Annotated in this window: 206 protein-coding genes, 3 pseudogenes and 2 riboswitches (2 of these 211 only partly in view); of the genes and pseudogenes, 105 read left to right on the top strand and 104 right to left on the bottom strand. The window is 72.0% G+C overall.

The window, feature by feature from the left end:
• The 4 genes in view from AC0NH5_RS14070 to AC0NH5_RS14055 are tightly spaced (at most 58 nt apart) and all read right to left on the bottom strand, a layout consistent with a single transcriptional unit that may run on beyond the window.
• On the bottom strand, positions 1–1427 hold the 5' portion of the coding sequence (locus AC0NH5_RS14070) for a glycoside hydrolase family 36 protein (protein WP_474403568.1). The gene continues 70 nt to the left of window position 1, outside the view; the window shows 1427 of its 1497 coding nt (coding positions 1–1427); the start codon lies at positions 1425–1427; its stop codon lies beyond the left edge, outside the window.
• A 58-nt stretch (positions 1428–1485) separates the two neighbouring features.
• Entirely contained in the window at positions 1486–2835 is a 1350-nt protein-coding gene (locus AC0NH5_RS14065; protein ID WP_474403566.1) for an ABC transporter substrate-binding protein, read from the bottom strand.
• A 53-nt stretch (positions 2836–2888) separates the two neighbouring features.
• On the bottom strand, positions 2889–3767 hold the full coding sequence (locus AC0NH5_RS14060) for a carbohydrate ABC transporter permease (RefSeq protein ID WP_474403564.1): 879 nt from the start codon (positions 3765–3767) through the stop codon (positions 2889–2891).
• Entirely contained in the window at positions 3764–4645 is an 882-nt protein-coding gene (locus AC0NH5_RS14055; protein WP_474403562.1) for a carbohydrate ABC transporter permease, read from the bottom strand. The genes AC0NH5_RS14060 and AC0NH5_RS14055 overlap by 4 nt, the downstream gene beginning before the upstream one ends.
• Positions 4646–4784: 139 nt before the next feature.
• Here AC0NH5_RS14055 and AC0NH5_RS14050 point away from each other — a divergent pair, with 139 nt between their 5' ends.
• From AC0NH5_RS14050 to AC0NH5_RS14025, 6 genes are read left to right on the top strand one after another with little or no spacing between them, the layout of a single operon-like run.
• Entirely contained in the window at positions 4785–6689 is a 1905-nt protein-coding gene (locus AC0NH5_RS14050) for a DUF4832 domain-containing protein (RefSeq protein ID WP_474403560.1), read from the top strand.
• Positions 6690–6699: 10 nt separating this feature from the next.
• Positions 6700–8049, top strand: coding sequence for a DUF4832 domain-containing protein (locus AC0NH5_RS14045; protein WP_474403558.1), 1350 nt, complete (start codon positions 6700–6702; stop codon positions 8047–8049).
• A 56-nt stretch (positions 8050–8105) separates the two neighbouring features.
• On the top strand, positions 8106–9368 hold the full coding sequence (gene melA / locus AC0NH5_RS14040; RefSeq protein WP_474403556.1) for an alpha-galactosidase: 1263 nt from the start codon (positions 8106–8108) through the stop codon (positions 9366–9368).
• Positions 9365–10273 carry a carbohydrate kinase family protein gene (locus tag AC0NH5_RS14035; RefSeq protein WP_474403554.1) on the top strand — a complete coding sequence of 303 codons (909 nt, stop codon included), beginning with the start codon at positions 9365–9367 and terminating at the stop codon, positions 10271–10273. The genes melA and AC0NH5_RS14035 overlap by 4 nt, the downstream gene beginning before the upstream one ends.
• Before the next feature lie 4 nt (positions 10274–10277).
• A complete protein-coding gene (locus AC0NH5_RS14030) occupies positions 10278–11345 on the top strand; it encodes an amidohydrolase family protein (protein ID WP_474403552.1) in 1068 nt (355 codons plus the stop codon).
• Positions 11342–12337 (top strand): UDP-glucose--hexose-1-phosphate uridylyltransferase, encoded by a 996-nt coding sequence (locus tag AC0NH5_RS14025; protein ID WP_474403550.1) that lies wholly within the window; start codon positions 11342–11344, stop codon positions 12335–12337. Before AC0NH5_RS14030 ends, AC0NH5_RS14025 begins: the two co-directional genes overlap by 4 nt.
• Here the strand turns inward: AC0NH5_RS14025 and AC0NH5_RS14020 are convergent.
• The 3 genes from AC0NH5_RS14020 to AC0NH5_RS14010 are packed head-to-tail and all read right to left on the bottom strand — an operon-like array spanning position 12330 to position 14924.
• Complete coding sequence (locus AC0NH5_RS14020; RefSeq protein ID WP_474403548.1) at positions 12330–13163, bottom strand: class II fructose-bisphosphate aldolase; 834 nt, start codon at positions 13161–13163, stop codon at positions 12330–12332. The genes AC0NH5_RS14025 and AC0NH5_RS14020 overlap by 8 nt on opposite strands.
• Complete coding sequence (locus tag AC0NH5_RS14015) at positions 13141–14067, bottom strand: 1-phosphofructokinase family hexose kinase (RefSeq protein ID WP_474403546.1); 927 nt, start codon at positions 14065–14067, stop codon at positions 13141–13143. Before AC0NH5_RS14015 ends, AC0NH5_RS14020 begins: the two co-directional genes overlap by 23 nt.
• On the bottom strand, positions 14064–14924 hold the full coding sequence (locus AC0NH5_RS14010; protein ID WP_474403544.1) for an SIS domain-containing protein: 861 nt from the start codon (positions 14922–14924) through the stop codon (positions 14064–14066). The genes AC0NH5_RS14015 and AC0NH5_RS14010 overlap by 4 nt, the downstream gene beginning before the upstream one ends.
• A gap of 98 nt (positions 14925–15022) precedes the next feature.
• Here AC0NH5_RS14010 and AC0NH5_RS14005 point away from each other — a divergent pair, with 98 nt between their 5' ends.
• The 5 genes and pseudogenes from AC0NH5_RS14005 to AC0NH5_RS13985 all read left to right on the top strand — a co-directional run bounded on the left by AC0NH5_RS14005 (position 15023) and on the right by AC0NH5_RS13985 (position 22966).
• On the top strand, positions 15023–15808 hold the full coding sequence (locus AC0NH5_RS14005; RefSeq protein WP_474403542.1) for a DeoR/GlpR family DNA-binding transcription regulator: 786 nt from the start codon (positions 15023–15025) through the stop codon (positions 15806–15808).
• A 180-nt stretch (positions 15809–15988) separates the two neighbouring features.
• On the top strand, positions 15989–16861 hold the full coding sequence (locus AC0NH5_RS14000) for an AraC family transcriptional regulator (RefSeq protein ID WP_474403540.1): 873 nt from the start codon (positions 15989–15991) through the stop codon (positions 16859–16861).
• Between the two features lie 145 nt (positions 16862–17006).
• Positions 17007–17405 (top strand): annotated as a pseudogene (locus tag AC0NH5_RS13995) (DUF6531 domain-containing protein); the annotation flags it as partial.
• A 505-nt stretch (positions 17406–17910) separates the two neighbouring features.
• Positions 17911–21810, top strand: coding sequence for an RHS repeat-associated core domain-containing protein (locus tag AC0NH5_RS13990; RefSeq protein WP_474403538.1), 3900 nt, complete (start codon positions 17911–17913; stop codon positions 21808–21810).
• 64 nt (positions 21811–21874) lie between these two features.
• Complete coding sequence (locus AC0NH5_RS13985; RefSeq protein ID WP_474403536.1) at positions 21875–22966, top strand: hypothetical protein; 1092 nt, start codon at positions 21875–21877, stop codon at positions 22964–22966.
• Positions 22967–23001: 35 nt separating this feature from the next.
• On the opposite strand, the gene AC0NH5_RS13980 is transcribed toward AC0NH5_RS13985, so the two are convergent.
• The 3 genes from AC0NH5_RS13980 to AC0NH5_RS13970 all read right to left on the bottom strand — a co-directional run bounded on the left by AC0NH5_RS13980 (position 23002) and on the right by AC0NH5_RS13970 (position 26359).
• Entirely contained in the window at positions 23002–23883 is an 882-nt protein-coding gene (locus AC0NH5_RS13980; RefSeq protein WP_474403534.1) for a UbiA prenyltransferase family protein, read from the bottom strand.
• Positions 23884–24044: 161 nt separating this feature from the next.
• Positions 24045–24395, bottom strand: a complete 351-nt coding sequence (locus tag AC0NH5_RS13975; protein ID WP_474403532.1) for an STAS domain-containing protein — start codon at positions 24393–24395, stop codon at positions 24045–24047.
• A gap of 50 nt (positions 24396–24445) precedes the next feature.
• Positions 24446–26359, bottom strand: a complete 1914-nt coding sequence (locus AC0NH5_RS13970) for a purple acid phosphatase family protein (protein WP_474403530.1) — start codon at positions 26357–26359, stop codon at positions 24446–24448.
• Positions 26360–26420: 61 nt separating this feature from the next.
• Between AC0NH5_RS13970 and AC0NH5_RS13965 the strand changes: the two genes are divergently transcribed.
• Complete coding sequence (locus tag AC0NH5_RS13965; RefSeq protein ID WP_474403528.1) at positions 26421–27572, top strand: RtcB family protein; 1152 nt, start codon at positions 26421–26423, stop codon at positions 27570–27572.
• Positions 27573–28052: 480 nt separating this feature from the next.
• Here AC0NH5_RS13965 and AC0NH5_RS13960 read toward each other — a convergent pair whose 3' ends face one another.
• Entirely contained in the window at positions 28053–28829 is a 777-nt protein-coding gene (locus tag AC0NH5_RS13960; protein ID WP_474403526.1) for a glycosyltransferase family 2 protein, read from the bottom strand.
• Positions 28830–28956: 127 nt separating this feature from the next.
• Here AC0NH5_RS13960 and AC0NH5_RS13955 point away from each other — a divergent pair, with 127 nt between their 5' ends.
• Positions 28957–30015 carry a hypothetical protein gene (locus AC0NH5_RS13955; protein ID WP_474403524.1) on the top strand — a complete coding sequence of 353 codons (1059 nt, stop codon included), beginning with the start codon at positions 28957–28959 and terminating at the stop codon, positions 30013–30015.
• Positions 30016–30021: 6 nt separating this feature from the next.
• Here AC0NH5_RS13955 and AC0NH5_RS13950 read toward each other — a convergent pair whose 3' ends face one another.
• Positions 30022–31287, bottom strand: a complete 1266-nt coding sequence (locus tag AC0NH5_RS13950) for an MFS transporter (RefSeq protein WP_474403522.1) — start codon at positions 31285–31287, stop codon at positions 30022–30024.
• Between the two features lie 46 nt (positions 31288–31333).
• Here AC0NH5_RS13950 and AC0NH5_RS13945 point away from each other — a divergent pair, with 46 nt between their 5' ends.
• Positions 31334–32233: an alpha/beta fold hydrolase gene (locus AC0NH5_RS13945; protein WP_474403519.1), complete on the top strand. Its 900-nt coding sequence runs from the start codon at positions 31334–31336 to the stop codon at positions 32231–32233.
• A 23-nt stretch (positions 32234–32256) separates the two neighbouring features.
• Entirely contained in the window at positions 32257–33387 is a 1131-nt protein-coding gene (locus AC0NH5_RS13940; protein ID WP_474403780.1) for a MalY/PatB family protein, read from the top strand.
• Here the strand turns inward: AC0NH5_RS13940 and AC0NH5_RS13935 are convergent.
• The 5 genes from AC0NH5_RS13935 to AC0NH5_RS13915 all read right to left on the bottom strand — a co-directional run bounded on the left by AC0NH5_RS13935 (position 33367) and on the right by AC0NH5_RS13915 (position 37762).
• Positions 33367–33999, bottom strand: a complete 633-nt coding sequence (locus tag AC0NH5_RS13935) for a class F sortase (RefSeq protein WP_474403517.1) — start codon at positions 33997–33999, stop codon at positions 33367–33369. The two genes, AC0NH5_RS13940 and AC0NH5_RS13935, sit on opposite strands and share 21 nt — an antisense overlap.
• Positions 33996–34796 (bottom strand): hypothetical protein, encoded by an 801-nt coding sequence (locus tag AC0NH5_RS13930; protein WP_474403515.1) that lies wholly within the window; start codon positions 34794–34796, stop codon positions 33996–33998. The genes AC0NH5_RS13935 and AC0NH5_RS13930 overlap by 4 nt, the downstream gene beginning before the upstream one ends.
• Before the next feature lie 35 nt (positions 34797–34831).
• The gene (locus AC0NH5_RS13925; protein ID WP_474403513.1) at positions 34832–36346 is read right to left on the bottom strand and encodes a serine/threonine-protein kinase; all 1515 of its coding nucleotides are present in this window, start codon (positions 36344–36346) and stop codon (positions 34832–34834) included.
• Positions 36347–36410: 64 nt separating this feature from the next.
• On the bottom strand, positions 36411–37157 hold the full coding sequence (locus AC0NH5_RS13920) for an anti-sigma factor (protein ID WP_474403511.1): 747 nt from the start codon (positions 37155–37157) through the stop codon (positions 36411–36413).
• Complete coding sequence (locus tag AC0NH5_RS13915) at positions 37154–37762, bottom strand: sigma-70 family RNA polymerase sigma factor (RefSeq protein WP_474403509.1); 609 nt, start codon at positions 37760–37762, stop codon at positions 37154–37156. The genes AC0NH5_RS13920 and AC0NH5_RS13915 overlap by 4 nt, the downstream gene beginning before the upstream one ends.
• 112 nt (positions 37763–37874) lie before the next feature.
• Here AC0NH5_RS13915 and AC0NH5_RS13910 point away from each other — a divergent pair, with 112 nt between their 5' ends.
• From AC0NH5_RS13910 to AC0NH5_RS13890, 5 genes are all read left to right on the top strand, one after another.
• Positions 37875–38723 carry a patatin-like phospholipase family protein gene (locus AC0NH5_RS13910; protein ID WP_474403507.1) on the top strand — a complete coding sequence of 283 codons (849 nt, stop codon included), beginning with the start codon at positions 37875–37877 and terminating at the stop codon, positions 38721–38723.
• 18 nt (positions 38724–38741) lie between these two features.
• Positions 38742–39182: a hypothetical protein gene (locus AC0NH5_RS13905; protein WP_474403505.1), complete on the top strand. Its 441-nt coding sequence runs from the start codon at positions 38742–38744 to the stop codon at positions 39180–39182.
• Positions 39183–39250: 68 nt separating this feature from the next.
• Positions 39251–40450, top strand: coding sequence for an EAL domain-containing protein (locus AC0NH5_RS13900; RefSeq protein WP_474403503.1), 1200 nt, complete (start codon positions 39251–39253; stop codon positions 40448–40450).
• Between the two features lie 405 nt (positions 40451–40855).
• Positions 40856–42148: a WXG100 family type VII secretion target gene (locus tag AC0NH5_RS13895; RefSeq protein ID WP_474403501.1), complete on the top strand. Its 1293-nt coding sequence runs from the start codon at positions 40856–40858 to the stop codon at positions 42146–42148.
• A gap of 8 nt (positions 42149–42156) precedes the next feature.
• A complete protein-coding gene (locus AC0NH5_RS13890; RefSeq protein WP_474403778.1) occupies positions 42157–42381 on the top strand; it encodes a hypothetical protein in 225 nt (74 codons plus the stop codon).
• Between the two features lie 52 nt (positions 42382–42433).
• Here AC0NH5_RS13890 and AC0NH5_RS13885 read toward each other — a convergent pair whose 3' ends face one another.
• Genes AC0NH5_RS13885 through AC0NH5_RS13870 form a run of 4 tightly spaced genes read right to left on the bottom strand, consistent with a single transcriptional unit; the run spans position 42434 to position 45918 of the window.
• Positions 42434–43042 carry a response regulator transcription factor gene (locus AC0NH5_RS13885; protein ID WP_474403500.1) on the bottom strand — a complete coding sequence of 203 codons (609 nt, stop codon included), beginning with the start codon at positions 43040–43042 and terminating at the stop codon, positions 42434–42436.
• Positions 43039–44196 carry a sensor histidine kinase gene (locus tag AC0NH5_RS13880; RefSeq protein WP_474403498.1) on the bottom strand — a complete coding sequence of 386 codons (1158 nt, stop codon included), beginning with the start codon at positions 44194–44196 and terminating at the stop codon, positions 43039–43041. Before AC0NH5_RS13880 ends, AC0NH5_RS13885 begins: the two co-directional genes overlap by 4 nt.
• A 10-nt stretch (positions 44197–44206) precedes the next feature.
• Complete coding sequence (locus tag AC0NH5_RS13875) at positions 44207–44995, bottom strand: ABC transporter permease (protein ID WP_474403496.1); 789 nt, start codon at positions 44993–44995, stop codon at positions 44207–44209.
• Positions 44992–45918 carry an ABC transporter ATP-binding protein gene (locus tag AC0NH5_RS13870; protein ID WP_474403494.1) on the bottom strand — a complete coding sequence of 309 codons (927 nt, stop codon included), beginning with the start codon at positions 45916–45918 and terminating at the stop codon, positions 44992–44994. Before AC0NH5_RS13870 ends, AC0NH5_RS13875 begins: the two co-directional genes overlap by 4 nt.
• Positions 45919–46122: 204 nt before the next feature.
• On the opposite strand from AC0NH5_RS13870, the gene AC0NH5_RS13865 reads away from it, so the two are divergent.
• Positions 46123–46464: an STAS domain-containing protein gene (locus AC0NH5_RS13865; RefSeq protein ID WP_474403492.1), complete on the top strand. Its 342-nt coding sequence runs from the start codon at positions 46123–46125 to the stop codon at positions 46462–46464.
• A gap of 16 nt (positions 46465–46480) precedes the next feature.
• Here the strand turns inward: AC0NH5_RS13865 and AC0NH5_RS13860 are convergent, their stop codons facing one another.
• Positions 46481–47074: a TetR family transcriptional regulator gene (locus AC0NH5_RS13860; protein ID WP_474403490.1), complete on the bottom strand. Its 594-nt coding sequence runs from the start codon at positions 47072–47074 to the stop codon at positions 46481–46483.
• A gap of 58 nt (positions 47075–47132) precedes the next feature.
• On the opposite strand from AC0NH5_RS13860, the gene AC0NH5_RS13855 reads away from it, so the two are divergent.
• A complete protein-coding gene (locus AC0NH5_RS13855) occupies positions 47133–48530 on the top strand; it encodes an MFS transporter (RefSeq protein WP_474403488.1) in 1398 nt (465 codons plus the stop codon).
• A gap of 4 nt (positions 48531–48534) precedes the next feature.
• Positions 48535–48858, top strand: a complete 324-nt coding sequence (locus AC0NH5_RS13850) for a hypothetical protein (RefSeq protein WP_474403486.1) — start codon at positions 48535–48537, stop codon at positions 48856–48858.
• Positions 48859–48881: 23 nt separating this feature from the next.
• Here AC0NH5_RS13850 and AC0NH5_RS13845 read toward each other — a convergent pair whose 3' ends face one another.
• Both AC0NH5_RS13845 and AC0NH5_RS13840 read right to left on the bottom strand, forming a co-directional pair.
• Positions 48882–49961 carry a sensor histidine kinase gene (locus AC0NH5_RS13845; protein WP_474403484.1) on the bottom strand — a complete coding sequence of 360 codons (1080 nt, stop codon included), beginning with the start codon at positions 49959–49961 and terminating at the stop codon, positions 48882–48884.
• The gene (locus tag AC0NH5_RS13840) at positions 49958–50617 is read right to left on the bottom strand and encodes a response regulator transcription factor (protein ID WP_474403482.1); all 660 of its coding nucleotides are present in this window, start codon (positions 50615–50617) and stop codon (positions 49958–49960) included. The genes AC0NH5_RS13845 and AC0NH5_RS13840 overlap by 4 nt, the downstream gene beginning before the upstream one ends.
• A 119-nt stretch (positions 50618–50736) precedes the next feature.
• Here AC0NH5_RS13840 and AC0NH5_RS13835 point away from each other — a divergent pair, with 119 nt between their 5' ends.
• A complete protein-coding gene (locus AC0NH5_RS13835; RefSeq protein WP_474403480.1) occupies positions 50737–51633 on the top strand; it encodes a S1 family peptidase in 897 nt (298 codons plus the stop codon).
• Here AC0NH5_RS13835 and AC0NH5_RS13830 read toward each other — a convergent pair.
• The 3 genes from AC0NH5_RS13830 to AC0NH5_RS13820 form a co-directional block, all read right to left on the bottom strand.
• Positions 51614–52711 (bottom strand): PP2C family protein-serine/threonine phosphatase, encoded by a 1098-nt coding sequence (locus tag AC0NH5_RS13830; RefSeq protein ID WP_474403478.1) that lies wholly within the window; start codon positions 52709–52711, stop codon positions 51614–51616. The genes AC0NH5_RS13835 and AC0NH5_RS13830 overlap by 20 nt on opposite strands.
• An 84-nt stretch (positions 52712–52795) precedes the next feature.
• Positions 52796–54409: a xylulokinase gene (locus AC0NH5_RS13825; RefSeq protein WP_474403476.1), complete on the bottom strand. Its 1614-nt coding sequence runs from the start codon at positions 54407–54409 to the stop codon at positions 52796–52798.
• Between the two features lie 88 nt (positions 54410–54497).
• Positions 54498–54932 (bottom strand): ATP-binding protein, encoded by a 435-nt coding sequence (locus AC0NH5_RS13820; protein ID WP_474403474.1) that lies wholly within the window; start codon positions 54930–54932, stop codon positions 54498–54500.
• Positions 54933–55063: 131 nt separating this feature from the next.
• Between AC0NH5_RS13820 and AC0NH5_RS13815 the strand changes: the two genes are divergently transcribed.
• Positions 55064–55375: an STAS domain-containing protein gene (locus AC0NH5_RS13815; protein WP_474403472.1), complete on the top strand. Its 312-nt coding sequence runs from the start codon at positions 55064–55066 to the stop codon at positions 55373–55375.
• Positions 55376–55423: 48 nt separating this feature from the next.
• On the opposite strand, the gene AC0NH5_RS13810 is transcribed toward AC0NH5_RS13815, so the two are convergent.
• Positions 55424–55840, bottom strand: a complete 417-nt coding sequence (locus tag AC0NH5_RS13810; RefSeq protein WP_474403470.1) for a nitroreductase/quinone reductase family protein — start codon at positions 55838–55840, stop codon at positions 55424–55426.
• A gap of 75 nt (positions 55841–55915) precedes the next feature.
• On the bottom strand, positions 55916–56398 hold the full coding sequence (locus tag AC0NH5_RS13805; RefSeq protein WP_474403468.1) for a hypothetical protein: 483 nt from the start codon (positions 56396–56398) through the stop codon (positions 55916–55918).
• A gap of 62 nt (positions 56399–56460) precedes the next feature.
• Here AC0NH5_RS13805 and AC0NH5_RS13800 point away from each other — a divergent pair.
• Positions 56461–57268, top strand: a pseudogene (locus AC0NH5_RS13800) (pectate lyase family protein); the annotation flags it as partial.
• 196 nt (positions 57269–57464) lie between these two features.
• Here the strand turns inward: AC0NH5_RS13800 and AC0NH5_RS13795 are convergent.
• Positions 57465–58055 carry a GrpB family protein gene (locus AC0NH5_RS13795; RefSeq protein WP_474403466.1) on the bottom strand — a complete coding sequence of 197 codons (591 nt, stop codon included), beginning with the start codon at positions 58053–58055 and terminating at the stop codon, positions 57465–57467.
• A gap of 161 nt (positions 58056–58216) precedes the next feature.
• Between AC0NH5_RS13795 and AC0NH5_RS13790 the strand changes: the two genes are divergently transcribed.
• Genes AC0NH5_RS13790 through AC0NH5_RS13775 form a run of 4 tightly spaced genes read left to right on the top strand, consistent with a single transcriptional unit; the run spans position 58217 to position 61345 of the window.
• A complete protein-coding gene (locus AC0NH5_RS13790) occupies positions 58217–58639 on the top strand; it encodes a TOBE domain-containing protein (RefSeq protein WP_474403464.1) in 423 nt (140 codons plus the stop codon).
• Positions 58636–59418, top strand: coding sequence for a molybdate ABC transporter substrate-binding protein (modA, locus tag AC0NH5_RS13785; RefSeq protein ID WP_474403462.1), 783 nt, complete (start codon positions 58636–58638; stop codon positions 59416–59418). Before AC0NH5_RS13790 ends, modA begins: the two co-directional genes overlap by 4 nt.
• 5 nt (positions 59419–59423) lie before the next feature.
• Positions 59424–60254, top strand: coding sequence for an ABC transporter permease (locus AC0NH5_RS13780; protein ID WP_474403460.1), 831 nt, complete (start codon positions 59424–59426; stop codon positions 60252–60254).
• A complete protein-coding gene (locus tag AC0NH5_RS13775; protein ID WP_474403458.1) occupies positions 60251–61345 on the top strand; it encodes an ABC transporter ATP-binding protein in 1095 nt (364 codons plus the stop codon). Before AC0NH5_RS13780 ends, AC0NH5_RS13775 begins: the two co-directional genes overlap by 4 nt.
• Here the strand turns inward: AC0NH5_RS13775 and AC0NH5_RS13770 are convergent.
• On the bottom strand, positions 61315–61503 hold the full coding sequence (locus AC0NH5_RS13770) for a hypothetical protein (RefSeq protein ID WP_474403457.1): 189 nt from the start codon (positions 61501–61503) through the stop codon (positions 61315–61317). The two genes, AC0NH5_RS13775 and AC0NH5_RS13770, sit on opposite strands and share 31 nt — an antisense overlap.
• 48 nt (positions 61504–61551) lie before the next feature.
• Between AC0NH5_RS13770 and AC0NH5_RS13765 the strand changes: the two genes are divergently transcribed.
• On the top strand, positions 61552–61713 hold the full coding sequence (locus AC0NH5_RS13765; protein ID WP_474403454.1) for a hypothetical protein: 162 nt from the start codon (positions 61552–61554) through the stop codon (positions 61711–61713).
• A gap of 162 nt (positions 61714–61875) precedes the next feature.
• Positions 61876–62529, top strand: coding sequence for a phosphotransferase (locus AC0NH5_RS13760; RefSeq protein WP_474403452.1), 654 nt, complete (start codon positions 61876–61878; stop codon positions 62527–62529).
• 93 nt (positions 62530–62622) lie between these two features.
• Here the strand turns inward: AC0NH5_RS13760 and AC0NH5_RS13755 are convergent, their stop codons facing one another.
• From AC0NH5_RS13755 to AC0NH5_RS13745, 3 genes are all read right to left on the bottom strand, one after another.
• Positions 62623–64899 (bottom strand): putative bifunctional diguanylate cyclase/phosphodiesterase, encoded by a 2277-nt coding sequence (locus AC0NH5_RS13755; protein WP_474403450.1) that lies wholly within the window; start codon positions 64897–64899, stop codon positions 62623–62625.
• 102 nt (positions 64900–65001) lie between these two features.
• Positions 65002–66546, bottom strand: coding sequence for an alkaline phosphatase D family protein (locus tag AC0NH5_RS13750; RefSeq protein ID WP_474403448.1), 1545 nt, complete (start codon positions 66544–66546; stop codon positions 65002–65004).
• A 55-nt stretch (positions 66547–66601) separates the two neighbouring features.
• Positions 66602–67561 carry a carboxymuconolactone decarboxylase family protein gene (locus AC0NH5_RS13745; RefSeq protein ID WP_474403446.1) on the bottom strand — a complete coding sequence of 320 codons (960 nt, stop codon included), beginning with the start codon at positions 67559–67561 and terminating at the stop codon, positions 66602–66604.
• 120 nt (positions 67562–67681) lie between these two features.
• Here AC0NH5_RS13745 and AC0NH5_RS13740 point away from each other — a divergent pair, with 120 nt between their 5' ends.
• Positions 67682–68836: a sensor histidine kinase gene (locus AC0NH5_RS13740; RefSeq protein ID WP_474403444.1), complete on the top strand. Its 1155-nt coding sequence runs from the start codon at positions 67682–67684 to the stop codon at positions 68834–68836.
• Complete coding sequence (locus AC0NH5_RS13735; protein ID WP_474403442.1) at positions 68833–69495, top strand: response regulator; 663 nt, start codon at positions 68833–68835, stop codon at positions 69493–69495. Before AC0NH5_RS13740 ends, AC0NH5_RS13735 begins: the two co-directional genes overlap by 4 nt.
• Positions 69496–69571: 76 nt before the next feature.
• Here the strand turns inward: AC0NH5_RS13735 and AC0NH5_RS13730 are convergent, their stop codons facing one another.
• Positions 69572–70090 (bottom strand): polyketide cyclase, encoded by a 519-nt coding sequence (locus AC0NH5_RS13730; protein WP_474403440.1) that lies wholly within the window; start codon positions 70088–70090, stop codon positions 69572–69574.
• 357 nt (positions 70091–70447) lie between these two features.
• Between AC0NH5_RS13730 and AC0NH5_RS13725 the strand changes: the two genes are divergently transcribed.
• Positions 70448–70894 carry an Lrp/AsnC family transcriptional regulator gene (locus AC0NH5_RS13725; RefSeq protein ID WP_474403438.1) on the top strand — a complete coding sequence of 149 codons (447 nt, stop codon included), beginning with the start codon at positions 70448–70450 and terminating at the stop codon, positions 70892–70894.
• Positions 70895–70903: 9 nt separating this feature from the next.
• Here AC0NH5_RS13725 and AC0NH5_RS13720 read toward each other — a convergent pair whose 3' ends face one another.
• Both AC0NH5_RS13720 and AC0NH5_RS13715 read right to left on the bottom strand, forming a co-directional pair.
• Positions 70904–71284: a TIGR03668 family PPOX class F420-dependent oxidoreductase gene (locus tag AC0NH5_RS13720; RefSeq protein ID WP_474403436.1), complete on the bottom strand. Its 381-nt coding sequence runs from the start codon at positions 71282–71284 to the stop codon at positions 70904–70906.
• The gene (locus tag AC0NH5_RS13715) at positions 71281–72108 is read right to left on the bottom strand and encodes an LLM class F420-dependent oxidoreductase (protein ID WP_474403434.1); all 828 of its coding nucleotides are present in this window, start codon (positions 72106–72108) and stop codon (positions 71281–71283) included. The genes AC0NH5_RS13720 and AC0NH5_RS13715 overlap by 4 nt, the downstream gene beginning before the upstream one ends.
• Before the next feature lie 195 nt (positions 72109–72303).
• Here AC0NH5_RS13715 and AC0NH5_RS13710 point away from each other — a divergent pair, with 195 nt between their 5' ends.
• Entirely contained in the window at positions 72304–72873 is a 570-nt protein-coding gene (locus AC0NH5_RS13710; protein WP_474403432.1) for a pyridoxamine 5'-phosphate oxidase family protein, read from the top strand.
• A gap of 41 nt (positions 72874–72914) precedes the next feature.
• Positions 72915–73484 carry a maleylpyruvate isomerase N-terminal domain-containing protein gene (locus tag AC0NH5_RS13705; protein WP_474403776.1) on the top strand — a complete coding sequence of 190 codons (570 nt, stop codon included), beginning with the start codon at positions 72915–72917 and terminating at the stop codon, positions 73482–73484.
• 24 nt (positions 73485–73508) lie between these two features.
• On the opposite strand, the gene AC0NH5_RS13700 is transcribed toward AC0NH5_RS13705, so the two are convergent.
• The gene (locus tag AC0NH5_RS13700) at positions 73509–74366 is read right to left on the bottom strand and encodes an SDR family NAD(P)-dependent oxidoreductase (RefSeq protein WP_474403430.1); all 858 of its coding nucleotides are present in this window, start codon (positions 74364–74366) and stop codon (positions 73509–73511) included.
• 164 nt (positions 74367–74530) lie between these two features.
• On the opposite strand from AC0NH5_RS13700, the gene AC0NH5_RS13695 reads away from it, so the two are divergent.
• Entirely contained in the window at positions 74531–75361 is an 831-nt protein-coding gene (locus AC0NH5_RS13695; RefSeq protein WP_474403428.1) for a helix-turn-helix transcriptional regulator, read from the top strand.
• A 9-nt stretch (positions 75362–75370) separates the two neighbouring features.
• Here the strand turns inward: AC0NH5_RS13695 and AC0NH5_RS13690 are convergent, their stop codons facing one another.
• From AC0NH5_RS13690 to AC0NH5_RS13660, 7 genes are all read right to left on the bottom strand, one after another.
• Entirely contained in the window at positions 75371–77107 is a 1737-nt protein-coding gene (locus tag AC0NH5_RS13690) for a hypothetical protein (RefSeq protein ID WP_474403426.1), read from the bottom strand.
• Positions 77104–80814, bottom strand: coding sequence for a DUF5682 family protein (locus AC0NH5_RS13685; RefSeq protein ID WP_474403424.1), 3711 nt, complete (start codon positions 80812–80814; stop codon positions 77104–77106). Before AC0NH5_RS13685 ends, AC0NH5_RS13690 begins: the two co-directional genes overlap by 4 nt.
• On the bottom strand, positions 80807–81916 hold the full coding sequence (locus AC0NH5_RS13680) for an ATP-binding protein (RefSeq protein ID WP_474403422.1): 1110 nt from the start codon (positions 81914–81916) through the stop codon (positions 80807–80809). Before AC0NH5_RS13680 ends, AC0NH5_RS13685 begins: the two co-directional genes overlap by 8 nt.
• Positions 81913–86625, bottom strand: a complete 4713-nt coding sequence (locus tag AC0NH5_RS13675) for a hypothetical protein (RefSeq protein WP_474403420.1) — start codon at positions 86623–86625, stop codon at positions 81913–81915. Before AC0NH5_RS13675 ends, AC0NH5_RS13680 begins: the two co-directional genes overlap by 4 nt.
• A complete protein-coding gene (locus AC0NH5_RS13670) occupies positions 86622–87494 on the bottom strand; it encodes a DUF4132 domain-containing protein (RefSeq protein ID WP_474403418.1) in 873 nt (290 codons plus the stop codon). Before AC0NH5_RS13670 ends, AC0NH5_RS13675 begins: the two co-directional genes overlap by 4 nt.
• A 242-nt stretch (positions 87495–87736) precedes the next feature.
• Entirely contained in the window at positions 87737–88621 is an 885-nt protein-coding gene (locus tag AC0NH5_RS13665) for an NAD(+)/NADH kinase (RefSeq protein WP_474403416.1), read from the bottom strand.
• The gene (locus tag AC0NH5_RS13660; protein ID WP_474403414.1) at positions 88618–89673 is read right to left on the bottom strand and encodes an SPFH domain-containing protein; all 1056 of its coding nucleotides are present in this window, start codon (positions 89671–89673) and stop codon (positions 88618–88620) included. Before AC0NH5_RS13660 ends, AC0NH5_RS13665 begins: the two co-directional genes overlap by 4 nt.
• A gap of 62 nt (positions 89674–89735) precedes the next feature.
• Here AC0NH5_RS13660 and AC0NH5_RS13655 point away from each other — a divergent pair, with 62 nt between their 5' ends.
• Positions 89736–90416, top strand: a complete 681-nt coding sequence (locus tag AC0NH5_RS13655; RefSeq protein ID WP_474403412.1) for an NUDIX hydrolase — start codon at positions 89736–89738, stop codon at positions 90414–90416.
• A 66-nt stretch (positions 90417–90482) separates the two neighbouring features.
• On the opposite strand, the gene AC0NH5_RS13650 is transcribed toward AC0NH5_RS13655, so the two are convergent.
• Complete coding sequence (locus AC0NH5_RS13650) at positions 90483–90659, bottom strand: DUF1059 domain-containing protein (RefSeq protein ID WP_474403410.1); 177 nt, start codon at positions 90657–90659, stop codon at positions 90483–90485.
• A 147-nt stretch (positions 90660–90806) separates the two neighbouring features.
• Here AC0NH5_RS13650 and AC0NH5_RS13645 point away from each other — a divergent pair, with 147 nt between their 5' ends.
• Positions 90807–93608: a TIM-barrel domain-containing protein gene (locus AC0NH5_RS13645; protein ID WP_474403408.1), complete on the top strand. Its 2802-nt coding sequence runs from the start codon at positions 90807–90809 to the stop codon at positions 93606–93608.
• A gap of 157 nt (positions 93609–93765) precedes the next feature.
• A complete protein-coding gene (locus AC0NH5_RS13640; RefSeq protein WP_474403405.1) occupies positions 93766–94725 on the top strand; it encodes a MerR family transcriptional regulator in 960 nt (319 codons plus the stop codon).
• Here AC0NH5_RS13640 and AC0NH5_RS13635 read toward each other — a convergent pair.
• Positions 94712–95797, bottom strand: a complete 1086-nt coding sequence (locus AC0NH5_RS13635; protein ID WP_474403403.1) for a M15 family metallopeptidase — start codon at positions 95795–95797, stop codon at positions 94712–94714. The genes AC0NH5_RS13640 and AC0NH5_RS13635 overlap by 14 nt on opposite strands.
• A 222-nt stretch (positions 95798–96019) precedes the next feature.
• Here AC0NH5_RS13635 and AC0NH5_RS13630 point away from each other — a divergent pair, with 222 nt between their 5' ends.
• On the top strand, positions 96020–98038 hold the full coding sequence (locus AC0NH5_RS13630) for a hypothetical protein (RefSeq protein WP_474403401.1): 2019 nt from the start codon (positions 96020–96022) through the stop codon (positions 98036–98038).
• 109 nt (positions 98039–98147) lie between these two features.
• Here the strand turns inward: AC0NH5_RS13630 and AC0NH5_RS13625 are convergent, their stop codons facing one another.
• Positions 98148–98705 carry a hypothetical protein gene (locus tag AC0NH5_RS13625; RefSeq protein ID WP_474403400.1) on the bottom strand — a complete coding sequence of 186 codons (558 nt, stop codon included), beginning with the start codon at positions 98703–98705 and terminating at the stop codon, positions 98148–98150.
• Positions 98706–99155: 450 nt separating this feature from the next.
• Here AC0NH5_RS13625 and AC0NH5_RS13620 point away from each other — a divergent pair, with 450 nt between their 5' ends.
• The 4 genes from AC0NH5_RS13620 (at position 99156) to AC0NH5_RS13605 (ending at position 102993) form a co-directional block, all read left to right on the top strand.
• Entirely contained in the window at positions 99156–100100 is a 945-nt protein-coding gene (locus AC0NH5_RS13620; protein ID WP_474403398.1) for an ATP-binding protein, read from the top strand.
• A 95-nt stretch (positions 100101–100195) separates the two neighbouring features.
• The gene (locus AC0NH5_RS13615) at positions 100196–101023 is read left to right on the top strand and encodes a hypothetical protein (RefSeq protein WP_474403396.1); all 828 of its coding nucleotides are present in this window, start codon (positions 100196–100198) and stop codon (positions 101021–101023) included.
• Positions 101024–101105: 82 nt separating this feature from the next.
• Positions 101106–101471, top strand: a complete 366-nt coding sequence (locus AC0NH5_RS13610; RefSeq protein ID WP_474403393.1) for an effector-associated constant component EACC1 — start codon at positions 101106–101108, stop codon at positions 101469–101471.
• Positions 101458–102993, top strand: a complete 1536-nt coding sequence (locus tag AC0NH5_RS13605; RefSeq protein WP_474403391.1) for a caspase, EACC1-associated type — start codon at positions 101458–101460, stop codon at positions 102991–102993. The genes AC0NH5_RS13610 and AC0NH5_RS13605 overlap by 14 nt, the downstream gene beginning before the upstream one ends.
• Before the next feature lie 73 nt (positions 102994–103066).
• Here AC0NH5_RS13605 and AC0NH5_RS13600 read toward each other — a convergent pair whose 3' ends face one another.
• Positions 103067–103828: a hypothetical protein gene (locus tag AC0NH5_RS13600; RefSeq protein ID WP_474403389.1), complete on the bottom strand. Its 762-nt coding sequence runs from the start codon at positions 103826–103828 to the stop codon at positions 103067–103069.
• 117 nt (positions 103829–103945) lie between these two features.
• Between AC0NH5_RS13600 and AC0NH5_RS13595 the strand changes: the two genes are divergently transcribed.
• The 4 genes from AC0NH5_RS13595 (at position 103946) to AC0NH5_RS13580 (ending at position 107756) form a co-directional block, all read left to right on the top strand.
• Positions 103946–104359 (top strand): pyridoxamine 5'-phosphate oxidase family protein, encoded by a 414-nt coding sequence (locus AC0NH5_RS13595; RefSeq protein ID WP_474403387.1) that lies wholly within the window; start codon positions 103946–103948, stop codon positions 104357–104359.
• 52 nt (positions 104360–104411) lie between these two features.
• The gene (locus AC0NH5_RS13590) at positions 104412–105512 is read left to right on the top strand and encodes a sensor histidine kinase (RefSeq protein WP_474403385.1); all 1101 of its coding nucleotides are present in this window, start codon (positions 104412–104414) and stop codon (positions 105510–105512) included.
• Positions 105509–106171: a response regulator gene (locus tag AC0NH5_RS13585; RefSeq protein WP_474403383.1), complete on the top strand. Its 663-nt coding sequence runs from the start codon at positions 105509–105511 to the stop codon at positions 106169–106171. Before AC0NH5_RS13590 ends, AC0NH5_RS13585 begins: the two co-directional genes overlap by 4 nt.
• Before the next feature lie 133 nt (positions 106172–106304).
• Positions 106305–107756, top strand: a complete 1452-nt coding sequence (locus tag AC0NH5_RS13580; RefSeq protein WP_474403381.1) for a multicopper oxidase family protein — start codon at positions 106305–106307, stop codon at positions 107754–107756.
• 13 nt (positions 107757–107769) lie between these two features.
• On the opposite strand, the gene AC0NH5_RS13575 is transcribed toward AC0NH5_RS13580, so the two are convergent.
• From AC0NH5_RS13575 to AC0NH5_RS13565, 3 genes are all read right to left on the bottom strand, one after another.
• Positions 107770–108267: an N-acetyltransferase family protein gene (locus AC0NH5_RS13575; RefSeq protein WP_474403379.1), complete on the bottom strand. Its 498-nt coding sequence runs from the start codon at positions 108265–108267 to the stop codon at positions 107770–107772.
• Between the two features lie 162 nt (positions 108268–108429).
• Complete coding sequence (locus AC0NH5_RS13570) at positions 108430–109281, bottom strand: hypothetical protein (RefSeq protein ID WP_474403378.1); 852 nt, start codon at positions 109279–109281, stop codon at positions 108430–108432.
• A 51-nt stretch (positions 109282–109332) separates the two neighbouring features.
• The gene (locus AC0NH5_RS13565) at positions 109333–111783 is read right to left on the bottom strand and encodes an NACHT domain-containing protein (RefSeq protein ID WP_474403376.1); all 2451 of its coding nucleotides are present in this window, start codon (positions 111781–111783) and stop codon (positions 109333–109335) included.
• Positions 111784–111951: 168 nt separating this feature from the next.
• Between AC0NH5_RS13565 and AC0NH5_RS13560 the strand changes: the two genes are divergently transcribed.
• From AC0NH5_RS13560 to AC0NH5_RS13550, 3 genes are all read left to right on the top strand, one after another.
• On the top strand, positions 111952–112218 hold the full coding sequence (locus AC0NH5_RS13560; protein ID WP_474403374.1) for an alpha/beta fold hydrolase: 267 nt from the start codon (positions 111952–111954) through the stop codon (positions 112216–112218).
• The gene (locus tag AC0NH5_RS13555; RefSeq protein WP_474403372.1) at positions 112215–113330 is read left to right on the top strand and encodes a phosphotransferase; all 1116 of its coding nucleotides are present in this window, start codon (positions 112215–112217) and stop codon (positions 113328–113330) included. Before AC0NH5_RS13560 ends, AC0NH5_RS13555 begins: the two co-directional genes overlap by 4 nt.
• 67 nt (positions 113331–113397) lie before the next feature.
• Positions 113398–113589 (top strand): hypothetical protein, encoded by a 192-nt coding sequence (locus AC0NH5_RS13550; RefSeq protein WP_474403370.1) that lies wholly within the window; start codon positions 113398–113400, stop codon positions 113587–113589.
• Here AC0NH5_RS13550 and AC0NH5_RS13545 read toward each other — a convergent pair.
• From AC0NH5_RS13545 to AC0NH5_RS13535, 3 genes are all read right to left on the bottom strand, one after another.
• Positions 113534–115798, bottom strand: a complete 2265-nt coding sequence (locus AC0NH5_RS13545; RefSeq protein WP_474403368.1) for a putative bifunctional diguanylate cyclase/phosphodiesterase — start codon at positions 115796–115798, stop codon at positions 113534–113536. The genes AC0NH5_RS13550 and AC0NH5_RS13545 overlap by 56 nt on opposite strands.
• A 150-nt stretch (positions 115799–115948) precedes the next feature.
• Positions 115949–117442 (bottom strand): dolichyl-phosphate-mannose--protein mannosyltransferase, encoded by a 1494-nt coding sequence (locus AC0NH5_RS13540; protein ID WP_474403366.1) that lies wholly within the window; start codon positions 117440–117442, stop codon positions 115949–115951.
• A 15-nt stretch (positions 117443–117457) separates the two neighbouring features.
• Complete coding sequence (locus AC0NH5_RS13535; protein ID WP_474403364.1) at positions 117458–118165, bottom strand: GntR family transcriptional regulator; 708 nt, start codon at positions 118163–118165, stop codon at positions 117458–117460.
• A gap of 65 nt (positions 118166–118230) precedes the next feature.
• Between AC0NH5_RS13535 and deoC the strand changes: the two genes are divergently transcribed.
• Positions 118231–118914 carry a deoxyribose-phosphate aldolase gene (gene deoC, locus AC0NH5_RS13530; RefSeq protein WP_474403362.1) on the top strand — a complete coding sequence of 228 codons (684 nt, stop codon included), beginning with the start codon at positions 118231–118233 and terminating at the stop codon, positions 118912–118914.
• Between the two features lie 131 nt (positions 118915–119045).
• Positions 119046–119789, top strand: a complete 744-nt coding sequence (locus tag AC0NH5_RS13525) for a DUF4253 domain-containing protein (protein WP_474403360.1) — start codon at positions 119046–119048, stop codon at positions 119787–119789.
• A gap of 699 nt (positions 119790–120488) precedes the next feature.
• Here AC0NH5_RS13525 and AC0NH5_RS13520 read toward each other — a convergent pair.
• The gene (locus tag AC0NH5_RS13520) at positions 120489–123998 is read right to left on the bottom strand and encodes a CHAT domain-containing protein (RefSeq protein ID WP_474403358.1); all 3510 of its coding nucleotides are present in this window, start codon (positions 123996–123998) and stop codon (positions 120489–120491) included.
• 88 nt (positions 123999–124086) lie between these two features.
• Between AC0NH5_RS13520 and AC0NH5_RS13515 the strand changes: the two genes are divergently transcribed.
• The 3 genes from AC0NH5_RS13515 (at position 124087) to AC0NH5_RS13505 (ending at position 126136) form a co-directional block, all read left to right on the top strand.
• The gene (locus AC0NH5_RS13515) at positions 124087–124449 is read left to right on the top strand and encodes a hypothetical protein (protein ID WP_474403356.1); all 363 of its coding nucleotides are present in this window, start codon (positions 124087–124089) and stop codon (positions 124447–124449) included.
• On the top strand, positions 124446–125276 hold the full coding sequence (locus AC0NH5_RS13510) for a hypothetical protein (RefSeq protein ID WP_474403354.1): 831 nt from the start codon (positions 124446–124448) through the stop codon (positions 125274–125276). Before AC0NH5_RS13515 ends, AC0NH5_RS13510 begins: the two co-directional genes overlap by 4 nt.
• A gap of 77 nt (positions 125277–125353) precedes the next feature.
• Positions 125354–126136, top strand: a complete 783-nt coding sequence (locus AC0NH5_RS13505; protein ID WP_474403352.1) for a M23 family metallopeptidase — start codon at positions 125354–125356, stop codon at positions 126134–126136.
• Here the strand turns inward: AC0NH5_RS13505 and AC0NH5_RS13500 are convergent.
• The gene (locus AC0NH5_RS13500; RefSeq protein ID WP_474403350.1) at positions 126088–126822 is read right to left on the bottom strand and encodes a lysophospholipid acyltransferase family protein; all 735 of its coding nucleotides are present in this window, start codon (positions 126820–126822) and stop codon (positions 126088–126090) included. The genes AC0NH5_RS13505 and AC0NH5_RS13500 overlap by 49 nt on opposite strands.
• Before the next feature lie 59 nt (positions 126823–126881).
• Between AC0NH5_RS13500 and AC0NH5_RS13495 the strand changes: the two genes are divergently transcribed.
• The gene (locus AC0NH5_RS13495; protein ID WP_474403348.1) at positions 126882–127910 is read left to right on the top strand and encodes a hypothetical protein; all 1029 of its coding nucleotides are present in this window, start codon (positions 126882–126884) and stop codon (positions 127908–127910) included.
• Positions 127910–128935, top strand: a complete 1026-nt coding sequence (locus AC0NH5_RS13490; RefSeq protein WP_474403346.1) for a hypothetical protein — start codon at positions 127910–127912, stop codon at positions 128933–128935. Before AC0NH5_RS13495 ends, AC0NH5_RS13490 begins: the two co-directional genes overlap by 1 nt.
• A 22-nt stretch (positions 128936–128957) precedes the next feature.
• Here AC0NH5_RS13490 and AC0NH5_RS13485 read toward each other — a convergent pair whose 3' ends face one another.
• Positions 128958–130640 (bottom strand): RICIN domain-containing protein, encoded by a 1683-nt coding sequence (locus AC0NH5_RS13485; protein ID WP_474403344.1) that lies wholly within the window; start codon positions 130638–130640, stop codon positions 128958–128960.
• 241 nt (positions 130641–130881) lie between these two features.
• On the opposite strand from AC0NH5_RS13485, the gene AC0NH5_RS13480 reads away from it, so the two are divergent.
• Positions 130882–131406: a phospholipase gene (locus AC0NH5_RS13480; RefSeq protein ID WP_474403341.1), complete on the top strand. Its 525-nt coding sequence runs from the start codon at positions 130882–130884 to the stop codon at positions 131404–131406.
• 69 nt (positions 131407–131475) lie between these two features.
• Here the strand turns inward: AC0NH5_RS13480 and AC0NH5_RS13475 are convergent, their stop codons facing one another.
• From AC0NH5_RS13475 to AC0NH5_RS13465, 3 genes are all read right to left on the bottom strand, one after another.
• Positions 131476–132384: a calcium-binding protein gene (locus AC0NH5_RS13475; RefSeq protein ID WP_474403339.1), complete on the bottom strand. Its 909-nt coding sequence runs from the start codon at positions 132382–132384 to the stop codon at positions 131476–131478.
• A 159-nt stretch (positions 132385–132543) separates the two neighbouring features.
• Positions 132544–133707, bottom strand: a complete 1164-nt coding sequence (locus AC0NH5_RS13470) for a PP2C family protein-serine/threonine phosphatase (RefSeq protein ID WP_474403337.1) — start codon at positions 133705–133707, stop codon at positions 132544–132546.
• 77 nt (positions 133708–133784) lie between these two features.
• The gene (locus AC0NH5_RS13465; RefSeq protein WP_474403335.1) at positions 133785–134768 is read right to left on the bottom strand and encodes a DUF3800 domain-containing protein; all 984 of its coding nucleotides are present in this window, start codon (positions 134766–134768) and stop codon (positions 133785–133787) included.
• Positions 134769–134878: 110 nt separating this feature from the next.
• Positions 134879–134970, top strand: a riboswitch (glycine riboswitch).
• Positions 134971–135060: riboswitch (glycine riboswitch) on the top strand. It begins immediately after the preceding riboswitch.
• 22 nt (positions 135061–135082) lie between these two features.
• Between AC0NH5_RS13465 and AC0NH5_RS13460 the strand changes: the two genes are divergently transcribed.
• Positions 135083–136417 carry an L-serine ammonia-lyase gene (locus AC0NH5_RS13460; RefSeq protein ID WP_474403333.1) on the top strand — a complete coding sequence of 445 codons (1335 nt, stop codon included), beginning with the start codon at positions 135083–135085 and terminating at the stop codon, positions 136415–136417.
• Positions 136418–136471: 54 nt separating this feature from the next.
• Entirely contained in the window at positions 136472–137473 is a 1002-nt protein-coding gene (locus tag AC0NH5_RS13455) for an alpha/beta hydrolase (protein WP_474403330.1), read from the top strand.
• Here the strand turns inward: AC0NH5_RS13455 and AC0NH5_RS13450 are convergent.
• Entirely contained in the window at positions 137457–138044 is a 588-nt protein-coding gene (locus AC0NH5_RS13450; protein ID WP_474403328.1) for a cadmium resistance transporter, read from the bottom strand. The two genes, AC0NH5_RS13455 and AC0NH5_RS13450, sit on opposite strands and share 17 nt — an antisense overlap.
• A gap of 127 nt (positions 138045–138171) precedes the next feature.
• Between AC0NH5_RS13450 and AC0NH5_RS13445 the strand changes: the two genes are divergently transcribed.
• Entirely contained in the window at positions 138172–139278 is a 1107-nt protein-coding gene (locus tag AC0NH5_RS13445; RefSeq protein ID WP_474403326.1) for an S-(hydroxymethyl)mycothiol dehydrogenase, read from the top strand.
• Positions 139275–139898 carry an MBL fold metallo-hydrolase gene (locus AC0NH5_RS13440; protein WP_474403324.1) on the top strand — a complete coding sequence of 208 codons (624 nt, stop codon included), beginning with the start codon at positions 139275–139277 and terminating at the stop codon, positions 139896–139898. Before AC0NH5_RS13445 ends, AC0NH5_RS13440 begins: the two co-directional genes overlap by 4 nt.
• 156 nt (positions 139899–140054) lie before the next feature.
• On the opposite strand, the gene AC0NH5_RS13435 is transcribed toward AC0NH5_RS13440, so the two are convergent.
• From AC0NH5_RS13435 to AC0NH5_RS13425, 3 genes are all read right to left on the bottom strand, one after another.
• Positions 140055–140468, bottom strand: a complete 414-nt coding sequence (locus AC0NH5_RS13435) for a DoxX family protein (RefSeq protein WP_474403322.1) — start codon at positions 140466–140468, stop codon at positions 140055–140057.
• The gene (locus AC0NH5_RS13430) at positions 140465–141025 is read right to left on the bottom strand and encodes a dihydrofolate reductase family protein (RefSeq protein WP_474403320.1); all 561 of its coding nucleotides are present in this window, start codon (positions 141023–141025) and stop codon (positions 140465–140467) included. Before AC0NH5_RS13430 ends, AC0NH5_RS13435 begins: the two co-directional genes overlap by 4 nt.
• A 208-nt stretch (positions 141026–141233) precedes the next feature.
• The gene (locus tag AC0NH5_RS13425) at positions 141234–142433 is read right to left on the bottom strand and encodes an MFS transporter (RefSeq protein WP_474403318.1); all 1200 of its coding nucleotides are present in this window, start codon (positions 142431–142433) and stop codon (positions 141234–141236) included.
• An 80-nt stretch (positions 142434–142513) separates the two neighbouring features.
• Here AC0NH5_RS13425 and AC0NH5_RS13420 point away from each other — a divergent pair, with 80 nt between their 5' ends.
• Positions 142514–143482, top strand: a complete 969-nt coding sequence (locus AC0NH5_RS13420; protein ID WP_474403316.1) for a transcriptional regulator — start codon at positions 142514–142516, stop codon at positions 143480–143482.
• 9 nt (positions 143483–143491) lie between these two features.
• Here AC0NH5_RS13420 and AC0NH5_RS13415 read toward each other — a convergent pair whose 3' ends face one another.
• On the bottom strand, positions 143492–144061 hold the full coding sequence (locus AC0NH5_RS13415) for a TetR/AcrR family transcriptional regulator (protein ID WP_474403314.1): 570 nt from the start codon (positions 144059–144061) through the stop codon (positions 143492–143494).
• Positions 144062–144115: 54 nt separating this feature from the next.
• Here AC0NH5_RS13415 and AC0NH5_RS13410 point away from each other — a divergent pair, with 54 nt between their 5' ends.
• Positions 144116–145060 (top strand): DUF2867 domain-containing protein, encoded by a 945-nt coding sequence (locus AC0NH5_RS13410; RefSeq protein ID WP_474403311.1) that lies wholly within the window; start codon positions 144116–144118, stop codon positions 145058–145060.
• Between the two features lie 335 nt (positions 145061–145395).
• Entirely contained in the window at positions 145396–146295 is a 900-nt protein-coding gene (locus AC0NH5_RS13405; RefSeq protein WP_474403309.1) for an aminotransferase class IV, read from the top strand.
• On the opposite strand, the gene AC0NH5_RS13400 is transcribed toward AC0NH5_RS13405, so the two are convergent.
• Positions 146290–146994 (bottom strand): sulfotransferase-like domain-containing protein, encoded by a 705-nt coding sequence (locus AC0NH5_RS13400; protein WP_474403307.1) that lies wholly within the window; start codon positions 146992–146994, stop codon positions 146290–146292. The two genes, AC0NH5_RS13405 and AC0NH5_RS13400, sit on opposite strands and share 6 nt — an antisense overlap.
• 63 nt (positions 146995–147057) lie before the next feature.
• On the opposite strand from AC0NH5_RS13400, the gene AC0NH5_RS13395 reads away from it, so the two are divergent.
• Entirely contained in the window at positions 147058–147888 is an 831-nt protein-coding gene (locus tag AC0NH5_RS13395; protein WP_474403305.1) for a helix-turn-helix transcriptional regulator, read from the top strand.
• 40 nt (positions 147889–147928) lie between these two features.
• Entirely contained in the window at positions 147929–149311 is a 1383-nt protein-coding gene (locus tag AC0NH5_RS13390) for an alpha/beta hydrolase (RefSeq protein ID WP_474403303.1), read from the top strand.
• Here AC0NH5_RS13390 and AC0NH5_RS13385 read toward each other — a convergent pair.
• Both AC0NH5_RS13385 and AC0NH5_RS13380 read right to left on the bottom strand, forming a co-directional pair.
• Positions 149292–150383 (bottom strand): hypothetical protein, encoded by a 1092-nt coding sequence (locus tag AC0NH5_RS13385; RefSeq protein WP_474403301.1) that lies wholly within the window; start codon positions 150381–150383, stop codon positions 149292–149294. The genes AC0NH5_RS13390 and AC0NH5_RS13385 overlap by 20 nt on opposite strands.
• Positions 150380–150733 (bottom strand): PadR family transcriptional regulator, encoded by a 354-nt coding sequence (locus AC0NH5_RS13380; protein ID WP_474403299.1) that lies wholly within the window; start codon positions 150731–150733, stop codon positions 150380–150382. Before AC0NH5_RS13380 ends, AC0NH5_RS13385 begins: the two co-directional genes overlap by 4 nt.
• Before the next feature lie 92 nt (positions 150734–150825).
• Between AC0NH5_RS13380 and lexA the strand changes: the two genes are divergently transcribed.
• The gene (lexA, locus tag AC0NH5_RS13375) at positions 150826–151470 is read left to right on the top strand and encodes a transcriptional repressor LexA (RefSeq protein ID WP_474403297.1); all 645 of its coding nucleotides are present in this window, start codon (positions 150826–150828) and stop codon (positions 151468–151470) included.
• A gap of 24 nt (positions 151471–151494) precedes the next feature.
• On the opposite strand, the gene AC0NH5_RS13370 is transcribed toward lexA, so the two are convergent.
• A complete protein-coding gene (locus tag AC0NH5_RS13370) occupies positions 151495–151926 on the bottom strand; it encodes a hypothetical protein (RefSeq protein WP_474403295.1) in 432 nt (143 codons plus the stop codon).
• Positions 151927–152018: 92 nt separating this feature from the next.
• Between AC0NH5_RS13370 and AC0NH5_RS13365 the strand changes: the two genes are divergently transcribed.
• Genes AC0NH5_RS13365 through AC0NH5_RS13350 form a run of 4 tightly spaced genes read left to right on the top strand, consistent with a single transcriptional unit; the run spans position 152019 to position 155228 of the window.
• Positions 152019–152852 carry a TetR/AcrR family transcriptional regulator gene (locus AC0NH5_RS13365; RefSeq protein WP_474403293.1) on the top strand — a complete coding sequence of 278 codons (834 nt, stop codon included), beginning with the start codon at positions 152019–152021 and terminating at the stop codon, positions 152850–152852.
• 11 nt (positions 152853–152863) lie between these two features.
• Positions 152864–153178: a hypothetical protein gene (locus tag AC0NH5_RS13360; RefSeq protein ID WP_474403291.1), complete on the top strand. Its 315-nt coding sequence runs from the start codon at positions 152864–152866 to the stop codon at positions 153176–153178.
• Positions 153175–153741 (top strand): transcriptional regulator, encoded by a 567-nt coding sequence (locus AC0NH5_RS13355; RefSeq protein ID WP_474403289.1) that lies wholly within the window; start codon positions 153175–153177, stop codon positions 153739–153741. The genes AC0NH5_RS13360 and AC0NH5_RS13355 overlap by 4 nt, the downstream gene beginning before the upstream one ends.
• Entirely contained in the window at positions 153738–155228 is a 1491-nt protein-coding gene (locus AC0NH5_RS13350) for a PEP/pyruvate-binding domain-containing protein (protein ID WP_474403287.1), read from the top strand. The genes AC0NH5_RS13355 and AC0NH5_RS13350 overlap by 4 nt, the downstream gene beginning before the upstream one ends.
• A 186-nt stretch (positions 155229–155414) precedes the next feature.
• On the opposite strand, the gene AC0NH5_RS13345 is transcribed toward AC0NH5_RS13350, so the two are convergent.
• Together AC0NH5_RS13345 and AC0NH5_RS13340 are read right to left on the bottom strand one after the other, a co-directional pair.
• Positions 155415–156056 carry a response regulator gene (locus AC0NH5_RS13345; RefSeq protein ID WP_474403285.1) on the bottom strand — a complete coding sequence of 214 codons (642 nt, stop codon included), beginning with the start codon at positions 156054–156056 and terminating at the stop codon, positions 155415–155417.
• A 302-nt stretch (positions 156057–156358) separates the two neighbouring features.
• Entirely contained in the window at positions 156359–157543 is a 1185-nt protein-coding gene (locus tag AC0NH5_RS13340; RefSeq protein ID WP_474403283.1) for a sensor histidine kinase, read from the bottom strand.
• A 119-nt stretch (positions 157544–157662) separates the two neighbouring features.
• On the opposite strand from AC0NH5_RS13340, the gene AC0NH5_RS13335 reads away from it, so the two are divergent.
• Positions 157663–158373: a GAP family protein gene (locus AC0NH5_RS13335; protein WP_474403281.1), complete on the top strand. Its 711-nt coding sequence runs from the start codon at positions 157663–157665 to the stop codon at positions 158371–158373.
• Positions 158374–158492: 119 nt separating this feature from the next.
• Here AC0NH5_RS13335 and AC0NH5_RS13330 read toward each other — a convergent pair whose 3' ends face one another.
• Entirely contained in the window at positions 158493–158900 is a 408-nt protein-coding gene (locus AC0NH5_RS13330) for a VOC family protein (RefSeq protein WP_474403279.1), read from the bottom strand.
• Positions 158897–159715, bottom strand: coding sequence for a TetR/AcrR family transcriptional regulator (locus tag AC0NH5_RS13325; protein ID WP_474403277.1), 819 nt, complete (start codon positions 159713–159715; stop codon positions 158897–158899). The genes AC0NH5_RS13330 and AC0NH5_RS13325 overlap by 4 nt, the downstream gene beginning before the upstream one ends.
• A 76-nt stretch (positions 159716–159791) precedes the next feature.
• On the opposite strand from AC0NH5_RS13325, the gene AC0NH5_RS13320 reads away from it, so the two are divergent.
• Positions 159792–160181 carry a VOC family protein gene (locus tag AC0NH5_RS13320; protein ID WP_474403275.1) on the top strand — a complete coding sequence of 130 codons (390 nt, stop codon included), beginning with the start codon at positions 159792–159794 and terminating at the stop codon, positions 160179–160181.
• Between the two features lie 103 nt (positions 160182–160284).
• On the top strand, positions 160285–163380 hold the full coding sequence (locus AC0NH5_RS13315; protein WP_474403273.1) for a discoidin domain-containing protein: 3096 nt from the start codon (positions 160285–160287) through the stop codon (positions 163378–163380).
• Here the strand turns inward: AC0NH5_RS13315 and AC0NH5_RS13310 are convergent.
• Positions 163309–164340 carry an ArsR/SmtB family transcription factor gene (locus AC0NH5_RS13310; protein WP_474403271.1) on the bottom strand — a complete coding sequence of 344 codons (1032 nt, stop codon included), beginning with the start codon at positions 164338–164340 and terminating at the stop codon, positions 163309–163311. The genes AC0NH5_RS13315 and AC0NH5_RS13310 overlap by 72 nt on opposite strands.
• A 65-nt stretch (positions 164341–164405) precedes the next feature.
• Between AC0NH5_RS13310 and AC0NH5_RS13305 the strand changes: the two genes are divergently transcribed.
• Together AC0NH5_RS13305 and AC0NH5_RS13300 are read left to right on the top strand one after the other, a co-directional pair.
• Positions 164406–165620: an MFS transporter gene (locus AC0NH5_RS13305; RefSeq protein WP_474403269.1), complete on the top strand. Its 1215-nt coding sequence runs from the start codon at positions 164406–164408 to the stop codon at positions 165618–165620.
• 139 nt (positions 165621–165759) lie between these two features.
• On the top strand, positions 165760–166446 hold the full coding sequence (locus tag AC0NH5_RS13300; RefSeq protein ID WP_474403267.1) for a hypothetical protein: 687 nt from the start codon (positions 165760–165762) through the stop codon (positions 166444–166446).
• An 81-nt stretch (positions 166447–166527) separates the two neighbouring features.
• Here the strand turns inward: AC0NH5_RS13300 and AC0NH5_RS13295 are convergent, their stop codons facing one another.
• The 3 genes from AC0NH5_RS13295 to AC0NH5_RS13285 all read right to left on the bottom strand — a co-directional run bounded on the left by AC0NH5_RS13295 (position 166528) and on the right by AC0NH5_RS13285 (position 172139).
• Positions 166528–166977: a DUF4383 domain-containing protein gene (locus AC0NH5_RS13295; RefSeq protein WP_474403265.1), complete on the bottom strand. Its 450-nt coding sequence runs from the start codon at positions 166975–166977 to the stop codon at positions 166528–166530.
• An 83-nt stretch (positions 166978–167060) separates the two neighbouring features.
• Positions 167061–168437 (bottom strand): M20/M25/M40 family metallo-hydrolase, encoded by a 1377-nt coding sequence (locus AC0NH5_RS13290; RefSeq protein WP_474403263.1) that lies wholly within the window; start codon positions 168435–168437, stop codon positions 167061–167063.
• 33 nt (positions 168438–168470) lie between these two features.
• Complete coding sequence (locus AC0NH5_RS13285) at positions 168471–172139, bottom strand: SpoIIE family protein phosphatase (RefSeq protein ID WP_474403261.1); 3669 nt, start codon at positions 172137–172139, stop codon at positions 168471–168473.
• 93 nt (positions 172140–172232) lie between these two features.
• Here AC0NH5_RS13285 and AC0NH5_RS13280 point away from each other — a divergent pair, with 93 nt between their 5' ends.
• A complete protein-coding gene (locus AC0NH5_RS13280) occupies positions 172233–174035 on the top strand; it encodes a GAF domain-containing SpoIIE family protein phosphatase (protein WP_474403259.1) in 1803 nt (600 codons plus the stop codon).
• Here the strand turns inward: AC0NH5_RS13280 and AC0NH5_RS13275 are convergent.
• The 3 genes from AC0NH5_RS13275 to AC0NH5_RS13265 form a co-directional block, all read right to left on the bottom strand.
• Entirely contained in the window at positions 174006–175418 is a 1413-nt protein-coding gene (locus tag AC0NH5_RS13275; protein WP_474403257.1) for an MFS transporter, read from the bottom strand. The two genes, AC0NH5_RS13280 and AC0NH5_RS13275, sit on opposite strands and share 30 nt — an antisense overlap.
• Positions 175419–175487: 69 nt before the next feature.
• Positions 175488–175976 carry a MarR family winged helix-turn-helix transcriptional regulator gene (locus tag AC0NH5_RS13270; protein WP_474403255.1) on the bottom strand — a complete coding sequence of 163 codons (489 nt, stop codon included), beginning with the start codon at positions 175974–175976 and terminating at the stop codon, positions 175488–175490.
• A 290-nt stretch (positions 175977–176266) separates the two neighbouring features.
• Positions 176267–177520: a CobW family GTP-binding protein gene (locus tag AC0NH5_RS13265; RefSeq protein WP_474403252.1), complete on the bottom strand. Its 1254-nt coding sequence runs from the start codon at positions 177518–177520 to the stop codon at positions 176267–176269.
• A 44-nt stretch (positions 177521–177564) separates the two neighbouring features.
• Between AC0NH5_RS13265 and rpmB the strand changes: the two genes are divergently transcribed.
• Both rpmB and rpmG read left to right on the top strand, forming a co-directional pair.
• Positions 177565–177798, top strand: a complete 234-nt coding sequence (gene rpmB, locus AC0NH5_RS13260; protein ID WP_474403250.1) for a 50S ribosomal protein L28 — start codon at positions 177565–177567, stop codon at positions 177796–177798.
• Entirely contained in the window at positions 177798–177965 is a 168-nt protein-coding gene (gene rpmG / locus AC0NH5_RS13255; protein WP_474403248.1) for a 50S ribosomal protein L33, read from the top strand. Before rpmB ends, rpmG begins: the two co-directional genes overlap by 1 nt.
• A 227-nt stretch (positions 177966–178192) precedes the next feature.
• Here the strand turns inward: rpmG and AC0NH5_RS13250 are convergent, their stop codons facing one another.
• Positions 178193–179389, bottom strand: a complete 1197-nt coding sequence (locus AC0NH5_RS13250) for an ROK family protein (RefSeq protein ID WP_474403247.1) — start codon at positions 179387–179389, stop codon at positions 178193–178195.
• A gap of 120 nt (positions 179390–179509) precedes the next feature.
• Between AC0NH5_RS13250 and AC0NH5_RS13245 the strand changes: the two genes are divergently transcribed.
• The 5 genes from AC0NH5_RS13245 to AC0NH5_RS13225 all read left to right on the top strand — a co-directional run bounded on the left by AC0NH5_RS13245 (position 179510) and on the right by AC0NH5_RS13225 (position 183915).
• A complete protein-coding gene (locus AC0NH5_RS13245; RefSeq protein WP_474403246.1) occupies positions 179510–180535 on the top strand; it encodes a substrate-binding domain-containing protein in 1026 nt (341 codons plus the stop codon).
• A 2-nt stretch (positions 180536–180537) separates the two neighbouring features.
• The gene (locus tag AC0NH5_RS13240) at positions 180538–181509 is read left to right on the top strand and encodes an ABC transporter permease (protein WP_474403244.1); all 972 of its coding nucleotides are present in this window, start codon (positions 180538–180540) and stop codon (positions 181507–181509) included.
• The gene (locus AC0NH5_RS13235) at positions 181506–182249 is read left to right on the top strand and encodes an ATP-binding cassette domain-containing protein (protein WP_474403242.1); all 744 of its coding nucleotides are present in this window, start codon (positions 181506–181508) and stop codon (positions 182247–182249) included. Before AC0NH5_RS13240 ends, AC0NH5_RS13235 begins: the two co-directional genes overlap by 4 nt.
• Positions 182250–182267: 18 nt before the next feature.
• A complete protein-coding gene (locus AC0NH5_RS13230) occupies positions 182268–183137 on the top strand; it encodes a sugar phosphate isomerase/epimerase family protein (RefSeq protein ID WP_474403240.1) in 870 nt (289 codons plus the stop codon).
• 67 nt (positions 183138–183204) lie between these two features.
• Entirely contained in the window at positions 183205–183915 is a 711-nt protein-coding gene (locus tag AC0NH5_RS13225; RefSeq protein WP_474403774.1) for a nucleoside/nucleotide kinase family protein, read from the top strand.
• 111 nt (positions 183916–184026) lie between these two features.
• On the opposite strand, the gene AC0NH5_RS13220 is transcribed toward AC0NH5_RS13225, so the two are convergent.
• Together AC0NH5_RS13220 and AC0NH5_RS13215 are read right to left on the bottom strand one after the other, a co-directional pair.
• Positions 184027–184416, bottom strand: coding sequence for an SRPBCC family protein (locus AC0NH5_RS13220; RefSeq protein WP_474403238.1), 390 nt, complete (start codon positions 184414–184416; stop codon positions 184027–184029).
• A gap of 187 nt (positions 184417–184603) precedes the next feature.
• A complete protein-coding gene (locus AC0NH5_RS13215; protein ID WP_474403237.1) occupies positions 184604–186118 on the bottom strand; it encodes an FAD-dependent oxidoreductase in 1515 nt (504 codons plus the stop codon).
• Between the two features lie 115 nt (positions 186119–186233).
• On the opposite strand from AC0NH5_RS13215, the gene AC0NH5_RS13210 reads away from it, so the two are divergent.
• Entirely contained in the window at positions 186234–187205 is a 972-nt protein-coding gene (locus AC0NH5_RS13210; protein WP_474403235.1) for an AraC family transcriptional regulator, read from the top strand.
• Here the strand turns inward: AC0NH5_RS13210 and AC0NH5_RS13205 are convergent.
• Positions 187188–188021, bottom strand: coding sequence for an NmrA family NAD(P)-binding protein (locus tag AC0NH5_RS13205; protein WP_474403233.1), 834 nt, complete (start codon positions 188019–188021; stop codon positions 187188–187190). The two genes, AC0NH5_RS13210 and AC0NH5_RS13205, sit on opposite strands and share 18 nt — an antisense overlap.
• Positions 188022–188110: 89 nt before the next feature.
• On the opposite strand from AC0NH5_RS13205, the gene AC0NH5_RS13200 reads away from it, so the two are divergent.
• From AC0NH5_RS13200 to AC0NH5_RS13190, 3 genes are all read left to right on the top strand, one after another.
• Positions 188111–188917 carry an AraC family transcriptional regulator gene (locus AC0NH5_RS13200; RefSeq protein ID WP_474403231.1) on the top strand — a complete coding sequence of 269 codons (807 nt, stop codon included), beginning with the start codon at positions 188111–188113 and terminating at the stop codon, positions 188915–188917.
• 31 nt (positions 188918–188948) lie between these two features.
• A complete protein-coding gene (locus AC0NH5_RS13195) occupies positions 188949–190139 on the top strand; it encodes an MFS transporter (protein WP_474403229.1) in 1191 nt (396 codons plus the stop codon).
• Between the two features lie 94 nt (positions 190140–190233).
• Positions 190234–191019 carry a polysaccharide lyase family 7 protein gene (locus tag AC0NH5_RS13190; RefSeq protein WP_474403227.1) on the top strand — a complete coding sequence of 262 codons (786 nt, stop codon included), beginning with the start codon at positions 190234–190236 and terminating at the stop codon, positions 191017–191019.
• 79 nt (positions 191020–191098) lie between these two features.
• Here AC0NH5_RS13190 and AC0NH5_RS13185 read toward each other — a convergent pair whose 3' ends face one another.
• The 3 genes from AC0NH5_RS13185 to AC0NH5_RS13175 are packed head-to-tail and all read right to left on the bottom strand — an operon-like array spanning position 191099 to position 193554.
• Positions 191099–192523 carry an RNA polymerase sigma factor gene (locus tag AC0NH5_RS13185; protein ID WP_474403225.1) on the bottom strand — a complete coding sequence of 475 codons (1425 nt, stop codon included), beginning with the start codon at positions 192521–192523 and terminating at the stop codon, positions 191099–191101.
• Positions 192520–192894, bottom strand: coding sequence for a YciI family protein (locus AC0NH5_RS13180; RefSeq protein WP_474403223.1), 375 nt, complete (start codon positions 192892–192894; stop codon positions 192520–192522). Before AC0NH5_RS13180 ends, AC0NH5_RS13185 begins: the two co-directional genes overlap by 4 nt.
• Positions 192895–192936: 42 nt before the next feature.
• Positions 192937–193554 carry a DUF998 domain-containing protein gene (locus AC0NH5_RS13175; protein WP_474403221.1) on the bottom strand — a complete coding sequence of 206 codons (618 nt, stop codon included), beginning with the start codon at positions 193552–193554 and terminating at the stop codon, positions 192937–192939.
• 210 nt (positions 193555–193764) lie between these two features.
• On the opposite strand from AC0NH5_RS13175, the pseudogene AC0NH5_RS13170 reads away from it, so the two are divergent.
• A pseudogene (locus tag AC0NH5_RS13170) lies at positions 193765–195657 on the top strand (acyl-CoA dehydrogenase family protein); the annotation flags it as partial.
• Positions 195658–195777: 120 nt separating this feature from the next.
• On the opposite strand, the gene AC0NH5_RS13165 reads toward AC0NH5_RS13170, so the two are convergent.
• Together AC0NH5_RS13165 and AC0NH5_RS13160 are read right to left on the bottom strand one after the other, a co-directional pair.
• Positions 195778–196242: an SRPBCC family protein gene (locus AC0NH5_RS13165; RefSeq protein ID WP_474403219.1), complete on the bottom strand. Its 465-nt coding sequence runs from the start codon at positions 196240–196242 to the stop codon at positions 195778–195780.
• Positions 196239–196553, bottom strand: coding sequence for an ArsR/SmtB family transcription factor (locus AC0NH5_RS13160; RefSeq protein ID WP_474403217.1), 315 nt, complete (start codon positions 196551–196553; stop codon positions 196239–196241). Before AC0NH5_RS13160 ends, AC0NH5_RS13165 begins: the two co-directional genes overlap by 4 nt.
• A 92-nt stretch (positions 196554–196645) precedes the next feature.
• Between AC0NH5_RS13160 and AC0NH5_RS13155 the strand changes: the two genes are divergently transcribed.
• Entirely contained in the window at positions 196646–196933 is a 288-nt protein-coding gene (locus tag AC0NH5_RS13155; protein ID WP_474403215.1) for a hypothetical protein, read from the top strand.
• A gap of 161 nt (positions 196934–197094) precedes the next feature.
• Here AC0NH5_RS13155 and AC0NH5_RS13150 read toward each other — a convergent pair whose 3' ends face one another.
• From AC0NH5_RS13150 to AC0NH5_RS13140, 3 genes are all read right to left on the bottom strand, one after another.
• Complete coding sequence (locus AC0NH5_RS13150; RefSeq protein ID WP_474403213.1) at positions 197095–197934, bottom strand: helix-turn-helix transcriptional regulator; 840 nt, start codon at positions 197932–197934, stop codon at positions 197095–197097.
• A gap of 143 nt (positions 197935–198077) precedes the next feature.
• On the bottom strand, positions 198078–198557 hold the full coding sequence (locus AC0NH5_RS13145) for a hypothetical protein (protein ID WP_474403211.1): 480 nt from the start codon (positions 198555–198557) through the stop codon (positions 198078–198080).
• A gap of 80 nt (positions 198558–198637) precedes the next feature.
• Positions 198638–199795 (bottom strand): oxygenase MpaB family protein, encoded by a 1158-nt coding sequence (locus tag AC0NH5_RS13140; protein ID WP_474403209.1) that lies wholly within the window; start codon positions 199793–199795, stop codon positions 198638–198640.
• 42 nt (positions 199796–199837) lie between these two features.
• Here AC0NH5_RS13140 and AC0NH5_RS13135 point away from each other — a divergent pair, with 42 nt between their 5' ends.
• On the top strand, positions 199838–201067 hold the full coding sequence (locus AC0NH5_RS13135; RefSeq protein WP_474403207.1) for a cytochrome P450: 1230 nt from the start codon (positions 199838–199840) through the stop codon (positions 201065–201067).
• On the opposite strand, the gene AC0NH5_RS13130 is transcribed toward AC0NH5_RS13135, so the two are convergent.
• On the bottom strand, positions 200996–201745 hold the full coding sequence (locus AC0NH5_RS13130; protein ID WP_474403205.1) for a TetR/AcrR family transcriptional regulator: 750 nt from the start codon (positions 201743–201745) through the stop codon (positions 200996–200998). The genes AC0NH5_RS13135 and AC0NH5_RS13130 overlap by 72 nt on opposite strands.
• A 77-nt stretch (positions 201746–201822) precedes the next feature.
• Between AC0NH5_RS13130 and AC0NH5_RS13125 the strand changes: the two genes are divergently transcribed.
• Positions 201823–202737: an ATP-binding cassette domain-containing protein gene (locus tag AC0NH5_RS13125; RefSeq protein ID WP_474403203.1), complete on the top strand. Its 915-nt coding sequence runs from the start codon at positions 201823–201825 to the stop codon at positions 202735–202737.
• Positions 202734–203513: an ABC transporter permease gene (locus tag AC0NH5_RS13120; RefSeq protein WP_474403201.1), complete on the top strand. Its 780-nt coding sequence runs from the start codon at positions 202734–202736 to the stop codon at positions 203511–203513. The genes AC0NH5_RS13125 and AC0NH5_RS13120 overlap by 4 nt, the downstream gene beginning before the upstream one ends.
• Before the next feature lie 89 nt (positions 203514–203602).
• Here the strand turns inward: AC0NH5_RS13120 and AC0NH5_RS13115 are convergent, their stop codons facing one another.
• Genes AC0NH5_RS13115 through AC0NH5_RS13105 form a run of 3 tightly spaced genes read right to left on the bottom strand, consistent with a single transcriptional unit; the run spans position 203603 to position 206032 of the window.
• A complete protein-coding gene (locus tag AC0NH5_RS13115) occupies positions 203603–204031 on the bottom strand; it encodes a hypothetical protein (RefSeq protein ID WP_474403199.1) in 429 nt (142 codons plus the stop codon).
• Positions 204032–204066: 35 nt separating this feature from the next.
• Positions 204067–205524, bottom strand: a complete 1458-nt coding sequence (locus AC0NH5_RS13110) for a hypothetical protein (protein ID WP_474403197.1) — start codon at positions 205522–205524, stop codon at positions 204067–204069.
• 4 nt (positions 205525–205528) lie between these two features.
• Complete coding sequence (locus AC0NH5_RS13105) at positions 205529–206032, bottom strand: hypothetical protein (RefSeq protein WP_474403195.1); 504 nt, start codon at positions 206030–206032, stop codon at positions 205529–205531.
• A 205-nt stretch (positions 206033–206237) separates the two neighbouring features.
• Between AC0NH5_RS13105 and AC0NH5_RS13100 the strand changes: the two genes are divergently transcribed.
• Entirely contained in the window at positions 206238–207617 is a 1380-nt protein-coding gene (locus tag AC0NH5_RS13100; protein WP_474403192.1) for an NAD(P)/FAD-dependent oxidoreductase, read from the top strand.
• A 94-nt stretch (positions 207618–207711) separates the two neighbouring features.
• On the opposite strand, the gene AC0NH5_RS13095 is transcribed toward AC0NH5_RS13100, so the two are convergent.
• Both AC0NH5_RS13095 and AC0NH5_RS13090 read right to left on the bottom strand, forming a co-directional pair.
• On the bottom strand, positions 207712–209502 hold the full coding sequence (locus tag AC0NH5_RS13095) for a flavin-containing monooxygenase (RefSeq protein ID WP_474403190.1): 1791 nt from the start codon (positions 209500–209502) through the stop codon (positions 207712–207714).
• Positions 209503–209657: 155 nt separating this feature from the next.
• Positions 209658–210299: a TetR/AcrR family transcriptional regulator gene (locus AC0NH5_RS13090; protein ID WP_474403188.1), complete on the bottom strand. Its 642-nt coding sequence runs from the start codon at positions 210297–210299 to the stop codon at positions 209658–209660.
• Between the two features lie 90 nt (positions 210300–210389).
• Between AC0NH5_RS13090 and AC0NH5_RS13085 the strand changes: the two genes are divergently transcribed.
• The gene (locus tag AC0NH5_RS13085) at positions 210390–212204 is read left to right on the top strand and encodes a maleylacetate reductase and hydroxyquinol 1,2-dioxygenase domain-containing protein (protein WP_474403186.1); all 1815 of its coding nucleotides are present in this window, start codon (positions 210390–210392) and stop codon (positions 212202–212204) included.
• Positions 212205–212268: 64 nt separating this feature from the next.
• On the opposite strand, the gene AC0NH5_RS13080 is transcribed toward AC0NH5_RS13085, so the two are convergent.
• On the bottom strand, positions 212269–213300 hold the full coding sequence (locus AC0NH5_RS13080; RefSeq protein ID WP_474403184.1) for a LacI family DNA-binding transcriptional regulator: 1032 nt from the start codon (positions 213298–213300) through the stop codon (positions 212269–212271).
• A 248-nt stretch (positions 213301–213548) separates the two neighbouring features.
• Between AC0NH5_RS13080 and AC0NH5_RS13075 the strand changes: the two genes are divergently transcribed.
• A complete protein-coding gene (locus AC0NH5_RS13075; RefSeq protein ID WP_474403182.1) occupies positions 213549–214913 on the top strand; it encodes a DUF1996 domain-containing protein in 1365 nt (454 codons plus the stop codon).
• On the opposite strand, the gene AC0NH5_RS13070 is transcribed toward AC0NH5_RS13075, so the two are convergent.
• Positions 214888–215508: a DUF305 domain-containing protein gene (locus AC0NH5_RS13070; RefSeq protein ID WP_474403180.1), complete on the bottom strand. Its 621-nt coding sequence runs from the start codon at positions 215506–215508 to the stop codon at positions 214888–214890. The genes AC0NH5_RS13075 and AC0NH5_RS13070 overlap by 26 nt on opposite strands.
• A gap of 125 nt (positions 215509–215633) precedes the next feature.
• Between AC0NH5_RS13070 and AC0NH5_RS13065 the strand changes: the two genes are divergently transcribed.
• From AC0NH5_RS13065 to AC0NH5_RS13050, 4 genes are all read left to right on the top strand, one after another.
• The gene (locus AC0NH5_RS13065; protein WP_474403179.1) at positions 215634–218609 is read left to right on the top strand and encodes a galactose-binding domain-containing protein; all 2976 of its coding nucleotides are present in this window, start codon (positions 215634–215636) and stop codon (positions 218607–218609) included.
• 336 nt (positions 218610–218945) lie between these two features.
• Entirely contained in the window at positions 218946–220214 is a 1269-nt protein-coding gene (locus AC0NH5_RS13060; protein ID WP_474403177.1) for a DUF1996 domain-containing protein, read from the top strand.
• Positions 220215–220462: 248 nt separating this feature from the next.
• Positions 220463–221557: a sensor histidine kinase gene (locus tag AC0NH5_RS13055; protein WP_474403175.1), complete on the top strand. Its 1095-nt coding sequence runs from the start codon at positions 220463–220465 to the stop codon at positions 221555–221557.
• A 107-nt stretch (positions 221558–221664) separates the two neighbouring features.
• Entirely contained in the window at positions 221665–222663 is a 999-nt protein-coding gene (locus AC0NH5_RS13050) for a LacI family DNA-binding transcriptional regulator (RefSeq protein ID WP_474403772.1), read from the top strand.
• Positions 222664–222681: 18 nt separating this feature from the next.
• Here the strand turns inward: AC0NH5_RS13050 and AC0NH5_RS13045 are convergent, their stop codons facing one another.
• Positions 222682–223824, bottom strand: a complete 1143-nt coding sequence (locus tag AC0NH5_RS13045) for an aminotransferase class V-fold PLP-dependent enzyme (protein ID WP_474403173.1) — start codon at positions 223822–223824, stop codon at positions 222682–222684.
• A gap of 77 nt (positions 223825–223901) precedes the next feature.
• Between AC0NH5_RS13045 and AC0NH5_RS13040 the strand changes: the two genes are divergently transcribed.
• The gene (locus tag AC0NH5_RS13040; protein ID WP_474403170.1) at positions 223902–224279 is read left to right on the top strand and encodes a VOC family protein; all 378 of its coding nucleotides are present in this window, start codon (positions 223902–223904) and stop codon (positions 224277–224279) included.
• Positions 224280–224339: 60 nt separating this feature from the next.
• Here AC0NH5_RS13040 and AC0NH5_RS13035 read toward each other — a convergent pair whose 3' ends face one another.
• Positions 224340–224582 (bottom strand): hypothetical protein, encoded by a 243-nt coding sequence (locus AC0NH5_RS13035; RefSeq protein WP_474403168.1) that lies wholly within the window; start codon positions 224580–224582, stop codon positions 224340–224342.
• Positions 224579–225074, bottom strand: partial view of a lactate 2-monooxygenase gene (locus AC0NH5_RS13030; protein WP_474403166.1) — the 3' end only. It continues 797 nt past the right edge of the window; 496 of the gene's 1293 nt are visible here — the last part of the coding sequence; the start codon falls outside the window, past its right edge — the gene reads right to left on this strand; it ends in the stop codon at positions 224579–224581. Before AC0NH5_RS13030 ends, AC0NH5_RS13035 begins: the two co-directional genes overlap by 4 nt.

Genomic DNA, 225074 nt, shown 5'->3' with positions numbered 1-225074 from the left:
GTCCAGCGGTACCGGTCCAGCCGGCGCACCTCCGGCCGGGCGGCCAGATAGGTGATCATCGCGTCCAGCTCGGTCGGCGTGAGCCAGCTCGGCGGGTCCGACACGGCCCGGAACCGGCAGATGTCGGCGAGGTCGCGCAGCCAGTCGAGCTGCTGGTCGGTGAGCAGGTTCAGGCGGCTGCGGAAGTAGATGACGTCCGGGTCGACCTCGGCCAGCGGCTGCTGCCAGAGCCGGTGCAGGGTGTTCACCACGGCGTTGCGGGCCATCGCGTCGGACGGGTCCTCGCTGGCGTAGTTCTGCCACATCGGCGCGACGTCGGGTCCGCTGCGCAGGCCGTCGAGGATGCCGAGCGACGGCAGCAGGATGGCGCCGCTGCCGAGCAGATAGACCTCGTCGCCGGCGACCTCACGGATCAGGGCGAGCGCGTCGCGATAGGTCTGCTCCCGTTCCGCGCCGCCCTCGCGGGCGCCCGGGACGGCTCCGGCGTTGATGAAGTCCAGCTTGAGATAGCGGAAGCCCCACTCGTGCACCACCCGGTGGATCAGCTGGGCGACGTGGTCGCGGGCGCCCTGCTTCGAGAGGTCCAGCGCGTGGTAGCCGGTGCCCCAGTTGTGCCCGGCGATCACCGGACGGCCGTGCGCGTCGCGCAGCAGCAGCTCGGGGTGACGCTGCGCGAAGTCGGACTCGGGCAGGGCGATGAACGGCGCGAGCCACAGTCCCGGCGTCATGCCCGCGTCGGTGATCCGGTCGGCGAGCGACCGCATGCCGGACGGGAACTTGGCGTTGGGCTCCCAGTCGCCGACCAGCCGCTCCCACCCGTCGTCGACCTGCACCACGTCGAACGGCAGGCCCTCCAGGTCCTGGATGTCCTTGGCGAGCTGCTGCTCGGTGATGGTCTCGTAGTACGCGTACCACGAGCACCAGACGTTGCCGGCGCGCCGGTCGCTGCTGCCCAGCCGGGCGGCCAACTGCCGGGTGTAGGCGGCGAACACCTCCTCCTCCGGGCCGTACGCGGCGAACCAGGGTGCCGCGCCGTGCTCGTACCAGCCGGCCAGGGTGTCGTGGTCGGCCGAGAGGCGCGGGGTGCCCAGGCCGAGGGCGCCGAGCAGCAGCACCTCGCCGTCGCCGGTGTCCAGCGCGGCGACCGCGGAGGAGTGGTGCCGCGCCGGGTCGTCCCAGACGTCGTCGTCGGCGGTGACACGCCGCCGGGGATCGGCGATCCGCAGCGGTGACTCGGAGAGCCGCCGCCATCCGCAGGGGCTCCACGAGTTCTGTCCGTGCCGGTAGACCAGGGCGTCGCCCAGTCCGTGCAGCAGCGCGACGCGCCCCGGCGGCAGGATCAGCCCGCCGTCGGCCGCCTGCGGGCTGCCGGGGCCGTCGTGGTGCAGGGCGAAAGTGCGGCCGGCCAGCTCGATGAGCGATGCCATGGTTCTCCTCCGTGCTGGGTGGGGTGCGGCGGGCGGACCGGCCCGCCGCACCGTTGTGCTATTTGAAGAGGGCGTTGACCTGGTCGTTCGCCTTCTTCAGGGCGCTCGCCGAGTCGGACTGTCCGAGCACCGCCGACTGGATGGCGTCCTGCACGGTCTGGCTGATCTCGTTGCCGTGCTCGGTGATCGGCAGGAAGTAGGTGCCGTTCGGGGCCTGCGCCTCGTCGACGAACACCTGCACGTCCCGGTTCTTGGCCTGGTGCGCGGCCAGGGCCTTCTCGCCGGCCGACTTGATGGCCGGGAAGACGACGCTGTTGCCGCCGACGATGTCCTGGCACTCGGCGGAGGCCAGGAACTTGACCCACTTCCAGGCCTGGTCCTTGTGCTCGGTGCCGGCCCAGATCGCGTCGGAGAGGCCGTTGATCGGCGTCTTGCGGCCCTGCGGCCCGGCGGGCAGCGGCGCGAACGCGAACTTCGCCTGCGCCGAGTCGCCGAGGTAGGTGTTGATCGTCCACGACCCGGCGACGGTGATGGCGCCCTTGCCCGCGCCCATCAGGGTGTCCCGGCTGAGGGTGGAGTTCTTGTCCAGCGGCGGGCTGTAGCCCTTGGCGATCAGCGACTTGAACCAGTCGATGGTCTGCGCCAGCTTGGGGTCGTCGTACTTGTACTGCGTGCCCCACGGATTCTTGTCGAGATAGGTGAACCCGTTGCTCGCGGCCAGGATGCCCCAGCCGTTCTGGCCCTGCGAGCCGTCGGCCCATTCGGGCAGGTACCCGTAGACCTTGACCTTGGACTTGTCGAACGCGGGGTCGAGCCCGTTGCGGCCGCTGGTGTCGACGGTGGCCTTGGCGATGATCTGCTCGAACGTGCCGCCGTCGGTGGGGTTCCAGGACAGGTCGGCCAGCTCGGCCGGCTTGATCCCGCGCTCGGCGAGCTGGTCGACGTTGTAGACCAGCGCCATGGTGTCCCAGTCCTTCGGCAGGCCGTACCGCTTGCCGTCCTTGGTGAACAGGTCCGCGAGACCGGCCTGGTACTGGGTGAGGTCGACGTTGTCGGCGGTCACGTACGGCTGGATGTCGAGGATCTGGCCGCTGGTGACGAACTGCGGGTAGTAGGAGCCCTGGTTGGTCCACACGTCGGGGGCGTCGCCGGAGGCCAGCTGGGTGGTGAGGTTCTGCCAGTACTGGTCCCACGCGGACTGGGTGATCTGGACCTTGATGTTCGGGTTGGCGGCGGTGAACGCGTCGGCGCAGGCCTGGTACGACGCCTTCTGGTTGTCGTCCCAGAGCCAGTAGTCGAGGGTGACGTTGTCGCCGGAGGCGCTGTCGCCGTCGGCGGAGCAGCCGGTCAGCCCGGCGATGACGGCGAGCGACAGCAGCGCTGCGCCGGCTCGTGTTCTGCGGCTCATCTCAATCTCTTTCTGCGGGAGGAAACTGCGGGAGGGATCTGCGGGGCGGAGGTCTACTTGCTTCCGGTGAAGTTCAGGGACTGGACCAGCCGCTTGCCGACGAACAGCAGCAGGATCGCGACGGGGACGACCGAGAGGGTGGAGGCGGCCATCAGCCCGGTCCAGTCCGGCTGGGTGTTGGGGGACTGCTGGAGGAAGACGCCCAGCGCGACGGTGACGAGGCGGTTCTCCTCGCCCCGGCCGACCAGCAGCGGCCAGAGGAAGTCCTTCCAGGCCCAGACGGTGGTGGTGATGCCGATGGTGATCAGCGGGCCGCGGCTCATCGGCAGCGAGATGCGCCAGAAGATGCCCCACGGCCCGTTGCCGTCGAGGACGGCGGCCTCCTCCACGTCGCGCGGCAGCGACAGGAAGAACTGGCGCAGGAAGAACACCGCGAACGGCGTCATCAGCAGCGTCGGCGCCACCATGCCGGCCATCGTGTTGATCAGGCCGAGGTCTTTGACCAGCACGAAGTTGGGCAGCAGCGTGAAGATCGGCGGGACCATCAGGGCACTGATGATGATCGCGAACATCAGGTCCCGGCCGGGGAAGCGGAGCCGGGCGAAGGCGTAACCGGCCATCGCGCAGAACAGCGTCTGGAACGCCGCGATCAGCGCGCAGTACACGACCGAGTTGAGGATGTAGCGGGCGAAGTCGATGTGCGCTCCGGAGCCGCCGGCGGCGCGCGCCTCGGCCTCGCTGGTCAGGCCGAGCACCCGGGTGAAATTGATCAGCGTGGGGTCGCGGGGGAGCAGGCCGGCGTTGTCGGTGTAGAGGTCGGCCGCCGGGGTGAGCGCCGTGCGGACCATCCACCAGAACGGGAAGACGGTGGCCACGACGATGACGGCCATCACGAGCCAGCCGAGCAGCCGGCGGGGGGTGGGAGTCTTCATGCCAGGTCCGATCGCGACGCGCGCAGCAGGCGCATCTGTATCGCGGTGAGAACGCCGAGGATGAGCGCGAGGAAGACGGCCGCGGCCGACGCGTAACCCATCTGGAAGTACGAGAAGGCCTGCTGGTAGATGAAGTAGTAGAGGACCCGGGTGGCCCCGGCCGGGTCGCCCTGGGTGGTGACCGCGATGGTGTCGAAGATCTGGAAGGAGCCGATCAGCGAGACCACCAGCACCAGCGCCAGGACCGGGCGCAGCAGTGGCAGCGTGATGGCGCGGAACATCCGCCACTCGCCCGCGCCGTCGATCGAGGCACCCTCGTACAGGTACTGCGGGATCTGCAGCATCCCGGCGTAGAGCAGCAGCGCGGTGTACCCGGTGTATGCCCACGTGTTGATGGCGGCGATCGACGGCATCGCCAGGCTCGCGTCGGTGAGGAACCCGACGGGGCCGAGCCCGACCGCGCCGAGCAGGTGGTTGACGAAGCCGAGGTTGGTGTCGAGCAGCCACATCCACAGCAGGCCGACCGTGACGTTCGGGACCAGCCAGGGCAGCAGCAGCGTCGCCCGCAGGACGACCGACCGGGTCAGCCGGTGCATCAGCGCCGCGACCCCCAGCGCCAGCACCGTCTGGGATCCGATGTTGAGGACGACGTACCAGCCGGTGACCAGCAGTGACTGCCAGAATTTGGCGTCGCCGGCCAGCTTGGCGTAGTTGTCCGCGCCGACGAACGTGGGTTCGTTCAGCATCGAGTAGTCGGTGACCGAGTACCAGGCGCCGCGAGCCGCCGGGTAGGCGTAGAACACCGCGAATCCCGCCAGCACAGGCAGCAGGAACCACCACGCCGCGCGACGGTCGTCGCGCCGTTTCGTCGAGCTCATCCACGCCTCTTCATCAGTGTCCGAGTTGGCTCTTGCCAGCCGCCCCGATGTCGAATAATGATGTAGACCTTCGATATTTTGTCAATACCTCTTCGTAATCCCCGGGCAACAATCGCTCCCATCCCCCTCGGAGACCGGCATGACATCGAAACTCGGCGCCGTCGTCCTCGGTGCCGTCCTCGCCCTCGTCACCTCGACCGCCGCCCACGCCGCACCCGCCGGGCCGCCGCCGCGCCCGCCGGCCCCGGCCACCCCCGACCCGGCGCTGACCGCCCATCCGCTCGCCGCCGCCCCCGGGCCGCTGGACAACCCGCTCAAGGGCTGGGCCCGGTTCCACTCACCCGGCTCGAACCAGAACACCGGCTACCCGCACTCGCTGACCTGGGGATACTTCGGCCTCTCCGAGATCATGACGAACGCGTCGAACTGCGGCAGCTACAACTGGTCGCTGGTGGACGCGATGCTGGCCGAGACCGCCGGTTACGGGAACCAGGCCGCCATCCGGATCTATCTCACCTATCCGGGCGGCACCGGCAGCCACCCCGGCAACGCCATCCCGCCGTGCTTCAACGGCAACGTCCCGACCCGGTCCGACACCTACTGGAACGTGACGCACCCCGACTACGACAACCCGTTCGCGATCACCGCGCTGCGCAACTTCATCGCCGCGTTCGGCGCCCGCTACGACGGCGACCCGCGGCTCGGGTACGTCCACCTCGGCCTGGTCGGGCTCTGGGGGGAGTGGCACACCTGGCCGTACGACAGCGACACCGCCGACGGGCGCCCCGACTACATGCCGACCGCCGCCAACGGCGCGCAGCTCATCGCCGCGTACGACGCCGCCTTCAACCGCACCAAGCTGGAGGTCAGGTATCCGGACGTGGCCGGCGGCGCCGCCAACAGCCGCGACATCGGGTACCACGACGACTCCTTCTGCTTCCGCGAGGGCTCACCCCTGGCCGGCGTCACCCTGCCCGTCTCGATGGGCGGCGCGTCCTACTCCCACCTGGAGCGCACCCTCGCCGCCGGCGTCGAGAACAAGTGGATCACCAGTTCGATGGGCGGCGAGCTGCGCCCGGAGATCCAGGCCGGCGCGTTCCAGCACTGGCCGAACGGCTCCGGCGCCGTCGACAACCTGCGGGCCTGCATCGAGCTGCTGCACGCCACCTGGATGATCAACGAGCAGAGCGCCGGCTACGCGGCGGGTGACGCCAACGTCGCCGCCGCGGTACGGCTGATGGGCTACAACTTCACGGTCGACAACGCGTACTACCGGGACACCGCGAGCGGCTCCACCAATGTCGGCGTGCGGATCGCCAACACCGGGGTGGCCCCGTTCTACTACCCGTGGACCGTCACGCTCGGCCTGAAGAACAGCAGCGGGAACGTGGTGCGCACCTGGGACACCCCGTGGGACCTGCGCACCGTCCAGCCGCTGACCATCCGGAACTTCCCGGACTGGAACGCCGGCGGGGACCACCGCGACTTCGGCCACCGGCAGTACTTCCAGCACAGCGTGGACCTGTCCGGCGTCGCCACCGGGGCCTACCAGTGGGTGCTGCGGGTCAAGAACCCCCTCGAGACCGTCGACACCGACGCCAAGAAGCTGCGGTTCGCCAACGCCACCCAGCAGTCCGACGGCTGGCTCGGCCTCGGTGCGATGACCGTCGGCAGTGGCGGCGGGACCGGCACCGCGAGCTACGAGGCGGAGGCGCCGGCCAACACCCGCGGCGGGGGAGCGCTCGTGGCCGGGTGCGCGGCGTGCTCCGGCGGGTCGAAGGTCGGGTACGTCGGCAACGGCGGGACGCTCACCTTCCAGGGCGTCACCGGCGGCGGCACCAGGACCGTCACCTTCCACTACCTGACCGCCGAGACGCGCACCGCCGTGATCAACGGCCAGACCGTCACGTTCCCGCCCACCGGCAGCTGGGACACCGTCGGCACCACCTCGGTCTCCCTCAACCTGCCCGCCGGCACCACCTCCGTCACCGTCGCCAACCCCGGCGGCTGGGCTCCCGACATCGACCGCATCACGGTCAGCTGAGGACTTCCCCATGCGCCTGAGACTCGTCACCGCCCTGATCACCGCGCTCACCCTGGCGGCCGGCACGCCGGCCGTCGCCACCCCGGCGCCACAGTGGACGGCCCTGCCCTACGCCTCCGCGCCGGCCGACAACCCGCTCAAGGGGTTCCTGCCCTTCGCCGGTGAATACCAGACCTTCCCGCACAGCATGGAGTGGTTCTACCTGCCGCTGCGCGACATCATGACCGGACCCCGGCAGTTCCGCTGGGACGCCTTCGAGGAACAGCTCGACGCCATCGCCGACCGCGGCCACCAGGGCGTGTTCCGGATCTACCTGGACTATCCCGGCCGGCCCACCGGCATCCCGCAGTACCTGCTCGACCAGGGCCTGCTCACCCGCCCGTACCCCGACTTCGGCAACAACGGCGTCAGCGTCGCCCCGGACTGGAACGACCCCCGCCTGATCACCGCGCTGGAGGACTTCATCACCGCGCTCGGCCGCCGTTACGACGGCGACCCGCGGATCGGGTTCGCCACGCTCGGGCTGATCGGTTTCTGGGGCGAGTGGCACACCTGGCCGTACGACGGGTGGACGCAGCCGGAGAACTGGATGCCGAGCACCGAGAACCTCACCCGCATCCTGAACCGTTTCGAGGCCGCGTTCGACACCACGCGGCTGCTGGCCCGTTACCCGAGCCCGCAGAACAGGGACCTGAACATCGGGTACCACGACGACTCGTTCGCCTTCGAGACGCTGCCGCCGACGTCCTGGCACTTCGTGCAGCGCCTCATCGACGAGGGCGTCACCGACAAGTGGCAGCGGGAACCGGTCGGCGGTGAGCTGCGCCCGGAGATCCAGTCCTGCCTGTGGGACGAGCCGGTCAGCTGCGCCCAGTACGAGGACTTCGGCGCCTCGGTGGCACAGACCCACGCCTCCTGGCTGATCAACCACGGCGCCTTCACCGGCACCGGTCTCACCGGCGACAAGTACCAGCGCGCGCTGGCTGCGGCGAAGTCGCTCGGCTACGAGCTGACCGTCACCGAGGCCGCCGTGTCCCGGGACCGGGTGTCGGTCCGCGTCGCCAACCGGGGCACCGCGCCGTTCTACTACGACTGGCCCGCCGAACTGGCCGCCGTCGACCGCAAGGGCCGGATCGTGAAGCGCTGGCGCACCCCGTGGACCGTGGCCGGCATCCAGCCGGGCGCGGAACCCACCCGGCTGTCGGCCCGCATCGACACCCGCGGCCTGCGCGACGGCCGTTACGACATCGTCCTGCGGGTGCCCAACCCGATGCGCGGCGGCATCCCGCTGCGATTCGCCAACACCGGCCAGGACAACCGCACCGGCTGGCTCACCCTCGGCGCCGTCACCCGCCGATGAACACCGGCCGCCCGGCCGCACCGGCCGGGCGGCCATTCCTCCTCAGAAAGACGGTCATGACCACGATCGTGTTCCTCGGCGCCGGCAGCGTCGTGTTCACCCGGCAACTGCTCACCGACCTGCTCGGCTTCCCCGAGCTGGCCACCGCGCACCTCGTCCTGCACGACATCGACCCGGAACGGCTCGCCACCGCCGAGACCCTGGCGCACCGCCTCGCCGGCGCGCACGGCGCCCGGCCGCGGGTGACCGCGACCCTGGACCGGCGGGCCGCCCTCGACGGCGCCGACTTCGTCATCAACGCCATCCAGGTCGGCGGGTACCCGGCCACCCGCGCCGACTTCGACGTGCCCGCCGGATTCGGCCTGCGGCAGACCATCGGCGACACCATCGGCGTCGGCGGGATCTTCCGCGGCCTGCGCACCTTCCCGGTGCTCGACGGCATCGCCGCCGACATGCTCGAACTCTGCCCGGACGCGTGGCTGCTCAACTACACCAACCCGATGGCCATGAACGTCACGTACCTGTCCCGGATCGCGCCCCGGCTCAACGTGCTCGGCCTCTGCCACTCGGTGTACTGGACCGTCCGAGGGCTGTGCGAGCTGGTGGACGTCCCGTTCGACGAGGTCGAGTTCGACAGCGCCGGGGTCAACCACCAGGCCTGGGTCCTCGGCTGGCGGCACCGCGGCGCCGACCTGTACCCGGCCCTGGACGCCGCGATCGAGAAGGATCCGCAGCTGCGCCGCCGGGTCCGCGTCGACATGTACCGCCGCCTCGGCTTCTATCCCACCGAGACCAGCGAGCACTCCGCCGAGTACGTGCCCTGGTACCTGCGCCACGACGAGGAGATCGCCCGGCTGCGCATCCCGGTCGGCGAGTACCTGCGGATCAGCGAGCAGAACCTCGCCGGCGGCGCCGGGGAACCGGACAGTGACGCCACCGAGTACGCCCCGCAGGTCGTCCACAGCATGGTCACCGGCATCCCCCGCCGGATCGTGGCCAACGTCTGCAACCGGGGCCTGATCGGTAACCTGCCCACCGGCTTCGCCGTCGAGGTGCCCACCCTGCTCGACGCCGGCGGCGCCCACCCGCAGCCGATGGGTGACCTTCCGCCGCAACTGGCCGCGGTCAACCGCCCCTACGTCAGCGTGGGCGAGCTGACCGTCGCCGCCGCGGTCACCGGCGACCCCCGGCTCGTCCGGCACGCCGCGCTGGTCGACCCGAACACCGCCGCCACGCTGACCGCCGGCGCGATCGAGGACCTCTGCGACGCGCTGACCCGGGCCCACGGCGACCTGCTCCCCGAGGCGCTGCGCGGATGACCGGCTTCGACCTGCTCGTGGTCGGGGACGCCAACCCCGACGTCGTGCTCTCCGGCGCCCCCGCCGACCTGCCCTGGGGCCAGCGGGAACGCCTCGTCGACGCGGGCGCGCTCACCCTCGGCGGCTCCGCGGCCATCACCGCCTGCGGCGCCGCCCGGCTCGGCCTGCGCACCGCCTTCGCCGGCCGGGTCGGCGACGACCCGGCCGGGCGCTTCTGCCTCGACGCCCTGCGCGACCGCGGCGTCGACGTCTCCGGCTGCGTCATCGACCCCGGCGTCCCGACCGCGCTGACCGTGGTGGTCGCGCACGGCGCGGACCGGGCGATCCTCACCGCGCCCGGCTGCCTGCCGCTGCTGGAGGTGCGTGACCTCGGCCCGGTGGCGGCCCGGCACGTCCACGTCAGCTCGTACTTCCTGCAACCCCGGCTGGCCGCCGGGCTGCCCGCGTGGTTCTCGGCGCTGCGGGCCGACGGGGTGACGACCTCGCTCGACACCAACGACGACCCGTCCGGCCGCTGGGACGGCGGTGTCGCGGCCGCGATCGCGGAGACCGACGTCCTGTTCCCCAACGAGGCCGAGGCCCTGGCGCTGACCGGTGCCGGCGACGTGGCGGAGGCCGCGCGGAGGCTCGCCGAGTCGGCCGGCATCGTCGTGGTCAAGCGCGGCGAGCACGGCGCGCTGGCCTGGACGCCGGACGGCCCGGTGACCGAACCCGCCCTCCCGGTGGCCCCGGTCGACACGGTCGGCGCCGGCGACAGCTTCAACGCCGGCTTCCTCGCCGGTTACCTGGACGGCCGGGACATCGCCGCGAGCCTGCGCCTGGCGGCGGCCTGCGGGGCGCTGTCCACGCGAGCCGCCGGCGGCACGTCGGCCCAGGCTTTCATGACCGATCTGGTACGGGACTGAGCACATGGATCTGGAGAACCTGCGGCTGCGGGACTTCACGCCCGTCGCCGCCGTCCGCCGGCCGCTGACCCACGTGCCGCGCGCGTCGGTCCCGGCCGTCGACGTGCACAACCACCTCGGCCGGTGGCTCGGCGACGGCGACTGGCTGATCCCCGACGTCCCGGCACTGCTCGGCCTGATGGACGAGGTCGGGGTGCGGACGGTGGTCAACCTCGACGGCCGGTGGGGCGCCGAGCTCGACGCCAACCTCGCCCGGTACGACCAGGCGTACCCGGGCCGGTTCGTGACCTTCTGTCACCTGGACTGGTCCGCGCTGCACCGCTCCGCCCCCACGGCCGAGCTGATCGCCGGTCTGCACCGCGCCCGGGACGCCGGCGCCCGCGGCGTCAAGGTTTGGAAGGATCTCGGCCTCGGCGTCACCGACGCCGACGGCGCCCGGGTGCTGCCCGACGACCCGCGGCTGCGGGACGTGTTCGCGGCCGCCGGCGAGCTGGGCCTCCCGGTCCTGATCCACACCGCCGACCCGATCGCCTTCTTCGCCCCGCTCGACGCCCGCAACGAGCGTCTCGAGGAACTGGCCCAGAACCCGGGCTGGTGGTTCGGCGCTGCCGGCCATCCCACCTTCGACCGCCTGATGCAGGCCCTGGAGAACGTGGTGGCCGGCGCTCCGGGCACCACGTTCATCGGCGCCCACGCCGGCTGCGCGGCCGAGGACCTGGAATGGGTGGACGGCATGCTCGGCCGGTACCCCAACTTCCACATCGACCTCGGCGGCCGGCTGGCCGAGCTGGGCCGGCGGCCGCGGGCCACCCGCCGGCTGATCCTCGCCCACCCGGACCGGGTGCTCTTCGGTTCCGACGCGTTTCCGGCAACCCGGTCCGCGTACGAGGTCTACTGGCGTTTCCTGGAGACCGGGGACGAGTGCTTCCCCTACGCCCCGGACAGCCCGGTGCCACCGCAGGGCCGCTGGGACATCTCGGCGATCGAGCTGCCGCCCGGCGTGCTCGCCCGGGTCTACGCGGCGAACGCCCGGCGTTTACTGGGGCTGCCCGAGGAAAGGCAGGAGACGTGAACGGACCACATCGGCGGTTCAACCAGCTCACCGGTGAGTGGTTGCTGGTCTCGCCGCACCGCACCGCGCGACCGTGGCAGGGCCAGGTGGAGGAGACGGCCGCGGTGACCCGGCCGGCGTACGACCCGGACTGCTACCTGTGCCCGGGCAACACCCGGGCGGCCGGAGCGGTGACGCCCGACTATCCGTCGACGTTCGTGTTCGACAACGACTTCGCCGCGCTGCTGCCCGCGTCCGACTTCACGGCCGGCGACGAGGGCCTGCTGCGCGCCGAGCCCGAACGCGGCGTCTGCCGGGTGATCTGCTTCGACCCCCGGCACGACCTGACGCTGGCCCGGATGGACGTCCCGGGCATCCGGCGGGTGGTGGACACCTGGGCCGCCCAGACCACCGACCTCGGCGACATCCCGTGGGTGCGGCACGTGCAGATCTTCGAGAACCGCGGCGCGATGATGGGCGCCAGCAACCCGCACCCGCACGGCCAGATCTGGGCCACCGAACACGTCCCCGGCGAGCCGGCCAAGGAGATCGAAAGGCAGCGGGGGTACGGCGTCTGCCTGCTCTGCGATTACCTGGCCGTCGAGCTGCGCGCCGGCGAACGGATCGTCTGCCAGAACGAGGAGTACGTGGCCCTGGTCCCGTACTGGGCTGTCTGGCCGTTCGAGACGCTCGTCCTGCCCCGGCGCCACGCCGGCGCGCTGCCCGACCTCGACGGCGCGGCCCGGGACGGGCTGGCCGCGATCCTGCACGACCTGACCGCCGGGTACGACCGGCTGTTCGGCGTCGAGTTCCCGTACTCGATGGGCTTCCACCAGCGTCCCACCGACGGCGAGGCGTGCCCGGAGCTGCACCTGCACGCGCACTTCTATCCGCCGCTGCTGCGCTCGGCGACGGTCCGCAAGTTCATGGTGGGCTTCGAGCTGCTCGGCCAGACGCAGCGCGACATCACCGCGGAGAGCGCCGCCGAGCGGCTCCGCGACGTGCTCAGATGAGCACCTCGGTGAGCAGCCGGGTGACCTCCTGACTCAGGGCGGTCCGCCCGCTCGCGCCGTACTTGCGCGGGTCGGCGGTGTGCCGCTCGCGGGTCAGATGATCCCGGATCGCCGAGGTGAACACCTTGTTCAGGTGGGTCGCCAGGTTGATCTTCGTCATCCCGCGCCGGGCGGCGGCGGTCAGCGTGGCGTCCGGGACGCCGGAGGAGCCGTGCAGCACCAGCGGCACCGGCACCACGGCGTGGATCTCGGCGATCAGGTCGAGGTCGAGAACCGCGTCGCGGGTCAGCATGGCGTGCGAGCTGCCGACCGCCACGGCCAGCGCGTCCACGCCGGTCTCCCGCACGTACTCCGCCGCCTCCGCCGGCCGCGTGCGCACGCCCGGCGCGTGCACACCGTCCTTGCCGCCGATCTCGCCGAGCTCGGCCTCCACCCACACGTCGTGCCGGTGGCACCACCCGGTCACGTCACGGGTGGCGGTGACGTTGGCATCGTGGCCGAGCGCGGAGGCGTCGTACATCACCGAGCCGAAACCCAGCGCGACTGCCTCCCGGACCAGCTCCGCGCTGGTGGCGTGGTCCAGGTGCACCGCCACCGGCACCGCGGCCGCCCGCGCCACCGCCAGCGTCGCCGCGCCGATCGGGGCCAGCGCACCGTGATAGCGGGCGCAGTTCTCGCTGATCTGCAGCACGACCGGCCTCCGGGCCTGCTCCGCGCCGGCGACGATGGCTTCCGCATGCTCCAGCTGGACGACGTTGAAGGCGCCGACCGGGCGGGCGTCGGCGGCGGCGGGCGTGACGATGTCAGCGATGTTCACCAAGGGCATGGCGGTTTTCTCTCCAGGGTTGCAGATGGATCCGGGGGAGCAGCGCGCGATAGGTGTCCGGCTCGAAAGCGCCGGCGACGTCCGCCTGGACCGCGGCGGCGGAGAGAGCGGCGCCGTGCCGGAGCAGCTCCGGCCAGGGCCAGCCATGGGCCAGCCCGCGCGCCAGCGCCGCCGCCAGGGCGTCACCGGCGCCGGTGGGGTTGCCGCGCATCCCCGGCGGGACGGCGGTCCAGTCGCCGTCCGGGGTCAGCGCCAGCAGGCCGTCGCGGCCACGGGACACGACGACGGCGGCGGTGCTCGTCCGTCGTACCTCCGCGATGGTCATCCCCAGCCGGACCAGCTCGCCGGCGTTGGGTTTGACGATGGCCGGCCGACCGGCCAGGCCGTGTCGCAGCGCCTCGCCGTCGGCGTCCAGGATCGCGCCGGCCCCGGCGTCCCGGCAGGCTGCCGCCAGGGTCCGGTAGGCGTCGACCGGCACGCCCGGCGGCAGGCTCCCGGAGAGCACCACCACCTCGGCCCGCGCGGTCGCCAGCAGTCGGCGGAAGCCGGCCTCGAAGGCCCGCCACTCGTCCTCGGACACCGCCGGGCCCGGCTCGTTGAGCAGCGTGGTGCGGCCGGGCTCGGCCAGCGCCACGGTCCGGCGCGACTCGGCCGCGATCGGGGTGAACGCCACGTCGATGCCGAGGTGCGCCAGCCGGTCCCCGATCACCTCGCCGGTGCGCCCGCCGAGCAGGCCACAGGCGAGCACCGGCTCGCCGAGCGCGTGCAGCACCCGCGCCACGTTGAGACCCTTGCCGCCGGGGCGTTCGTGCACCTCGGCGACCCGGTTCGTGTCGCCCATCGCCATCGCGGCCAGGCCGTAGGTGATGTCGAGGGCGGCGTTCAGGGTGACGGTGAGGATCATCCGAGGATGACCGAGCGGGCCAGGTGGCGCGGCTGGTCCGGGTCCAGGCCCCGCCGGCGGGCCATCACGACCGCGAGGCGCTGCACCCGCACCAGATCGGCCAGCGGATCGAGGCCGGAGGTGACCAATGTCGCCCCGGTGGCGGCCACCTGCTCGGCCAGGCCGTCCGGCGGCGGGCCGAACGACCACACCACCCGGCCCGGCGCGGCGATGCTGATCGGGCCGTGCCGGTACTCCATCGCCGGATAGGCCTCGGTCCACGCGCCGGCCGCCTCGCGCATCTTCAGCGCCGCCTCCTGGGCCAGCCCGTAGGTCCAGCCGCGCCCCAGGAACGTGAACTGCTCGGCGGGGGTGACCGGCTGCGTCAGCGCCCGCTCCACGTCGGCGAGCGCCGCCGCGGTGTCCAGGCCCAGGTGGGCGCGGAGCAGCATCAGCTGGGTGGTGGCGAAGCGGGTCTGCACCACCGAGCGCTCGTCGGCGAAGCCCAGCACGACGACGTCGTCGGCGGCGCGGACCACCGGGCTGACGGGATCGGCGGTGATCGCGACCGTCGGCATCCGGCCGCGCAGGGCCGCCAGCAGGTCGAGAACCTCGGTGGTGGTGCCGGACCGGGTCAGCGCCAGCACCCGGTCGTAGTCGCGCCCGGCCGGGAACTCCGACGCCGGGAACGCGTCGGTCAGGCCGTGACCGGCGGACTCGCGCAGCGACGCGTACGACTGCGCGATGAACCACGACGTGCCGCAGCCGGTGACGGCCACCCGTTCGCCGGGCCGGGGCAACGTGCCCGGAGTGCCGGCGACGGCTCGCCGCCAGCACTCGGGCTGACTGGCGATCTCGATGTCGGTAAAGGACCCCATGATGGCCTCCTGCAATATGTAGCAACGAAAGCCGCTCGACGTTGCAGATTAAATCATCGATTTGCAGCCGTGGCGAGAGATCATGAGATGCTGGCGGCGTGAACAAGCACGAGCGGTGGACCACGCTCCTGGAGCTGCTGTCCGACCGGAAACGGCTGAGTATCGAGGACGCCGCGCGGGAGCTCGACGTCTCCGCGGCCACCGTCCGGCGCGACTTCGACGAGCTGGCCCAGCAGCAGATGGTCACCCGCACCCGGGGCGGCGTGGTCGCCCACACCGTCGCCTACGAGCTCCCGCTGCGATACAAGACGGCCCGCAATGCGGTGGAGAAGCAGCGCATCGCGGCCGCCGCGGCCGCTTTGATCGAGCCCGGCGCCACGGTCGGGCTCAACGGTGGCACCACCACCACCGAGGTGGCCCGCGCCCTGGCCACCCAGGCCGACCTCGACGGCGAGCCGGGTGCGCCGGCGTTCACCATCGTCACCAACGCGCTGAACATCGCCAACGAGCTGGTGGTCCGCCCGCAGGTCAAAGTGGTGTCCACCGGCGGCGTGGCCCGGACCCAGTCGTTCGAGCTGATCGGCCCGCTGGCGACCGGGATCTTCGGCCGGATCAGCATCGACGCGGCGATCATCGGGGTCAGCGGGCTGGACACCGGGCACGGCGCCACCTGCCACCACGAGGGCGAGGCCGACATCAACCGCCTGCTGGTGGACAGCGCGGCCCGGGTCATCGTGGTCGCGGACAGCTCCAAGCTGGGGCGGCGGGCGTTCGCCCGGATCTGCCCGATCGAGGCGATCGACGTCGTGGTCACCGACTCCGGCGCCGCCGCCGACGAGGTCGCCGCGATCGAGCAGGCCGGCGTACGCGTCATCAAGGCCTGACCCGCCCGCGCCGGGTGCGGCAGTGTGTGAAGTTCGGGCGCGCTCCGCACCGGACTTCACACGCAAGCCTGCCGGCGATCCGGGAGGCCCTGGAGGCGGCCTGACCGATCCGTTCGGTTCGCTGCGGTCGGGCGCCGGTCGGGCGCCGCGAACGAGAGTGGAACCCGGAAGGAGGCCTTCATGATCTCGGATCTCAACCGGCTGGTCGACCACGTCGAGCAGCACCTCACCGAGGTGATCGACCTCGACGGTCTGGCCCGTGGGCTCGGCACCACCGAGTACCACCTGCGGCGGATGTTCTCGTCGCTGGCCGGCATGCCGCTCTCGGAGTATGTGCGGCGGCGCCGGATGACGGTCGCGGCGGCGGACGTCGTCCACGGGCAGGTCGATCTGCTCACCATCGCGGTACGGCACGGGTACGGCTCGACCGAGGCGTTCGGCCGGGCGTTCCGTGCGGTGCACGGCGCCGGCCCCGGTGAGGTCCGCCGGGACGGAGGCCCTCTCCGGTCACAACCACAGCTCAGGTTCCGCCTGACCGTCGAAGGGGGCACCCCCATGGACACCCGCATCGTCGACCGCCCCGCGTTCCGCCTCGTCGGGCACGCCACCCGCGTCCCGCTCATCCACGCCGGCGTCAACCCGCACATCCAGCAGCACGTCGCCTCGATCCCGGCGGAGGAGCACGTCCGGCTCAAGGAGCTGAGCAACACCGAGCCGGCCGGGATCCTCGCGGTCAGTGACGACCTCGAGGGCCAGGACGCCGCGGAGGGCACCATGCTGACCTACCTGCACGGGGTCGCCGTCACGGGCGACACCGCGCCGCCGGACGGCCTGGACGCCGTCGAGGTCCCGGCCGGCGCATGGGCGGTCTTCCGCAGCTCAGGGGAGTACCCCGCCGCGCTGCAGCGGACCTGGGCGGCCACCGCCACCGAGTGGTTCCCGTCCAACCGGTGGCGGCTGCGCCCGGGCCCGTCGATCGTCGCGGTGATCGACCGCGCCGACGACTTCAGCACCGCCACCACCGACCTGTGGCTGCCGGTGGAAGCCGGCTGACGCCCGGGAGGCGGGACCGAACGGCGGTCCCGCCTCCCGCGAGCTCGGATGATCCGGCAGTGCGGGAGGGCCGTTCGGGCAATTCCGCGCGCGAACCGCCCGGACCGGCCGTTTGCCGGATCACGGGCCTGCGCCGCATGGACATGTGTCTATTGGCTCGCCCGTGGCGGGGGCCGGATCATCGAAGTTCGTCTCTCCGCCTGTGCGTCATCCGGGCGTGCGCAACCGAAACACGGGGGAGACGGTTGCCTTGAGATTACGACTGTCCATTGTGGCCATAACGGCTCTCGCACTCGTCGCCAGTGGTGCTCCGGCACCGGCCTGGGCGGCACCGATCGTCACCCGGCCGGCCGCCGAGCTGTTCGGCAGCCGCGCCGGTTACGGATCCGCCGGGTCCGGCGTGAACACCGCCACCGGCAACTTCACCCGCGGCTGGACCGACCTGACCGCCGGGCCGCTCACCTTCCGCCGCACCTACAACTCGCTGGACACCGTGGACAGCCCGCTCGGCGCGGGCTGGACCACGTCGTACAACGCGCACGTGACCGAGGCGGAGAACGGCTCGGTGGCGTTGCGGGACGAGGACGGGCGGGTGCTCACCTTCGTCCCGGACGGTGCGGGCGGTTTCCGTACCCCGCCGGATCTGGAGGCGCAGCTCACCCGCGACGGCGCGGGCCTGTTCGTGCTGCGGTCGAACGCCTCGGACGAGCGCAGCTACTTCGCCGCCGCGGGGCTGCTGACGCGGCGCACCCGCGAGGGCCAGCAGCTCACCGTGACGCGGGACGCGGACGCCCGGTTGAGCAAGGTCGAACACTCGGCCGGCTACTCGCTGACCCTCACCCACGACCCGGACGGCCGCTTGACGAAGGTGGCCGCCGGCGACGGCCGGACGGTCGGTTACGGATACGCCGCGGACGACACGCTGGCCACTGTGACGGCCACGGACGGCGCGGCCTCCGGCTACGCCTTCGACTCCGACGGCCGGCTCCGCGAGCTGACGGACGCCGAGGGCCGGCGGCTGCTCACCAACACCTACGACGACGGGGCGGGTGACCCGGCAGGATCTGACCTCCGGCGGACTCGTGCTCGCCTACGACCTGGACGCGGGCACCACCACCGCGACCGCCGTCAGCAACCGGGCCGTCACCACCTATCAGCACGACGCGGCCGGCCGGCTGATCCGGTTGACCGACCCGGCCGGCAACGCGGCGGTGCAGACGTTCGACGCCAACGGCCGGCTGACCGCGGTCACCACGCCCGGCGGGCGGCAGTCCGCGGTCAGTTACGACGGCCACGGCAACGTGGTCCGGTCCGAGTTCGGCGGCGCCGTCAGCACGTTCGGGTACGACGCGCAGGACCGCCTGGTCGCGGTCACCGAACCGGGCCAGGGTGTGCTGCGGATGGCGTACTCCAGCGTCAGCCGGGTCCCGTCCGAGATCACCGCGCCGGACGGCTCGGTGACCCGGGCGACCGTGGTGGACGGGCTGATCACCGAGAGCGTCGATCCGGCCGGGGCGAAGACCACCTACGCGTACGACGAGGGCCGCCGGCTGTCCGCGGTCACCGACCCGCTGGACGGCGTCACCAGGTACGAGTACGACAGTGCGGGCCGGCGCACCGGCACCGTGACCCCGCTCGGCCGGACCGCGCGGGACACGCTGGACCCGGCCGGCCGGATCACCGAGCGGGTCGAGCCGTCCGGTGCCACCACGAAGTTCGGGTACTCGGCCGCCGGACTGCTGCAGAGCACCACCGACCCGATCGGCGCGGTGCGCCGCAACGAGTACAACGGCGAGGGCCGGCTGACCGCCACCCTCGACCCGCTGGACCGGCGCACCCGCTACACCCACGACCACGACGGCCGGACGGCCACCGTGACCGACGCAGCCGGCGGGGTGTCCACCTTCGGGTACGACACGGTCGGCCGGCGCAACACGGTGACCTACCCGGACGGAACCGTCACCCGGTACACGTACGACGCCGACGGCCGGGTGACCGAGGTCGCCGAGCCGGCCGGTACCGCGGTCACCGGGCACGACGCCCGGGGGAACGTGACCAGCACGACCGATGCGATGGGCCGGGTCACCCGGTACGAGTTCGACGCCGCGGACCGGCAGATCTCGAAGACCGACCCGACCGGAGCGGTGTGGCGCACCACGTACGACGTGATGGGCCGGACCGCCACCGAGACCGACCCGACCGGCGCGGTCACCCGGTACGAGTACGACACCGCCGGCCGGCTGGCAGCGGTGATCGACCCGAAGGGCAACAAGGTCCAATATCGCTACGACGCCGCCGGCCGGCAGACGCGGATCATCGACCCGCTCGGCGGCGTGGTGAAGTACGCGTACGACGCGGACGGCCGGCGGATCTCCGAGACCACCCCGGCCGGCCTGGTGACCAGGTACAAGTACGACGCCGACGGGCACGTCACCCAGATCACCGACCCGCGCGGCGGCGTCCACAAGTTCCGGTTCTCCGATCGCGGCGAACAGATCGCCCAGGTCGGGCCGGACGGCGCGGTGCACAAGCTGAAGTACGACGCGGCCGGGCAGCTGGTCACCACCATCGACGCCAACGGTGGCACGACGAAGTACACCTACGACGGCGGCGGCCGGCTGATCAAGCTGACCGACGCGAAGGGCGCCGAGCGGACGTTCGGCCGGGACGCCAACGGACGCGAGCGGTCCTTCACCGACCCGCTGGGCCGGGTCACGAAGCGGGAGTACGACGCGGCCGGGCGGCTGTCCGCGGTGACCGAACCGACCGGCGGGACCTCCCGCTGGGAGTACAACGCCATCGGCGACGTCACTCGGAAGATCGGCACCGACGGCGCCACCGTCACGTACGCCTACGACGGGGCGCGCCGGCGGACCGCGATGACCGACGCGACCGGCACCACCTCGTACGCGTACGACGCCGCGGGCCGGCTGCTCAGCTCCACCGGGCCGGACGGCGGCAGACTGGTCATGGCGTACGACCCGGCCGGGAACCAGACGTCGTTGCAGTACCCGGGCGGCGGCCGGACCACCTTCCGGTACAACGCGAACAACCAGCTCGTCTCGCTCGACTCGGCGGCCGGGAAGGTGGCGTACACGCTGGACGCGGACGGCCGGCTGATCACCGAGAAACTGCCGGACAAATGGGAACGCAGGTACGGCTACACCGGGGATCTGCTGACCCGGTACGAGGAACTGCGCGACGGACGGCACACCCGGGACACCAAGCTGACCCGGGACTCGGACGGCCTGATCACCGCGCAGGTGGACGGGGACGACGTGCTGGAATACCGGTACGACGCCGGCGACCAGCTGACCGCGGTCCGCGGCGACGACGGTGACGTGCTGACCGCCGGGTACGACGAGGTGGGCAACCGAACCTCGATCACCCGGGCCGGCAAGACCACTGCGCTCGCCTACGACGCCGCCGACCAGCTGCTCACGGCGACGACCGGCACGCACAAGGTCACCTACGCGTACGACGCGGCGGGCCGGCAGACCGGGGAGTCGGACGGCAGGAAGGCCCGCTCCATCGCGTACAACGGGTTCGGTCTTCCGGCCGTGTCCACCACCACCCAGGGCAAGCTGACCGAGACGGTGACCTCCACCTACGACGGCGACAACCTGCTCACCAGGCTCACCGCGAGCAGCCGGTACGACGGCCAGCGCACCGAGACCCGGCCGACGACCACGGCGTACCGCTGGAGTGTCACCGACGAGGTGCCGCAGATCCTCAGCCAGCGGGTCACCGGCGGCGGCGGGCACGACGCCGCGGCGACCACCTCCTGCACCCCGGACGCCGACTTCGTCTACGGGTACGGCCGGGCGCTCGCCGACTCGCGGTGCGGTGACGCGGTGTTCTCCAAGGACGTCTTCGGCTCCGCGCTGCGCACCGAGGACACCGAGAAGCGGGCGCAGGCGTCCGGGTACGACCCGTTCGGCCGCCCGGCGGACGATCGGAGCGGCACCCGGCCGGCCTCCGGTTACCGGGGCGAACTGGCCCAGGGCTCCGAGGTGTACCTGCGGGCCCGGGCCTACGACAGCGGCACCGGGCGCTTCACCACCCGGGACCCGCTGTCCACCCGGATCGGGCAGACCGACATCGTCACCCCGTACGCGTACGCCAACAACAGTCCGCAGGACTACGTCGACCCGACCGGGGAGTTCGCGATCGGTCTGCTCGGCGGGTTCCTGGCACAGTTCCTGGACTCGCTGGTCGCCGCGCTCAGCGCGGTCGCCTGGGACTGCCCGGACGCGGGGAACAGCCCGGACAAGCACATGAAGTGCTTCCAGGGTGTCCCGCTGCAGACCCGGGGCGGATACAACGATGTGGAATGGGCGCTGAACGGCGCGGAAGGAGACTTGTCCAAACTCTGGTACGACAAGCATCAGCAGGAGTACGCGGCACGCGCGTTCGCCGTCAACTACCTGAGCGAGGAACGGGACAACGCCTTCGAGGAGTTGTGGGACCTCTTCGACAAAGGGCTGAACGAGGACGTCGACTGGGAGGTCGGGCCGAAGGCCCGCGGCCTGACGCAGCGCCCGAACGGCGAGTGGTTCTGGGTCACGTCACACTGGATCGACCTGGTCACCGACGAGAAGGACATCCACGAGGTCAAGATCTACGACAACGGCAGGCGCGTCGGTGAGGTGAGCGAGCAGCTCGCCGGCTACCTCGGGTACGGGCGCAACGAGTGGGGCATCAACTGGGAACTCGGGACCGAGCTGACCGACTGGGCCGACGGTTTCGAGGTGAGCCGCAACCACGGGTTCCTCGGACTGCGGCGGGAGACCGCGGACGTCGTGGTCTGGGGCGCCGACGCCGGCCACGTGTACTTCGACGTCGAGGACAACGTGGACGACGCGGCGCGCGCGAAGATAAAGGCGAAGACGAAGGGCAAGTGGTCCAACGGCGGCAAGGGGCCCAAGCTCCCGCGCGGCCGGCGCTGACCGGTCGGGGTGCGGCCGCTGCCGGCGGCCGTACCCCCATCTTCGGATCTTGGGAGAGTGTTTGATGGGTGTCGCGGTCGCGCCGGAGGTGAGCGCGGGCCTGGTGCCGGACGCCACGGTGACCCTGCAGGTCCGGTCGCCGGCATTCGGTCCGGCTCTCGTCCGGGTCGTGGTGGACACGTTCGCGGACGGGCTGCGCGGGCGTGACCCAAGCCTGGTGGACGCGTCGGGTGACTGGCTCGGGCCGAAGTACGTCGGGCCGGTGGTGCCGCTGCCGGACGGGCCGGCCCTGACGATCGATGTCGGTCAGATGCCGGGCTCCGTGCGCGACGGGTTGCCGGCCCGCCTGGGAGGGCTGCCGGCCGAGGCCGGCGTGACGGCGGGCGAGATCGGTGTTCCCCCCAACGACATGGCGCGGTACATGGGACTGCGGTCACTGCGGTCAGCGGCGCGCGCGTTGGCCCGGGGGCCGGCGGGTGAGGGGTGGCAGCTCGCGGCGGCCGAGGAGTGGTTCGGTGCGGGGCCGGTGCGGGGGCTGGTGCTGTCGACGCCGGTGGACGTTCCGGCCGGGGCCCTGGCTGACACGCTCGCGCCCATGCTGGCGGCGGAGACCACGGTCATCCTGATGGCTGACGCGACGCCGCCCGGGGCCCGCAGCGACGCCGCCTCGGGTCCGGCGCGAGACTCGGCGGTGTCGGCGGTGGCTGTCGAGGGGTTCGGGCGGGGGGAACTGGCACTGATGCACGCCGGTCCGGGCTGGGCGGCCGGGATGCGGCTGCAGCGGGACCTGGTCCGCCGGTTCGCCGGGCGGGTCGACTGGGCGGGGGTGACCGCCGAGGCGGATGCCGAACGGCTGCTCACCACCGGGTGGTGGGATGCGGCGCGGCCGTCCGCGGAGTGGCTGGCCGACGCGCTCGTTCCGGACGCGATGTGGTTCCAGGTGCTCTCGCCCGGGCACGTCGATCGGCTGGGTGGCCCGCCGGAGGGCGCGGAGGACCTGGGAGAGGGCCGATACGGGGTGACTGTGGGCGAACCGGAGCAGTGGCTTCCCAGTCACCCGGACAGCGCTGTGATCCGGGCTCGGGGGAGGGCGTTGCTGGCCGGCTGCCTGTCGACCCCGGCGGCCGTGGCGGAGCTGAACCGCGCCCGCCGCTGACAGGTGGGTGCCGAGCCGACGCGGACCCGGGCCTGTCAGCCGATGTACGCGAGGGCGAAGCCGGCGGTCGGGACGGCGAACAGGACGGACAGGACGGCCAGGCGGCCGATGGTGGGGCGGCGGGTCAGCAGGGCATAGGCGATGACCAGCCACGGGACCGTCCACAGTTGCGGGACCACGGTGGAGCGGGGCACGGCCAGGTCCAGCCAGGCGCAGAGCAGGCAGAGGGCCAGGGCGGCGGTCCAGAGGGCGACACCGAGGCGGTACGCGACCGGGGCGCCGAAGCGGACGGCGAACGTGGTGTAGCCGGCGCGGTCGTCGGCGGCCAGGTCGGTGACGGTGGTGGGGACGTAAAGGGCGGCGGCGAACAGCACGCCGATCGCGGCGATCGGCCAGGGAAACTCCCACGGGGGCCGGGTGATCGCCCAGCCCGCGGCGGGTGCCACCGCGCCGACGACGAAGGCGTTGACGGCCACGTCCCAGCCGGGGCGGGTCTTCAGGCGCAACGGCGGGACGCTGTAGGCTCGGCCGAGCAGCAGGACGCCGGCCACGCCCAGAACGAAGAGCGGGCCGACGAACACGGCGAAGAGCACGCAGGCTGCGGCCGCGAGGCGATAGACACCGCGCAGGCGGGCCTCGGAGACAGCTCCGGTCACCAACGGGGCGGTGGCCTTGCGGGGGTTGGTGCGGTCGCTGGGCAGATCATGCAGGTCGTTCTGGGCCAGGACGGCGGCCCAGACCAGGGGGCCCAGCACCAGCAACGCGACGGCGGCGCGGGGCAGGTCGGCGCGGGCGGGCAGCCAGGTGTGGCCGGCGAGGACGGTGCCGAGGTACGCGGGAACCCAGGACACCGGCCAGAACCACGGCCGGGAGACGGCTACGAGCACCGCGGCGGGGCGCTCCCTCACGCTGGTCATGGAGGCAGCATCGTCGACGGCCGCTGTGGAGGCGCTGAGGAGTTCGGGCCCTGAGTTCGCGGGGGCAGCTCCGCCCGGCGGTCGGCCGCCGGGCGTGACGCCGCGCCCAGCCCTGGAGTTTGCTGAGGACGGAGCGCGTGGGGCGTACCAGAAAAGGTCTGTCAGGAAGCGCCGGAGGCCTCCGCCGAAGGGATCTCCTTCTCGACGAACTCGTGATAGAGGTTGGTCACCTCGAGGACCATCCGGACCACCGGGCCGGGCTCGCGCAGACGCAGCGTCGCGCCCTGGGCCTCGGCGGCGCGCTTGGCGGCGACCAGCATGCCGAGGCCGGACGAGTCCAGGAAGGTCACCGAGCTCATGTCGACCTCCAGGTGCGCGGTGTCGCGGCGGTCCAGGACCTCCTGGAGCACCTTGCGCAGCACGGCCGCGTTCACGATGTCCAGGTCGCCCTCGGGGACGACGACCATGGTGTCGCCGCCCTTGCGCTCGATGGTGAAGTCGAACGACGCCATTGCCACTCCTCCCGAACCGTGAGCGCCCTGTTGATCAGCGCGCGCCAGGCCTACCCATCGCTGAGCCTTCCCAAACCCGCCGTACGCTCCAGTGTGATGCGATCGATCTCCGTGTACGGCTGTTTGGTGCCGGGGAGCGCGTCGGCCAGGCTGCGCACGACCATCGTGGTGCGCGCCCCCTTGGCCGCCGGCCGCACGTCGACCGCGATGAAGGCGTAGTTGTCGTAGCGTACCTGCGACCAGTCGATCGTCTCCGGCACCCGGCTGCCACCGCGGTGACCGAGCGTCTTGGTCTTGCTGTCCGCGGTGGACCAGTAATAGCTGTTCACGATGTTCTCGGTGTTGTTCTCCCGGGAGTTCTTCCCGCCGGGCGGCTGGTAACCGCGGTACCGCTGACCGGCCGGCAACTTCTGCGGCCCCTTCGGCTTGACACCCTCGGGTGGCGGCGCCTTGGGGCTGGGCGCCTGCCGGAACGGGTACCGGGGCCGGCCGCCGGAGCCGACGCAGAGATAGGTGACGCCGTCCTGGGCCGGGTGGATCGTCGAGCCGTCCGGGGCGGCCCTGGTCCGCCGGCCGTACCTGATCGGGTCGGTGCGTTCCAGCAGGTGGTTGTGGCCCTGCACGACCAGGTCGACCTGATATTTGCTGAACAGCGGGTCGATGGCGTCGCGCACCCCGCCGTCGGAGGCGTGGCTGTCGGTGGTCGAGTACGCGCAGTGGTGCAGGAACGCCACGATGAAGTCGACCTGCCCGGCCATGTCCCCGGTACGCCACCGCTTCAGTGTGCTCTTCAGCCATGTGACCTGGCTGCCGCCGGAATACCCGGTGTTCGTCTGCAACTCGGCGGAGAGGTCGTTGGCGTCCACCGAGACCACACCGACGTTGCCGTAGACGAACCGGTACACCGACGGGCAGCCCTTCGGCCCGTTGTCCGGGAAGTCCAGCCGGTCCACCAGCCCGCCGTAACCGTGGGTGCCGTAGAGCGGCTCCATGTCGTGGTTGCCGGTGGCGAACATCCACGGCGTGTAAGCGGCGAGCGGCTCGATCTGGTTGAGGAAGACATCCCAGACGTACGGGTTGTAGAGGTTCTTGCCCTTCGGCGCGCTCCGGGTCAGCGCGGTGGTGTCGTCGGCCGGCAGCCCCTGCCCGGACGGGTTGGCGTAACAGATGTCGCCGGCCAGCAGCGTGAACACCGGCTTCTGGGTGGCCATCAGCAGGGTCTGGGTGAGCGCCGGCCGCTTGTCGGTACCGTGCAGCCCGGCGACCGGGTCGTCCGGCAGGTAGGAGTTGTTGTCGAAGACCCCGGCGGGCCAGGTGCCGCCGTTGTCCACCACCGGCTTCGGGATCTGCCCCCAGGCGTACTTCGGGTCGGTCGGCGCGGTGTTGGTCCCGACGTCGGCGAACGCGGTGAAGGTGAACGGCGCGGGCACCCGGGCGTCGTGGGCCGGCGCGGTGGTGAAGTGCGCGTCACCGCTCACGGTGCCGTCCGAGAGCCGCACCCGGTAGTGGTGCACGGTGTCCGCGCGCAGGCCGGCGATCTGCGCCTTGAGATAGAACTGGCTGCCGACCGGGCCGCCCGGGATCGGGTAGCGGCCGAGAAGGTGCCGGATCTCCGCCTCGACCTTCGTGCCGTACTGCCCGGGAGCGGCGCCGACCTCGACATATGCCTTCAGCTTGGCGGGCAGGCTGCCGGTCTTGCTGACCAGCTGGGCGGTCACCGCCATGGCCGGCTTCAAGGCGCCGTCGGCGCCGGGCACGAACGACAGGTGCCGGCCGGCGACCACCACGCCGGCCGGGCCGGCAATCCCGCCCGCGGCGGCGAAGGCACTCTCGGTCAGCTGATATTGGGCGTACGCGTAACCGCCGGCACCCGCCATCGCCGCTGTCAACAGCGAGCGCCGGGAGACGCGGTGGCGCGCGTGATCGCGGACCTGGTCGTCGGTGTACTCGTCGAGCGTGCTCACGTCGTCATCCTGATGGTCTGGGGGCCGGAGATGTTCCGATTCGGCGGAATACGCTGACTGGATGCAACGGGTAAACGACCGTCTTCTCAACTGGGCAAGCATCATCGAGCCGGAAACTCTGCAACAGGCCGAGAAGGCGTCGCGGTTGCCGTTCATCCACCCGCACATCGCGCTGATGCCGGACGCCCACCTGGGCAAGGGCGCCACCGTCGGCTCGGTCATCCCGACGCTCGGCGCGATCATCCCGGCCGCGGTCGGCGTGGACATCGGCTGCGGCATGGCGGCGGTGCGCACCCAGTACCACCGGGACGACCTCCCGGCCGGCCTGAACCGGCTGCGGGTCGCCGTCGAACAGGCGATCCCGCTGTCGGCCGGCGGCTACAACACCCGGCTCACCGCATCGGCGCGGGCCCGGGTGGACCGGCTGGCGGCCGCTTTCGACCCCGGCCGGTACGCGAAGAACTGGACCCTGCAGCTGGGGTCGCTCGGCAGCGGCAACCATTTCATCGAGGTCTGCCACGACGAGACCGGCATGATCTGGCTGTTCCTGCACTCCGGTTCCCGCGGCATCGGCAACAAGATCGCCGCCCACCACATCAGGGTCGCGCAGAACCTGATGTCCCAGCGCCGGATCGCCCTGCCGGACCGCGACCTGGCCTACCTGACCGAGGGCACCGACGAGTTCGACGCGTACCTGCGCGAGCTGCGCTGGGCGCAGGACTTCGCCCTGGCCAACCGCGACGAGATGATGGACCGGGTGATCGCCTGCTTCGCCGAGTTCGTCGGCGGCCCGGTGCACGAGGCGGAACGGGTGCAGTGCCACCACAACTACACGTCCCGGGAGACCCACTTCGGCGAACAGGTGTGGCTGTCCCGCAAAGGCGCGATCAACGCGGCCGCCGGCGTGCCCGGCCTGATCCCCGGCTCGATGGGAGACGCCTCCTACGTCGTCACCGGCAAGGGCAACGCGGACTCACTGAACTCGTCACCGCACGGGGCGGGCCGTGCCTACTCCCGATCGCGGGCGCGCCGGACCTTCACCCGGCAGCAGCTGCGCAAGGCGATGGAGGGCATCGAGTTCCGCGACACGGACGCCTTCCTGGACGAGATCCCGCAGGCGTACAAACCGATCGACGTGGTGATGGCGGACGCCGCCGACCTGGTCGAGATCCGGCACACCCTCCGCCAGCTGGTCAACGTCAAAGGCGACTGAATTCGCTTGTCCCTACCTTTCCCGCAGCATGGTGGCCCATGCAGGCCCGGCCAATCGTCTTTACGCCTACTCTTTTTCATTGGGAATATACTCAACGCATTCTAGAGTGACTCCAGCACCATTTCCCGAAAGCTGAATATCGTGTTGCCGTGTCATTCTGCCGGTGGCTAGGCGACGCGGTGCAGACGCACGCAGCACATGCGGTGATCCGCGCAGTGCCAGCGGTGACGTCTGAGGGTTCCGCCGATCGACTCTCTCGGATCAACGTCGAATTGCCTTTTATCTACTGCTTCGGCATCGCTGCCTGCGGTTGGGGACGGCGCGCAACGCGCGGGCTTCAGCCGCGCGGCCGGGACTGTTGTCGGCACGGGGGCCGGTCATGTCAGTTGTATTTCTCCGAACATCCGGAGAGCGATCCGTGACAAGCGCTGTCCGATCGAGGTCATCATGGTCTACGCCGCAAACCACGGGAGCTGTGAACTACCTTCCGAGCGGGTGGACGTGACTCAACTGGCGGCGCGACATGCGCTCACTCTCCGCGCGTTCCTGCTCATTGGGGCCGTGGCTCCGAGCTCCACTCAGAATCGCGGATGTGATATCGAGCCCCGCTCGAATCCCGTAGTCCAGCGAAGATCTTATCAAACGACTGGCACCGAATTTCCGTTCATCGAAGTGAATGGGCACCTCCAGCACGGACATCCCTTGGCGCCCTGCTAATATGATCTGCGCCTGGGTGTAGGTGTACTTGGCTTCGATAAGGCAACGCGACGCCAAGTCCGCGGTGAAGGCGCGGTATCCGCTCTGAGTGTCCGACAGCGGGAGGCCAGAAATTCCGGAGATACATCTGGAAAGTATTCGGTTGGCCGCATATCTACCTTCCGGCATGTGCGGGGGCCGCTGCCACAGTCTATTGCCGATCACGAGATCGGCTCCGCTGTAGAGTGGTTCAAGAAGCTTCTTCAGGTCTTCGGCCCGATATTGACCATCGGCGTCGGTGTGCACCACCCATCGCGCACCAGCCTGTAGTGCTGAATTAACTCCGAATTGAAATGACTGAGCCAGGCCGCCAACGCTGGAGCGGCGTACCTCAGATGCGCCGGCGGCCACAGCGCGGGCTCGGGTTCTGTCACGGGAGCTATCGTCCACGACGATTATGCGAAGTTTGACCCCGAGGCGATCTGCTTCAGTGCCGAACGCTTCCACCACGCGTCCGACTGTGTCCTCCTCGTCTTTGGCTGTAATCACCAATGCGAGCACTTCACTCCAGGGTTAGGTGAGAATATGGCAGGCCTCAAATAGTACAGGTTTATCCGGCGGTTGCAATCAACTCGGCCGTTCGCTGGAGGGCCTTGTCATGCATCGATGAATCTTGCAGAATGGCCGGGTGCATCTACTTGTCGGGGCGACGCTGGTCATGCTGCTGGCGTTGGTCAAGTCCGTCGCCTTGGTGAACGCGGTTGGCTGGGCATCGAAGCATGCATCGCGCTACGAAGCCGATTACCGTTTAGATCAACCTGCTGACATCTTCGAACTTGCGGCCTTGTTCAAGAGGAACAAGGCCGACTTCTTCCCTTTTGGGGCGAAGTGGTATAAAATTCGCAAGGTTTATACGGCTAGAAGCGATGATGGGCTGGCGCGAAGGGCAGCCAGGCTGGTCCTGAAGGTAGCAAGTAAGATATTCATCAGCGGAGCCGGGTTCATCCTTCTTTCGGTAGCATTTTTGGTCCTCGTGAACGCCTTCGTCCCACGTATGGGATTTCCGCTGGGCTTGATAGTTGTAGTGCTCGCTGAGTGGGTAATCATCTACAATATAGGGCTTCTTTGTGAAGCCATCGCATGGTATCTCACTGTCGGGCGCTATGCTAGGTCGTACTTCATGACAGAATTTCGGCACGGCGAGACGGGGGGAGCTGGCGAAGCCCCGTCGGTCGTCTCGAATGAATCAGTGGTCGCGCGCCGCGACAATGGATCCGTCCTCAACGAGTTGTCGGTATTCGGCATCCTGGTGAGTTTCGTTATTCTAAGCTTAGTGGTCTCGGTATCAACGATTCAGCGTCACTTCGGCGGTTTCAATGGGATCGGCGAGGACGGCGGCGCCCTGGGCGAGCTGCGCAGATTGAGCGATTCGCTCTATTATGTAATGTCAACCATTACCACTATGGGTGATGACTCGGTAGATCTGAAAACCTCGCCCGCGAAGTTTGGTGGCGCTATAGTTGTCATATCCGGCATCTTTATTATCACCTTTGCGCTGGCCGTCTTCTTTTCGGTGGTGTTGCCACGGCAACTATCTGAAGATCTCTCACAGTCCGGCCCCAGGACTCAGAAAAACGTGGACACCGCTGGTTCGAGCATGGAAGCGCGCAAGGCGCCTCAGCCGGTTGTTCGTGCTTCCAAACCGAGGCCTAACAGGACGAGAGGGCGGCGCGGCAGGAGGCGGTGACAGCAGTTACGCGTTCGGCGGGCTGCCTCGGCCTCGGCGTTCCTCATGCGTGCCGCTCCCCGGCGGGTCGGCGCCATACTTGAGCGAGCCGGCACCGTTCCTGAGGCGGCCGGCGATCAGTGGCTCGGCCAGCAGCACCGCCACGGCTGCGACCACCAGCAGGCCGCCGATCAGCGCGGTCGTGCGGGCGCCGGCGTCGGCGAGCACGCCCGCCCCGAGCAGCGAACCCGCCGCGATGCCCACGTTGAAGGCGACCGAGTTGCCCGCCGACGCCATGTCGGTTCGGCCCGGCGCCACCTCCATCACCCGGTTCTGCAGGGCCGGGGTCAGGGCGCCGATCCCGAAGCCGGTGGCGGCCAGCAGGACCGCTGTCGCGGGCTTCGAGTCGGCGGCGGCGTACATGCCGAGCAGGGCGACCATCAGGATCACGAGCGAGCCGATCAGCGTGCCGCGCTGCCACCGGTCGGTGCCGACGCCGCCGGCCGCGATGCCGGCGAAATCGACCACGCCGCGTAACAGCAGCAGCGGCCCGAGGGCGGCGGCGGTGAAGCCGGCCACCTCGGTCAGGAACACCTCGGTGTAGGTGAAGGACGTGTACAGGCCCGCAACCGACAGCGCCGTGGCGATCACCACGATCGCGTAGCGGCGGGCGTCCGGGCTGGTCCCGGTGGCGGCGTGGGTCTCGTCGACGACCACGTCCGGCATGAGTAGGAGAAGGGCGGCGAAGGCGGCCAGCGCCATGCCGGCCAGCGCGAGGAACGCCGCACGCCAGCCGAGGTGCTGACCGATCCAGGTGCCCGCGGGAACCCCGAGCATCGGGCCCAGCGAGGCGCCGGCGAAAACCACCGAGCCGACCCGGCCGCGGATCCGGACATCGAACATGGCTGCGACGATCGGGCTCACAACGGCCCAGAACAGCGCCTGGGTCAGGGCGACCACGACCCTGGTGGCCAGCAGGACGCGGTAGTCGCCGGCGGCCGCGGAGGTGAGCGTGGCCACGACGAGGATCGCCAGGAGCGTGGCCATCAGCTGTCGTCGCGGGATGCGCCGGGTGGCGTACGTCAACGGGAAGGTGACCACCGCGACGGTGACCGCGTAGCCGGTGACCAGCAGACCGGTGGCCGCGAGCGACACGTCGAGGTCGTCGGAGATGAGGGAGAGCAGGCCGATCGGCAGGGTCTCGGTCGCGACGTAGCAGAACGCCGACGTGGCCAGGGCGAGCAGCGCGCCGAGAGCCGGCAGCGGAAGGGCACGGGGCGGCACGGGACGCATCGCGGCATTCTCCATCGACGGCGGGTCCGTGGCAGACTCGGGCCGCATGCAGCGCTTCCGCTCCTGGGACGGCACGGATCTGGCGTACGACCTGGTTGGTTCCGGACCGCCGCTGGTGTGTGTTCCCGGTGGCCCGGGTCAGGCCGTCGCGTACCTCGGCGAGCTGGGTGGTCTCAGCGAGCATCGGACGTTGATCCTGCTGGACAACCGGGGTACGGGCGCGTCGCCGGTTCCCGAGGATCCCGGCACGTACCGGGTCGACCGGCTCGTCGAAGACGTCGAGGCGCTGCGTGTCCATCTTCAGCTCGACCGCATCGACCTGCTCGGACACTCGGCCAGCGGCGGGACCTGCATGCTGTACGCGGTCGACCATCCGCATCGCCTCGACCACCTCGTGCTGGTGGCTCCGTCCCTGCGGGTGGCCGGCATCCCGTCGGATCTTGGCGTGGGCGAGGTGCTGGCCCGCAGGGCTCACGAACCGTGGTACGCCGACGCGGTCACCGCGCTGCACGCCGAGGCCGCGTCGCCGGAGGAGTCGGAGCAGTACCGTCGGCTGGCGGCACCCCTGCTGTACGGGTGCTGGCACGCCGCGGCCCAGGCGCAGGCAGCCGCCGAGCCCGCCCAGTTCGCCCGGCCGGCCACGGACGGGTTCTACGCCGGCTTCGAACCGGACCCGGCGACACCCGGGCGGCTCGCGGCGCTCGACGTGCCGGTGCTGCTGGTCGCCGGTGAGTACGACATCTGGCCGACCTGCCGGTCCGTCCGCGAGCTGGCCGCCACCATGCCCCACACCGAGGTGGTGGAACTGGAGCGTGTCGGGCACTTCCCCTGGGTGGACGACCCGGCCGTGTTCGTGGCCGCCGTGGAAGGCTTCCTGTTGCGACGCCGGCCGACACCGGCCGCCTGGCAAGCGGCGGCCGGTGATCTGCCTAGGCTGGAGCGGTGACCGAGACGAACCCGCTGCGCCGGATGTCCCTGGCGGAGCTGCGCCGGCGGACCAGTGAGAAGTGGCGGCAATACCCGGACGACGTCCTGCCGATGTTCGTGGCCGAGATGGACGTGCCGCTGGCGGAGCCGGTTCAGGAGGCGATCGTCGACGCGGTGCGGCGCGGCGACACCGGTTATCCGGCCGGAACCGGCTATGCGGAGGCGTTCGCGGGGTTCGCCGGGAAGCGGTGGGGCTGGGACGGCCTTGCCGTGGAGCGGACCACGATGGTTCCGGACGTGATGGGCGGCATCCTCGAGGTGCTCGACGTGATCTGCGGGCGCTCCGGCGCCGTGGTGGTCAACAGCCCGGTCTATCCGCCGTTCTACTTCTGCGTGGAGCACACCGGGCGGCCGGTCGAGGAGGCGCCGCTGGGTGGGGACGGCCGGATCGACTTCGAGGTCCTCGATGAGGCGTTCGAGCGGGCCGCGCGGCGGGGACCGCGGCCGGCGTACCTGCTGTGCAGCCCGCACAACCCGACCGGCACGGTGCACACCGCCGCTGAACTCGCTCAGGCCGCGGAGCTGGCCGACCGCCACGGTGTCCGGGTGGTGGCCGACGAGATCCACGCTCCGCTGGTGCTGCCGGGCGCCACTTTCGTGCCCTATCTCAGCGTGCCGGGCGCGGAGAGCGGCTTCGCGGTGCTGTCGGCCTCCAAGGCGTGGAACCTCGCCGGGGTCAAGGCGGCGATCGCGGTCGCCGGGCCGGGCGCGGTGGGCGACCTCGCCCGTATCCCCTTCTGGATCAACGAGAGTCCCAGCCATCTCGGCGTCCTCGCGCACACCGTGGCGCTGCGTGACGGCGGGGACTGGCTCGACGCCCTGCTGGCCGGCCTGGACGACAACCGGCGGCTGCTGACCGAACAGCTGGCGGAGCACCTGCCGGAGGTCCGCTACCGGCCCGGCGAGGGTACCTATCTGGCCTGGCTGGACTGCCGCGCCCTCGGGCTCGGGGACGACCCGGCCCAGGTCTTCCTGGATGAGGGCCGGGTCGCGTTGAGTTCCGGGCCGACGTTCGGCACCGGGGGCGCCGGGCACGCCCGCCTCAACATCGGCACCGCACCTGAATTGATCATCGAGGCGGTCCGCCGGATGTCAGCGCGCGGTGCCGGCTGACCGCAGGGCGGCGAACACCACGATGTTGTCGACGTAGTGGCGGGTCCGGCTGTCGAAGTCACCGCCGCAGGTGATCAGGCGCAGCCCGGCGTGGTCGACCGCGCCGTAGACGGCGTCCGACGGGAACGCGTCCTTGGCGTACTGCCGGACCTCGGTGACGGCGAAGACCGCGGTGATGCCGTCCCGGCGGGTGACCCGGATGTCGTCCCCGGCGCGCAACGTCGAGATGCGGGCGAAGGTGCCCTCGGCGCCGTGATAGTCGACGTGGCCGGCCAGCACCGCGGGGCCCAGCGATCCGGGCGGCGGCGCCTCGGTGTACCAGCCCACGGTGCGGGCGTCGGTGGGCACCGCCATGCTGCCGTCGGACTGCAGACCGAGGTCGACGATCGGCGCGGTGACGGTCAGGGCGGGGATCTCCACCCGGGTGGGTGGCGAGGCCGGCAGGAGGTCACCCCGGGTGAGGGCACCGGCCGGGGAGGCCGCCGTCGACGTGGCCGCTGAGGACGCGGGCGACGACGCCGACGACGAGGACGAGGTGGCCGGGGCGCCGCACGCCGTGACCCCGGTCAGGACCAGGGTCACGGCGACTGCCGGGGTGAGACGACGGTTCATCGCGGCAGGACGTAGGCGCGACGACGAGCGAAGATCGCAGCGGCGAGTACGGCCAGAGCACCGAGGCCGCCGTACCCGTACCACGCTGCCGCGGGGGTGGACCGCGCGCTGCCGTCGCCGGTGGCCACACCGCCGACCGGGACCGAGCCCGCGGCGGCGCCGGAGACCATGCCGCAGGTCGCCGGGTTGGTGGCCTCCTGCGGGATGCCGCTCAGGCCGCCGGCCTTGGCGAGGGTGGACTCGCCGAGAGCTTCCAGGTCGTACTTGCCGTTGTCGTTGGCGTCGATGCCGTGCTGCACGACGTGCAGGTCCTTGAGGTGCTCGACGGTCCCGGGCGGGAGGTCGCCGCCGGCGATGGTGCGCTCGTACGACAGGTTGCCTTTCGCGTCGGCTGCGGGCATCCGGTCGACGGCGAGGCCGCTGGCCTTGGCGACGTCGCCGGCGGTGGTCAGCGAGACGAAGATGTCGCCGTAGTCGGGCATGCCCTCCTCGGTGGTCAGATAGCCGTCGCCGTCCGCGTCCGCGGACATGCTCGGGCAGTGGAAGTCCATGCCGTCGGTGGAGCCGTGCAGGTGCTGGGCGTGCGGCAAGCCGGGGACCAGGCCGGCGGCCTTGATGCTCACCTTCAGGTCGCCGTTGCCCAGGGCGGTCAGGGTGGCGGTGCCGGTCGCGCCGGAGTTGTTCAGTTCGAGCAGCTTGACGTGCACGGTCTCGGAACCGGACGGGGCAGCGGAGGCGGCCACCGGGGTGGCCAGCAGCAGGGCCGCGGCGGCCGGGATCACCAGCAGTCTGTTCATGAGAGGGATTCGGAGCGCGGTGCCGGCCGGATTGGTCATCTCTGCGATCCGAAGAGATCGACCAGTTGCCGGCGCAGCCGCGCGGTCCGGTCCCAGTCCCCGTCGGCGCAGGCGAACCGCAGCAGATAGGACCGGCTGTCGGAGACGGCGAGCAGCACGCGCCGCTCCCGCAGGGTGGTGTCCGAGTCCGGCCGCCAGGTGTACTCCCAGTCGGCGCCGCCGCGTCTCAGCAGCAGCACACCCATGCTGATCCGGCGATATCCGGGCAGGTCGCCGCGGGACACCGAGGCCTTCTCCCGGCCCTGCCAGTAGGCCAGCGGCTGCCGGGTCACCACCGCGGAGACGTCGACGGTGAACGCCCACCGCCCGTCCGCGTCGGTGAAGCAGACGTCGTTGCCGGCGGCCGCCCGGCGCCAGCCGGCCGGCAGGGCGAGCGCGAACCCGGCCGGATCGCGGAACCAGATCCAGTTCCGGGGCAGCCCGGTGGGCACCCGCGCGGTCGCGGCGGTGACCGGCGAGCTGTCCGGGCCGCACGCCGCGAGAGGCGGCCCGGCCAGCGCAGAGGTGACGACGGGACTCGCGCCGGGGCTGACGGCGGCGCTGGGCACGACGACGACCGGCGCGTCCCGTCCGGTGACGCGGTCGGCCGCGGCAAGGGCCGCCCCGCCGGTGACCGGCACCAGCAGGGCGGTGGCGGCCAGCAGCACCCGGGACCGGGTCAGCAGCGGCCGGCGAGCCGCGACCGGAACCCGGCCCCGCACCGCGCCGTCCTGCACGATCGCCCGCAGCCGTGTCTCCACCTCGGCGGACGACGGCCGGTTCGCCGGGTCCTTGGACAACAGCTCCAGCAGCAGTGCCGGCAGCGGCCCGCCCCGGCTCGGCGGGTCCGGATCCTCGGTGAGCAGCGCCTGCAACGACGCCTCCGGGTCGGAGCGTTTGAACGGCGCCCGTCCCTCCGTGGCGGCGTACAGCGTGGCTCCGAGCGACCACAGGTCAGCCGCCACCCCGCTGCCCCCCGACAGCAGCCGTTCCGGCGCGACGTAGTGCGGCGAACCCAGCCGGGGATCGGGCCCGCCGTCCCGCTCGGTCACCGCGAGACCGATCGTGGCCAGCCCGAAATCGGTCAGCACCACCCGGCCGTCCAGCGCGAGCAGCACGTTGTCCGGTTTCACGTCGCGGTGCAGCACCCCGGCGGCGTGGGCCGCCCGCAGCGCGGCCAGCACGCGCAGCCCGATCCGGGCCACCTCGCGGTGCGGCATCGGGCCGTCGTCGAGGACGGCCAGGTGCAGCGAGCGTGACGGCACATACTCCATCACGATCCACGACTGCTCGTCATGCTGGATCACGTCGAAGACCTTCACCACGCCCGGATGGTCGAGACGGGCCGCGGCCCGGGCCTCCCGGACGGCCTGCGCGGCGAGCGCGGCGGACTGCATGGAGATCTCTTTCACCGCGACCGTACGCTGCAGCAACTCGTCGCGGGCAAGCCAGACCCGCCCCATTCCGCCCTCGCCGATCAGCTCGACGAGCCGGTACCGGCCACCTATCACGTGGGCCCCCGATCTGTTGTCCCGTGGGGATTCGGCGCCGGGGGCGCCACGGATGGGTGCGGGATCAGGTCAATGCGACGAGCGCCTCCAACGGCTGGCTGGGTGTGGTCGCGCTCGGGGCGTTCTCCACGGTCACGCCCACCGCCGAGGCGCCGGGCAGGCCCTCCACGATGCGCACCGCCGCCGATTCGCCCTCGCGCAGCGCGCCGGCCGACGCCGGGGTGGTGCCGCGGATGGTCCACAGCTGGAGGACCCGGCCGGGAACGGGCGGACTGTCGGCACCCAGCATGATCACTCCGGCGCCGGAGAGCCGCGACGACGCCACCGTCACCTGGCCGCCGCTCGCCAGCGGCTGCTCGCGGAGCACCACGTCGGGGGCGGCGAGGATCGACCGGACCCGGGCCTCGTCGGCACGCGCCTGCGCGGCGATCGACTGCGCGTCGCGTACCCGCTGATCCTGAAGAACGTAGACGGCCGTGCCCGCGCCGGTGGCCGCCACCACGACGGCGGCCGCGGCAGCCAGCCGGAGGCGGCGCGACGGCCGCGCCGGACCGCTCACAGTGACCTTGGCGGGACCTGGCGGCGGCAGCTGCCGGGTGTTCGCGACCTCCGCGAGAACGGCGTCGCGCAGCCGCGGCGGGGGCACCGACCAGGCGCCGTCGGCCAGCCGGGCCGCCGCCTCCCGCAGCTCGTCGGCCTCGGCCCGGCAGGCGTCGCAGTCGCGCAGATGCCTGTCGAACGCGGCCCGTTCGATGTCGTCGAGGGCGTCCAGCGCGTACGCCCCGGCCAGCGAATGGATCTCGGAGGTCATGCCGCCACCCCCGCGGAGAGGCAGTCGCGGAGTCTGATCAACCCGTCCCGCATCCGCGACTTGATCGTCGGCAGCGGGACGTTGAGCAGCTCCGAGACCTGGGGGTAGGTATGGCCCTGGTAGTACGCGAGGGTGACCGCCTGCCGCTGCATCTCGGTGAGATCGTCCAGGCAGCGCCGCACCTGCTGACGTTCCAGACGGATCGCGACCTCGTCGGCCACCGAGTCGAACGGCGTGTCGACCGAGGCGGCGCCGACCCGGGCGGTCCGGTCGGCGGACGCCTGCTCGGCACGGACCCGGTCGACGGCCCGGCGGTGCGCGATCGTGAAGACCCACCCGGTCGCCGACCCGCGGGCCGGATCGAACCGGGCGGCGGTGCGCCACACCTCGACCAGCACCTCCTGGGCCACCTCCTCGGCCTGCGCCGGGTCGCGCAGCACCCGGCGGATCAGGCCGTAGACGCGCGGCGCGACCAGGTCGTAGAGCTTGCCGAAAGCGTTCTCGTCGCCGCGGGCCACCGACTTGAGCAACGCCGTGGCGTCCACCGCCGGTTCCGGCCCGGGCCCGACCGGCGTCAGATGGTCCGGTCTGCCGCGCTCTGCCATGGCACTCCGATCTTTGATGCGGTGTCGCCAGGCTATTCGGCGTCCGGCCGCCCGCGGATGGGTCCGACTTTCCGGCGTGGAGATCAACCCGCCGAGATGCTTGGATCAGGGGATGGGCGTGGACGGCAAGGCACTCGTGCTCGGCGGTGGCGGCGTCACCGGTGTGGCCTGGGAGATCGGACTGTTGCACGGACTGGCCGAACACGGTGTCGATCTCACCGATGCCGGCCTGTTCGTCGGGACGTCCGCGGGATCCTCGGTGGCCGCCCAGGTGCTTTCCGGCGTACCCCTCGGTGAGCTTTATGCGGCGCAGATCGCCGACGCCGGCGGGGAGAAGGCCGCCCGTCTGGGTCCCGGCGTCCTGCTGGGTTTTCTGATCGCCGGGCTCTGGCCGGGTGACCCGGCGCGCGGTCGCGCCTGGCTCGGCCGGCGTGCCCTGCGCACCCGCACGGTCCCGGAGGCGGAACGCCGCGCGGTCATCGCCCGGCGCGTCGGCGACGGCGGCTGGCCCTCGGCGGCCCACCTGCGCATCACCGCGGTCGAGGCGGAGACCGGGGAGGTACGGATCTTCGACGCCGGCAGTGGTGTGTCGCTGATCGACGCCGTCGCCGCCAGCTGCGCGGTGCCGCTGGTGTGGCCGCCGGTGACGATCGACGGGAAGCGGTACATCGACGGCGGGGTCCGCACGGTGGCCAATGCCGACCTGGCCGCCGGCAGCCGGCAGGTGGTCGTGCTGGCGCCGACGACCCGGTCGGTCCGCGGGTCCGGCAACCCGCGGGCGCAGATCCAGGCACTCGGACCGGACGTGCGCGGGGCGGTGGTGTCGCCGGACGCGCCCGCCCGGGCCGCCATCGGCGCCAACGTGCTCGACCCGGCCCGGCGCCGTCCGGCCGCCGAAGCCGGCCGCGCGCAGGCCGCCGCCGAGGCGGACCGCCTGCGCGCCGTCTGGGCCGCGACCTGAACGCGGTATTTTGCTCCGATGAGTCTTCTTGATGACGTGGCCGAGCGCGACGGCTGGCGATGCTGGGTGTGCGACGAGCCGGTCGACGCCGACAAATCGGTGAACGACCCGCGCGGCCCCAGCGTCGACAGCCGCACCGCCGACAAGAAGGCCAAGGTCGCCGAGCGGCTCGCGCATCGGGCCTGCAACTCCCGCAAGGGCGCGGTCAAAGTGGTCATCGCCTGGCCGGACCGGCTGCGCGTGGTGGAGCCGGCGCCGCTGATCACCGTCGCCGAACGCCTCGAGCGCAAGGGCGGCCGGGAACTGGTCGCCCGGTGCCCGAGCCGCAAGGACGCCCAGGAGGCCGCGGACTGGCTGGTCGACCGGTTCGCCCGGCTGGCGCCCGGCCTGCCGGTGACCGCGAGCGTCGACGCGGGTGGCGGCCAGTTCCTCGTCGCCCTGGCCACCGGCCGCCGCTGATCGATTCTGCTCAGGCCGGCGCACGGCGGGCCGACAGTGGGGTTCGTCCTTCGGCCAAGGAGAATGTCATGCACGTAGCCGAGACAGCGGTGTGGAAACTCGGTGACTCCGGCCGGACCGAGGTCGAACGGTTGCTCGACAAGGTGCGCACCCACCTGGGCGTGGAAACCGCCTGGGTGTCCTCCTTCGGCGCCGACGAGCTGACGATCTGGGCAGCCACCGGCGCGGTCCAGGAGATGAACATCCCGGTGGGGGAGGGCGCCGACCTGCTGGGCTCGGTGTGCGCCCGGGTGCTGGCCGGGACACTGCCCGACATCGTCCACGACGTCCGCCGCCACCCCGTCACCCGCGACCTGGACGTCACCACCGACCTGCGCCTCGGCTCGTACGCCGGGGTGCCGTGGCGATCCGCGGACGGCGCCGTGGCCGGCATGCTGTGCTGCGCCAGCCGGCATCCCGACCCGTCGCTCGACCAGCGCAGCGTCCGCTACCTGAGCCTGATCGCCGACCTGATCAGCGAACACATGAGCGGCCCCCTCGCGGCGCAACGGCACAGCGCCGCGACCGCCCGCGCCGCGGTGCAGGCAGTGCTGGACAACCAGGCCGTACGCATGGTGTTCCAGCCGATCGTGCGGCTCAGCGACCGGGCAACCGTCGGTCACGAGGCGCTGGCCCGGTTCGAACCAGGCCTGTTCACCGGCCCGGACCGGGCGTTCGCCGCGGCCGCACTGTGCGGCCTCGGGGTGTCGCTCGAACTGCTCACGCTGCGCCGGGCACTGGAACGCCTGCCGTTGCTGCCGGCCGGCGGCTGGCTGGCCGTCAACCTGTCCGCCGAGGCCCTGCTCGACGCCGAGGTGCTGGACATGCTGCTGGCGCACGCCGGCCCGCACCTGCATCTGGAGATCACCGAGCACGCCCCGGTGAGCGATTACGACGCGCTGAGCGAGGCGCTCGGCGCCCTGCGGCAGGCCGGCATCCGGCTGAGCGTCGACGACGCCGGCGCCGGTTTCGCCAGCCTCCAGCACATCTTGAGGCTGCGGCCCGACCTGATCAAACTCGACATCAGCCTGGTCCGGGACATCGACACGGACGTGGTCAAGACGGCGCTGGCCCGCTGCCTCAACGACTTCGCCGGCCAGATCGGCGCCGACCTGATCGCCGAGGGCATCGAAACGGCGGGCGAGCTGGAGCGGCTGACAGAGATCGGTATCGGGTACGGCCAGGGCTACCACCTCGCCCGCCCATCGGATCTGCCCGCCGGCCGGTGATCCTCAGAATGTCCGCCTGGTCACCCGCCTCCGGAAGTGGCCTGACCTTTACTCAGTGATGCCGAGCTCCTGCTTCGGTCGCCGAGGCGGTTGTGGACTGCTGTGACAGGCATACAGTCAGGTCGCCGGCAATGTGGCTGCGCCCTTGCCAAGTCTCGGGCTCCCGGCCCTGGCGTGCTTTCGATTTTATTGACATCTGTGTACTTCGAGCGGCGCGGCGAGCTGATTCCTTGCCTGGCGTGGGGTCCTGGCGTTGACTGGACATCGATGAAGGTGAGGCTGCAGTGGGCAGTGTCGATGCCGCCGGGTCGTTCGTGTCACGTGCGAGTCCAGGCAGTGAGGCCGGCCGGGCGGTGATTGTTTCGTCCGTGGCCAGGGGCCCGGTCAACCGCCTGGATCGCCGGTGTGAGCGATAATCCGCTGGTCGCAGAGGCGCAGAATTCGACTACCTGGTCCAGCGGACTGGGGTTGATCGAGGACGCCCGTCAGGTCAGCGACGGCATCCAGGACAACAGCTGGGTCGATGCCGCCCTGGGTGGTGTGGGCGGAAGTCTCGACGTCCTTGCCGCGGGGATCGATCCGTTGGGTTCGCTGGCCGCGTGGGGCGTCGGCTGGCTGTTGGAACACATCAAGCCGCTCAAGGAGGCGCTTGACCGGCTTGCCGGCAAGCCGGACGAGATCGCCGCGCACGCCACGACCTGGCGTAACGTCTCCGCTGCGGTTGCCGGAACCCATCAGCGGTATGCGTCCGCCGTCCAAACGCAGATCACTGACTGGTTCGGCGCGTCCGGCGACGCCTACCGCGTCCACGCCACCGAGCAACTCGCCGCGGTCCAGGGCATCACGACTGTCACGAACGCGATTGCGTACGCGGTTGAAGGCGCCGGCCTGCTCATCGGGTTGGTAAGCGAGATCGTCCGTGACCTGATCGCCCAGTTCGTGGCCACCCTCGCCGTGCGCCTGCCGCAGTGGCTGGCCGCTGAAGGCCTGACGCTTGGACTGGCCACCCCGGTGGTGGTCGGCCAGGTGTCCGCACTGGTCGCCGAGTGGGCCAACCGGATACAGCACTTCATTCGGGCGCTGCTGAACAGCCTGCGCCGCCTCAACGGCAAGCTCGACGAACTTGCCGGCATCCTTGACCGCCTCAAGCAGTTGCTCACACGGCTGAGCCGCACGGACATGACGGTGGACCCGCTAAACCGCGCTGCAGTCCGGCATCACGGAGGCCACTCCACTCGGCCTAGGAGCGTCCTCGATGTCGAGCGCCAGGACAAGTGGGCAGGAGACGCGTACGACGACATTCGAGCTGAGCCGGATGCTGACGTGATCGCTGCCTCATTACGCGATGCGGACCGCATCGACGGCTCCACCGGCTTCTCCGTGGACGAGATCGAGCGTGTCCGGCAGCACATCTTCTTCGAGGAGCACCCGCTTACCGATTACGACACCGGCGGCATCGTGCATCGGCGGTACGATCCCAGCCCCGACATGGCAGAAGCCTGGCTACGACTCCGCGCTGGGCGGCCCCGGTCCGAGGACGTGGTTCTGATGGAGCACGAATTGGCCGAGGCGCGGTACTACGACGGTCATCCAGGTGCTACTTACAGCGAGGCCCACCACGCGGCCAACGATGTGTCGAACTGGCAAGATCAAATACCGGAGCCGACGTACGAGGACTTTTCCTCACCCTGGAGGTAACTGTGGGCATGATGGTGACCGGCCGCAAGGTGGCGGAAACCGCAGAGGCTGTTCGCTACGAGTTCGGCTTCGACGAAAGGTTCGATCGGGTCTTGACGATCGACAAGGAAACGTGGGAGATCACAACTGGGGACGGCCGCGTCGACTCGGCGGTGGGCGCCATTGTCTCGAAGATCAAGGGAGCATGGCGGGAACGCGGTGAATTCCCGTCGGGCGCCATGTTCGCCAGTTGACGCCCGCCATCGTCTTGTGGCTCGATGCCGGCAGTGGGGTGTGCTCCGGGGTTCAGATCCAGCCGCGTTTGCGGGCGATCCGCACGGCCTCGTGGCGGTTCGCGGCGCCCAGCTTGCCGGCGGCTGAGGAGAGGTAGTTGCGGACTGTGCCGGCTGACAGTGACGCCCGGCGGGCGATCTCCTCCACCGGCGCGCCCTCCGCGGCGAATTGCAGGACGTCGGCTTCGCGGGCGGTCAAGGGGCTGTCGCCGGCGCTGATCGCTTCGGCGGCGAGTTGGGGGTCGACGTAGCGGCCGCCGCCGTGGACGGTGCGCACGACCATCGCCAAGTCGTCGGCGGAGACTGTTTTCGGCAGGAAGCCGCGCACGCCGGCGGCCAGGGCCTGCTTGAGGTGGCCGGGGCGGCCGTGGCTCGTGACGATCATGGTGCGGCAGTCGGGTGCCTCGGACTGGAGGCGGGCCGCAACCGTGACGCCGTCCAGGTCGGGCATCTGGAGGTCGACGACGGCGACGTCGGGGCGCAGGGCCCGGGCTGCGGCGATCGCCTCGGCGCCGGTGGCTGCCTGGCCGACCACCTCGATGTCGTCCTCCATGGTCAGCAGTGCGGCGAGCGCGCCCCGGATCAGGTGCTCGTCGTCGGCCAGCAGAACCCGGATCGTCACGCTGTCTCCTCGGCCGCTGCCGGTAGGCGGACCAGGACCTGGAAGCGGTCGGGTGGCAGGCGGTCGGCGCCGACGGTACCGCCGACCGCGGTGATGCGCTCGGTCAGGCCGGTCAGGCCGTTGCCGTGCCGGACCCGGTCGCCGGTGGCGCCGTCGTTGGTCATGGTGAGGGTCACCGTGCCCTCGGCGGCCCGGTCCAGCTCGATCACGCACTCGCGGGCCTCGCTGTGCCGCAGCACGTTGGTGGTGGCCTCACGCACCGCCCAGCCCAGCGCGGCCTGGGTGCGGGCACCGAGTCCGCCCGCCTCCCCGATCACCCGGCAGGTGATGCCGGCCGCGGTCAGCAGCGACCGGGCCCCGGCCAGTTCCTCGTCGAGCTTCGCGGCCCGCAGCCCGGTGACCACCGCGCGCAGATCGGCGAGCGAGTCCTGGGCGATCCGGCGTACCTCCTGCATCTCCGCCGCGGCCTCCGGCCGGCCCCGCTCGGCCAGCTTCGCGGCCAGCTCCGCCTTGAGCGCCACCACCGACAGGGCGCGACCGGCCACGTCGTGCAGGTCCCGGGCGAAGCGCAGCCGTTCCTCGGCGACCGCCAGGTCGGCCTTGACCTGCTGCGCGTCGTCCAGCTGCCAGATCACGTCGAGCATCCAGACCGTGCTGCGGCTGGTCGCGAGGAACAGCGGGACGAGCAGCAGCAGCGGTACGAGCCGGCCGGCCGCGGGGCCGTCCCGGACGATGGCCGGGCCCGCCGCGACCAGCCAGCCGGCCATCGTGATCGCCAGGGCAACCGGCGTGGACACCGCGGGGGCTAGCGCGGTGACGAACGCGGCCAGCAGGATCGTCACCACGAAGGGGTAGGGCTCGCCGGCCGCCCCGTCGTACGCCGGCCACCCGGCCGCAGCGGTGGCGACACTCAGCACCGCGGCCAGCGCCACGCGTGTGCCGGGCCGGGTTGCCCGGCCCAGCCGGTAGTCGATCGCCTGGTGCAGCAGCCAGACGCAGGCGGCGGCCTGTGCCAGGGACAGCGCCCCGGCGATCAGGCCCGCGCTGGCGTCCTTCGTGCCGATCGTGGAGCCGACGGCCAGCGGCAGCGCGCCGTACAGCACGTAGAGCGAACCGCGCATGTACCAGTCCACACGGGAGGCTCGGGACATCATGATCGTCAACTTACCGTCGCGGTTCCCAGCGGAAGCGGCGCCGGACCGCGACCAGGCCCACCACGATCCAGGCCACCAGGATCCCGGCCGGCACCAGCGCGTCGGCGAACACCCCGGTGAATCCGGCGGGCGCGGCGTCGCCGGTGGTGCCCAGCCAGCCCAGCCGCATCAGGTCGATCACCGGCGTCAGCGGCAGCGCCCGCAGCGCGGCGATCACCAGGGCGGGCGCGCCGTCCAGCGACGAGTAGATCATGGATCCGATCAGGCAGGCCAGCATGATCGGCAGGGTGGTCACCTGGGCCGCCTCGGTGGTCCGGGTGAACTCGGTGGAGACCGCCGCGAGCAGCACGAACACCACCACCCCGCCGAGCGCACCGGCCAGCAGCAGCATGATGTTGACCGGCACGGGCAGGCCGAACAGCACCGCGCCGGCCAGCACGAACACCACCATCTGCGCTCCGGCGACGACCACCATCGGGGCGGCGATCCCGGTCAGGATCTCGGCGTCGGACAGCTCCCCGGCACGAAGCCTCTTCAGCACCCGCTCCTCACGGCGGGTGACATAGGTGCTGACCAGGTTGTAGTAGACCGCGGCCAGCAGCACGTAGCCGAGCAGCGACGTGACGACCACCGCCGTCGTGGAGACGCCGGCCTCGTCGACGCCGGCGCCGGAGATCGTGAGGGCCAGGATCAGCGGCATCGCGAGCGCGCTGAACAGGGCGGTCCTGTTGCGCCCGAACAGGCGCAGCTCGGCGCGGGTGATCGAACGGAGCCGGCCGAGCCGGACGGTGGTGCTCATGCCCGTACCTCCATCTTGTTGTCCTGATCGGCGACCGCGAGAAAGGCCTCCTCGAGCGAGGCCGGCCGGGCTTCCAGGCCCGCGAGGTCGACGCCGCGGTGCCGCGCCCAGACGAGCAGCTCGGTGAGCGTGTCCTGAAGGGCGTCGGTGCGAATGGTGACCTTGTCGTCGCTGTCCGGGCGCAGACCCGGCAGCGGCGGCAGGGCGTCGAGACCGGCGCCGCCGGGGAGCCGGAAGGAGATCCGGGCGGGATGCCCGGCGACGATCTCGGCGGGGGTGCCGGCCGCCACGATCGTGCCCTCCTGCATGATCGCCAGCCGGTCGGCGAGCTCCTGCGCCTCGTGCAGGTAGTGGGTGGTCAGCAGCACGGTGGTGCCGTCGGCCAGCAGATCGCGGATCATCCGCCAGGTGTTGCGCCGGCTCTCCGGGTCGAGTCCGGCGGTCGGCTCGTCGAGGAGCAGGACCGCGGGGCGGCCCAGCACGGCCAGGGCGAGATCCAGGCGGCGCCGCTCACCGCCGGAGAGTTGCCGGACGCGTACGCCGGACCGGCCCGCCAGATCGACCAGATCCAGCGCCTCGCCGGCCGGGCGCGGGTCGGTCAGCGTGCCGGCCCACATCGTCGCGGTCTCCGCCACGGTCAGGTCCGACGGCAGGCCACCCTCCTGGAGCATGATGCCGAGGCGGGGCCGGACGGCGGGGCGCTCGGCGAACGGGTCGTGCCCCAGCACCCGTACGCTCCCGTCGTGCGGCCGGGTGAAGCCCGCGATCAGCTCCATGGTGGACGTCTTGCCGGCGCCGTTCGTGCCGAGCAGTGCGAACAGCTCGCCGCGCCGGACCTCGAAGGAGACGCCGCGCACCGCCTCGAAACCGTCCCGGCCGCCGTAACGGCGCCGGACCTCGCGCACTTCGATCGATGTCGTCATGTTCTTGAGTCTTCCGACCGGGCCGGGCCCTCGGCAGTGCCGTCACACACCGGTTCCCATGTGGGACACACAGGACGACCATGACAAATGTCATCGTGATCTCGCCGTGATCAGGTGAACTTTTCCGGTCGAGTCTCGCCTCGGGCGGTGAACCGCCCTATCTTTGACGCCTCGGAGAACAACCGGGTTACGAAAGGTGAAGCGATGACGGCCAATGCGGTCGACGTCAACACCAGCCCTGACGGCACGCTCATCATCCGCCCGTGCGGCGTGTTGGACGCGGAGGAAGCCATCGGCCTGCGCCGCGTCCTGGTCCAGGCGATCCGGCACGAGCGGCCGCTGCGCCTCGTCCTCGACCTGACCGACCTGCGCGACCCCGACCCGATCAACTTGGGCACGCTGGCCGCCGCGTGCCACCTCGGTGACGATCACAAGGTGGCCGTCTTCCTGGACCACTCGTCGGCGGCGCTCGCCGAGCAGCTGATGGCGGCCGGGGTGCCGCGCCACCGCCTTCGCCACGTTGCGCCCGATCAGATCGCGGCGTGACCACGCTGGGGGCTGATCAAGCGCCCGGTGGCCGGTGCGGGTCGAGAATCCGGTCGATGTGGGTGGCAAGCCACGGGCCCAGCTCGCCGGTGCCGTCGACGGCCCAGGTGAGCTGCGCGCCGGCGTAGACCGCGTACACGGTGTCGGCGAGGTCGGCCGGCTCGTCGACCTTCAGCCGGCCCGCGGCCACCGCCTCCTCGATGAGCGACGTCAGCTGCTCCCGCAGGGCCCGGCTCTGGGTGATGGAGTGCTGGTGCAGCACCTCGTCGGTGAGGTCCAGCTGGAGGAAGGCGAGGTTGTTCGCCAGTCCCGCGCGCGTCGTGATCGGCGCGACCAGGGCGACCAGGCCGTCACGCAGCGCCTCGAGCGGGCCTGCGCCGCGTGCCCGGGCGCGTTCGAAGGCGGCGCCCACCGAGCCGGCCTCACGGGTCGCGAAGGCGACCAGCAGCCCGTGTTTCGAACCGTACCGCTGGGTCAGTGCGGGAGCGGTCAGCCCGGCCCGGCGCGCGACGGCGGCGAGCGTCAGCCCGGCCGGTCCGACCTCGGTCACCGTGTCCGCGACTGCCTGATAAACGGCGTCGTCACTGACCATGCGTGGGCGTCCCGTCATGCCGTCATCCTACGGCCAGCCTTACTTTATGAACGAACATAAAGTAACGTGGCCGGTCATGAACGAGTCGACGGTCCGCACGGTTCCGAAAGCCGTGCTGCTCCTGCTCTGCGCCGCACAGGCGATGTTGATCATCGACGTGGTGGTGGTGAACGTCGCCATCCCGGCGATCCGGGCCGACCTCGGCATCCCCGACGGCCGGCTGGTGCTCACCTCCATCGCCTACACCCTCACCTTCGGCAGTCTGCTGGTCGTGTTCGGCCGGGCCGGCGACCTGCTCGGCCGCCGCCGGCTCTTCCTGTCCGGCCTGTCGCTGTTCACCTTGGCCTCGCTGGCCACCGGATGCGCGCAGTCCGAGTGGCAACTGCTCGCTGCGCGCGCCGTCCAGGGCGCCGGCGCCGCGATGGTCGCGCCGGCCGCCCTCGCGCTGCTCACGACGGCGTTCCCGGAGGGCCCCGGCCGCAACCGGGCGCTCGGCTACTGGGCCGCGGTCGGCTCGGCCGGGGCCATCGGCGGCCAGCTTCTCGGCGGGCTGATCACCAGCACGCTGGGCTGGCGGTGGATCTTCCTGATCAACGTTCCGGTCGGCGTGCTGGCGATCGTCGCCGGCCTGCGTCACCTGACCGAGAGCCGGGCGTCCCGGCAGGTGCCGCTGGACCTGCGCGGCGCCGCGCTGCTCTCGACCGGCCTGGGCGCCGCGATCCTGGCGCTCACCCGGTTCGGCGAGGGAACACACCCCGGCCAGGGCGCGCTGCTGGCGGTGGCCGCGGTGGCCCTGCTCGGCGCCTTCGCGTGGGGGGAGCGGCGGCACCCGGATCCGATCCTGCCCGGCGCGCTGCTGCGCACCGCCGCGGTGGCCCGCGCGAACGTGCTGCTGGCCGTCAACGCCGGGACCCTCGCGGCCACCCTGTTCTTCACGACCATGTATCTGCAGGTCGTCCTGGGCTATCCGGCGGTCCAGGTCGGGCTCGCGTTCGCGCCGGTGACCCTGGTCGTGCTGATCGTGTCGCCGCGAGCCGGTGCGCTCGTCAGCCGGTACGGCCCCCGCGCCCTGCTGACCGCCGGCTTCCTGTTGCTCGCGGCCGGGATGCTGCTGCTGTCCCGCCTTCCGGCCGTCGGCAGCTATCCGCGTGACGTCCTCGTCCCGCTGCTGCTGCTCGCCGTCGGCAGCGGCCTGTCGTACGCGCCGACCTTCGTAGCCGGCACCGCCGGAGTGGCCGACGAGCGTCAAGGCGTGGCCTCCGGGCTGCTCAACTCGGCGCAGGAGCTGGGCAGCGCGACCGGCCTCGCCGTCCTGGGCCCGCTGGCCGCCGCGCTCGGCGGCGCACAGGACCTCACCCAGGGGTACCGGATCGGGCTGCTCGCCGCCGCCGGCGCGGTGCTCGCCTGCCTGCTGCTGGTGCGCGGCCTGCCGGGTGGGCCGGTCACCGCGAACATCCACAGTGGGCCATCATGAGGGAATGTCACGTGCCAAGAGCGTCCTGTCGTACCGATCGAGCGGCTCGATCCTGAGCCTGTACTCGACGGACTCCATCCTGTCGGTCGGGTCGGCCGGCTCGATCCTGTCGGTGGGCTCGTTCGGCTCGGTCCTGTCGGTGGCCTCGGCCGGCTCCTTCGGGTCGGTCGCGTCGGTCGGGTCGTTCGGCTCGATGCTGGCGATCGGCGCCTTCGGGTCGACCCTCGCCTCCGGTTCCTTGCTGGTCGCCGGCGTCGTGCTGGTGGCCGTCGCCGCCGCCCTGCTCCTGGTCCGGCGGATGACCGGATCGCTCACGACGCGAGCCTGACCTCCGCGCGAGGCAGATCCCTCTCACGGTGGGAAGGTGATCTCCACGCGCAGGCCGTCGTGGCCGGTCGACGAGGCGGTGATGAGCCCGCCGTGAGCCTGGGTGATGGAGCGGGCGATGGACAGCCCCAGCCCCGCCCCGCCGCTGTGGTCGATGCGGGTGCCGGCCCGGCGCTGGAACGGCTCGAACAGGGCGGCGACCTCCTCGGGCGGCACGTCGTCACCGGTGTTCACGATCGTCAGCGCCGGGTCGTCGCCGACCGAGACGTCGATGGTGCCGTCCGGCCGGTTGTACTTCAGCGCGTTCTGCACCAGGTTGGTGACCAGCCGTTCCAGCAGCACCTGCTCGCCCTGGACGACACGGGGGCGCAGGTGGCCGGTGATCGTCACGCCCGTTTCCGCCGCCCGCGCGCGATGGGCGTCGATCACGGCTGCGGCGATCTCGTCGAGCCGTAACGGGGCCTGGGTGACCAGTCCCCGGTCGCTCTCGCTGAGCACCAGCAGCCCTTCGATCAGCCGCTCGTTGCGCTCGTTGGTGGCGAGCAGCTGCGCGGTGAGCAGCTCGAGCTGGTCGGCGGTGAGGTCGCCGGCCATGCCGACCTCGATCAGGGTCCGCTGGACCGCGAGGGGGGTCCGCAGCTCGTGGGACGCGTCCGCGGCGAAGCGGCGCTGCGCCTCGTAACCGACGGCGATCCGGTCCATCATGTCGTCGATGGTGCGGCCGAGCACGGCCAGCTCGTCCGCACCGGGGCCGGGGCGCAGCCGGTGACCGAGGTTCTGCGGGCCGACGTGGGCGATCACGCCGACCACGTCACGCAGCGGGCGCAGACACCACCGGGTCATGGGATGACAGGCGGCCAGCATGCCGGCGAGCACCAGGGACAGCACGGCGAGACCGGGGATGCTGGGCCGCCGGAAGAGCTGGGTGCACAGGAACGGGGCGTCCGGGCCCGGCGCCTGCAGCGGCGGCGCCGTGCACCAGCCGGGGCCGAGATCCCGCCACAGGGTCAGCACCTGCTCGGTGATCATGGGCGCGAGCTGCCCGGCGACGAGCAGAACCGCGCAGAGCAGCAGGATCCGCCGGGCCGGCGATCGGTTGATCATGAGCCGAGCCGGTATCCGGCGCGGCGGACGGTGTGCAGCACCGGCGGGTCGCCGAGCTTGCGGCGCAGCGTCATGACAGTCATCCGGACCGCGTTGGTGAACGGGTCCGCGTGCTCGTCCCAGGCCTGTTCCAGCAGCTCCTCGCTGCTGACCACGCGCCCGCCCGCCCGCAACAGCACGTGCAGCACCGCGAACTCCTTCGACGACAGCGCCAGCACCTGCCCGTCCCGGGTGGCGGTGTGCCGGGTGCTGTCCAGGACGATGCCGTCCTGCTCGAGCACCGGCGGCAACGCGGGGCTGGACCGCCGGGCCAGGGCCTGGACGCGGGCGGCGAGCTCGGCGAAGGCGAACGGCTTGGTCAGGTAGTCGTCGGCACCGAGACCGAGGCCCTCCACCCGGTCCCGGATCCCGGCCGCCGCGGTCAGCAGCAGGATCCTGGTGTCGTCGCCGGAGGCGACCAGCTGCCGGCACACCTCGTCGCCGGTGTGGCCGGGCATGTCGCGGTCCAGCACGGCCACGTCGTAGCGATTGACGGTGAGCCGTTCCAGGGCGCTGTCCCCGTCGTAGACGACGTCGACCGCCATCGAGAGCCGCCGCAGCCCCTGGGCGACGGTGTCGGCCAGCAGCCGTTCGTCGTCTGCCACCAGCACACGCATTCGTTGATCCTTCCGTGGGCGGCCAGACTCGCACATCGAAAATAAGCGGCCGGTAAAGGCGGCGCTGACGGTCCCCGGACGACGTGGTGCGGAGCATGGCCGGGGTGTGGAAGGCTTCCTTGTTCAGAACTACCAGACGTCTCACCGTCGCTCTGCTCGTCTGCGGCGCCGTGGTCTCCTGGGGCGTGCGGCCCGCGGGTGCGATCGCCTACGGCGAGGACGCCGCGCCGGGGCGGTACAGGTTCGCGGCCCTGCTCACGATGACCGGGCTGCCGGCGGACGGCGGTGGCACCCGGGACAGCTCGTGTTCCGGGGCGCTGATCGCGCCGCAGTGGGTGATCACCGCGGGGCACTGCTTCCGGGACGACGGCGGCCGGCGGGTGAGCCGCACCGTGGCCGAGCGGACCACGGCCGTCGTCGGGCGTACCGATCTGGGCAGCCGGGACGGCCACGAGGTCGAGGTCGTCGACGTGCGGCAGGCGGACGGCAGCGACGTGGCCCTGGCGCGGCTCGGCGAGCCGATCACCGACATCGCGCCGATCCAGGTCGGCACCGCACCGCCGGCGGTCGGCGACGTCCTCCGGCTGACCGGGTTCGGGCTGGTCACCCATGGCGCCGGGACCGCACCGCCGGCCTGGTTGCAGACCGGCCGGTTCGCCGTCGACGCGATCGGGGACACGCTGATCGAGACCTCCGGCCGCCGGCCACGGCCGGACACCAGCCCGTGCCCGCACGATTCCGGCGGGCCGTACTTCCGCGAGGAGCCCGGCGAGGGCCCGGTGCTGGTGGCGATCGTCAGCAGCGGTCCCGGTTGTCCGCATGAAGGACCGGACTTCAGCGCTCGTACGGACATTCTCGGCACGTGGATCGCCGGCACCGTCGCTGAGGGGGACGGACTGCCCGTCGCCGTGGGAGCGGTGGCCGCCGGAGCAGTGGCCGCGGGTGCCGCTGTGCTGATCCTCGCGCTCAGGCGGCGACCCGCCCGGAGCGCGGCGGTCAGGCGACCCGGACAGTGAGGACGACGTGCTCGGCGCCCAGCGAGAGGACGAAGGCGTCCCCCGGGCCGACGGCGAAGTCGTCCACCTTGACCGACAGCCGGTCCGCGACCCCCAACGGCCCGCATTCCTGCCCGGCTTGCTCGACGCTGCCGTCCGCCCGGTGGATCGTCACCGGCGGGTGCCCGGCCGTGCTCAGCCGCACGGCGAACCCCTCCGCCGTCCGCCGCAGCGCGGCGTAGGTGACCGTCACCGAAGCTGCGGTGCCGGTCTCCGCCGACCACTGGTGCAACGCCGAGTGCAGGTCGTTCAGCACGATGGCGGGGGAGGTGGCGCGCTGCGCCCCGGCCCGCAGGGTGTGCTTGGCGAGCGTGCTGGTGCGCACGCTGAACGGCGCCGCGCCGGGCGTGTCCCCGAGGAACACCGCCCAGCCGGTCGGGCTCGGGACCGCGTCGTAGAAACCGGCGACCATCTCGGCGTCGTCGAGCTGGTGCGTCACCGCGATCTCCAGGCCGTCGAAATCCGGGAGATCCCGGGGGAGCAGGGTCTCCCGCAGCGCCTCGGCGATCTGCCGGTAACGGTTCGCGTTCTCCAGGGCCTCGTCGGCGGCGATGCGCAGGCCGATCTCGCCGCTGGCGGCCTGAGCCAGGACCTCCAGGGTTCGGCGGTCCCGGTCCGTCCACGCGCGCGGCCGGGTGTCGACGACACAGAACGAGCCCAGCACGTGCCCGTCCGGCGACCGCACCGGGAAACCGGCCCAGGCCACCACGCCCATCGACGTGATGGACGGGTTCTCCCAGGCCATCGGGTCCAGGCGGGCGTCGTCGATGACGACGGCGCCGTCGGTCGCCACGACGTACTGGCAGAAGGACTCCTCGACAGCGTTCTGCCGGGCGCCGTCGGTGACACCGATGCAGCTCTTCCAGAACGAGCGGCGCTCATCGACGACGGTGACGAACCCGTAGGGCGCGTCCAGCAGCTCGCAGGCGAGCCGGGTCAGGCGGTCGAACGGCTCCTCGGGGCCGGTGTCGAGCAGTCCGCTGCGGCGGACGTCGGCCAGTCGTGCCGGCGCCAGCAGCGCACCACCCGGGAGATTCACCGGGCCAGTGTACGTATGTTCGGAAGATTAGTTGCATTACAGCAAGGATGGCGCCGGGTGCGACCCCCGGCGCCACCCCCGGGATCAGCTGTGCTCGATCGCCGCCTGCTGCACCGGCAGCGCCGCCACGTACCGCTCCATGAACGCGGCGAAGCCGGCCACGTCCGCCGGGTCCGGCTCCGCGGTGTCCAGCTCCGCACCGGCGAACACCGAGGCGGTCAGGTAATCGTCCAGGCTCTGCCCGGATTGCCGGCCGGTGACGAAGGCGGCCAGCACCGCGATGCCCCACGCGCCGCCCTCGGCCGCGACGTTGCCGACCGTGACGGGGGTGTCGATGGCGGCGGCCAGCAGTTTCTGCGCCACGCCCTCGGTCTTGAACAGGCCGCCGTGCGCGAACATCCGGTCCAGCTGGACCGACTCGGCGTCCTGGAGGATTCGCATGCCGATGCGTAGGGTGGCCAGGGCCGCGTAGAGCTGGGTCCGCATGAAGGTGGCCAGGGTGAGCGAGCTGCCGGGCTCGCGCAGGAACAGCGGCCGGCCCTCGTGCAGCTTGGTGATCGGCTCACCGGACAGGTTGTTGAAGGCCATCAGGCCGCCGCCGTCCGGTGCGCCGGCGAGCGCCGCCCGGAACAGGGTCTCGAAGACCGTGGAGCTGTCCCGCTCGACCCCGAGCGCCGCGGCGAACTCACCGAACAGGCCGGCCCAGGCGTTCAGCTCGCTAGCGCCGTTGTTGCAGTGCACCATCGCCACCAGGTCCCCGGCCGGCGTGGTGACCAGGTCGATCTCCGGGTGCACCCGGCTCAGCTCCCGGTCCAGCACGATCATCGCGAAGATGCTGGTGCCCGCGCTCACGTTGCCGGTCCGCCGGGCCACCGAGTTGGTGGCCACCATGCCGGTGCCGGCGTCACCCTCCGGCGGGCACAGCGTCGCCCCCGGCTGCAGCACCCCGCTGGGGTCGAGCAGACGCGCCCCGGCCTCGGCCAGCGTGCCGGCCGGCTCACCGGCGGGCAGCACCGCGGGCAGCAGCTCGGCCAGCTTCCGCGGCACCCGCCCGGCGGCGAGCTCGTCGAACTGCTCCAGCCGGCGGGCGTCGTAGCCGCCGGTCGCGACGTCGATCGGGAACATGCCGCTGGCGTCGCCGACGCCGAGGACCTGGCGGCCGGTCAGCTGCCAGTGGACGTACCCGGCGAGGGTGGTGAGGTGGGCCAGCCGGTCCACGTGCTCCTCGCCGTCGAGCACCGCCTGATAGAGGTGCGCGATGCTCCAGCGGTGCGGGATGTTGTAGCCGAACAACTCGCTCAGCTGCCCGGAAGCCGCGCCGGTGTTGGTGTTGCGCCACGTGCGGAACGGCGTGAGCAGCTCACCGCCGGCGTCGAAGGCGAGGTAACCGTGCATCATCGCGGACACGCCCAGCGCACCGACCGTCCGCAGCTCCGTGCCGAGCCGCGAGCGCACGTCCTCGGCCAGCGCCGCGAAGCAGTCCCGCAGGCCGGACCAGACGGCGTCCAGCGAGTACGTCCAGGTGCGGTCGACGAACTGGTTCTCCCAGTCGTGGCTGCCGGCCGCGATCACCGCGTGGTCCGGGCCGATCAGCACAGCCTTGATCCGGGTCGATCCCAGCTCGATCCCGAGCGCGGTCCGGCCCTCGTCGATCGCCTCGCGCCAGCCGGTGGGCGACGGTGCATCCGTGTCAGTCATCGTCATGTTGTATCGCACACGGCCGCACCGGTGAGACGAAGTGTGCTGCTGATCAACGGCTGGGACCCGGCGGAACCGGGAGGGTGGGTCAGCCCGACGACTGCGGGAGAGCCGGGAACATCGCCCAGATGTGCTTGGCCCGATCGGTGGCGTACCACCCGACCTGCAAGGACATCTCCATGGCCAGCAGCAGACCTCGGCCGCCGGCCTCCATCGGCCGGGTGTGCGCCAGCTGCGGGACGGTGCTCAGGTCGTGATCGGCGACGTCGAGGATGAACCGGTCGCCGGCGTGCAGCAGCCGCACCTCGGTGGGCGGCCGGCCGTGCTTGATGCCGTTGGTGGCCAGTTCGGTGGCGACCAGCGTCATCTTCTGCGACATGTCCAGGTCGTCGTCGTCGACCGGCACTGCGTGCTCGGCCAGCACCTCGCGGAGCGACCGGCGCAGCTCACGCAGGTCGGTGCTGCTGTTCAGCACCCACTTGTGCAGCTCGGTCGCCTCCGGGATCGGAGGTGAGGTCACCATCTGCCGGTCCACGCCCACCCCGTCATGCTGTTGCGCGCGATCATTGACAACCGCCAGGCTTACCCCGCGGGGCCACACAGAAACACGTGTCATTCCTGCGGTTGTCACATCCTCCTGGTACAAACCTCGTCGTGGAGGAACAGTTCGAGGTTGAGCGGGACGGCGGCGTCCTGAGGCTGGCCGGGGAGTTCGACCTCAACTCCTGCGACACCCTGCGGGAGGAGCTGTCGCAAGCCCTCGCCGGCAGTGCCGGGTCCGGCGTCGTGATCGACCTGTCGAAGGTCTCTTTCCTCGACTCGGAGGCGCTCAACGCGCTGCTCGGCGGCTTCACCGCCGCACAGGACGCGGACATCGGCTTCCGGATGATCGGCGCCACCGGTGTGGTGCGGCGGGTCCTCGAGATCTGCGGCGTGGCCGACCTGCAGTCCGGCGGCTCGCACTGACGCCGGAGCCGCCGGGTGTGTCCCGGCGGCCGAGCCACTACATCGGCGTCACTTGACGGTGATCACGACGACCGGGAACTTGCGGTCGGTGTTCTGCTCGTAACCGGCGGCGTCCGGCCAGTACTCCCGCCACACGCCGTACAGCCGCTCCCAGTCCGCGTCGCGGCCGGGGCGGACCACCCGGTGGTCCGCCTGCAGCGTCTGCGACCCGAGCTCGATGGTGACGGGGCCGTCGATGGCCTCCAGGTTGGCGACCCACTCCGGGTCCTTCGGCGCGCCGCCGGCGCTGCCGCAGAGGATGTACGAGTCGCCGTCGGGCGCCGCGACGAGCGGGTTGATGAAGTTCTTGCCGGACTTGCGGCCCGGGGTGTGCAGCAGCAGGGTGGTCTTGCCTTCCCAGTGCCCGCCGAGCACACCGTCGTTTGCCCTGAAGTTCTCGATCACCGTGTCGTTGAACGAAGCCATGGCGCCCAGGTTAGTTGCCGATGGGAATGTCCACCTGTCCTGAGCCGCGTGTCGCTCCAGTTTGGAACACGATGTTCATCTACCCGGGCCCGACACGTCCCTGGCGATCTGGACGCGGTTCCGGCTCCGGCGGGCGAACCCGCGCGGCGTGGCGCGGCCGCCCTCGGACGCCACCGCGGCGACCTCGCCGGTGCCGGCGGCTGTCCAGGCGACCCGGGTGCGGCGCAGGCCGGGATGCCGGGTCTCCCACGCCTCGCGGATCCGGGACGGCAGGTGGAGATCGCGCCAGACGCGCCGCAGCAGGGCCGGGTTCAGCAGGTCCTCGACCTCGCGGCAGTTCGCCGCCTCGCACAGCACCTGCTCGTAGGCGTGCCGGCACTGCACCGGGTCGTCGAGGTCGTACCGGCGCCTGCTGGCATGCCCGGCGGCCATGCGATGCGGCACCTGGAGGACGCCGATGCTCTGGCCGTGCAGGTCGTCGAGCCGATCGGGAACGGACGGGGCGCGGCCTGCGGAGCTGCGGTTCTTGCGGCCGTCGCGGGTGGCAACATACGACATCCGTTCAGGCTAGGCGGGCGGCCCGGCGGACAGGGGCGCGTCGCCCCGACCCGTGACCCGGGTCCACCGATGAGACGCAAGCGACGGGTGGCGACGGTCACACCAGTTCCCGGGCAACCGATCCGCCGCCTGGATGCACAACTGTTTCGCCCCATCCCCCCGGAGCGCGCCTCCCCGGCGCGTGCCAGACGAGTCAGGTGAACCCCGGCACGATCAACCACGGCAACACCACCAAGGTCTCCGGTGACAGCTGCAACACCGCGGCCGGCCGGATCGAGCTCAAGGGCCTCAGCAACGTCACGATCGTCGGCGTGGGCGGCGGGGCAGTCTTCGACCAGATCGGCATCCACCTCCGCGACTCCAGCAACATCATCGTCCAGAACGTGACCGTGCGGAACGTGAAGAAGTCGGGCTCGCCGACGTCCAACGGGGGCGACGCGATCGGTATGGAGAGCACGGTCCGCAACGTCCGGGTGGACCACGTCACGCTGGAGGCGTCCGGCGGCGAGTCGGAGGGCTTCGACGGCTACTCCCGTGCGGGCGCGCGGGCCAAGGTGGACAACAACTACTTTCCAGAACTCCAAGGACGTGCTGGGCACCTTCTACACCGGCGCGGCCGGCTTCGGGCAGGTGTCCGGGAACGTCTTCGACGCGGTGACCTGGTCCGCGCCCGGCGCCGACAACAAGCCCGCCGGCCCGCACGTCACGTCCAACACCAGCGTGTCCGTGCCGTACCCGTTCACTCTGGACGGCGGTGCCTGCGTGCCGGCGGTGGTGGCGCAGACCGCGGGCGCCGGCACCGGCCTGCGGGTGTCCAGCGGCAAGTGCTCGGTGACCGCGGCCCCCTCGCTCACCAAGATCACCACTTCGGCGGGTACGCCCCGGATCTCCGAGTTCGAGACCTACGCACCCTGAGTGTCGCCGCCCGGGCCGGAGAACCGACTCCGGCCCGGCCGGGTGCGCAGTGCCCGTAATCGCGTGCGCAGTGCCCGGGGTTGCGTGCGCAGCGTGCGCGAGTCGGTGGTCAGCCCGGCCCGCTCCGGCCGCCCGCTGCGTCGAGTGCGCGCTACGCGGCGAAGATGCGGGTGTAGATGTCGTCGATGACGGTGTTCTTCGCGAGGCTGTAGCTCCCGGGATCGTGCGTGGTCTGCCCGGCCAGCTGCCGCTTGGCCGCGGCGTAGAGCTCGCGGTCCTCGGGATTCGAGCGCAACCAGTCCCGGAACAGCAGGTGCCGCACCGGCTCCGGCGCGCCCGGTGGCCAGACGTGCAGGTGGACGTCCTCCGCGGCGCTGACCAGCATCCGGTGCCCGTGCCACCACGGCTCCCGCAGGACCAGCCGATAGCCGAGACGTTCCAGGGTGGGAACGTAACGGGCCTCGTCGGCGGTGTCCTCGACGGTCAGGTCGACGTCGATGACGGGTTTGGCCGCCAGACCCGGCACCGAGGTCGAGCCGACGTGCTCGACGGTCACCACGAGATCGCCCAGGGCGTCCCGCACCGCGTCAGCGGTAGCCGTGAACCGGTGTGCCCAGGCCGGGTCGTGGTCCTCGATGACGATCGAATCCCACCGCCGGGGCCGGTCCCCGACCAGGCCGGACTCCAGTTGCTCGGGGGAGCCGTGGAAGCGCTCCGTGATGTCCTTCGGGTATCTGGTCAACTCAGCCTCCATGAAGAGCAAAGTCGGCCAGGATACGGCGTCCGGTCCGCAAGGGTGTACCGATTTATGCATCTGCGGATAGTTCAGTCGGTCGGCCCTCGCGGATACCGCTGTCTTCAGGCTTCTGAGCTTGCAGGTGCGGGGCGGGTAGAGTGCTCGCCGTGACGGTGTTCCGGATCGGGGAGGCGGCCGAGCTGCTCGGCGTCAGCGCGGACACGGTCCGGCGCTGGATCGACGCGGGCCGGCTCCCGGCCGGCCGGGACGAGCAGGGCCACCGGCTGATCGACGGGGTGGAGCTCGCGGCGTTCGTCCGGACCCGGGCGCCCGATCCGGACGCGCGCGGTGAGGAGTCGTCGGCACGCAACCGGCTGCGCGGCATCGTCACCGCGGTGGTCAAGGACACCGTGATGGCTCAGGTGGACATTCAGGCCGGGCCGTTCCGGCTGGTGTCGCTGATGAGCCGGGAGGCCGTCGATGAGCTGGACCTGCGGGTCGGCTCGGTGGCGGTCGCAGTGATCAAGTCGACCACGGTGGTGGTGGAGCGGTCCACGCCGGCCGCGGCACCCAGGGGGAGGACCAGTTGACCGGAGTTCGGTTCGCGGCGGCGGCGTTCGCCGCGCTGCTCACCCTCGGCCAGGCCGGCTGCGGCGGCGACGGCGAGACCAGCGGTCCGGGTTCGGCGAGCAGCGCCGGGGCCGTCAGTGGCCCGATCACCGTGTTCGCGGCAGCCTCGCTCACCGAGTCGTTCACCACGATCGGCGAGCAGTTCGAGGCGGCGCACCCGGGGACCACCGTGACGTTCAGCTTCGGCGGCAGCTCCGCGCTGGCCACCCAGATCAACGAGGGTGCGCCTGCCGACGTCCTCGCGTCCGCGGCGCCGGCCGCCATGCAAGCCGTGAACAGCGCCGTCGAGCCCGCCACGTTCGTCCGCAACCAGCTGGTCATCGCGGTCGCCGAGGGTAACCCGCGCGGTGTCGCCGGGCTCGCCGACCTCGGCCGGCCCGGCCTCAAGGTCGCTCTCTGCGCGGACGCCGTGCCGTGCGGCGCCGCCGCGCGGAAGGCGATCGAGCAGTCCGGCGTGACCATCACGCCGGTCACTCTGGAACAGGACGTCAAAGCGGCACTGTCCAAATTGAAGCTGGGCGAGGTGGACGCCGCCCTGATCTACCGCACCGACGCCCTGGCCGCCGCGGCGGAGGTCGACGCCGTCGAGTTCCCCGAGTCGGCGGGCGCCGTCAACGACTATCCGATCGCCGTGCTCGCCGGCGCGCGGAACCCCGCCGGGGCGCGGGCGTTCGTCGACCACGTGCTCTCCGCCGAGGGCGCCGCGGTCCTCACCGCAGCCGGATTCCAGGCGCCCTGACCACGATGAGCTCCTCCACGGCGGTCACGCCGGTCCGGCGCCGCACCGACACCGGTGCGCGCATCCCCGTACCCCTGCTGCTTCCCGCTGTGGTGGGGTTGATCTTCCTGGTCCTGCCGCTGGCCGGGTTGCTGGCGCGCACGCCGTGGTCGTCGCTGCCGCAGCGGCTCGCCGAGCCCGGGGTCGTCGCCGCGCTGAAGCTGTCGCTGCTCACCTCGACCGTCGCGACCCTGCTCTGCCTCGTCCTCGGCGTGCCGCTCGCCTGGCTGCTGGCCCGCGTCGAGTTCCCCGGCCGGCGGGTGGTCCGGGCGCTGATCACCGTCCCGCTGGTGCTGCCCCCGGTGGTCGGCGGCATCGCGCTGCTACTGGCGCTGGGCCGGCGCGGCCTCGTCGGCCAGTGGCTGGACAGCACGTTCGGGATCACGCTGCCGTTCACCACCGCGGGCGTGGTGATCGCCGAGGCGTTCGTGGCGCTGCCGTTCCTGGTGATCGCGGTGGAGGGCGCGCTGCGCGGGGCGGACACGCGGTACGAGGAGGCGGCCGCCACCCTCGGCGCCACCCGCTGGATCGGCTTCACCCACGTCACGCTGCCGCTGGTGGCACCGGGGATCGCGGCGGGCGCGGTGCTGTGCTGGGCGCGGGCGCTCGGCGAGTTCGGCGCGACGATCACCTTCGCCGGCAACTTCCCGGGCATCACCCAGACCATGCCGCTCGCGGTCTACCAGACCATGGAGAGCGGCGACCTGGACGGCGCCGTGGTGCTCAGCCTGATCCTGCTGGTCGTCTCGGTGACGATCCTGGCCGCCCTCCGCGACCGATGGCTCACCGCGCCGTGACCCCCACCGTCGCTTCCGGCGACCTGCTCGACGCGCACCTGGTGGCTCAGCGCGGGGCCTTCGTCCTCGACGTCGGGCTGCGCATCGGCCGGGGCGAGACGGTCGCGCTGCTCGGGCCGAACGGGGCCGGCAAGACCACCGCCCTGCGCGCCCTGGCCGGCCTCACCCCGCTGTCGGCCGGCCGGCTGAGCCTCGGCGGCCGGGTCCTCGACGAGCCGGCGGCGCGGGTGTGGACGCCGCCCGAGCAGCGCCCGATCGGCGTGGTGTTCCAGGACTACCTGCTGTTCCCGCACCTCAGCGCCCGCGACAACGTCGCTTTCGGGCCGCGCCGGCACGGGGTCGACCGGCGCACCGCGCACGCCACCGCGGACCGCTGGCTGGACCGGGTCGGCCTGTCCGAGTTCGGCCGGCGCAAGCCCCGGCGGCTCTCCGGCGGGCAGGCCCAACGGGTCGCGCTGGCCCGGGCGCTCGCCGTGGACCCGGTGCTGCTCCTGCTCGACGAGCCCCTGGCGGCGCTGGACGCGCGAACCCGGCTGGAGACCCGCGCCGAGCTGCACCGGCACCTCACCGCCCACCCCGGCGCGACGCTGCTGGTGACCCACGACCCCCTCGACGCGCTGGTCCTCGCCGACCGCCTGGTGATCGTCGAGGACGGCCGGGTGGTGCAGGAGGGCGACGCCGCCATGATCACGGCCCGGCCGCGCACCGACTACGTCGCCCGCCTCGTCGGCCTCAACCTCTATCGCGGCCGGGCCGACGGGCACACCGTCGCCCTACCCGGCGACCTCACGCTGACCACCACGGACACCGTGCACGGCGAGGCGTTCGTGGCCTTCCCGCCGGCCGCGGTCGCCCTGCACCCGCACCGGCCCGACGGCAGCCCGCGCAACATGTGGCCGGCCGTGCTCGCCGACGTCCAGCGGCACGGCGACAACCTGCGGGTGCGTCTGGACGGACCGATCAGCGTGGCCGCCGACATCACCCCGGCCGCGGCCACCCAGCTGCACCTGGAACCGGGGCGTGAGCTGTGGGTCGCGGTGAAGGCCACCGAGACGCGCGCCTATCCGGTGGAGGCGGCCCGCCGGTCGTAAGCGGTCCGCGCCGCCGCTATCTCGGACTGGTGCGGCTCGGACCGGGTGACCAGGGTGCGGATGGTCTCGTTCAGCGTGCACTCGGCGACCCTGGCCCAGGTCAACGCCGGGGCGCTGCTGTTCATGACCGCGTCCGCCGGCTTCCAGTTCGTCGTCACGCTCTGCTGCACGAACTGCGCGGCGGCTCCGCGGTCACCGCTCTCTCGGTGGCCGCCCTCGACACCGAGGGCGGGCCGATCACCCTCGAGGCCATTCGCCCCGCCCTCGCCCTGCCTGCTGTGGCTGCCGTGCTCGCCGCCGTCGTGACCGCCTTCGGGCTGCGCCGCCCCACCGTCCGGCCGGTCGAGCCGGCGCACGCGGGCGTCTGATATCCGCCGCTCCGGTTTCCCTGCCGGCGGGCGAAGGATCGATGAGCGAAGAGGTCCTGCCGGGCGGCAACACCGTCGGCGCCGTACGGATCGGGGACGTCGTCCACAAACCGGCGGCACCGTGGACGGCCACCGTGCACGCGCTGTTGCGGCACCTGGAGAGTGCCGGCTTCGACGGCGCCCCCCCGGGCCCTCGGCTTCGACAACCAGGGCCGGGAGATGCTGACCTACCTGCCCGGCGAGGTGATCGGCGACCGGATCCCGTGGCCCGGCTGGGTGTTCGCCGACCTGACCCTGATCCAGGCGGGGCAGTGGCTGCGCCGCCTGCACGACCTGACCGAGGGTTTCCGGCCGCCGGGGAAGGAGATCCGGTTCACCGGTGCCCGGATGCAACCCGGGATGGTCGTCGGCCATCAGGACGCCGCGCCGTACAACGCCGTGACGGCCGGCGGAAACCTGACCGGCTTCTTCGACTGGGACACCGCGGGGCCGTCGTCCCGCGAGTTCGACCTGGCCTTCACAGCGCTGTCCTGGGTGCCGCTGTACACCCCGGGCGCGGCCCTGCACCTCGGGTTCCGCCACCCGGAGGACCGATCGCGGCGGCTGCACCTGCTGCTCGACGCGTACGGCTACGACGGCGACCGTCGCGCCTTCGGGACTGTGGTGGTGCAGCGCGCCCGGCGGCAGGCCGGCGTGATGCGGGAGATGGCGGGCGCGGGCGATCCGGCGGCGATCGCGCTCCTTCCGGTCGCCGCCAACCTCGAACAGTCCGCCGACGAAGCCGAGGCGCTCCCGGAGGACTTCTGGAGCCGCTGAGGGTTCCACGCTTTTTCGTATACCTCGCCCGAGCCATCCTGTTGGTTGGGGGATCCCCCGCCGGAGGCAAAGCGGTCGGACCCCAACTGGCCGTCAGAGCTGCACGCGTGAAGCCGGCCCACGGGCTCGAACGGGGGAGATCCCCTGAAGCAGGAACTGATCGATCTGGTCGGCGGGCACCGGGCGGGCGAAGTGGAAGCCCTGGGCGTACCGATATCCCAGTGTGTGCAACCTGTCCGCCTGGTCCTGGGTCTCCACGCCCTCGGCCACCGCGCCGAGGCCGAGGGTCTCGGCGATGCCGCTCAGCGAGGCGGCGATGGCCTCCTGCTGGGGGCTGCCGTTGAGCTCGTCGATGAACGATTTGTCGACCTTGAGGGTGGTGACCGGGCAGGTGCGCAGCAGGGTGAGCGACGAGTGGCCGGTGCCGAAGTCGTCGAGGGCGATGCCGACGCCGAGGTCGCGCAACGCGTGCACGGTGGCGACGGCGGCGCCGCCCACGAACACTGCGGTTTCGGTGATCTCCAGGGTGAGGTCGTGCGGCTGCAGGCCGTGCCGCCGCAGCGTGGCGGAGACCAGGCCGGGCAGCTCCGGGTCGAGCAGCTGGCGGGCGGAGACGTTGATGCTGACCCGGGGTGCGGCGTCGCCGTGGCGGTGGCGCCAGGCGGCCGCGTCGGCGCAGGCGGTGTCGAGGACCCAGGCGCCCAGGTCGATGATCAGGCCGGTCTGTTCGGCGACCGGGATGAAGTCGGCGGGGGAGACGGCGCCGCCGCCGGCGGGGTGCCAGCGGACCAGCGCCTCGACGCCGTGGATGTGGGCCGACGGCAGTTCGACGATGGGCTGGTAGACGAGGCGGAACTCGTCGTTGTCCAGGCCGTGGCGCAGCGCGGCGGCCAGGTGGGCGTGGTGCTGGGCGGAGGCGTCGAGGGCCTCGGTGTGCGCCTCGAACCGGTTGGCGCCGACCCGCTGGGCGGCCTGCAGCGCCAGTTCTGCGCGGCGCAGCAGGTCGGGGACCTCGTCGCCGGCCGCGGTGGCGACGCCGGCGGTGATCGTGACCAGCAGATCGTGGCCGTTGATGCTGAGCGGCGCGCGGAACGCCTCCAGCAGCGCCTCCGGGTCGAGCGGGCCGTCGGCGAGGATGCCGAACTCGTCGCCTGCGAGGCGCGCCACCAGGGCCGAGCCGCCGGCGGTCAGCGTGATCCGGGCAGCGGCCTGGCGCAGGACGGCGTCGCCGGCGTCGTCGCCGAGGCGGTCGTTGAGCGCGGCGAAGTCGTCGAGGTCGCAGACTGCCACGGTGGTCACCGCGGTGCGCTGCAGGGCGGCGGTGAACGCGCGCCGGTTTGGCAGGCCGGTGAGGTCGTCGCGGCGGGCCTGGCCGGCGAGGCGGTCCATCAGCCGCCGGTTGTCGGTGAGTGCCGCGTGCTGGCGGACCACGACCAGCAGGATCAGCACCACGGTGCCGCCGGCGTGCCCGGCCGGCAGATGGCCCAGGTGCATGGTGACAGCGAGCAGCATCGTCGCGGTGACACCGACGGAGAGGTACGGGATCACGCTGACGGTGCGGCGCCGGGCCCGCCGGTTGGTCTCCGCGCGGGGCGGGCCGAGGTTGGCCAGGGTCTGCTCCCGGGTGGCGAACGCGAGCAGCACCGCGAACACGGGCATCACGATGGCCGCGGGGGCCAGGTGCGGCCAGGGCCGCACGAGCGGAGCGACCACCAGGGCCGCCGAGCCGAGCACGCCGACCGGGCTGAGGATCAGCAGCGACGGCGCGTGCACCAGGCCGGTGCCGCTCATCCCCACTTTGACCAGCGCGACCACCGTGGCGGAGGCGGTGGCCAGCACGATCATCCGTAACGACGTGGCGAGCGCGCCGTCCGGCGTCGGCACCGGCATGATCGACATGACCTGGAGCAGCACCTGGGCGGCGGCCACGCCGACGATCGCGACGTCCAGGAACATCGCGACGGTGGCCCGCCAACTGCGCGCCGGGCCGGGCAGGCGCAGCAACGCGGCCACCGCGATGCCTACCGCGGCGAGATAGAGCACGGCGGTGTGCGGGCGCAACGCGATCAGCTGGCCGGCCCGGTCGAGAGTGTCGAAGGCCTGGCTGAGGGTGCTCGCCGCCAGCACCCCGATGGCGCCGCCGACCCGGAGCCAGAAGACCCGGCCCGGGCCGTTCGCGGTGCGTGCGGCCAGCACGCAGCCGGCGGCGCCGGTGAGCAGGGTGGCGACCGCGAACGGCCAGAGGCACCAGGAGGGTACGGCCACGACCGTGCCGAGGACGCCGAGCAGCGCCGCGACCAGCGTCAGGACGACGGTGGCGATGACGAGGACAGCCGCCGTGCGGGCCGGCCGGGACATCAGTCGCTTCAACCTGCGATCCTTCGCTGGGCGCCACCTGCTACTCGGCGTCCCTCATCGGCGGGGCGTCACCGGTCCTGAGGTTTCGGCCGGCACCGCACCGGGCCCGGGATTTCAGGCCGGTACCGCACCAGGGCGCCCGCTTTCCACCACGAACGCCGCGTGGGTGTACTGCGGCGCGTCCCGGCGGGAGACTGTGGTCACCATCCGGGCCTCGGTGCGCATCAGGTCCCGCTCGATCCGGATCCGCTGGTGCCCGCGCCGGTCGCCGTCGAAGAACCGGATGTGCGGGTTGTATTTGATCATCGGCCCGTAATAAGGGCCGTAGACCGCCCGGTCGCCGTTCGACGAGATCGAGGTGCCGACGAACTCGGTGGCGACCACCGGCGAGCCGGGCTTGTCGAAGTCGGCGTGGATGTCGTTGACGAACGTCGAGTGCCAGTCACCGGTGAGCACCACCGGGTTCGGCACCCGGTTCGCGGTCCAGGCCCGGGTGAGCCGGTTGCGGGCGGCGGGATAGCCGTCCCAGGCGTCGTGCCAGAGCCGGTTCCCGGCGTCGCCGTCGTGGTCGAGGCGGGCCACCATCACGTTGCTGCCGAGGATGTTCCAGCGGGCGGTGGAGGCGGCCAGGCCGGCGTAGAGCCACTTTTCCTGCTCCTCGCCGAGCATGGTGGCGGCCGGGTCGTACTGGCCGGCGCAGGCGTCGCCCTCACCCCACGAGCAGGCCGGAGCCGTGCGGTACTGGCGGCCGTCGACGATGTCCAGCTGGGCGAGCCGGCCCCAGTGCAGGCGACGGTGGATCCGGGTGCCGGTCCTGCGCACCGGCTGGTGCTCGTACCAGGCCTGATATGCCGCGGCACGCAGCGCGGACAGGTCGGGACGTCCCTCGGCCTGAGTGCCCGCGTAGTCGTTGATCACCTCGTGGTCGTCCCAGGTCACCGCGAACGGGACCCGGGCGTGCGCGGCCTGCAGGTCCGGGTCGGACTTGTAGAGGGCGTACCGGATGCGCCACTGGTCCAGGCTGGTCGGGGCCGGGCGGGCGGCCTCCGGGACCGTGACGTTGCGGAGCCCGCCGTTCGCCGGGATGCCGCCCTCGTAGACGTAGTCGCCGAGGTGCAGGACCAGGTCCAGGTCGTCGCGGGCGATGTGGGCGTACGACGGGTAGTAGCCGTTGTCCCAGGACTGGCAGGAGACGGCGGCCAGGTTGAGCACACCGCCGGCGGAGCGGCGGGCGGGAGCGGTGCGGGTGCGGCCGATCGGGGAGCGGTGGTCGCGGTACGAGAAGCGGTAGAAGTACTCGCGGTCCGGGGTGAGCCCACCGGCCTCGACGTGCACGCTGTGCCCCAGCCGCGGCAGCGCCCAGGAGACGCCGTCGCGGACGATGTGGCGGAACCGTTCGTCGCGGGCGATCTGCCAGCGCACCGGCACAGCCACCGAGGGCATCCCGCCGCCGGACTCGAAGGGCTCCGGGGCGAGACGGGTCCACAGCACGACGCCGTCCTCGGTGGGGTCGCCGGACGCCACGCCCAGGGTGAACGGGTACTTCCGGGTGCCCGGGGTCGCGGCGGCCTCGTCGGCCGGGACCTGGGCGAGTGCGGCGACGCCGGCCACCGAGGCCACACCGGCGAGCAGCCGGCGTCGATCAAGATTCACGGTCATGCGCCTGGTTGTAGGCGGCCCAGCTGGCCGGGGGTTGGACCGGGCGTGAACGCTCTCAGTCGATGTCCTGGCCACGGACGTGGACAGCGCCACCGATCGCGCAGGCGGCGGCGATCCGGTCGACGGCGGTGACAGCGCCGAACGCCAGCAGCCGGATCAACTGCTCATCGGTGCGGCCCGGCCCGCGCCCGGCGCCGCGCCCGGCGCCGCGCCCGGCGCCGCGCCAGTCGGCAACAACGGCGTCGGTCAGGCGGTACGGCGCGACGCCGGCGAGCAGTGCCAGCCGGACGGCCGGGCCGGCGTCATCGGGGGCCGGCAGCGACCCGGCCGCCACCAGGCGGCGGGACTCGTCGCTCAGCGGGTCGCCACCGGCGTGCGCGATCGTCCGGAACGCTGCGTAGGCCGTACCGATGAAGGTGCCGGAAGCCCACGCCGGGATGTCACCCGGCGCAACCGGGCCGATCAGCTTGAGACTCTCGCCGGCCGGGACGGGCCGGCGCACCCGGCGGGAGAGCGCCGCGCCGGCCACCCGGCGCAGCGGGCTGACCGGAAGGAGCGAACCCGGACGCAGCGCGTCGACCATGCGGTTGATGAAATGGTTGACCAGCAGGGTGCCGAGGTATTCCGCCGCCGGCTCCGGCGCCGGCCGGGTGGGATCCCGGGCCCACGCCACGACGGCGGCATCCACCGGATCCGCGGGGGTCGCACCACGCAGGACCGCCTTCGCGAGGCCGTGCGCGCCGGCCGCGTGCAGCAGGGCGCCGTGCGCGTCGACGCAGAACGGGCACTGATTGGCCACCGCCACGGCCAGCGCGACGGCCTCCTTACGGGCCCGCGGTGCTTCGCCCGCGAGCAGCGACTCACGCAGCAGCGACCAGGTCGCGGCATGCAGATCGGGCGCCGCGGCCAGATGCGGCGCGAACGGCGCGCCCAGCTCACGGCGGGACTGGGCGAAGACGGCAGCGGTGGTCCCGGTGGCCGCGGCGACCGGGTCTGGGGTGATGTACCGGTACATGACCTCAGCCTGCGCGCGCCCGCCTCCCGGCCGCGTCGCCCGGCGGGAGCGAGGCCGGCTACTCCCGGGGGCGTACCCGCTACGCCCGTCGGGGGATGCGCGAGGCGTTACCGTCCACATATGAGAGTCGTAGGCCTGGCCGCGGGCGCCGCGCTGGTCGCCGTTGCCGGTGCGCTGATCGCCCCGCCCGGCCGGTCCGCGCTCGACGCGATCGGCCTGGCACTGTTGCTGGTCCCGGGTTTCTCGCTGGTCCTGCGGCGGGTCGCCCCGATCGTCGCGCTGGTCGTCACCGCCGCGGCCCTCGTCGCCTATCTGGTGCTCGGCTATCCCGGTTTCGGCGCGTCGGTGCCGGTGATGATCGCGGTGTTCACCGTGGTCACGGCCGGCCACCGGCGCCTCGCCGCCGGCATCGTGCTGGGCATCCTGGCGTTCAGCCCGCTCGACGCCGGGCCCGAGGCGGTCCAGCGCTGGGTCCTGCTGATGGGCTGGATCGTCGCCGCGGGCGTGCTCGCCGAGGTCCTCGTCCAGCACCGCGCCTATCTGCGCCAGGCCGAGGAACGCGCGGCCGAGGCCGAACGCACCCGCGAGGAGGCCGCCCGCCGCCGGGCCGGCGAGGAACGCCTGCGCATCGCCCGCGAGCTGCACGACTCCCTGACCCACTGCATCTCGATCATCAAGGTGCAGGCCGGCGTCGCCGTGCACCTGGCGCGCCGCAGCGGCGAGCCGGTGCCGCCCGCGCTGATCGCCATCCAGGACGCCGGCGCCGAGGCGATGCGGGAATTGCGGGCGACCCTCGACGTGCTGCACGGCGACGCGCACGGCCTGCATCAGCTGAAAGGCCTGGTGGACGGTGCGGGCCTGGCCGGGGTGCCGGTGACGGTGGAGCTCCGCGGCCGGGAACGCGAGCTGCCGGGGCCGGTGTCGGCCGCCGGATACCGCATCGTCCAGGAGGCGCTCACCAATGTGGGCCGGCATGCCGGGCGGGCCACCGCGACGGTAGTGCTCGACTACGGCGACGACGACCTGACGGTGGAGATCTCCGACGACGGGCCCGGCCCGCCCGGCGCACCGGAAGCGCCGGTCGCGCCGGGTCGCGGGCTGACCGGGATGGCTGAGCGGGTGGCCGCGCTGGGCGGTTCGCTGTCGGCTGTCGCAGGCCCTGCGGGCGGCTTTGTCGTACGCGCGAAACTGCCCCTGATCCAACCGAAGCTCGACCCTGGTCCGCCGGACCTCAGCGGTCACCAGCCGGCGCTCGGCGACCGGAACCCCGCGTGATCCGGGTGCTGCTGGTCGACGACCAGCCGATGATCCGCGCCGGCTTCCGCGCCCTGCTCACGGCCGAGCCCGACATCGAGGTGGTGGCCGAGGCCGGCGACGGCGCCCAGGGCGTACGGCTGGCCACCTCCCTGCTGCCGGACGTGGTGCTCGCCGACATCCGGATGCCCGTGCTCGACGGCATCGAGGCCACCCGCCGGATCGCCGCCGACCCGCGCCTCACCGCCGTACACGTGGTGATCCTGACCAACTTCGGCATCGACGACCACGTCTACGCCGCGCTGCGGGCCGGCGCCGCCGGTTTCCTGGTCAAGGACAGCGACCCGGAGGACCTGCTGCACGGCATTCGCCTCGCCGCCCGCGGCGACGCGCTGCTCTCCCCGTCGATCACCCGCAAGCTGATCGCCGACTACGTCTCCCGCCCCCGCCCCGGCAGCGAGTCGGTCCGCCTGGCCTCGCTCACCGCCCGCGAGCGCGAGGTGGTCGCCCTGGCCGCCCGCGGCCTCTCCAACGACGAGATCGCCACCGCCGTCGTGATCAGCCCCGCCACCGCCAAGACCCACGTCAGCCGAGCCATGATCAAGCTGGGCGCCCGTGATCGGGCCCAACTCGTCGTGATCGCCTACGAGTCCGGGCTGGTGTCGCCACCACGCCGTTAGGCCGGATCAGTCGGCTCATCTCCGCCCGCCGAACATCCACCGATGCACCTCGACGGACTGAGCGGGCGTCCGGCCCTCACTTCCGGGGCGTCCTTCGGCGTTGGTGACTCTCGGCGAGTTGCTTCCAGTTCAGCAATTGCCGGCGAGCCATGACGAGGTCACCGACGGACAGCACGGGGGCGGCCCAGCGGTTCGTCTCCACGACCACCTTGAGCAGCAGGCGGGTCGTGTTGTGCTCCTGGGGCACGAGCACGTAGGACAGGAACGCGCCCATGATGGTCCCCGTCAGCTGCTCTCCGGGGACGAGGGAGACAATCCTGCCCAGCTTCCGCCCGCCAGAGGCTGTGAACGGCTCTCCGACCGCAGCTTCGGGAAGGCCCACCAGCTGACGAGGGGAGCGGCGGCCGAGGTTGTCGATCCAGTCATAGGAGTACGGCGCGATCCTTACCTGGGCCACCCACGGCCATACCGTCGCGGTGTGCGCCGCAACGTGCACTCCCCGCCACACCTGTAACGCGTGTGGGCCGACGAACTCGTCGCACGGATAGTGGCGCAGCATCTCATCGTCGGTCACGCCCCACCGGTCACCGATCATGCGTCCATCTTCGCACCGATGCCGGCACCCCGATCTACCGCGATCCGAACGATGAGGGCCGGCACCCAAGACTATGAGCCACCGCACCGTCTTCGCCGCATCTCGGTCAACCGCGCGGAGGGATTGGCAGCGTGCCGAAGCTGAGCGCGTGCACGAGGAAGGAGACGGCAGCCTCGGCCGCGGGCCGAGGCGCGGATGCCGTACGAACTGACCGGCGTCGCGTCGAGCTTGAGGTCATTTCCGCGAGCATCTCGGCCTCGACTTCCCGGATCGTGGTGGTCGTGCACTGCCTCGCATGGGGGAGCTGCTGGTGCCCCTTCCGGGAACCGGGCCTTACGGGCAAGTAGTGTGACGGCCGTGGAAGAGATCGACCGGGCGATCGTGTCGGCCCTGACCGCGGACGGCCGCCTGTCGTACACCGACCTCGCCGAACGCGTCGGGCTGAGCGTTTCCGCCGTGCATCAGCGGGTTCGCCGCCTCGAGCAGCGCGGCGTCATCGCCGGGTACACGGCTCGTGTGTCGTACGAGGCGCTCGATCTGCCGTTGACCGCGTTCGTGGCGATCCGGCCCTTCGATCCGTCCCAGCCGGACGACGCGCCGGAGCGGCTCGCGCACCTCGCTGAGATCGACTCGTGTTATTCGGTCGCGGGGGAGGATTTCTACATGCTGCTCGTGCGGGTGAAGAGCCCGGCCGACCTGGAGCGCCTGCTGCAGGACATCCGGACGGCCGCGAACGTCACGACGCGCACGACCGTCGTCCTGTCCACACCGTACGAGAACCGGCCTCCGAGGATCGCCGGCTAGGGACAGACCCTAAGCGTTCCAGGCGGTCCATCTTTCGACCTGGATGCGCAGGAACGGGCCCGGCGGCGGCGTCGCAGCGTACTGCGGGTAGCGGGCGATCAAGGCGGGCTCCGGCTCGGCGGTGACCGTGGCCACGCCGTCGGCGCGCACCCACCACAGCGTGGACCAGTCGTCGTCGTAGTGGTCGGCCAGCACGCTGACGCGTGGCTCGTGGGCGATGTTCGTGAGGCGCTGGAGTTGCCGGTGCCGTTTCGGCTTGCCGTCGACCGCGGTGCTGATCACGTCGCCGACCAGCGCGAACACGATAGGGACCAGGTGCGGGGCGCCACCGGGGGTGACGGTGGCCAGCCGCGCGACGCGGGCGGTGGCGAAGCGTTCGGCCGGCGTCATCGGCCGTTGTACTCGCCGATCGCCTTCTCCCAGCGTTCCAGTTTCGCCTCGACGACACTCCACGGGCCGGACGGCAGCCAGGTCGACGCGCGGTGCACCCCGGCGTTGCCGAGTTGTTCCAGCACCCGGGGGTCGGCGGGGGCGCTGAGCACCTGCACCTGCAACGGGCGGTCGGCGCGGGAGCGCAGCTCGGCCATCCGGTCCGGCACGTCTTCGCTGTAGTTCGGGAACCAGCCGTCCCCGTACGCCAGGACCCGGTCCAGCACGGTCGGGCCGGCGCCGCCGACGAGCACCGGTGGCCACGGTTTCTGGGCGGGTTTGGGCCAGGACCAGATCCGTTCGAAGTTCACGAACTCCGAGCTGAAGGACGCCTCGTCCTGCGTCCAGATGACCTGCATGGCCCGCACCCGGTCGCTCATCAGACGCATCCGGGTGCGCGGGTCGGTCCCGTGGTTGGCCATCTCCTCGCGGTTCCAGCCCGCGCCGATGCCGAACTCGAACCGGCCGCCGCTGAGGTGGTCGATCGAGGCGACCTCCTTGGCCGTGATGATCGGGTCCCGCTCGGTGACCAGGCAGATGCCGCTGCCCACGCGCAGCCGCGAGGTGGCCGCCGCGGCGGCGGTCAGCGCGACGAACAGGTCGTAGGTGTGCCAGTACTTGCGGGGCAGCTCGCCGCCGCCCCCGTACGGCGTGTCCCGGGACGCCGGGATGTGCGTGTGCTCGGCGAAGAACAGCGCGTCCTGGCCGCGTTCCTCGATCCGCCGGGCCAGCTCGCCGGGCCGCATCGCGTCATGGGTGGGGAAATATCCGACTCCGAACTCCACTCCGCGAGTCTAGGCCGACCTCTTGTCACTCGTTCGGGTGACGCACCGGATGACCTACCGGCGGGTACGGCCGCCGTGCCAGCCGGTTCGCGGCGGCCGCAGTGATCAGTGCAAGTTGCAACGCTATGCAATCAGACGGTTACCCAGTGAAACTGTGCCGCAGCGGGGCGGAATCCGGTGCGGGAGGGAGCCATCGTGAACCACGGCGAGCGACTACTGCAGGACAAGCTGGGCACCCGGGAACGGGCCGACGTCTTCCGGGCGCGGCAGAACCGGCAGCAGCTCAACGATCGGATGCGGCACTTCATCGGGCGCCAGGAGATGATGTTCCTCGCCACCGCCGACGCGTCCGGCGCCTGCGACAGCACCTTCCGGGCCGGCCCGCCGGGATTCGTCCGGGTCCTCGACGCCGAGCGGGTCAGCTGGCCGGAGTACCGGGGTAACGGCGTCATGGCGAGCCTCGGCAACATCACCGAGAACGGCCACGTCGGGCTGCTCTTCATCGACTTCGAAGAGGTCATCGGCCTGCACGTGAACGGGACGGCGGAAATCGTCGAGGACCCCGAGGCGCAGCTGGACGCCCCGCCGGGACTGCGCGCGCGGCTGTGGGTGGTGGTGCGGGTGCACGAGGCGTACATCCACTGCGCCAAGCACATCCCGCGGATGGCCCGGCTGCGGCGCGGCGGGCCCGCCGGGACCGGGCGCCCGAAGAAGAGCGACTACTTCCTGACGGCCGCCGACTTCCCCGTCAACGGCGCGGTGTGACGGTGCCGGCGGCCGCGCTGTCTGGCAGCATGCTGACGATGATGGACGCGCGCGAGGTGATCGAGGCGAAGAGCGCGATGCTGGCGGCGCTGACCCCGGGCGCCGCCGGCGCCGACTGGGACGCCCCCGCAGGCTCGCTCACCTGGACCTGCCGGGAGACGGCCGCACACATCGCCCACGACCTTCTTGCGTACGCGACACAGCTCACGGCCCGTGCGCAGGACGCCTATCTTCCCCTGGACCTCGTGGTCCGCCCGGAAGCCACCCCCGCTCACCTGCTGCAGATCGCCGCCGGGTGCGCCGACCTGCTCGCCGCCGCGTTGCGTGCGGCCGGCCCGGCGGACCGTGCCTGGCACTGGGGACCGGCCGACCCGTCGGGCTTCGCCGCGCTGGGCGTCAACGAGATCCTGCTGCACACCCACGACATCACCACCGGCCTGGGGATCGACTGGACGATGCCGTCCGCGCTCTGCGCCGCGGTCCTCGACCGGCTCTTCCCGGACGCGCCCGATGGCGACCCGGCGGCTGCTCTGCTGTGGTGCACCGGGCGCGCCGCCCTTCCCGGCCGGCCCCGGCTCACCTCCTGGACACTGCGCGCCGCCCTCGATTGAGGCCCTCGCGCGGTCGTACCGATGTCAGGGTTGGGTGATGTCGGTGCTGAAGGCCAGCTCACGGCCCGCTTCGACGTCGGCGGTGAGACCTTCGATCCGGGCTTTCGCCAGGCCGTAGGAGTCGGAGCCGAGCACCTGGTGCAGCGGCGCCCGGCCCGACGTGGCGACCTCGATGACGGCGGCGGCCACCTTGACGGGGTCGCCGAGCTGGGTGCCGGGCATCGCCAGGTGTGCCTCGGTCATCTCCCGGATCGCGTCGTACCCGCCGGCCGGTTGCGCCGGCAGGCCCAGCGAGTGCGTGCGGAGGAAGTCGGTCCGCGTGTACCCCGGCTCGACGAGGTTGACCTTGATGCCGAAGCCGGCGACCTCGGCGGCGAGCGACTCGGACAGTCCCTCCAGGGCGTACTTCCCGGCGCAGTACAGGCCCCAGCCGGGGAAGGCGGTGAGCCCGAGAACCGACGAGACGTTGACGACGTGACCGCTGCCGGCGGCGCGCATGACCGGCAGGACGGCGCGCAGCACGTTCCAGACACCGAAGACCTGCACCTCGAACATCTGCCGCACCTCGGCGTCGGTGACCTCCTCGACCGCGCCGAGGAACCCGTACCCAGCGTTGTTGACCACGACGTCGACCCCGCCGAAGCGTTCGGTGGTGGCGGTGATCGCCGTGGCCACGGCCCGGTCGTCGGCGAGGTCGACCTCGAGCGGAAACAGGCGTGACCGGTCGGTGGTGCCCAATGCCGCGTCGAGGCGGGACATCGAACGGGTGGTCGCGGTGACGTTGTCCCCGCGGTCCAGGAGCTGCCGGACGAGTTCGAGACCGAGACCCCGGGACGTGCCGGTGACGAACCAGGTGGCGGGGCGGGTGGTCGGGTACGACATGACGGATCTCCTCGACGTGGTACGGCGGCTGGGGTGCCGGAACGAGATCCATGCTGCTGCCGGGCCCACCCGCCGGACACCGCTGACCTGGCCCAGCGCTGCCTGGGAACGCCATGTCCACCCAGCCGCTGTCGGTACGGCTCCGCGCTCGCCATCATGGACGTATGACCGGACGCACTGCCCTCGGCGACTTCCTGCGGCGATGCCGGGCCGAGATGCCGCCGGAGACCGCGGGCGTGCCCGGCAGCGTGCGGACCGGCCGCCGGGTCCGCGGGCTGAGACGCGAAGAGGTGGCCCAGCTCGCCGGCGTGAGCGTCGACTATTACACCCGGCTCGAACAAGGGCGGCACGCCAGCCCGTCGGCCGCGGTCGTGGACGCGCTCAGCCGTGTCTTCCAACTCGACGCCGCGGCCCGGGCGCACCTCGCCGACCTGGCCCGGCCGGCCCGGCGCCGCACGACCGCGCCACCCCAGCGGGTACGCCCGGCGATGCAGCAGATGGTCGCCTCCCTGACCGACCATCCGGCCCTGATCCTCGGCCGCCGCACCGATGTGCTCACCGCGAACGCGCTGGCCCGTGCCTTGCTCACCGACTGGACGCGGTTGCCGCCCCGGGAGCGCAACTACACCCGGTGGATCTTCCTGGACTTGGCCGCCCGGGACGCCTTCCTGGACTGGCCGACCGTGGCCCGCGAGGTCGTCGGCACGCTGCGCCTCTACGCCGGCCGCAATCCCGACGACGTGCGGCTCAACGAGCTCGTCGGGGAGCTGGCGATCAAGAGCCCGGAGTTCAACACCTGGTGGAACCGGCACACGGTCCACGAGCGTACGCACGGCACCAAGCGGATGCGGCACCCCGCCGTCGGCGAGATCACCCTGCGGTACGAGGCCCTCGCGCTGCCGGGGGACGAGGACCAGACGCTGTTCCTCTACACGACCGACCCGGGAAGCAGCTCGCACGACAATCTGCGCCTGCTGAGCCTGCTCGCGGACTGACCGGGACCGTCATGTCGCGGTCCACGCCGCGCGCGTCACCACCCGGCCGGCGGCCTGCTCGTAGGCCGCCGCGGTCAGCCACGCCCGTGCCAGCAGCCGGGCGTCGTGCGGGTCCAGCCGGCCGAACCCGTCACGTGTCCGCCGCACCCCGGCGGCGCCGAGCCCGCCGAGGACCGCGGCAGCCGTGTTCAACTGCGCGGCGGCCAGCCGTCGCACGTCGTCGCCGACCCCGCCCACCAGCACCGATCGGCCGGCGGCCACCACCCGCTCCAGGTGATGCCGCAGCAGATGCAACGGTGGCGCCGGCATCTCGGCAATGTCCGCGACCGGCGGAGCGCCCGCGGCAGCGGGCAGGTCGGCGCGGGACAGCCGGACCCCTCCCAGGTCGACATGCCCGCCGTGGCTCGCCGGAAGCCAGGAAGCGGCGAACGCCAGCCCGGCCACCCGGCGCGGCCCGGCGAAACGGCCGGCCAGCCGCAGCCGATGGCCGACGGCATGGCTCGCCAGGGCGCGCAGGTTGGCGACGTAGGGCAGCCCGGGATCCTCGTTCGGCGCCGCCACCGCGATCGTGCGGGCCGGGTGGTCGAGGTGCAGCAGCAGTCCACGATGATCCGAACCGAGCACGACACCTTCCAGGAACGCCAGGTCATCGCGGTCACCGGTCAGCCACCGGTCGACCTGGTCACTGAGCGACACCCGCCAGAGACCGTCCAGCGGAGGGCCGAACCAGGTCGCACCACCGGCGGATACGGCCTGGCGTGCGCGTCCATGGCTGAGCCGGCCGGTGGGCGAGGCATGCGCGTTGATCGCCAGAAGGCCGCCACGGGCCAGGTCGTGGTGGCTCAGTCGGACCTCACCGAGCTCCACCGACGACCCCGTCGTGGCGACCGCGATGCCCTGACCCACCGGCTTGACGTCGGAGACCGTCCAGATGCGGCCCTCGTCGTCGGCCAGATGGGTGGCGGCGCCGGCATGTCCGGTGGCGGCCCGCACCGGCTCGCAGAACAACCCGTAGAGCCGCAGATCACCCACCGGCTCGTAGTCGCGGCGGGCCACGCCTGCCGCCGTCACGTCCCCGCCGGCCAGGAGATGACAAGCTCTGAGCAGCTCGAACAGGTCAGCGTGCAGGTCAGCCAGCCGGAACGCCGGTTCGTCGGCCCGCGCGGCGCGGAGTCGATCGACAACGCGGATCCCGGCCGCGGCAGGCGCGTGCAGACCGGTGGCCCGCCCTTGGTGCACGGCCCGCAGCAGGTCGGCCTGCGCGACCGCCCCACCACCGGGAATCCCCGACGCGAGCAGGGCAGCGGCAGCGGCCGTCAGATCTTCGGCGGCCTCCCGCTGCACGGTGCTGACCGCCGCCGAGGTCGCCCCGGCCGGCACAGATGGCGCAGACGGCTTGGACGGCTTCGAATCCGTCAAGGGCGATGCGGCCGGCGGGCGTGCCGCAAGCTCGCTGCCGTCGGGCGCATCGGTCGCGAGGACCGGCGCCACGCTCAGCACCGCGGCCCGATGCAGACACCGTGGCGCGAGCAGACAGCTGCACCGGGCGCCCGCCGCCTCCGTGACCGGGACAGTCAGCGTGACGGCGACCTGATCGCCGGGGCGCACGACGACGAGCGGGCCGTCCTGCTCGGCCGGCCACGTCCGGGCTTCGCCGGCGACCGCGTCCAGCCGCTTGCGGAGCCGGGCGGGCAGGGCGGCGACCGCGTCGGCGGTCACCGCGGCGGCGACCGGTGGCAGCGTCATCGAATGTGCTCCCCGATCCACCGGGCCAGTTCGGTGGGGCTGAGCGCGGCCACCGGCATGCCCGCGGCCACCAGTTGTGCGGCGATGCCGGCGCTGTAGCGGGGCCGCCCGCGGTCGTCGAGGCTGGCGCAGCCGAGCAGGGTGGCGCCGTCGTCGGCCAGGGCGCGCGCCGAGGCCAGCAGGTCACCGACCGAGAAGCCCTCCTCGAAATCGCTGATCGTGATGACCAGCGTGCGCCGGGGGACCACCGTGATCTGCCGGGCGTACCGCAGCCCGGCAGCGATGTGCGTGCCACCGCCGACCCGGATCTCCAGCAGCAGCGAGAGCGCGTCGCCGACCCGGTCGGTCAGATCGATCACCTCGGTGGAGAACGTCACGAAGTGGGTGCGAAGCGCCGGGACACCGGCCAGGATCGAGGCGGTCAGCGCCGCCCAGATCGTCGACTGCTCCATCGAACCGGAGACGTCGACGAGGAGAATCACCTGCCAGTCGACGCTGCGGCGGCCGGGACTGCGGAACACCGGCTTCTCGGGTACGACTTGCGCCCGCCCGTCCGCCCCGACGCGCACCGCGTGCAGGTTGCGCCGCACCGTCGCCGCCAGATCGAGCCGGCCGGTGGGCCGTCGGGTGGGCCGGGGGGTGCCCAGCCCGGTGAACGCGGGCCGGATCCGGCGCGCCAGCTGTGCGGTGAGTTCCGCGGTGAGCCGGGCGACGAGCGGCCGCAGCCGGGCCAGTCGTCCCTCGGGCAGCCCGCCCGCCATCGACAGCACCGCGTGCAGCAGGTCGACCGACGGCCGGACACGTTCCGGATCGACGGCCAGCACCGCGTCGAGGCGGCCCCGCTCGGCTGCCCTGGCCAGCACCTCGTCCCGCACGTCCGCGCCGAAGAGCTCCTCCAGGTCGGCCAGCCAGTCCCGCACCTGCGGGTAGGCGGCGTCCCGCCCACCGCCCGCGGCCTGGTCCACCGTGTACGCGCCTTCGCCCCGCCCCACCCCGTACAACTCGTCCAGGGCCGTGGCGAGCCGTCGCTGCCGGGCCGGCACCCGATCGGTCTCCCGCCCGAGCAGCAACCGCCACCGCTGCACCGCCGAGATCGCACCCAGCTCGCCGGCATGCTCGGTCCAGCCCCGCCCCACCCCGGGCGCCGGCCCTGAAGGCGCCACCGAAGAAGGCGCCGCCAAGGAACGACCCGGCGCTGAGATCGCCGGCATGGAAGGCGCCGACGCCGACGGCCCCGCGGGGATGGCGTCGAGGCCCATGGCCCGCAACGCCGCCAGCCCGGCCCGGTCGGCGGACAACCAGGCGGCCACGGCGGTGCCGCCGGCAGGCAGGGCGTCCGGAACGTCACCGTGTCGTTCGGTGACCGTACGCAGCAGGCGGTCCCGATCCGCCGGGCTGAGCACGTCGAACCCGCCGCGCAGCGCGGGCAGCCGCCGGACGAAGTCGTCGTCCGGCATGTGATCGATCCTGTCCAGCAGCGGCGCCAAGACCTCACCGCCGGCCTGCAGCAGCGCCCCGGCGACGCTGAGCGCGCCTCGCAGCCGGTCCGTCGCTCCCGAGTCCGGCAGGTCCGCCCACGATGCCAGCCGGCGGCCGAACGCGCCGGTCTCCTCGTGCCCGAGCATGACCCCGAGCGCGCTCGCGGCCCCGCGCATCAGCGGCGAGCCGTCCCGGGCGAGCGCGCGGATCGCCTGGCCGAGCCGGAGCAGCCGCCCCGCCTCGTCCGCGGCCCGCACCAGGTCGTGCAGCGCCCGGGCATCGTCGATCCGGGTCGACCCGGCGAGCCCCGGCAATGCCGCGACCGCCGCGGCATGCAGGTCGTCCCGCACCTCGGCGAGGCGGTCCTGCGTCACGCCGTCGCCGTGGTGGCCCGCGTCCAGCTCCGAACCGGGGTGGCCCGCGCCCGGCTCCGAACCGGGGTGGCCCGCGCCCGGCTCCGAACCGGGGTGGCCCGCGCCCGGCTTCGAACCCGGGTGGCCCGCGCCCGGCTCCGACCCAGGGTGGCCCACGCCCTGCTCCAACCCCGGGAAGTGCCCGCGCTCGACCCGCCGCAGCAGCTGCAACCCGGTGACGATCTGCTCGACACTGCCACCCTGTCCCACCGCCTGCCGCACGTCGGCGAGTCGTGCCCCGGCCAGCCCGGGAAGTCCGCACGCCGCGCTCTGCTCCAGACCGTCCAGTGCCTGTGCGGCGGTCGGCCCACCGGCCTGTTGCTCCCGCCGTCGCCGGGCGGCCAGCATCCCTTCCGCCGCCTGCGCGAGCGTCACCCCGTGCAGCCCGGCGACGGCCAGCGCCGCGTCGGTGGCCGGGGTCCACTCCACCCGCCACGTGCTGGTCAGTGTCTCCGCGCCGGCAATCGGGCCCGGCCGGCCGGCACCCGCGGTCCCGGCCCGTCCGTACGGGGAGCCGCAGGCGTCCAGCCGCTGGATCACCAGCTCGCGGGACCGGTCGGTCGGTGATCGCCCGTCGAGGCGTATGCGCCGGGATCCGGCGCCCGCGCCGGGAAGCTTCAGCCCGGCCAGCTCCCTCTCGACCGCGGGCACCAGGCCGGTGGCCGGGACACCCGGCGCCAGCCGCCCGCGCCGCCGCCCCACCAGCACCGTCTCCATGGCTCGGGCGACACCGCGGCCCGTCCCGGCCGGCGCGCCCTGCGCCAGCACGGTCTGCAACGCCTCGACCAGCTCGCCGCGGCCGGGGGCGGGCAGCGCCCGGAGCCCGGCCAGGTCGGCGGCCAGCCGGGCGACCTCGGTGGCTTCGCCCGGTCCGGCCGGCTGCCCGGAGGCCCGCAGTTCCCGGGTGACCTCGACGGCGAACGTGTGTGTCGCCAGCCGGATCCGTTCGGGGTCGGCCCCGCAGTCGTGGACCGCCTGCTGCCAGCGCGGGTCCCGGATGCCGGCCGGATAGCCGGAGCGCGCGTCGAGCAGGTCGAACGTGTAGGGCACCAGCGAGATCACCGGCTCGGATCCCGCGGCGCGCTCGTCCAGGGCGGGCCCGTCGAGCAGAGCCGGAGCGTGGAACGCGCCGACGACCACGGAGACCCGCCCCCGCGTACCGCGAAGAGCCCCGCGCATCCAGGCTTCCCGGCGCAGGTCGAGCGGATCGGCTCGTCGCCGCATGGCCCACCCGGCGGCGAGCGCCGCCCGCCGCACCGCCTCCGGCGAGCTGCCCGGCGCCCCGACCTCGATCCACCGGTCCCAGAGGTCGTCCCCGGTCCGCCCCGAGAGGCCGCCACGCACCAGGTCGGCGAGCGCCGGCGAGCCGGGGGAGGGCGCGCGCGGCGGCGTGTCGGGGGAGGGCGCGCCGGGCGGCGTGTCGGGGGAGGGCGCGCCGGGCGGCGTGTCGGACAGGTCCGCGCGCCACGCCGGATCGGTCAGCGGCAGATCGCAACAGATCACCGGGATCCCGGCGGCGCGGGCCCACCGCATCGCCGCCAGCTCCGGGCTGAAATCCGCGAACGGATAGAACGCGACCGGCCCCGCCGTCCCCGCCGCGGCCAGAGCCACCGGCGTGACCGTCCCCGGGTCCGCCAGCCAGCGCACCCACGGCTGCATCTCCACCGGCAGCTCGACCAGCACCGCCTCCGGCGCGAACGACGTCAGCAGCGCGGGCACCGCCGCGGCCAGCACCGGGGAATGGTGCCGCACCCCGATCAGCTGCACCCTCTCGTCGGACGCCAGACGCGCGACCGCCGACCGTGGATCAGTCACGCAGCACGTCCCGGTGCTCCCACAACTGCCGCCACATCCGAGACCCGGCCTCGGCCCGCCGCCGCAGGGCCCCGTCCCAGTACGCCAGCAGTCGCGCGGCGTCCGCCGGATCGTCCTTGCGCACCACCCCGAGCAGGTGACCCGGCAGCAGCGAGAGCGGGTCCGGGCCCGGCAGATAGGCGGCGGACAGCCCGATCGACGCGGCCACCGCCACCGCCTCGGCGGTGCTCATCACCGACGACGGCCGCTCCACCTCCCAGCCTTCGGCGCTGACCCCGGTCCGCAGGTCCCGGAACGCCGTGACCAGTGTCTCCAGCACCGCCTCGTCCACCGCGAAGGCGGCACCGCCGCGTTCGACGGACGCCCTGGCCTGCCGGGTCACCAGTGCGACCTCCGCGTCGAGGTCGGCGATCGGCGGCACCACCTCGAAGTTGAACCGCCGCTTCAGCGCCGCGGACATCTCCGACACCCCGCGGTCGCGCAGGTTCGCCGTGGCGATCAGGCAGAACCCGGGTGTCGCGTAGCTCGTCGCCCCGTCGCGACCGGCCAGCTCCGGCACGCTGATCCGGCGCTCCGACATGATCGACACGAGCGCGTCCTGCACCTCGGGGAGACAGCGGGTGATCTCCTCGACCCGGGCCACGGCGCCGGTCGTCATCGCGGTGAGGATCGGCGACGGCACCAGGGACTCCGGCCCCGGTCCCTGGGCCAGCAGCAGGGCGTAGTTCCACCCGTACCGCAGCTGGTCCTCGGTGGTGCCGGCGGTGCCCTGGACGGCGAGCGCGCTGGTGCCGCAGATCGCCGCTGCGAGCAGCTCGGACAGCATCGATTTCGCGGTGCCCGGCTCGCCGACCAGCAGCAGGCCGCGCTCCCCGGCCAGAGTGACCACGCACCGCTCGACCAGGGCACGCTCGCCGACGAACTTGGGCTCGACGACCCGGCCGCCGATCGGTGTGCCGCCGGAGCCGCTGATGAAAGTGACCACGGCACGCGGCGTCATCCGCCAGCCCGGCGGGCGGCGGCCTTGGTCGGCGCCGGCCAGGAAGGCGAGCTCCTCGGCGTACCGGTGCTCGGGTGGGTCGATCTGGCGGACGTCGGTCACGGCTGCTCCCGCAGGTCGTCGTAACGCGGCACGTCGCCGTCGGTGATCCGGGACCAGGCGGCGGCGAACAGGTCAGGAACGCTGCGGGTGACCACCCGGGCCCGGTCCACGGTCAGGAACCACTCCTGGTCCTTCCAGGTCTCCAACGGCAGCATCGGCGCTCTGGCCGGCCGCCAGCCGCCGGGCAGGAACACGCCGCGCCCGGCCCGTTCCCGTTTCGCGGTGACCACCAGGCCGGCCGTGAGCAGCGCCTCCCGGGCCGCCCGCAGCTCGGCGGGTTTCCAGCCGTTCCAGGCCTGCACCGCCTTGTCGGTGGGGTCGGGCAGGGCGAGCAGCTGCAGGTAGTACGCCGCGGCGGCGGTGTCGAGGCCCTGCCGCCCGCTCACCTCGGTGACCAGCGCGGGCACGCTGACCCGGGGATCGCGGTGCTCACCGCGGGCGCCCGGCGGGGTGGCGACCACCTCGTCGATCCATCCGGACAGGAGGAGGCGCAGCGCCGGCGCGGTCGCGTCGTCGACGAAGCCGATCGCCGGGTCCTCCGGGCCGGACAGCTTCGCCGGTGCGAGATGCACCGCCACGAAGTCCTGGCCGCCGGCGCCCTGGACGAGCGCCGGCCCGAGGTCCGGGACGTGCCCGGCCGTGAGCATGCCGTTGCCGACCAGCAGCTCCGGGTTGCGCAGCCGCTCGCGGACCAGCCGCAGAGCCTCCGGAAGGGCGGCGCGCAACGTGTCGTCCCAGCTCAAGGTATACGCCAGCCAGGGGAGGGCGACTGCCGCCGCCCGCAGGTGGTCCTCGGTGAACGGCGTGCCGCTGACCGCCTCCGTCCGGAGGTGGTAATAGCCCGCCGCGGTGCTCCGGCCGTCGGTGCTCAGCCAGTCGCCGGCGACCGGCGTGGCGATCGCCTGGAGCACCGGCGCCGCCAGCCGGTCGTCGACGAAGCGGGCCAGCTCGGTGACCAGCCTGTCCGGCACCTGCATCCGGCGTCCGCGCAGCCGGATCCACACCTCGGCGACGGCGCCGATGTCCGGGCCGTGGTCCCAGAGCGCCACCGGGTCGGCCGGCATCGCCGCGTCGAGCAGCGCGACCCGCTGCGCCGCCGGCAACGTCTGCAAGGCGGCGCGGGCGACCTTGGCGGCGGCCGGCGTCAGACCCAGCAGCTTGCGCCGGCCGGGGCTGAGGAAGTTGGCGTGCCAGGACTGGAGACCGGGGAGGCCGCCCAGCAGCAGCGCCGCCTCGGCGCGGGTCATGCCGGTCGCCGCGGCCAGCGCGTCCACCGCCTCGGGCCGCCACGGCGCCGGGCCACGCTCGGCGAGCAGCGTGCGCAGGACGTGGATCCGGTCGCTGGTCAGACGGGCGCCGGGCCGGGCCTCGTCGTGCAGGGTGGTGCCCTCGGGCAGGCGGAAGGCGCCGTCCGGGGCGACCTGCACCGCGGGCCGCCGCCAGGTCCGGCGGGAGCCCGGGTGGTGGTCCTCCACCGGGAACAGCACGGTGATCTGCGAACCGTCCCGGAGGACCTCGGCCTCGCGCATGGCCATCCGCTCCTGGTCGAGCTGGACCACGCGCAGCGGCGGGCCGTCACCGGCGAGCGGCGTCCCGGCGACGACGCCGAGGAAGCCGGTCAGCGCGGGCCGGTCCTCGTCGGGGGTTGCCGCGGAGGCCGCTCGCAACCCCACGGCGCCCAGGCCGGAGAGCAGACTGATCCACGCCCCGCTGAGCGCCCGGGGGAGGTCCGGCGCGGCTCCGCCCAGCACCGCGCCGACCCGGTGGATGTGCTCGATCATCTCGTGCCGGCCCGCGGCGGGTCCGCTGTAGAAGCTGAACGTCCGGCCGTCGTGCAGCCCGCTCCACGCTTTTTCCAGCGCGTCGTCGGTGACGGCCGGCAGCGCCGGATCCTGCCCGGGAGCCGCCGACAGATGTCCGGGGATCTCGGCGGCCCGCCGCCGCAGCCGCACCGCCCGGGCGACCACCTCGGCGATGCGGGCGCGCAACGTCTCGTCGGTGACGGCCGGTAGGTGCTCCGCGATGTTCGCGGCGACGGCCTGCCTGACCGCAGCGGCGGCGGTGACGGCCGGATCGACGGCGAGCAGCGCCGCCGTGGTCCGCTCGTCGATCGCCCGCAGCGCGGCCGAGCCCACCGCGTCGCGCGGGCGCAGCGCGTGCCACCAGGCCGGCGGTGGCAGGGTGCTGGACACGTCGGTCAGCTCGGCCAGCACGTGCGCGCCGTCGGCGGTCCACAGCCGCAGCCGGTGATGGTGGTAGCTGCCCACCCGGCTTACCGGCAGCGGCACGGTGGACCCGGGCATCAGGAGCGCGCCGGTGAGGACCTCGTCCTCCTGGGTGGGCCGGGCCCGGCCGGCCGGCAGCGTGGCCCGCCGGCCGTCGACGCCCTCGCCGGTCTGCGTGCCGTCCGGCGCTCTCGTGGTGCGCCACCCGACCAGACCGTCCCGCATGCCGAGCGGCGACGCGGCGAACTCCTCGGGCGCGGGCCGCAGGTCACCGCTGTCGGCCACGAACGTGTCACCGGCCGCGGCGAAGAACGCCGGGCGGCTGAACCGGCCGGCCTTGCCGGTGGCCGGGTCGAACTCGCGCCAGCGGGAATCCCAGTCGCCGGCCTCGTCGCGCGCCCACTCGCAGCGCCAGAACGCGTGCCCGTCGCCGGCCAGCGGATGGCTGGACGCCGGCCCGCGGGCGTCACCGGCGTGCACCGGGCCGGCGCCGGTGGTGATCCCGCCTCCGGGCAGCGGCAACGGGACCGTGCGTCCCTGGTCCCAGGTGCCGTGGAGCAGGTCGTCCGGGCGCGACGACCAGTACGCCACCATGCCGTCGTCGCCGCGCCACCGGACCAGCAGGTCGCCGTCGACGAGCATGCACTCGGTGGTCGACCAGTAGACCGGCGCCGACCGGTGACCGGACGGCGGGAACCGGAAGAGGTGCTCGGTGACCGTCCCGTCCGGGGCGATCACGCGGGCGGACCTGTCGTCGTTCAGCACCAGCGACGGCCACGCCGTCCCGACGTGCAGCTGCTTCACCTGCGCGGCGGCCGCCTCGTAAGCCGGCCAGGAGAACTCGGCGGGCACGCCGGCCCGCAGCGTCCGCGCGACCACGGCCGCCATGTCGATGCCGGCGAACCGCCCGAACGCCGCCGGCGCCAGCGCTGTCCCGGCCGGCGACCAGAGCGGGGCCAGCTCCTTCAGCGTCGCGTCGAGCCCGGTCACCGTCGCGCCGGCGGCCTGCCCGGCCCACTCGGTGATCAGGCCGGCCAGCACCGCGCGCACCCCGGCCACGCCGAACGTGTGCGCCAGCACCGATTCCGGCAGCGCGGAGCTGCTCAGGCCCTCGCCGCTCCGGGACGCGCGGAGGGCGTCACGGGCGCCCTCGGCGAGCATCGGCCGCCAGCGCGGGTGACCGGCGATCGCGGACAGGTCGCGGCGTCCCGGCCCGTCGTCGCCGCTCCACTCGGTGACGTTGAGCGTCTCCCGGCGGTGCGCCGAGCCGGTCTCGGCCCGCACCCCGCCGGACAGGCACAGGTCCAGCACGTCCAGCTCGATGCGCCACGGATGGTCGGCGAGCCGCACGGGGCCCTCGGTGGCGAGCCGGGGCAGCATCCGCTCCACCTGCGCCAGCAGGGGAGCGCTGCGCCGGCCCTGGACATAGCGGGACCGCCGGCTCGTGAGCAGCCGCTCCAGCCAGCGGCCGGCCGCCCCGGCCGGGCACGCGGGGCTCGGCGGGCCGGTCAGGTCGCCGGCCGCGCCGGCCTCGGCCAGCAGCTCCAGCCACTGGTCGGTCATGTCGCTGCCCCAGCCCGGCGGCTCCGGGACGATGCCGAGCAGGCGGGCGCGGACCGCGGCGTCCCGCTTGCCCAGCCGCACCAGCACCCGCCTGTACGACCTCCAGAACGACGGGTGGGCGCGGGCGACCGCCGGATAGGTCAGCAGCCGGGACACCACCTCTTCGGCCTGCCGGTCGGTGTCGAGGCCCGCCGACTTCGCCAGCCGGGCCAGCTCGGCCGCCATCGTCGCGTGCGGCGGAAGGCCGCCGGCCACCCGTTGCAATGCCAGGGTGCGAACCAGCTCATACGCCTCGGGGGCGGGCCGCCGCGCGACGACACCCCGTGCGTACTCCGTCAGCATGGCGGCGGTGAGCGCCCCGGCGAACGCGAACTCCAGGTGCACGTCCCGCACCCGGTCCTCGTCGATGGTCAGCCCGTGCACCTGCTCGGCCTGCCGGGCCCGGGCGAAGCAGGTGCCGGCCATCCGCTGGTTGTCCGCCTCGAGGAAGGCCCGGCCGGCCTGCTCCCAGAACGTCGGCAGGAATGCCGGCGCGGCCGCTCCCAGCCGGACAGCCAGCTCCTCGTAACCGTCCTTGGCGTTGCCCGGCTTGCTGCGCGCCGTCCGCGCGAGCCGCTCCATCGACTTCACCAGTGCGAGGGCGTGCCGCCCGTTGGCCGGGTCGTTGACCAGCGCCCAGGCGGGGAAGCCGAGCGCCTGCCGGCGCGCATGACCCACCTCGACCGGCTCGGCAGCGGGGGAGAAGCCGAGGAACTCCATCGACAGGTCCTCGGCCGGGCCGACCGTCGCGCCGACGAGCCGCACGACGGTCCGGCCGTCCAGGACGGGGTGCTGATAGGCGCGGGCCGTGACCGCGTCGACCTCGCCGCCCCGGGCCGGGCCGGGCCGGATCGCCCCGGCCTCCAGCAGCTTCTCGCTCATTGCCCGTCCCCCTCGTCCACGACCCGGCCGGCGTGCAGCACAGCCGCCATGCGCAACCCCTCGGACCAGGCGACCGGCGGCACGTCGGCGAGCCCGACGGCCTCGCCGGCCGCGTCCGTGAAGGACAGCTCGGACAGCTCGGCCTCGGCGCCCGGGTCGCCGTCACCGATCCACACCGAGGCCACCACGGCGCCGCCCGCCTCCCACACCTTGCAGACCGCGGTGCCGCCCTGCACGCGGTAACCGGAGGAGGTGGCCCGGGACTGCGCGTGCCGCAGCTCCTCGAAGCGGGCCCCGGCGAAGCGCTCGATCTCGCGCCGCTGCCCGGCCGCGCTGCCGGGCTTGCGCCACACCTCCCGGAACAGCTGGAGCAGGCCCTGCTCGACGCCGAGGTCGGCGGCGAACTCGCGCAGGTCGTCGAGGCCGGGCAGCAGCACCGGATGCGGGACGGCCACCGTGTCGGCGGTGATCCGGGCGGTCTCGCCGTCGAGGTCGACAACGCCCAGGCCGGTGGGGGAGGCGTCGCGCAACAGGCCGGCCGCGGACACGTCCCACCCGGCGGCGGTCACCGGCACCACCACGACGTCCCGCAACACGGCCCGCCACGACTCGTCGGCCCAGACCTGCGCGAGCACGGCCGCCGGCACCGGCAGCGAGCGGATCATCCAGCGCTCGGCCTCGGCCCGGCAGGACTGCTCGTGCCGGCGCAGCCACTCGACCAGCTGGCGCAGCCCGGTGACCGCCTCGTGCTCCTTGATCGCTTTCGGCATGCTGCGCAGCGCCCGGCCCTGCGCCGTCCGCGCGACGACCTTGCCGCGCTCGACGGTTATCTCGTAGTCGGCGCCCGCCGCCAGCCAAGCCATCGCCATCCCCCTCGTTCGACGTGCGGCGGATTGTGTCACCGGGGACCGACACTTTCCGGCAGACCCCGGAAGCCGCAGCGATTGACATCTTTCGATGAGACGCCTAACGTCGCCGTCAGGAAAGCGCTTACCTGCAGCGAGCGTGCCGTCCCCGACTCGGCCGCCGGCCCCGCGGCGGCCGAGGAGAGTCTCGCTGGAAGTGGTGGCGTCCGCCCAGTCGCCAGGGCGGGCGCCACCACGCGAAATGCTCATACCACGAGGCTGAGCCGCCGCCCGGCCACCTCGATCCGCACCCGCTGCCCCCACGACAACTCCAGCGCGTCAGCCTCCAGCCCGTCGGCGAAGACTACGAGGCGCTCCGACTCGCTGGTCAGTTCGAGTCCTTCGTCGCCCCGCAGCACCCCGGAGACCAGCGACGTCCCGGTGACCGGCGACGGCCACGCCTCCCGCACGAACCAGCACACCGCCGGATCCGACACCCCCGGCATCTCCGGCGCCGCCGCCCGTTCCCGCGCGATCGACGCGCACCACCCGGTGGCCCCCGTCCCGGTGCCGACGATCACCCCCGACGACGACTGGCGCTCCCGCCCGCCGGCCGGGACGGACACGACGTACCGCGCCGACTGGTGTCCCGCGTGCCCGACGAACACCTCGTTCAGCCCGTACAGCTCCTGCCCGTCGTCCAGCCGCGCCACCACCATGGACCGCTCCTGCGTCTCCCGGCGCGCCCGCAGCAACCCGGCCACCGCCTCCGGCCGGTGCCGGACCAGCACTCCCGGGTTGCGCCCCGGCTCCGGATCAACTCCGATCACCGGCTGCCCCGCCAGGTACTTCGCGACGTTCGCCACCAGGCCGTCCGGCCCGACGGCGACCACCACGTCCTCCGGCGCGAACAGGAACCGCGGCAGGTCCGCCCGCTCCACGTGCCCGCGGCGCCAGTCCGGCGGCACCCCTGCGCCGACCGCGACCAGCGCGTCCCGCAACGCCGTGTCCCGCGCCGTCACCTCGTCGAGGTCACGACCACGCTGCCGCAGGAAGAAGGCAGCGGCGCCGCGGGTGCCGTGCCGCGCCAGCAGCTCCGCGAGCTCGCTGCGCCGCGAGACGATCACCACCCGGGGCGGCAGGCTGCTCATCCCAGCCGCCCGGCCAGCTTGCTGAGCAGGTCCGGGGTCACCGTCAGCTCACCGATGGCCGGCACGTGCCCGGCCAGTTCCTTCAGCGCCAGCGCCTGGAGCACCGCGGGCGGCACGTCCCGGTAGGCCGACAGCCGCGCACTCTCGGCCTCGGCCTCGGCCAGCCCGACCACGCGCGCCCCTGCCGCGCGTGCTTCGTCGCGTACCCTCGTCGCCTCCGCCTCCGCGGTGGCCTGGCGCCGCAGCCGCTCGGCCGCCGCCTCGCCCGCGACGTCCTTGCGGGCCGCCTCGGCCCGCGCCGCCACCAGCTGCGTCTCCGCCTCCAGCTCGGCCTCGCGGCGGGAGTTCGCGCCGTGCTGCTCGACCAGCTGCTGCTCGCGCCGGGCCAGCTCGATCTTGCTCTGCAGTTCGTTCTCGGCGATCGCCCGCTCCTGCTGCACCGCCCGCGCCCGCCGGGCGTAGGTCGCCGCGTCCGCGTCCTGCTGCACCTGCTCACGGGTCGGCGTCTGCAGCGCCCGCTCGAGGTCCGGCTCCGGGCGGATCGCCACCACCCGGGCGCTGACCACCGACACGCCGGTCTCGGTGAGCCGCGGGTCGGCCGCCAGCGCGGCCGCCACCGACTCCCGGACCGGCGCGATGCCGGTGGTCAGGGCCTCCGCCAGCGGCAGCCGGGCCAGCAGGTCCAGCGCCGGCTGCTGGGCCAGCTCGGCCAGCAGCCCGGCCACCTGATCCAGAGGCTGGCCCCGCCACGTGCCCCGGTAGGGATCGATCGAGAAGTCCAGCCGTCCCGCTGCCGCCGCCGGGTCGCTCACCCGGTAGGTCACCGTGGCCTGCACCGTCACGTCGGCGAAGTCCTCGGTCCGCGCGTGGAACATCAGCGGCAGCTCGCGGTCGTCGACCGGCACCTCGGACAGCACCGCGGTCAGCGGCCGGTACCAGAACGACAAGCCGGTGCCCGCCCGCTTCGCCCGCCCGCGCACCGTGTGACTGACCCAGCTGGTCGGCGCCGCCCGCAGGTGCCGCAGGTGCAGTCGCCGCGTCACGTCAGCCATGTCCCGTACTCCCATCGTTTTTCGTCATCCCGACGATAAAGATAAGCGTTATTATCGTCAACATGACGCTAAACATGGCGGCCGTCACAGTCGACCTGGTGCTCCTGACCATCCGCGAGGGCACCCTCAAGGTCCTGCTGATCCGCCGTGGCATCCCGCCTCACCGGGGCAGCTGGGCTCTTCCCGGCGGTTTCGTCCACCCCGACGAGGACCTCGGCGCCGCCGCGATGCGCGAGCTGCGTGAAGAGACCGGCCTCGACCCGGAAGGAGGCCATCTGGAGCAACTCGCCACGTACGGCACGCCGGGTCGCGACCCCCGCGGCCGGGTCGTCACCGTCGCCTACCTCGCCCTGCTGCCCGACCTTCCGGCACCCACCGCGGGCAGCGACGCGGCCGGCGCGGCCTGGCGCCCGATCGACGAGATCGGCCTGGCCTTCGACCACGACCGCATCCTCGCCGACGGCCTCGAACGCGCCCGCGCCAAACTCGAATACACCCCGTTGGCGACGGCCTTCTGCGCACCCGAGTTCACGGTCGCCGACCTGCGGTCCGTCTACGAGACCGTCTGGCAGACCCGCCTCGACCCGCGCAACTTCCACCGCAAGGTGACCACCGCCGAAGGCTTCGTCGAACCCACCGGTCACACCACCGTGCGAGACCGGGGCCGGCCCGCCCAGCTCTTCCGCCGGGGGCCGGCCAGGACGCTCCATCCACCTCTGATGCGTCCTGCGGTACGCGCCTGAGCGGCCGCCTGTGCATGATCGCTGTCCGGCCCGCGTCGCCGCCTCGAAGGTCGCCCCGGGCCGGAGCTACGCCGGCTTGAGGTGGGTCTTGACGACCTCGACCAGTTCGGGAGTCCACTCCATCGGCTGGTGGGCGGTCTTGGTGTGCAGCTCGACGTGCTGCAGGAGTTCGTCCTCGCCGGGCGCCGTGAACTGCGCCGGGCAGTCGTTGTTGAAGTCTGCGCATCGAATGGTTACAGCCATGGCCGTCTCCTACCCCGCGATCACCGCCTCAATCTGACGGCCGCCGGCCGGGGTCCGGAACTCCCTTGATCCATTGACTTCGGTCACCGGTGGATGACAGCGTTGTCATCGATAGGTTTCCAACGTTTACCGCAGAGGGAGCGTCTGTTGCGCGATCTCGTCCGACGGAGGGTCGCGGCCGCGGCCTCCCTGATCCTGGTGACCGGCGGCCTCGCCCTGGTGCCGTCCTCGTCCGCCCTGGCCACCACACAGCAACGGCAGACCGTGGTCGCGGGCGACGCCCGCTTCCAGGTCCTCTCGCCCACCCTGATCCGCACCGAGTACGCCGCCGGCGGCCGGTTCACCGACGGCGACACGTTCAACGTGATCGGCCGCGACGACTTCGCACCGACCCGGTTCAGCAAGCGGATCTCCGGTGGCTGGCTGACCATCGACACCGGCGCCGCCACCCTGCGGTACCGGCTCGGGTCCGGGCCGTTCTCCGCCGGCAACCTCACCGTACGGCTGAAGACCGGCAAACAGACCGTGACCGCCGCACCCTGGGCGGGTCAGGGTGCTCCGGACTGCGTGCCCGGCGCCCTGTGCGAGGCCGAGGGTCTCGCCCTCAACGGTGTCAGCGCGGCGACCGATCACCGTGACTTCACCGGCCAGGGTTTCGCGGCCGGCTTCGAAGGCACCGGCACCTCGCTCACCTTCGCCGTCACCCCGGATGCGGCGGGCACCCGGCAGCTCGGCGTCCGTTACGCCAACAGCACCGGCGGGGACGGCCAGAACGTCACGCGCACCCTCACCGTCACGGTCGACGGTGTCGCGGCCGGCACCCTGAGCCTGCCGCCGACCGCCGACTGGGACACCTGGGCGCTCACCTCGGTGCCGCTCGACCTGACCGCCGGCCGGCACGAGATCGGCCTGGTCCGCACGGCGACCGACTCCGGCAACGTCAACGTGGACAGCCTGGCGGTGCTCACGCCCGGTGCCGCGTACCCCGCACCGGTGCCGCCCAGCCCGCAGCCGTGCGCGTTCGGCACGGTGTGCGAGGCGGACACCGGCGCGCCGGCCGGTGGCGCCCGGCTCGCCGACGACCACAACGGGTACTCCGGTGAGGGCTTCGTGGCCGGCCTGGAACGGACCGGGGCCGGGATCGCCCTCACCGTGACCGGCGTGCCCGCCGCGGGCGACCACCAGGTGCAGGTGCGGTACGCGAACGCGCAGGCCGGCAGTCAGCCGGTGCAGTCACGGACGATGACCGTGACGGCGAACGACGCCACGCCGGTGACCGTCACCCTGCCGCCGACGAGCGGGTGGGACTTCTGGCGTACCCGATCGGTGGTTGTGCCGTTGAAAGCCGGCACCAACACCGTGACGCTGGGGTGCCCCACCGACCAGAGCTGCAACATCAACGTGGACACCGTCGCGGTCACCGCGAAGAGCTCGCCGCTGCTCGCCCCGCACGCGCCGCTCGGCGGGTACCGGCGCGGGCTGGACAATGTCAACGGCGGCGCGCGCACCTACGCCGGTCTGCTCCACCAGGACGGCTGGTCGCTGCTCGACGACTCCGCGTCGGCGCTGTACCGGCCGCGCACCGGCACGGTGACCCAGCGCCCGGCCCGCGGCCAGGACGGCTACGTCTTCGCGTACGGCCAGGACTACCGCCGCGCGCTGCGGGAGCTGTCCACCCTGACCGGGCCGACGAAGCTGCTGCCCCGATGGGCGTACGGCGTCTGGTACTCGCAGTACTTCGACCGTACGGCCGCCGAGTTCCAGGACATCGTGGCGCGCTTCAAGAGTGAGGGCGTGCCGTTGGACGTCCTCGTCGTCGACACCGACTTCAAGGCGCCGGACAAGTGGAACGGCTGGTCGATCGACCCGACCCGGTTCCCCGACTGGAACGCGTTCGCCGCGTCGCTGCGCAAGCAAGGCGTGCGCACCGGCCTGAACATCCACCCGAGCATCCTCGGCTCCGACCCGCGCTTCGCCGAAGCACAGGCGATCGCCAAGGGCAAGCTGCAGCGGACCGGCTGCAACGGCGGGCCGGACTGCTACGTGTTCGACTTCGGCGACCCCGACCAGCTGAAGTCGTACCTCTGGCTGCACGACCAGATGGACGCCTCGGTCGACTTCTGGTGGCTGGACTGGTGCTGCGACGCCGCCCGCTCCACGCTGCCCGGCGTCACCCCGGACGCCTGGATCAACAAGCAGTACGCGGACCTGACCGGGTTCGCGTTCTCCCGGGCGTACGGGTCGCTGCAGGCCGGCGGCTACGCCAACCCGGGCCCGGTGGCCACCGGACCGTGGGCCGACAAGCGCACCACGCTGCACTTCACCGGCGACACGATCTCGAACTGGGAGACGCTGCGGTTCACCGTCGGCTACACCCCGGGGGAGTCGGCCGCCACCGGCCTGGCGTCGGTCAGCCACGACATCGGCGGCCACACCGGCGGCCTCCAGGAGCCGGGCGCCGAGCCCGGCAGCACCAAACTGCCCGACGATCTGTACGCCCGATGGGTGCAGGCCGGCACGTTCCAGCCGATCGACCGTCTGCACTCCAACCACAGCGACCGCCTGCCCTGGCAGTACGGCGAGGCCGCGAACGCCTCCGCGAAGAAGTTCCTGAACCTGCGGAAGCGGCTGCAGTCCTACACGTACGCGGCGGCGGCCGAGGCCACCCGCACCGGCACCCCGATCACCCGGGCGATGTACCTGGCCTACCCGGGTGAGCAGGAGGCGTACGCGACGGCCGGCAGCCAGTACCTCTACGGCCCGGACCTGCTGGTGGCACCGGTGACCACGCCGGGCACGACCGCCTCCACGACGGTGTGGTTCCCGCCCGGCAGCACCTGGACGGACTACTTCACCGGCAAGAAGTACCGGGGCGGCACCACCGCCTCGATCACCACCACGCTCGACACGATGCCGGTCTTCGTCCGCTCGGGGGCGCGGAAGCCGTGATCGATCGATGACGCGGGTGCCGCGCCCCGGCACCCGCGTCACCGACCGCCGCAGAGAGCGAGCAGTGTGTGAAGTTGGGGTGCGATTCGCGCCCTTACTTCACACGCAGAGGGCGAGGGCTTGACCTTCCAGCGGCTGGAGCGTTGAGGATTTCCCCATGGACGACGACAACGGTCTGCTCACCATCGGTCAGCTCGCGCGCCGCACCGGCCTCGCCGTGCGTACCCTGCGGTTCTGGTCGGACGAGGGCGCGATCCCGCCGGCGGGCCGATCCGCGGCCGGCTACCGGCTCTTCGACGCCACGGGTGTGGCCCGCGTCGAGCTGGTGCGCACGTTGCGGGAACTGGGCCTTCCGCTCGGCGACGTGTGCCGGGTGCTCGACGGACGGGCCACCGTGGCCGAGGTCGCCGAGGCGCACGTGGCCGCGCTCGACGTGCGGATCCGGTCCCTCAAGGTCAGCCGGGCGGTGTTGTCGACCGTGTCGAAACGTGGCTCCACGACGGAGGAGACAGCACTGATGAACCGGTTGGCGCGGCTTTCGGCTGCCGAACGCATGCAGATCATCGACGATTTCAAGGCGGACGTGTTCGGTGGCCTCGACCTCGAGGAGAGCCGGCGAGACAAGGTGCGCGAACTGCGGATGGATCTGCCCGACGATCCCACCCCGGATCAGGTGGATGCCTGGATCGAGCTGGCGGAACTGCTCCAGGATCCGGAGTACCGGTCGCGGATGCGGGTCTTCCTGGAGCTGAACACCCCGGTGCCCGGTGGGGCCAAGCCGCCCGGGGCGAGCATCTGGTGGGCCCGGCAGGTCGTCGAGAAGGTGGCCGAAGCCAGGCGGGACGGTGCTCGCCCGGACGGTCCCGCCGCGGCCCGGCTGGTCGCCGGCATGTTCGGTGATGCGGATCCGGCTGCCGTGCTCACCTCGTTGGAAGCCGGGATCGGGGCGGGCATGGAGAGGTACCGCCGGCTCGTCGCCCGGGTGCGCGGACGGCGCAGCTGGCCGGACGCCACCGAGGACCTCGACTGGCTGGCGACGGCGCTGCGAACCACCGTCGGGCCGTGCGTCGGGGGAACGCACGGCCCGGCGGATCGCGGTGGCGTCAGCCGCCGGTGATGGACCAGTGCCAGGGCTCGGAGGGCAGGTTCACCAGGCCGTACTTGCCGGCGTTCGCGGCCAGCCACGTGAACGCCGGGCTCTTGCGGCTGGTGATGGTGCGGCCGCCGGAGGTGATGTCGATGGCCAGGCCGATCTCGTGCAGGGACCGGCCCGGGATCGCGGTGGGCACCCGGCAGGAGGAGGCGGGCGCCGTCCACACGTCGGGGCATCCGTTGATCTTCCGCAATTCGATCTGCCGCTGCTTGGTGCGGAAGCCGCCGCCGGAGAGCGGGACGCCGGCCCTGGCGGCGTCGTCGAGCATCCGCTTGAACGGCAGCGCCACGATCTTGTTGACGGTGACGCCGTAGACGGTGCTGGTCTGGCTGAGCGTGAAGGCGGCGCGGGTCTGCGTGACGGCCTGGCCGCTGATCGCCCGGGCCTGCGCGACGAGGTCGGCGCTGTACTTCGGCTGGGCCTTGATCCTCGTCACCGCGGTGGTGACCGCCGTGGTCGCCCTCTGGTGGGCGAGCGTCGTGGTGGTGACCTGCTTCGTCGCCGCGTCGTGCGCGGTGCGTGCGGTCCTCAGCGTCGCCGCGGTCTGCCGGGCGGTGGCCGCGCGGGCCGGGACGGCGGCGCCGGCCGCGTTCAGGGCCTGCTGCGCCCGCGTGATCCGCTTGGGGCTGCGGGGGCGCTGCTTCTTCGCGGTGGCCAGGACCTTCTTCGCCATGACGACCGTGTTCTTCGCGGACGTGTGTGCCGCGCGGGCCTTCTCGTCGGCCGTGGTGGCCCTGGTCAGGGCCGTCGCGGCAACGTTCTGTGCGGTCCGGGCCCGGGTGGCTTCGGTGTTGCGGGTGGTGACGGTGGCGCGCATGGCGGGCAGCTGCCCGGCGAGCCGGGCCGACTCCGCCTCGAGGGCGAACTTGCGCTGCATCAGTTTCGACCACGTCGTGGCCGCGGGGGCGGGCGCGGGTGCGGCGGCTTGCGCCGGGGCGGCGGCCGCGGTGAGGGCCAGGATCATGGCCAGGGCGGGGGTGGCGAACCGTTCGACTGTGCGGCGTGTCGTCGTCTTCGTTATACCGTCGCCGTTCACTGCGGCTGACTCCTCCCGGTCGTTGCGGGCGCCGGTGGCCCGCCTCTACGTCCATGCCGTATCGGTGACCTCTCGCGTCACGTGAGGACTCGTCCGGAATCGATCGGGATCAAAACGGTTGTCAAGAGGTTGACGCCGCGGAGAGCCACGGCCGGGTGAGGACCGTCCCGTCCGGGGGTCCTCCGGTAGCCGGCGGAGGCCGGGCCCACCATGATCTACGGCATGACGGAGACTGCCGTTCCGCTCACCGGGGTGCACCACGTCGACTGGATGTCACTGGAGTGCGGCTCACGCGTACCCTCGCTGCTCGCCGATCTGGCCGGTGGCGATCCGGCTGCCCGGACCACCGCGCTGCGCGATCTCTATCTGATCGCGCCGGACGGCGTGGACGTGCGGCCCTGGGTGGTGGCGGCGCTGCCGGTCCTGCTGGAGCTGGTCGCCGACGCCACGCAGCCCGAGCGGGGGCGGATCCTGCGGCTGGTCGGTGATCTGTCCGGGGCGGACCGCACCTGGTACATGGCCGGTGAGACGCTGCGCGCCAAGCGGCTGCTGGCCGGGCACGACGGGCTGACCGGGTGGCTGGCCGACGAGGATCCGCAGGTCCGGGACGCGGCCGCCTACACCGTGCGGGCCGTCGCGCGGCTGACTCCGGGCCTGCCGGAGCTGCTGTGGGAGCGGTACGTCGAGGAGCCGGACCCGGTGGTGCGGGCCACCCTGGTGTGCAGCAGCGTGATCACCGGAGCGGTCGGCAGCGGTTACCAGCCGACCCGGATCTGGCTGGCCTGGGTCGCGGACACCGACGGCGACCTGCGGGTCCGCATCACCGCCCTGACCGAGCTGACGGCGCTGCCCGACCCGCCGCCGTTCGACCCCGAGACGGCCCGGGACACGTTGCTGGCCGCGTACCGGGAGGGCCTGAACCGGCAGCCGGCGCCGCCGGACGCGATGACGGCGCCGTTGCTGGCCGGCTGGCGGATGGCGGCGAGGCGGTGGACGCCCGGCTACCACCAGGTGGTGAGCGCGGTGCGGACGACGTACCGCAACGACGTGCGCGCGCACCTGGACCTGCTCGAGAAGATGCTGGACCTGGACGCTCCGGACGCCTGGCAGGACGCACTGTTCGAGGCGCGGTCGCTGGTGCAGCGGCTGCGCGGGCCGTACCACCCGCTGGTACGGCGGGCCGGTGAGCTGCTCCGGGCCCGGGACACCCTGGTCCGGACGTCGGCGCTGCGCCTGCTCGGCGACATCGGCGAGGTCGCGCGGCCGGGCGCCGACGCGGTGTGGGCGGCCCTGCCGCAGACCACGAAACGGATCAAGCCGTACGCCGGTGACGACGGCCGGATCGTCTGGGTGGTCGCCGGCGCGCAGGGGCCGGAACTCGGCCCGGCCGTGCGGATCCTCGCCGGCCTGCGCGACGAGCGGCTGCTGCCGATCCTGCACCGGCTGCTCGACGAGGTGCCGGACGCCGGCGGCCTGTACCGGAGCATCGCCGGTTACGGGATCCGGGCGCGCGCGCTGAGCCGGACGCTGCGGCGGCGGTTACGCGCCTTGCGGCCGGAGCATTTCGACGATCCCGGGCGGTACGACCTCCAGCGCGCCGGCCTGCTGCACGCGCTGACCGCGGTGGCCCCGAACGACGCCGACCACCTGGCGGGCGAGCCGATCGACATGACCACGCTCGGCCTGCTCACCCGTGCCGGCCGCGCGGCCGCCGGCCGGATCCCGGAGCTGCGCGCCCTGCTCACCCAGGGCGACCCGGCGGTGGAACTGGCCGCGGCGTCCGCGATCTGGCACGTGGCCGGGGACGCCGCGGCGGCGGAGGCGGTCTACGACCGGTACTTCGACAACCGGCGCGCGGCCGAACAGCACATGGTGGCGGCCGTCGACGGCCTCGGGATGCTCGGCATCCGCGTCGCCGGCCAGGGCCGCCGCCTCGCCCGGCTGCTGCGCGGCCGGTCCGGCCCGGCGGTGCGGGCCGCCGCCGCGGGCGCGTTGTGGCGGGTGGCCGGCAGCAAGGAGGCGGCCCGGACGCTGGGCCGGATCTGGGAGACGGAGCCGGGGCTGCGGCCCCGGATCGCGCGGGTGTGGGCGGATTCCGGCAACAACGGCTATGCGGCCCGGTACGCGCGGTCCGAGCTGGACACGCCGGTGCGGCACAACGTGAGCAGTGCGGGGGTGACCTCCGCCCAGGTCACCGAGGACGAGCGGCTGCTCACGTTGTGCCGGGAGCTGCTGGCTTAAGGCGGGCGGCCCGCCGCTTCGTCAGCGCTCGGCCGGATCCCGCACCGGCTCGTAGGTCGTCACCGCCTCGCTGACGTCCGCGCCGAGCAGGGTGGAGTTGGTCCATTGCTCAGGAGCCGTCTGATGCCGCAGCTTTCGCGACTATCGAGTCGCCTGGCCCGTATGCCGTTATCTGCGCACCTTCGACCAAGTCCTTCGGCTCCCAGACCACGAATATCTCGCCGTCGTCCGTTCCCGTGACCACCCGGCCGGATGCCAGGTGAGCCTTGACCGTAGTTGCCCCTGCAGGCAGGTGCCCCAGGAGCACGTTCGCCTTGCCGACGGCGTCCCAGCCACCGTGGAGGCGGATGGTGTCTGCGGGACCGTGTTCCATAACCGTCCCGAAGATCGATTCCACGCCCTCTGTACTGCTGCGGCAGATACTGATCCAGTTGTCGGCCTCGGCGACGTAGACACGTAACGTGCTGTCGCCCTGTTCGGCCACAAGCCGCTGAACCGGCTCACCGATGAATCCGGGATGGAGATCGGTGTAACTGCGGTGGCACTCGGCGCTTGTCTCGGCGCCGGTCATCGGCCTTGAGCCGGCCGCGACGGAGTACCCGTCATGCCAGCTGATCACATTTGACCCCACCAGTACGCCGACGCCGGCCACGATGGCGGCGGCCACCCGAGACCGGGTGCCCCCGCCTCGTGCGCTGAGCGCCTGATCGTCGGGGTCAGCCGACATCGGGACGATGCCGTGCAGCTGAGGACGGGCAGCAGGACATGGACGCTCCGCGGGTGAGGGAGGTGTCAAGCTACCGATCGGTGGCCAGGGCTCACCATCGAGCATCCGGTCGCTCCCGAGAGAGCCACTTGGCGGAGCCTTTCGGCCGGTGGAGCGGCCGGAAACACCCGATGAGCGGAGGGCACGACGCCGACTTGTGGCGAGTCGAGGCCTTGGCCAGGAGATCAGAATGGGATCAGGCCAGGGCATTGGCAAGGACGGTATTGACTCTGCCGGCCTGCTCGACCATCCGCAGACGGATCCGCGACTCGCGCTCAGGACCACAGGTCGTACACCTTGAGTGGTGTGTCGTGACGCGCCCGGTGTGGGCGGTGCACTAAGCTTTTGAAAATGAAAATCGCTTTTACTGGCAAGGGTGGCAGTGGGAAGAGCACCCTGGCCGCTCTCTTCGTGGGGCACCTGCGCGCGGCGGGGCACCGGGTCCTCGCGATCGACGCCGACGTGAACGTGCACCTCGCGCCGCTGCTCGGGGTGGAGGCGGCGGCGCCGGACGCGCTGTCGCATCCGGCCAACGTGCGGCGGGTGCGTGAACACCTGCTCGGCACCAACCCGCTGGTCGACGGGGTGGAGCACTTCGTGGCGACGACGCCGCCCGGCCCGGGATCACGGTGGGTGACGCTGGACGAGGGCGACCCGGTGCTGGCGCGGCATTCCCGGGCACTCGACGCGCGGACGCACGTGCTGCACGTCGGAACCTATGAGGCGAAGGACATCGGCACCGGCTGCTACCACGGGCACCTGGCGATCCTGGAGAACCTGCTCTCGCACCTCGAGCTCACCGACCAGGACCGGGTGGTGTGCGACATGGTGGCCGGCACGGACGCGTTCGCCAACTCGCTGCACGCCCAGTTCGACGCGATCGTGGTGGTGGCCGAACCGACGCCCGAGTCCGTCTCGGTCGCCGTGCGCTACCGCGAGCTGGCGGCCGCGGCGGGGGTGGCGGACGTACTGGCGGTGGTCGGCAACAAGGTCGTCGACCAGGCCGACCGGGACTACCTGACGCGGGCGCTGGGCGCCGAGCCGCTGGCGGTGCTGACCAGCCAGGCCGGGCTGCGGCGGGCGCGGCAGGCCGGCACGCCGCCGCGGATCGAGGACCTCGACGACGCCTCGGCGCTGGCCCGCATCGCCGCGCAGGCGCGGCCGATGGCCGCGGAGAGACGGGAGACGCTGCTGCGTTCGCTCCATCTGCGGACTTCAGAAAAAGCGTGGGTACGCAGTGCGCACGGTGACGTCACTTCGCAGTGGAATTCCGAGTTCCTGTCACATTCTTCGTGACATTCTCGGCGGCCGGTCAGAGTCGTCCTCTGGCATCCTCACTGGGAAAGAACGAGGGAGACGGAGGACCGTTGGCTGTCCGGGTTCTGCCGATCATGACGGACGACATTCCGAAGGTGGCGCAGTTCCTGCACGCCCACCTCAACCCGCGGATCTCCGCGCAGGCCTGGGCGCAGGCGATGACGGTGCCCTGGCCTGTGCGGGCCCCCAACCACGGATTCATGCTGGTCGCCGACGCGCTGATCGTCGGTGTGTACCTGGCCTTCTACGCCGACCGGCTGATCGCCGGCCGCACCGAGCGTTTCTGCAATCTGGGCGGCTGGTGCGTACTCCCGAATCATCGGTTGCAGAGCGTGCGGCTGCTGAAAGCGCTGCTCGCCCAGGAGGGCTACCACTTCACCGACCTGTCGCCCAGCGGCAACGTGATCCCGATCAACCAGCGGCTCGGTTTCCGGTTCCTGGAGTCCGACCTGGTGGCCGTGCCCAACCTGCCGTGGCCGGTGCTGCGCGGCCGGGTCAGCTCCGACCCCCGCGTGCTGTCCCGCCTGCTGACCGGACCCGACCGGGCGGCGTACCGCGATCACCGGCACGCGCAGGCCGCCGGCCACGTCCTGCTCACCCGCGGCGACGAACGCTGCTACGTGATCTTCCGGCGCGACCGGCCGAAAGGGCTGCCGCTGTTCGCCTCACTGGTGCACGTCAGCGAGCCGGGCCTGTTCCGCCGGATGTTCCGGCCCTTCACCGGGCACCTGCTCACCCGGCACGGCATCCCGGCGACCCTGGTGGAGACCCGGGTGGCGGGTCACCGGCCGCGGGCGTCGGTTCGGGTGCCGACCGAGCGGCGGAAGATGTTCCGTAGTGACACGCTCGGTCCCGAGCAGATCGACTACCTCTACAGCGAGTTGACCGTCGTCCCGTTCTGAAGGTCCACACGAGGAGCTCCGGCGGCGCCACCGCGCACGTCGGCGCGTTGTCCCCGACATGGCGAAGGGACACAATGTCGCTGTGCGCATCGAGATCGAGCTGGTAGAAGGTCATCGAGATGACGACGGTGAATCGCTGCTCCAGGTGCTGCGAGCGGATCCCGGGCTGCGAAAGGCGCGGTTGACACCGATTCTGCGGCGTGCCACCGGCGACGGAATGGGCGGTGTCGTCGACGGAATGATCGCCGTCTTCGGCGCGGGCGGTATAGCAGTCGCCATCGTGCAGGCGGTGTCGGCGTGGCTCGGCACCCGTCGTTCCGAGGTGACCATGAAATTTACCAAAGACGGCGGAGAGGTCGAGTACATCATCAAGACGCAGCAGGATCTCGGCGAGGTCATCCGGACGCTTCAGGCCGGGGCGGAGCGTGACGGTGATGAAACGGCTTGATCCGCTCCGGTCGAAGGCGGTGCTCGTCGGCGTCGCCCGGAGCAGCGAGCCGGGCAGGTGGCAGGACCTGCCGCACGTTCCCCGCAACGTGGAGCGCTTGAGAGCCGTCCTCACCGACCCTGATCTGGTGGGGATGCGGGAGGAGGATTGTGTCGTCCTGCTCGATCCCGACGACCGCGGACGGGTGCTGGACGCTCTGCAAAAGGCCGCTCGCGGTGCCGAGGACACGGTGATCTTCTATTACGCCGGGCACGGGGTGGCGTCGTACGGCGAACTTCACCTGGTCCTGCGGTCGACCACTACCGACAACTTGACGTACAACAGCATCGACTTCCCGACGGTGAGGCAATTGGTACGGCAGCGAAACGCGACCAATGCGGTGCTGTTGCTCGATTCCTGCTACAGCGGGCTCGCCATCGGGATGGGAGACGTCGAGACCTTCCTGAAGGTCAAGGCCGCCGTGTTCGGTGCTTTCACGCTGGCGTCGTCAGCGCCGGACCAACAGTCGGTGGCGCCGCCCGGTGAGACCTTCACAGCCTTCACCGGTGAACTGATAGCGGTTCTGGAACAAGGCTTACCGGCCGCGCCCGAGTTCTTGACGATGGGCGCGGTTACGCGTGCGGTGACCGATCGGCTCGAGCGCCGGGGCATGCCGCGGCCCACTTGGAACGATGCGGAGTTGGGCGAGCACCTTGCCGTCACCCGGAACCGCGCATTTCGGCCGGAGCTGCCGTGTCTGCCGATCTACCTCGCTGTCGACGTTTCTCACAACGTCCGTGGGGAGCCGATCAAGGCGCTCGGTGAAAGCCTTGCGCTCATGATCCGGAGCATGGCGCGTTCGGACACGCTGGGCTGCCGCCTGCAAGTCTCAGTCATTGAGTACTCCAATGACGTCAATGTCCTGCTACCTCTTCAGGACGCCGGCGATGTGGCTCGGTTACCCCAGCTCACCAGCAAGGACGGATTGCGTCTCGCGCCGCTGTTCGAGGCGCTCCGGGATCGCATCATCCAGGAGGTGGGTTACCTCCGGAAATCCGGGCAGGTCGTTCTGACGCCTGCGGTCTATCTGTTCCTTGCCGGTGTACCGGATGACCCGGACGACTGGCCGGTGGAACTCCGCCGCCTTCGCCAGCACGCCAGCGGCAGGCATTTCGTGCTGCAGCCAGAGATCGTCTCCTTCGGCTTCGGCAACGCGGACGGCGCAACGTTGCAGGAGGCGGCGACGAGGTTCGCGTTCGTGGCCAAGGACGCGGATCCGTCCGCACAGTTCGCTGAGATCGCCGCGGAGCTCATCGGTGATGTGCTGACCGAGGATCTGCACGTGCGGTCGGGAGAGGATCCGACCGATCAACTGCCCCGGGTCGAGACCGGTCGGATCAAGGGCGGATTCACGCCGTTGCCGGCTCTGGACGTGTCGGACGAGGTAGTCGGGCGGGGAGCGGATGACAGCGACTATGTAGAAGTGTCGCCCGAATATTTCACGCCGCTTCCGCTGGATGATGAGGGCGGACCGTGGCACTGAGCCGGCCGATGACGAGCGAACGGGGCCGGGACGCCGGCTGAGCGGCGTCCCGGCCCGTCGGGCGATGCTGAGGTCAGCTCTTGGCGAGCTCGGAAGCAGCCGGCGCCTTGACGTCGACCGGCACGCCGAAGTCCGAGTACGTCATGTCCATGTTCATGGCCGGCGTGTCGCCGACGGCGGGGATGGTCAGCGCGTACTGCGTCAGCCGGCCCTCGTCGTCGAGTTTCGCCTCGAACGGGATGACCTTGGTGGTCAGCTTGCTCACGTCGCTGGCGCCCACGCCGAGGTGCGTGCCGGCCTTGGACAGGTCGATCGTGCCGGAGAGGGCCTTGTCGCCGGCCCACTTCACGTCGGCTGCGGACTCCAGGGTCTTGATGGTGTCGCCGCCGTTGAAGCCGCCCATGGTGCCGGGGCCGCCCTTGCCGTCCAGCTTGCGCCAGGTCTTGCCGTCCATGCCCGGCACGTCGGCGCCCTTCATGGTGAGCCGGACGTAGTTGGTGCCTTCGATGATCCGCATCTCGGTCTTCACCCTGGTGCCTTCGGCTTCGATCTCCATGGTGAACTCGCCGATGTTCTTCACCGGGTCCATGACGCCGTTCATGGAGCCCATCTCGCCCATGTCGATGGTGCTCTTGAAGGACTGCTCCTGCAGCTTCTTCGCCCCGCCGACGAGCGCCGCGGTGGCGTCGTTCGACGTGTCGGCCGGCTTGGCGTCCCCGGCGGCCGTGGTGCCGCCGCCGGTGGAGTCGGTGCCCTTGTTGCCGGCGCAGCCGCTCACCGCGAGCGCCGCGGCCAGAGCCACCGCCACACCGCCACGCATGAATCGCTTGTTCACTTGCCCTCCCCCGTTGGTTGCGCCCGGTTAGAGGCGCCAAAGCAGGCCACTGTAGCGGCTCACATCGATCACCGCCGGACCGGGTGAGTCCACCGGACCCGGCATAGGCTTGATCACATGTTCCACGCAGAGGATCTCGCGCTGCTCACCCGGCCGCTGTACGCCTTCCTCACCGTCGCCCCGCGCCGCGACCGCCGGCCGTCGCCCCGGCCGGTGTGGTTCGAGGTCACCGACGACGGCGACCTGCAGATGTTCTCGCTGCCGGACGCGCCCAAACTGGACCGGCTCCGGGAGGACCCGCGCGTCTCGGTGGTCGTCTCGGCCCCGGTGGGGGAGCCCGAGCACTGGGTGGCGGTGGAGGGCACGGTGACCCTGCACGAGGACGGCGGCGCCGAGGTGGCGACCCGCCTGGCCGACCGGTACTGGACCTTCGACGACCCGAGCCACGAGACGTTCGTCGCGCAGTGGCGGGAGACCGGGGTGGTGCGCATCGTCGTACGTCCCGAGAAGGTGAACCGCTTCTCCGCGTAGGCGCTGTTTCGTAGCGGGTGCTGGGCTGCGAACCACGGCCTAAGGTGGGCCCATGGGGGCGAGGCGGTGGGATGCGGCCGTCGTCGCCGGGGTCCTCGCGCTCGACGTCCTCACCGTGCTGGCCACCGCCGACGGAGCCGACCGGCCTCTGATGCCGCTGGGCTGGGCGTTGCTGATCGGCTCGTCCGTCGTGCTGCTGTGGCGGCGCCGTTCCCCGGTGGCCGTCCTGGTGGTCACCGCCGCCACCACGATGGCGTATTACCCGCTCGGGTTCCCGGACGCGCCGGTCGTCCTCAACCTGGCGATCGCCCTCTACACGGTGGCGGTCGATCGCGGTCCGGTGCCGGCGGCCGGCGCCGCGGGTGGGCTGGCTGCCGTCCTCGCCGCCACGGCGGCGGAACCCTTCGAGGTCGCGATCGGGGTCGTACCCATTCTGTTGCTCCCGGTGGTGCTCGGTGAGGTGGTCCGTGGCCGGGCCCGGCAGGCAGCCCGGGCCGAGGAGCGGGCGGCGCTCGCGGAGGCGACCCGGGAGACCGAGGCGCTGCGGCGGGCCGCGGAGGAGCGGCTGCGGATCGCCCGGGAGCTGCACGACGTGCTGGCCCACCAGATCTCGCTGATCAACGTGCAGGCCGGCGCCGCCCTGCACACCCGCGAGCCGGAGCCCGCTTTCGACGCGCTGCGGGCGATCCGGTCGGCCAGCGGGGACGCCCTGCGGGAGATGCGGTCGGTGCTGGGGGTGCTGCGGGGTCCCGTGCAGCCGGATCTCGGTGCGCTGCCCGAGCTGATCCGCCGCACCGAGGCCGGCGGCCTGACCGTCCGGGCCGGTGTGGACGTGCCACCGCCGTTGCCGCCTCCCGCGGTGCAGTTCACCGCGTACCGGATCGTGCAGGAGTCGTTGACCAACGTGGTCCGGCATTCGGCGGCGACGGCCGCCGACGTGACCGTCCGCCGGACCGGTGCCGGCATCGAGGTGACCGTGGAGGACGACGGCGGGGGCATGGTGGTGCAGGCGGGGCACGGCAACGGGATGCGCGGGATGGCGGAGCGCGTGGCGGCCGCCGGCGGCGAGTTCGAGGCCGGGCCGCGGCCCGGCGGCGGCTTCCGGGTGCGGGTGATCCTTCCGGTCACCCCGCGGGGAAACGGCACGCGATGATCTCGGTTGCACTGGCTGACGACCAGACACTGGTACGCGCGGGCTTCCGCTCGATCCTCGCCGGTGAACCGGACATGACCGTCGTCGGTGAGGCCGCCGACGGCGAGCAGGCGGTTGCGCTGGCCCGGCGGGTCCGCCCGGACGTGCTGCTGATGGACGTCCGGATGCCCGGCGTGGACGGCCTCGCCGCCACCCGGGAGATCTGCGCCGACGAGGGTCTGGCCGGTGTCCGGGTCGTCATCCTCACGACGTTCGAGTCCGACGAGTACGTCTACGGCGCGATCCGGGCCGGCGCGGCCGGTTTCCTGCTCAAGGACATCGAGCCGGTCGAGCTGATCCACGCCGTCCGGGTGGTCGCGCGCGGTGACGCACTGCTCGCGCCGTCGGTCACCCGCCGCCTGATCGCCGAGGTGGCGGCCCGCCTGAAGCCACCGGCCCGGCCGGTCCCGGAGGCGCTCACCGCCCGGGAGACGGAGATCCTCGATCTGATCGCGGCCGGCCGCTCCAACCAGGAGATCGCCGACGACCTCCGGATCAGTTACGCGACCGCGAAGACGCACGTCAGCCGGATCCTCACCAAACTCGGCATGCGGGACCGCGCGCAGCTGGTGGTCTGGGCGTACGAGTCCGGCCGCGCCGTGCCCGGCTGGCTCCCCTGATACGTCCCGGGATGTACGTGCCGCCGCGACGAATACCTCCCGGGATGCAATTCTCGATGGGGGAGACAACCGATTAACGAGGCCGCCGGAAAATGCCACGATGGTATTCGTGAAACGCAGAAGCCTTTTGTCGTTGGCCGTTCTCTCCGGCGCCGGAACAGTTGTGGCGGGCTGTTCGGGCGGCGGCGGAGGCAATACCGCACTCGGGTTCGTCAACCGCCTGAGGATTCCTCCGCTAGCGGAACCCGGCATCGATCCCGACGGCGCGAAAAGGTTCGCCCTGACCCTGAACGCGGGCGGTCGTTCGGCCTTTCTCCCCGGCAAGGTCACCGCGGACACCTGGGGCATCAACGGTCCGTACCTGGGGCCCACCGTGCGCGCCACCCGCGGCGACAAGGTTCGGATGGCGGTCACCAACCGGCTGCCCGAGACCAGCACGTTGCACTGGCACGGGATGCGGCTGCCGGCCCGGATGGACGGCGGCCCGCACCAGATGATCGAGCCCGGCGCCACGTGGACCGTCGGGTGGACCGTCGACCAGCCCGCCGCGACCTCCTGGTTCCATCCGCACCTGCACGAGAAGACCGCCATGCACGTCTACCGCGGGCTGGCCGGCCTGTTCCTCATCGACGAACCCGGCGGCCCGCGTCTGCCCCGCCGGTACGGCGCCGACGACATCCCGCTGATAGTGCAGGACAAGGAGTTCGACGGCGACGGCAACCTGGCCGTCGGTGGGGTGGACAGCGGCACGTTCGGCCTGCTGGGGGACACTGTTCTGATCAACGGGACGTACGACCCGTTCCTCGACGTGACCACGGAACTGGTCCGGTTCCGGCTGCTCAACGCGTCGAACGCCCGCGTCTACCGGATCGGTTTCGCCGACGACCGCGTGTTCGACGTGATCGCCGGCGACGCGGGGCTGCTGGAACGCCCGGCGCCGGTGGACCGCGTCAAGATCAGTCCGGGGGAGCGGGTGGAGATCGTGGTGCGGTTCGCGCCCGGCGAGAGCGTCGTCATGACCAGCCGCGGTGAGCCGGCCCGGTCCGCCAACGACATCGAGGAGGAGGACTTCGACCTGCTCAAACTCGTCGCCGCGGGTCGGCTCACCACCTCCGATCCGCTGCCCGCCTCGCTCGGCGGCGCGGCCCCCGTCGCGCCGCCGCCCGGTGCGCGCGTCCGCCGGTTCGCGCTCTCCGGCTCCGAGATCAACGACAAAGACATGGACATGACGCGCATCGACGAGGTCATCCCGGCCGGTGCGGTGGAGATCTGGGAGATCGACAACACGACGTACGCCCACAACTTCCACATCCACGAGGTCGCGTTCCGGATCCTCGACCTCGACGGCGCGCCGCCGCCGGCCCATCAGGCCGGCCCGAAGGACACCGTCTTCATCCCCGAGCAGGCCACCGCCCGCCTCCTGGTCCGGTTCGGCGCCCACACCGACCCGGCGTCGCCCTACATGTATCACTGTCACCTGCTGCGCCACGAGGACAAGGGAATGATGGGCCAGTTCGTCATCGTCGAACCCGGCACCGAGGACCGTGTCCCCCGCACCGTTCCGGCCGGCCATCACCACAAATGAACGTGGATCCGCGTCATCGGCGGCGGACCATGCGGATGGCGGGCACCCCGTCCTCGAGCCGGGTCGCCCCGTCGGCCACGAAACCGTGCCTGCGATAGAAGGCCTGCGCCCGCGGGTTCGGGTCGGCCACCCACAACGCCGCCGACTCCGCCGGGCCGACGACCGCCTCCAGCAGCATCCGCCCGGCGCCGGTGCCGTGGTCGGTCGCCAGCACGTAAAGCACATACAGCTGCCGGTCCCACGCCGGCGCGTCGTCCAGGGGCGGGCCGGACATGGCGATACCGACCAGGTCGCCATCACGCTCCGCGACAGCAGCCCGGTTGTCCCGGTAACGCTCGTCGGTCAGCGCGGCGGCCCAGAAACGCTCCCGGGTGGCCGGTAAGGCCGGGTCGTCGAGGACCGCGTCCGGCATCAACCCCCGGTAGGTCTCCTGCCAGCACCGCACATTCACCCGCGCCATCTCCGTGGCGTCCTCGGGCCGGGCCGGGCGAACCGTCGGTGCGGTGCTCACCGCCGCATCGTAGTGCGCCACAACAAGGCGCCGCGGGGGCAGGGTTGAGGGTGAGTGGGCAGGTCAGCCCGGCAGCCGCCCTGCGGTCCGGAGACGCGGTGAGGTCGCGGTGTAGTGCGGGACCCGGCATTGTGCGTACAAGAATGGGATTGTTCGAAGGGGTCAGCGGCGGACGCGGGTCATCCAGAGATGCCGGCCGGAGGCCTCGATGTCGAAGCCGTCGGTCTCGTCGGCCGGCAGCGGCAGGTCGCCGGGCAGGCCGAGCAGCAGGACACCCTGCGGGCGCAGCAGCGTCCACGCCTCGGTGAGGGTTCCCGGAAGCTCGCGCGCGGTGGCGCGGTGCCAGAGCATCAGGTCGGCCGTGCGGCGTTCCCGGCCGGCCAGGTCGCGCAGCACATCGGCGGGGGCGCCGCGCAGGCAGCGCAGCGTCTTGGCGGGCAGGCGCCCGTTGGCGTACGCCCAGACCATCTGCGCGATGAACGCGTGCCGGGTGACCACCCAGTAGCGGAAGTGGCGGCCGCTCGCCACCAGGTCGCGGATGACGCCGAGGGCGGCCACGCCCGGCTCGATGTCGACCACCGTGCCGAGGTCCTGCGCGAGGACGCGATGCGTGCGCTCGCCGTACCGGATCATCCGGCCGTCGGCCCGCAGCCAGGGCCGGTGCGCCCGGGACCGTTCGATCTCGGCCCAGACCCCGGCGTCACGCGCGGCGAGGCGGCCGAGGGCGTCGCCCCAGGTGTTCTGCAGACGTTCGGTGGACGGGTGGTCGCGCGCGGTGCGCAGGCTGCGGGTGTACTCGCCGTCCAGCACCGACTTCGAGCCGAAGAGCTCGTGCAGGCCCGGGTCGAGATCCGGCGGCAGGTCGAGAACCATGTCACCGTCGGTGTAGACGGCGGTGTACGCGGCGAGCACCGGACGGGCGACGGATCGGCTGTGCACGAGCGGGTCGGGGAGGGCCGGGCTGCGGCGCATCGGTGGGTGGTCGTACGGGGAGCGCCGCAGCCGGTTCAACATCGAGTGATCGTATCGACCCTCTCCGTTGCGACAGTGGTGGCGAGCTGGGATCTATGGCTTGCGGAGCAGTTCCTGCAGCAAGGCATGGCGAAACTGGAACACCGGACCAGCTTGGCGGAGCAACTGCTTGTCGTGGGCCTCTTGCAGGATGCTCATGAATCTCACACTCCGGCCTTTGAACGCGAGCAGAGCCTCCGCCGCTGCCAGTGCGCGAGTCGGTCCCTTTGCTGCCGCGCTGGCGGCTGCGAGGAACACCGGCGGTGCGGCCACGATCCCTACTATCGAGTCGCTCACCAACGTGCACAGCAGGGCGGCGAGGGCGGCCAACGCGAGTCCACATGCGAGGCCGGACACCACCGTGCGGGTGCGGTCCACGCGATGTGACTCCATGAACCCCAGGCGGCTCGTCATGGGTACCGGCTCGATCGACATCGAGAACAACGCGGCCGTGACGCCATAGGCGAATCCTGCCCCGAATCCCACGACGAGTGCGGGGGCGTAACCATGGGAGAAGCTGAACTCGGTTGCTGAGGCGGTGAGCAGGCCGCTGGCCATACCGTTCGCCGCTCCACAACGAGCTATCGCGGCGATACGGCTCCGCGTAAGTCTCCGGAAGTTCAGCCGGGCAACCCGGCGTGAACCGACATTCGGCAGGGAGATGCTTGCCATTCCTCCCACGATGGCCGCCAGGAAGGCCAGGTAGAGCACCAAGGACCTGTTGAAATCCACCGGCAGGAGAAGCGCGATAAGGACACCCGTCGTCGCGCCTGCCGCAGCTCGCAGGCGGATGTTCGTCGTGAGTCTGAAAATCATCGTCGCCTGGACCGTCCAGGACGGAATGTCCGGCCAGTTCAAATCGCTTCCCATCATCCGTCCGGCGATCCAAGACAGCCAGTTGGTGGCGTGCCGGCGCTTGTTCTCGTCGGGATAGGCGATGACCAGAAGTTGTCGGAAGAGATGACTGCGCAGGCGATCCGGGGTCGGATGTCTGCGGACATCGAGCAGGTCTCTGGGATCGGCCGCCCGGTAGGCGTCCCGGGCGAGGCTCAGGGCCAGCGGTGATCGCAGCGTTTCGGAGACTACGCTTCCAGGCTTGCGTCGAAGATGTGTTGTGACCTGCTCCCAAAGCCGGCGACGCTCACCCAGCTGTTCCGCGAGAAGGAACTCGGTGGCTTGCTCGGCTCCGACAGGGAAGAGATCGATGACAGCCGCGCCCCAGACGCGGTGCTGTTGTATGGCTGACTGGTACTCCCCGGCTCGGCAGCTCAGCACGACTCGCAGTCCGACTCCGGCTTGGTCGATCTCGTCAAGGGCTCGTCCTTGGAGCCCAGCCGGCATCTCGTCCAGGCCGTCGAGGAAGAGGGCTATCCGGCCACGGCGTAAGGACTGCTCGATGATGGGGTGACCCCCGTAGGAGCCGATTCCCGGATAGTCGTCGGCTATCTCACGGGCAGCCCATGTATGCAGATCAACCTTTTCAGGGTTCCAGGTGCTCACCGTGAGGAGCACCGGCGCCGGGACGTCGGGGTCAGATCGCCGGCTTTCCAAGATGTCGATCAGCAGAAGGATCATCGCTGTCGTCTTGCCGGATCCGGCACCGCCAAGCACAACGATCCTGTCCTGCGGCGTGCGGCCCTGGTACAGGTCCGTCCTCAGCCGCGTGACGATACCTTCGGTCAGGACGGTGGCGTTCTTCTCCCGGCGAGTGGGCTGGGCGCCGCTGATCGGAATCCTCTTGTGAGTGCCGACAGCCCGGCCGGACCTCGGTCTCGGCCTACCCGCGGCGGGAGGAGCAGCAACCGACGAATCCGCCCACTTCCAACGTACGGCCGCGGGAACCGGGGTCGTGATCTGCCGGGCCTTCGCCTCCTTACGCCAGTAATGCAATGTCTCTTCTGCAAGGTGCTCGACGACAGCGTCGAGTGTCCGAGACGTTCCCGATTGTGTCGGCTCGGAAGGGTTGCGGGCAGACAACACAGAAAATGCCGCTACGGCGAGTCCGATCGTGCCTGCGACGCCGCCCGCGACGTTGGCGTTTCCAACCAGCCACTCTGGTGAGGTCCCGGTGAACATCCACCCCAGTCCGGCGAGGCAGAACAAGGTGGCTAGAACGGCCATCGATATCCGCAACGGGGTCACGCATCGATTCTTGCCTAAGTGTTGCCGCGTCGGCGATGTCACAGGATCGGGTGTCTGGACAGCGCCGGTTGACGCTGACGGTGTAGTTCGTCGTGCATGACAGACAGCGCTCGTGCCTGTCTCACCGTATCGCTCCACGAGCGCGGTGCCGATCGAGGCCAGGTGGTCCCGCACGCCCGGAGCGCCGGTCACCTCGAGCCATTCGATCAGCCCGGCGACTACTACTTCGTGCACTGCAATCGGCAGCCGGGCGTCGCTGCCGCTGTGTTGCAGGGCAACACCTCCCGGTTCCTTCGCAACATGTACCGCAAGAACGAGCCTCCCGCGGCGCCCGGCCGGCATGGCCATGATCAACTTCGCCATGGCGGAAGAACCTCTCGGGGAGTCCCTCATGAGCGATAGCGAACTGGCCGTCTTCGTCTCCGCCCTCGCGTCCTCGGGGTCCACAGGCAGCATCAACTGGTACCGGAACTTCGACCGCAACTGGCGCTTGCTGGCGAACGTGGATCCGTCGTCCGATAGCCGACACTCATGATCCATGACGCCCGTGACGTGGTCCCGAGGTCCGCGAACCTGGCCGCGTTCGTGCCGAATGTCGAAGTGGCCGAACTGGATTGCGGCCATTGGATCCAGCAGGAGAAGCCGGAAGAAACAAACCAGGCGATTCTGAAGTGGCTGGATTACTGGTCGCTCAGAGGCGTACTAGGGTGGGGGAGCGCGTTGGGTACGCGCCGCGTCCCGCCGGAAGGCTCGAAGCCACCCCACATCGGTTCGACGTGTGGAGGTGCACTCTCGTGAGGACGCTGCCTGACAACCCCGACCTCAACCATCTGCGCCGGCAGGCGAAAGACCTGCGGGCCGCCCGTCCCGGCGCGACGCTCGCCGAGGCGCAGGCCGAGCTGGCCCGGCAGTACGGGTTCGCCGGCTGGACCGAGCTGAAGGCCGAGGTCGACGCCGCCCAGGGCAGTGCCGAGGTCGCCGATCCGGCGCTGGCGGAGCGGATCGCCGATCGGTTCGGGCTGGGTGCGGTGGCCGGGCCGATGCGATCGCTGTCCCGCACCGACGAGGTGGGGCGCCAGTGGGTGCTGCCCACGGTGCGCGCCCGCTGGACGGCCCGGACCGTCGACGACGTCTTCCCGGTGACCGACGGCGAGGAGAACGCGCGGTTCCAGGAGGCGGCGGCGCGGACCGGCGTCGCGCTGCCCGCACCGGTGCGGAGCCGCGGCGGGACGGTCGTCGAGTCGATCGCCGGAAGCCGGTGGCGTGTCTACGAGTGGGTGCGGACCGGCCCGCCGTTGATCGCTCCCGCTGATCCGGCGGTGGCGCACGCTGCCGGCCGGCTGCTCGCCCGGCTGCACGCGATGGAGTTCCCGGCCGGCCGGGTCTGCCCCTGGAGCGGGTCGCGCCTGTTCGCCCGCGGCTGGCCGGAGACGGCCGAACTGGTGGCCGCCAAGGGTGTGTCCTGGGCACCCGAGCTCCGGGCCGCGCTTCCCGCCCTGGTGTCCCTCGAGGGCCTCGACGGCGAGCCGGGCGACCCGGTGATGTGCCACAACAACGTCACCCCGGGCAACGTCCGTCTCGGCGCCGGCGGCCGTCTCGTGGTCACCGGCTGGGAGCACGCCGCCGGCCTGCCACCCGCCTGGGAGCTCTGCGCGGCGCTGGTCAACTGGGGCAACGCGCGGGCCCTGGCCGAGGGTTACCGCTCGCAGGCGGGCGCCCTGCCCCCGCTGACCCTGGACTCGTTCCGGGGCACCGCGACCGCCGTCCAGAACTATGTGGCCGGCCAGATCGACCTCGCCCTGGACGATTCCGGCGACCTCCGTTTCGCCGAGCGCAACGTGCGGCACGTGCTCGGCACTCTGCCGTCACGAACCACGTACGAGCGGATCCTCGACGAGATCGATCAGTAATCGAGAAGCCCGGGCTGCCGGACCCGCCTTAGCGTTCCTGGCAGCCCGGACTCTCCAGGAGGTTCTGATGATCCGCCGTTTCCACCGTTGGATGGCCGTCTTCTTCACGGTGACGGTCGTCGCCACCACGATCGCTCTCGCGCAGGAGGACCCGGTGCTGTGGGTGTCCTACCTGCCGCTGCTGCCGCTGGGACTGCTGTTCTTCACCGGCGGGTACCTGTTCCTGCTGCCTTACCTGGCGCGTCGACGGCGGGCGTGAGCAGGAACTCGTCGGCGGGCAGCGGCTTGGCCATGTAGAAGCCCTGCCCGTACCGATATCCCATGTCTCGCAGCCGGGCGTACTGCTCCGGTGTCTCGATGCCCTCGGCGACGGCCTTGAGCCGCATGTGCTCGGCGAGCTGGGCGACGGCGGCGGCCACCGCGACGTGGCCGCGTTCGGTGCCGTCGACGAACGACTTGTCCAGCTTGAGGACGTCGACCGGGAAGGTGCGCAGCAGGCTGAGCGAGGACTGGCCGGTGCCGAAGTCGTCGAGGGCGAGCCGGACGCCCATCTCGTGCAGCGACTGGAGGGTTTCGCGGACCTGCCAGCCGTCGACCACCGACGACTCGGTGACCTCGAGGATGAGGTTGCGCGAGGTCAGCCCGTTCTCGCTGAGCACCGCGGCGACCTCGTCGACGAAACCGGCCTCCCGCAGCTGCCGGACCGCGACGTTGACGTTGACGGCCTCGATCGTGTCCGGCCGTTCGGCCCGCCAGCGGGCCAGCTGGGAGCAGGCGTCGCGCAGCACCCAGGCGCCGAGCGGCACGATCAGCCCGGAGCGCTCGGCGACCGGGACGAAGTCGCCCGGCGAGACGAAGCCGCGGACCGGGTGCTGCCAGCGGACCAGCGCCTCCGCGCCACTGACCGCGCCGGTGACCAGGTCGTACACCGGCTGGTAGAGAAGACGCAGTTCGCCGTTGGCGATGCCGTCGTGCAGTTCGCTCGCGAGCCGCGCGTGGTTGGTCATGTCCTGGCGCATCCGGGGCTCGAACCGCACCCAGGACGCTTTGCCGGCCTCCTTGGCGGCGTACATCGCGATGTCCGCGTTGCGCAGGATCTCGTCGGCGCTCTCGCCGGGCTGGGCAACCGCGATGCCGACGCTGGCATGCAACAGGAACTGCTGATCGCCGGCGGTCACCGGCCGTCCCACCGCCCGCTGGAACCGCCCCGCCGCCTCCTCCGGGTCGCCGGCGGCCAGCAGCACCGCGAACTCGTCGCCGCCCAGCCGGGCCGCCATCTCGCCGTCGCCGCAGCGTTCCTGCAGCCGCCGGGCGATCTGCGACAGCAGCTGATCGGCGGCGGTCGGGCCGAGCGTGTCGTTGACCATTTTGAAGTCGTCGATGTCGATCAGCAGCGCTGCCGCCGGCTGCCCGGCCGACAGCCGTGCGGTCAGTGCCACGCTGAAGCCGGTCCGGTTCGGCAGGCCGGTCAGCGAGTCGCTCAGCGCCAGCCGCTCCAGCTCGGCCTGCTGGCGGCGCACGGCGCGCAGCGCCTCGTTGTTCTCCCGCAGCCCGACCAGCTGCCGGGCCACCACGATGGCGGCGATCAGCACGGCGCCGACGATCACCGCGCGGCCGCGCAGGTCCAGGTCGCGGGCGGAGACGGTGATGACCAGCCCGGCGGTCACGGCGACGGCGAGGAACTGCAGCGGATCCGCGAGTGACCATCGTCTGCGGGCATCCTGCCGCGCGTCGCTCTCCCGGGCAAGAACGATCCCTTGGCGGTACGCGGCCAGGGTCATCGCCAGTCCGACGAGCGGATAGCCCAGCACCGACAGCAGCTGACTGCCCGCCTCCGCGCCGCTGAGCAGGATCACCACGGCGCCCAGCCCGATGACCGGCGCGGCTGCCAGCATGATCAGCGACCACGGGTCGACCTCGCCGACCGGGCTCACCGCGGCCTTGGCGAACACCACGAGACCGAGCAGGCAGGTGACGCCGACGAACGCGGCCGTCCAGCGGGTGGGGAGCGGGGTGCCGGGTGCTTCCAGGTTCACCACGACGTAGCCGAAGAAGAGGGAGCCGGCGATGGCGACGGCCGCACCGTCGAGGAACAGCCGCATCCAGTCCGCGGCGTTCCGCCGGCCCAGCGGGGCGTGCCGGAAGGCGAGCATCGCCGCGCCGAGGCTGAGCACGGTCGGGACGGCCTCGTAGAGAGGCATGCCGGGATCGCCACGGATGGCGCAGACGGTCGCGCTGACCGCGCTGCAGAACAAGAAGGCCGCGGAGTACGCCCAGAGCCGCCAGAACTCGCGGACCGCGGCGGGTGCCCGCTCGGACCGGCTGACGCGCAGACAGATGAGCACGGCGGCGACCAGCGTCAGCGTGCCGGCGATGTGTCCCGGCAGCTGATCACCTGGTTCGAGCACGACGAACACGACGGCTGCCACGAGCACGCCGGCGATCGCCACCACTACGGTCTCCATCATCTCTGTCCGTCGGATCGGCCCGGAAGCGCATTTCCTGAGCGGTAACAGCATCCATGACGGTCGCTGGTTTTGGACATGACGGCTTGATGAAGATCGAGCGGGCGGTTCCGGCTCAGCTCGGGACGAAGGTGACGGACGGCCCGGGCCGGGTCAGATCCACCGCCCGTCCAGCCACATCCGGGCGAGCCAGTCCTGGTAGGGGATCGGCTGACCAACGAAGATCGGCCAGAAGTACGCGAAGCAGACCGCCACCGCCACCACGAAGGCCCCGGCGATGATCGTCCCGGACAGGCGCCGTTCCGGCGGCGCGACCAGCGCACCCAGCACGTAGACCACGGCGAGGATCAGGAACGGCAGTGCGGGCAGCGCGTAGAACGAGAACATCGTCCGCCCGTCCGCGACCGCGAACCAGTACCACGGCAGCAGGCCCGCCGCGGCGCCCGTGAAGATCGCGTGGGCGCGCCAGTCCCGCCGGGAGATCCCGAGCCAGACCAGCGCGGCCAGTGCCGGCAGGAACGACCACCACAGGATCGGCGTGCCCAGCAGCAGCACCTGCGACATGCAGTCCGCGGCCCCGCAGTCGCCCTCGCGCGGTGAGTAGAAGTTGACCGGGCGCCCGAGCAGCAGCCACTGCCAGGGCCACGACTGGTAGTCGTGCTGCTTCGACAGCCCGCTGTGGAAGGTGAACGCCTGCTGGTGGTAATAGACCAGGTTGTACAACGCGCCCAGCACCGGCGGCTCACTCAGCCCGGTGTCCGCCCGGTAATGCCGGTAATAGCCGCCGTCGGTGACCAGCCAGCCGGTCCAGGTGGTCAGATAGGTCACCGCGGACAGCACGACGGCGAGCAGGCCCCAGCCGAGGTCACCGGGCAGGCCGCCGCGGATCCCGGCGGACCGGCGGGCGCCCAGCCGCCAGGCGATCACCAGGCCGGCGAAGAACGGCAGGAAGAACAGCGCGCTCAGTTTCACGCCGGCGGCCAGGCCGAGCAGCACGCCGGCCGCCAGCAGCCACCACGGCACGATGCGCCCGGTCTGCCCGCTCTCCAGCCGGTGCAGCAGTCGGCGCCGGTAATGGTCGCGGTCGAGCACCATCGCGGCGAACGACGCCAGCACGAACAGGCCGAGGAAGATGTCCAGCAGCGAGGTGCGCGACAGCACCAGCTGGAACCCGTCGAGCGCCATCAGCAGGCCTGCTCCGCCGGCCAGCACGATGGAGTGGAACAGCCGGTACGCCACCCGGATGAGGATCAGCACCATCAGGGTGCCGGCCACCGCGTCGGGCATCCGCCAGCCCAGCGGGGTGTTGCCGAACACCGCCTCGCCGAACGCGATCAGCCACTTGCCCAGCGGCGGGTGCACCACGAACGCCGGGGCGCTGCGCTCCGGGTCCCACTCGACGCCGTAGGTCAGCATGTCCCACGCGTCGGTCGGGTAATACACCTCGTCGAAGATCAGCTGGTTCGGGTGGCCCAGGTTGTAGAGCCGCAGGACCGCGGCTATCGCCACGACCACGGCGGTGACGACCCAGGAGTCGGCGGTGCCCCGGAAGGTGGCCAATCGTCGCCGGACGATGTCGGGCACGGCTCGGGGTGCGCCCGACGGGGGGTCGGTCGCCGGCGGGGAATCGAGGGCTGCCGCAGTCACGCCAAGATCGTAGAGTCAGTGCGGCTCGACGCCGAAGGCGACGTCCAGCCGGTAACGGTCGCCCGGATAGCGGGATTCGCTGAGCTCCACCGGGCGCTGCTGCTGGTCCAGGATCAGCCGCTGCTCCACCAGCAGCGGCGAGCCGGGTGCCACGGCCAGCTCGCGGGCGTCCTGGTCGCCGGCCGGCTGGGCGGTCAGCGTGGCGCTGCCGCGGACCGGTTGCCGGCCGAGCGCGACCAGCGCCTCGTGGAGCGACCGGGACAGGTCCGCGTCGAGCAGGGCGGACAGCGTGCCCGGAAAGGTCGCCCGCTCGAAGGCGATCGGCTCGTCGTCGGCCAGCCGGACCCGGTGGACGGCGACCACCTCGGGCCGTCGCAGGCGCAGCCGGGCCACCTCGTCCCGGCTCGCCGGCCGCAGCTCGGCGAGCACCACCCGGGAGCTCGGCCGGCGGCCCTGCTTGCGGATCTCCTCGCTGAACCGGACCAGGTGATCGGCCCGGCGCGGCCCGGTCGGCGCGGCCACGAACGTGCCCCGGCCGGGCGCCCGGTAGGCCAGGCCGTCGTTGACCAGCTGCGTCACCGCGGCCCGGGCCGTCATCCGGCTGACGCCGTGCTCCCGGGCGAGCTCCGGCTCGGAGGGGAGCGGGTCGTGCGGATAGGACTGCGCGATCCGCACGCGGAGCGCCTGCTCGATGCGGAGGTAGTGCGGCGCGAGGTCGGGCATGCGCTCACCTTAACCTTGCAGCCCTGTCTAGACAGCTAGCTGTCTAGACAGGTAGGGTGTGAGCCATGGACTTCACCGTTGCGCAGATCGCGAAGATGATCGATCACTCCATCCTTCGGCCCGAGCTCACCACTCAGGACGTGCGGGACAGCTGTGCCGTCGCCGCGAGATACGACGTTGCCTCGGTGTGTGTGCGGCCCTGCGACGTGCCCGTCGCCGTGGCGGAGCTGCGTGGCACCCGGGTGCTGGTCGGCACGGTCGTCGGCTTCCCGCACGGCAACAGCCCCACCGCGGTCAAGGTCGCCGAGACCGCGCTCGCCGTCGAGCAGGGCGCCACCGAGATCGACATGGTCATCAACATCGGCTGGCTGCGCTCCGGCGCGGTCGCCGCCGTGGAAACCGAGATCCGGGAGGTGGTCGCCGCCGCCGGCGCCGCCCCGGTCAAGGTCATCCTCGAGACGGCCTACCTGACCGACGAGGAGAAACTCGCCGCGTGCCGGGCTTCGGAGCGCGCGGGCGCGGCGTTCGTCAAGACCTCCACGGGCTTCGCGCCGGCGGGCGCCACCGCCGAGGATCTGACGCTGATGCGCTCGGCCGTCTCGTCCAAGGTTCAGGTCAAGGCCTCCGGCGGCATCCGCAGTCTGGACACATTGCTGTCGATGGCCTCGCTCGGCGTCACGCGATTCGGGCTGACGGCCACCGCCGAGGTGCTCGACGACCTGGCACGCCGCCGGCCCGCCATGGCCTGACTCTGCGGTGCCCCCTATGACACGCTCCGTTGCGCCACACTGTCGGAGTGTCCAAGGATCTTCGATCTGCGTTCCGCCGCACACCCCTCGCGCGTAAGCGTCTGACGCCCGGTCCGAAAGGGACCGTGGTGGTGCACGGCATCGATGATCTGCTGCCGGCGTGGGAAACGGCCCGGTCCCTGGTCCCGGTCACCGGGCGGTGGCCGGTGCTGGTGACCACCTGGGGCGACGAGCCGGTGTGGACCCGGGTCTCTGCCGCGCCCGGCGAGGACGACGTCCGTCTGCTCGACCGGGCGGCCCGATCCACCGACCCGTGGTGGCGGCGCGTCCACCCGGGGGAGTGGCCGGTCACCGCCGAGCAGACGCCCTATCTGGCGCGCGGCTGGTCCGGCGTGGACGTCGCGGTGGAGGCGGCGCTGCACGTGCGCCCCGGCACCACCCGGGACGATCTGGACCGGTGGATCTATCAGCGGGTGGCGGGCGACCCGGCGCTGGCCTCCCGCGTCGTGCAGAGTGCCGGGCGCATCGTCACCACCGACTACTGGTTCGTGCCGGAGGACGTGTCGCTGCTGCTGCTCCCGGTCGCGTCGCCGTGGCTGGCCCCCGGTTGGGTGAGCTATCACGGCACGCTGGGCCGCGACAACGTTCTCGCCGCGGTGCTCTGGCAGTGGCACGAGCAGTGGGGCGCCGAGCTGGTCGCCTGCTGGGACACCATGCTCCAGCTGACCATCGCCCGCCCGCCGGCGCCGGGCTACGAGGCGTGGGAGCTTGCCGGCCAGGTCAAGTCCCTGGCCGGCAACCTGGACATCAACCAGTGGGAGCTGGCGGTGCTGCTGCCGCACGCTCAGGCCCTGATGCTGCACGACCGTCCTTAGCGTGCCCGTTCCCGTGCGGGTCGCCCAGCCCTGACGGCCGCGGCCCGCCGCCCATCGCGCCCGCCGCCCATCGCGGCCCGCCGCCCGCTGCGGCCGCCGCCCGCTGCGGCCGCCGCCCGCTGCGGCCGCCGCCCGCTGCGGCCGCCGCCCGCTGCGGCCGCCGCGCCGCGCGGTGCCTGCTGCGGCCGTCAGCGGCCCCGTTCAGGACTGCCGGCGCCCCGCTTTCGACTGCCGCCGGCTGGTGCCCGTTGCCGCTGCCGCCTACTACCCCTGCCCGCTGTGGCTGGGCGCCTTCGCCGTGTGCACGGATCTGGAGCGGCGCGGGCTGGGCGGCCCGCCGTCCGAGGTTTCGCAGGGTTGGCGGGCCGGAACGTCCCGACTGGACGACCGGGGTGGTGAGCACCGTCTCGCGCGCCGGCCGGTCGGCCGGGCGTGCGGGGATCCGCCAGGCCGGGCGGTCCAGCAGGACGAGCGCGGCGATCACGGTCCATGCGCTCAGGCCCAGCCACATCATCCGGTTGAGGTCGGTGCCGCCGGTGTAACCGAACGTGCCCGCGGTGATACGTGCGCTGCACGCCGTGGAACAGCATGGTGAGCAGCGCGCTGCCGCGGGAGCGGTTGAACAGCCAGCAGTACACGATGGTGATCACGAACGTCGTCGGCACGCCGAGCCGGCCGATCTGGCGGGTCCGCCGCCGGTCAGCTCCCGAAGTGGACGAACGGAGCCCACCGGCTCGGCTGGTAGGGGTGGAGATCTCGTAGCGCGCGGATCACCTCGCGCAGGGCCGCCGCGGCCTGCGCCGGTTGCAGCGTCCCGGGTTGCGGGGAGAGGCGCTGGTACAACTCGGCGGCGACGTCGGCGGCCGTTTCGTCGCCGATCGCCCACAGCGTGGAGACCACATGGCGGTAGCCGGCGACCTGCAGCGCCGCCGCCAGGTGCCCGGCCTCGTCGGGGCGGTCGGTGTGGCCCATCGCGGTGTGGCAGGCGGTCAGGACCGCCAGGTGCGCGTCCGGCAGATCGAGGCCGGCGAGGTCGGTGATCGTCAGCGGCTCGTCGGCCAGGAACAGCGCCGGGTGGCCCACGCTGTCGCCCGCGTCGCCGTGGCAGGCGAAGTGCACGCAGGTGTGGTCGCCGAGCAGGCCGGTCACCCGGCTGCGGGTGGCCGCCGCGCCGGTCAGCACGGTGGCCGCCGGAAACCGGGAGTGCAACTGCGCTGCCTCGCGCGCTGCGGACGGCAGGTCGGGCAGCCCGGTGACGTAACCGGGGCGCTCCGCGCAGGCCACGACGAGCGGCCGATGCGCCGCGCCCGGGCGCGGTCGGCGGGCGTGCCGCAGGGCGCGCAGTGTAGGGGTGGACGAGGACACCACCCGGTCCAGCACGGTGCGGCCGGCCGGCGTGTCGTCCGGGTCGTGGTAACCGGCGGCGTGCAGCGGCGCCAGTGCCAGCGGTCCCGTCGCGCACCACCACAGCCGCGCGCCGGCCGGGACCGGCACCGCGTCGAACACCGGCGCCGCCACGACGTCCCACAGCCACTCGAGGTACGCCAGGAGGGCCTGTTCGCGGGGACCCGCGGACTCCCCGCCCGTGCCGGTGTTCGCGACCGCTGCCAGGTAGCGGCGGGTGCGGTCGTCCGCCTCCGCGGCGGTCAGGCCGGGCAGCGGGACGACTCGGACGTGGCCGGTGGTCACCACGAGAGCGTCGCAGCGGTATCGGCTGACGTTGACCAGCACGACGGGACCGGCCGCCGCCACGTCCGCCAGCTCGGCGAAGGGGATGGCCGCCAGGAAGCGTTCGAAGCCGGGCCGAGCGCGCACGTCCGCCACCGCGTCGTCCCATTCCCGGGCCTGCCGGAGGCGCTCGTCGGCGCTCTCGCCGGCACCCAGGTGTGCGGCCGCCTCGGCGAGCCGGCGGGCCAGGGCCGGGTGCGCCTCGGTGAGCCGGCGCGCCAGGGCCGGGTGCCCCTCGCTCAGCTCGGTGCGGCCGATGCGGGCGTCCAGCACCTGGCTCCATCCGATCGACCGGCCGTGGTCCAGCAGTTCCACGGCCCGTTCCGGGGTGCCCGCCGCGACGGCCGTCGCGGCGGCGTCGCAGGCCACCTCCCACCAGCGGCCGAGAAGCTGGTCGCGGTCGGCGGCGGGCAGGCCGCGCCAGACGGTCACCGGCAGCTGCGCGACCGCCCGCGCGTAGGCGTCGGCGGCGCCGGCCCAGTCGCCGGCGCCCTGCCGGGTCCGCAGCCTGGCGAGCAGGACGAGCGCGTCCATCCGTTCGAACGGCTGGCCGGGCAGCTGCGCGTGCGGCCCGTCGAGCTGGTCGGCGGCCTCGTCGGTGCGGCCGAGCGCGGCGAGCGCCTCGGCCAGACCGAGTCGGGCCTGGCCTTGCAGAGGTGACTGCCCCGGGACAGCGCCGAGCACCGTGCGGTAGAGCTCGACGGCCTCCAGCAGATCGTCGCGACCACCGGGCCCGGCGCCCCGGTCAGCGAGCGTGAGCGCGAGGTTGAGCAGCGCGGACGGGTCGCCGGACGTGCGGGCCGCGCGCAGGTGGGCGACAGCCTGGTCGAGGTCCGAAGGGTCGTGGCCGACGTGGAAGCGCTGGCGCAGGCGGTTCCCCAGGTTCGCCTGCGCGTGGCCGGCAGCTTCCGCGCTGGCGGCCCCGGCCAGGGCCGCCTTGCCGGTCTCGATCGCGTCGTCCAGGTCGAACCGGCGCCCGGTGTGCTGGAACCGATAGATCAGCGCCGTGCCCAGCGTGTTCAGATATCGGGCCCGCGCCGGGTCGGCCGGCTCGACGGACTCGATCGCCCGCCGGATGCACGTGATCGACTCGTCGAGGTCCGCGCCGCCGCGGTCGCGCAGGAACCGGTTGATCAGGGCGGCGGCCAGGTTGGCCAGCTCACCCACCACATGGACCGGGTTCAGCACCGGGCGGGCCGCCGCCGCCCGCAGCAGCTCCACCGCTTCGTCGAGGTCGGCGGGTTCCCCGTACGCCTCGTGACGGCGCATCAGCGCGGGGCCGAGCGGCATGGCGATCAGCCATCGCTGGGGGTGATCGGGCGGCAGGCCGGCCACCAGCGTGCGCCCGTCCGCGCACACCTGATCGAGCAGGCCGAGGTCGCCGGTCTGCTCGAAGATGCGCAGCCGCTCGGTCAACGAGGTCATGTGCGCGGCGAGCTCGGTGGTGTCGTCGCCGGCCCGCTCCGGCGGGCGTCGTGGGATGGAGGCCGGCCCGGCGACGAAGGTCAGCCCCGGCGGCACCGTCGTGGTGGGCGGCGGGCCGCGCAGGACGGCGACATCGTCGAGTGCGGTGCGGGCGATCTCCCGGGTCGCCGGGTCACGCGCCCGGTCGACGGCCAGCCGCAGGTAGTGCGCGGCGCTGTCCAGGTCGGCGGGGTCGCCGGCCAGCCGGTAGCGGTCGCGGTGGAGCTGGCCGAGGTTGGTCAGCATGGCCTCGGTCACGGGATGGCCGGCGGGGTACCGGTCGAGCACCTCCCGGGTGCTGTCCAGATAGGCACTGAGGGAGTCGAGGGTGCGCTCGCTCTCGTACCGCAGGCGGTGCACATCGGCGCGCAGCGCCAGGAACGGCAGCAGGTTCGCGTCGCCCGGCCGGCACAGCCGCACGGCCCGGTCCGTCTCCTCGGCCGCCTCGCCGAGCACGGCGCGGTCGCCGGTCCGGTCCATCCACTGGATCAGCGCGACGCCCCGCAGGGCGGCCAGAGCGGCGCGGTCGGGATGGTCCGCCGGCAGCCGCGGGACGACCCGGCGCAGAATCTCCGCGGCGGCCGCGTGCAGGTCGGCGTCGCCGGTGGTGCCGGCGAACTCGATCATCGCCTTGGCGGCCATCGCCGCCTCCTCCAACGGGCGCTGAGACCCGCCCTGCTCACCGAGCAGCAGGGCGGCCTTGGCTAGAGCGAGCAGCGCGTCGCCCTCCGCCTCGGGGTGCTCGGCCCGGGTCAGCGGCACCAGCTCGCCGCGCACCCGGGCGCACTCGGCCAGGTCGGTCACGTCGCGGGTCGCCCGGAAGCGGGCCGCCCGGACGTCGGCGACCGCGGTGAGGGCCGCGAACCGTTGCGGGGCGCCGAACGGGCACAACGCCAGGGCCCGGCCGGCGGCGGCGAGCGCACGGTCGAACTCCGCCCGGCCGCCGTGGCGCTGGGCGGTGACCAGCCAGGACCGTGCGTCGCGCAGCGCGACGGCGATCCGGTCTTCCACGGACACAGCGACCCCCCGGTGTTCGGCTGCGCATCCACAGTAGAGGGGCATCGATACGATCGGGACCCCTGACATCAGCGAGGAGGCCGTACCGGTGGAGTCCGAGGCCGAGGCCCTGGCCGAGTGGTGCGCGCTGCTGCCCTCCCTGCGCGACCGGGCCCGCGACGAGGGTGTGCTGGACCGGCTGGACCGCGACGTCACGCGGATCAGCGGCGGCGGGTCCGCCCGGTCCGCGTTGCGCAAGTGGCGGCCCGAGGAGAGCGACACCGGGCAGCGCGGCTGGTCCGACCGGCCGACCGTGGCCATGGCCCAGCTGCCCGGCTGGGGCGGGCCACCGGGCATCGGCGCGGGGTCCTACGTCTGTCCCCGGGACCGGTGCAACCGGCGGTCGGCGCGCGACGACGACGGTCACCCACCGCACTGCGCGGCGTTCGGCACGCCGATGCAGCCGGCATGATCGGGGTCCTTACCGAGGTCGGCAAGCGGGTCAGCGGTCGCTGGGTGACCGCGATCCTGCTGCCCGGCCTGCTGTTCACCGCGGTCGTGGCGGTCGCCGTGGTGCTCGGCCACGGGTCGGCCCTCGACCACGGCGCGCTGGTGGCGTGGGCCGGGCGCACCGGTCGCAGCCTGGCGTCCGAGCCGGCCCGCCTGGTGCTCGCCGTCGCCGGGATCGTCGCCGCGGCCGGGGTGACCGGGACGGCGGCGGCCGGCCTGGGGCGGCTGGCACAGCGGTGCTGGATGCGGCGCCGGTTCCTGACCGGTGACCTGGTTGTCCGCTCGCGGTTCTCCCGGCGTTCCCGGGCCCTCGCCGCGGCGAGGGCCGCAGGCACCGCGGCTGTGCCGGCCTATCTGCCGCAGCGGCCGGCCTGGATGGGTGACCGGGTGCGGCTGGTCGAGGCGCGGGTGCGCGCGCAGTACCACGTCAGCGCCGCCCTGGTCTGGCCGCGGTTGTGGCTGCTGCTCACCGACGAGGCCCGCCGCCCGATCATCGACGCCCGCACCCGGTACGCCGAGGCGGTCACCCTGGTCGGCTGGGGCGTCCTCTATCTGGTGCCCGGTGTGCTCTGGTGGCCGGCCCTGATCATCGCCGGCTGCGTGCTGCTGACCGCCTGGCGGCGTGCCCGCGAGGCCTTGACGGAATGGGCCGAGCTCGTCGAGGCCGCCGTCGATCTGCGGCTGTGGGACCTGGCCGCGGCCCTCGGCATGCCGTTCGCCGGTACCTCGATCACTGCTGCCGAGGGCCGTGCCCTGGAGGACCGGCTCGGCAAGGCCGCCCGCACCTGAGCGACAAAGCCGGGCACGCGGGTCCGCCACTCGGCGAGAAAATGCGCGTACCCCAAGAAACGCGCACGATGGAGGGTATGACCGTTCCGGCCTGGTACAGCGTCGCCGCGCGGATCCGTGGCGTCAGCGCTGTCGCGTTCATCGTCTGCGTCGTCGTCGCGGCCCTCGCCCGGCTGCCCGAGCTGGTCGTGCCGGCGTTCGTGCTGCTGGCGATCAGCCTGGCCACCGCCCTCGCACCGGTCGCGCCGTCGATCGAGCCGATCACCGTCGCCTCGCCGGTGCGGGGCCGCTGGGTGGCGCTGAACAGCCCGGCGACGAAACGGCCCAGCCACGGCACGCACAGTCTGGGGCAGACCTTCGCCATCGACCTGGTCCACGAACCCGCGCCCGGCGACCGGCCGGCGTTCGGCTCCGGCCCGGGCTTCCGGCCGCCGGAGGACTTCCCGGCGTTCGGCCGGCCGGTGCTCGCGCCGGCGGACGCGACAGTTGTCCGGGTGTACGACGGGGCTCGCGACCATCTCAGCCGGGTGTCCTGGCCCGGCTTCTTCTTCCTGCTCGCCGAGGGGATGGTGCGCGAGGTCGCCGGGCCCCGCTTTCTGCTCGGCAACCACGTCGTGCTCGAGCTGGGCGGCGGCGTCTTCGCGGTCGTCGCCCATCTGCGGCGCGGCTCGGTCGAGGTGGCTGTGGGGGACCGGGTGACCGCGGGGGAGCAGCTGGCCGGCTGCGGCAACTCCGGCAATTCCAGCGAGCCGCACGTGCACTTCCAGCTGATGGACTCGCGGCGCCCGCTGATCGCCGCGGGCCTGCCGTTTCAGTTCGCCGAGGGGGTGCCCGCCACCAGCGAGGCGCTGATCGCCTGACGGGCGGCGTCCCGCAGTTCCGGCACCCCGGCATGCTCCGCCGGGTCGAGCGGTTCCAGCACCTCGATGCGCATGTCGGCGCGGTCCCGCAGGATCAGCCCGTGCTTGGGCAGGGCCCGGGCGCTGCCGTGCACCACGATCGGGAAGACCGGCACACCGTGTCGTACCGCCAGGTCGAAGGCGCCGTTCTTGAAGGCCCGCAGAGCGCCGTCCTGCGACCGGGAGCCCTCCGGGAAGATCATGATCGGTGAGCCGGCCGTCAGCAGGCGGTCGCAGCGCTCCATCATCAGCCGCACCGACGCGCTGCTGCCGCGGACCAGCGGCACGTACCCGTTCAGCCGCATGTTCCAGCCGATCACCGGGATCTTGAAGATCTCCTGCTTGGACACCCACTTGAACGGCCGGTACAGCCCGAACAGCACCAGGATGTCAACGAGCGACGCGTGGTTGGCGACGAGGACCGCGGCCCCGTGCCGGGGGAGCCGGTCGCGGCCCTGGATCCGCAGCCGCCACAGCGGGTTCAGGCGGACGTAACACATCGCCCACGCCGACGAGTAGAGGTGCAGCACGACCCGGCGCCGGTCGAAGGGGTACGTCACCAGGAAGATCAGGAGCGCTCCGGCGAAGAACACCGGGGATGTGATCCCGATGAACGCCCAGAACGCCACCGAGAGCACGCGCAGCATCTCCCCATCCTAGAAAACCGGGGCGGTGCCGGATCCGGCGGTGCTCTACGATCTCGCGAATGTTCACCCTGCGCGTCATGCTCCGCAGCCTGTTCGGCGGCCCGCTGCCGGAGCAGCCGGAGTTCGACGAAGAGAAGATCTTCTGGGACCACGAGCTCAAGGACGCGCGGGACCGCGCCTACCACGGTGAGTGGGAACCCGCCCGCAAGGTGATCGAGCAGGCCGGTCAGGACTGGGAGCTGCGCGGCGGTCGCCTCGCGGTGCTCGCCGGCGTCGCCGCCGAGAACGACAACTGGCTGTACGCCTGGTTGCGCGCCGAGCCGGCCGACCCGGCCGCGGTGCTGATCCAGTCGATCATGCTCGGGCAGCGGGCCGGCGAGGCGCGGGGCAGCGCGTCGGCGGCGAACACCACGGCCGAGCAGTTCGAGAACTTCCACGCGCTCTCCGAGGCGGCCGCGCAGGTGGGCCAGCGGGCGATCGAGCTGGCCGCGCCGAACGACCCGATCCCGTGGGTCGAGCAGCTGGGCAACATGTTCGCCGACCGCCGGGCCGTGCAGACGTCGTTCGACGCGGTCTTCACCGAGGCGCGCCGCCGCGACCCGTACAACTTCGACTTGCATTTCACCGCGTTGAGCCTCAAGTGCCAGAAATGGTACGGGTCGCACGACGAGATGTTCGCCATCGCCCGGGGTGTGGCAGCCGCCGCCCCGCCCGGCGCCAGCTCGGTGCTGCTGCCGCTGTTCGCCCACTTCGAGTACGCGATGCGCGAGTTCAGCTGGGACACCCGCACCAAGAAGTCGCTGCGCACCTGCCAGAAGTACTTCCGGCGGCCGGAGATCCGGCAGGAGCTGGACCAGTGGATCGCGAAGTGGCGTGCCGCACCGCCGAACCGGCAGCGGCTGTCCACCTGCCGCCAGTGGATCGCGCTCTATTACGTGCTGGCCGGCCGGCGCAAGGAGGCGAAGGCCGTCTTCGACGAGCTCGGCCAGTTCGTCATCCCGACCACCGGCTGGGGGTACTTCTTCGCCGGCGGCGAGTACGGGTACCTGATGAGCTGGTGGTGGGCCAACGGGGTCAAGACCTTCTGATGTTCCGGAACATTTATCTGATCTTCCGTTACCTCTTCGGCGACCCGATCCCGGAGGTCCCGCAGTTCGACGCCGCCCGTGCCGCGATCGACCCGGCGCTGGTGGAGGCCCGGGAACGGGCCCGGCACGGTGACTGGCCGGCGGCCCGGAAAGTGATCGAGGACGCGGGCACCGACTGGGAGCTGCGCGGGCACCGGGTCGGATCGCTCAGCAGCCTGGCCGAGAAGGAGGACGCCTGGCTGTACGCGTGGCTGGCCGCCGCCCCGTCGGACCCGGCGGCGGTGCTGGTCCAGGCGGAGATGCTGGACGGCCGGGCCGGCACGGCGCGGGGCGGCGCCTCGGCGGACCTGACCACGGCTGAGCAGTTCCGCGACTTCCACGCGCTGTCCGAGGCGGCGGCTCAGGTCGGCCGGCGGGCGATGGAGCTGGCGCCACCGAACGACCCGCTGCCCTGGGTGCTGATGATGGGGACCCTGTTCGGCGACCGGCAGGCACGGGCCACGTCCTTCGACGAGATCTTCGACGAGGGGCGGCGCCGGGACCCGTACAACTTCGGGTTGCACCGGGCCGCGATGAGCCTGCGCTGCCAGAAATGGGGCGGCTCGCACGAGCTGATGTTCGCCACCGCCCGCGACGTCGCCCGGGCGGCTCCACCCGGAGCCGCTGCCGGCCTGCTGCCGATCTTCGCGCACATCGAGTACGTGCTCGTCGAGTACACCTGGGGCGAGGACGCCAAGAAGTCGCTCAAGGGCGCCCGGCAATACTTCCGGCGGCCCGAGGTGCAGCAGGAGCTGGACGAGTGGATCGCCAAGTGGCGGGCCGGCATCTCCGGTCCGGTGCACCGGTCCGTCCTGCTGCAGTGGATGGCGATCTACTACACGCTGGCCGGCCGCCGCAAGGACGCGAAGGCCGTCTTCGACGAGCTGGGGCAGTTCGTGATGCCGGTGGCGGCCTGGTCGTACGTCTGGAAGGGCCGCGAGCGCGGCTATCTGAGCGGCTGGATGTGGGCGAACCGGATCCGGTGACGGACCCGGTTCGCCCGCTCCGTCACTTCACCCGGATCTTCTCATCCGCCGTGCCGAGCTCGTGCCGTTCGAACTTCGGCGCCGCACCGCGGGCGCTCGCGTTCGGGGCGGTCGCGCCGAGCAGGTACACCACCGGCTCGTCGATCACGGTGCTGCGGAAGGCGATGCCGAGGCTGTCGCCGGTCGACGGGACGCGGAAGGGGAACGCCGTCGGGTCACCCGCGGCGACCGTCTCCGGGTCGGCCGGGTCGGACACCTGGTACCACTGGGTGTAGACCCCGGTGTTCTGCTGCGTCTCGAACGTGACGTAGATCAGGTCGTCAGCGCCGCGGGCGGCGACCGCGATCCGTCCCGGTTCCCAGTCGATCACCGCGGACGGCGAGCTGGCGACGGGCAGACCGGTGATCGACGACCAGTCGCTCCAGACCCGGTCGATCCCTTCCTTCCTGGTCTGGATCGTGCCGTCGGCATTGCGCACGAACACCGACATGGTGAAGCCGGGGCGGGTCACGACCGACGGCGTGCCGGTGAGGCCGCTGCCGCCCAGGTTCACCCAGTCGGTGAGGAAGACGCTGTTGAAGGTCGCCGTCTGCAGCCGGCCGGCTGTGTCCAGCGCGAAGATCCGGGAGCCGTTCTCGTCACGGACCACCGCGGGCGTGCCGGTCAGGCCGGAACCGCCCAGGTCACGCCACGCCCCGTACGGCGTCTGCGGGTTGTTGACCTGCTGTGGCGCGTACCAGAGCCGGCCGTTGATGATCGCCCAGACGGCCAGCGCACCGTTCGGTCCCATCGGGGCGACCACCGGCTGCGCGTCGAACGCCCCGCCGATGTCCCAGATGTCGCCGTACTCACCGGTGCCCTTGGTGGTCTCGTCGGCGAGCACCACGTCGCCGGACGCGGCGTCGTGCACCACGGTCTGCACCCGGCCGTCGGCCAGCCGCGCCGACGAGGTCCGCCCGGTGTAGCCGAAGTTGTAGGTCTCCACCAGCACCGGGCCGGGGGCGTTGGGGTCGTTGTTCGCCGGGTCCGGGTTGCGGTCGGTGATGATCTGCAGCTGGTTGTCCGAGCGCACGTAGCTGTACTGCACCGGCGCCACCCCGCCCGCGACGGCCGGCACGCCCTGGTGCACCGAGACCGGCTGCTTGCTGGTGAACGGCCGGTTCACCGGCGCCGGTGACGTGGTCGGCGGCAGATAGAACTTCTCGTTGGCCGACGTCGCGGTGGGCGAGCAGGTGTACTGGATCAACTGGACGCTGTTGTCCAGTTTGCCGTTGGGCAGGTTGAGGCACTTGCCGGTGCTGGCCGCGCGGAACCGCACCGTCGGCTGGTCCAGCACCTCCTCCACCTTCCACAGCCCGTTGAGCTGGCTGTTGCAGGTGTACTGGATGATCGCCGCGTTGTTGGCGGTCGAGTTGTTGTAGACGTTGAGGCACTTGTTGGAGCCCAGATTGCGGATCCAGTAGTTGCCGTTGCCGCGCGGCACCAGCGAGAACTTGTCGTTGCTGTCGGTCGGGCTGCCACACGTGTACTGGATCACGGCGGCGTTGTTGTCGATGCTGCGCCAGGCGATGTTGACACACTTGCCGCTGTGCGCCAGGCGGAACTGGACGCCGCCGGCGGGTGTGACGGCCGCCTGGGCCGGAACGGCGGGTGCGAGCATCGCCACGATGCTCGCACCGGCCAGGACGAAGGTTCTGGTTCTCACTGACTCCCCGTTCTGTCAATGTGGAACGTTCCGCCCCATAGAAGTCGGTGCATCAACTCTTCGCAACCCGGCCCGTTTCCACAGAGATCGACAAAACTCCATGGACCGATTGAGGTACGGCCAGACGGAGCACCCACACTGAGTCATCGTTCAGGTAACTCGTGGGTAACCTCCGCGAAACTGCCTGGCGGTCGCCGCTCGCCCCGCCGACCTGGGGTGAGCCGTTCGTGAGGAGCCCACGATGTCCTCGTCGATCCGTGTCCTGCTCGCCGCCGCCTGCACCGCGGTGGCGGTCATCAGCTGGGGCGCTCCCGCCCAGGCTGCCCCCGCCGACAAGCCTGCCGTCCTCTCGTCGTTCACCCAGACCGGCGTCGCCGGCTACCACAGCTGGAACGCCGCCCGTGGCAACCAGGGGGCCTGGTCCGCCTACGGCTTCGACTGGAGCACCGACTACTGCTCGTCCAGCCCGGACAACCCGCTCGGTTTCGACTTCCGGCTCTCTTGCCACCGCCACGACTTCGGGTACCGCAACTACAAGGCGATCGGCGCCTTCCCCGCCAACAAGAGCCGGGTGGACCGCGCCTTCCACGAGGACCTCAAGCGCAAATGCGCCACTTACAACTCCGTCGTCCGGCCGGCCTGCACCAGCCTGGCCTGGACGTATTACCAGGCGGTCTCGGTGTTCGGTTCGGTTGCCGCGGTGCGCGAGGCCGACATCGCCGAAGCCGCCCGGATCAAGTCGGAAGCGCTCGCCGCGGCCGGGTGATCCAGGCTTTCGGGTGTGCGGTGAGAATGTCCCGGGGAGCGAGCGGTGACCGCTCCCCGGGACCGGGCGTCAGCCCTCGGTGACGGTTTCGCAGTTGACCGTGGTGCCACCGGCCAGGCTCAGCCGGCAGGTGTCACCGGCCGAGGTCCGGTTCGCGCCGCCGTTCAGCGCGTCCGGGCCGTCGAACTCGCTCTGACCCCCCTCGAGGTAGTCGTCGCCGCTGAGACCCGCGATAGTGTCCTGTCCGCTGCTGCCGATCAGCGAGTTGTCGCTGCTGTTGCCGGTCAGGACGTCGTCCGCGACGGTGCCGGTGATGTCCTCGACGCGCAGCAGTGAGTCGCCCTCGCCGGGCTCGCCGTCGTCGCCGCGGGCGTTGTCGAGGTCGGCGACGATGCCGGTCGACCGCTCGGAGTAGAAGGCCTCGTCGCGCCCGGCGCCACCGTCGTGCAGGTCCGCGCCGAGCCCGCCGATCAGCTCGTCGCCGCCGGCGCCGGCCAGGAGCAGGTCGTCGCCGTCGTTGCCGTAGAGGGCGTCGTCGCCGGCGCCACCGTCGAGCAGGTCGGCGCCCGGGCCACCGAAGAGTTGATCGTTGCCCGGCCCGCCGGAGGCGGACAGCGCGAAGCCGGTGGCGTTGCCGACTGTGTCAGCGCCGTCGCGGAGATCGACGGCCAGGGCGGACGCGGTGGCGGGCGCACCGAGGTCGCAGGTGACCTGGGTGGGGTCATCGGCGACCTGGACGCAGCCGGCCCCGGCGGTGATGACGACGTCGTCGTCGAACGTCACGATCAGGTCCTGCGCGGTGATGCTCAGGTTGTTGACCTGCCCCGGCGCGGCGTTGAAGCGGACGCTGCCGGGGGCGACCACCACAGCGGTGGCGGTCGCTGCGGCCTGGGCCGGCAGCGCGGTGAACGCGACGCCGGCGGCGGTCACCGTGGCGATGCCACCGGCAAACCTGGTGATCCGAGTGATCTTGAACATGCAAATCCCCGTGTGATCGACTGCCGCGCGTCGGAAGCGCGGCGCGTGATCACATGAGTATCCGAAAAGTCGTCGCGTCGCGACCCCGCCCTACCGGACTCCGACTCAAAGTGGACGAACGGACGCCTCGTAGGTTCGCCGCACCGGGTCGACGGGCGGTCAGTGCCGCCGCCACTGGAGCATCGCGGCGGTGGCGTCGTCGCGGAGCTCGCCCTCCTCGTACGACACGATGGTGTGTATCAAGCGCCGCATCGTCTCCGGCGCCGAGGCGCCCTGGCGCAGCGTCTCCATCAGGAACTCGCTGAGCCGGTCCACCCCGAACAGCTCGCCGGTGACGTCCCGCGCCTCGGTGATGCCGTCGGTGTAGAAGACCAGTGTGTCGCCCGGTTCGAGCTGCTCCTCGACGACGTGCGGCGGCCGGGAGAGCATGTGGCCCAGGCCCAGCGGGAGAGTGTTGGGCGTCGGCAGCGCGGGCATGGCCCGGTCGCCGCGCAGCACCAGCTCGGCGGGGTGGCCGGCGCTGATCCGGCGGTACACGCCGGTCGGCACGTCCAGCTCGGCCAGCAGAGCGGTGACGAACGCCCCCGGGTACTGCGCGCGGATCCACTTGTCGATCGACCGGCAGGTGTCGGTCAGCGAGAGCCCCGAGCGGCGGGCGTTGCGGTACGTGTTCAGCGTCAGCGTGGTCAGCGCGCTGGCGCTGATCCCGTGGCCCACCGTGTCGAAGAGCGCGACGTGCAGCACGTCGCCGTTGGCCGCGTAGTCGAACGCGTCGCCGCCGACCTCGTAACACGGCTCGAGCACGGCCGTGATCATGGTGCCGTCGACCGCGAAGGTGAGCGGCGGCAGCTGGTTCCAGATGATCTCCGCGGCCAGTTGCATCGGCAGCCGGCGCCGGGTGTGCTCCACCGCGTCGCCGTAGAACCGCCGGCTGGCGATCAACTCGGCGACCAGGGCGGCGATCACCTCGAGGTCGTTCCGGGTGGAGACCGGCGGGTACGCCTTGACCCGCAGTTCCAGCACGCCGAGACGTTCGGCGCCGTGCAGCAGCGGCAGCCACAGCCGGCCGCCGTCGCCCTCGTCGGACCACTGCTGCTCGGCCGAGGTGAACGCGCGGCCGGCGAGGGTGTCCTCCACCGTCATCGCGCCCGGGCCGTCGAGCGTGGTGCCGCGCAGCGGATGCAGCGCCAGCTGCCCGTAGTCGACCAGCAGCACCGTCGCGGACTCCGCGTCGAGCAGTGGGGCAGCCGCCGCCAGCACCGCAGGCAGGTCCTCGGCCCGTCCACGGTGCCGCAGATCCATGAGCCGGCGAACGGCCTCCATCGACGAGAGCATCAGCACCATCTTGCCCTTCGCGGGCGCCGGAGGAAACGGCGCACCCGATCGCCTTACCGCGGCGATCATGGTTCGGCCCCGTCGCCCCCTGAGGTCGTCGTCAGCAGAGGCCGCAGCAACGCGTCGTCGATGATCTCGCGGGACCGCCGCGCAGTGCCCGCGAGCAGGTCGGCGACCTGCACCCGGGGATCGTCGCGGGAGTCCGTCATCACCAGCCCGGCCAGCGGCGACACGCCCCGCGGCATCGTAGCGGCCAACGCCTGCCCGAGCCGGGTCAGCCGGTCGGCGGTGAGCGCGCTCTGCTCGTCGTGGACCACCAGCACCTGTCGCCGCCCGCCGCTCCAGGACAGGACGGTCTCGGCGAGGGCCGGCAGCAGCGGCTCCAGCGGCGGCGGGATCGACCTGTCTTCGCGGTCCAGGCGGGCGAGGACGTCCCACACCCGCGCAGGGTCGAGCTGGTCGAGGACGGCGTCCGCCCCGTTGCCGCGCAGCACGTCGCGGGCCTGGAGGAACTGGGCCGTGGACTGCTGCAACGGCCCGCGACGTTTCATCCGCACCATGCGCACGAAGGCCCGCAGGAAGTCGTCCCAGGCGCTGCCGGCCGAGCGCCCGGCCCGGTACAGCGCGAGAGCGGCCGGGCGCTGTTCCTGCGCCAGGCGCGTGCCGGCGGTGTACGACGGCTCGGCCAGCAGCAGGTCGACGACCCGGCTGGCCAGGAAGAACTCCTTGTCGACCAGGTGCACGAACGCCCGGCCGCGCAGCGCGGTCAGGAACCACTCGAGCGCCGCGCCGGCCGCCGGCCGGCGCAGGAACTGTCCGGACTTCACCTCGTGCGGCGAGAACCGGCCGGACCCCAGCGTCGCGATCAGCTCCCCGGCCTCGGCCACACTCAGGTCGACGCTCGCGTGGGTGATCACCGGGGTGGCCGGGTCGAGCAGGTTGGTCCCGGAGAACCCGGACTCGTCACAGGCGATCTCGACGACCGGTCCGGACACCACGGCCGGCGGCGGCAGCCCGCCCTGCAGCGGCGACCGCACACCCGACCCCATGCTGCTCATGGTGGCCCCGGGCGCTTGATCCGACAACGCGATTATCCGCGGATGACTGGGTGCGGCCCCGGCCGGGTAAGCTCGGCACCGACAACTCAACACTCGCCGTTTCCGCCGCTGCGGGAGAGACCCCCTGGTGGGGGCGCCGAAGGAGCAACTTCTCTCCCAGAATCTCTCAGGCACAAAGTACCGCTGCGGCCAGGCGACTCTGGAAAGCCGGCAGTCCTGCCGCGCCCAAGGTGCAAGCCGCCCCGGCGGTGAAGCTCTCAGGCCCCATGACAGAGCGGGGGAGGCCCAGCCAAGGGAGCCTCCGCATGGCCGTGTCCGTCTTTGACCTCTTCTCGGTCGGCATCGGCCCGTCCAGCTCGCACACCGTCGGCCCGATGCGCGCCGCGCGCCTGTTCGCCGGGCACCTCGCCGGGCTGCCGGTCGCGACGGTGCGGGCCGAGCTGTTCGGGTCGCTGGGCGCCACCGGTCATGGTCACGGCACGCCCAAGGCGGTGCTGCTCGGGCTGGAGGGCTCGGACCCGCAGACCGTCGACGTGGCCACCGCTGACGAGCGGGCCGCGCGGATCCGCGACGCGGGCGTGCTGACCCTGCCGGACGGCGGCCGGACCGGCGTCGGCCTGGTGCTGCACCGGCGGCGGACGCTGCCCGGCCACCCCAACGGCATGATCTTCACCGCGCTCGCCGCCGACGGCGCCGAGCTGCTGCGCAAGACCTATTTCTCGGTCGGCGGCGGCTTCGTCGTGGATGAGAGGCCGGCTGGGGTACGAGCGGACGACACGTCCCTGCTCTACCCGTTCACCACGGGTGCCGAGCTGCTGTCGCTCACCGGGGCCACCGGCTTGTCGATCGCGCGCCTGATGCTCGCCAACGAGACGGCGTGGCGATCGCCCGAACAGATCCGTTCCGGGCTCCTGCTCCTGTGGTCGGTGATGCGCGACTGCATCGACGCGGGCCTGGACGCGGAAGGGATCCTGCCCGGCGGGCTGAAGGTGCGGCGCCGGGCGGCGGCCACCGCTCGTCAGCTGCGGGCCGCGGGCCGGCCGGCCGAGCATGCGATGGAGTGGCTCACCGCGTACGCCATGGCTGTCAATGAGGAGAACGCGGCCGGCGGCCGGGTGGTCACCGCGCCCACCAACGGCGCGGCCGGCATCATCCCGGCGGTGCTGCGGTACTACCGGGACTTCGTGCCCGGCGCGGACGACGACGGGGTGGTCCGGTTCCTGCTCACGGCGGGGGCGATCGGGCTGCTGTTCAAGGAGAACGCGTCGATCTCCGGCGCCGAGGTGGGCTGCCAGGGTGAGGTCGGCTCGGCCTGCGCGATGGCGGCGGCCGGGTTCGCCGAGGTGCTGGGCGGCACCCCGGAGCAGGTGGAGAACGCCGCGGAGATCGGGATGGAGCACAACCTGGGGCTCACCTGCGACCCGGTCGGCGGGCTGGTGCAGATCCCGTGCATCGAGCGCAACGGGATGGCGGCCGTCAAGGCGGTCACCGCGGCGCGGATGGCGCTGCGCGGCGACGGGCGGCACCACGTTTCCCTCGACAAGGTCATCAAGACCATGAAGGAGACCGGCGCCGACATGAAGGTGAAGTACAAGGAGACCGCGCGGGGCGGTCTGGCCGTCAACGTGATCGAGTGCTGAGCGGCGGCTGAGTGGCGGGACCGATTCCGTGCCGGGCCGCCGTAATCTCGCTGCATGAACCCCGCCACCCTGCGCGGCCATGCGCTCCGGGTCATCCGCCGGATGCCCCGTCCGGTCCAGCGGGCGGTCCTGGCCCGGGCCATGGGCCGGGACCTGCCGGCCGCGGCCGACTTCGTCCGGATGCTGGAGGTGGGCGGTGATCTGCCCTATCCCGGGCCCACCGACCTCGAGCTGTTCGCCCGCTTCCCCGAGCTGTCCACCGTCGAGGTCAGCGAGTTCAGCATCGGCGCCCAGCCGGCGCGGTTGTACCGCGGTCTCGGCGACGCTCGCTCGGCGCTGGTGTGGGTGCACGGCGGCGCGTTCGTCAGCGGCACGATCGCGATGGCCGAGGCGCACTGGGTCGGCCTGGCCCTCGCCGCCCGAGGCTGCTCGGTGCTCACCGTGGAATACCGCAAGGCCCTGCACGGCAGCCACTTCCCGGACGGCTCCGACGACGTCCTGGCCGGGTGGAACTGGGCGGTCGCCGACCCCGGCCGGCTCGGCGTGCCCGCCGGGCGCCTGCACCTCGGCGGTGCCAGCGCGGGCGGCAATCTGACCGCCGGGGTGGCCAAGCGCCTGCGCGACGGCGCCGGTCCGCTGCCCGCCTCGCTGCTGCTGATCTATCCGGCGCTGCACGCGGAGCTGCCGGACTGGCCGGCCTCGCAGTTCGCGATCGTCCGGGAGTTCCCGGGGGCGGGGTTCTTCTCGCCGAAGTGGGTGGCGGACATGAGCCTGCACTACGTCGGCGGGAATCCGGAACTGCTGACCGATCCGTACGCGTTCCCCGCCAACGGCGATCTCACCGGCACGCCGCCGACGCTGATCGTCAACTGCGAGGCCGACACGTTGCGGGCGTCGGGGGAGGCCTACGCCGAGCAGTTGCGGGCGGCCGGCGTCCAGGTGGACGTGCACTTCCAGGCGGACGCGGCGCACGGGTGCCTGGGTGATCCGTTCAGCGCGACCGGCGGCGCGGTCCTGGACCGGATGGCGGCGGCCCTGCTCAGCGACCCTGGATGAGGATCAGCAGACCCAGCCCGATCAGCACGATCGGCAGCAGCACATGGCCCCGGCGGCTCAGCGCCTTCGCGATCACCGGCCGGGTGGCGAAGAATCGGCCGGCGGCCACCCACACCGACACCAGGATCAGGAACACGATGACGTACGCGGTGACGGCACCGGCCCCGGCGGTGGCGAACACGGGAACGTAGACGCCGATGTTGTCACCGCCGTTGGCGAAGGTCACCGCCGCGAGCTCCAGCATCCCGGGTGCGCCGGCGCCGCTCCCGGTCTGCTCCTCGGCGTCGCCGTGGCGGTGCCGCCAGGCGCTGACGCCGGCCTTGACGCCCAGCGCCAGCGGGAGCAGCCCCAGATAGGGGATCGCCTCGTCGGGCAGGAACGTGGCGCCGAACGCGGCGGCCACCGCGACCGCCAGGATCCCCGCGAACCCGAGGTACTGCCCGGCCAGGATGGTGCGGGTGGTGTGCCGGTGGCCGGCGCCCCGCGCGAAGAACAACGCCAGGATCAGGATGTCGTCGACGTTGGTGACGGCGAACAGACCGGCCGCCTGACCGATGATGCCCAGGCTCATGACAAGCCACAGCATGGCACGGCGCGTTCCGGGCGGTGACACCCGCCGGTGATCGAGACCGGCGGCGCCGCAGTGACTATCCTGAGCGATTGATCGCTCATGTCGCCCGGCCGAGAGGAATGTCGAGATGCAGCAGGTCCGAGCCGTTGTGGCACGTGCCAAGGGCGCCCCGGTCGAGTTGGTGACGATCAACGTGCCGGATCCCGGCCCCGGTGAGGCGGTGGTGCGGATCCAGGCGTGCGGGGTGTGCCACACCGACCTGCACTACCGGGAGGGCGGCATCAACGACGACTTCCCGTTCCTGCTCGGCCACGAGGCGGCCGGCGTGGTCGAGTCCGTCGGCGACGGCGTGACCGAGGTGGCACCCGGCGACTTCGTGGTGCTGAACTGGCGTGCCGTCTGCGGACAGTGCCGGGCCTGCAAGCGCGGTGACCTGCACTACTGCTTCAACACCCACAACGCGAAGCAGAAGATGACGTTGGCCGACGGTACCGAGCTGTCACCCGCCCTCGGCATCGGCGCGTTCGCCGAGAAGACCCTGGTCGCCGCCGGGCAGTGCACCAAGGTGGATCCGTCCGCCCGGCCCGCGGCGGTCGGCCTGCTAGGCTGCGGCGTGATGGCCGGCATCGGCGCGGCGATCAACACCGGTGCGGTGACCCGCGGCAAGTCGGTGGCGGTGATCGGCTGCGGTGGCGTCGGCGTCGCCGCGATCGCCGGTGCGGCGCTGGCCGGCGCGAGCCCGATCATCGCGGTCGACATCGACGCCCGGAAACTGGAGACGGCCCGCACGATGGGCGCCACCCACCTGGTCGACTCGTCGAGGACCGACCCGGTGACGGAGATCAAGCGGATCGCCGCCGAGACGTACGAGGGTGCCGACGGCGCGGACGTGGTGATCGAGGCGGTCGGCCGTCCCGAGACGTGGAAGCAGGCGTTCTACGCCCGCGATCTGGCCGGCGTGCTGGTGCTGGTCGGCGTGCCGACACCGGAGATGAAGGTGCCCGACCTGCCACTGATCGACGTGTTCGGCCGGGGCGGCGCGCTGAAGTCCAGCTGGTACGGCGACTGCCTGCCCGGCCGCGACTTCCCGATGCTGGTGGACCTCTACAAGCAGGGCCGGCTCGACCTGGACACGTTCGTCACCGAGGAGATCGGCCTCGGCGACGTGGAAGCCGCGTTCGGCCGGATGCACGGGCACGCCGACCCGGTGCTGCGTTCGGTGGTGGTCCTGTGAGCCGCGCCCGGGTCGGCCACGGGGTGGTGTCCGGAACGTTCAGCCTGGACGGGCAGACGTTCGACGTGGACAACAACATCTGGGTGATCGGCGACGACGCGGCATGCGTGGTGATCGACGCCCCGCACGACGTGGACGCGATCCTCGCCGTCGTCGGCGACCGCCAGGTCAGCGCGATCATCTGCACCCACGCGCACGACGACCACGTCCGGGTGGCCCCCGCGCTGCGCGAACGCACCGGCGCGCCGATCCTGCTGCACCCGGGCGACCGGCCGCTGTGGGAGCTGACCCACGGCGAAGGGGTGGCCTGGGACACCGACCTCACCGACGGCGACAAGATCAAGGCGGGGGCGACCACGCTCACGGTGCTGCACACGCCGGGGCACGCGCCCGGGGCGGTCTGCCTCTACGTCGCCGAGCTGGGTGAGGTCTTCACCGGCGACACGTTGTTCAACGGTGGGCCGGGCGCGACCGGCCGGTCCTACTCGGACGCCGACCTGATCGTGGCCTCGATCCGGGAGAAGCTGTTCGCGCTCCCGGACGAGACGGTGGTCCACACCGGGCACGGCGACGACACGACGATCGGTGCGGAACGCCGGCGCCTCGACGCGCCGGCCTGACGTTCGCCGCTGAGCCGCAGCCTGCTCGGGTTGCGGCTCGCGGCGGCTCCGCTCGCGTTCTCCCGCGCCGCGCGGCCGGCTCCCGTGCTTGCATGCGGCCGACCCGCGTGCTCCCGGTGCGGCCGACCCGCTGCTCTTGTGTGGCCGGCTCTCGCGCTAGCTTCGGGTGCGTGACCGTCTGAGACTGCGCAGGGTCCCGATCGCGCCGGTCGCCGCCAGCGCCCACAGGACGAGAACCGGCTGGAAGAGCAGCCGGACGCCACGGGCGACGTCGCTGTCGAGCCCGAACCCGTCCTTCTGCTCCACGAACTGGGCGATGTTGCCCGGGAAGACGGCGACGAAGAACACCGCGGTGACGGCGCCGACGAGGCCGCGGGCCGGCTGCCGCCAGGTGGCGAGCAGGGCCAGACCGAGGATGACCTCGACGACACCGGACGCGAGGACCACGAAGTCCGGGTCGAGCGGCAGCCATGATGGCACCTGCGCCTGGAACTCCGCGCGCGCGAACGTCAGGTGCCCGGTCCCGGCGAGGAGCAGGGCGGCACCGAGCAGGACCTGAAGAACGATCACTTGACGACGCGGTAGTTCAGATAGACCACGCTGTTGCTGAACCGCCGCATGTCCTGCAACTCCAGCTCGGCCCGCAGGCCGTCGGGGTAGAACGAATGCCCGCCACCCACGATCGCCGGGCCGACGATCAGCTGGATCTCGTCGACGAGCCCGGCGCGCAGCGCGTGCGCGGCCAGCGTGGGGCCGTCGACGGTGATGTCGAGCTCCGACTCCGCCTTGAGCTTGCGGATCGCGTCCGGGTCGAAGGAGCGCTCGATCCGGGTGCGCGCCGTGACCGGCTCGGCGAGTGTCGTGGAGAAGACCACCTTGTCGACGGCCTGCCAGATCCGGGCGCACTCGACGATGAAGTCCGGCTGGTCGGGCAGCGTGTCCGCGGTCTCCCAGTAGGTCATCACCTCGTACATCCGGCGGCCGTAGAGGAAGGTGCCGAACTCGCGCATCCGATCGTTGATGAACCGGTGCGACTCCTCCTCGGGCGCGCCCCAGCCGAACTCTCCGTCCGGGTCGCTCACGAAGCCGTCCACGGACGTGATCATGGAATAGATCAGCTTTGCCATGCAGCGACGCTACCCCGACCGGTTGTGAAGTGCAACCGGTCGACGGTCAGCGTATGCGCGGCAACTCGCCCGAAGGCCAGGAACTGCCGGGCCCCACGCAGCCGGGTGGTCAGGTGTGCCTGCGTCCGAACACAGTCGAGGCATACGTCGAGCACGCCCGGCCGCCCGAGTTCGACGCGCCGCCCGGCGACAAGCCGCGGACCCGGGGTCAGGGCATCGCAGTGGGTCGACTGACGCCGGCCGGCGGCCCGGTCAGGCGGCGGGCCGCCGCTGTGAGGAGCGCGGTGGCGCCCAGCGAGGCCAGCGCCATGACCGCCATCGCGCTGCCGGCCGGGAGGATCTCACCCACGGCGCCGGCCAGGGTGGCGCCGACCGCGTGCATCGCGAGCAGGCCGGCCGAGTGGAGGCCGAGGGCCTGGCCGCGGATGTCGTCGCCGATGTCGGCCAGCAGGCGTTCCTGCAGGAGCAGCCCGGCACTGAAACCGGTCGCGGCGAGAGCGGCGGCGGCCAGGGCCAGGCCGGCCGGCAGCGGCAGTGCGAAGAGCAGGAAGGGTCCGGCCAGCAGCAGTTGCAGCGGCGTGACCAGCCACCTCCGGTGCCGGCGCGCGACGAACCGGCCGACGAGGACGTCGCCGGTCAGCATCCCGAGGGCGGTGGCCACGAACAGCGCGCCGGCCGTCGCGGGCGCGTACGGGACGAACAGCGCCTCGCAGCCGACGATCAGGCCGTTGGGCACCCACATCGCGAGGTAGGTGATGCGCCGCGCCGGTGCGCTCCACAGCCGGGCGTTGACGTGCCAGGTGCCGCGGATCGACGGGCGGCCGGTGGCGCGCGGCGCTCGGGCGGAGAGCCCGAGCCGGGCCACGACCGCGGCGACCAGGTTGAGTCCGGCGGCGAGCAGCAGCGCCTGGCGCGGCGACACCACCGTCAGCAGCAGGCCGCCCGCGGCGAACCCAGCGATCTGCATGGTGCCCACCGCGATGGTGAACGCCGACCGGCCCAGCAGGTAGTGCCCGGCCGGCAGGATCTGGTGCAGCAGTCCCCAGCGCACCCCGCCGGCGACCGAGTTGACCAGCCCGATACCGAGGACGGCGACCACGACACCCCAGGCGGGCAGCCCGGGTAGCGCCAGAATCGCGGTGCCTGCGGCGAGCAGCACGGCGATGCCGGCCGTCGCCTCCCGGGGCGGCAGCCGGTCGGCTGCGGACAACACGGTGAACAGGCCGATCACCTGCGCGAACGAGGAGCCGAACAGGCTCAGCGCGGACAGCAACGGGGAGCCGGTCGCCCCGTACACCAGGGTGGCGAGGGCCAGGCCGCTCACCGTACGCGCGGCGACCGTGGCGGAGGCGGCGGCGAACAGCGGTGTGAACTCCGGCGCGCGGAACAACTCCCGGTACGTGTTCATGACGGCAGTCTCGGCATGCCGCCGCAGCGGTCCTAGAGTTTCATGTGGAGACGAAACGTGGCACGGGACGGGGGCTTGGCGTGGGGGTGTGGCTGGTCGGCTCGGACACCCTCGCGCGGAGCCGCTTCGCGGTGTCGTCGCTGGCCGAGACGGTCGCCTGCCTGAAGATGCTGATCGGCAGGCCGGCGCCGGTCGGCGCGGGCGGGGGGACGGCGGAACACCGGGCCGCCTTCCGGGAGCGCGTCGCGGCGGACCCGTTCGCGGCGACGTTCGCCGCAGTGGCGTTCCGGCGGACCTGGATGCCGGGGTTCCTGACCGTGCCGCCGCGGCCCGGCGACCGGTCCATCGACGACGAGCTGGACAGGGTACGCGCAACCACGCCTGCCGCCTTCCTCGCTGACCTGGCCATCACCGTGCAGGGGCCGGTGCCCGAGGTGCTGACGGCGCCGGACGGCGGGGCACGGGTCGCCGGTCTGCTGTCGTGGGTCTGGCGCCGCTGCGTCGAGCCGGACTGGCCGCGGCGCAGCCGGACGTTCGAGGCCGACGTGGTGGCGCGCACGCAGCAGCTGAGCTCCGGCGGCTGGGCTGCGGCGCTGGACGGCATGCGGCCCGGCATGCGGTGGCTCGGCGACGGTCGCCTCCAGATCAACACGTACGACCACCCGCCGCGGGACCTCGCCGGTGCCGAGCTGGTCCTCGTTCCCGCGACTGCCCACCGGGGCTGGGTGGCGTCGGATCCGCAGGACAACCGGTTCGCCGTCGTCTATCCGTGCTCGGGGTTGCTCGCTCCCGCACGGGGCGGCGCGACGCCCGAGGCGCTGGCCCGGCTGCTCGGACCGGTGCGGGCCGCCGTCCTCGCCGCGCTGGACACCCCGATGAGCACCAGCCAACTGGTCGCGCTGACCGGGGCCGGGCTCGGCTCGGTCGGTGGTCACCTGCGTGTGCTGCTGGACGCCAGACTCCTCAGCCGGCGGCGGTCAGGGCGCTCGGTGCTGTACTACCGCAGCGGCACCGGCGACGACCTGGTCCGGATGCAGTCGGAGCCTTAGGGTCCGCCCTCACCGGGCCGTCAGGAGCTGGACCACGCGGTCGACGTACGCCCCGCGGTCGGCGGCGGAAGGCACCGCCCGCGGGGCGGCGTGGGTCAGCTGGCCCAGCCCGAGGTAGGCGCTGACCGCCAGCAGGCCCCGGTGCCGGGCCTCGGCCGGCGGGAGCCCGAGGGCCTCGAAGAGCGACGCGGTGTAGGCGACGCGCCGTTCGGTGACGCGCGCCAGGACTGGTGCCACGTGCGGATGTGCCGCGGTGGCGAGCATGGCGAGTTCGATCGAGTCGGCGGTGGGGAGTGCGGTGGCCTCCAGCACCGTGGACAGGAGCAGGTGCAGCTTGGCGAGCGGGTCGGGCCGGGTCTCGACCTGGGCGATCACGGCGTCGGTGTGGTCGCGTTCCCAGCGGTGCAGGGCTGCTTCGATGAGCGCGTCCCGGTTGGCGAAGTGCCAGTAGAAGCTGCCCTTCGTCGCGCCGAGGCGGGCGGCGAGGGGCTCGACGGCGACGGCGGCCAGGCCGCCGCGGCCGATCGCCTCCAGGGCCGCGGCTGTCCAGTCGTCGACAGTGAGGCGGGTCGAGGCCATGTCCATACGCTACAGTACGGAAAACATACGGGACCGTATGGAGGCCTGATCGCCATGGAGAACGTGCACGAACGTGTGATCACCGCGCCGGCCGAGGAGGTCGGGCGGCTGCTCGACCGGATCGGCTCGGTGGACGATCCGCTCTGGCCGTCGCGCAGCTGGCCGCCGATGCGGTTCGACCGCGACCTCGGCTTGGGCGCCATGGGCGGGCACGGGCCGGTGCGCTACCGGGTGACGGGCTATGAGCCGGGGCGCCGGGTGGAAGCGACCTTCGATCCGCGGATCGGCCTGGTCGGCACCCACACGTTCACGGTGGAACCGATCGATGCCGGATCCTGCCTGCTGCGGCACCGTCTGGTGGCCCGGCCGGCCGGGCTGATGCGGCTGCTGTGGCCGGCGGTCGTCCGCAGCTGCCACGACGCGGTGCTGGAGCACCTGCTGGACAACGCCGCCGGCACCCGGACGGTGCGATACCCGCTGCGGGCGCGGATGGTGGTCGCGTTCGCGCCGTCACGGGTCCGGACGGTGCCGGTGCCGGACGAGGCGGCGCTGCTGCACGAGGCGATACCAGATCCAGACCTGGCCGATGCGTACGCCGTACGCGTTCCGCCCGGGGTGAGTCCCGACCCGCAGGACTGGGCCGACCGGGTCTTCCAGGATCCGCCCGCCCTGGTCGCCGGGCTGTTGCGGCTGCGCAACGCGCTGGTGACCCCGTTCGGCATCGAACGCGGCGACCGGTCGGCGTTCGACACGGTGGCGCGCGGTGAGCGGGAGGTGCTGCTGGGCGCCGATCAGTCACACGTGCGATTCCGGGCCGGCGTGCTGGTGACGCCCGGCCGGGACTTCACGACCGTGACAGTGGCAACCCACGCCACCGGCGGCCACTACCTGCGACTGGTCCGCCTGTTCCACCCCTATGTGGTCCGTGCGATGCTCCGCCGCGCCGCCCGAACCGCGGTGTCCCCCACACACCCCGACGTCAAGCGCGTGGTGATTTAGGGCTCGGAGCGCACCCCAAGTCCCCACGCTGCCTGGTTGGCGAGCGTGCGTGGTGATTTCGGGTGCGGAGCGCACCCCAAGTCCCCACGCTGCCTGGTTGGCGAGCGTGCGTGGTGATTTCGGGTGCGGAGCGCACCTTAAGTCCCCACGGTGCGCGGTGGGGTGGGGCCGGGCACGGCAGGTCAGCCCGGCGGGCGCGGCAGCGCCGTGCGTGGCAGGCCGGTCGCGGTGACGCTACGGGACCGGTGATGGGTCGTACCACAAGAAGGGCTGATCAGCAGAAAGCGCGTCGCGGGGCGTGCGACGGCGGCGGGCCGCGGTTTTATGATCGAGCGATGCTCCAGGTCTATGACGAGCGCAACGCCGACGTCAAGTATTGGGTCAACGGCGCGCTGCTGCACCGTGACCAGCCCGGACTCTCGCCGTTCGACTCGGTGGCGCAGGGTGGGGACGCGGTCTGGGAGGGGTTGCGGGTCTACCGTGGGGCGATCTTCGGGCTGACCGAGCACCTGGCGCGGCTGCGGCGGTCGGCGACGGCGCTGAACTTCGCGGAGATCCCGGGCGATGCGGTGATCATCGACGCGATCCGGGAGACGCTGCGGGCGAACGACATGAGCGACGGGGTGCACATCCGGCTCACGCTGACCCGGGGCGTGAAGGTGACCAGTGGGATGGATCCGCGCCTCAACCAGGCGGGTCCGACTCTGATCGTGCTGGCGGAGCACAAGGCGCCGGTGTACGACACCGGTGGCCTGCGGCTGGTGACGGCGAGTGTCCGGCGGCCGTCGCCGGATGTGCTGGATCCGAAGATTCACCACAACAACCTGCTGAACTCGATCCTCGCCAAGATCGAGGCGAACGTTGCCGGGGCGGACGACGCGCTGATGCTGGACGCGCGAGGGTTCGTGGCGGAGACGAACGCGACTCACCTGTTCGTGGTCAGCGGCCCGGCGCTGATCACCCCGACCACGGCGGCGTGCCCGGAAGGGATCACCCGGCAGACGGTGTTGGACCTGGCGGCGGTCCATCAGATCCCGGCGGTGGTGCGGGATGTGTCGCTGACCGAGATGTACGCGGCCGACGAGGTCTTCTGCACCGGCACGATGGGGGAGATCGCCGGGGTGACCACGATCGACGGACGCGTGATCGGGAACGGTCAGGTAGGGCCGTTGACGAAGCGACTCGCGGCGATCTATCAGGAGCACGCGAGGTTCCACGGGGTGCCGGTGCTATAGCCGGTGCCGGGCCAGCTCGGCGTAGTACGGCTCGGCGGCGCCGACCAGCGGGCGGAGCCGGTCCGGCACGTCGGCGGGTGACGGGTCCCAGGGCGCGAAGCCGGTGGAGGCGTGCACCGCCGCGTACCAGTGCGGTGCCCACACGCCGTCGGTGTCGCGCGGGCCGGCCGGCCAGCTGAGCATGGCCTCCTCGAAGCGGAGGCCGAGCGCCTCGCAGAGCCTGGTCAGCGTGCCCGCCGGGTCCCGCAGCACGTCGGCGGCGTCCACCACCGGGCCGCCGAAGGTCCGGAAGATCTCGGCCTGCTGCGGATAGCCGAGGTCTTGCAGCGCCGGCTCGCCGCGCACCCGCGCGTAGGAGGCGACCACGTGCGCCGGATCGCGGATCAGGAACGCGTGGCTCAGCCCGCCCAGCCAGTCCCGGCCGATCTCCGGCAGCAGGTGGTGGGTCATGTGCTTCTGGTACTGCACGGCCGGGTCGCCGGGCAGCGGTCCGGTGAGGGCGGCGGCCACGTCCTGCCAGCGGGTCGGCTGCGAGGCGAGGACCGCGTCCCGGCCGGGATGGTCCAGACCGGTCACCGCAAGGTAGTGCGCGTAGAGCGGCTCGTCCACGACCACGGTGTCGGGGCGGGCACCGAAGCTGCGCATCATCGCGGTCGAGATGTTGCGCGGCCCGGACCACATCGCCACCCGCACGGTCATGATGCAGCACCCTAGCGCCTGCGGTTGCCTCCGAGCAGGACCATCATGCAAAGGGGAGGCCCCATGCGCGAGAGATGCCGGCAGTGCGAGGCCCGCTACGCCGGGCAGCCCGGCACCGGCAGGTGCCTGGGCCACGTCGACGGGATGCGGGTGTTCGAGGCCCGGTGCGGGGTGGAGGGCGAACGGTTCGGCGGGGTCGCGTACGAGTCGGTGCGCCGGCTCGTGCTGCCCCGGTCGGGCGCCTACCTGCTTCAGGTCAACGGGGAGGAGATCTTCGTCGACAGCGGCACCGCGGTCCTGACCCGGCCCGGCGACGAGTTGCGCGTGGCCCACCCACTGGGCTGTGGTGACACCTTCACCGCGGTGGAGCTCGAACCGGAGGTGGCCGGCCGGTGGCCGCGGCAGGCGTGCCGGTTCCCCGTGGACGACGCGACCGACCTGCGGCACCGCCTGCTCGTGGCCGCCTGCCGGCGGGGTTTCGACGCGCTCGACATGGCGGAGCGTCTGCGGGTGATCCTGGGCCGGCTGACCCCGCCCGCCGAGCGCGGTGGCCCGGTCCGCCCGTCGACCGCCGTGGTGCACCGCCGCCTGGTGGCGGACACTCAGGAGGCCCTGGCGGACGGGCGGTACGCGGACGGACTGGTGGAGCTCGCGGCGCGGGTCAACTGCTCGCCGCACCACCTGAGCCGGATCTTCCGGTCGGTGACCGGGGAGACCCTCACCGGCTATCGCAACCGGATGCGGGTCCGTGCGGTCCTCGGGGACCTGCAGGACGGCGCCGGATGCCTGCGGACGCTGGCCGCCCGTTACGGCTTCGCGGACCAGTCACACCTGACCCGGGTCGTCCGCAGACATCTCGGCCGGCCACCGAGCAGGCTGTTCACCGAAGAATGAGCATCGATGTCCAACGTCGCCACGGTCACCGCGGTGTCGGATGGACGCCATGCGCGCCTTCCGCCGGACCGTCTCCGTCCTGATGGCCGTGGTGCTGACCGCTCCGGTCGGTGTCGCCGCCTCCGCCTCCCCGCCGGCTCTGACCGGCGCCCAGCCGTGTCCTGAGATCACCACGTTCACCTGTGCCCACCTGACCGTGCCGCTCGACCGCAGCGGCCGCCGGCCCGGTGTGCTGCGGCTCCGCGTCGCCGTCGCCGGCAACGCCGACGCTCCGCGGGGCGTGCTGATGGTGCTTGCCGGCGGTCCGGGACAGCCCGGTCCGGCGCTCGTGCCCCGGATCTCCCAGCGGCTGTCGTACCTGCTCGGCGACTACCGGATGGTCATGATCGACCAACGGGGCACCGGCGCCGGCGCGATCGACTGCCCGCGGCTGCAGGCGGAGGTCGGCGCCTCGGACATCACCCCGCCGTCGGCGGCCGCGGTCCGGGAATGTGCGGACCTGCTCGGCGGCGACCGCCACCACTACACCACCGCGGACACCGTGGCCGATCTCGACGACCTGCGCCGGGCGCTGGGGGTGGCGCGGTGGACGCTCGACGGTGTCTCGTACGGCAGTTTCGTGGCCGCGCACTACGGCCTGACCCATCCGCACCGGGTGCACCGGATGGTCCTCGACTCCGTCGTGCCGCAGAACGATCCCGACGCCCTCTATCTGGCCGGCCTGCGCCGCACCGGCCAGGTGCTGCGCAGCGCGTGCCGGGAGCAACAGTGCGGGTACGACCCGGCGGCCGAACTCGCCGAGGTGGTGCGCCGCCACGACAACGGGGTGGGAGTGTTCGACCTGCTCGTCATCGCGAGCATCGTCGACCCGAAGTTGACCGGGACCACGTTCTATCCGGTGCTCGACCTGCTGCACCGGGCCGCGCAGGGCGACCCCGGCCCGCTGAACGCCGCCATCGCGGATGTGCGGAACGGCGCCGTCACGCCACCCGCCGAGTTCAGCGCCGGCCTGCACGTGGCCACGCTCTGCGCGGACCTGCGCAGTGCGCCGTGGGGTGATTCCAGCACACCGCCGCGCTTCCGGGACGAGGCCGTGGCGCGCGCCCTGGACAAGATCTCGCCGGCCGAGGTGTGGCCGTTCGAGCCGAGGACCGCTGTGGAGCACGGCATCGTCCAGGGCTGCCGGCACTGGCCGCCGGCCCGGCCCAGCCCGCGACCCCCGTACTCGGCCCTGACCATGCCGGTGCTGCTCATCAACGGTGATCGGGACCTGTCCACGCCGGTGGAGTGGGCCCGGGAGCAGGCCGCCCGCACACCGCACGGCCGGCTCGTCGTCATCGCCGGGATGGGGCACTCGGTTCAGGGCCGCAACGCCGAAGGCGACCGGGCAGTCCAGGCATTCCTCACGGCCGGCGCCCGGTGACGAAGGCGGCGTGCGGATCGTCGGCCGGCCGGCGTCCGGCGAGGACCACCACGCCGGCGGCGGCGACGGCGAGCAGCGCGGCCAGCCAGGTGCAGCCGAAACCCCAGGTCACGTTCAGCGACCAGAACGGCTGGTGCGGCGGGATGCTCGACCACGGCTCGAGGAGGAGGCCGGCGACGCCGAGAAGGGTCATCGGCAGCGTCAGGACCAGCGCCGCGACCAGCAGCGAGCCGGCCAGACCGCGGACGGCGGCGCCGGCCTCCTCGGTGCGGCGCACCCCCCACCCGGTGACCAGCCAGCCGGCCAGCCCACCGAGCAGGCCGCCGACGGCACCGGCCGCGGTGACGAACCACGGCGGGAGCCGGGTCAGGGTGCCGAGCGCGTAGAAGGCGCCGCTCGGGACGCCGACCGTGTTGACGTCGGTCTCCACCTCGAGGCTGAGGGCGTCGCGGGTGGCTCTGAGGTGGCGTCCGGTGTCGTCGATCTTGCCGGTGGCGATGTCGGTCGCACCGGTCACCTCGACGCTGTGCACCGTCCAGCCGGCCGCGACGAGGCGCTGGGCGGCCTGATCGGTCCAGGCCCGGAACCCGCCGGTGACGAATCCGTCCCGGGGGCCGAAGTCGTACGTCGCGTACTCGAAGTCCTCGCTGTGCCCGGTCCGGAAGATCCCTTCGGCCGACGTCGTCATCGGGTCGAAGAACAGGCCGTCGGCAGTGCGATCCCCGTCGACGGGCGTCCCGGGGAACACCGTCCCGGTGATCTCGGCGAGCCGCTCGCCGGTCGGATAGCCGGGCGCCGCCTCCCACGCGAGCCGGGTGCCGACGGCGCCGAAAAGATGACCGACGGTGATCGCGACCAGCACGGCCAGCACCACCACGCCGCGGCTGCGCGGCCGGCCGAGCCGGGCCCGCAACCCGTTGCGGAGCAGGTCGGCGCTTTCCCGCAGCGTCGGCCGGGTGCGCCCGGCGGGCGCGGCGTCGAGCAGGGTGCCGAGCAGTTCATCACGGCGACGACCTCGGGGGTACGACCGAAGCAGCCGCCGGTATCGCCGTTCCAGCGCCGGCCGGTTCACGCGGTGCCCAGCTCGGGCCGGGGCGCCGGGGCCCGTCGCGCCGACAGTTGCGCCCGCGCGGTCCGCGCGTTGCGGGCCAGCCGGTCGGTCTCCTCGTTCAGCGCCAGGACACCGCCGCTGCTGAGCCGGTAGTAACGCCGGTTGCGGCCGTCGACGACCTCGTCCCGGTCGATGTCCACCAGCCCTTCGGCGTGCAGGCGGTCGAGCGCCGCGTACAGCGTGCCGGCCAGCATCGTCATCCGGCCCTCGGAGAGCCGGGTCACCTCCTGGATCACCCCGTAACCGTGCTGCGGGCCGCCCGCGAGGGCGGTCAGGATCCAGAACGTGGGCTCCCGCATCGCCTTGGCCATGCCGGGCAATATAAAGATTATTTGACTATGGGTCAACGTGGTCGCGGCGCGCCGTCGCGGTTCCGGCCGTCACTCTCTGACAAGATCCTTTGGTGCACTGGGCCGAGGAACTCGACACGTCCGTCCTGACCCCGCGGCAGCGCGGCATCCTGACCGTCATCCGCGACTGGGCGGTGAAGCACGGCCACGCGCCGTCCACCCGCGAGATCGGGGACGCCGTCGGGCTGGCGTCGACCTCGTCCGTGAGCCGGCATCTGCGCAGCCTGGAGGAGCTCGGCTTCGTCCGGCGGGGCCGGACCGTGACCCGGCCGATCGACGTGCGGATGTATTTGGAACCGGTCACCCGGGAGGCCGGCGACGGGTCCTCGGTCGGCGTGCCATTGATCGGCACGATCGCGGCCGGTGCGCCGATCCTCGCCGACGAGGTGACCGAGGAGACCCTGAGGTTGCCCCGCGACCTGGTGGGGCGGGGCAACCTGTTCTCCTTGCGGGTACAGGGGGACTCGATGATCGACGCGGCGATCTGCGACGGGGACATCGTGGTGGTCCGGCAGCAGCCCGATGCCTACAACGGGGACGTCGTCGCCGCGATGATCGACGAGGAGGCGACGGTCAAGGTGTTCCGCCGCACCGGCGGGCACGTGCTGCTGGAGCCACGCAACCCGGCGTACCAGCCGATCGACGGCGACCGCACGGTGATCCTCGGCAAGGTCGTCTCGGTGCTGCGGCGTATGTGAGCTGGTCGCGCCCCGAAACGGGTGTCAGCTGGTCTCGGCCAGGGCGGCTCTGTTCCGCTCGATCCCCCTGCGGATCATCTGGCCGTACTCATTGTCGGGAAGCACGTCGACAGCAGCCGCCGCGGCCGCCAGATGGTGCCTCGCCTGGTCCGCGTTGCCGGCCCGGCGGTGGGCGTCGGCCAGGTTGAGGCGCAGCGACGGCAGGAACCCGTGGAAGCGCTCGTCGCCGAGGTCGGCGGCGGCGAGGGCCCGCTCGTCCCACATCAGCTCGTCAGCCACCGAGTCCTGCAGGTCAGCGGTGTAGTGCGCGATGCTGCAGCGGTGCAGCGCGTCGCCGTCTGCGCCCACCCGCTCCCACAACTTCTCCAGGGCGATCCGGGCCTCTTCTCGGTCGCCGGCGCGGCCCCGTTCGACGGCGGCGCCCATCTCGGTCATGACGTGGTCGTTCAGATCCATGCGCCGAAGACTGGTGCCTCGACCAGGTCGAGGGTCAAGGTCGTACAACTCAGATGTTCTCAACATCCGAATGTTGTGAGTATCGTGGCGGCGTGAGGCTGACCCGGGTACAGCAACAGGAGCGCACGCGGGCGTCGGTGCTGGTTGCGGCAGCGGCGGAATTCGCCGAACGCGGTTACGCGGACGCCCGGGTCGACCGGATCGCCGAGCGGGCCGACCTGACCCGCGGGGCGGTGTATTCCAACTTTCCGAGCAAACGGTCGCTCTATCTGGCCGTCCTGCTCGACGCCCTGCAGAGCCGGGAGATCCCGCCCGGCGCGACGCCACCAGGTGACGTGGCCGAGGCGGCGGAGGCGTTCGCCCGAGTGTGGCTGGAGCGTCTCCCGCTCGCGGCCGACACGCCCGCCGCCGCCCGGTTCCGGTCACTGTCGGTGGCCGGCGTCTTCGACGACGCGGCGGGGCGGGCGGTGCAGGCGCAACTGGTCGCCATGGAGACGCTGCTGCTGGCGGTGCGGTTGGAGGTGGCGCGGCCGCGGGCCGGTCGCCGGGTCCGGCTGGCAGAGCTGATGCTCACGCTGCTGACCGGAGCTGACCATCTGGCTCGGACGGCGGCCGGGTTCGGCGATCCGTTCGAGGTGGCCCGCGCCTGTCGCTACCTGGCGGCGATGGAGGGTGCGGACGACTGGGATCCGCCGCACCTGCCGTACATCGCACCGGCCGAGTTGTGCGCGGAGTCGTGGTCACCGCCGGACGCGGTCACCGATGTCCTGGTCGACGGGCCGGTGGGGCTGGGCGGGGACGGCGTCGTGGTCGTGCTGGGTGCGCGGCGCCTCGGCGGGGCGGAGGAGGCGGTGCGGGCCGCCCGGCCGGGGGAGCCGGTGACGGTTGTGGTGGTCACGTCGGATGCGGCGGAGGTCGGGCGCTGATTCGCCTGCGCTTGACGGATCTGGCGATCTGTCTGCGGCGGGTGTTCGGTCCGGCGGGTGGGCCGGTGCGGGTGGTGCTCGATGAAGACGGCTCGGTCGCCGAAGCGGTGGGGTTCTCTGCCGGCGGCCCGGCTTCCGGCGGGCCGGCTTCCGGCGGCCCGGCTTCCGGCAAGCCGGCGGCCGGCGTCTCCGGCGTCTCGGCGGCGGCCGTTGACGACGTTGAAGGCGCGGTTCGGATCGAAGACGGGGTGATCGTCGCGCGGGCACGCGGGCGGGGCGCCGGGCATGCGGCGGCCATCGCCGGCACGAAAGGGGAACGGGCATGACCAGCACGGTTCTGCACACGCTGCGGTGCATCGGATACGCCGACCTGTCGCGGGTGGCCGACGTCTGCGGGCGGCCGGCGGACGAGGTGGAGTCGGAGCTGATCGACCTGGCGGTGGGCGGGCTGGTCGTGCGGACCCCGTCGCCGTTCCCGGCGTGGGGGCTGACCGAGGCGGGCAAGGCGGCGGACGCCGAGCGGACCGCTGCCGAGCTGGACGCCGCGGGGGCGCGGGCAGCAGTGACGGACGCGTACGAGCGGTTCCTGGTGCTGAACCCGGAACTGCTTGACCTCAGCGCGGCGGCGGTCGACCGGTCGGACGACCCCACGTTCGGCGCGCGGGTGCTGGCCCGCTTCACCGATCTGGACCGGCGCGCGGCCGGGGTGTGTGCGGATCTGGCTGCGGCGTTGCCGCGTTTCAAGCCTTATGGGGTACGACTGAACCGCGCTCTCCAACGAGCCGAAGCAGGGGAGTGGAGCTACCTGGCCACGACAATGGACTCGTACCACGGGGTGTGGTTCCAGCTGCACGAAGACCTGCTGGTGACGTTGGGCATCCCGCGGTGAACCACCTGCACATCCTGGAACCGTCCCTGAAACTTCCCGCAACGGCGATCGGCGCGAAGGCCGCGGGCCTCGTGACGATGCTGCGCCTGGGACTGCCCGTGCCGCCCGGCCTCGTCATCGACACCGCAGCTTGCCGGGAATTCCTCGACGGTGGCCGCTTGCCGGACGGACTGGACCAGGCGGTGCGCGAACTCGTCGCCTCCTCGGCCCCGCTCGGCCGTTCCGCGGCCGGATCCGTTCCCTCCGCGGGCGACCTCGACCTCGACCCCGGCCCTGTCCCGCCCGCGGCCGGCCCTGTCCCTTCCCCGGCTGATCCTGTCCCCGCCGGGGCCGGCGCTGTCCCTTCCGCGGCTGATCCTGTCCGCGCCGGGGCCGGCGCTGTCCCTTCTGCGGCTGATCCTGTCCGCCCCGTGGCCGAGTCATCCGGTGGCGGGCCGCTGGTGTCGGTGCGGTCCGGGGCGGCGGTGTCGATGCCGGGCATGATGAACACCCTGCTCAACGTGGCGATGCCCGATGTGCGGCCGGCGGTCGGCGACGTGTTCTCCTCGTGGCACACGCCGAGGGCGATCACCTATCGCGAGCTGCACGGCATCGACCACGACCTCGGCACCGCGGTGATCGTTCAGGCCATGGTGTACGGCGACCGGGACTCCCGCAGCGGCACCGGTGTGGCGTTCAGCCGTGACCCCCGCACGGGCGAGCCGGCCGTCTTCGGCGAGGTGCTCTTCGGCCGGCAAGGGAACGCGGTAGTAGCCGGCGAATCAGTGACGCAGCCGCTGAACGCCCTGGCCGCGCGGGAGCCGGCAGTGTGGGCGGACCTGGTCGAAGCGCTGGCCGTGCTGGAGCAGCACTACCGGGACGTGTGCCACGTGGAGTTCACGTACGAGTCGGGGCGTCTCTGGTTCCTCCAGGTGCGAGCGGGTGGACTGGTAGGAAGGGCAGCTGTGCGGGCGGCGGTGTCCCTCGTCGACGAGGGCGCGATCGACCGAACTGAGGCCCTGAAGCGGATCTCGTCGCGGGACGTGCGGTTGGCGCACACCCCCCGGATCCGGGCCGGCGACGGCCTGGACGTGATCGCTCGCGGACAAGGCGCCAGCCCCGGCGTGGCGGCGGGCCGCATCGCGCTCACCGCCGACGGCGCGGCCCGGATGGCCGCCGACGGACCGGTGATCCTGGTCCGACCACACACCTCACCGCTCGACATGCACGGCCTGGCCGCAGCGGCGGGCGTAGTGACCAGCAGAGGCGGACCGACAAGCCATGCGGCGGTAGTCGCCCGGTCCCTGGGCAAGCCCGCAGTGGTAGGAGCTACCCAACTCGTCATCGACGAAGCCGCGCATTGCCTGCACGCCGGCACCCGGCAGCTGCCAGAAGGCACCTTCGTCACGATCGACGGCGCCGGCGGCGAGGTGGTGACCGGCGATCCCGGTGCGGTGCCCGGCGAGGAGGACCCACATCTGCGACGCCTGCTCGCCTGGCGCAGCTGAGCTCAGCGCCTGGCGTCACCGGCTCAGCTGAGCGGCAGCGCCTGTTCGGTTGGCGCGGCAGCGTTGCTCGGTTGGGGCGGCAGCGCCTGCTCGGTTGGGGCGGCAACACCTGCTTGGCTGAGTGGCAGCGCCCGCTTGGTTGGCGCCGCCGAGCGGCAGCGGCTCGCGGCTGGGTGATCAGTTGTCTCAGGCGAGGTTGGCCTCCTTCGCGAGGATGGCGGCCTGCACTCGTGAGGCGCAGCCAAGTTTCGCGAGCACGCGGCTGACGTGGGTCTTGGCCGTCTTCTCGGTGATGGTGAGAGCGGTGGCGAGATCCGCGTTGGAGAGGCCGCGACCCAGCGCGGCCAGGACGTCGCGCTCGCGATCGGTGAGGTGGCTGACCTTCTGCGCCGCGGCGGACGGCGCGGCCGAGGCTGGTTCGGCGGCGACGAAGGCCGTGAGCAGGCGGCGGGTCACTTCAGGCGCCAGGAAGCCGTCACCGGCCGCCACCCGGCGCACCGCGTCGATCAACACTGAAGGCTCGACCGTCTTGAGCAGATAACCGGCCGCCCCGGCGCGCAACGAGTTGAAGACGTACTCATCGAAGTCGAACGTGGTCAAGATCAAAACCTCGGCGAGCCCGGCCGCAGTGATCTCCCGAGTAGCAGTGATGCCATCGGTACCCGGCATCTGTATGTCCATCAAGACGACATGCGGCCGCAACGCCGCTGCCTGCCGCACAGCCACTGCGCCGTCCCCGGCCTCACCCACCACCACGATGTCCGGAGCTTCGTCCAGCATCACGCGCATCGCGAACCGGATAGCGGCGTGGTCCTCGGCGAGCAGCACACGAATCTGCTGATCACTCACAGTGCGCCCCGATCGCCCGCCGCGCCGTCCCGCTTCGACCGGGGCGAGGCCTGCCCCGATCGCCTGCTGCGCGCGGCCCGCCTCCCGCTTCTCCTCGTTGCCGGACGGCCCACCCGAGCGCCCGCCGCGCCATCACAGCGCGGCTGAGGAGCCGTCGCGACACAACGGCCCACCCGAGCGCCCGTCGCGACATGACGGTCGACCGGAGCGGCTGGCGCGTGGTCACGGTCGACCCGAGCGGCCGTCGCGACGTGTCGGTGCGTTTCGGGTGGGGCGTGGTTTCACGGTGTGCTCCCGCTGGCGGCCGGGTGGAGGGGAAGCGTGGCGCGGACCCGGAAGTGGTCGCCGTCGGGGCCCGCGGTGAGGTCGCCGCCGAGGAGGGTGGCCCGTTCGCGCAGGGAGACCAAGCCGGTGCCGGAGCTGAGCGAGGCATGGTCGACACGGTGGTCGCGGGCCAGGTCGTTGGTGACCGTCACCGCGATGCGCCCGCCGACGTGGGCGACGTCCAGCCGCACGGTCGATCCGGGAGCGTGTTTGGCCGCGTTGGTGAGAGCTTCGCGGACCGTGCGGTAGACGGTGTGCGAGACGACGGCGGCGACCTCGGGAACATCGTCCGTGGTCGCCTCGACCCGCAGCCCACCGGCGGAGGCCTCGGCCACCAGGTCGGGCAGGCGGTCGAGGCCGCCCGGCAGCGTGGGATCGGTGCTGTGCCGGTCGTCGGCCCGCAACACCATGATCATGGAGCGCATCTCTTCGAGGGCGGCGAGGCTGCTCGTGCGGACGGCCTGCAGGGTGGCCCGGTCACGTTCGGTGTCCGGTGGCCGGGCGAGCGCCGCGCCGGAGTGGATCGCTGTGGTGGACAGGTGGGCGGCGATGACGTCGTGCAGGTCGCGGGCCATCGTGGCGCGCTCGGCCAGGACCGCCTCCCGCGCGGTGCGCTCGGCGTCGAGTGCGCCCAGCCGCTGCTGCTGGCGGATGTTGGATGCCCACCACAGCGGAACGAACAGCAACGTGGTCAGCTGCAGGCCGATGAAGACGGCGACGCGCAGATCGCCCAGGGCGAGGCCGCCGACGACGCTGGCCGTGCCGATGACCACGAACACTGTGGTTGCCACCGCGGTGCGGGCGCGGGCGGACGCGAACAGGCCGGCCGAGAAGATCAGGTCGAACAGCACCAGGACCACCGCGACGCTGCCGCCGAGCATCAGGTCAACGGCGCCCAGGACGACACCGGCGCCGAGCATCAGCACCGGGCGGCGGCGCTTGCCGAGCATGACCACGCACCCCAGCGCGAGCAGGACGGTGTGCCACCACGCGGAGGCGCCGGCCAGGGCGGCGACCTCCACCAACGACCACGTGTCGGTGAGGCCGACCAGGTTGAACGCCAGCCCCGCCGCGAACGTGCCCGCGGCGGTGACGACATCCTGGAAGCGGGTGCTGCCCCGCCAGCGGTCTTTGAACCTCACCGCCTCATCCCATCACGAACGCCTGGGCGTGGCGTCGGTCGAAAGATGTATGCGCCTGGGTGCCACTGTCATCCTTCGACCGACGCGCGCAGGGCGGCGCCGGCTGGAGAGTGAGCGGCATGGACCTCGCCCTCCTGGCATCTCTGGCGTTGCTGGCCCTGATCGACTCGACCAGCTTCGGGACCCTGCTGATCCCGATCTGGCTGCTGCTGCATCCCGGCCGGGTGCGGCCCGGTCGCATGCTGGTCTTCCTGGGGACGGTCGCCACCTTCTATTTCGGCGTGGGCATCGCGGTGGCCCTGGGCGCCGACGCGTTTCTGCCACAGATCAGCAGGCTGATCAACACCGAGCCGGCGATCTGGGTCCAGCTGGTCCTCGGCGTCGCGCTGTTCTTCTGGAGCTTCCGGCTGGACCGCAAGAACAAACAGGCGTCCGGCGGCGGGCGGTTGCTCCGCTGGCGAGAACGCGCCCTTGCCGACGGCGGCGGCGCGGTGGGCGTGGCCGGGCTGGCGCTCGCCGCGGCGGCAGCCGAGGTGACGACCATGCTGCCCTACCTCGCGGCGATCGGCCTGCTGACCACCGCCGAGCTGCCGGCGGCGCAGCTGGCGCTGGTGATGGCCGGCTATTGCCTGCTGATGGTCGTGCCGGCGCTGGTGCTCCTGGCGCTCCGGCTCGTCACGGGCACGCGGATCGAGCCGCTGCTCAACCGGGTCAGCACCTGGATGGCCAACAGCAACGCGCTGTCGTGGATCGTCGGCATCGTCGGTTTCCTGCTGGCGCGGGACGCCGCCTTCCGGTTGGGACTGCTGTGCTTCGGCGACGCGTGCTGAACAGGAAGCGGCTTTGCGCACACGGAACGGTCAGGCGACGGCCTGTTCGGACGCGGACGGTCAGGCGGCGTCGCGCGGGACAGGCGGGGCGCTTGGCAGGTCGTGCCGATGCGGGGCCTTCAGGTCAATCGCTCTGCCGGCGGCTGCAGCACGCAGAATTCGTTGCCGTCAGGGTCGGCGAGGACGTGCCAGATCCAGCCCTCCTCGTGGACGGGCTCGTCGGTGAGCCGCCGAGCGCCGGCGGCGAGGATGCGGTCCACCTCGGCCTGGAGGTCGGGGACCCGCAGGTCGAGGTGGAGGCGGTTCTTGGCGGCGGTTTTTGGCTCGGGAACCTGCTGGAGGAGGAGTTCGACGCCGTTGCCGCCGGGTGGGAGCAGGCGGCGGTAGGGGCCTGGCCCGGACGACGGAGGGTGGTAACCGAGCACCTCGCACCAGAAGGCGGCAGAGCGGTCGAGGTCGGCGCAGTCGAGGACGACGGCGAGAACGACGTTGGTACGCCCGCCGAAGCGGGCCGGTCCGGAAGTCACGGCGCCACGCTATCGGTTCGGCGGCGGGTGGAAGGGCCGACGGCCGGAGCGGTGGTCGGGCTGGCGGAGGGGCTGGCGGCGGAGCCGGTGGAGGCGCTGGCAGATGGGCTGGTGGAGGCGCTGGCGGAGGAGCCGGTGGAGGCGCTGGCGGAGGGGCTGGTGGAGGAGCCGGTGGAGGCGCTGGCGGAGGGGCTGGCGCAGGCGCTGGCGCAGGGGCCGGTAGCGGGCTCGTGGAGCAGCCCGCGCAGGAGGCGCAACAGGTCGGACCACGTTTCCTCAAGGGCGGCCTCGCGATCGGCGGCCGCGGCGATGTGCAGGGCGGCCTCGTTCATCGCCCCCGACAGCAGCGCCGCAGTCGCCGGCGGCGAGGTGATCGTCAAGATGCCCGCGGACGCCAACTCGGTGACCGCCTCCACCAGGTGATGACCGGAGGCATCGGCATCCTGGCTGCGCCACATGCTCCACCCCATCACCGACGGTGCGTCCACCAGCAGAATCCGGCGATGCCTGTCAGTGACGCTCGCGGTGAGGAACGCACGGCACCCCGCGAGCAGCCCTTCCCACGGACCTTCCGCAGCGGACGCCGCAGCAGTCACCGCGTCCGCCACCCGCTGCTGGGCGGCCGCCGCCACCGCCTCGAACAGGTGCTGCTTGTCCCGGTAGTGGTGATACACCGCCCCGCGCGTGACCTGCGCCGATGCGGCCACCTCAGCAAGACCCACAGCGGCGTACCCCCGCTCGGCGAACAGTGATGTCGCCACCTCCTGGATCCGCCGCGCGGTGATCTCGCTCTGCTCCTTCGTCGCTCGTGCCATCCCGCGCCCTTCTTTTACATACGCGATGTATGTATATTCGGCTTACCGACACAGTGTATGTAAGCGAGGGAGCACGATGTACCCGGTACTGATGACCAAGGACGTGACTGCCACGACGGCCTTCTACCGCGAGCACTTCGGGTATGAGACGACCTTCGAAGCCGACTGGTACGTCAGCCTGCGCCGCGGCGAAGCGGAACTCGCCATCCTGGACGGCGCCCACGAGACCATCCCGGCCGCCTATCGCGGCGCCTCCGCCCAGGGGCTGCTGCTCAACCTGGAGATCGACGATGTGGACGCCGAGTGGCGGCGGCTCGTCGTCGACGGCCCGTTGGAGGCGCTGCTGGAGATCCGCAGCGAGGAGTTCGGCCAGCGGCATTTCATCGTCGCGGGTCCGGACGGTGTGCTTATCGACGTGATCACGAACATCGCGCCCAGCGGGGCTTATGCGAGCCAGTTCAAGTAAGTCGGATTGGACTTATCACGGCGAAGTTACATCGAGGTTAACCACCGTCTCCAGTGGCGTGTTTGCATCCCCCTTCGGGACACCCTAGGGGGAGGGGGCACCCATGCGGGCAGCTTCCAGCATCGTCGTCAGCATTCTGGTCGCCGCGATGCTGGTCGTGATGGGGCCGCTGCCCGCTCAGGCCGCGGTGCTTCCCGCCGGGTTCCGGGAACAGACCGTCCTCACCGGCCTCGACCTGCCGATGAACATCGAGTTCGCCTCCGACGGCCGGATCTTCGTGGCCGAGAAGGCGGGGCGGATCAAGGTGTTCGACTCGATTGCCGACACCACCCCGACGATTTTCGCCGATCTGCGCACCAATGTGCACAACCAGAACGACCGGGGCCTGCTCGGGCTGGCGCTGCACCCCGATTTCCCCACCCAGCCGTTCGTGTACGTGACCTACACCTACGATGCCCCGCCCGGGCAGATCGCGCCCGTCTGGAACGACAACTGCACCGCGGTCGGCGGCGCCAACGGCGGCCGGTGTGTGGTGACGGCCAGGCTGTCCCGGTTGGACGCGAGCGGCACCGAGACGGTGCTGCTGCACGATTGGTGCCAGCAGTACCCGTCGCACTCGATCGGCGATCTGCGTTTCGGCGCCGACGGCATGCTTTATCTGAGCGGCGGTGACGGGGCCAGCTACAACGCGGTCGACTACGGGCAGCTGGGCGCCCCGGTCAACCCGTGCGGCGACCCGCCGGGCGGCACCATGACCCCGCCCGGCGCGCAGGGCGGGGCGCTGCGGTCGCAGGACGTGCGCAGCGCAGCGGACCCCACCGGGCTGGACGGGACGATCCTGCGGCTGGACCCGGCGACCGGGGCGGCGGCGCCCGGCAACCCGGCGATCGGGTCGAGTGACCTGAACACGCGACGGGTCATCGCCTACGGGATGCGGAACCCGTACCGGTTCGCCCTGCGCCCCGGCACGAGTGAGCTGTGGGTCGGCGACGTCGGCTGGAACACCTGGGAGGAGATCAACCGGCTGACCGGCACCGCCACGGCCGTACGAAATCTGGGTTGGCCCTGTTTCGAAGGGACGGACCGGCAGAGCGGTTACGACGGCGCCAACCTGGAGCTGTGCGAGAGTTTGTACACGGCCGGTGGGCAGACCGGGCCGCACTACGCGTACAAGCATTCCGAGCCGGTGGTGGCGGGGGAGCGCTGCCCGACCGGCGGGTCGAGCATCTCCGGGATGACGTTCGCGCCGTTGGAGTCGGAATACCCGGAGAGCTACCGGGGGGCGCTGTTCTTCGCGGACTACACCCGTGACTGCATCTGGGCCATGCGGCCGCCCACCCCGGGTGGGGTGCCGGCCGCCACCGACCGGATCACCTTCGTCGCCGGCGCGGCCAACCCGGTGGACCTGGAGATCGGGCCGGGCGGTGATCTGTACTACGCGGACGCGGGCGGCACCGTGCGGCGGATCCGTTACTTCGCCGGGAACCAGCCGCCGACCGCGGCGCTCACCGCCTCGCCGACCACCGGGGCGTCACCGCTGACGGTGAACTTCGACGCCCGGCAGTCCAGCGATCCGGATCCGGCCGACGCGGGGCTGCTGCGGTTCGAGTGGGACTTCACCAACGACGGGACGGTCGACGCGCGGACGCCGACCGCCAGCTTCACGTACCCGCCCGGTGGCCCGTACACGGCCCGGCTGCGTGTGCTGGACAGCCTCGACGCGGCCGACACCCAGACCGTGGAGATCCAGTCCGGGAACTCGCCGCCGGTGGCGGTGATCGACGGGCCGGCCGAGGGCACCACCTTCGCGGTCGGGCAGAGCATCACGTTCAGCGGTGGCGCGACCGATCCGGATCAGGGCGCGTTGCCGGCGACGGCGCTGCGCTGGCGGCTGCTGCAGTACCACTGCTACGCCCCGGACAACTGCCACACCCACACGGCGCAGGAGTGGAACGGTACGACCGGCGCCACCTTCCCGGCGCCGGACCACGAATTCCCGTCACACCTGGAGCTGGTGCTGACGGCGACCGACGCGGGCGGGCTGTCGTCGACCACGACCCGGCGGCTCGACCCGCGGACCGTGCAACTGACCTTCGCCGGCAACCCGTCCGGCACCCAGCTCACCGTCGGCGGGACCGCGCAGGTCACACCGTTCACCCGGACGGTCATCCAGGGCTCGGCGAACTCGGTCAGCGGGGTGACACCGCAGATCGCGGGCGGCGTTGCGTACGTCTACGCCGGCTGGTCCGACGCGGGCGCCCAGACGCACACCGTGACCGCGCCCACCACGAACACCACATACACGGCGACGTTCGTACGGCAGCGGCTCGCGCAGACCGCGATGACCGTTCGCTCGGTGGATTCGCAGGAGACCGCCGGCCAGGACGGGCGCGGCGTGAACGTCCTCGACGGCAACCTCGCCACCATGTGGCACACGGTGTGGAGCGGCGCCGCCGACCCGCCGCACCCGCACGAGATCCAGCTGGATCTGCGCGGCCAGTACGACGTGACCGGCCTGCACTACTGGCCCCGCCAGGGCACGGCGTCGAACGGCCGGATCGCCCGTTACGAGGTCTACGTCTCCGCCGACGGCACCAACTGGGGCACCGCCGTCGCCACCGGCGCCTGGATCGACAGCACTGCCGAGCAGTCCGCGACGTTCGCCGCGAAGACCGGACGTTACGTCCGGCTGCGCGCGCTCTCCGAGGTGAAGGCGCAGCCGTGGACGTCGGTCGCCGAGCTGAACGTGTCGGTCGCGCCCCGGTTGCCCCGCACCGCGCTGACCGTGCGATCGGTCGACTCGGAGGAGACCGCGAGCCAGAACGGGCGCGGCACGAACGCCGTCGACGGCAATGTCGCCACGCTGTGGCACACCGTGTGGTCGGCGGCCACCGACCCGCCGCACCCGCACGACATCCAGCTGGACCTGGGCCGGGCGATGACCGTGAGCTGCGTCTATCAGCAGCCGCGTACGGACGTCTACGTCAACGGCCGGATCGCCCGGTTCGAGGTGCACACCTCCACCGACGGCACCGGCTGGGGCACCCCGGCAGCGGCCGGCACCTGGCCCAACACCGCCGCCGAGCAGAACGCCTGCTTCAGCGCCCGCACCGCCAGATATGTGCGGCTAAGGGCGCTCTCCGAGGTGGGCGGGCACCCGTGGACCAGCCTCTCGGAGATCCGCGTCGCCGCCCGTTAACGCGTCGCCGAGCGGTGTGCGCCGATAGAGCACCGAACGCCCGGACCGGGCCCGGCTGACCAGCCCGGCGCGGTGCAGCATCGCCAGATGGTCACCGACCGCGCCGACCGCCATCCCGAACGCGCGGGCCAGCTGGCTGGTGCTGGCCGGGTCGGCGAGGGCGCCGAGCAGCACGGCCCGGGACCGCCCGAGCAGCCCGGCCAGGTGTTCCGGCGCCGCCGGCGGCCCGTGCTCCAGGAGGGTCGCCACCCCACGAGCCGGATAGACGATCGCTTTCGGCCACGGCTGGTCGGCGTACACCGCGTACTCCGGCCACACGAACACCGAGGGCACCAGCAGCAGGCCCGCGCCACCGAGCGCGACGGCGTCACCCGGCCGGCCCACCAGGTCGATCCCGCCGTCGCGCCAGCGCACTTTGCGGTGCAGCCCGGCCAGCGCCGTCGCCCACCCGGAGCGTCCCAGCTCGGCCGACCGGTGCACCACGTCCCGCTCACACAGCAGCCGCAGCCGCGGCCAGTCGTCGGCGAGCAGCACCGCCCAGGCCGCGGCGAGAAGATCCGCCAGATGATCCAGAACGTCCGGCGCGGTCAGCACCTCGCGCGCCGCAGCCGTCACGTCCGCCCGCCGCCGCAGATAGAAGTCGATCTCCGCACGCGCCAGCGCCGGCGGCGTCGCCCGCACCGCCGCGAGATCGTCCTCGATCGTCTGCCCGAGGCCTCGCGGCGGCGGCGACAGGAACGTCGCCCCCGAGCGCGGCAGGTGCAGGGTCAGCATCGCGGCCAGCGCGGGGGCAGCGCGCAGCGGGGCGAGACGCGGTCGCAGCCGGGCCGACCACCTTTCGGGTACGCCCTGGCGGTGCGGCCCGGCCAGGCCTCGGATCAGGTGGTGCAGCTCGAAGACCGGCGACAGCGCGAACCGGGTCCGCAGCAGATCGTCCGCGCCCGCCTCGAACCGCAGCATGCCCCGACCTTACGCCGCTGAACGAAACATTCGAGCCCGACCGGAGTCGTCGGCAGGCTGGCACCATGACCCTCACCGACCGCCCGGCCTCCTACCGCGAGGTGTTCGCCGAGCCGACGTTCCGCACGCTGTTCGTCGCGCGGACCCTCGCGATCGGCGCCAACTCATTGCAGATCTTCGCGCTGTCGGTGCTGGTCTACGCCGGCACCGGCTCGCCGCTGCTGAGCGCGCTCGCCTTCGCGGCCGGTTTCCTGCCCCAGTTCGCCGGCGGGCTGCTGCTGGGGTCGCTCACCGACCGGCTGCGTCCCCGGCCGCTGATCACTGTCGGTTACGCGGTCGAGGCGCTCCTGGCAGCCGCGCTCGGCCTGCTCGTCCTGCCTGTCGCGGTGAGCCTGCTGCTGGTCGCGGTGATCGCCTGCTTCACCCCGGTCTTCGCCGGCTCGGCGGCCCGGGTCATCGCCGAACGGCTCACCGGCGACGCGTACGTCCTGGGCCGTTCCGTCTCCAGCATGTCGTCCTCCGCCGCCCAGCTGCTCGGCCTGGCCGGTGGCGGCGTCGCGGTGGCGGCGTTCGGCCCCCGCCAGGCCCTCCTCTTCGCCGCCGCCTGCCACCTGATCGCCGCCGCGGTGGTCCATCTCGGTCTCCCCGCCGGCAAGGCGACAGCCCCGCAGGAGCACGACGCGCCCACCGCGAAGAGCACCTTCCGCGACAGCTGGGCGGGCGCCACCACGATGCTCGCCGACCCCACCGTCCGCCGCCTGCTGCTGGCCCAGTGGCTGCCCTCAGCCTTCGTGGCCGGCGCCGAAGCCCTCTTCGTCGCCTACGGCGCGCACCGCGGCTTCCCCGCCGCGGCCGGCGCCGCCCTGATGGCCGCCCCCGCCGTGGGCATGTTCCTCGGCAACCTCGCCGTCGGCCGCTTCCTGCGCCCCTCCCTGCGCGAGCGCTACGCCGGCGCCTTCACCGTCCTGCTCGGCGCGCCGCTCGTCCTGTTCCTGGCCGCACCCCCGCTGGCGGTCCTCATCGCGCTGCTGGTCCTGGCCGGCACCGGCTTCGCGTACGGCCTCGGCCTGCAACGCGAGTTCCTCGAAGCCGCACCCGACGGCCGCACCGGCCAGCTCTTCGCCCTGCTCTCCACCGGCCTGATGGCGTTGCAGGGCCTCGGCCCGCTGGTGCTCGGCGCTCTCGCCGAACTGACCTCACCCACCGCCGCGATCACCACGGCCGGCTTGGCGACGGTCCTGGTGGCGCCGCTGGTGCGGCGTCCCGCCTGGTTGCGCTGACCCCTTCGTCGGTACGCCCGGTCGCGAGCCCGGCCGCTGCGGAGCGAATGATGCCATCCGGTGCCGCTGGGCCGGGCCTTCCCGCTCGGCGCACGGCCCCGGGCGGGGTGTCACGCGCACCGCCCGGCATGATCCCAGCATGGATCTTCCGCTGCACGACCCGCTGTTCTGGGCCCGCTACACCTTCGCCCACGACGGTGAGGCCGGTTCGGAACGGCTCGGTGACCTGGCCGACCGGCTCGACGACGAGGTCGGCGACCTCGACGAGGACGAGGACTTCACCGGCGTCGAGGTGGAGTTCAGCGTCGGCGGGGGCTGCCGTCTGGTGCTCGACGTCTGTCTCGGGGCCGACCACCACACGCTCGGTGTCCTCGTGCCCGGACTGACCGAACCCGCGGAACTGGGCTGGGACGACACCGCCCAGTGGCATCCGCACGCGCTGCGCTGGCCGGAACTGGAGACGCTCTGCCGGGCTGCCGACGGCGATCGTCACCCCGGCGCCGCGCTCGCACTGCTGTGCCGGTTCGCCGCGGTGTTCGACGACGACGACGTGGAGGCGGCCACCGCGGCGGTCGCCGCCGCTTACGCGTCCCTGCGGCCCGCGGGCTGGACCGGTTACTGGCCGACGGCCGAAGACTGGTTGATCCGGGCCGACCTGCGCGGGCAGAACGTCGCCTGGTTCACGAACGACGCCGGCCACCGGTGGGCAGAGCAGACCGGCCGCAACCGCGCTGATTTCTACAGCACCCGGCAGAGCAGCGACAACTTCCCGCACGAGGAGTTGCTGACCGCCCTGGACGCCGCGGGCGCGACGATCGGCGGCTGAGTCCGGGCGGAGTTCGGCGTGCGTTCAGGATCGTGAGGGGCGTGGCCGGGCGGCGGCAACCGCCCGGCCGGATCGGGACGGTCAGCGGGTGGCGCGGCGGGTGGTGAGCAGGCCCAGCGCGATCATGCCGAGGCCGAGGAACAGGTGCAGCCAGTCGTCGGCGGGGTTGAGCGGAACGAAGTTGGCGGCGGACTCCTGCCCGATGACCAGGCCGTAGAGCCAGAGGACCAGGTAGATCGCGCCGCCGCCGATCAGGTAGAGGCGGGCGCCGTCGGCGGTGCGGGCCAGGGCCAGGCCGGCCGCGCCGAACAGCAGGTGGACGATGTTGTGCAGGATGGACACCTGGAAGACGCCGAGCAGGAGGGCGTCGGAGTGGTGTCCGGCGAAGGTCATGTCGCCGTAATTCGTGGTGATGCCGGGGATGAACCCGAGCACGCCGACGAGCAGGAAGACAGCAGCGACCACGAGGGCCGAGGTGCGTACCGCGGAACGGGCCGGCACGACGCCGCCGGCCGTCGATCGGGAAGCCATGGTTGGTCCTTTCTGGCGAAGGTGCGGGCGGCATTCCCCGGTTGCGGCGTGGAAAACTGTCGATCTGTACGCGCTGCGCGGCGCTATCCGGCCAGGCGCGGCCAGAAGGCGGCCATCGTCGCGGCGCCGGCCAGCAGCACCTTGATCGAGGTGCGCTCGTCGCTGTCGTGCCAGCGGTCCTCGGGCAGGCCGGTGCCGAAGTAGACCACCGGAACGTCGAGCACCCGGGAGATGAGTTCGGCGGGGCCGCCGCCGGCGTTGCCCATCCGGCCGGCCGGTTTGCCGAAGCCCTCCTCCATGGCGGCTGCCAGCACGGCGACGGCAGGCAGATCCGGGGGAGTGGCGTACGCCTTCTGGGCCGCCTCCACGCTGACGGTGAGGTTGTACTCGAATCTGTCGCTGATCGTCTCGGCGACCCACCGGTGCATCTGCTCGGAGATCGACTCCGGGGTCTGGTCGGGGACGAACCGGATGGTCATGCTGGCCTCGGCGGCAGCCGGCACCGCGCCGCGGGACGGGCCGATCGCGTCGCCGCCGAGCATGCTGATCACCTCGATCTGCGGGCGCAGCCAGAGCCGCTCCAGGACGGTCCAGCCGGCCTCCCCGCCGATGCTGCGGGTCTGGGAGCGCTCGATCCAGTCTTCGTCGCTGTACGGCAGGTCGGCCAGTTCGGCGCGCCGCTTCTCGGTCGGTTCGGCCACCTCGTCGTAGAAGCCGGGGATGGCGATGCGGCCCTTGTCGTCGTGCATCAGTCCGAGCAGCCGGGACAGCTCGAACACCGGGTTGGGAGCCGGGCCGGACACCGCGCCGCTGTGCACGTCGCGCAGCGGGCCGCGTACCTCGATCGAGGCGTTCATGGTGCCGCGCATGCTGGTGCTGACGGCGGGGTGCTCGGCATGCCAGAGCAGGGTGTCGGAGAAGACGACCAGGTCGGCCTTCAACCGCTCCCGGTTCTCCTCGAGCATTCCCTCGAACTGAGCCGACCCGGTCTCCTCCTCGCCCTCGACCAGCATCCTGATGTTGACTGCGGGTGCCGTCCGGCCGGTCGCGGCCAGGTGGGCGCGGATGCCCCAGACGTGGGCGATCACCTGCCCCTTCGCGTCGGAGGCGCCCCGGCCGTAGACGTAGCCGTCGCGGACCACGGACTGGAACGGGGTGGTCTCCTCCCATTCCTCCGCCTTGGCCGCGCGCACATCGTGGTGGCTGTAGACCAGCACCGTCGGGGCGCCCGGCGCCGCACACCACTGGGCGTAGACCGCCGGCGCCCCCTCGGCCTTCCACACCTCCACGGTCGGGAAGCCGGTGTCGCGCAGCACCCCGGCCAGCCAGTTCGCGGAGCGCAGCAGGTCGGCCTGGTGCTCCGGGACGCCGGCGACCGAGGGGATGTTCACCCAGCCGGCGAGCTGGTCGATCAGCTCGTCACGGTGGTCGGACAGGAATTCGTGGGCGGTTGTGCTCATGGCGCGCCGACTACCCCGTCGCGGCGCCCTCAATCAGGTCGCTGCCGGGGCTGACCAGCGACGTTCGATCGTGACCAGGGTGCCGGTGCCGGTCGAGGTGACCCGGACGTCGCCGTAGGCGTTCATCAGGATCGCGCCGCGGCCCCGGTCGCGGGCCGGTGGCCGGGCCCGCCAGCCGCCGAAGTCCTGCACCTCGACGCGGACCTGCCCGCCGGAGACGCGCAGCCGGACCTGCACCTCCGGGCGGCTGGGCCGCTGGGCGTGCTCGACCGCGTTGTTCACCGCTTCGGTGGCGGCGACCTGGAGGTCGTACAGCAGATCGGGGTCGCCGCCGTCCAGAGCCGCCTTGAGATCGCGCCGCACGGAGCTCGAGGCCCCCGGGCCGAGCGGATAGGTCCAGGTCACGTCGACGTCGGGGATGTCCGCGGCGGCCGGCTCGGCGATCGCCGTCCCGCGGCGCAGCGCGACCACCGCGATGTCGTCGTGCTGCGGCTGCGTCACGTCGGCCAGCACCGCGTCGAGGAGCGCGGTGACCGTGGCGCCCGCGGCGAACTCCTGGTGGCAGCGCTGCCGGAGCCGTTCGAGGCCGATGTCGATCGCCTCGGGTAAGTCTTCGACCAGGCCGTCGGTGTAGAGCAGCAGCTGCTCGCCGGGCTCCAGGGTGTCCCGGTTCTGCCGGTACGCCGAGCCGGTCAGCCCGAGCGGCGGCCCGATCCAGCCGTCGAGCAGCCACGAGCGGGCGGCCGTCGACCGCACCGGGGTGGGGTGGCCGGCGCTGCACCACTCGAACGTGCCGGTCGCCAGGTCGAGGTCGACCACGAGCAGGGTCGCGAAGAACGGCGTGCGCAGCCGGCCGACGAGCGCGGCGACGCGGCTGACGACGTCCGCCGGCGACGGGTCCTCGACGGCGTACGCCCGGACGGCGTTGCGCACCTGTCCCGCGGTCACCGCCGCGCCCAGCCCGTGCCCGGCCACGTCCCCGATGCTGATCACCAGCCGGTCGCCAGGCGCCTCCACCACGTCGTACCAGTCGCCGCCGACCCGCCCGGACGCCGGCTGGTACGCGGTGTGCAGACTCCAGCCGTCCGGTGCCGGAAGGCCGGCCGGCAGCACGCCCTGCTGGAGGGTGAGCGTCATCTGCCGTTCGTGCTCGAGCTGCCAGGTGCTCTCGGCCAGCGACGCGAGCATGTCGGCCATCGGCTGCAGGATGGACCGCGCCTGCGCGGTGGGCGGGTGCGCCGGGTCGGTGCGCACGGTCACGCTGCCGATGCGCGTACCGTCGCGGCTGGTGATCTCGGCCTGGACCGCGTCGCCCGGCCGGCCGCCGTCCTTGCCGTTGCCGTCCCTGCCGCCGGGTGACCGGAACCGCAGCGGCGGGCGCCGTCCGCCGCCGTCCAGCACCGTGACCGCCGACACGCCTTCGAGCATCGCCCGGGCCTGGTCGGTGGCAACCTGGAACGCCTCCTCCAGCAGACGGCCGGAGGCGATCACCGCGGCGGTGTCGCTGAGCGCGGTCAGCTGCCGGGTGTGCCCGGCGCGCAGGCTCGCCAGTTCGAGGGTGTTGCGGATCCGGGCGATCAGCTCGTTCGCGGTGAACGGCTTGACCACGTAGTCGTCGGCGCCCGCGGTCAGCCCTTCCACGCCGGACTCCTGCCCGGCCCGGGCGGAGAGCATCACCACCGGCAGGCCGCGGGTGTCCTCGTCGGCGCGCAGCGTGCGGACCAGGGCGAACCCGTCCAGCCGCGGCATCATCACGTCGGTGACCAGCAGATCCGGCGGGTTGCGGCGGATCGACTGGAGCGCGGCCTCGCCGTCGGGCACCGTCTCCACCCGCCAGCCCTCGGCGGTGAGCAGCCGGGCCACGTACGCGCGCATGTCGCTGTTGTCGTCGGCGACCAGGATGCGCCGCCCGGAGCCGGTGGCCGGCGCGGGATCGGGCGTGCTGTCGCCGGCCCATCGGCCGGCCTCGCCGGCCACGGCCCGGGCCGCTTCGAACATGCCTTCCGCGGGTTCGGCGGCGGCGCCGGCCTCGACGGCGGCCCACGGCAGCGTCACCGTGAACGTGGTCCCCTCGCCGGGCGCGCTGGCGACCTCGACGTCGCCGCCCTGCAACCGGACCAGCTCGCGGACCAGGGCCAGTCCGATGCCGGTGCCCTCGTGGCTGCGGGAACGGGCGCCTCGGACGCGGTGGAACCGGTCGAAGAGCCGGGGGATCTCAACCGCGTCGATGCCGATGCCGGTGTCGGCCACCCGCAGCCGGATCGCTGCCGGGTCGTACTCCAGGCTCACCCGGATCCGGCCGACGAAGGTGAACTTCAGGGCGTTGGAGATCAGGTTCGTGACGATCCGCTCCCAGCGGGCGGGGTCGACGGCCACCGGCCGCGGCAGCGGCGGGCAGTCCACCTCCAGACGCAGCCCGGTGCGTTCGATCGCCGCGCGGAACACCCCGGCCAGTTCCCCTGTGTAGTGGGCCAGGTCGATCGCCCGCGGCGCGGGACCCGGCTCGCCCTTGCCGATGCCGGCGAAGGTGAGCAGCTCGTTGACCAGCGTGAGCAGGCGGGTCGCGTTGCGCCACGCCAGGTCGATCCGGGCCCGCTGCGCCTCGCCCAGGGGCTCCTCACGATCGGCCAGCGCGTCCGACAACGGGCCGAGCATCAACGTCAACGGGGTACGGAACTCGTGGCTCACGTTGGTGAAGAACTCGGTCTTCACCCGGTCCAGTTCGGCCAGCGCCGCCGCCCGGTCGCGTTCCTCCTGATAGGCCCGCGCGGTGCTGATCGCCACCGCGACCTGCTGCCCGAGCACCTGCAGGAACGAGCGGTAGGTCTCGTCGAGCGCCCGGTTCGGGCTGATCCCGGTGAGCAGCACCCCGGCCGGCAGCGGCTGGGCGACCGCGGCGCACACCGGGTCGTTCCACGGCCCGCCGGTCAGGCCGAGCAGCGACCGCACGTCGCCGATCTCGACGGTCGCGCCGGTGGCGGCGCCCAGCCGCCACGGGTCGCCCTCCGCGCCGATCGTGACCGTCTCGGGCAGGGTGGACCCGTCGGCGCCGACGTGGGCGCAGCGCCGCAGGACATCGCCCTCACGGAGATAGACAGCGGCGAACGGGACGTCCAGCCGGTGCTCACCGAGAACTTCGCAGATCCGCTCGCAGGTCTGCTCGACGCCGGCCGGTCCGTCGCCGCCGGGCAGCGGCAGATCCCGCAGCAGGCGCAGCCGCCGCTCGCCGACTACCTGGTCGGTGACCTCGCTGCACACGGTCAGGACACCCACGGTGGTGCCGTCATCGTCGCGGGCGGGCGCGTGCGAGACGCTGAAGTACGCCTCCTCCCGATAGCCCGAGCGGTCCAGCAGCAGTTGCAGGGCGGGAACCCAGCTGGCGACACCGGTGGCCATCGCCTCGGCGATGAGCGGGCCGAGCACGTCCCAGCCCTCGGCCAGGGTGACCCGCACGTCGCCGCCGAGCGCGGCCGGGTGCTTGTCGCCGATCAGCGCGGAGTACGCGTCGTTGTAGAGCTGCGTGAAGTTCGGTCCCCACAGCAGCAGCATCGGGTACCGCGAGGACAGCACGATCCGGACCGCGGCCTTCAGGCTCTGCGGCCAGTCCCGGACCGGGCCCACGTCGGTCGCCGCCCAGTCGGTCCGGGACATGAGTCGTCCCATCTCGCCGCCGGACGCGAAGAGATCATCTGCCCGTTTCATCGACACCCCCGGTACCCACCCGAAGAGTGTTCTCACATCGCTGCGATGCTGGGTATGACATCGTGGCCTGTTCGCTTAAAGTGACCCGGGCACATGAGCAGAACACATCGAAAGGCGCAGATGACGCGGGGCGGCACCGGTGAGGGCGACGAGAGGCAGCGCCTCGCCGCGCTGCTGCGTACCGGACTGGACGCGGCTCCCGACCCGATGTTCGACCGGTTCGCCGCGATGGTGCGCACGGTGCTGGGCGTGCCGGTGGCGCTGGTCTCGCTGGTCGATGCCGAGCGGCAGTTCTTCCCGGGCGCCTGCGGGCTGGGCGAGCCCTGGGCCGCGCAACGGCAGACCCCGCTCAGCCACTCGTTCTGCCGGCACGTCGTCGACACGAACGAGCCGCTGATCGTCACCGACGCCCGGGAGGACCCGCGGGTGCACGGCAACCTCGCCATCGCCGAGCTGGGCGTGATCGGGTACGCGGGGATGCCGGTGCACGACGCCGAGGGGCGGGTGCTCGGCTCGCTGTGCGCGATCGACCACGAGCCGCGGCAGTGGTCCGAGCAGGAGCTCTCGCTGCTGACCGACCTGGCGGCCGCCTGCTCGGACAGCCTCCAGCTGCGCATCGCGTCGTACCACGCGGAGGACCGCCGCCGGGCCGAGGCGGACCGCGCCGAGGTGATCGCCGAGCGCAGCCGCCTGCTGTTGCGCGCGAGTGCCGCCCTGGGCGCCGCCACCGCCTCCGAGGACGTGGTGGAGACCGTGCGCAATCTGATCATCGGCAGCCTGGACCCGCCGGCGTACGTCGGGGTGTCCCGGATGGAGGACACCGGCCAGATCCAGCTGGCCTCGGGACGCCTGCTGCCCGAGCACCTGGCCACCCGCTGGGCCACCTACGGCACCGAGGTGCGCACCCCGTCCGGGCTGGCCGCCCGCACCGGCGCCACCGTGGTGCTGCCCGACCTCGCGGCGGTGGCCGAGCACACCCCGGACGCACTGGGCACCTTCCACGAGATGGACTGGCAGGCGGCGGTCAGCGTGCCGCTGCCCGGCCCGCACGGGCCGATCGGCGCGCTCACCTTCTGCTGGAAGGAGCCGTACTCGCCCGGCGAGACCGAGCAGGCCGTGCTCACCGCCTTGTCCGGGTACGTCGCGCAGGCGCTGCTGCGGGCCGGCGCGTACGACGACCGCCGCACCGCCGCCGAGACCATGCAGAAGGCGCTGCTCACCCCGCTGCCCGAGATGAACCACGTGCGGATGGCCGCCCGGTACGCGCCGGCGAACCGCGCCGACCTGGTCGGTGGCGATTGGTACGACGCGATTCGCCTCGACGAGACCCGGATGGCCGTGGTGATCGGCGACGTCGCCGGTCACGGTGTCACCTCGGCGGCGGCGATGGGCCACTACCGCAGCATGCTGCGGGCACTGTTGGTGGACCGTTACGACTATCCGTCCGCCCTGCTGGCCCGCTTCGAACGGGCCGGGCGGGTGCTCGGGATCACCGAGATCGCCACCGTGCTGGTCGCGTACCTCACCGCCGAGCCCGACGGCGGGCACACGCTGACCTGGGCCAACGCCGGCCACATCCCGCCCACGCTGGTGCTGCCGGACGGCTCGATCGAGCAGCTGCCCAACGGTGGCCCACTGCTCGGCGGGCTGCGTGGGGTCACCCGGCGCACCCACACCCGGCGGCTGCCGCCGGGCAGCCGGCTGCTGCTGTTCACCGACGGGCTGATCGAGACGCGCACCGTCCCGATCGACGACGGCATCGACCGCCTGCACCGGATCCTGGCGGCGAACCCCGGGGCCGGGCCGGACGAGCTCGCCGATCTGATGATGGCGATCGTGCCCGGCGTCGAGCGGGAGGACGACGCCTCACTGCTGCTGATGGACACGCTCGGCTGACGTCTGCCGCAGTACGGTCAGGCCGACCGCGAAGCCGGCCAGCAGCAGGCCGGCGGAGACCGTGAAGGCCAGCCGGTAACCGCCGGTCAGCGCGGCCGCCTGCCCCGCCCCCGCGGCGAGGAGGCGGTCGGTGCGGGCGGCGGCGAGCGTCGACAGCACCGCCACACCGATCGCCATGCCGACCTGCTGGGTGGTGTTGAACAGGCCGGAGGCCAGGCCCGCGTCGCTCTCCCGGGCACCGGACATGCCCAGCGTGGCCAGCGCCGGCAGCACCAGCCCGCCGCCGGAGATCAGCACCATCACCGGGAGCAGGTGGGCGACATAGTCGGCGTGCACCGGGATCCGGCTCAGCAGCCCCATGGCGGCGACGAGCAGCGCCAGCCCGGCCAGGAGCACGGTGCGGGCGCCGAGGCGGGCGGTGAGCGGCGCGGAGACGAACAGCGAGACCGCGCCGATGCCGACCGCGGCCGGCAGCATGGCGAGGCCGGTCTCCAGCGCGGTGTAGCCGAGCACCTTCTGCATGTGCAGCGCGACCAGCACCTGGAAGGCGAACATGCCGGACAACGAGAGCATCTGGGTCAGGTTGGCCCCGGCCACGTTGCGCGAGCGCAGGATGCGCAGCGGCATCAGCGGGGTGGCGGCGGTGGCCTGCCGGACCGCGAACGCGGCGAGCAGGGCCAGCGCCACCACGCCGAGCCCGAGGGTGTGTGCCGCGATCCAGCCGTGCTCCTCGACCCTGACGACGGTGTAGATGCCCAGCATCAACCCGGAGGTGACCAGGACCGCGCCGAGGACGTCGGCACCCGCGGACAGCCCGGCGCCCCGGTCGCGGGGAAGCGCGACGAGGGCCAGCGCGATGGTCGCCACCCCGATCGGCACGTTGATGAAGAAGATCCACGGCCAGCTGAGCACATCGGTGAGCACACCGCCGAGCACCTGGCCGATGGAGGCGCCCGCGGCGCCGGTGAAGCTGAAGACCGCGATCGCCCTGGCCCGCTCGGCCGGCTCGGTGAAGATCGTGACCAGGATGCCGAGCACGACGGCGGCGGCCAGCGCGCTGCCGACGCCCTGCAGGAAGCGGGCGGCGATCAGCATGCCGGGGGTGCCGGCGGTGCCGGCCAGCAGGGACGCGGCGGTGAAGACGGCGTTGCCGGCCAGGAACAGGGTGCGGCGCCCGAGCAGGTCACCGAGCCGGCCGGCCAGCAGGAGCAGCCCGCCGAACGGGATCAGATAGGCGTTGACCATCCAGCTCAGGGCGGCGGGCGAGAACCCGACGTCCTGCTGGATGGCCGGCATCGCGACGGTCACGATGCTGCCGTCCAGGATCGTCATCAGGCCGGCTGCCGAGAGCACGGCCAGCGCGGTCCCGCGGGAATGAAGCATGGGTCCTCCTCGTGATGTGACGAGGAGGACGCTAGCAGATAGTTTTGTTAGAGACGATATTCAAGAGACCTATTTTGTACGCTGCCGCGCGCGCCGGGCCGGCCGGCTGCTCTCCACCGGCGTACCGAGATGACCGGTGGCCAGCCGGTTCAGGGCGCGCACCAGCACCTCCCGCTCGTCGCCGGGCAGGCTGCCCAGCGCGTCACGGTGCACGCCGTCGACGATCTCCTGACTGCGCCGGGCCGCCTCGGCGCCGGTGGCGGTCACCGCGATGATCCGCGCTCGGCGGTCGGTGCTGGAGGCGCGGCGCTCCGCGTACCCGGCCTTCTCCAGCGCGTCGACGGTGACCACCATCGTCGTCTTGTCCATGTCACCCAGCTCGGCCAACTGGATCTGGGTGCGTTCCTCCTCCAGGGCGTGCACCAGCACGCAGTGCATGCGCGGCGTCAGCCCGATCCCGGCGAGCGCCGCCGTCATCCGGGTGCGCAGCACATGGCTGGTGTGGTCCAGCAGGAAGGACAGGTCCGTCTCGGTGCGGGCGGGGGCCATCGCGGTCATGTCACCAACAGTAGTTTCGCGCCGGATCATCCGCGACCGACTCTTCCCACAAGGCCCGGCCACGTCGGCCCACTCGCCTCTCTGTGCCGCATGCCCTGCGTCGCCGTGCCGCACCCTGCGCCTCGCTGTGCCGCCCCCGCGCCTCGCCGTGCCACACTCCGCACCTCGCTCGTGCCGCCCCCGCCGCTTGCCGACCGCGGGCGCCCTCTCCCGTCGCGCCATGCGGCGACCACGCTCCGTCCCCGCCGCGCCCTCGCGCCGCGCCCTCGCGCCGCGCTGGCCGGCTCGGTTCAGGTGGTGGGGCCGGTCGCCGGGAAGCAGCCGGCGAACGGGTCCGGCAGCTGCGGCCAGGTGTCGAAACCGTCGGCCAGCTCGTCGTCGGTGAGCAGGCAGGAGCGCAGCAGCCGGACGATCGCGGCGTGGTCCAGGTGCAGGCCGATCAGGGCGAGCACGGTCCGCCGGTCGCCGTAGTAGGGATCCCAATCCAGGTCGGCGGCGAGACGGCGCTCGTCGCTGGTCCCGGTCCAGCGGTCGGGCGGCACCGCGGCCAGCCAGTGGCCGAGGCTGCCGATCCGCACGCCGCCGCCCGCGCACTCGAAGGCCAGGGCGGTGTCCGGCTGGCTGGCGAGCCACAGCTGTCCCCGGCCGCGCAGGATGTCCTCGGTGAACGTGTCCAGGGCCTCGTGCAGTCGCTGCGGGTGGAACGGGCGGCGTGACCGGAACAGGATCGATGAGACGCCGTGGCCACCGTCGGGGTCGTGCAGCGCGATCGGCCGGCCCTGCAGCGCGAGCCCGAGCATGCCGGGGCGGTCCGGGTCGTGCCGGCCGGTACGCCGGACCGACGCGGCGATCCCGGTGCAGTCGAGGGTGGCCGACGTGCCTACCGGCACCTGAACCGCCCAGGGCGCGAGGCGGTGCACCAGCGTGCCGAGCCGGTGCAGCTCGAGCCGGTCGGTGTCCGGGCGGCTCCAGACGATCACGGTGTCGCAGAACTCCACCTGGTGGGCCACTACCTCGGCGACCGCGCGGTGATCGTCGTCAGCCGCGTGCAGCCCCCGGTCGCGCAGGTCCTCGGCGCTGGCCAGGTCGTCCAGGAAACGGTCCGCGTCGACCACTGTCACGTACGAGTCGAAACGCACCGCCGCGGTCACCGGGCTGCCGTCCACCAGGCTGTGCGAGCAGGCCGAGGCCACCGCCTCGGGCTCCACCGCCGGCGGCAGGACCAGCAGCAGGTCGTGGCCGGGCCGGTCGCGGGCCAGCCGGACCAGGGTGGGCAACACGTCCTCGCGCAGCGTGCAGGAGACGCAGCCGTGCACCAGTTCCACGGTGGCCTGCTCGACGACCGCGGCTGCCGACTCCACCCGGCGGCGGACCACGCCGTCGCGCAGGCCGGTGAGGTCGTGGACGACCGCGAGAAGCGTTTCGTCCGCGATGAGCAGCGCCCGGGCGGCGGCCTGGACCGCGCCGGGGGAGAAGCCGGACAGGACGGTGACGGCGGAACGGCGGTCCACGGGTGCGATCGGAGTGATCGAGTCTGTGCTCACCCCTCCATGTTGTTGGAAACGGTTTTCATTGTAAAGTCTGCCGCATGTCTCTCGTCTGTGATGTCACCGGTGCGAAGCCCAGCTTCGGCAACGCCGTGTCGCACTCCCACCGCCGCACCCGCCGCCGCTGGAACCCCAACGTCCAGCGCCGTCGCTTCCGCCTGGCCGACGGCCGCCCGATCCGGCTGAACGTCAGCACCACCGGCCTGAAGATCATCGACCGGGACGGCATCGACTCGGTCGTCGCCCGCCTGCGCGCCAAAGGGGTGAAGGTCTGATGGCCAGGAGCACCGGCATCCGCCCGGTCGTCAAACTGCGCAGCACCGCCGGCACCGGCTACACGTACGTCACCCGCAAGAACCGCCGCACCAACCCCGACCGGCTGGTCCTGCGCAAGTACGACCCGCTCGCCCGCCGCCACGTCGCCTTCCGCGAGGATCGCTGACCCCACCGCCGCCCGGCCGTGTCGCCCGGCCGGCGGCCGCGCATGACCCCCGGCCCGGGATCATGCGTGAGTGTCGGCCGGCTGGCATGCGTCCACGCCTCGCGACGATGATCGGGTGGATGGCTGCCGGCCGGAGCCCGCCGGCCGCCGCGGCTGCAGCAGTCGCCACGGTCAAGGCGGAGCCGCCACGGTCAAGGCCGAGCTCTCCGCATCGGCCCGCAGCGCGGCTACGTGCGGGCGATCAGCGCCTCGATCCGCTCCGGCGCGAAGATCCCGTCGGCCAGCAGCAGCGCGAGCCCGACAAGCCCCGACCGCTGACCGAGCCGGGTCGCCACGATCTGCAGGTTGCGGGTGGCGAGTGGCAGCGACCGACGGTAGACCATCTCCCGGATCCCGGCGAACAGCTGCTCCTCGATGGCGGCCAGCTGGCCGCCGATCACCACCACGGCCGGGTTGAACAGGCTCACCGAGTCGGCGATCGCGTGCCCGAGGATCCGGCCCGCCCGCCGGGCCAGCCGCACCGCCGTGACGTCCCCGGTCCGGATCAGTGTCACCGCCTCGTCCACGCTGTTCACCGCCCGCCCGGCTGCTTGCAGGTCACGCACCAGGGCCCAACCCCCGGCGTAGGCCTCCACGCACCCGGTGTTCCCGCACCGGCACGCCGGCTCGTCGTCGGTGTCGGCGACGGTCAGCTGGATGTGCCCGATGTCCCCGGCGGCGCCGTCCGCCCCGCGGTACACCTCACCGCCGATGATCATGCCGGCGCCGACCCCCGTGCCCACCTTGAGCATCAGCAGTTGGCGGGCGCCGGGGTACTGGCTGCGGTGCTCGCCGAAGGCCATCGCGTTGACGTCCTTGTCGACCAGGACCGGGCAGTCGTAGCCGCGGGCGAGGCGGCCGGGGATGTCGAACCGGTCCCAGCCGCTCATGATCGGCGGGCTCACCACCTGTCCGGTGTCGAAGTCGACCGGCCCGGGCACGTCGACGCCGATGCCGTGCACGTCGGCGGGCGAGCGGCCGGCGTCGGCGAGCAGTCCGGCGAACAGATTCTCGACCTCGGACAGCACCGCCTCGGGGCCGCGGGCGACGTCGATGGTCATCTCCCGTTCCGCGCGCACCTCACCACGGAGGTCGCACAGCGCGGTGCGCATGCCGGTGGCGCCGATGTCGGCGACGAGCAGCACGCCGCGGTCGCGGTGGAACGTGAACCGGCTGGCCGGCCGCCCGCCGGTCGGTGACTCCTCACCGCTGGGCACCACCAGGGCGGCGGCCTGCAGGGCGTCCAGGCGCTGGTTGACGGTCGAGCGGGAGAGGCCGGTCAGGTGCATGACGTCGGCGCGGGTCAGGCTCGGCCGGCCCCGGAAGAGCTGGAGCACTTCGCCGAGACCGGACCCGGCGGTGACGGGAGAGGCGCTCGTAGACACCGCCGCATCGTATTACGGATTGCGACCATACGAAAGACCGCAGACTTTTGCTTGACAGCCGTCATAACGGGGACTGTAATCAGCGAAACATCATCGACATGCAGCTATGAAAGGACCCTCATGACCGGCAAGCCGCTCTACCGGGGCGCGGCGGTAGTCGCCGCGCTCTCCCTCCTGGCCGCCTGCGGCTCCGGTGAGTCCGGCGACGCCGGCGCCACCGGTGGCGAGGCGAAGGTCGCCGCTGTGATCAAGGGCCTGGACAACCCGTTCTTCCAGTCCATGGAGCTGGGCATCAAGGAGCAGGCGCAGGCCTCCGGCACCGAGGTGACCGTGCAGGCCGCCAACTCGATCACCGACACCACCGGGCAGGCCGACAAGCTCACCGGCCTCGCCGGGCAGGACTTCTCCTGCTACATCGTCAACCCGATCTCCGGCACCAACCTGATCCAGGGCATCGCGCAACTGGCCGCCGCCAAGAAGACCATCGTCAACATCGACAGCCCGGTGGAGGCCGAGGCCGCGAAGGCGGCGAACGCCGCTCCGGCCACCTACATCGGCACCAACAACACCTCGGCCGGGCAGAAGGCCGGCGAGCAGATGCTCGCCCTGCTGCCGGGCGGCGGCAAGGTCGCGGCGATCGGCGGCATCGCCGGTGACGTCACCAGCGGTCAGCGGATCGAGGGCTTCAGCCAGGCGATCACCGGCAAGCTGGAGCTCGTGCAGACCGTCGCGGCCAACTGGGAGCGGCAGGAGGCCCTCACGCAGGCCACCAACATCATGCGGGCGCAGCCCGACCTGAAGGGGTTCTTCGTCGCCAACGACGACATGGGACTGGGCGTGGCCCGGGCGGTCGCGACCGCCGGCAGAACCGGTCAGATCAGGATCATCAGCGTGGACGGCATCAAGGACGCGCTCACCGCCGTGAAGAACGGTGAGGTGGACGCGGTGGTCGCGCAGTACCCGTACGCGATCGGCCAGATGGGCATGACGGCCTGCCAGGCCGCCGCCAAGGGCGCCACGCTGCCCGCGAACGTCGAGGCTCCGGTCGAGGTCGTCACCAAGGAGAACGCCGACCAGGCGCTGGCCGCCACACCGAAGCCGTTCGGCTCCTACGACGACCCGTTCAAGACCCTGCTGGGGAACTGACCATGACCACCGCAACCATCGGCAAGGGGATCCCGGGCTGGGCCGGGCGCCTCAAGGACATCGGTTTCTGGGCCGAGTGGGCCGCCGCGATCGGCCTGCTGCTGCTCATCGTCATCTTCCAGAGCCTCAACCCGACGTTCCTGAGCACCGGGAACATCGCCTCGATGCTGGTCGCGGCGGCGATCCTGGTGATCCTCGCGGTCGGCCAGACCTTCGTCATCGCCACCGGCGGCATCGATCTCTCGGTCGCCTCGGTGATGACGTTCGCGGCGGTCGCCTTCGGTCAGGCGTACTCCGCGGGGTGGGGTCTGCTCTGGTCCTGCGTCGTCGCCGTGCTGGCCGGTGCCACCGCCGGCGCGATCAACGGCATCATCATCGCCCGCGGCAGGATCACCGACTTCATCGTCACGCTCGGCATGCTGTCGGCCGCCTCCGGCGCCGCGCTGATCCTCGCCGACGGCAAGCCGGTCACCGTCATCGACACCTTCCTGCTGAAGCTCTCCACCGGTGGGGTCGGCGTCTTCGGCTGGACGGTCATCATCGCCGCGGTGGTCGCCCTGGTCGCCCACGGCCTGCTCTTCTGGACCCGCTTCGGTACGCACGTGCTGGCCACCGGCGGCTCCAGCGAAGCGGCCACCGCCACCGGCATCAGCACCGCCCGCGTCAAGATCGCCGTCTACACGATCGCCGGCCTGCTCGCCGGGCTGGCCGCCATTCTGCTGGTCGCCCGCGTCGGCGCCGCCGAGCCGGCCTCCAACACGTCGTTCCTGCTCAACTCGGTGGCCGCGGTCGTCCTCGGCGGGGTCAGCCTGCTCGGCGGCCGGGCCACCATCGCCGGCCCGGTGATCGGCGCGCTGCTGCTGACCGCGCTCACCAACGGGCTGACCCTGCTCGGCGTCTCGCAGTTCTACCAGCCCCTGGCCGTCGGCATCGTGGTCGTCCTCGCTGCCTTCCTGACGAGGTTCCAAAAATGAGCACACTTCTCGAGGTCGCGAACGTGTCGCTGTCGTTCGGCAACGTCCGGGCCCTGGTCGACGTCTCCCTGACCCTGCGGCACGGCGAGATCACCGCGCTGGTCGGCGACAACGGCGCCGGCAAGTCCACCCTGGTGCGGTGCATCGCCGGGATCCACCGCGCGGACGCCGGCACGATCACCATGGACGGCGAGACCCTGCACTTCACATCGCCCGAGGACGCGCGGGAGCACGGCATCGAGACCGTGCATCAGAACCTCGCCCTGGTCGAGGACCTGACCGTCTGGCAGAACCTGTTCCTCAACCGCGAGCTCGTGCACCGGTTCGGCCCGGTCGCCGTGCTGGACCGCCGCGGCATGCGGCGTGAGGCGCAGCGGATGGTCTCCACGCTGGCAGTCAACGTCCCCGCGGTCGGCAGCCGGGTCCGCCGGCTCTCCGGCGGGCAGCGGCAGGCGGTGGCGATCTGCCGGGCCGCCGGGTTCAGCTCCAAGCTGGTCATCATGGACGAGCCGACCGCCGCGCTCGGCGTCCAGGAGACCGCCCGGGTCGAGCAGCTGATCACCAGGCTGCGCGACGACGGCCACGCCGTGCTTCTGATCAGCCACAACTTCGACCAGGTCATGAGGCTGTCCGGCCAGGTCTGGGTGATGCGCGCGGGCCGCTGCGTCGGCGGCCGCCGCACCGCCGACACCACCGGCGAGGAGATCGTCGCCCTGATCACCGGCGCCAAGACCGCCTGATCGACAAGGAGACCGGAAATGGAACTGCGCAACCCCCTCGGCGTCCACGCCCTCGTCTGGGTCGGCGACACCGCGCCGGCCTCGGTCTCGACGGCCATCACCAAGACCAGGGCCTGCGGGTACGACCTGCTCGAGTTCTCCCTGCACGACTCCCTCAACCTCGACGTCCCGGGCACCCGTGAGCAGTTGGCGCAGGCCGGGCTGAAGACCGCGTGCTCCCGTGGCCTCGCCTTCGACGCCGACATCTCCAGCGAGGACCTCGACGTGGTGGCCCGTGGCGAGAAACTGCTGCACGAGTCCCTGGCGATCACCGCGGGCATCGGCGGCAGCCACCTCACCGGCGCCCTGTACAGCGCTTTCGGTAGTTACCCGAGACCACTCAGCGCCGCCGGGCGGGCGAACATCGTGACGGTGCTGCGTGGCCTGGCTGTCGAGGCCGCCGGCGCCGGCGTCACCCTCGGTCTGGAGATCTGCAACCGGTACGAGACGAACGTCGTCAACACCTGCCGGGACGCCCTTCGCCTCGCCGACGACATCGGCGCTGACAACATCGTGATCCACCTGGACACTTACCACATGAACATCGAGGAGAACGACATGGTGCGACCGGTGCTGGACGCCGGCGACCGCCTCGGTTACGTGCACATCGGTGAGAACCACCGCGGCTACCTGGGCTCCGGTCACCTGGACTTCACCTCGTTCTTCCACGCCCTCGGCGCGATCGGCTACACCGGCCCGATCACGTTCGAGTCGTTCTCGTCCGCGGTCGTCGCGCCCGGCCTCTCCGCCGACCTGTCGATCTGGCGCAACCACTGGTCGGACGGCGAGGACCTGGCTCGCCACGCCCGCGGGTTCATGGCTGGGCACCTGACCGCCGTCCCGGCATGACAGCCCGTCCGGCCGGGCGAAGCATCAGCGCCACCCCCGGTGTGTGAAGTTCGGGCGCGTATCGCACCTGAACTTCACACGCTGGACTCGGGCCCGGCGAGCACGCAAGCGAAGGAGCAGCATGACTGTCACGTTCGAGGCGCTCGTCGAGCGGGCCCGCGGGCTCGTCGGCGGCGGGCGCCGGGCGGTGCTGGGCATCACCGGCGCCCCCGCCGCCGGCAAGACCACGCTCGCCGAGGAACTGGTGCGGGCCATCGGCGCCGACCGGGTCGCCCACGTGCCGATGGACGGTTATCACCTCGCCGACGTCGAACTCGACCGTCTCGGCCTGCGCGACCGCAAGGGCGCGCCGGACACCTTCGACGCGCTCGGCTACGCCGCCCTGCTGCGCCGCCTGCGCGAGGACGAGGACGACGTGATCTATGCGCCGGGCTTCGAGCGCACGCTGGAGCAGCCGGTCGCGGGCACGATCCCGGTGTTCCGCGACGCCCGGCTGATCGTCACCGAGGGCAACTATCTGCTGCTGGACGAGCCCCGGTGGGCGCGGGTCCGAACGCTGCTCACCGAGGTCTGGTACGCCGACCTGAACGGCGAGGAACGCCTGCGCCGGCTGATCGACCGGCACATCCGGTTCGGCAAACCGGAGCAGGCCGCCGTCGCCTGGGCCACCGGCACCGACGAGCGCAACGCCGCGCTCGTCCAGGCCACCCGCGACCGCGCCGACCTGATTGTCCCGGCCTCGGTCATCCAGACGATCGGCACAGCCCCGGCCCAGTGAGGGCGCGGCCCCGGCCCGGTAAGCCCCGGCCCCGGCTCGATGAGGCGCCGCGCCCGCTCAATGAGGCGGGGCCTGGGCCGGGGGAGCGGCGGCACGGGTGACGAGGACGGGTCAGCCCGCGTTGAAGTTGTCGCTGACGTCGCGCTGCAGGTTGCGCATCGCCTCGTCGAGGACCCCGGTCACCGTCTCCCGGTCGCCGGCCCCGTCCGGAACGCTCACCTCGGCATGCACCACGCTGCCGCCGGCCGCGCCGTCCGCGACCCGGGCCGTTCCCTGCGCCGACCCGTCCGCCGAGTGCCAGCGCACCTCCAGCCGCTCGGTGACGATCTCCACGGCGTACACCTGAGCACCGATCTTCACCTCGCGGGTGCTGACGGACTCGGCAGGCAGACCGTCCGGGAGCCAGCGGGGCACCCGGTCCGGGTCGGTCAGCACCCCGAACACCACCTCGGCCGGCCCGGTGAAGTCGTACGAACCGTCCACGCGCGTACTGCCCGACATCGGCACTCCTTTCGTTCACGAACGGGCTACCCGGTACGCCGTCGTTGATGCACCGTTTCTATCGCCGGCCCGCTGGACTCCTCGAAGGCGCATCGGGCTCAGGCGGAGCGGATCCGCCGGTCGGCCGAGGTGATCCGCCTCCAGCTGGGCAAGGTGAAGACCCGGCAGCCCGTGGAGTGACCAGCCGTCACACGTCCCGTGGTTCCAGCGGGCGGATGGCCGGGCCGTGGATGACGGACCCGTCGACACCGAACCGGGAGCCGTGGCACGGGCACTCCCAGGCCTTCTCCGCGTCGTTGAAGCTCACGATGCAGCCCAGGTGGGTGCACCGCGCCGACACGGCGTGCACCTTCCCGGTCTCGTCGCGGTACGCCGCGCACTGCCGCCCGTCCACCCGGACCACCGCGCCGGCGCCCGGCTCGATGTCGTCGACCGAGTCGGCGTGCGACGGGCGGAGCCGGTCGCCGACGAAGTGGCCGGCCACTTTGGCCTGGAGCTTGAGCATCGATCCGGCCTCGCGCACCGGGTCGAGGCGGCGTGGGTCGTACAGGTCGGCGAAGGGCGATGCGGCGCCGCTGATCGTCGCGGCGATCAGCCGGCCGGCCAGCACGCCCGAGCTCATGCCCCAGCCGCCGAAGCCGGTGGCGACGTAGACGTTGGCGGTGCCCGGGTGGAACCGCCCGATGAACGGCACCTGGTCGGTGGTGGTGTTGTCCTGGGTGGCCCACCGATAGGCGATCTCGGTGTCCGGGAACCGCTCCCGTGTCCAGGCGATCAGCCGCTGCCACTGCTCGACGGGTTCGCCGGCGCCGGGCGTGAAGTGCTCGCCGGTGACGATCAGCAGGCGCTGCCCGGTCGCGTACGGCGCGGTCCGCACCGAGCGGGTGTTCAGTTCCGGGGTGATGTAGACGCCGCCCGGGTCGTGTTCGGCCGGGATCACCGCGGCGACCACCAGTTCGCGCCGCACCTCCATCCGGGCGAACAGCAGCGCGCGGTCGAAGACCGGGAAGTGGGTGGCGACCACCACCTGCCGCGCGGTGATCCGGTGTCCGCTCTCGGTGGTGACCGTGCACGGCTCGCCGTCGTCCAGGTCGGTGGCGCGGGTCCGCTCGAAGATCAGGCCACCCCGCCGGGTCAGGTCCTCGGCCAGCCCGAGCAGATATTTGCGCGGGTGGAACTGCGCCTGGTCGGTGACCTTGACCGCGCCGGCAACCGGGAACGGCAGACCGGTGCCGGTGACGAACGCGGCCGGCAGGCCCGCCTCGGCGGCCGCCTCCGCCTCCTCCCGGAGCTGGTCCAGGCTGTCCGGGTCCTCGGCCCAGGTATAGGCCGGCACGCGTTCCAGGTCGCAGTCGATGCCGAGCCGGGCGGTCACCGTGGCGACGTGTTCCACCGCCTGCTGCTGGGACCGGGCGTAGAGGCGGGCCGCCTCGGGGCCGAACGACCGGCGTACCTTCGCGTAGATCAGGGTGTGCAGGACGGACAGCTTCGCCGTGGTGTACCCGGTGACGCCGGCCGCGATCCGGTCGGCCTCGACGAGCGCGACCCGCAGGCCGGCGTCGGTGAGCTCCCAGGCGGCGCTGATCCCGGCGATGCCGCCGCCGACCACGACCACGTCGACCTCAACGTCACCGGTCAGCGCCGGATAGCCGGTGAGCGGTGTCGAGTCCATCCAGTACGACTCGTGCGCGGCTGCCGGCATCTCGGTTGGTCCTTCCGGGTGGGGTCTGCTGGACTACCCGGGGCAGTTCGCATGAAACTGTCTGCTGGAGGGAAACGATCGGTCCACGCGAAGACGTCCGTCGAAGGGGCAGACGATGGAATCGGGCCCCACCATCTCGATTCGCACCGCGGACCTCGACGAGGCCCGGGAGGTGTGTGGCGAACACCTGTACCCGCGCTCGATGCGGCTGCTCGAACCGGGCGCCCGGCTGAACGCCCGGTTCGCGTTCCTGCGGCTGGGCGGGATGACGCTGGCCGACGTCCGGTACGGCGCGGCCGTGGCCGGGGTGACCAGTGAACTCGGCAGCTATCACGTGAACGTGCCGCGGTCCGGCCGGTTCTACGCGTCCCAGCACCGCCGGCCGATCGCCGGCGACCCCCGGCGCGCTGCCGTCTATCAGCCGGTCGGTGACACCGCGTTGCACTTCTCCAGTGCCGACTGTCACCTGCACGCCCTCAAGATCGAGAAGCCGGTGCTGGAGTCGCATCTGGAGGAGGTCCTGGACGTTCCGGTCACCCGGACCATCCGGCTGTCCGGGCAGATCGACACGGCACGCGGGCCGGGGCGTACGGTGACCCGCCTGGTCCGGCTGCTGAGCGAGGAGATCGGCAACCCGGACAGTCTGTTCACCGAACCGGTCGTGGCGGAGCCGGTCAAGGAGACGCTGATGACCGCTCTGCTGCTGGCCGCGGACCATCAGTACCGGGACGCGCTGCGCGCCGCCGGCTATCCGGGCTATGCGCCCCGCAGCGTCAACGCCGTGGTGGACGCCATCCACAGCGAGCCCGGCCGGGTGCACACGCTCGCGTCGCTCGCCGAGATCGGCCGGATCCCCGCCGGGCGGCTGCGCGCCGAGTTCCGCCGGCAGTACGGCCGCACGCCGATGGCCTATCTGCGCGACGTGCGGCTGCTGGCCGCCCACGCCGACCTGCTCGCGGCCGGCCCGGACCGGACCTCGGTCGCCGCCGTCGCCCGCCGCTGGGGTTTCGCGCGGCTGGACCGGTTCACCGCCCGGTACCGGGCCCACTTCCACATCACCCCGGCATCGTCACTGCACCGCCACTGAGTCCCACGCCCCGGCCCGGGCCGCGCGTACCGCGTACCCCGCGAAATCTCCCGGCTCGCGGCCGAGCACCTGCCGCACCCCGTCGGCCGGCTCGGCCGTGTGGCCCGCCCGATGGACCGCGAACAACCCGTTCAGAGCCTGCGCCGCGGCCTCGGGGTACCCGGCGTCCAGCAGCTCGGCCCGGTACTGCTCCGGCGTCACCTCGACATAGATGATCTCCCGCCCGGCCGCGCGCCCGATCTCCGCGGCGGCCTCGGCGAAGGTGAGCCCGCGCGGGCCGGAGAGTTCGTAGATCCGCCCCTCGTGGCCGTCGCGGGTCAGCAGCGCCGCGGCGGCGTCGGCCACGTCCTCGGCGTCGACGAAGGGCTCCGGCACGTCGCCGATCGGCAGGGCGAGGCGGCCGGCCAGCAGCGGCATGTGCCACAGGTCCTCGTCGAAGTTCTGGTCGAAGTTGTTCGCCCGGATGATCGTCCACGCCGGACCGGCGTCGCGGACCACCCGCTCCGCCGTGGCCATGCCGGGGAACAGGTCGTCGGGGGCCTCGTCCATGCCACGGCCGGAGAGGACCACCACCCGGCGCACCCCGGCGGCGACCGCCTGCCCGGTGAAGGCCGGGATCGGCGCCGGGTCGTCCGGCGCGACCAGGAACAGCGTGTCGGCACCGTCGAGAGCCTGCGCCCAGGTGCCGGGTTCGGTCCAGTCGAAGCGCGCCTCGCCGGAGCGGGACGCCGCCCGCACCGCGACCCCCGCCGCCCGCAGGCGTGGTACCAGCCGCCGGCCGATCTTGCCGGTGGCACCGAGAACCAATGTCGTCATGGGTCTCAGTCCACCGGACCCCTGCCGCCGCGACCATGGGCGACCGTCCGCGGGGCATGTCCGAGCGTCCGTGTGCCTATCGTGGGCGGGTGGACCCGGTCGATGAGTTGTTGCGTGGCCTGCGCGCCGACGATGTGCGCTTCGAGCGTTCGGAGCTGGCGCCGCCCTGGACCGTGCGTGCCGGCGGTGACACGGCGCTGACGATGGTGGTGCCGCTGACCGGCGAGGCCCGGATCCGCGCCGGTGACGGCGCGGCGCATCCGGTGCGGTTCGGCGAGACAGCGGTGGTCCGGGGCGCCGTCACCGTCACCGACGCCGGACGGGACACCGTCCTGCTCACCGGGGGATACCGGCTGACCGGGCACCTTCCGCGCCGCCTGCTGCGCCTGCTCCCGCCGGTGCTGGTCCTGCCGGACGACGAGTGCGGAACGCTGCGGGACTACCTCAAGGACCTGACGCCGGGCCGGCAGGTGGTCCTCGACCGGATGATGGAGTGGATCCTGGTGTGCACGCTGCGGGACTGGTTCGACCGGTCCACGGCCGGCCGTGCGGGCTGGCTCGGTGCGCTCGCCGACGACGTGGTCGGCCCGGCGCTGCGGGCGATGCACGACGAGCCCGCCGAGCCGTGGACCCTGTCCGGCCTCGCCGACCGGGCCGCGGTCTCCCGCACCACGCTGGCCAAACGGTTCACCGACCTGGTCGGCGAGCCGCCTCTGGCGTACCTCACGAGTTGGCGGATGACCGTCGCCGCGGATCTGCTGGCCGAGCCCGGCACAACGGTGGCCGCCGTCGCCCACCGGGTGGGCTACGCCGACGCGTTCGCCTTCAGCGCCGCCTTCAAGCGGGTCCGGGGCGTCAGCCCGAGCGCGCACCGGGCCGGGGCGTTAATGCGGTGAAGGCGGCGCGGCCCCGTGAGAGGCTGACGCCGTGCTCGCGCGATTCGGTGGTGCCAAGGCCGTCGTCATGCTCATGGCGCTGTCGTTGTCCACGTTCCTCTACGTCACGACCGAGACGCTGCCGATCGGCCTGCTGCCGCTGATCGCCGACGACCTGGACCGGTCGGCGTCCGCGATCGGCATGCTGGTGACGGTCTACGGACTGGTCGTCGTCTTCGCCTCGGTGCCGCTCACCAAGCTCACCCAGCGGGTGCCGCGCCGCCAGGTGCTGGCCGTTCTGATGGTCGTGTTCGTGCTGGCCACCGGCGCCTCCGCGCTGACCGACGGCTACTGGCTCCTGATGGCCGCCCGGGTGGTCACCGCGCTGGCGCAGGCGCTCTTCTGGTCGGTGGTCACCCCCGCGACGGCGGCGCTCTTCGCGCCCGGGCTCCGGCCACGTGCGCTTTCTTTTCTGTACGCCGGAAGCTCCCTCTCCGCCGTCGCCGGTGTTCCGGTCGGCACCTGGCTCGGCCAGCAGACCAACTGGCGGGTGGCGTTCCTGGTGATCGCCGCACTGGGGTTGCTCGTGCTGGTCGCCATCCTGACGCTGCTGCCCAACACCCCGTCCGGCGAGAGCGACGCCGATCGGGGCTGGGCACCCGACTCCGGGCGGTACTGGGCGCTGCTCACCTACATCACGTTCACGGTCACCGGCTCGTTCTGCGCCTTCACCTACATCGTCCCGTTCCTCACCGACGTCAGCGGCTTCACGCAGGGCGCGACCGGTCCGCTGCTCGCCGTCCGCGGCCTGTTCGGCCTGGCCGGCGTGGTGCTGATCGGCGCGGTCATCGGCCGCAACGGCTGGCTCAGCATGACCGCCCTGGTCGGTCTCCAGCTGGTCGCCCTCACCCTGCAGTGGGCGTTCGGCCCTTCACCGGTGCTGACCGTCATCGCCATCTCGCTGTCCGGTCTGGCGCTCTCCGGCGTCGCGTCCGGTCTCGGTGTCCGCGTGCTGGAGGTGGCGCCGCGCGGCTCCGACATGGCTCTGGCCGGGGCCTCCACCGCATTCAACGTGGGGATCACGGTGGGCGCGCTGCTCGGCGGCGTCCTGCTGCCGGCCACCGGCGTGCGCAGCACCGCCCTGGCCGGCGCCCTCCTCACGCTGGTGGCTTTCGCCGCTGCGCTGTGCGAGCCCCGTCTGTCCAGCCGGCGACGCGCCGACGAGATCGTTAAGGTTATTTAAGGTTTCGATGGTGGTGGATGCTTGAGTCGGCGCAGACCTCTGATTAATCATTAACCGTCTTAACGATTCCCCCACGGTTAAGAGGTCATCCCCCATGCACAGGCGCACCCTGCTCGCCGCAGCCCTGTCCACCACCGCCGCCGGCGGCCTCGGAATTCTGGGCGTCGCCAACGCCTCGGCGGCCGCGCTCGACCCGGCGCTGCCGCCCGGCGGCAACTTCGATCTGGCGATCTGGGCGCTGCAGCTGCCCACCGGCTCGCCCGGCAGCCCCGACACCATCTCGCCGGCCCGGCTCAAGGGTGCCAACGGCTACACCAACCCGTCGTTCTTCTGGACCGACAAGAACGACGGCTCGATGACGTTCTGGGCGCCGGAGAAGGGCGTCACCACCCCCAACTCCAAGTACGCCCGCTCCGAGCTGCGCGAGATGAACCGTGACGGCAGCGCCGCGAACTGGACCCTCGCCGGCAACCACACGCTCAGCGCCCAGCTGCGCGTGGTGTCGGTGACCAAGAACGTCGCGGTCGGCCAGGTGAAGCTGGGCACCGGCGGGCCGTCCACCAAACCGCTCGCCGAGCTCTACTACCGCCCCAACGGCGACATCTTCTTCGGCACGCAGAACTCCCCGGACGCCAGCGGCCAGACCCTGCACAAGGTCGGCAACGTGCCGCTCGGCGCCAGGTGGACCTACGTCATCAACGTCAACGGCAACAAGATCAATTTCACCCTCAACGGTACGCGGACGACGTACACGATCCCGTCGGCGTTCAACCCGTACCGCCAGTATTTCAAGGCCGGCTCCTACAACCAATCCTCCTCGGAGAGCACCAGCAACGGAGCAAAGGTCAAGTTCTACAGTCTCACCGTCGAGCACGGCTGAGCCGCTCGTCGGGTCCGTCCTTGCGCAGCCGGGTCACCCGGCCGGCCGAGTCGCCCGCCCGGATCGAGCAGCCGCGCTGTCAACCGCGGCCCAGCTGCTCGATCCGGGCCTCGAACAGCGACCGTTCGGCCGCGTTGCGGGTCAGCTCCGCGGCGCGGCCGAACTCCGTTCTTGCCTCGTCGGCGCGCCCCAGCTGGGCGAGCAGCTCGCCGCGGACCGCCGGCAGTTGCGGATAGCCGCGCAACGACCGCTCGGCGCCCAGCGCGCCGGTGATCGCCAGCCCGCGGGCCGGGTCACCCGCCATTCCCACGGCCACCGCCTGGTTCAGCCGCACCACCGGCGACGGCTGCAGATAGGCGAGTACCTCATAGAGTGCGGCGATCCGCTGCCAGTCGGTCCCGTCCGCGGTGTGCGCCCGGGCATGACAGGCTGCGATCGCCGCCTGAAGCGTGTAGACGCCGCCGCCGAGCGACTCGGCCCGCTCCAGCGCGGCCAGCCCGTGCCGGATCAGCAGCCGGTCCCAGCGCCGCCGGTCCTGGTCGCCGAGCAGCACCGGGCGCCCGTCCCCGCCGATCCGGGCCGGCAGCCGGGACGCCTGCAACTCCATCAGCGCGACCAGGCCGTGCGCCTCGGGCTCGTCCGGCAGCAGCCCGGTCAGGACCCGGCCGAGCCGCATCGCCTCCCGGCAGAGCGCCGGTTGCGTCCAGTCGTCCCCGCCGGTCGCCGCATAACCCTCGTTGAAGATCAGGTACAGCACACCGAGGACCGCGCCGACCCGCTCGGCGGTCTCCGCCGGGGTCGGCATGCCGAAACGTACCCCGGCCGCGGCGAGGGTCCGCTTCGCCCGGACGATGCGCTGCGCCGCAGTCGCCTCCGGGATCAGGAAGGCGCGCGCGATCTCCGCGGTGCTCAGGCCGCCCAGCAGCCGCAGCGTGAGCGCCACCTTCGCCTCCGTGGACAGCACCGGGTGGGCGGCGGTGAAGATCAGCCGGAGCAGGTCGTCGCCGATGTGGTCGTCCAGCGAGTCCACCAGCTCGTCCTCGCGATCGCGCTCCGCCACCGTGACGTCGCGGCCCAGCACGGCGAGCTTGTCCACGTATCGCGACCGGCGCCGCACCAGGTCGACGGCCCGGTGCCGGGCCGTGGCGCGCAGCCACGGTCCCGGATCGCGAGGCACGCCGTCCCGGGGCCACTGCTCCAAGGCGATCACCAGGGTGTCCTGGGCCAGCTCCTCGGCCAGGCCGATGTCCTGGACGAGCCGGGCGAGACCGGCGATCAGCCGCGCCGACTCGATCCGCCACACCGCCTCCAGCGTCCGCCGAACCACCCCGCCGCCCTCAGCGTCGGCCACGCCGCCCTCAACCCCGACCATGCCGCCCTCAGCCCCGGCCACGCCGCCCGCACTGTCGGCCGCCCCAGCCACGTCGTTCGCCGCCCGGGGCTCCGCGCGGCCCGGTGTGCCGGCTTCGGCGCCGGCGTGGGCGCCGGGGCCGTCGGTCGTCATGCCTGTGTCGCGGGGAAGTCTTCCGGGCCGAACAGCTTCAGGACGTCGACCTCGCCCTCCCAGCCGGGCCACAGGTCGCGGTGCGCCTTGAGGAAGCGTGACGCCCACTCGACCGCCTCCTCCTTGGACCGCACGTCATAGATGGCGTAACTGATCACCTCCTTGGACTCCGCGAACGGGCCGTCGACCGCGACCAGCTCGCCGGCGGCCAGGCTCACCCGGGCGCCGCTCTCGCTGGGCGCCAGGCCGGAGGTGTCCAGCAGGCTGCCGGAGCGGGTGGCCTCCTCACCGAGCGCCATGATCGCGGCCATCAGCTCGGGCGGGGGAGGGGTGGTGGAGTGCTTCGCGCGCAGCAGCGTCAAGTAGCGCATGGGGAGATCCTTCCATCGGCAGGGATTGAAGAGTGTCGCAAGTCAGCGGTAGTGGTTGCAGAGCGCCGACAGCCAGCCGGACGCCAGGATCACCGCGGCGGTGAAGCCGAGCAGTCCGGCGGCGCTGCCCCCGGAGGCCGCCATCGCGACGAACCCGACCAGGAAGAGGACCCCGGTCGCCGCTGAGAAACCGGCCCATCCTCGGTGATCCTCCTCGGCGAGGCGCCGGGCGAAGGCGAGACACGCGGCCACCAGGCCCACGAAGCCGATCCCGCCCACCAGGAAGTGCAGGGTGCCGTGCCAGCTGACCGGCACCATCTCGGGCGTGCCGGCCGGGAAGCCCCGGCCCGGGTCGGCGGCGAAGATCCCGGATCCGATCAGGCCGGCGCCGTAGAGGGCGATCCCGAGGCACCAGCGCGTGCGGGTGACCCGGTGGAGACCGGCGGCGCCGGCGAGGACGAGCAGGCCGGAAACGATCAGGTTGGCGCTGTGCACCCAGCCGGCCGGGCCGTTCGCCAGCATGCTCCACGCGTGCCGGGACGGGTCGAAACCGTCCCGGACCGCGATCTCGGCGAGGGACACGACCACGTAGAGCGGGCCGGCCACGATGCCGGCGGTCAGCAGCGCGTTGACCGGGGCGGTGGCGAGTCGGGTGGGCATCGTCGTTCTCCTGTCGGCGGTGCGGGCCGCCGATCGGCCCGTCCACCCTGTGCTCGAACGGGGGAGAGCCGGATCGACACGGCCCCCGAAGTTTCGTGCGGCGCGGCCGGGATCGAACCCGGTCGGGGCCCGCGATGTGTAGCGCGGAGATGCACCGAGGGCTACCGTCTGGTAACACGCTCTGATAGCCGGTGACGTCTGGGGGGCACAGTGACCACGACGCGGAACGTCTCGGAGAAGCAGGCGCGGCAGACTGCCGAGGCCGCGCGGGAGACGGAGTGGCGACAGCCGAGTTTCGGCAAGGAGCTGTTCCTCGGGCGGCTGCGGCTCGACCTGATCGATGCGCAGCCGGAGCCGGCGCCGCGGCCGGCTTTCCTGGACGAGTTGGACGCCTACCTGCGGACGATCGACGCCGCCGCCATCGAGCGCGACGCCTACATCCCGGACGAGGTCTTCCAGGGTCTGGCGCGGCTCGGCGCGTTCGGCATGAAGATCGATCAGAAGTACGGCGGTCTCGGGCTGTCGAATCTGCATTATTGCAAGGCGCTGACGCTGGTCGGGTCGGTGAACGCCGCGGTCGGCGCGCTGCTTTCCGCGCACCAGTCGATCGGGGTGCCGCAGCCGCTCAAGATGTTCGGCACCGAGGAGCAGAAGCAGAAGTTCCTGCCGCGGCTGGCGGCCGGCGAGGTCTCCGCGTTCCTGCTGACCGAGCCGGACGTCGGGTCGGACCCGGCCCGGCTGGGCACCGTCGCCGAACCGGTCGAGGGCGGGTTCCGCCTCAACGGGGTGAAGCTGTGGGCGACCAACGGCACGGTGGCGACCCTGCTGGTGGTGATGGCGCGGGTGCCGGACAAGGGCATCACCGCTTTCGTGGTGGAGGGCGATTCCCCGGGCATCACTGTCGAACGGCGGAACGCCTTCCTCGGGCTGCGCGGCCTGGAGAACAGCGTCACCCGGTTCCACGACGTCCTCGTGCCCGCGGACAACGTCATCGGCGGTGTCGGGAAAGGCCTGCGGATCGCGTTGACCACGTTGAACACCGGGCGGCTCTCGCTGCCGGCGATGTGTGTGGCGGCGGGGAAACGGTCGGTCGCGATCGCCCGGGAATGGTCGGCCGCGCGGGTGCAGTGGGGCCGGCCGGTCGGCGAACACGAGGCGGTGGCCAAGAAGATCGCGTTCATCGCGGCGACGACCTATGCGATGGAGTCGACGCTCGACCTCTGCTGCCTGATCGCGGACGACTCGCGCAACGACATCCGGATCGAGGCGGCGCTGATCAAGCTGTTCGCCAGTGAGATGGCGAGCAAGGTCGCGGACGAGCTGATCCAGATCCGCGGCGGCCGGGGGTACGAGTTGAACTCCTCGCTCATCGCCCGCGGGGAACGGCCGGCGGAGGCCGAGCAGATCCTCCGGGACCTGCGCATCAACCGGATCTTCGAGGGCTCCACCGAGATCATGCACCTGTTGATCGCCCGGGAGGCGGTGGACGCGCACCTGTCGGTGGCGGGCGACATCATCGACCCGGACGCCGGCCTGCGGAAGAAGGCCCGCGCCGGGGCACGGGCGGGCGCGTTCTACGCGCGCTGGCTGCCGACCCTCGCGGTGGGTCAAGGACAGAACCCGTCGGCGTACGCGGAATTCGGTCCCCTGGCGGCGCATCTGCGCTTCGTGGAACGGGCGTCGCGGCGGCTGGCGCGGTCGACGTTCTACGGGATGTCGCGATGGCAGGGCAAGCTCGAACGCAAGCAGGGCTTCCTGAGCCGGATCGTCGACATCGGGGCGGAGCTGTTCGCGATGTCGGCAGTGTGCGTGCGGGCCCGGCACGACCCGGCCGGCGCACAGCTGGCCGACCTGTTCTGCAAGCAGGCGCGCCTGCGCACGGAGGAGTTGTTCCGCGCGTTGTGGGACAACACCGACGACCTGGACGTGCGGGCGGCGCGGGCTGTGCTCGCCGGCCGGTACGCGTTCCTGGAAGACGGCGTCATCAACCCGTTCGCGGTGTCGCCAACTTCCTCCGCCGAGTCGTCGCCGCTGGATGCCGCGTGGGTGGCGGCGTGGGCGCCCGGTCCGGCCGAGGTCCCGGACGTCCGGCGCCGCATCCCGCAAGCCTCCCCGTCATCGCCGCCCGAGGCGTCGTCCCCCGCCGCGAATTCGTCCCCGGCGGCGAACTCGTCCCCGGCTGCGGACTCGGGCTCAGGGCCGGCCCCGGTGCCGGGCTCGGTCTCAGGCGAATAGGGCGGCGAAGCGGGCCAGGTACAGCGGCCAGCCCTCGTCGTGGCCGATCCCGTCGCGGAGCGACTCCCAGCCGCTGCCGTGCCGGTCGAGGTGGCGATGCTCCAGCTCGATCCGGGTTCGCCCGGGGCCGTCGGCGACGAATCGGACCTCCACCTCGCTGGCGTTGGCCGGATCCGACTCCAGCTCCCACCGCGGGCCGATGTCCCAGCTGAAGACCACCCGATGCGGCGGTTCGAAGACGAGAACCCGCGCCCACCGGCACTCACTGCCGTCCGCGGCCCGGTCGTAGATGTGCCCGCCGGCCCTGGGCTCGAACACGGTCTCGGCGATCTCCGACCGCATCAGGTTGTGTTCACGGGGCTTGAAATCCCCGAACCGTTCGGTGAACACCTTGAACGCCTGGTCGACCGGTGCGGAGACCGTGACGTGCCGGTTCACCACCGTCTCGCTCATGATTCCTCCTCGTTGACGGTCTTCTGATAGCCCTCCAGGGCACGCGCCCAGAAGGTGTCCAGCTGATCCCGCAGCGCCGACAGGCCGGCCGGGTTCAGGCGGTAGACGCGGCGGGTGCCGGCGGCCTGATCGCTGACCAGTCCCGCTTCCTTGAGCACCTTGAGGTGTTGCGACACCGCCGGCCGGCTGATCGGCAGTTCCTCGGCGAGCTCCCGCACGGCCCGGGGCCGCTCCGCGAGGCATTCCATGATCGCCCGCCGGTTCGGGTCGCCCAGGGCCTCCCAGCCGTCGTCGCTTCGGTAAGTACCCACGAACGGTAAGCTACGACTTACCAAGGGGCCCGTCAAGCCGCGCCGGGATTGCTGCGGTCCGGCGTGGGTACCGCGGGGTGCGGAGGTGTGCGATGGAACGGACGGAGGACGGGCGCTTCATCGTGGTCTCCGGGCGCCGCTGGCGTGCCACCGATCCGGAGATCCCGGAGGAGGTGGCGGCGACGCTGCGCCGGGCGCTGATGGCCGCCCGCCGGGATGTGGGCGTGGCCTTGCGCGCAGGGGTGGATCCGAAACCGGCGCGGGCCCGGGTGCAGATGGCGAAGGTGGCGCTGGGGGAGCGAGGCACCCCGTGGTGGGAGCAATCCCCGGAGCAGCGGAAAGAACGCTGGGAGCAGGGGCTGCCCGACCTGACGGGCTAGGGTCTGTCCCGCGGCTCACCCGTGGCTGCGGCGTGGCCCAGCCGGCGCCTGACGGCGTCCGCAGAACGGTCACATACAACCCCGGTATGAGGCCGCCCTGCGGCCGACGTCAGCCACCACCTGGACCTCGCCTCGCACCCGCGTGATCCGCGGGACAGACCCTAGGCGAGCGACTGTATCCCCAGCACGGACAGCAGCTGGAGCTTCTCGTAGCTCTCCGACCCGGGGGTGGCGGTGTAGACCAGCAGGATGTGAGCCTGGTCCGGGTCGAGAAGTCCCTGGCAGGAGAGCTCCAGCTCGCCGACCTCGGGGTGCTGGAAGCGCTTGACGTCGTTGTACCGGATGTTCACCTCGTGCGTCTCCCAGACGGCGCGGAACTCCGCGCTGCCGGCGAGCAGGAGGTCGGCGAGGTGGGCCGCCCAGGAGTCCGGCCCGCGGAGGGTGACCGTCCGGCGCAGGCCGGAGGCGAAGACGCGCGAGTGCAACGGGTGGTCGTCGGGGTGGTAGAGCGCCCGGGTGTCCGGGTCGGTGAACCAGCGGTAACCGATGCTCCGGGCCGGGCCGGTGTACCGGGTGTTGTCGCCGGTGAGCGCGACCCCGAGGGCCGTCTGCCGGAGTGTCTCGCCGAGCTCGGTGACGATCTCGGCGGGGGTGTCGGTGAGCCGGTCGAAGATGCGCAGCAGGCCGGGGCTGATGTGTTCGCTGGTCGCCCCCCTCTGCGGCGGGTTGTGCCCGGCCAGCCGGAACAGGTGCTCGCGCTCGTCGAGCGACAGGTGCAGGCCCTGGGCGATCGAGGCGATCATCTGCTCCGACGGGTGCGGGCCGCGTTCCCGTTCGAGACGGCTGTAGTAGTCGGTGGAGATGTGGCAGAGCGTGGCCACCTCTTCGCGGCGCAGCCCCGCTGTTCTGCGGCGCTGCCCGCGCGGGAGACCGACGTCCTCGGGCTGCAGTGACTCCCGGCGGCGGCGGAGGAACTCGGCCAGCCCGGCACGATCGATCATCACTGCGTCCTCCACGGTTCCGGTGCTGTTCCGTTCTATCACCGGCGCGGAACGGCAACCACGGATTGCCGATCCCCCTCTGCAGGCGGCGAACGAGAAGGCGCCCGGCCGCGGGGCCGGGCGCCGTTGCTCACCGGAACGGGTCAGCCGGCCGCGCAGGCGGCCTTCAGCTCCTTGACCGCGGCGTTCAGCTTCGCCTTGCTCGGAGCCTTCTTCGGGTTCTCGTTCCAGGCCTGGTCGAGCTCGGACATCGCGTCGCCGACCTTGTCCGCGGCGGCGGAGACCTCGTCGTTCGCGCCGGCGGAGAACGAGCTCATGGCAGCCGAGCCGGCGATGTACTGCGCGGACACGGCGATGTAGCCGGCCGGCGGTCCGATCTTCTCCGACTCCTTGACCTCCTTGGCGTTCTGGTCGATCGCCGTGAGGAGTTCGTCGCAGGCCTTCTCGGTGGCCGCGTCCGTGGTGGGCGCGGCACTCGTCGCCGCGGGCGCGGCCGGACTGGTGGCCGCGGGCGCGGAAGCGGCGCCGGGGGCGGCGGCTTCGGGTTCGGTGGCCGGGTCGCAGGCGGTGAGGGCCGCGACAGCCACGATGGCGGACAGGATTACCCCGTTGATACGTCGCACTACATTCCTAACGCTCTATGACTTTGCGTGCGGAAACGTACCAGATCATCGATTCCCGGCCGTACCGCGTTTCGTGAAGATCAGGTGAGGGTTTCGTGCGCGCCCCAGTGGGCGAACTGCGACTGCGCCTGGCGCTCCGAGCGGGCGAGCAGGCCGGCCCGGCCGCCGGGCAGCCGGCCGCGGCCGTGGCTGATCAGCAGGTTCGCCGCGATGCGGGTCAGGCCGTACCAGCCGGGGCGGTACGGCAGGCCGAGGTCGCGCATCGCGCGGCGCCCGAGCAGCCAGGTGCTGACCGAAAGCGCCCGCTCCCGCTCGAAGGTCCGCCGCCATCGCCGGGTGACCGCGTCGTCGGTCATGCTGATCAGCGCGTGGGCCAGGGCGACGCTGTTGGCGTCCGGCGGCGGGTCGTTGGCGAGGAAGTGGTAGAGCAGGCGGCGGCCGCGGCGCTCGGTGTGCGGAAGCCACTGTTCGTCGACGCCCATCAGCCAGCCGGCGTAGGACCAGAAGTGCATCACGGCGCGGGCGTCGTCGCGGGTCACGCGCACACCCAGCAGGCGCAGGTGGAGCAGGAAGCTGGTGCTGAAGACGCCGAGCGTGCTGCCCTGGTCGTACTGGTTGATCGGCAGCCCGCGGGCCGCGACGTCCCAGCCGGGGGTGAGGCGCGCGTTGACCAGCGCGTGCATGGCGCGGACGTGCAGGGTCAGGCGGAAGCCGTCGGCGGCCGGGCACATGCCGCCGGGAGCCGTGACAGCGCGCCACCAGCGCGTCGTCTCCTGGATGCGGCGCAGCGTCTCGCCGCCGGCCAGACGACCGGTTCTGACCAGCGGTTCGAGGGCCGCGCCGGTGCGATATCCGCCCAGCAGGGAGCCGTAGGCCAGCACCAGCCCGGCGTCCATGCCGAAGGCGCGGCATGCTTCGGCGCCCTTCTCCACCAGCGTCAGGTCGACCCAGGCCGGACGGTTCATGGCCGCGGTGTAGAAGTCGCGGACCGGTGCGGGGTTCTCCGCGGACGGGCCGGCAGCCAGGGCGCGGTGCAGGACGGCCGGCGGCACCGCGTCGATCAGCGCGGCGGCCGGCTCGTCCCGTTGCAGCAGGGCGGCGCGCAGGGCGGCCAGTTCGGTCGCCGTCGGCCGGGCCGAGCGCCCGGCGAGCAGGCGCAACGGCCGCGCGGCCCGCTCGCCCCAGGCCGGGTCGGCGCCGAATCGCGTCGGCGCGAGCTGTCCGGCCCCCATCGTCATGCCTCGAACGATAGGGGAGCCCCGCCCTGCCATGATGAGTCGATGGACTTCCAGACCGCGCTGGCCTCCTTGTTCGCCCCCGAGGGCCGGGAAGATCCCTATCCTGCCTACGACGTGCTGCGGGACCACGCGCCGATCCTCGAGGCGTTCGACGGCCGCTGGTTCGTCACCAGCCACGCGCTGACCACCCGCCTGCTGCGCGAGCCGACGCTGCGGGTCGCCGACGCCCCCGCGTACGACCGATTCTGGCCGGACTGGCGCGAGAACCGCGGGGTCGCCTCGATCGTGCTGTCCATGCTGCAGACCAACCCGCCGGACCACACCCGCATCCGCCGGGCCGCCGCCGCGACGTTCACCGCACGCCGGGTCGCCGGGATGCGGGACGTCATCGCCGCCCAGGCGGCGGAGCTGATCGAGGAGATGCCGGCCGAGACCGACTTCATGAACGCGTTCGCCTATCCGCTGCCGATCGGCGTGATCTGCGCGCTGCTCGGGGTGCCGGACGCGGACCGGGCGTGGTTCCGGCAGCGCGCCGCCGACCTGACCGTGGTCCTCGAGCCGATCAGCAGCGAGGAGGAGATGCGGCTCGCCGACGTCGCCGGCCGGGAGCTGGAGGACTACTTCGTCGGTCTGATCGCTGAGCGGCAACGGTCGCCGCGGGAGGACCTGGTCAGCGCGATGGCCGAGGCCGGCTCGGGGCTGACCGGCACCGAGCTGCTGGCGAACCTGGTGCTGCTGCTGGTCGCCGGCTTCGAGACCACTACCAACCTGCTCGGCACGGGCCTGAAGATCCTGCTGGACCACCCCGGCCTCGCTGACCGGTTGCGGTCGGAGCCGGGACTCGCGGGCGCGTTCGTCGAGGAGATGCTGCGGTACGACTCACCCGTGCAGTTGACCGCCCGGTTCACCACGACGCCCCTCGAGCTGGACGGGCTCACCCTGCCGGCGGGCTCGGACCTGACGCTGCTGCTCGGCGCGGCGAACCGGGACCCGGAGCGTTACCCGGACCCGCACCGGTTCGACCCGGACCGGCCGAACGTGCAGCCGGTCTCGTTCGGCGGGGGAGCGCATTACTGCCTGGGCGCTCCGCTGGCGCGTCTCGAGGCGCAGGTGGCGTTCCCGCTGCTGCTGGCCATGCGGCCGCGGCTCGCGATGAACGGCGCCCCGGTGCGCCGGGACCGGCTGACGTTGCGGGGGTACTCACGGCTCCCGGTTGCGGTCGATCAGGTCGCAGACCCCGTCCAGGATCCGGTCCAGCCCGAACCGGAATGACCGGGCCGGGTCGCCCACCCCGTTGTACTCGATGCTCGCCGCGGTGCCGACCCGGCCGGAGATCGGATAGGCGCCCGGCGGCATCACCGCCTCCAGGACCGGTGCGTTGATCTCCCACCACTGGGCGTCGGACATCCCCGACTCCTGCGCCGTGTGCCGCGTCCGGATAGAGCTGCGCGCCGCGCCCGCGGTGAAGTCGCTGATCAGCGTCACGACCAGGTCCATCTCGATGTCGCCCAGGCCGGCGCCGTCGAGCGCGGCCAGCTGCCACTCGTAGCGGTCGCTGCCGTTCGGCCCGATCCACGGCCGGCTGTTCTCGACCTGGAGCAGCCACGGGTGGCGGTGGTACTCGTCCCACAGCTGGCCGGCCAGCCGGGTGAGCCTCTCCCGTACGTCTCCGGTGTGTTCCGGAAGGTCCTGCTCGCCGGCGACCTCGTCGATCATCAGCCCGATCAGCTCGGAGCGGCCCGGCACGTACGTGTAGATCGACATCAGCTTCAGCCCGAGCCGATCGGCGACCTTGCGCATCGAGAACGCCGGCAGACCGTCCTCGTCGGCCACCGCGATGCCGGCCCGGATCACCTCGTCGATGCTGACCCGCTGCTTCGGCCCCCGGCGACCCTGTGGGGTCCCGAGCGAGCGCCTCCACAGCAACCGCAGTGTCCGGTCAACTTCCATGTGCGGATATTACCCCGTGGGGTGTACGGTGTTCGACGCTACATTCTTCGTACGGTATACGGAGTTAGGAGTCGCACGTGAGCACCCTGACCGCTGAAGGACTGCGCAAGAGGTACGGCGACGTCGCCGCCCTCGACGGTTTCGACCTCGACATCCCGGCCGGCGTCATCCACGGGCTCCTCGGCCCGAACGGCGCCGGCAAGACCACCGCCGTCCGCGCGATGGCCACCCTGATCGATCTCGACCACGGCCGGATCACTGTCGACGGCTTCGACGTGCGGAAACGCTCCGCCCAGGTGCGCCGCCGGATCGGCCTGGTCGGCCAGGCCGTCGCCGTCGACGACATCCTGAGCGGCCGGCAGAACCTGGTCATGTTCGGCCGCCTCTACGGGCTGCGCAAGGCGCAGGCGCAGGACCGGGCGGCCGAGCTGCTGGACACGTTCGGCCTCACCGACGCCGCGGACCGGCCGGTCTCGACCTACAGCGGCGGGATGCGCCGGCGCCTCGACATCTCCGCCGGCCTCCTCCTGACCCCGGCGGTCCTGTTCCTGGACGAGCCGACCACCGGCCTCGACCCCCGGGCCCGCAACGAGGTCTGGGAGACAGTGCGCGCCGCCGCGGCCGGCGGCACCGCGGTGCTGCTCACCACGCAATATCTGGACGAGGCCGACCAACTGGCCTCGCAGATCTCGGTGATGAACCACGGCCGGGTGATCGCCACCGGCACACCGGCATCCCTGAAACGCCAGGTCGGCGGCGACCGGGTGGCCGTCACCACCCCGCGCCCCGGCGACCTGGAGGCGCTGACCGCACGCCTGCCCGGGACGCGGCAGGACGACCGGACGGCCATCTTCGAAGCCGGCCTCACCGAGGTCGTCCGCACCCTCGACGACCTCGGCATCACCCCCGACGATCTGGTCCTGCGCCGCCCCACCCTCGACGAGGTGTTCCTCACCCTGACCGCCACGTCCGCGAAGGAGCCCGTCCGATGACCACCCTGCGTGCCGGCTGGATCATCACCCAGCGCGAGCTCATCCACTGGGTCCGCCAGCCCTGGGGCCCGATCTTCGGCCTGATGTTCTCGGTGATGCTGCTGCTCGTCTTCGGGTTCCTCTTCGGCGGGGCGATCATCGTGCCCGGCGGCGGCGACTACCTCGAGTTCCTGCTCCCCGGCATGCTCGCGCTGAGCATGATGTTCGGCGTGGCCAACACGGCCGTCGCGATGGCCGAGGACGCCCGCAAGGGCATCACCGAGCGCTTCCGCTCGATGCCGATCGGCAGCGCCTCGGTGTCCCTCGGCCGGGTCGGCGCCGACATGGCCAACTCCGCCGTCGAGCTGCTGGTCCTGATCCTCGGCGGCCTGCTGATCGGCTGGCGGATCACCGGCGACCCCGGCCGGACCGCCCTGGCCGTGGTGATCCTGCTGCTCCTGAGGTTCGCCATGCTCTGGATCGGCATCTTCCTCGGCCTGTCCTTCCCCGGCGAGGGCGCCACCGCCGCCGTCCAGGTCCTGATCTGGCCGGTCGGCTTCTGCTCCACGGCGATCGTCTCCGCCGAGACGATGCCCGCGTGGCTCGGCGCCGTCGCCGCCTGGAACCCGCTGTCCGCCACCGCGAACGCCGCCCGGGAGCTCTTCGGCAACCCGACCGGCGTCACCTCCGGCCCGCTCGCCGACAACGCGGTCTGGCTGGCCCTCGGCTGGCCCGTCCTGCTGACCGCGATCTTCCTTCCACTGTCCGCCCGGGCGTACCGCAAGCTGCGCTCCTGACCCACCCGCTCCGGCCGGCCACCAACCGGCCGGAGCGGCCACAACCCCTGCCGCTGCACGCGCCGGCGAGGTCGCGCGCCGGCCCGGCCTCACTCGCGCCGATAGGTCGTCGCCTGGCCGTTGGTGGTGAGCGTGAGCTCGTCACCGTTCACCGCCCAGGTCAACGTCCGGGGCGGCGTGGGCATCGAGCTGCGGTAGTTGTCCGCCGGCACCGACGAGTCGCTGCGCGTGATGACGATCGACTCGGGGCGGAAGGTGATGGCCGAGCCGCTCACCTCCATCGACCCGTTCTCCTGGAGGGTGTACTGCTGCGTGCGATCGCGCATGATGCCGACGTAGACGTAGACCCCCTTCCCGGACAGCTCGTAACTGAAGCCGTTCCCGCGTTCCGTGATCACGCTCCACGCGCCGACCAGTTCCTCCGGTATCACCGGCGCCGGTGGTGGTGCCGGATCCCCGTCGCAGCCGGCCAGGGCGATGACCGCCGCCAGCAGGGCCGCCACAGCCGTACGCCTCATGTCTTCTCCGCTTCGTCGTCAGCGACGTCGCCGGCTCACCCGAGCAGGGAGCCCGCGGCGATGATCAGGGCGGCGGCCGCGCAGGCCAGGGCGAGCCGCAGGTACCGGGGGCGCGTCCGCGCCCGGGCCGCCGCGGCGACGTCGAGGAAGATCGCGGCTACCGTGATCGCGAACAGGGCGACCACCATCGTGTTCGACCGTGTCCCGGCCCGGTCCGCGGTGGCCACGCCGTCGTGCTGCTCGCGAAGTTCCGCGAGGGCGTCGGCCAACGTGGCCGACACCACCGCCGAAAGCGGCGCCGCGAGGCCGTCACCGGACCGCGGGGCCATCGCCATGCCGCGGACGATCCCGGCGAGTCGCGCCACCGTCGCGGCATCGGCTGCGGTCATCGCCGCCGCGGCGGCGCCGGGCTCGGCGGCCTGTTCCACCCGCCGGCGCTCCAGCAGCGACACCTCGAACCTGGCGCCGTCCCGGAAAGCCTGGCGGACACCGCCGCCCGCCGCCGTGGCGCTGACCTGCGCCGCGTGCCTGCCCGCCGCCGCGTACCCGCGGTTCTCCTCGAGACCCGCGCGGAGCTGCACGACGGTGAACACGGTGGCCAGCACACCGAAGGCCAGCCCGAGTCCGGCGAGCAGCCGGTGATTGCGGTCCGGTGCGTCGTCCTCCGCAGGGGCGGTCGCCGGCGGGGCCGGAGCCCCGAGCCCGATCTCCGGAGCGGCCGGCCCGTTGGCCGGCGGCTGCCGCCGGGTCCCGGGACGGCCACCGCCCACCGTCCGCCGCCGGACACCCAGTCGTGCCGTCAGCCGCGCGATGAGCCCGGGGTCCAGCGTGCGGTACCAGGCGGCCATCCCGGCGACGGAGCAGAGCAGCGAAAACAGCATGACCACCGTCCAGCCGCGAGCGCGCCCGGCCAGGACGTCACCCGCCGCGGCGGCCCGCTGCGGGTCGTCCCGCGGGTCCCACTCCTTCGCCTGCTGGTCGCGCAACCGCTGCAGGACGTCGAAGCCGCCGTCCGCGGTGCGGTACTTCGGGTCGGCCACCAGCTCGTTGGCAGCGGCCAGGCCATGCGTCCCGGCGAAGTCCTCCGCCAAGGCGGCGGCCGTGCGCCGCTGCACGGCTGCCTGCCGGCGAAGGGCGTCACCGATCCCGGGATCGCTCGCGCGGCGGTCCAGTTCCTCCGCCTGCACGGTCAGCAGAGCCAGGTCGAACGCCTGTGGAGCCTCCACCTCGTACAGGTAGCGGGTCATCTCGATGGACCGCGCGGAAACCCGGTTCTGTGCCCGCACCGCGTCCTGCCACTCGCCGTTGGCCGCCGACGCCTGCCAGGCGGCGCCCAGCGTTGAGCAGGCGACGCCGACCGCGCCCGCGGCGACGGCCAGGGCCGCGAGACGCCGCTGTCGTTCCCGCGGTTGGGCACCCGCCGGCCACAGCAGCCGGGCGGCGGCCCGCCAAGGGCGCTGGACAAGGGCGCGCCATCGCGCCTGACGACGCACGTGTCTACTTCGGGACGTCGCGGACGTAGCTGGTCCCGTCCAGGATGAGGTTGTAGAAGTCGTAGCCGTAGCCGGCGTCGAACCTCGTGATCTCCCAGTTGGCGATGGTCTGAACGCCGCCGGAGAGATGGAGCGTCATGCTGGAGCCGTCGATCACGACGGTCCCGGTGTCGCCACCACCGCCCTGTTTGGAAACGATGGTCACGTCCCCGGCGCGGGAGAAGCTGATCTGCGCGCGGTCACCGTCCCAGGTGCCGACGAGCTTCTTCGGCACTCTGGTCCGCGATGCGTCCTGTTCCTCCTCGTCGGGCGGCGCCGGCGCGCGTGTCGCCTCCGGTGCAGCGGGTTCCGGGGCGGTCGTCGCCTCCGGCGGGGCGGGTCCCGGGGCGGCGGTGGTCGTGGTGACCGGCGGCGGGACCGAGGACGGCGCGGTGCCGTCCGGATCGCTGTCGCACCCGGCCAGCAGCAGCGTGAGAAGGGCGGCGCAGGCGATCAGAGATCGTTCCATGAGCGATTCCCCGGTGTCTGGGGCGGAGTCGCGCGACGTCCCCGTTCCGACTCGCGTCAGCCTGTGAAATCGGCGATTCCACATCCTGCTCCGTCCCGGTCCGGCAGGCACGACTTCTACGCCTATCCGACACTGCCCGCCCGGGTAGGAGGCGAAGTGAGCGGCGACACTGTCACATCGCGGCGGCCTGTGGGGTCCTCCTCATGTGAAGACGATTCTGGTGGTTGGCGGCGGCTACGCAGGTTTCTACACCGCCTGGAAGCTGGAGAAGAAGCTCCGGCGTGACGAGGCGCGGATCGTCGTGGTCGATCCGCGGCCGTACATGACGTATCAGCCCTTCCTGCCCGAGGTGGTGGCCGGCTCGGTGGAGGCCCGGCACGCCGCGGTGTCGCTGCGCCGGCACCTGCGGCGGGCGCGGCTCGTCGCCGGCGCGGTCGTCAAGGTCGACCACGCGCACCGCAGGGTGACGGTGCAGCCCGCCGACGGCGCGGAGTTCGAGATGGGGTACGACATCATCGTGGTCACGGCCGGTGCGGTGACCCGGAAACTGGCCGTGCCCGGGATAGCCGATTCGGCGATCGGGATGAAGCACGTCGAGGAGGCCGTGGCCATCCGTGACCGGCTGCTCACCTCCTTCGACCGGGCCTCGGCGCTGCCGCCGGGGCCGCTGCGGCGGCGGTTGCTCACGGTGACGTTCGTGGGCGGCGGGTTCTCCGGGGTGGAGGGCTTCGGCGAAGTGTTGTCGCTGGCCACCGCACTGCTGCGCAGATATCCCGAGCTGCGGCGGGACGAGTTGCGGTTCCACCTGGTGGAGGCCCGCAACCGGATCCTGCCCGAGGTCACCGACGGGCCCGGCGAGTGGGTGGTGCGCCAGCTCGAGAGGCGTGGCGCCCGGGTCCACCTGAACGCCACGATGGTCTCCGGCACCGGCGGCCACGTCGTGCTGTCGAGCGGCGAGGAGTTCGACTCCGAGCTGATCGTCTGGACGGTCGGCAACGCCGCGAACCCGATGGTGCGCGGCCACACCGACCTGCCGATCAACGAGCGCGGGATGCTGGTGGTCCGCGCCGACCTGCGGGTCGGCACCGACGAGGCGCCGGTGCCGGACGCCTGGGGCGCCGGCGACGACGCGGCCGTCCCGGACCTGGCCGTGCGCCGGCCGGGTGCGGTCACTGTCCCCAACGCACAGAACGCCGTCCGCCAGGGCAAGCTGCTGGCCCGCAACATCGTGGCGGTGCTGCGCGGGCGGCAGCCGAAGCCCTATCTGCACCGCAGCCTCGGCACGGTCGCCACGCTGGGGCTGGGCCGCGGCATCTTCCAATGGCGGGGCATCGTGATCAAGGGCGTGCTCGCGTGGCTGATGCACCGTGGCTACCACGTCCTGGCCGTACCCACCTGGGAGCGCAAGGTCCGCGTCCTGGCGGTGTGGCTGACCGCCGCGCTGTTCGGCCGGGACATCGTCTCGCTGGCCGCCGTGCAGGACCCCCGCCACGCCTTCGTCCACGGCGACGAGCCGGCCACCCGCCCGGACGAGCCGGCCACCCGCCCGGACGAGCCGGCCACCCACCGCTTCACTGCGGCCTGAGCAGGCACCTGGTCAGCGACCCCACCACGGCCGGCTGGTCCCCAGGGTCGTCCGGAGGCCGTCGGGACGACCCGGGGAGCCGGCCGCGTGCAGGTCAGGGCTGGAGGACGTCGTCGATGCTCGTCCGGCGCCACTCGCGCAGCAGCTCGTGGAAGGCGACCGGCCCCGGCCCGTACGAGAAGTTGACCGGCCGCGGCTTGCCCTCACCGTTGTAATAGCCCGGCGTGCACTCGGCCTGGAACTTGTAGGTGTTCGGCGCGGTCTCCCGGATCACCGCCGCCCAGCCCTCCTCGGCCTCGGCGGTCGGCTCGACGTACCGGGCGCCCCGCTCGGCCGCCGCGGCGACCACCGCGCCGATGTGGGTGGCCTGCTCCTGGAGCATGTGCACGAAGTTGACCGCGGCGGCGTTCTGCAGCGACCCGAGGTGGAACAGGTTGGGGAAGCCGTTGCTGTAGAAGCCGTGCAGCGTCCGCGGCCCGTTGCGCCAATGGCCGAGCAGCGGCATCCCGCCCCGCCCGGTGACGGGCAGCGTCCCGGAGAGGACGCCGGAGACCCCGACCTCGAAGCCGGTGGCGAAGACGATGCAGTCGACCTCGTACTCCTGGTCGCCGACCACGATGCCGGTCTCGGTGATCCGGGTGATGCCGCCGTGGTCGGCGGTGTCCACCAGCGTGACGTTCGGCTGGTTGAAGGTCTGCAGGTAGTGGTCGCTGAAGGTGGGCCGCTTGCACATGTAGCGGTACCACGGCTTGAGCTTTGCCGCGACCGCCGGGTCGGTGACCACCTCGTCGATCCGGGCGCGGATCTGCTCCATGGTCCGGAAGTCGGCGACCTCGTCGAGGTACTCGCGTTCCTCCTGCGACAGGTTCGGGTCGACCGAGCCGGTCAGCATCTGCCGCTGGAGCTTGGCGGTGGCCGTCCACCGGTCGCCGATCAGGTCCTCGTCGGCGTGCCCGCCGGTCACGATGGTCAGGAAGTTCTCCATCCGCTCCCGCTGCCATCCCGGCTTCAGGGAGGCCGCCCACTCGCTGTCGATCGGCCGGTTGTCGCGGACGTCGACGGTGGACGGGGTGCGCTGGAAGACGTAGAGGTGCTGGGCGTCGCGGCCCAGGTGCGGGACGATCTGGATCGCGGAGGCGCCGGTGCCGACCACGGCGACCCGCTTGTCGGCGAGCCTGTCCAGGCCACCGGTCTGGTCGCCCCCGGTGTACCCGTAATCCCACCGGCTGCTGTGGAAGGTGTGCCCGCGGAAGTCCTCGACGCCGGGGATGCCGGGCAGCTTCGGCTGCGACAGGGCACCGGAGGAGATCACCACGTACCGGGACCGGAACTCGTCGCCCTCATCGGTGGTCACCGCCCACCCGGCGGCGTCCTCGTCCCAGGTCAGGCTGGTGACGCGGGTGTGGAACAGGGCGTCGGAGTACAGGTCGAACTGCTTGCCGATCGCCACCGCGTGCTGCCGGATCTCCTCGCCCGGGGCGTACCGCCACTTCGGGACGTACCCGACCTCCTCCAGCAGCGGCATGTAGACGGTCGCCTCGATGTCGCAGTGGATGCCGGGGTACCGGTTCCAGTACCAGGTCCCGCCGAAGTCGCCGCCCTCGTCGATCATCCGGATCCGCTGCACGCCGGCCTGCCGCAGCCGCGCGCCGGAGACCAGGCCGCCGAAGCCGCCCCCGATGACGACCGCCTCGACGGTGTCGGTGACCGGCGCCCGTTCGGTGCGCTCGGTGTACGGGTCGGCCGCGTAGCAGCCGAACTCGCCGGCCGCCCGCCGGTACTGGGCGGTGCCGTCCGGCCGGATGCGGCGGTCGCGCTCCACCCGGTACTTCTCGCGCAGCGCTTCGATCTCGGCCGAGCTGAGACGGTGGGGAATCGAGGACATGGGGTTGTGCCCTTTCGCGGGGGTCGTCCTGGTGTGACGCGAGCCAACCCCAGCACCCTATTTAAAGCACCTGCTTGACGAAAAGTGTCTCCGAGGGCACTGCCGTCCGAATCGTGACCTTGCACGTGCTACGGAACGAACGCGCAGGCACGCGGTCAACTGACCGGCGCGCGGTACAGCCCTTCGATCGCGTCGATCAGGCCGGCCGCGGCCGCGTCCCAGTCCGGCGTGGTGGCCCGTTCCCGCTGCGCGCAGAGGTGCACGATCAGCGTGTGCGCCATCTCGTCGCGCTCGGCCAGCACCGCGGGCGCCAGGTCCGGCAGGCACCGGTGGATGGAGAGTGCGATCGCCCGCAGCATCGGCGCGTCCCGCAGCTCGTCGGCGGCCAGCTCCCGCAGGCTCGGCTCGGTCATCACCTGGGCGGCGAACCGCGCGTACCAACTCGGTGACCCGATCTCGGCCAGGTGCTCGGTGAACGAGCGCACCTCGCAGGTCACCCAGTCGCGGACGGCGCTACTTCCCTCGTACCGCTGGATGAGCCGCCGCCGGATCACCTCCATCGGCCGGGCATGCCGCCGGATGATGGCCCGGACCAGGTCGTCGCGCCCGCCGAAGTGATAGCCGACCGCCGCGTTGTTGCCCTGGCCGGCGGCCTCGCTGATCTGCCGGTGCGAGACCGAGAAGACGCCGTGCTCGGCGAAGAGCCGCTCGGCGGTCGCGAGAATGGCCGCCCGGGTCTGCTCCACCTGTTCGGTGCGTGCCCGGCGGCCACCGGCGACGGTGCCGGGTTCCCTCATGAGCGACAAGCATAGGACCGCCCGGCGTGGACGCGGCGTGCCCCGGCGCGCGAGGATGCAGGCGAACCCCCGATCCGGAGGGAACGCCCTGTGACGACGACGTCTTTCGTGCACTCCAGCTCGCCGTCCCGGGTGGTGTTCGGCGCCGGCGCGCTGAACCGCCTTCCGGACGAGGTGCGGCGGCTGGGCCGCTCCCGCGTGCTGCTGGTCTGCGGCCCGGGCACGGCCGAGGCGGTGCGGCGCGCCGAGGAGCTGCTCGGCCCGCTGCTCGCGGGCACCTTCGACGGCGCCACCGTGCACACCCCGGTCGAGGTCACCGAGCGCGCGCTGCGGCGTCTCGGCGACGCCGACTGCCTGGTCAGCCTCGGCGGCGGCTCCGCCACCGGCCTCGGCAAGGCACTGTCGGCCCGGTCCGGCCTTCCGCAGATCGCCATCCCCACGACGTACGCCGGGAGCGAGGTCACGCCGGTCCTCGGCGAGACCAGTGGCGCCGAGAAGGTGACCAGGTCAGGTCCGGAGATCCTGCCGGAGACTGTCCTCTACGACGTGGAACTCACCCTCGGCCTGCCCGTCGCGGTCTCCGTCACCAGTGGCGTCAACGCGATGGCGCACGCCGTCGAGGCGCTGTGGTCGCCGGACGCCACCCCGGTCACCGACCAGCTGGCGGTGGAGTCGCTGACCCGGCTGAGCCGCGCCCTGCCCGGCATCGTCGCCGACCCGGCGGACCTGACGGCGCGCGCGGACGCCCTGGTCGGCGCGTGGCTGGCCGGCATCTGCCTCGGTTCGGCCGGGATGGGCCCGCACCACAAGGTCTGCCACCACCTGGGCGGGGCGTACGCGATGCCGCACGCCGGGACGCACACGGTGGTGCTGCCGCACGCCATGGCGTTCATGGCGGGCGAGGCGCCCGAGGCGCTGGCGCGGATCGCGCGGGCGCTGGGCGTCGCGGACGCTCCGGCGGGGATGTACGACCTGATCGTCCGGCTGGGCGGCCCCACGTCGTTGCGCGAGCTGGGCCTGCCGGCCGGCGTGACGGGACCGTACCCGGAGATCGTGCGGGCGGCGTACGAGGGCGGACGTCCCGGTGGCCGGGCGGTGCCACCGGACTTCGGGTGGCTCACCGACGAGGTGGTGGAGTCGTTCGCGCGTACCCCCGACGACCGTCTTCGCGTGGTGATCAGCGACCTGGTGCGTACGCTGCACGGTTTTGCCCGCCGGGTGGATCTCACCCAGGCCGAGTGGCAGCGGGCCGTCGAGTTCCTCACCCGCACCGGCGCGATGTGCAGCGACACCCGGCAGGAGTTCGTGCTGCTCTCGGACACGCTCGGGATCTCCAGCATGGTCGACCTGATGGAGAACTCACGCACGCCGGACACCACCCCGTCGGCGGTGCTCGGCCCGTTCTACGTGCCCGGCCCGCCCGAGATGGCGCCGGGTACGGACCTCGCCGCCGGCCTGCCGGGGGAGCCCCTGGAGGTGGACGTGCGGGTGACCGGCCTGACTGGCGAGCCGGTGCCGGACGCCGTGGTCGACGTCTGGCAGTCCGACCGGGACGGCTTCTACGACGTGCAGCTGCCCGAGCTGGAGGGCCCGGTGCTGCGCGGCCGGTTCCGCAGCGACGACCAGGGGCGGGTGCGGTTCCGGACCATCGTGCCGTCGGAGTACCCGATTCCCGACGACGGGCCGGTCGGGCAGATGCTCGCCGCCACCGGCCGGCACCAGTGGCGCGCCCCGCACCTGCATTTCATGATCAACGCGCCCGGTCACCGCCGGCTGATCACCCAGTTGTTCGTGGCGGGCGGGGCCTACCTCGACTCGGACACCGTCTTCGGCGTCAAGGAGGCGCTGATCGCCGACTTCAGCGGCGGCCGCCTCACCTACACCTTCCGCATCCAGCCCACCTGACCCCCGCCCGTGGTCCGGCCTGCGTGTGAACTTGCGGTCCGTTCCGAACCCCAAGTTCACACGGTCAGGCGGTTTGGCGTACTACCAGGGTGGGCTCGTAGATGACCGAGGTGACCCGGGCCTGCGGGTCCTCGATCCGGTCGAGCAGCAGCCGGGCCGCCTGGGCCGCCATGTCCTCCAGCGGGTGCCGCACCGTGGTCAGCGCGGGCCGGGCGGCGACCGCGGCGCTGCTGTCGTCGAAGCCGACCACCGCCACGTCCTCGGGCACCCGGCGCCCGGCGTCCCGCAGCACCAGCAGCGCGCCGAGCGCCATCAGGTCGTTGGCCACGAACACCCCGTCGAGCCCGGGGTGCTCGGCGAGCAGTTCCTTCATCGCCTGTTCGCCGCTGTCCCGGGTGAAATTGCCGGTGGCGACCGGCACCCAGGCGTGCCCGTGGCGGGCCAGCGCGCGCCGGAAGCCGGCCAGCCGGTCGACGCTGGCCGGCACGTCGGCCGGCCCGGAGATCATGCCGATCTGCCGGCAGCCGCGCTCCACGAGGAGGCCGGCGGCGAGCGCGGCGCCGGTCTCGTTGGCCAGGTCGACGTAGCTGATCGGCACCGGCTCGGGCGGCCGGCCGATCAGCACGGCCGGGATGCGTGCTTCGGCGAGCAGTCCGGGCAGCGGGTCGTGGGCGGGCAGGGAGAGCACGACGGCGCCGTCGGCCTGGCCGTTGCGCAGGTCGCCGACCAGGCGGCGGTGCCCGTCGGCGCCGACCATCTGCAGGGCCAGCTGCACGCCGACCGGGCGCAGCACGCTCATCAAGCCGCCGACGACCCGGCCGAAGTACGGGTCGGCGAAGAACCGGCTCATGAACGGGTCGTCGTCGTGCGTCTCGGAGTCGGAGACGACCAGGGCCACGGTGCCGCTGCGCCGGGTGACCAGCGACCGGGCCAGGCGGTTCGGCACATATCCGGTCTGGTCGACGGCGCTCCACACCTGCTGGTGCAACAGCGGGTCGACGTTGCGGATGCCGTTGATGACGCGGGACACGGTCGCGCGCGAGACACCCGCCACGCGTGCCACGTCTTCGAGCGTGGGCAGCCGGTGGCTCTGCATGCCCGAGGTTATATCACGGAGAGCGCTTTCCGCGGACCCCACCGTAGCGGCCACCCGTCGACCCGCGTGTGAAGGTCGGGCTCTTATGCGGGCCGAACTTCACACGCGGGATGTTCCGGAACCTCAAGTCATTGACGTGCGTCGGCGAGGGGAATCACGATGGGAAAGCGCTCTCCAAGCGTCCATCCGTCCTCGTCCCCCTTGGAGAACTCGTGCGAAGGACACAGCTCAGACGGATCCTGGCGCCCTTGAGCGCCGCCGTGCTCGCCGCCTCGGTGCTGGCTGTCGGCATCCGGTCCGCGGAGGCGGCCGACACCCTGCTCTCGCAGGGCCGCCCGGCCCTCGCCTCGTCGCTGGAGAACGGCGAGGCACCGGCCATCGCGGCCTTCGACGGCCGTGCCGACACCCGCTGGGGCAGCCAGTGGGCCGATCCGCAGTGGATCCGCGTCGACCTCGGCGCCACCGCGACGATCAACCGGGTGGTGCTGGAGTGGGAGGCCGCGTACGCCCGGGCCTTCCAGATCCAGACCTCGCCCGACGGCAATGCCTGGACCAGCGTCTACAGCACCACCAATGCCACCGGTGGGAGGCAGAGCCTGACGGTCTCCGGCGCCGGGCGGTACGTGCGGATGTACGGCACCCAGCGCGGCACCGGTTACGGCTACTCGCTGTACGAGTTCCAGGTCTACGGCACGTCCTCGGCCACCCCGCAGCCCACCGGCGGCGCCGGTTACGTGAACGCGAACCCGCCGGTCACCGGCGTGGTCCCGTCCACACAGACCCCGCCCGCGACGAACCCCCCGGTCACCCACCGCGAGTTCCAGGCGAACTGCTCGGTGAGCCGGGCCAACCTCAACGACGACCCGATCGTCTTCCCGAACCTGCCGGGCGCGTCACACTCGCACACGTTCATGGGCAACCGCACCACGAACGCCAACTCGACGCTGTCCTCGCTGCAGGCCGGCGGGACGTCGTGCGTCACGCCGGGTGACAAGACCGGTTACTGGATGCCGACTCTGCTCAACGGCAACACCGCGGTGCAGCCGGACGGCCCGCAGGTCATCTACTACAAGAGCGGCGTCATCGACTATCGCAGCGTCCGGCCGTTCCCGCCCGGCCTGCGGTACGTGGTCGGCAGCCCGAACGCCACCCTGGACGAGTTCCGGTACGCCCCCGGCGCGGTCGAGGGCTTCGAGTGCGGCAACAGCGCTTTCAACTGGGACATCCCGGCGAACTGCCCGGCCGGGACCCAGTTGAACGTCCGTTACCAGGCGCCGAGCTGCTGGAACGGCCTGCACCTGGACACGCCGGACCACAAGAGTCACATGTCTTACCCGGTCAACGGGGTCTGCCCGGTCTCGCACCCGGTCGCCGTGCCGATGATCGAGTTCAAGATGGCGTGGCCGGTCAGCGGCGACATGTCGCAGGTCCGGTTCTCCAGCGGCCGGGGTTATTCGTTCCACTACGACGTCTACAACGTGTGGGACCCGCCGACCCTGGCCGCCCTGGTGCGGCACTGCATCAACGGCGGGCTGCAGTGCAACCCGCGCGGGTTCGACCTCTACAAACCGGAGCGCGGCGCGGCACTCAACGAGAACTACGAGTTGCCCTGACGGTAGACGAACCACTCGATAACACTTTTCCGTAATTATTTTCCAACTCGGCAAGGGCGTCCTCGCGGCTGGCAAGAATGCTTTCCGCGAGGGCGACCGTGCGCGGTTCCTGGCCGGCGGTGCGCTCACTGCCGGCCAGTTGGCGCCCCTGCTTGAGGTGCTCCTCGAGGCAGGTGCGCAGCAGCGTGTCGAACCGTTCGCCGCGCAGCGCGGTGGCCTCGGCGACCTTCTCCGGGGTGACCATGCCTGGCATCGGCATGCCCTTGTGCGGGTTCACCGAGGGCAGGCCGGCTTGCCGGTGGAGGGCGCGCAGGGTGCTCAGTTCCTCGTCGGTGAAGGCGCGTACGCGCTCGCTGAGCTGCTGCAATGCCGGATCCTCGCCGTTGGCGGGCGCCAGGTCGAGCAGCGGTAGCAGTTCCTCGCCCATGGCGATGTTGATCTCGATCCAGGAGCGGTCGGTGCCGCCGAAGGAAGCGGCCGCGGCGGCGGGTGGAGGGCTCGGGCTGGGCGCCGGTCGCGGCGTGCCGCAACCGGCGGTCACGAGCAGGCCCGCGGTGAGCGCGCATGCGAGAAGAAACCGGGGATTCGCATTCACGCCCCGAAGTCTCCGGCGGCGGATCCGCATGTGTCAACGGCCTCCTATTGACGCCCGGCAACATGGGCGAAACAATCGCCTCGCTTGGAGAGCGCTTTCCATCCCCCCGGAACTAGGGCGTGATCATGAATAAGAAACGTGGGCCCACAGTCGTGGCGGTGGTTCTGGCCATGCTGTGCGGCCTGGCCGCCGTGTCCGTGACGACCGCCGCCGGCGCCGCGGAGGCGCTGCTGTCGCAGGGGAAGCCCGCCGCCGCTTCGTCGTCGGAGGGCGCGGACGTCACCGCCGACAAGGCCTTCGACGGCAACGACGGGACCCGGTGGTCGAGCCAGTTCGCCGACCCGCAGTGGATCCGCGTGGACCTCGGCGCCACCACCATGATCAGCCGCGTGGTGCTGAAGTGGGAGACCGCCCACGGCAGGGCGTACCAGATTCAGACCTCCGACGACGGCAGCACCTGGACCACGATCCACACCCAGGCCGCCGGCACCGGCGGCGTCGAGACGATCGCCGTCACCGGCGCCGGGCGCTACGTGCGCCTGAACGGCACCGCCCGGGGCACCGGCTACGGCTACTCGCTGTGGGAGTTCCAGGTGTTCGGCGGCTCGACGACGCCGGTGGAACCCGGCGACTTCACCACGATCTGGTCGGACACCTTCGACGGCCCGGCGAACTCGTCGCCGAGCGCGGGCAACTGGCTGCTGCGCACCGGCACGCAGTACCCGGGCGGAGCGGCCAACTGGGGCACCGGTTCGGTGGAGACCGCCGGCGCGTCGACCGCCAACGTGGCCCTGGACGGCGCCGGCCGGCTCAGCATCCGGGCGGTCCGCGACGGCGCCGGCAACTGGACCTCCGGGCGGATCGAGACCCAGCGCACCGACTTCACCCCGCAGCGCGGCGAGATGCTCAAGTTCGCCGCCGTGCTCAAACAGCCGCAGGTCGCCAACGGCCTCGGGTACTGGCCCGGCTTCCGGGCCACCGGCGCCGCGTACCGCGGCAACTACACCAACTGGCCGGGCGTCGGCGAGACCGACATCATGACCAACGTCAACGGCCGGGAGGAGCTCTCCCAGACGATGCACTGCGGCACGGCGCCGGGCGGGGTGTGCAACGAGTACGACGGCCGGTCGTCCGGCCTCGCCTCCTGCGCCGGCTGCCTGACCGGCTACCACGAGTACGCGCAGGTCATCGACCGCACCAAGACCGATGAGGAGATCCGCTTCTACCTCGACGGCCGGCAGACCTGGGTGGTCCGCCAGTCCCAGGTCGGCGTCGCGGCCTGGCAGGCGGCCGTGCACCACGGCTTCTACCTCCGCCTCGACCTGGCCGTCGGCGGCTCGCTGCCGAACGCCATCGCCGGCTTCACCACCCCGACCGCCGGCACCACCTCCGGCGGAGTGCTCAGCGTCGACTCGGTGACCGTCTCGCGGGCCACCGGCGCGACCGCGCCGGCGATGACCGACCCGCCGGTGCCCGCCGGGCCGAGCGTGGTCCGGGTGACCGGCTCGCAGGGCAACTGGCAGCTCACCGTGAACGGCAGCCCGTGGGAGATCAAGGGCATGACGTACGGGCCTCCGCAGGCGGCCGCCGACGGCTACATGCGGGACCTTCGCGCCATGGGCGTCAACACGATCCGCATCTGGGGGCCGGACGCGGCCACGCCATCGCTGCTCGACACCGCCGCGCGGCACGGGATCAAGGTGATCGTCGGGCTCTGGCTCAACCACGGCACCGACTACGTGAACGACACCGCCTACAAGACCGCGGTCAAGGCCGAGATCGTCGCCAAGGTGAACGAGCTGAAGGGCCGCTCCGGCGTGCTGCTCTGGGACGTCGGCAACGAGGTCATCCTGGAGATGCAGAACTACGGGCTGGCCGCCGACGTGGTCGAGGCGCGGCGGGTGGCGTACGCCAAGTTCGTCAACGAGGTGGCGGTGGCGATCCACGCCGCCGACCCGAACCACCCGGTCACGTCGACCGACGCGTACACCCACGCGTGGACGTACTACAAGCCGCACGCGCCGGCCCTGGACCTGCTGGCGGTCAACTCGTACGGGGCGATCGACACCGTGAAGCGGGACTGGATCGCGGGCGGGTACACCAAGCCGTACATCCTCACCGAAGGCGGGCCGGCGGGGGAGTGGGAAGTGCCGGGCGACGTCAACGGGGTGCCGGCCGAGCCGTCCGACCTGCAGAAGAGGGCCGGGTACGCGTACAGCTGGAACGCGATCAAGGGGCATCCGGGGGTGGCGCTCGGTGCGACCGAGTTCCACTACGGGATCGAGAACGACTTCGGCGGCGTGTGGCTCAACACCACCACGGGCGGCTGGCGGCGGCTCGGCTATCACGCGATGCGCCAGGCGTACACCGGGCAGGCGGCGCCGAACACCCCGCCCGAGATCACCGCGATGTCGGTGGGTTCACAGACGGCGGTGCCGGCCGGCGGGACGTTCACCGTCGACACGACCGTGACGGACCCGCAGGGTGACCTGATCCGGTACCACCTGATGGCGAGCGACAAGCACATCACCGGGAACCGCGGGCTCATCCATCTGACCTACACCCACAACGGCAACGGCCGGTTCACGGTACGGGCACCGGAGGCGCTGGGGGTCTGGAAGGTGTACGTCTACGCGTACGACGGGCACGGCAACGTCGGCATCGAGCAGCGCTCGTTCCGTGTCGTCCCGCCCACCGTGCCCGGCACCGACCTGGCCCGCGGGAAGACCGTGACCGCCTCCACGTGGCAGCCGACCGGCACGAACGGGCCGCAGCTGCCGTCGTACGCGGTGGACGGTGATTACGGCACCCGGTGGGCCAGCGAATGGGTGGACGCCGCGTGGATCCAGGTGGACCTCGGGTCGGTGCAGTCGTTCAACCACGTGCAGCTGGCGTGGGAGGCGGCGTACGCGAAGTCGTACACCGTGCAGACCTCGAACGACGGCACGACCTGGACCACCGTCCACGCGACCACGACGGGCAACGGCGGCTTCGACAGCCTGAACGTCGCCGGCTCCGGCCGGTACGTGCGGGTCAACGGCACCGTCCGCGCCACCGCGTACGGCTATTCGCTGTACGAGCTCGGCGTCTACCGCAGCTGAGCCCAGCCCCGGCGCCCCGGCCCACCCGCCGGGGCGCCACCCCACGTGTGAAGTTCGGGCTCGTTCCGAGCCTCAACTTCACACGCAGGTTCTGGCTGTACGAGTGTGTGAAGTTCGGGCTCGATTTGCACCCGAACTTCACACGCAGGTTCCGGAACCTGGGCGCGTGCAAGTGATTGACCAGGGCGAATGCTGGTGGGAAGCGCTTCCCGGGCGGTGACCAGGATTGACACCAGTTAACAGCGGCGTCACAGTGACGTTGCGAGAGAGCGCTTTCACGCGTCCCCGACGAACGCTCTCCCGCATCCCCCCGACGGACGGAAAGGCTCATCCACCGTGAGAAAACGTCCCCTTCTGGCCGGCGTGGTGGCCGCCGCACTGGCCACCTACGTCCTGGCGGCGGCCAACCAGGCCAGTGCCGCCGACGCCCTGATCTCGCAGGGCCGTACAGCGACCGCCTCGTCCACCGAGTCGGCCGCCTTCCCCGCCTCCAACGCGGTCGACGGCAACGCCGGAACCCGCTGGTCCAGCGCCTTCAGCGACCCGCAATGGCTGCAGGTGGACCTCGGCGCGAGCGCCACGATCACCTCGGTCACGCTGGACTGGGAGTCGGCGTACGCCCGCGGTTTCAGTGTCAGGGCCTCGGCCAACGGCAGCAGCTGGACCACGCTCTACTCCACCACCACGGGCGCCGGCGGCCGGCAGACCCTGAACGTGAACGGCTCCGGGCGGTACGTCCGGCTGGAGACCACCGCGCGGGCCACCCAGTGGGGCGTCTCGCTCACCGAGTTCCAGGTCTTCGGCTCCGGCGGCGGTGTCCCGACGACACCGACCATCCCGCCGGGTGCGGTACGCGTCTCGGAGTTCCTCGCCGACTGCCCGTTCAGCCACCGGCTGCCGGACGACCCGATCATCTTCCCCGGGCTGCCGGGCGCGTCACACATGCACAGCTTCTTCGGCAGCGTCGTGACCAACGCGCACAGCACCGTCGACACGCTTCTCAACGCGAACAGCAACTGCAACCCGTCGATCGACAAGTCGTCGTACTGGATCCCCACGCTCTACCGGGACAACGTGCCGGTCGAACCGACGACCGGCATCTTCTACTACCTCGGTGAGGGTGTGCGCGACGACCTGATCGCACAGACCCAGCCCTTGCCGCTCGGCCTGCGGATCGTCGCCGGCAACGCCCGGGCCGCCGGCCCGGCCGACAACACCATCGCGCGGTGGTCGTGCCTGCACGCCGGGCACGTCGGCTCGTCGTCCGACTTCGTCAACTGCCCGGCCGGCACGATGCTGGAGTCCTACCTCGACTTCCCGCACTGCTGGGACGGGCGGAACCTGGACTCGCCCGACCACAAGAGCCACATGGCGTACCCGGTCAACGCCGCCTGCCCGCCCAGCCACCCGGTCGTCGTGCCGAAGCTGCGGCAGGTCATGCGGTACCCGGTGAGCGGCGACCCGGCGCGGCTGCGGTTGGCGTCCGGGGCCGGCTACACGATGCACGGCGACTTCTTCAACGCCTGGCCGGTCGAGGAGATGGAACGCCGGGTGCGCGACTGCATCCGCCCGATCATCAAGTGCGGGGTCGACGGGCGCCCCTAGAAGGTGTGAGCCGGGCGCCCGCGAGGGACCCGGGCCTCCGCTGAGTGCGGAGCGGAGGAGGGGGTGAGCGCCGGCCGGTTGAGGGACCGGCCGGCGCTCCGCCGGATCCGCGGAATCAGGGCCGGATGTCCGGTGATCCGGAATCCTGCGCCGAAGATCCGTACTTTCCCTAGAGTCGGCTTATCGACCGGACGTTCCGCCTCCTCGGCACCGGACCGCGGCACGCGGCCCGGCAGGCTGCCGCACTCGTGCTGGTGGCCGGCCTGCTCGCCCTGGTCGGCATGGTCACCGACCCGGCCCACGCCGACCGGCTGCTCCTCGTCGCTGTCTGCGACTTCGTGCTGGTCCTGTTCGCCGTGCTGTTCCCGTGGTCGCGCACCGGCCCGCTCGCGCCGGCCGTGATCGGCCTGGCCGGCTTCGCCGTGATCGGCCTTTCCACCTGGTCGTTCGGCGGCATCGCGGCCGGCACCGGGCCGTTCCTGGTGTTGCTGTACGCCTGGGCGGCGCTGCACTTCCCGCGGTGGATCCTGCTGGCCTTTCTGATCCCGGCCACCGCCGCGTACCTGGTCCCGCTGATCATCACCGACCAGCCGGAGCTGGTGATCGGCAGCGCGGCCATCCTGATGCCGATCGCGCTCTCGGTCGCTCTGCTGATCGAGGCACAGGCACGCCACCTGCGCGACGACCGGGAACGCCTGGCCCGCATCGAACAGTGGCGCACCGCAATGATCAACACGCTGGCGCACGACGTGCGGGCACCGCTCACCACGGTGCGGATCGCCCTCGAAACCCTGCGGGAGGACGCCGACGACCAGGCCGCACGCATGTTCGACGCGGCGCTGCGCCAGACCGCCCGCATCGCCCGCCTCGCCGACGGCCTGCTCGACCTGCAGCGCATCGACAACTCCGGGCAGCTCACCCTGGACCGTGAGCTCCATCCGGCGACCGAGCTGGTGCGCGACACCCTCACCTATGTGCGCGCCGACGCCGACGTACGCGCCGACATCGACCCCGCCGTCCAGCTGTTCGTCGACAAACAGCGGTTCGAACAGATCCTGCTCAACCTGGTCGGCAACGCCCTCCGGTACGGCCGCCCACCGGTGATCGTCCGCGTGGTCCGGGACGGCCCGCACGACCGTGTCGAGGTCCGCGACCACGGGCCCGGCATCCCGGAGTCGCTGCGGCAGACCCTGTTCGGCCAGTTCGCGGTCGGCGGCAAGGAGGGGGTGGGGCTCGGCCTGTGGATCGTCCGGCAGTTGGTGACGGCGCACGGCGGGCAGGCGGTCGCCGAGGACCGCGATCCCGGCGTGGCCATGGTGGTGACCTTCCCCGTTCCACCCTGACCGGCCCGCGGCGTCCATTCCCCGGCGGCCGTTCTCATTCCTGGGGTGACCTGTGGTAGGCATACGCGGTGATTCCTCGACCGGCCCGCGGCGGGCAGCAGCCCACCATGGACGACGTCGCCGCCGCGGCCGGCGTCTCCCGCGCCACCGTGTCCCGGGTGATCAACGGCGCGGCCACCGTCGCACCCGAGATCCGCTCCGCCGTCCAGCGGGCCATCGCCGACACCGGTTACGTGCCGAACGTCGCCGCCCGCAGCCTGGTCACCCGCCGCTCCAACTCGGTCGCCCTGGTGATCAGCGAACCCGACCGCCCCGACGACCACTCGTTCCTCAACCGGATCTTCACCGACCCGTATTTCGGCCGCGTCACCGCCGGCGCCACCAGCGCCCTGCGCCCGCACGACGTCCACCTGGTCGTCGTCCCCACCGACGCCACCGACCACCACCAGGTGATCCGTTACCTCGGCCAGGGCCACGTGGACGGCGTCCTGCTGATCAGCAGCAACGAACACGACCCGCTGCCCCGCCAGGTGCACGCGCTGGGCATCCCCGCCGTCCTGTCCGCCCGCCCCACCGGCCCCACTCCGGCCAGCTTCGTCGACGTCGACCAGCGCCTCGGCGCCCGCCTCGCCGCCGCCCACCTGATCGAACGCGGCTGCCGCCACCCCGCCACCATCGCCGGCCCCCAGGACATCCCCGCCGGCGCCGAACGCCTGGCCGGCTTCCTGGAAGCACTCGCCGCCCGCGACGTGCCCTCGGTGATCGGCGACTTCACCCGGGCCGGCGGCGAGGCCGCAGCCCACCGACTCCTCGACGAACACCCCGACATCGACGGCCTGTTCGTGGCCAGCGACCTGATGGCCGAGGGCGCCCTGCGCGCCGTCCAGGACCGAGGCCGCCGCGTCCCCGGCGACATAGCCGTCATCGGCTTCGACGACAGCAGCGCCGCCCTCGAATGCCGCCCGCTCCTCACCACGGTCCGCCAGCCCGTCGAAGAAATGGCCGCCGAGATGGCCGCGCTCCTGATCGCCCAGATCCACAGTCCCGACCGCCTGCCCCGCTCCGTGATCTTTCAGCCCACGCTCGTGATCCGCGAATCCGCCTGAGCTGCGGACCTCAACCGATCACAGGCTCGCGATCAGGGTCGTCACGAGCCGGTCGACGTCCGGCGGCGTGATGTGCAGGTGCGGCGACACCCTGATGGCGTCGCCGCGCCGTGCCACGAAGCAGTTGGCGGCTTTCAGCGCACCGGCGACCCGGTCGGCCCCACCGGCGGGGACCCGCAGCCCGAGCAGGTGCGGCCCGCGCGGCTCGGCGGCGGTGACGCCGATCCCCGCGGCCGTGATCCGTGTGGCGATCTCGTCGGTGACCACGGCCAGGGCGGCAGCGATGTGTTCCGGACCCCAGGCGAGGACCTGCTCGAGTGCCGCCACCGCCATCGGGGTCAGCTCGAACAGTGTCCGCGCGCCTTGGTCGTACCGCCGGGCGCCGGGCAGATATTCGTCGCGGTAGTCGACGAGCCGGGCGAAGTCGTCCGAACCGGCCCGCAGGATCCAGTTCTCCTCCAGGGGCCGGCCCCGGCGATGTTCCCCGGCGACCCAGAGGTACCCGCGCCCGAACGGGCCCAGCAGCCACTTGTATCCGACCGAGACGACGAAGTCCGGGCGCAACGCGGCCACGTCCAGCGGCATCACGCCGAGGGACTGGCTCGCGTCGACGACCAGCCGGGCCCCGGCCGCGCGGGTGCGCGCGGCCACCTGCTCCAGGTCGACCAGCCCGCCGTCGGTCCAGTGGACGTTGGGCACCGAGACGATCGCGACCCGCTCGTCGATCGCGGCCAGCACCGCCTCGGTCCAGTTCTGCCCGGGCGCCCGGGTCACCGTGCGGATCCCCGCCCCGGCCCGCTCGGCCGCGCGCCGCCACGTGTAGACGCCGGACGGATATTCCTCGGCGAGGACCACTATCTGCTGCCCGGCCCCGAGCGGGAGGTTCGCCGCGGCGACCGCGAAGCCGTAACTGGTGGCCGGCACCAGGGCGATCCCCTCGGCGTCGCCGCCGACGAGCCGCCCCGCCAGGGCCCGCAGCCGCTCCACGTCGGTGAACCAGTCGGACTCGCCGACCTCCCACGGCCGGGACCGCCGGCGCAGCGCCGACTCACCGGCCGCGCGGGCCGCGTGCAGCGACGGCGACAGGCTTGCGGCATTGAAATACGCCACGTCGTCCGGCACGTCGAACAGATGCCGCTGAGAACCCCGGTCAACGACCACACCGCACCCTAGCGCCGGCGCGAATGGCCGTACATCTGCGGTCGTGTTCTGACCGCAATTGTTGGCACCATGTCCTCATGACATCGACGTGGAAGATTGAGCTCATCCCCGTGCCGGTCACCGACGTGGACCGTGCCAAGGCCTTCTACCAGCGGATAGGCTTCAACGCGGACCACGACCACAAGGTGCATGAGGGCCTGCGGTTCGTGCAGCTCACACCGCCCGGGTCGGCCTGCTCCATCGTGATCGGTGACGGTGTGACCGAGAAGGTGCCGGGCAGCCAGGAGATCCAGGTGGTGGTGCCCGACGCGGAGGCCGCCCGCAAACAGCTGGTGGACGCCGGCGTCGAGGCCAGCGAGATCGACGCGCAGCAGTGGGGAAACTTCGTCTACTTCCGCGACCCGGACGGCAACAGCTGGTCGCTGCAGGCGATCGAGGGCAGGCCCAACGGCTGACCCCCGGCCCGGAAAGCGCCGGCCCGGCGGAGGACGGAGCAGGGCCGACGCCTCCTGGCCTCAGCCGCCGGGGCAGGTGTGGCTGCCGCCGCTGTACGCGACGCAGGTGTTCGCCGGCGGGGGATCACTCTTCATCGCCCGACTCCCGTACCCCACCGCGACGAGCACCAGCACCGTGATCAGCGCGCCCCGCAGCCACCAGCCCCGGCCGCGCAGGGCGGCCAGCGCCGCCGCCGCGACGAGGCTCAGCCCGGCGACGGCCGCCGCGGAGGCCCGGCCGGAGTCGTTCCCGGATCCGGTCACGCCGTGACTCCGCCGGTCGCCGGGCGCGGCACCAGCATCTCGCGGGTGATGCCGGCCAGGTCGCGCACGCCCGTCAGCGCCATGGTCAGGTCGAGTTCGGCGATGATGTCGGCGATCACCTGCTCGACACCGGCCTGGCCGGCGACCGCCAGGCCGTACATGTACGGCCGGCCGAGCAGCACCGCGTCCGCGCCGAGGGCGAGCGCCGTGAAGACGTCCGCCCCGCTGCGGATGCCGCTGTCCATCAGGACCGTCGGTGTCGGCCCGACCGCCGCGCGGACCTCGACCAGCGCGTCGAGTGCGGCGATCGCGCCGTCGACCTGGCGGCCGCCGTGGTTGGAGACCACCACCGCGTCTACGCCGAGGTCGAAGGCGCGGCGGGCGTCGTCCGGGTGCAGGATGCCTTTGAGGACCACGGGCAGGCGGGTGCGGTCCCGGACCGTGGCGATGTGGTCCCAGCTCAGCCGCGGGTTGGAGTAGATGTCGAGGAAC

The organism is Actinoplanes sp. 13 (genome assembly GCF_056134165.1).
Note: the sequence above shows the minus strand (reverse complement) of the source record. Positions and strands in the feature narration are given on the sequence as shown.

Coding starts and splice junctions, on each gene's coding strand:
- AC0NH5_RS13570 (WP_474403378.1), bottom strand. CDS start 109,281: ATGTTGAACCGGCTGCGGCGCTCCCCGTACGACCACCCACCGATGCGC.
- AC0NH5_RS13400 (WP_474403307.1), bottom strand. CDS start 146,994: ATGACCGTGCGGGTGGCGATGTGGTCCGGGCCGCGCAACATCTCGACC.
- AC0NH5_RS13425 (WP_474403318.1), bottom strand. CDS start 142,433: ATGAACACGTACCGGGAGTTGTTCCGCGCGCCGGAGTTCACACCGCTG.
- AC0NH5_RS13080 (WP_474403184.1), bottom strand. CDS start 213,300: ATGCAGAGCCACCGGCTGCCCACGCTCGAAGACGTGGCACGCGTGGCG.
- AC0NH5_RS13705 (WP_474403776.1), top strand. CDS start 72,915: ATGGACGCGCGCGAGGTGATCGAGGCGAAGAGCGCGATGCTGGCGGCG.
- AC0NH5_RS13220 (WP_474403238.1), bottom strand. CDS start 184,416: ATGTCGGGCAGTACGCGCGTGGACGGTTCGTACGACTTCACCGGGCCG.
- AC0NH5_RS14065 (WP_474403566.1), bottom strand. CDS start 2,835: ATGAGCCGCAGAACACGAGCCGGCGCAGCGCTGCTGTCGCTCGCCGTC.
- AC0NH5_RS13545 (WP_474403368.1), bottom strand. CDS start 115,798: ATGATGGAGACCGTAGTGGTGGCGATCGCCGGCGTGCTCGTGGCAGCC.
- AC0NH5_RS13120 (WP_474403201.1), top strand. CDS start 202,734: ATGACCACCCTGCGTGCCGGCTGGATCATCACCCAGCGCGAGCTCATC.
- AC0NH5_RS13640 (WP_474403405.1), top strand. CDS start 93,766: ATGGACGACGACAACGGTCTGCTCACCATCGGTCAGCTCGCGCGCCGC.
- AC0NH5_RS13490 (WP_474403346.1), top strand. CDS start 127,910: ATGTTCCGGAACATTTATCTGATCTTCCGTTACCTCTTCGGCGACCCG.
- AC0NH5_RS13155 (WP_474403215.1), top strand. CDS start 196,646: ATGGAACGGACGGAGGACGGGCGCTTCATCGTGGTCTCCGGGCGCCGC.
- AC0NH5_RS13235 (WP_474403242.1), top strand. CDS start 181,506: ATGAGCACACTTCTCGAGGTCGCGAACGTGTCGCTGTCGTTCGGCAAC.
- AC0NH5_RS13465 (WP_474403335.1), bottom strand. CDS start 134,768: ATGGGGTCGGGTGTGCGGTCGCCGCTGCAGGGCGGGCTGCCGCCGCCG.
- AC0NH5_RS13310 (WP_474403271.1), bottom strand. CDS start 164,340: ATGCTGCGGTTCGAGGCGGGCGCGGACGATCTGCTGCGGACCCGGTTC.
- AC0NH5_RS13930 (WP_474403515.1), bottom strand. CDS start 34,796: ATGAACAGACTGCTGGTGATCCCGGCCGCCGCGGCCCTGCTGCTGGCC.
- AC0NH5_RS13495 (WP_474403348.1), top strand. CDS start 126,882: ATGTTCACCCTGCGCGTCATGCTCCGCAGCCTGTTCGGCGGCCCGCTG.
- AC0NH5_RS13850 (WP_474403486.1), top strand. CDS start 48,535: ATGTCACGTGCCAAGAGCGTCCTGTCGTACCGATCGAGCGGCTCGATC.
- AC0NH5_RS13395 (WP_474403305.1), top strand. CDS start 147,058: ATGCGCGAGAGATGCCGGCAGTGCGAGGCCCGCTACGCCGGGCAGCCC.
- AC0NH5_RS13470 (WP_474403337.1), bottom strand. CDS start 133,707: ATGGAGGCCGTTCGCCGGCTCATGGATCTGCGGCACCGTGGACGGGCC.
- AC0NH5_RS13295 (WP_474403265.1), bottom strand. CDS start 166,977: ATGGCTTCCCGATCGACGGCCGGCGGCGTCGTGCCGGCCCGTTCCGCG.
- AC0NH5_RS14000 (WP_474403540.1), top strand. CDS start 15,989: ATGATCTCGGATCTCAACCGGCTGGTCGACCACGTCGAGCAGCACCTC.
- AC0NH5_RS13675 (WP_474403420.1), bottom strand. CDS start 86,625: ATGAGCGAGAAGCTGCTGGAGGCCGGGGCGATCCGGCCCGGCCCGGCC.
- AC0NH5_RS13430 (WP_474403320.1), bottom strand. CDS start 141,025: ATGGCAAAGCTGATCTATTCCATGATCACGTCCGTGGACGGCTTCGTG.
- AC0NH5_RS13480 (WP_474403341.1), top strand. CDS start 130,882: ATGTCCTCGTCGATCCGTGTCCTGCTCGCCGCCGCCTGCACCGCGGTG.
- AC0NH5_RS14045 (WP_474403558.1), top strand. CDS start 6,700: ATGCGCCTGAGACTCGTCACCGCCCTGATCACCGCGCTCACCCTGGCG.
- AC0NH5_RS13130 (WP_474403205.1), bottom strand. CDS start 201,745: ATGGAAGTTGACCGGACACTGCGGTTGCTGTGGAGGCGCTCGCTCGGG.
- AC0NH5_RS13565 (WP_474403376.1), bottom strand. CDS start 111,783: ATGGCGAAGTTGATCATGGCCATGCCGGCCGGGCGCCGCGGGAGGCTC.
- AC0NH5_RS13940 (WP_474403780.1), top strand. CDS start 32,257: ATGTCCCTGGCGGAGCTGCGCCGGCGGACCAGTGAGAAGTGGCGGCAA.
- AC0NH5_RS13475 (WP_474403339.1), bottom strand. CDS start 132,384: ATGTTCAAGATCACTCGGATCACCAGGTTTGCCGGTGGCATCGCCACG.
- AC0NH5_RS13065 (WP_474403179.1), top strand. CDS start 215,634: ATGAATAAGAAACGTGGGCCCACAGTCGTGGCGGTGGTTCTGGCCATG.
- AC0NH5_RS13865 (WP_474403492.1), top strand. CDS start 46,123: ATGACGGCCAATGCGGTCGACGTCAACACCAGCCCTGACGGCACGCTC.
- AC0NH5_RS13405 (WP_474403309.1), top strand. CDS start 145,396: ATGCTCCAGGTCTATGACGAGCGCAACGCCGACGTCAAGTATTGGGTC.
- AC0NH5_RS13700 (WP_474403430.1), bottom strand. CDS start 74,366: ATGTCGTACCCGACCACCCGCCCCGCCACCTGGTTCGTCACCGGCACG.
- AC0NH5_RS13315 (WP_474403273.1), top strand. CDS start 160,285: ATGCGGGCAGCTTCCAGCATCGTCGTCAGCATTCTGGTCGCCGCGATG.
- melA (WP_474403556.1), top strand. CDS start 8,106: ATGACCACGATCGTGTTCCTCGGCGCCGGCAGCGTCGTGTTCACCCGG.
- AC0NH5_RS13380 (WP_474403299.1), bottom strand. CDS start 150,733: ATGGCCAAGGCGATGCGGGAGCCCACGTTCTGGATCCTGACCGCCCTC.
- AC0NH5_RS13690 (WP_474403426.1), bottom strand. CDS start 77,107: ATGACGCTGCCACCGGTCGCCGCCGCGGTGACCGCCGACGCGGTCGCC.
- AC0NH5_RS13945 (WP_474403519.1), top strand. CDS start 31,334: ATGCAGCGCTTCCGCTCCTGGGACGGCACGGATCTGGCGTACGACCTG.
- AC0NH5_RS13290 (WP_474403263.1), bottom strand. CDS start 168,437: ATGAGCACAACCGCCCACGAATTCCTGTCCGACCACCGTGACGAGCTG.
- AC0NH5_RS13560 (WP_474403374.1), top strand. CDS start 111,952: ATGATCCATGACGCCCGTGACGTGGTCCCGAGGTCCGCGAACCTGGCC.
- AC0NH5_RS13750 (WP_474403448.1), bottom strand. CDS start 66,546: ATGACCGTGAATCTTGATCGACGCCGGCTGCTCGCCGGTGTGGCCTCG.
- AC0NH5_RS13275 (WP_474403257.1), bottom strand. CDS start 175,418: ATGCTTCATTCCCGCGGGACCGCGCTGGCCGTGCTCTCGGCAGCCGGC.
- AC0NH5_RS13880 (WP_474403498.1), bottom strand. CDS start 44,196: ATGATGTCCCGAGCCTCCCGTGTGGACTGGTACATGCGCGGTTCGCTC.
- AC0NH5_RS13820 (WP_474403474.1), bottom strand. CDS start 54,932: ATGGTGACCTCACCTCCGATCCCGGAGGCGACCGAGCTGCACAAGTGG.
- AC0NH5_RS13210 (WP_474403235.1), top strand. CDS start 186,234: ATGGAATCGGGCCCCACCATCTCGATTCGCACCGCGGACCTCGACGAG.
- AC0NH5_RS13660 (WP_474403414.1), bottom strand. CDS start 89,673: ATGGCTGACGTGACGCGGCGACTGCACCTGCGGCACCTGCGGGCGGCG.
- AC0NH5_RS14060 (WP_474403564.1), bottom strand. CDS start 3,767: ATGAAGACTCCCACCCCCCGCCGGCTGCTCGGCTGGCTCGTGATGGCC.
- AC0NH5_RS14050 (WP_474403560.1), top strand. CDS start 4,785: ATGACATCGAAACTCGGCGCCGTCGTCCTCGGTGCCGTCCTCGCCCTC.
- rpmG (WP_474403248.1), top strand. CDS start 177,798: ATGGCCAGGAGCACCGGCATCCGCCCGGTCGTCAAACTGCGCAGCACC.
- AC0NH5_RS13390 (WP_474403303.1), top strand. CDS start 147,929: ATGGACGCCATGCGCGCCTTCCGCCGGACCGTCTCCGTCCTGATGGCC.
- AC0NH5_RS13180 (WP_474403223.1), bottom strand. CDS start 192,894: ATGCGCTACTTGACGCTGCTGCGCGCGAAGCACTCCACCACCCCTCCC.
- AC0NH5_RS13325 (WP_474403277.1), bottom strand. CDS start 159,715: ATGGCACGAGCGACGAAGGAGCAGAGCGAGATCACCGCGCGGCGGATC.
- AC0NH5_RS13410 (WP_474403311.1), top strand. CDS start 144,116: ATGGAGAACGTGCACGAACGTGTGATCACCGCGCCGGCCGAGGAGGTC.
- AC0NH5_RS13745 (WP_474403446.1), bottom strand. CDS start 67,561: ATGTACCGGTACATCACCCCAGACCCGGTCGCCGCGGCCACCGGGACC.
- AC0NH5_RS14030 (WP_474403552.1), top strand. CDS start 10,278: ATGGATCTGGAGAACCTGCGGCTGCGGGACTTCACGCCCGTCGCCGCC.
- AC0NH5_RS13165 (WP_474403219.1), bottom strand. CDS start 196,242: ATGAGCGAGACGGTGGTGAACCGGCACGTCACGGTCTCCGCACCGGTC.
- deoC (WP_474403362.1), top strand. CDS start 118,231: ATGGACTTCACCGTTGCGCAGATCGCGAAGATGATCGATCACTCCATC.
- AC0NH5_RS13355 (WP_474403289.1), top strand. CDS start 153,175: ATGACCAGCACGGTTCTGCACACGCTGCGGTGCATCGGATACGCCGAC.
- AC0NH5_RS14055 (WP_474403562.1), bottom strand. CDS start 4,645: ATGAGCTCGACGAAACGGCGCGACGACCGTCGCGCGGCGTGGTGGTTC.
- AC0NH5_RS13245 (WP_474403246.1), top strand. CDS start 179,510: ATGACCGGCAAGCCGCTCTACCGGGGCGCGGCGGTAGTCGCCGCGCTC.
- AC0NH5_RS13840 (WP_474403482.1), bottom strand. CDS start 50,617: ATGCGTGTGCTGGTGGCAGACGACGAACGGCTGCTGGCCGACACCGTC.
- AC0NH5_RS14010 (WP_474403544.1), bottom strand. CDS start 14,924: ATGGGGTCCTTTACCGACATCGAGATCGCCAGTCAGCCCGAGTGCTGG.
- AC0NH5_RS13450 (WP_474403328.1), bottom strand. CDS start 138,044: ATGAGCCTGGGCATCATCGGTCAGGCGGCCGGTCTGTTCGCCGTCACC.
- AC0NH5_RS13050 (WP_474403772.1), top strand. CDS start 221,665: ATGGACGACGTCGCCGCCGCGGCCGGCGTCTCCCGCGCCACCGTGTCC.
- AC0NH5_RS13615 (WP_474403396.1), top strand. CDS start 100,196: ATGACGGACGACATTCCGAAGGTGGCGCAGTTCCTGCACGCCCACCTC.
- AC0NH5_RS13805 (WP_474403468.1), bottom strand. CDS start 56,398: ATGTCGTATGTTGCCACCCGCGACGGCCGCAAGAACCGCAGCTCCGCA.
- AC0NH5_RS13870 (WP_474403494.1), bottom strand. CDS start 45,918: ATGACGACATCGATCGAAGTGCGCGAGGTCCGGCGCCGTTACGGCGGC.
- AC0NH5_RS13875 (WP_474403496.1), bottom strand. CDS start 44,995: ATGAGCACCACCGTCCGGCTCGGCCGGCTCCGTTCGATCACCCGCGCC.
- AC0NH5_RS13095 (WP_474403190.1), bottom strand. CDS start 209,502: ATGTCCTCGATTCCCCACCGTCTCAGCTCGGCCGAGATCGAAGCGCTG.
- AC0NH5_RS13655 (WP_474403412.1), top strand. CDS start 89,736: ATGACGCTAAACATGGCGGCCGTCACAGTCGACCTGGTGCTCCTGACC.
- AC0NH5_RS13695 (WP_474403428.1), top strand. CDS start 74,531: ATGACCGGACGCACTGCCCTCGGCGACTTCCTGCGGCGATGCCGGGCC.
- AC0NH5_RS13115 (WP_474403199.1), bottom strand. CDS start 204,031: ATGAGGCGTACGGCTGTGGCGGCCCTGCTGGCGGCGGTCATCGCCCTG.
- AC0NH5_RS13620 (WP_474403398.1), top strand. CDS start 99,156: ATGAAAATCGCTTTTACTGGCAAGGGTGGCAGTGGGAAGAGCACCCTG.
- AC0NH5_RS13595 (WP_474403387.1), top strand. CDS start 103,946: ATGTTCCACGCAGAGGATCTCGCGCTGCTCACCCGGCCGCTGTACGCC.
- AC0NH5_RS13670 (WP_474403418.1), bottom strand. CDS start 87,494: ATGGCGATGGCTTGGCTGGCGGCGGGCGCCGACTACGAGATAACCGTC.
- AC0NH5_RS13270 (WP_474403255.1), bottom strand. CDS start 175,976: ATGACCGCGATGGCCCCCGCCCGCACCGAGACGGACCTGTCCTTCCTG.
- AC0NH5_RS13150 (WP_474403213.1), bottom strand. CDS start 197,934: ATGATCGATCGTGCCGGGCTGGCCGAGTTCCTCCGCCGCCGCCGGGAG.
- AC0NH5_RS13975 (WP_474403532.1), bottom strand. CDS start 24,395: ATGGCGTCGTTCGACTTCACCATCGAGCGCAAGGGCGGCGACACCATG.
- AC0NH5_RS13320 (WP_474403275.1), top strand. CDS start 159,792: ATGTACCCGGTACTGATGACCAAGGACGTGACTGCCACGACGGCCTTC.
- AC0NH5_RS13985 (WP_474403536.1), top strand. CDS start 21,875: ATGGGTGTCGCGGTCGCGCCGGAGGTGAGCGCGGGCCTGGTGCCGGAC.
- AC0NH5_RS13455 (WP_474403330.1), top strand. CDS start 136,472: ATGAACCCCGCCACCCTGCGCGGCCATGCGCTCCGGGTCATCCGCCGG.
- AC0NH5_RS13205 (WP_474403233.1), bottom strand. CDS start 188,021: ATGACGACATTGGTTCTCGGTGCCACCGGCAAGATCGGCCGGCGGCTG.
- AC0NH5_RS13415 (WP_474403314.1), bottom strand. CDS start 144,061: ATGGCCTCGACCCGCCTCACTGTCGACGACTGGACAGCCGCGGCCCTG.
- AC0NH5_RS13810 (WP_474403470.1), bottom strand. CDS start 55,840: ATGGCTTCGTTCAACGACACGGTGATCGAGAACTTCAGGGCAAACGAC.
- AC0NH5_RS14035 (WP_474403554.1), top strand. CDS start 9,365: ATGACCGGCTTCGACCTGCTCGTGGTCGGGGACGCCAACCCCGACGTC.
- AC0NH5_RS13535 (WP_474403364.1), bottom strand. CDS start 118,165: ATGCCCGACCTCGCGCCGCACTACCTCCGCATCGAGCAGGCGCTCCGC.
- AC0NH5_RS13335 (WP_474403281.1), top strand. CDS start 157,663: ATGGACCTCGCCCTCCTGGCATCTCTGGCGTTGCTGGCCCTGATCGAC.
- AC0NH5_RS13240 (WP_474403244.1), top strand. CDS start 180,538: ATGACCACCGCAACCATCGGCAAGGGGATCCCGGGCTGGGCCGGGCGC.
- rpmB (WP_474403250.1), top strand. CDS start 177,565: ATGTCTCTCGTCTGTGATGTCACCGGTGCGAAGCCCAGCTTCGGCAAC.
- AC0NH5_RS13910 (WP_474403507.1), top strand. CDS start 37,875: ATGGGCGTGGACGGCAAGGCACTCGTGCTCGGCGGTGGCGGCGTCACC.
- AC0NH5_RS13900 (WP_474403503.1), top strand. CDS start 39,251: ATGCACGTAGCCGAGACAGCGGTGTGGAAACTCGGTGACTCCGGCCGG.
- AC0NH5_RS13280 (WP_474403259.1), top strand. CDS start 172,233: ATGAGCAGAACACATCGAAAGGCGCAGATGACGCGGGGCGGCACCGGT.
- AC0NH5_RS13550 (WP_474403370.1), top strand. CDS start 113,398: ATGATCCGCCGTTTCCACCGTTGGATGGCCGTCTTCTTCACGGTGACG.
- AC0NH5_RS13915 (WP_474403509.1), bottom strand. CDS start 37,762: ATGGCAGAGCGCGGCAGACCGGACCATCTGACGCCGGTCGGGCCCGGG.
- AC0NH5_RS13215 (WP_474403237.1), bottom strand. CDS start 186,118: ATGCCGGCAGCCGCGCACGAGTCGTACTGGATGGACTCGACACCGCTC.
- AC0NH5_RS13370 (WP_474403295.1), bottom strand. CDS start 151,926: ATGGATCTGAACGACCACGTCATGACCGAGATGGGCGCCGCCGTCGAA.
- AC0NH5_RS13780 (WP_474403460.1), top strand. CDS start 59,424: ATGAGCTCCTCCACGGCGGTCACGCCGGTCCGGCGCCGCACCGACACC.
- AC0NH5_RS13665 (WP_474403416.1), bottom strand. CDS start 88,621: ATGAGCAGCCTGCCGCCCCGGGTGGTGATCGTCTCGCGGCGCAGCGAG.
- AC0NH5_RS13185 (WP_474403225.1), bottom strand. CDS start 192,523: ATGACGACCGACGGCCCCGGCGCCCACGCCGGCGCCGAAGCCGGCACA.
- AC0NH5_RS13190 (WP_474403227.1), top strand. CDS start 190,234: ATGCACAGGCGCACCCTGCTCGCCGCAGCCCTGTCCACCACCGCCGCC.
- AC0NH5_RS13720 (WP_474403436.1), bottom strand. CDS start 71,284: ATGACGCCGGCCGAACGCTTCGCCACCGCCCGCGTCGCGCGGCTGGCC.
- AC0NH5_RS13890 (WP_474403778.1), top strand. CDS start 42,157: ATGATGGTGACCGGCCGCAAGGTGGCGGAAACCGCAGAGGCTGTTCGC.
- AC0NH5_RS13460 (WP_474403333.1), top strand. CDS start 135,083: ATGGCCGTGTCCGTCTTTGACCTCTTCTCGGTCGGCATCGGCCCGTCC.
- AC0NH5_RS13175 (WP_474403221.1), bottom strand. CDS start 193,554: ATGCCCACCCGACTCGCCACCGCCCCGGTCAACGCGCTGCTGACCGCC.
- AC0NH5_RS13935 (WP_474403517.1), bottom strand. CDS start 33,999: ATGAACCGTCGTCTCACCCCGGCAGTCGCCGTGACCCTGGTCCTGACC.
- AC0NH5_RS13825 (WP_474403476.1), bottom strand. CDS start 54,409: ATGACTGACACGGATGCACCGTCGCCCACCGGCTGGCGCGAGGCGATC.
- AC0NH5_RS13965 (WP_474403528.1), top strand. CDS start 26,421: ATGCAACGGGTAAACGACCGTCTTCTCAACTGGGCAAGCATCATCGAG.
- AC0NH5_RS13505 (WP_474403352.1), top strand. CDS start 125,354: ATGACCGTTCCGGCCTGGTACAGCGTCGCCGCGCGGATCCGTGGCGTC.
- AC0NH5_RS13285 (WP_474403261.1), bottom strand. CDS start 172,139: ATGAAACGGGCAGATGATCTCTTCGCGTCCGGCGGCGAGATGGGACGA.
- AC0NH5_RS13300 (WP_474403267.1), top strand. CDS start 165,760: ATGGATCTTCCGCTGCACGACCCGCTGTTCTGGGCCCGCTACACCTTC.
- AC0NH5_RS13305 (WP_474403269.1), top strand. CDS start 164,406: ATGACCCTCACCGACCGCCCGGCCTCCTACCGCGAGGTGTTCGCCGAG.
- AC0NH5_RS13585 (WP_474403383.1), top strand. CDS start 105,509: ATGATCTCGGTTGCACTGGCTGACGACCAGACACTGGTACGCGCGGGC.
- AC0NH5_RS13135 (WP_474403207.1), top strand. CDS start 199,838: ATGGACTTCCAGACCGCGCTGGCCTCCTTGTTCGCCCCCGAGGGCCGG.
- AC0NH5_RS13730 (WP_474403440.1), bottom strand. CDS start 70,090: ATGATCGGTGACCGGTGGGGCGTGACCGACGATGAGATGCTGCGCCAC.
- AC0NH5_RS14015 (WP_474403546.1), bottom strand. CDS start 14,067: ATGATCCTCACCGTCACCCTGAACGCCGCCCTCGACATCACCTACGGC.
- AC0NH5_RS13105 (WP_474403195.1), bottom strand. CDS start 206,032: ATGGAACGATCTCTGATCGCCTGCGCCGCCCTTCTCACGCTGCTGCTG.
- AC0NH5_RS13140 (WP_474403209.1), bottom strand. CDS start 199,795: ATGACGATGGGGGCCGGACAGCTCGCGCCGACGCGATTCGGCGCCGAC.
- AC0NH5_RS13950 (WP_474403522.1), bottom strand. CDS start 31,287: ATGCGTCCCGTGCCGCCCCGTGCCCTTCCGCTGCCGGCTCTCGGCGCG.
- AC0NH5_RS13650 (WP_474403410.1), bottom strand. CDS start 90,659: ATGGCTGTAACCATTCGATGCGCAGACTTCAACAACGACTGCCCGGCG.
- AC0NH5_RS13590 (WP_474403385.1), top strand. CDS start 104,412: ATGGGGGCGAGGCGGTGGGATGCGGCCGTCGTCGCCGGGGTCCTCGCG.
- AC0NH5_RS13090 (WP_474403188.1), bottom strand. CDS start 210,299: ATGAGGGAACCCGGCACCGTCGCCGGTGGCCGCCGGGCACGCACCGAA.
- AC0NH5_RS13855 (WP_474403488.1), top strand. CDS start 47,133: ATGAACGAGTCGACGGTCCGCACGGTTCCGAAAGCCGTGCTGCTCCTG.
- AC0NH5_RS13230 (WP_474403240.1), top strand. CDS start 182,268: ATGGAACTGCGCAACCCCCTCGGCGTCCACGCCCTCGTCTGGGTCGGC.
- AC0NH5_RS13920 (WP_474403511.1), bottom strand. CDS start 37,157: ATGACCTCCGAGATCCATTCGCTGGCCGGGGCGTACGCGCTGGACGCC.
- AC0NH5_RS13740 (WP_474403444.1), top strand. CDS start 67,682: ATGAGAGTCGTAGGCCTGGCCGCGGGCGCCGCGCTGGTCGCCGTTGCC.
- AC0NH5_RS13860 (WP_474403490.1), bottom strand. CDS start 47,074: ATGACGGGACGCCCACGCATGGTCAGTGACGACGCCGTTTATCAGGCA.
- AC0NH5_RS13845 (WP_474403484.1), bottom strand. CDS start 49,961: ATGATCAACCGATCGCCGGCCCGGCGGATCCTGCTGCTCTGCGCGGTT.
- AC0NH5_RS14020 (WP_474403548.1), bottom strand. CDS start 13,163: ATGCCCTTGGTGAACATCGCTGACATCGTCACGCCCGCCGCCGCCGAC.
- AC0NH5_RS13500 (WP_474403350.1), bottom strand. CDS start 126,822: ATGCTGCGCGTGCTCTCGGTGGCGTTCTGGGCGTTCATCGGGATCACA.
- AC0NH5_RS13980 (WP_474403534.1), bottom strand. CDS start 23,883: ATGACCAGCGTGAGGGAGCGCCCCGCCGCGGTGCTCGTAGCCGTCTCC.
- AC0NH5_RS13905 (WP_474403505.1), top strand. CDS start 38,742: ATGAGTCTTCTTGATGACGTGGCCGAGCGCGACGGCTGGCGATGCTGG.
- AC0NH5_RS13605 (WP_474403391.1), top strand. CDS start 101,458: ATGAAACGGCTTGATCCGCTCCGGTCGAAGGCGGTGCTCGTCGGCGTC.
- AC0NH5_RS13510 (WP_474403354.1), top strand. CDS start 124,446: ATGATCGGGGTCCTTACCGAGGTCGGCAAGCGGGTCAGCGGTCGCTGG.
- AC0NH5_RS13445 (WP_474403326.1), top strand. CDS start 138,172: ATGCAGCAGGTCCGAGCCGTTGTGGCACGTGCCAAGGGCGCCCCGGTC.
- AC0NH5_RS13630 (WP_474403401.1), top strand. CDS start 96,020: ATGACGGAGACTGCCGTTCCGCTCACCGGGGTGCACCACGTCGACTGG.
- AC0NH5_RS13040 (WP_474403170.1), top strand. CDS start 223,902: ATGACATCGACGTGGAAGATTGAGCTCATCCCCGTGCCGGTCACCGAC.